This is a genomic window from Labrys monachus (assembly GCF_030814655.1).
In the GTDB taxonomy this organism is placed as follows: Bacteria; Pseudomonadota; Alphaproteobacteria; order Rhizobiales; family Labraceae; genus Labrys; species Labrys monacha.
This window is the reverse complement of the sequence record NZ_JAUSVK010000001.1, coordinates 739,097-969,782: the sequence shown is the minus strand read 5'-3', so window position 1 is coordinate 969,782 and position 230,686 is coordinate 739,097. Positions and strand designations below refer to the sequence as shown.

The window sequence follows — 230,686 nt, the reverse complement described above, 5'->3', positions numbered from 1 at the left end:
GATCCCGATCGCCGTGGCGAAGAACAGGTAGATCACCACGCCAGACAGAAAGAGCGGGACGGACCCGGCGATGGGCACGTGGAGAAGCTGGCGTACGACGATGAACAGCGACAGCCCGGCCGCCACCGTGATCACCAGGCTGTTGGCCCAGATCTTCGAGATGGCGATTTCGAACGGCGTCACCGGCAGCACGAGCAGGTGGTCCATGGTGCCGTGCTCGCGCTCGCGGATGATCGCCGCGCCTGCGAGGATGATGGCCAGCATGGTCACGCTGTTGATGATGCCCATAAGGCTGGTGAACCAGGCGGTCTCGACCGTGGGATTGAAGGCGATGCGGACGGCGAGCGTCACCGGCGACGTTTGGACGCCTTGCGAGCGGGACAGAAAGCTCCCCTCGTCGCGGGACACGAAATTGGCGATTTCCGTGGAGAGGATCTGCTGGATGTAGCCCGAGCCGAGGCCGGCCTGCACCATCGCGGTAGCGTCGACGTTCACCTGGACGGAGGGGCTGCGCCCCGCCTCGACGTCGCGCTGGAATCCCGGCGGGACGACCATGATGAAGGTATAGGCCGCGGTGTCCATGAGACGATCGACATCGCTCTCCCTCACCGCCTGAGGCGGCTTGAAGTAGGGGGGAAGGAACGCACCGGACATCTGGCGGGACAGGGGCGAGCGGTCCTCGTCGACGATGCCGATCGAGGCGTTGTGCAGTTCCTGCGAATTGCTCTGCGCCTGCGTGTAGACGGCGAAGGAGAAGGACCAGACCACCAGCCCGAGAAGGACGAAATCACGCGAGAAGCTGCGCAGTTCCTTGATGCCGAGCCACAGGATGTTGCTGAGACTTGCCATTTCAAGCCTCCTGCTTGCGCAGGAACAGGAGGCTGAGGCCGAGCAGGACGGGCACGAACACGCACAGGGCCAGCAGGCTCGCCGCGAGATCCTGCAGGCCCAGCGCCTTGGTGAAGGTGCCGACGCTGATCGTGAGGAAATAGGTCATCGGAAACAGCTTGCCCATCACGGCGGGTGCCCCCGTCAGCGACGAGACCGGCGTGAGCATGCCGCTGAACTGCGTTGCCGGCAGGATGGTCAGGATCGCCGTCCCGAACAGGGCGGCGATCTGCGTGCTGCAGAAGGAGGAGATCAGCATGCCCATGCCGGTGGTCGTCGTCACATAGACCAGGGCGCCGAGAAGGAGCGTCAGGAAGCTCCCCTTGAGGGGAACCCCGAACACAAGGACCGCCATCAGGCACAACAGCCCGAAATTGATCATGCCGATCACGATATAGGGCAATTGCTTGCCCAGCAGGAACTCGATGCGGGTGACCGGCGTGACGTAGAGATTGGTGATCGAGCCGAGTTCCTTCTCGCGAACGATCGACAGCGCCATCAGGATGGCGGGAATTTCGACCAGGAGCAGCGCCATGGTGCTCGGCACCATCGCGTAGATGCTGTCGAAGTGCTGGTTGTAGCGAAAGCGCGTCTCGATGATGGCGCTGCCGGCCGATGCGTTGCCGCGATCGCCGGACGCGGCGGGCTCCCCGCTGCGCAGGGCGTTGAACTTCTCGTCGTTCGTCGCTTCCGCGCTCTGCCCGCTCTTCACAGCGACGTCGGACAGGAACTGCTGATGCGCGCCCTGCAGATATTGGCGGATCGTCTCGGCGCGGAACGGCATCGCCCCGTCGATCCAGGCGGCGATGGAGGTGGCGACGCCCTTGCGCAGGTCGCGGCCGAAATCGGGGGGAATCTCGAGGCCCGCCCTGATGTCTCCGGATTGGAGCCGGGTTTCGAGCCCGGCCTGGTCGGCGATCGGAGGCTTCTCGACGAAATAGGGAGAGCCGCGCAGTTCCTCGACATAGGCGCGGCTTTCCGGTGTGTTGTCGCGGTCCAGCACGGCGAAGGACAGATTGTTGACGTCGGTGGTGATGCCCGCCCCGAAGATCAGCATCAGGAACGCCGTGCCGAGCAGCGCGAATCCCATGCGGATGGGGTCGCGCAGCAATTCGAGGCCCTCGCGCACGGCATAGGCGAACAGCCGCTGCGGGCTGAACCCCGTCGGCCGGCCGGGCGGCGTCCGCCCCTTCGAAGCGACAGTCCGGGTGTCGGAGACGGCGCTGCCCGTCGGCGCCTCGACGCCGGCCGCTTCCTCCAGATAGTCGACGAAGGCATCCTCGAGGTTGTCGCGATGCCGCGCCTCGGCGAGCGAGGCCGGCGTGCCGGTCGCCAGGACCCTTCCCGCATCCATCAGCGCGATGCGGTCGCAGCGCGCCGCTTCGTTCATGAAGTGGGTCGAGACGAAGATGGTGACGCCGTCCTGGCGCGAGAGATCGGCCAGCAGGGCCCAGAACTGGTCGCGTGCGAGGGGATCGACCCCCGATGTCGGCTCGTCGAGGATGAGGATTTCGGGCTTCTGGATGATGGCGACCGCCAGCGAGAGGCGCTGCCTGATGCCGAGCGGCAGGTCCGCAGCCCGCCGGTCGAGATAGTCGGCCAGCCCGAAGCGGGCGACGAGCTCCTTCGTCCGCGCCTCGGCCACGCCGCGATCGAGACGGAACAAACGGGCATGCAGATCGAGATTCTGGCGGACGGTGAGCTCGGTGTAGAGCGAGAAGGACTGCGACATGTAGCCGACGCGGAACCGTGCCCCGAGATCGGCGGCGTTGACCGGCTTTCCGAACAGATAGGCCTCGCCGGCGCTGGCCTGCAGCAGGCCGGTGAGCATCTTCATGGTCGTGGTCTTGCCGCAGCCGTTCGAACCGAGGAAGCCGAAGATCTCGCCGCGCTCGATGGAGAAATTCACCCGGTCGACCGCCGTGAAGTCGCCGAAGCGGCGGGACAGGTTGCGGGCGACGATGACCGCCTCGCCATCGGCGGAGACGCGGGGCGGGATGACGAAGCGGGCGTGCCCGCGGGTCGCGGCCTCCGGCAGGAGCGCGATGAAGCTTTCCTCCAGCGTGGCGCATCCCGTCCGCGCCTTGAGGTCGGCCGGGGAACCGGTCGCCAGAACCCGGCCCTCGTTCATGGCGGCGAGCCAGTCGAACTGGTCCGCCTCCTCCATATAGGCCGTGGCGACGACGACCGTCATGCCGGGCCGCGCAGCGCGCATGCCGGCGATGAGGCGCCAGAATTGCCGGCGCGAGAGCGGATCGACGCCGGTGGTGGGCTCGTCGAGGATGAGCAGGTCGGGATCGTGGATGAGGGCGCAGCACAGTCCCAGCTTCTGGCGCATGCCGCCGGACAATTTGCCCGCCGGACGATCGGAAAACGGCGAGAGGCCGGTTGCACGCAGGAGTTCGCCGATGCGCTCCCGGCGCTCGTCCGCGGACTGCCCGAACAGGCGGGCGAAGAAGGTCAGGTTCTCCGCGACGCTGAGGTCGGGATAGAGGTTCTTGCCGAGTCCCTGCGGCATATAGGCGATGCGCGGGCATGCTTCGGCGCGGTGGCGCGCGTCGCGCAGATCCCGCCCGAGAACCTCGACCTCGCCCGTCTGGATGCGGCGGGCGCCGGCAAGGAGTGCCAGCAGGGACGACTTGCCGACCCCGTCCGGCCCGATCACGCCCATGATCCCGCCGGCGGGAACGGAGAGGGTGACATCGTCGAGCGCGAGCCTCGCCCCGTAGCGCAGGCTCACGTCGCGAAGGCTGCAGGCGGCCTCGGTTGAGGGCGTCATGGCGCGGCGGGGCCCTGCAGGGACGCCGGCCAGGGCGTGCCTGCGTCCACCTTCACATAGGCGACGCCCGGCAGGCCGGTGCGGACCTCGCCGGCATGCGCTTTCAGGAAGCTCGAATCGACCCGCACCTTGACGCGGAACATCAGCTTGTCGCGCTCGCTCTTGGTCTCCACCGCCTTGGGCGTGAACTGCGCCTGGGTGGCGATGAAGGAGACATGGGCGGGAACGGCGAAACTCGGATAGGCGTCGAGCACGATACGGGCGTCGGAGCCGACGCGGGCCTTGCCGGCGTCCGCCGTCGGCAGATAGACGTCCATGTAGACATCGGACGTATCGAGCAAAGTGAACACCTTGCCGCCGACGCCCAGGACCTCGCCGACATTGGAGATACGGTACTGGATGCGGCCATCCCGCGGCGAGACCAGCGTGTTGTCGGCGATATTGATCCCGTAGAGGCTGACGTCGTGGCTGGCGGCGGCGAGCGATTGATCCGCCGCGCCGGCGCGGGCATTGGCGGCCGTCAGGCCGGCGGCGGCCGCCGCGAGGGCCTGGCGGCGCTGGTCCAGCGTTTCATGGGTCGCGTAGCCGCGCCCGACCAGCGTGTTCGTGCGGTCGAACTCCTGCTGTGCGAGGGTGACCTGCGTCTGCTGCTGCACGACATCGGCATGCGCCTCGTCGAGGCTGTGCCGGGCCTGATGCATGGTTGCCTTCGCCTTGTCGAGGGAAGCCTGCAGGTCGCGCGTGTCCATGCGGGCGAGGACCTGCCCGGCCGCAACGGTGTCGCCCTCGTCGACGAGGGTCTCGGCGACCCTGCCGGCGAATTTCGTTTCGATATCGATCTCCTCCGCCTCGACCCGCCCGTTCGAGGTCACGATGCCCGCCGGCAGGACGTTCTGGCGGGCATGCCACCAATACAACCCGCCGCCGGCGACGGCGATCACGACCAGCCCGGCGAGGCTCCAGAACCGCCAGTTGAGCCAGCGGCGTAGAGGCGGCGTCTCCTCCCGCACGACCGGCACGGGCACGGAAGCAGGAACCGGCGCGGTGCCCCCGGCAGGTGTCTGCAGCCCGGCCGCATCCGGCGATGTCGGCGTGATCGGACTCGAGGTAGCGTCGTTGCTCACGATTGAACATCCCTTGTCAATGGCGTCGGCTCGGCCCTTTTGTTGTTCCGCGGCGGGCGTCGCTCCTGTCTAGGATGCCTTGCGCACGGCGCCGTTGATTTCGATCAATCGCCCGCGAGGCCATGGCCGGCGCGCATCGTCGCGACTTGATCGGCATCAAGGCCCCTCGCCTCGCGCCGTCTCATCGTGACACTTCGGCGCGGCAATCGGTGCGGGCCGTCGGAACACGGAGGCGGCCATGACGGGTCTGCAGGGAATGATGAGCGATGTCGTTCGCGGCATGAACACCCTCCATTTTCTCGCGCTCCTCGTCGCCGTGCTGGCGGCGATCGCCTTCTTCCGGCTGATACGAGGGTAAACACGCCCCTCGCGCCGTCCTCGACCGGCCAGCTCGGGCTTGCGGCGGATCAAGGCAGGCCCCCCGCGCATGTCGCATGCTCCTTCTTCCAAGAGGCGGGACGGAGAATGACATGATCGGGAACGTGAAGAACGTGTTCGTCGCAGTGACGAAGCAGTTCGGGCCGGCGGAAACATCCTTCGCGCTGCCTTACGGGCTTTCGCTCGCCCACCGGGCAGACGCCCACACAACGGTGCAGGCTTCGTCCGTCAGGCTGAAATTGCCTTTCAACTGGGCCAACGGGCTGGTCTGGGACCTTGTGCAGGCCGAGAACAGGCGATTGGAGGCGCTCGTCGAAACCGTCGCCCAGACCGCGCGGGCGGACGCGGCGGCAGCCGGAATCATCTGTTCCACCGAGACGCCGCAATTGTCCTATCCCGATCTGCTGGCCTCGTTCACGGCGCAGGCCCGCGTGCACGATCTCGCGGTTCTCGACGCCGAACCGGAGTCCATCGCTCTCGATCGGGCGGTGGTGGAGACATTGCTTCTGGACAGCGGCCGTCCTCTGATCATCGTCCCCGCCGGACACGACGTGTGCCGAAGCAGGCGGGTGATCGTCGCCTGGGACGGCAGCGCCAAGGCCGCGCGGGCGACGGGCGATGCCCTGCCATTCCTGAAGGACGCCGAGGCGGTGGAGATCGTCTCGGTAACCGGCGAGAAGGACCTGCCGGACGCCCTGATGGGAGCGGACCTCGCGCCCTGCCTGGCACGGCACGGCATTCGCGTGTCCGTGAACAGCCTGGACGCCGCCGACGGCGACGTTGCGGCGACGCTGCGCAGCCACGCCGTGGGATTCGGGGCGGATCTGCTGGTGATGGGCGGATTTGTCCATTCGCGGCTGCACGAGACCGTTTTCGGCGGCGTGACCCGGTCCCTCCTCGACCATTGCCCGGTGCCGCTGTTCATGTCGCATTGAGGTCGGGCTGACGCAGCGTACGGCCCGAAGGAACTGAGCCATCCAGATGAACGACGGCGCAGCGCCTCCAGCCGCCGCGGCTGGCCGCCTCGAAGGACTGTCGGAACAGGAAGCGGCCCGGCGCCTGGCGCGTCATGGCCCGAACACGCTCGAAAAGCCGCGTTCGCGGAACGTGGCCGACATCATGCGGGACATCCTGCGCGAGCCGATGTTCCTGCTCCTCCTCGCCGCCGCGGTTCTCTATCTGACGGTGGGCGATTGGGGGGAAGGCATCTTCGTCCTCTGCGGTGCTGCCGTCACCATCGGCCTCGTGGTCTTCCAGGAAGCGCGAACCGAACGTGTGGTCTCGGCGTTGCGCCAACTGGCGGAGCCTTTCGCCAGGGTGATCCGCGAAGGCCGGGAGCGGCGCATCCCGGCGCACGAGCTCGTGCCGGGCGACCTGATGCTGGCGGGGGAAGGCGAGCGCCTGCCGGCCGACGGCGTCCTGGTCGCCGGCGACGCCCTGACGGTCGATGAATCCGTTCTCACCGGGGAGAGCGTCCCCGTCAGCAAGCGACCGGCGGGCGACGGGGGACCGGCAGAGCATGCGGAGGCACAGCCGGGCGGCGAGGCAACGTCCTTCGTCTATGCGGGTACGATGAATGTCCGCGGGCAGGGCGTGGTCGAGGTGACGCGCACCGGCGTTTCCACCAATCTCGGACGCATCGGTCTGTCCCTGGCCTCGATCGAAGACGAGCCGACGCTCCTCCAGAAGAGCATGCAGCCGCTCGTCGCCAGGCTCGGCGCTACCGCCCTCGCTTTTTGCGGCATCGTCGCCCTGACCTACGGGGTGCTGAGGGGCGATTGGATCGAGGGCGGGCTCGCCGGCATCACGCTCGCCATCGCGCTGCTGCCCGAGGAATTCCCGATGGTGCTGGCCATCTTCCTCGCGCTCGGCTCCTTCCGCCTCGCCCGGCAAAAGGTGCTGGTCCGCCGCTCCGCCGCCATCGAGACGCTGGGCGCGGTGACGATGCTGTGCGTCGACAAGACCGGCACGCTCACCGAGAACCGCATGCGTGTCGCCGCGACATGGCGGACCGGCATCCTCTACGATCCCTCAGCCGCCGGCGCCCTCGATGTGCTCGTGCCGGCGGCGCTGGCCTCGGCACCTCGCCCGGTCGATCCGATGGACAAAGCGGTGCGCGAGGCGGTCGGCTCGTCGCCCCTCCCGGTATCCGCAACCCAGCCTCTGCGGTCCTACCCCTTGCGGCCGGACCGCCTCGCCTTCATCCAGGCCTGGGCCATGCCGGACGGCGAGGTCCTCCATGCGGCAAAGGGCGCTCCCGAAGCGATCTTCGACCTGTGCGGGATGCCGGCCGGCGAACGGGCGCCGGCGGAAGGTGCCGTCGCCGAACTCGCCGAGCGCGGGCTGCGCGTGCTGGGCGTCGCGAGCAGCCGCCGGGCCGGAGTCGGCGCGGACGGGCGCCTCCCGCTCTTCGGGTTCGACGGCCTCGTCGCGTTCGAGGATCCTGTCCGGAGCGATGCCGCCGCCGCGTTGTCGCAGGCGCGGCATGCCGGCATCGACGTCGCCATGATCACCGGCGACTACCCTGCCACGGCGGTCGAGATCGCCCGCCAGGCGGGCATCGACACCGGCGCGGGTGCCATGACAGGCGCCGAGATCGCACGGCTTGCACCCGGTGCGCTCGAACAGCGCGTGCGGCGGACCCGGGTCTTCGCCCGCGTGGCCCCGGAACAGAAACTCGCTCTCGTCGAAGCCTTCAAGGCCAATGGCGAGGTGGTCGCCATGACCGGAGACGGCATCAACGACGCCCCCGCGCTGGAAGCGGCCCATATCGGCATCGCCATGGGCCGGCGCGGCACGGACGTCGCGCGCGAGGCGGCGGACATCGTGCTTCTCGATGACCGGCTCGCCTCGATCATCGGCGGCATAAGGCTGGGCCGGCGCATCTTCGCCAATCTGCGCAAGGCGCTCGTCTACGTCACCGCGATCCACATCCCGGTTGCCGGCCTGGCGCTGCTCCCTGTCGTGACGGGCCTGCCTCCCGTCCTGTTTCCGCTCCATGTCGTCCTCCTCGAACTCATCATCGATCCCGTCTGCTCCCTCGTCTTCGAAGGAGAGCCCGGCGAGCGGCACGCCATGGACAAGCCGCCGCGGCGGTCGGGCGAGGCGTTGTTCGGCATGCGCCACATGGCGTTCGGCGTCCTTCAGGGTCTGGTCGTCCTCGCCTGCGTGTTCGGCGCCTATCTGTGGGCCTGGGCGCAGGGCCTGCCGGAAGACAGCGCCCGTGCGCTCGCCTTCGTCATGCTGATCGCCGGGAACCTGTCGCTCGCCTTCGCCGAGGCGGCCGAGGTGGGAACGCCGTTCCTCGATCGCCGCCACTGGGTCTTCTTCGCCATCGCAACGCTCTCGTTCCTGGTGATGGCGGCGATCTTCGGCATCCCCGCCCTCGCCTCCGTCTTCCGCGTCTCCCTGCCTCCATGGCCCGTCCTGGCCGCGGGCCTGCTGCTCAGCGCCGCTGCCGGCGGATGGGTCGGCTTCGCGCGCTGGCTGGGTGAAGCCGCAGCGGCGCGGCGGGCCAGGCAGGCCTGATCGGCCGGCTCGATTCCCGCCCCCTTCTCCGGCGCCCGGCCGCCGTTCGCCCGGCCGCTTGTCATGGATCAAGGCGCGGGAGACCTCCCTCTGTAAGGTGGCGCCGCGTGGCCGCTCCGGGAGTCCGGCGTGGCGCTGGTAGAGGGCCAGGGATGGAACAGCATGCGGTATCGATCGCGCCGAAGACGGCCTCGGAAGAGGCTGCCGCTCCCCTCCTGCGCACGGCGGCCCTGACCAAGTCCTACGACGGACACGTCGTCGTCGACGGCGTCGATCTCGCCATCGCGCGCGGCGAGATCTTCGGCCTCATCGGACCCAACGGCGCCGGCAAATCGACGCTCATCAAGATGCTGACGACGCTCCTTCCCGCGACCGGCGGCAATGCCTGGATAGCCGGGCGGGACCTTTCGCGATCCTCGAAGGAGGTGCGGGCGCTGATCGGCTACGTGCCGCAATTGCTGTCCGCAGACGGCGCCCTCACCGGCCGCGAGAATCTGCTCCTCTCGGCGCGGCTCTATCTCATTCCGCCTCGGGAGCGCGCATCGAGGATCGCCGAAGCGCTCGCGATGACCGGTCTGGCCGGCGTCGCCGACCGGCCGGCGCAACACTATTCCGGCGGCATGCTGCGCCGCCTCGAGATCGCCCAGAGCACGCTCCACCGTCCCGTGCTCCTCATCATGGACGAGCCGACGGTCGGTCTCGACCCGGTGGCGAGAACCGCGATCTGGGACCACGTCCGCGATCTTCGCACCCGCTACGGCACTGCGATCCTCATCACCACCCACGTCATGGAAGAAGCGGAGACGCTCTGCGACCGCATCGGCATCCTCCACCGCGGCCGCCTCGAAAGGGTGGGTTCGCCGGCGGCCTTGAAGGCGCAGCTGGGGCCGGATGCGACGCTCGACGACGTCTTCGCGCAGGTGGCCGGCAGCGATATCGACCAGGGAGGAGACTATGGCAACGTCCGCCAGGCCCGTTTCAATGCCAGCGCCCATGGATAGGGGGCTCGTTCGGCCCGTCGGCGACTACGCCACCCAGGTCTATGCGGTGGCCGCTGCCGAGCTCAGCAAGCTGCGCCGCGACCCGAGCGAGTTGCTCACCCGCGCGATCCAGCCGGCGCTCTGGCTGGTGCTGTTCGGCGAGGTCATGGCCCAGGTTCGCGGTCTGGCGTCCGAGAACGGCCGCTACCTCGACTTTCTCGCGCCCGGCATCCTGGCGCAAAGCGTCCTGTTCGCCGCGATCTTCTACGGCATCGCCGCCATCTGGGAGCGCGACCTCGGCATCCTGCATCGCTACATGGTGAGCCCCGCCCCGCGCAGCGCCCTGGTCATCGGCAAGGCCGTCTCCGCCGGCGCCAGGGGCCTGTCGCAGGCCGTCGTGGTCTATCTCCTCGCTTATGCGCTCGGCATCGCCGTCGACGTTCATCCGGCAAACCTCGCCGCCGTTGCCGGCGTGATCATGCTCGGCTCGGCGCTGTTCTCCACCTTCTCCCTGATCATGGCCTGCATCGTCAGGACCAGGGACCGCTTCATGGGCATCGGCCAGGTGCTCACCATGCCGATCTTCTTCGCCAGCAACGCCATCTATCCGATCGAACTCATGCCGGCATGGCTGAAGGCCATCTCCCTCGCCAATCCCCTGACCTATGAGGTGGACGCCCTGCGCACGCTCATGCTGACCGGGGGGACGAGCCGCTTCGGGCTTTCCGTGGACTGCACGGTGCTGCTGGTCACCACCGCGGTGCTCATCGCGATCGCCGCCCGCCTCTACCCGCGCCTGACGGCCTGATCGAAGGAGGCGACCATGCCCTATGCCGCCATCGAGGATATCCCCGAAAGCGTCCGGGCGCATCTGCCGCTTCATGCGCAGGAAATCTACCGCGCCGCCTTCAACAGCGCCTGGACCGGCTATGCACGCTATGGGACCGCCGCTCGGGAGGAGATCGCCCATCGCGTGGCCTGGGCCGCGGTGAAGCGCAAATACCGCAAGGACGACGGCACATGGGTGGAACGATGACGGAAAGCACGATCCTGCCGGGCGCTCCGAAGGCGGCCGGCCCCGCCCCGCTTCCCGGCACGGGCAGCCGCCTTTCGTCGGATGCCGGAGACGCGTTCTGGACGGTGTCCAACGAGGAAGCGCTGCGGGCGACGTCGAGCAGGCCCTCCGGCCTCACGGCCGCTGAAAGCGCCGAGCGCCTCGCGCGGTACGGCCCCAACCTCGCTGTGGTGAAGAACCGGCGCGGCCTCCTCGCCAAGCTCGGCAAACGCCTCGCCGAGCCGCTGATCGCCATCCTCCTCATCGCCGCCGTCCTGTCCGGCGCCACCGGCGACTGGCAGAGCTTCATCCTGATCGTCGTGATCGTATTGTTCTCGATCCTTCTCGACATCGTGCAGGAGCAGAAGGCGGAATCGGCCGTCGACGCGCTCCGGCATTCGGTGGCGGTGACGGCCTCGGTGCGACGGGATGGAAAGGCGGTGGAACTGCCCGTGCGCGATATCGTGCCGGGCGACGTGGTGGAGCTGCGCAGCGGCAACCTCGTTCCGGCCGATGGCGTCCTCTTGTCGGGCCGCGGCGCCCTGGTGAACGAGGCGATGCTGACGGGCGAGCCCTATTCGGTCGAGAAGCGCACGGGCCCCGCCGCCGGCCTTGCGCCCAACGATGCCTTCAACGCGCTGTTCAGCGGCACGAGCATCGTCGGCGGCGAGGCCGTCATGCTCGTGATCGCCACGGGCGGAAAGACGCGATTCGGTGCCATTGCGGCCTCCCTCCAGGCCCGGCAGCCGCCGACGGCGCTGGAGCGCGGGGTCCACGGCCTCGGCATGCTCATCCTGCGCCTCACCGGCTTCCTCGTCCTGTTCGTGCTCCTCACGCAGGTCGTGCATCACGGCCTCTCGCTCGAGAGTTTCATGTTCGCCGTGGCCCTCGCCGTCGGGCTGACCCCGGAACTGCTGCCGATGGTCATGACGGTGACGCTGGCGCGCGGAGCCGTCAGGATGGCCGAACGCAAGGTGGTGGTGAAGCGCCTCTCCGCCATCCACGATCTCGGCGCCATGGACGTCCTGTGTACCGACAAGACGGGAACGCTGACCGAAGCGCGCATCACCCATGTCGGCAGCGTCGGCCCCGACGGCCTCGAAAATACGCGGGTCGCCGAACTGGTCCGGCTGAACAGCCACTTCGTCAGCGGCATGCAGAGCAATCTCGACGATGCGATCAACGCCGGCCCGATGCCCGCCGGCGACTGGCGATGCCTGGACGACCTGCCGTTCGACTTCGAGCGAAGGCGGTGCTCCGTCCTGGTCTCCAGCGGTTCCGCGCCGGAATTGATCACCAAGGGGGCGCCCGAGGCGATCCTGGCGATCTGCAGCGACGTCGAGGCGCCGGACGGCACCCCCATCCCCCTCGACGAGGCGATGCGGGCGAAGCTGGTTGCCCTTTTCGAGGAGAAGGGACGCCAGGGCCTGCGCCTGCTCGCCGTCGCCCGCCGCGCCATGCCGCCCGATTGCAGCAAGGTCGAGGTCGATGCGGAAGCCGGCCTCGTCTTCGTCGGCTGCGCCATCTTCGTCGATCCGCCGAAGGCCAGCGCGACCGAGGCCGTCGCCCGCCTGATGGAGGCGGGGGTAGCGGTGAAGATCATCTCGGGCGATGCCGCCGCCGTGGTGCTGCATCTCGTCGAAACCCTGCACCTTCCGGCGCAGGGCATCCTGTCGGGTGACGAAATCGCCTCGCTCAGCGAGGCGGCCCTCATCGACCGCGTCGGCAGGACGAACCTCTTCGTCCGCATATCGCCCGACCAGAAGAGCCGCATCGTGCGGGCGCTGCGCCGGGCGGGGCACACCGTCGGCTTCATCGGCGACGGCATCAACGACGCCCCCGCCATCCACGCCGCCGACGTCGGGCTTTCGGTGGAGGGCGGCACGGACGTCGCGCGCGAAGCGGCCGATATCATCCTGCTCGCCCCCGACCTCGGGGTTCTCGGCGACGGCATCGTCGAGGGCCGGCGCACCTATGCCAACATCATGAAATATATCCGCATGGGAACGAGCTCGAATTTCGGCAACATGCTCTCGATGGCGCTGGCCTCGCTGATCCTGCCGTTCCTCCCGCTGGCCCCCCTGCAGATCCTGCTCAACAATCTGATCTACGACGTCTCCGAGATCGGCATCCCCTTCGACGTCACCGACCGGGAAATGCTCGCCGCGCCGCAGGCCTGGGACATGAAGGCGGTCCTCCGCTTCACGCTGATCATGGGGCCCCTGTCGTCGCTGTTCGACATCGCCACCTTCATCCTCCTCCATTGGGGCTTTGCGTCCGACGTCGCGGTGTTCCGGACGGCCTGGTTCGTCGAATCGATCTCGACCCAGATCCTGGTCATCTTCGTGATCCGCACGGCAAGGCCGCTTTGGGCGAGCAGGCCCCACCCCGTCCTGGTGGCGACCTCGCTCGGCGCGCTGGCGGCGGCGCTGTTCCTGGCGCTGTCCCCGCTCGGCGCTTTCGTCGGATTCGTCCCGCTTCCCGCGCCGACTCTGCTGGCCGTCATCGGCATCAGCGCGGCCTATCTCGCCTCGGCGGCGATCCTGAAAAGGATCGCCATGCCTTCCTTAGCTGGCAAATAGAAGCATTTTCTGCCGCGCCGTTCAGGGCACCAGCACCGCTGCGCCCTGGAACCGACCAGCCCTCAGATCGGCGAGCGCGTCGTTGGCGCGTTCGAGCGGGTAGACCGTCGTGGTCGTCCGGATGCCGGCCTGCGGCGCGAGGGCGAGAAATTCGACGGCGTCGTGACGCGTCAGGTTGGCCACGGAGACGAGCTGGCGCTCCTCCCACAGGATGGCATAGGGGAACTGCGGTATGTCGCTCATATGGATGCCGCCGCAGACCACGCGCCCGCCTTTCCGGACGGCCCGCAGCGCGCTCGGCACCAGGGCTCCGACGGGGGCGAAGATGATAGCGGCGTCGAGCGGCTCCGGCGGCGTCTCGTCGGAACTGCCGGCCCAGCAGGCGCCGAGCGAACGGGCCATCGCCTGGGCGGCATCGTCGCCGGCGCGCGTGAAGGCGTAGACCTCGCGTCCCTGCCAGCGGCAGACCTGGGCGAGGATATGGGCCGCGGCGCCGAATCCGTAGAGCCCGATCCTGCGGCTCTCCCCCGCCATGGTGAGCGAGCGCCAGCCGATCAGGCCGGCGCACATCAGAGGGGCCGTATGGACGGGGTCCTCGCAGTGCGGCAGGGGAAAGGCGAAGGCGGCGTCCGCCACGACATGGGTCGCAAAGCCGCCGTCGCGGGTATAGCCGGTGAAGGCCGGCTCGTCGCAGAGATTCTCGTGGCCGGAAGCGCAATAGGGGCAATGGCCGCATGTATGCCCGAGCCAGGGAATGCCGACACGCGTGCCCGGCACGGGAGCCGACACGCCCGCGCCGAGCGTCTCGACGATGCCGACGATCTCGTGCCCCGGGACGATGGGCACCTTGGGGTTGGCCAGTTCGCCGTCGACGACGTGAAGGTCGGTCCGGCACACCGCGCAGGCCTCGACCCGTACCCGGATCTCGCCGGGCCCCGGCTGGGGGTCCGGCCTGTCTTCGAGCTGCAGCGGCGTGCCGATCGCACGCAGGACCATGGCTTTCATGTCTGTCTCCTCGGAGAGCGTTTCGAGAGGCGGTCGGCGACAGGCCGATCACCTGGACGCCGCGGCACTCAGCCCGCCCCCTGCCGCCGCGGATCTGCGGCCAGCGCGATCAGCGCGATGCCGCCGAACACCATGTCGATGCCGACCAGAAGGCCGAGTGCCCAGAGGGGGGATCCGGGCAGGCCCGCCAGCACGATTCCGGCGAAGATCAGGTCGGCGACCCCGTTCATCGTCATCCATTCCCACCGGCCCGGCAGGTCGCGGCGGCAGACGGCCGCCAGCCCGATCAGCAGGATGGCATCGACGACGAAGAAGGCCGCGAGCAGGATGGTGAGCGACACCGTCCCCTGGAACGGGTCCACCAGCAGGGCAAGCCCCACGAGCAGCGCGAGGGCCGCCGACGTCAGCGACCATGCCAGCTTGATCGCCCCCCGCGCCGGGAAGGCGGCGATGCCGCCGGCGATTCCGGCGATCAGGAAGAGCCATCCGAGAAAAGCGACGGTCACCAGGCCGCCGAGCATCGGGGCGAGAACGGCGGCGCAGCCCAGCACGACCAGCACGACGCCTTCGGCAAGAAAGACCGATCTGAGATCGGCGGCCGATCGCTGCTCCCCGCTGGAGCGGCGGTCACCGGCCGCAGGCTGGGACGCCATGGTGGCTCTCCTCTTCCCGTCCGGCAGCCGATCGGCCGCCGCTACATCAAAGGCCGTGCCCGGAAGGCGGCGGCCTCGAGGCAGGCGCGGCCGCACCCCCAGGCGGCCGGCCCCGCATGGGCCTCCCGCTTCAGCGCCAGGATCGACAGCGCCTCGTCGACGACCGCCGCCGGCGTGAAGGTGCTGTCGAGACGGTGCCACGAGATCAGGCCGAGGTCGTGGCTGACCTGCGCCCGCACGACGGCCGGGTCGGCGTCGGACGCGTCGTTCGAACGTTCGGTCACGCGCTGGATCATCACGGGAACCGGCGCATCCAGCCAGAATCCGGTGAAGGGAACGCCTGCATGGCTGGCGATCCCCTCGACGACGTTGCGTTCCGGAAACTGGCCGTGGACGGCATCGAGGATGACGCTGTATCCCGCCTCGATGACGAGATGGGCCTTGCGGTTCAGCGTCTCGTAGACCACCGCGCTCGCGGCCGGGGTATAGGCGGCGGCCGGAAGGCGCTCCTTCTCCGGCACGCCGGCCAGGCGCTTGCGCTCGATGTCGCTGCGCAGGATCACCGCACCGGGTGCCGTGCCGATGAAGGGGGCGAGCGCCGCCGCCAGCGTGCTTTTGCCCGTGCCCGACAGGCCGCCGATCGCGACCAGCCGAGGAGGCGCACCGACGAGGAATCCCATCGCCAGCTTGAAGTAATGCCGCGCCTCGTCCTCCATGGCGCCGGCCCTGTCCCGGGGCTGCAGCGGGGCCGCCGCGGCGGCGATCTTCGCGCGAAGCGAGGCGCGGATGCCGAGGAAGAGCGGCAGCGCCTTGAGGCCCGCCAGATGCGCCTCCTCGCCCGCCGCCCACAGATAGCGGTTCATGACGAAATTGGCGGCCTGGTGCAGGCCGCGGCTCCACAGGTCCATGAGCAGGAAGGCGAGATCGTACAGCACGTCGCAGGTGGCGATCGCGTCGTCGAACTCGATCGCATCGAACAGCACCGGCTTTCCCGAGATCAGGGCGATGTTGCGCAGATGCAGGTCGCCGTGGCAGCGCCGCACCAGGCCGGCCTCGCCGCGTTCGATCAGCAGCGGCCGGCAGGCATTGAACGCTTCCTTCGCCGCCTGCGTGAGACGGTCGACCTCGTCGGCGCCGAAGAGCGCCGGGCTTTCCCGCAGTGCCTCGTCGTTCTGCGCGATATAGCGCTCCAGGCTGGCGGCCGCGGCGCGGCCGTCCCGCAGCGGCGCCCGCCGATGCGACTGGAATATCACCTGCGCGACCGCGGCGAGCAGCGGCGGCTCGAGCGGAGCCACGTCGGCCACGCGATCCAGCGTCTGGCTCTCGTCGAACCGGCGCATCCGCACCACCCAATCGACCGCTTCGCCGTCGCCGTCCAGCTGCAGCCGGCCGTTCCGGCGCGTTATCGGCACGGCATCGAGATAGATGCCCGGCGCGTTCGGCCGGTTGATCTCGATTTCCTTCTCGCAGGCGTCCCGGCGCCTGGCGATCGTCGAGAAATCCATGAAGGGAAAGAGCACGGCGCGCTTCAGCTTATAGGCATGCTCGCCGGCGAGGAAGACCACCGCCCCATGGGTATCGATGCGCTTGACCGGACCGGCCACGCCATAGGTATCGGGAGCGCACAGGAACTCGATGACCTCGCTTTGGTCGGCAACCACATGCGACGGATTCGCCGCTGGATGCGTCGCTTCTGCATTTGTTTCGGGCATCGATCTCCTCCGTTCAGCGAAAGCGCCTGCGCGCGCCGCCCCAGAAAACAGGGGGATCGCGGGCGGCGTATTGATCCATCTCAACCGAAGGCCGCGGCACGGTCCCGCAACCGCCGAAAACCGCCAAAAACGGTACGGATTTGACCAAGATCAACGCGCTCGCAGCCGCCGGATGGTCTTCGTGGACCGTTCCCAATGTCGGAAACGGCAGAACATGGAGGCAGAAATGAGTCTGAAACCCTTAGCTCCCCTCAACCGCACGGGGTCCGAGCTGTCGCAGGCGAATATCTTCCGGTCCCTGCAGCAGGAAATCGACAGGATTTTCGATGATTTCGGCCGGGGATTTCCCGCGCTGAGTTCCCTCGGCTGGACCGGGTCCTCCGCCACATCGGATCTCGTCCCGCGCATGGACGTCTCGGAAACCGATCAGGCCATCGAAGTCACCGCCGAACTGCCGGGACTCCAGGAAAAGGACGTCGAAGTCACGCTGACCGACAACATCCTGACCATCCGCGGCGAGAAGAAGGCCGAGAAGGACGAGACGAAGAAGGACTACCGGCTGATCGAGCGGCGACACGGCTCGTTCTCACGCCGGATGGAACTGCCGGCCGGCGTCGATTCCTCGCGCATCGACGCACGCGTCTCGAACGGCGTGCTGACGGTGACCGTCCCCAAGACCGCGCCGAGCGTCGCCAAGAAGATCGAAGTCAAGGCCGCCGCGTGACCAGGGAGGCGTCGCCGCCGCCCGCGCAAGAGGCTCATACAGGAAAGGACATCACCATGGATGACAAGCTCCTCCGTCAGTCGATCATCGATGCGCTCGACTTCGACCCCCGCCTCGACGCCGCCAATATCGGCGTCGGCGTCGAGAATGGCATCGCGACGCTCACCGGCCATGTCGGAAGCTATGCGGAGAAGATCGCCGCCGAAACCGTCGTCCGCCGCATCAAGGGCGTGCGCGCCATCGCGGTCGAGATCGAGGTGCGCTATCCGAGCGACCGCAAGACCGCCGACGACCAGATCGCCCAGCGCGCCGTCGCGGTGATCGCCTGGGACGCGATGGTTCCGGAAGGGGTCGTCGAGGTGAAGGTGGAGAAAGGCTGGGTCACCCTCACCGGCTCGGTCACCTGGCAGTTCCAGCGCGAGGCGGCCGAAACGGCCGTGCGTAAGCTCAGTGGCGTCATCGGTGTCATCAACCACGTCATGGTCAAGCCGCATGTGCAGGCCACCGATGTGAAGTCGAAGATCATGGCTGCGCTCAAGCGTGACGCCGAGTTCGAGGCCGATGCCATCCGCGTCAATGTGGACGGCGGCAAGGTCGTGCTCGAAGGAAAGATCAAGGCCTGGCACGAACGCTCGGTCGCCGAGCGCGCGGCGTGGTCGGCCCCCGGCGTGTCCAGCGTCGAGGACAATCTGCATGTCGCATGATGGCGACCGTCGGGGCACATCTGCTGTCGCTCCGCGTTCCCAGACGTCTGCGACGAACGCCTCCGCGGAGGATAATCAGATGCGGCCGGCCCCGTTCGGCCGCATCGACCCGAACGAGCCGGACAGCGAAGGCTTCGGGCCGCATTCGGCGCGCATCGTCGACGACAATGCGGTCCTGATCGGCCTCGAAAGCGCGGGGATCGGCTCCTGGGACCTCGATCTGGCAACCCGAAAGCTGGTGCTGTCCCCGGCCGCGCGGGCCCTGGTGGGGGTCCCTGCCGGACGGCCCGCCGACGATTTCGACGACTTCCTGTCCCTGCTGGATCCTGAGGATGCCGCCGCAGCCGGCGAGGCTGCGGCAAGCGCGTCGCGGATCGGAACACCCTTGGATGTCCGCTGCCGATTGGCCGGCGGCGGCGGCCGTTGGCTGCGCCTGCGCGGCGCGCCATCGCAAGGGCTTGCCGATGGAAACGCGCGCCTCGCCGGCATCCTGCTCGACATCGACGAAGAGAAGCGCCTCGAACGGACCCTTCTCATCCGCGAGGAGCATCTGCGATCGATCCTGGACACCATCCCGGACGGGATGATCGTCATCGACGACGAAGGGACGATCCAGCTTTTCAGCCGCGCCGCCGAGCACCTGTTCGGCCATGACGAGACGGCGGCCATCGGGCGCAACGTCAGCATGGTGATACCGCTGCCCGACCGCAGCCGCCACGATAGCTACATGGCCCGCTACCGGGAGACCGGCGAGCGCCACATCGTCGGCATCGGCCGCATCGTCATGGGAGAGCGCAAGGACGGCTCGACCTTTCCGATGTACCTGTCGGTAGGCGAAATGCAGTCGGGCGGCCGGCGCTACTTCACCGGCTTCGTGCACGATCTCACCGAGCAGCGGCAGACCGAGGCACGGCTGGCGGATCTGCAGGCCGAACTCATTCATGTGTCCCGCCTGAGCGCCATGGGCGATATGGCATCCGCCCTCGCCCATGAACTCAACCAGCCGCTCGCCGCGATCAGCAACTACATCACCGGATCGCGGCGCCTGCTGGAACCGCACGAGCTCGCCCACGCCGTCAAGATCGAGGTTGCGCTCGACAAGGCGGCCGAGCAGGCCATCCGCGCCGGGCGGATCATCCGCCACCTGCGCGGCTTCGTCGCGCGAGGCGAGACGAAAAAGCGGACCGAGAGCTTGTCGAGGCTGGTGGAGGATGCGAGGGCGCTCGGCCTCATCGGTGCGCGCGAGCAGGGGGTCACCCTGCGTATCGATCTGCCGGCAGAGTGCGACCTCGTGGTCGTCGACCGCCTCCAGATCCAGCAGGTGCTCGTCATCCTCTTTCGGAACGCCCTCGAGGCGATGCAGGACTGCAGCCGCCGGGAGCTGACCGTTTCGAGCGCCCCGGGTGACGAGGGCATGACGCTCCTGTCGGTTGCCGACACCGGCCGCGGCTTCAGCGAGGAGACGAGGTCGCGCCTGTTCCAACCCTTCTTCACGACCAAGGGCACCGGCATCGGTGTCGACCTGTCCGTCAGCCGCACCATCGTCGAGGCGCATGGCGGAAGGATGTGGGCCGAGACGAACGATCTGGGCGGCGCCACCTTCCTGTTTTCGCTGCCCTCCGCCGCCGGCCGCAAATCTTCGGGAGACCGTTTCGATGCCGTCTGACGCCCAGGTCTTCATCATCGACGATGATGCGGCGATGCGGGATTCCCTCGAATTCCTGCTCGGCATCAGCGGTTTCGCCGTGCGCTCGTTCGAAGCGGCGGCACAATTCCTGTCGGCCGCTCCGCATCTCGGCTTCGGCTGCCTGGTCACCGACATCCGCATGCCGCAAATCGACGGCATCGAGCTTCTCAAGCGCCTGAACGCCGCCGGCGTGAAGCTGCCGGCAATCGTCATGACCGGCCATGGCGACGTGCCGCTCGCGGTCGAAGCCATGAAGCTCGGCGCCATCGACGTCCTCGAAAAACCATTCGAGGACGAGAGGCTGCTCAGGGCGCTCAGGACGGCGCTCGACCGGGGCGCGGATGCGCGGGATCTCCCCTCCGCCGCCGAAGGTCTCGATGCGCGCCTCGCCTCGCTCAGCCCGCGGGAACGGCAGGTGATGCAGGCTCTGGTCTCCGGGCGAGCCAACACGGCGATCGCGAGGGAGTGCGACATCAGCCCGCGCGCCGTGGAGGTCTATCGCGCCAGTGTGATGGCCAAGATGCAGGCTGCCGACCTGTCCGATCTCGCCAGGCTCGCCATGCGCAGCGGCGCCTTGGGCGGTTGAGCTTGGGCGGTTGAGCTTGGGCGGCCGAGCGCGGAAGCGCGGACGGGCGTGCGCCCCGCCGGCCTCCGGGAAATCCCTTAGGGGGGAGCCCTTAAGGCATCGACCGAAATTTCGCGGCGGGGCGATCGCCTCTACCACTTGGCCATCCGCACCGCCAAGGAGATGGCTCCGATGCTTTCCCGCACCATGATCGCTCCCGCCCCCGACATGCGCACCGGCCTCCTGCCGGCCCTGCCTCCCAAAGCCGACAGCCGCTTCTTCTCCACCGCCCATCCCGGCCTGCTCGGCACCCTCGCCTCCTACGGCAAGGACGAGGAGATCTATGGTGACGACGAGCCCGCCGACTATGTCTACGAAGTGGTGAGCGGCGCCGTCCGCACCTGCAAGCTCCTCGACGACGGCCGCCGCCAGATCGGCGCCTTCCATCTGCCCGGCGATGTCTTCGGCCTCGAATCCGGCCCCGCCCACCGCCTCACCGCCGACGCCATCGTCGACACCACCGTCCGCCTCGTCCGCCGCAGGAGCCTCGAGGCCGCCGCCCAGGGCGATGTGCGCATCGCCAATGCCCTCTGGGCCACCACCGCCCGCGACCTGCGCCACGCCGAGGACCACATGCTCCTCCTCGGCCGCAAGACCGCCAAGGAACGCGTCGCCGCCTTCCTCCTCGAAATGGACCGCCGCCTCACCGTCGCCGGCATGCTCGACCTGCCCATGTGCCGCCGAGACATCGGCGATTATCTCGGCCTCACCCTCGAGACCGTCTCACGCGTCCTCTCCCAGCTCCAGCAGGAAGGCGTCCTCGGCCTCTCCGGCGCTCGCCACATCGTCCTGCGCAACCGCCAGCGCCTCCACGGCATGAATATCTGAACGGCTACCGGAGAAGAGATCATGACCAACGATCCGACGCAGGGCCCGCCGACGCTGGGCCAGGACGAACTCGCCCAGATCGACCGCTACTGGCGGGCCGCCAACTACCTTTCCGTCGGCCAGATCTACCTCCTGGACAACCCGCTCCTGCGGGAATCCCTGAAAGTCAGCGACGTCAAGCCGCGCCTCCTCGGCCACTGGGGCACCACCCCCGGCCTCAATTTCCTCTACGCGCATCTCAACCGCATCATCCGCCGGGACGATCTCAACATCATCTTCGTCTGCGGTCCCGGACATGGCGGCCCCGCCGTGGTCGCCAACACCTATCTGGAAGGCAGCTACAGCGAGTTCTATCCGGAGATCACCCAGGACGAAGACGGCCTGCGCCGCCTGTTCCGGCAGTTCTCCTTCCCCGGCGGCATTCCGAGCCATGCCTCTCCCGACACGCCCGGCTCGATCCATGAGGGCGGCGAACTCGGCTACGCCCTCGTCCATGCCTATGGCGCCGCCTTCGACAATCCGGACCTCATCGTCGCCTGCGTCGTCGGCGACGGCGAAGCCGAGACCGGTCCTCTCGCCGCCTCCTGGCACTCGAACAAATTCCTCAATCCCGTCCATGACGGGGCCGTGCTGCCCATCCTCCATCTCAACGGCTACAAGATCGCCGGGCCGACGATCCTCGGTCGTCTCGGCGACGAGGAAATCCGCAAGCTGTTCGAAGGCTATGGCCACGAGGTCTTCTTCGTGGAGGGCGACCAGCCCGGCCCGATGCACGAGGCCATGGCCCGGACCTTCGACGAGACCTTCGCCCGCATCCGCGCCATCCAGGACAGGGCGCGTTCCGGCGCCGGCGCCGAGCGCCCGCTCTGGCCGATGATCATCCTGCGCAGTCCCAAGGGCTGGACCGGGCCCAAGGAGGTCGACGGCCTCAAGACCGAGGGCTTCTGGCGGTCCCACCAGGTGCCGCTCAGCGGCATCGCCACCAATCCCGCCCATCTGGCGCAGCTGGAAGCGTGGATGAAGGGCTATCGCGCGGAAGACCTGTTCGACGACAAGGGCCGGCTCGTGCCCGACCTGCAGGCGCTCGCGCCGCAGGGCCCGCGCCGCATGGGGGCCAATCCCAACGCCAATGGCGGCAGCGTGCGGCGCTATCTGCACTGTCCGGATTTCCGCGACTTCGCGGTGGCGGTGACATCCCCCGGCGCCCATGAGGGCGAAGCCACCCGCGTGCTCGGCACTTATCTGCGCGACGTCATGCGGCTCAACGCCGAAGCCCGCAATTTCCGCATCATGGGGCCGGACGAGACCGCCTCGAACCGCCTCGACGCCGTCTTCGAGGTCACCGACCGCGTCTGGATGGAACCGACCATCCCCGAGGACGTGCACCTCTCGCCCGACGGGCGCGTCATGGAGGTGCTGAGCGAGCATCTGTGCCAGGGCTGGCTCGAGGGCTATCTGCTGACCGGCCGGCACGGCTTCTTCTCCTGCTACGAGGCCTTCATCCACATCGTCGATTCGATGTTCAACCAGCACGCCAAATGGTTGAAGGTCTCGCGCAAGATCGGCTGGCGCCAGCCGATCGCCTCCCTCAACTACCTGCTGACCTCCCATGTCTGGCGGCAGGACCACAACGGCTTCAGCCATCAGGATCCGGGCTTCATCGACGTCGTCGCCAACAAGAAGGCCGACATCGTCCGCATCTACCTGCCGCCCGACGCCAATACGCTTCTATGGGTCGCCGACCACTGCCTGCGCACCTATGACCGCATCAACGTCATCGTGGCGGGCAAGCAGCCCTCGCCGCAATGGCTGGACATGGACAGCGCGATCAAGCATTGCCGGGCCGGGATCGGCCTGTGGGACTTCGCCTCGAACGACGAGGGCAGCGAGCCCGACCTCGTCATGGCCTGCGCCGGCGACGTCCCGACGCTCGAGACGCTGGCGGCCGTCGACCTGCTTCGCACCCATTGCCCGGCGCTGAAGATCCGCGTCATCAACGTCGTCGACCTCATGGCGCTGCAGGATCCCCGCCAACACCCGCACGGCCTCGACGCCCGCGAGTTCGACGGGCTCTTCACCACCGACAAGCCGGTGATCTTCGCCTATCACGGCTATCCGCATCTCATCCACCGCCTGACCTACCGGCGCGCCAACCACGACAATTTCCACGTCCACGGCTTCATGGAGGAAGGCACGACGACCACGCCCTTCGACATGGCCGTGATCAACGGCCTCGACCGGTTCCACCTCGCTATCGCCGCGATCGACCGAGTGCCCGGCCTCCTGCCGGCCGCAGCCCATGTCAAGCAGGCGTTCCAGCACAAGCTGATCGAGCATGAGGACTATGTCCGCCGCTACGGCGACGACATGCCGGAGATCAAGAACTGGGTCTGGCCGTCGAGGACCCCGGGCACCGCCTGAAGCCTGCGGTCGATCAATTCCAGCGAACGATCAAGGCCCGGCAGCGACGCTGCCGGGCCTTTCATGCGTTGAGGCCCGGGAATGGCCCGGTGTCGCCGGCAGCCTGCCAGGAGGGAGGCACGCCCAGGGCCGTCGGCCGGCCCCGAGCGTGCGGCGCGGCCTCAATGGGCCATGAGAAGCGGCAGGTCGCTGGTGCGGATGAGATCCTGCGTCGCGCCGCCGAGGATCCATTCCCGGAAGCGCGAATGGCCGTAGGCGCCGGCCACGATCAGGTCCGCCGAGATATGATGCGCCCGGTCGAGCAGCGCCGCGGCGACGTTCTCGCCGGGCGGCACCACGGTGACCGTGGTCTCGATGCCGTGCCGCGCCAGATGGGTGGCGATGTCCGCCATCGCTTCCCCGCCGCCAAGCCGTCCCTTGGCCGGCTCCTGCACGCCGACGAGCTCGGTCTTCGTCGCCAGCCTGAGCAGCGGCAGCGCCTCGGCGACGGCGCGGGCCGCCTCGCGCGTATCGACCCAGCCGATCATCGCCGTCTCGATGCGCGCTCGCGGCTTCACCCCGCGCGGCACGAGGTAGAGGCCGTGCCCGCCCTCGAACATCACCGCTTCGATCATCCTGTCCCAGTCGTCGTGGCCGTCGGCCCGGTAGGGGCATGACGCGACGAAGAGATCGGCCCAGCGCGCCTCGGTGCCGACCAGGCGCGGCAGCACGCCGGATACCTCCTCGACCTTGCGGACCTCGTTCGAAACCCCGAGACGCTGGAAGCGGGTTTCGAGCCTGTGCTGCACGGCGCGTCCCTCCTCCAGCAAAGTCTCGGTATATGCCGTGATCGCCGCCGCACCGGCCTCTTCGGCATAGAGGGTGATGTCGGAAAGCATGTTGGTGTAGAGGCCGGTGAGATGACCGCCCGAAAGGCCGGCGATCGCCTCGGCATGGGCGATACGGTTTTCATCCTCCTCGCCGCCGTCCAGATGCACCATCACGTCCTGGTAGCGGGTGGGGTAGCGCAGGGTGTCGCCGGGCTGGGACTGGGCGGAAGCGGGGGCCTCGGTCATGACGGTCTCCATGAGATATGCCGGAATCCATCGCCGGCCATCTCTCATTTTCCGCCGGACGACGGGTCGGCGCCTTGATCTACCTCAGAAGAGGCCGGCTGACAGCCATCCGTCGACGGGCGCGCTCCGCCTCGCGCCCGGCAGCGTCGCGTCGACCCGGCGGGATCCGTCAACCCGCCTGACGAACCGACAGGGAACTTCGCCTGTCCGGCCGGTCATCGGCCGCCCAGGCGTCGAGGACCTTGTCGAGCGTCAGCGGATAGTCGCGAATGCGGATGCCGGTGGCATTGTAGACCGCGTTCGCCACCGCTGCGCCGGCACCGCAGATGCCGAGTTCGCCGACGCCCTTGCTCTTCATCGGGCTCGATCGGGCGTCGAGTTCCGGCAGGAAGACGGCGTCGATGGCCGGAATATCGGCATGGACCGCCACGTGATATTCGGCGAGGTCGTGGTTGACGAAATGGCCATGGCGCTTGTCGATGACGGCGTCTTCCATCAGTGCGGCTCCGACGCCGAACGTCATGCCGCCGATGGCCTGCGAGCGTGCCGTCTTGGCATTGAGGACCCGGCCGATGGCAAAGACGCCGAGCATCCGGCGCAGCCGGATCTCGCCCGTCACGCTGTCGACGCCGACTTCGGCGAAATGCGCACCGTAGGAATGCTGGCTGTATTCCCTACGCGATTTGCCCGGGTCGGCCGCGCCGTCGGCCTGGATTCCGGCCGGCCGCGCGAGATCGGCCAGGCGCAGGGACCGGCCGCCGGCCCTGACGAAGCCGTCCTTGAACTCGGCGCCCTCCACCGGCAGCCCTGACCGGCGCAGGATGGCGTCACGCAAGGTGGAGCAGGCGTCGAACACGGCGGAACCGGCCGAATTGGCGCCGAAGGAGCCGCCCGAGCCCGGCGCTTCCGGCAAGGCGCTGTCGCCCAGTTCGACCTTCACCCCGTCGATCGGGAGGCCGAGCATGTCGGCGGCGATCTGGCCGAGGATCGTGTAGGAGCCCGTGCCGATATCGGTCATCGAGGTCTTCACCGTCGCGACGCCGCCGGCGTCCAGCGAGACGCTCGCCTTCGCCGCCAGCATGGGATTGCCGCGGATCGCAGCGGACATGCCCATGCCGACGAGCCATTCACCATCGCGAACCCGGCCGGGCTCCGGATGGCGCTTGTCCCAGCCGAACAATTCGGCGCCCTTCCTCATGCAGGGCACCAGCGCTCGGGACGAGAAGGGGATCTTCAGTTCCGGATCCTCGGCCGGTTCGTTGCGGATGCGCAATTCGATCGGGTCGATGGTCAGGGCGACCGCCAGTTCGTCCATGGCGCATTCCAGCGCCAGCAGGCCGACCGCTTCGCCCGGCGCCCGCATGGAAGCGGAGATCGGCAGGTCGAGCGTCGCGAGGCGGTGCTCCGTCAGCCGGTTCGGCGCTGCGTAGATGCTGCGCGTCGCATTGGCGGCCGTCTCGTAGAAGCTCTGCCCCGGCGTGTTGTTCGACCAGGAGAGATGTTCGATGGCAGTCAGCCGGCCGTCGCGTTCCGCCGCGAGCCGCAGGCGCTGGATGGTGTCGGTGCGGTGCGTGGTGACGTGGAACACCTGCTGGCGCGTCAGTGCCAGTTTCACCGGCCGCCTCACCATCCTGGCCGCGAGCGCCGCCAGGATCGCATCGGGCTGCACCTGGAGCTTGGAACCGAATCCGCCGCCCACGTAACGGCTGATCAGCCGGACCTTCTCCTTCGGGATCTGCAGGGTGGCGGCGACGGTGGCGATCCCCCGCGGCAGCATCTGGTTGGCAGTGTAGAGGGTGAGCCCGCCGCCGTCCCAGACCGCCAGGGTCGCGTGCGGCTCCATCATGGCGTGGCTCTGGGGCGGGGTCCGATAGGTGACGTCGATCTTCACGGGGGCCGCCGCGAAAGCCTCGTCCGTATCGCCGATGCGGCTGTCGGGCTGATTGCCGTTGCTGGCCTTCGGCACGACGGCCTTGGGCATCGCCGAGGCCAGGTCATAGCTGCCTTGTTCGGCCTCATAGGTCGGCTTGACCAGTTGTGCCGCCGCCCGGGCCTGCTCGAAGGTCTCGGCCACCACCAGGGCAATGGGTTGGCCGTGGTGGAGGATCGTCTCGCCGACCAGTTGCGGAATGGCGCCGTCGGCCTTTCCGCCCTGCTTCGGCGCGTTCCGGCGGGTGAGCACGAGCAGCACCCCGGATGCCCTTTCGGCTGCGGCGGTATCGAGCGCCGCGAGGCGGCCCTTGGCGATACCCGCCTCGACCAGGAAGGCATAGGCGGGAGCGCCGCCCTCCCGGTATTCATAGGCGTAGGGCGCGCGGCCGGTGACTTTCACCGGGCCGTCCGTGCGGTCGAGGGGGCGCCCGAGCAGTCCGCCCGCTTCGTCGAGCGGGGTCCGGCCCACCGGCTGGTTCATGTCGATCATGGGCGCACCTTCACGCGGTATGGGTGGCGGTGGAGAGCACTGCGCCCAGCGTCCGCCGGGCCAGCGGGATCTTGAAGTCGTTGTCGCCATGGCCGCGGGCACCGGAGAGGACCTCTTCGCCGGCCTCGGCGAAAGCCGCCTTGCCGGGCGCGGCGCCGATCAGGACTTCCTCGGCCGCGGCAACGCGCCAGGGTTTCGGAGCCAGCCCGCCGAACGCCATGCGGGCGGAGCGGATCCTGCCGCCTTCGACGTCGACGACGGCCGCGACGGAGACGAGCGCGAAGGCATAGGAGGCGCGGTCGCGCACCTTGCGGTAGATCTGCACGCCTTTGGGCGGCGGCGGCAGGGTGACGGCCGTGATCATCTGCCCGGGCTTGAGCACAGTCTCGACCTGCGGCGTCGTCCCGGGCAGGCGATGCAGGTCCGCGAGCGGAATCGTCTCGGCCCTGCCGTCCGGCAACATTGTCTCGACCCTGGCGTCGAGCGCCCGCATGGCGACCGCCATGTCGGAGGGGTGGGTGGCGATGCAGGCCTGGCTGCCGCCGACGATCGCATGGATGCGGTTGAAGCCTCCCAGGGCCGAACAGCCCGAGCCGGGATCGCGCTTGTTGCAGGGTTTGGTGGTGTCATAGAAATAATAGCATCGCGTGCGCTGCAGCAGGTTGCCCGCGGTGGTGGCCTTGTTGCGCAACTGGCCCGACGCGCCGGCGAGCAGCGCCCGGCTGAGGACGCCATAGCCCTTTCTGACCCGCGGATCGGCCGCCAGATCGCTGTTGCGGACGAGCGCGCCGATCCGCAGGCCGCCGTCGCCGGTTTCCTCCACGGCGGCGAACGGCAGGCGGTTGACGTCGACCAGATGCATCGGCTGCTCGACTTCGAGCTTCATGAGGTCGAGAAGGTTGGTGCCGCCGGCGATGAATTTGGCACCGGGCGTGCCGGCCACCGCCTTGGCCGCCGCCGCGGCGCTTTCGGGTCTCTCGAAGGTGAAGGTCTTCATAGCGGCTCTCCCGCGGCGTCCTTGATGGCGGCGACGATGTTGGGATAGGCGGAACAGCGGCAGATGTTGCCGCTCATCCGCTCGCGGATTTCGGTGTCGGTCAGCTCGGGACGGCTTTCGAGATCTTCCGTCACCAGGCTCGGCATGCCGGCTTGGTGCTCGCCCAGCATGCCCACCGCCGAGCAGATCTGGCCGGGCGTGCAATAGCCGCATTGGAAACCGTCGTGATGCACGAAGGCGGACTGCAGGGGATGCAGTTGATCGCCATGGGCGAGGCCCTCGATCGTGGTGACCGCGTCGCCCTCGTGCAGCACGGCCAGCGTCAGGCACGCGTTGATCCGGCGCCCGTTCACCAGCACCGTGCAGGCGCCGCACTGGCCATGGTCGCAGCCTTTCTTGGTGCCCGTGAAGCCGAGATGCTCGCGCAGCGTGTCGAGCAGCGTGGTGCGCGTGTCCAGGGCGAGGCTCCGCCCGACGCCGTTGATCGTCATCCGGACCGACAGGGTCGAGACGCCCGGATCGCTCGGAAGCACGGGCGGTGCGGCCGGAGCCGCCTCGGCGGCGAAGCCGGGCTGCACATATCCGAGGACCGCGAGAGCGGCCCCGCCTTCGAGGACCTGACGCCGTGTCAGACGCAAAGGCCTGCTGTCGTCTGCGCTCATTCCATCTGTCCCGTCTGTATGGTTTCAGCTTCCATCAGCCCGGCGCCCGTGGGCGATACTCGTTCGCCACGGCGGCGAAAGGGCGGCGGATCCGCTCGCGCGGCCATGACGGAATCTCAACAAGCCGTGAGCCCGGCCGAGCGCGGCAGCCGCTATGCGTGCCGCCGCCGGAAAGCCTCGGGAATGGCCCGCGGAACAGCCGCCGCCAGCCGCGCGGCGGGAAGCGGCCCCTGTTCAGCCATGACGGCGCGGCCGTTCCGGGCTCGCGGGCGTCCTGCCGCCCAGGGTGGCGCCGACCTCAGCCCAGCCCTTCCGTGATCTCGGCACGGGCCTCGTCCTGGTTGAAGTAGCGGGCGGTGATGTCAGTGGACAGCGCCAGGAGCCGGTTTTCGAGGGACAGGATCATGCGGTCGTCGATGTCGGCCGCAGCCGTCGTCTCGATCTCGGCCCTGAGGAGGCGCGAGGTGCGTGTCAGCGGGTCGACCTCGCCTTCGCCCACCACCCGCGGCAACTCGTTCTGGTGCTCGGCCAGCCGGGTGATCTGGAAGGCGGAGGAACGCGGATTGCCGTCGTCGAGCAGCACGAGGTCGAGCACCGGCAGGCGCAGCGTGCCCATGAGATAGCGGGCGCGATAGGTGATGCGGCTGTCGGTGACGCGCAACAGCGCGTCGAGCATGTCCGCCGACGCGTCGGCGGCGGCCAGGCGGCGAGCGAGACGGCAGGTCAGCACCGCCCGTTCCAGATGCTGGCCGATCCGCATGAAGCGCCATCCCGCCATGCGGTTCATGTTCTCGTGGGACAGGCCGGACAGGGCGGCGAGGACACGCAGATAGCGATCCGTGCGATCGGCGGCCGGCAGGTCGCGGTCGCTCTCGACCATGGCGCCGAGATCGGCGATCGCCTGCGTGGCGTCGCGCGACAGGCGTTCGCGGATCGAGGATGCCGTACGCCGGGCCGCACCAATCAGGGCCGGAATGCCGCCATCCTCGCGCCCGTCCAGCACGTCGCGCAGGATGGCTTCCGTCGCCTCGGCGGCATGGACCGGCTTCGCCTTCGCCGGCGGCGGCGCTCCCGCGGCGCCCCACGCGACGAGGAGATCTGTGAGGCGGTCGGTCGCCTGTGCGACGTCCTCATCCGCCTCGGCCGCCATCTCGCTGACGGCCCGCACCACGCGCAGCGTCGCCTCGGCCCGTTCCAAATAGCGCCCGAACCAGAAGAGATTGTCGGCGGCGCGGCTCGGCAGGTGGCCGAGACGTCGGCGGATCGCCACCTTGCCGGGCAGCGGCAGCAGCGAAACGTGATCGACCGGTCCCTCCGAGGTCACCCACACATCGGCCGACCGGCCGCCACGCTGCATCGAGAAGGCGCGCGGGTCGGCGCTTTCCGCCACGCGGCAGAATCCGCCGCGCATCACTTCCCAACCCTGCGGCGTCGACACGGCATAGACGCGCAGCGTGAAGGGGCGCGGCTCCAGCTTCTCGCCGGTCCACACCGGCATGGTCGAAAGCCTGACCATTTCCTGGGCGGCGACTTCCAGCGGATCGTTCCGGACGATCTCCCGCAGCCGCGCCAGGCCGTCCTCGTCCAGATCGGCGACCGCGTTCGCCCCTTCCCGGGGCAGGCCGGCGATGCGGCGCCCGAAGGCCGGGACGATGGCGAGCCGCCCGAGATCGCGCTCGATGTCGGCAAGCACCCCTTCTTCGCCGCACCACCAGGTGGCGATGTTGGGGAGCGCGAGCTCCGTGCCGAGGAAACGGCGCGCGAGCGCCGGCATGAAGGCCAGCATCGCCGGCGCCTCGACGAGGCCGGCGCCGAGGCTGTTGGCGACGGCGATCGTGCGCCGGCGCAGCGCCTGCACCAGCCCCGCCACGCCGATGCGGGAGGACGGGTTGAGCTCGAGCGGATCGGCGAAATCGGCATCCAGCCGCCGCACGATGGCGTCGATCCGCTTCAGCCCCTCGATCGTGCGGACATAGACGATGCCGTCCTGCACGGTGAGGTCGGCGCCCTCGACCAGGAGCAGGCCGAGATAGCGGGCGAGATAGGCGTGCTCGAAATAGGTTTCGTTGGCCGGGCCGGGCGTGAGCAGGCCGATGCGCGAGCCGTCGCGCCCCGCCTTGGCGGCAAGGGTGGAGCGCATGGCCTGGAAGAAGCCCGCCAGGCGCTCGACATGCATGTCGCGATAGAGGGAAGGCAGGGCCGCCGAAATGGCGAGGCGGTTCTCCAGCGCATAGCCCATGCCGGAGGGGGCCTGGGCACGGTCGCCGAGCACCCGCCAGCGTCCGTCCGGGCCGCGGCCGAGGTCGGCGGCGTAGACGACGAGATGCTCCGCGCCCAGCGGCACGGATCCCACCAGCGGGCGCAGGAAGTCGGGATTGCCGGCGACCACCGCCGCCGGCAGCGCGCCCTCCCGCACCAGCGTCGCCGGTCCGTACAGGTCGGCGAGGACATGTTCCAGCAATTGCGCGCGCTGGATGATGCCGGCCTCGATCGAGCGCCATTCGGCCCCCGGGATCACCAGCGGCACATGCGACAGCGGCCACGGCCTGTCCCGGCCGTCGGGCGTGTCGTAGACGCGGTAATAGACCCCGGAATTCTTGATCTGCCGGTCCGCGACCGCGAAACGCTGCGAGACGTCCTCCGGCTTGGCGCCCGCGATCTCCGCGAGGACGGGATGCCAGTGCGGGCGGATCTCGCCGGCTGCCGTCATCAATTCGTCGGCCGAGCCCGGCAGGGGCCGATAGCCGGCGAGCAGGGACCCCAGATCCGGCTTGCGCGACGGTGCGAGCATCAGGCGGTTCCCGAGCGCGGCCATCCCGTCCACCCGGCGAAGCGCGGGGGTGGCGGCATGTCGGCAGCGGACGCCATGTCCGCGCCTCGGGGGCAAGCCCGCCTCATCGCGCCGTCCTGCGCAGGTCGAGGGTGAGCGGGAACTCCGTCGTGCCTTCCGCCGGCGGCACCGGAGGCCAGCCCGGCGTATGGCCCATAGGCTGGAAGCGGGCGAGACGGCGCGCTTCCGCCTCATAGGCGTTGACGGGGAACGTGTCGTAACTGCGCCCGCCCGGATGGGCGACATGATAGACGCAGCCGCCCAGCGAACGGTTCGACCAGCTGTCGATGACGTCGAAGGTCAGGGGCGCGTGCACCGGGATGGTCGGGTGCAGGCCGGAAGCCGGCTGCCAGGCCTTGAAGCGCACGCCGGCGACCGCCTCGCCGCTCCTGCCGGTAGCTGTCATCGGCATGCGCCGGCCATTGCATGCGATGACGTGCCGGCCGGGCGTGAAGCCGTCGACCTTGACCTGCAGCTTCTCCACGGAACTGTCGACATAGCGCACCGTGCCCCCCGCGGCACCCTCCTCACCCAGGACATGCCAGGGCTCGAGCGCCTGGCGCAGTTCGAGCTCGACGCCCTCATAGCGAACCTTGCCGTAGAACGGGAAGCGAAACTCGCGCTGGGCCTCGTACCAGACGGGATCGAAGACATAGCCGGCGCGGCCGAGATCGTCGAGCACGTCGAGGAAATCGGCCCAGACGAAATGCGGCAGCATGAACCGGTCGTGCAGCGCGGTGCCCCAGCGGGCGAATTCCCCGACCTGGGGTTCGCGCCAGAACCAGGCGACGAGCGCACGCAGCAGCAATTGCTGCGCCAGGCTCATGCGATAGTCGGGCGGCATTTCGAAAGAGCGGAATTCGATGAGGCCGAGCCGCCCCGTCGCGCTGTCGGGCGAATAGAGCTTGTCGATGCAGATCTCCGCCCGGTGGGTATTGCCGGAGACGTCGACGAGGAGGTTGCGGAACAGGCGGTCGACCAGCCAGGGCGGCGGATTGCCGCCCTGCGGGCCGCGGACCATCTCCATGGCGATTTCGAGTTCGTAGAGGCTGTCGTGCCGTGCCTCGTCGATGCGCGGCGCCTGGCTGGTCGGCCCGATGAACAGGCCGGAGAACAGATAGGACAGCGAGGGATGCCGCTGCCAGTAGAGCACGATGCTCTTGAGCAGGTCCGGACGGCGCAGGAACGGGCTGTCGGCCGGCGTGACGCCGCCGAGCACGACGTGGTTGCCGCCGCCGGTGCCGACATGGCGCCCGTCGATCATGAACTTGTCGGCGCCGAGCCGGCTGAGCCGCGCCTGCTCATAGACGATCGAGGTGATGGCGACGGTCTCCTGCCACGAGGCGCCGGGCTGGACGTTGACCTCGATGACGCCCGGATCCGGCGTGACCTTGATCACCTGGATGCGCGGATCGAACGGCGGCGGATAGCCTTCGACATGCACGGCGAGCTTGTTGGCGACCGCGGTCTCCTCCACTGCCATGAGGAGGTCGAGATAATCCTCGATGGCGCTGACGGGCGGCATGAAGACGCACAGGATGCCGTCCCGTATCTCGAAGGTCATCGCGGTGCGCACCACCCCGGTGCCGAGTTCCTGTTCCGGCCGGACCGGCTGGGCCTGGTTCTCGGTGGTGCCCTCGACGCGGCGGAAGAGCTGCGCGGACTCGCCCGGGCCCGGCAGGTCGCCGCGCGGCAGCATCGGGTCGACCTCGTGGATATGGGGATAGGCCGGCGGCGGCACGTAGGGAAGCGCCGCCAGCGGCAGCCTGAGACCGGCGGGCGAATCGCCCGGCACCAGATAGAGCCGGCCCCGGCGCAGGCGCCAGCGCTCGCTGACCCAGCCGCCGCGGCTCTCCGCGTTCCAGCGCTGCACCGGCAGGACATAGCTCGCCGGCTGGTCCAGCCCGCGGTCGAACACGCGGGCGATGCGGGCGCGGTCCTCCGGATCGCGCAATTTCGAATCCATGGGATCGACATTGTCGGGGAGCTGGGCTTCCTGGAGGATCCAGTGCGCCGCATCCTCATAGGCGGGCACGGCATAGTCCGGCTCGATGCCGAGCCGCTCCGCCACGCCTTCCGCCAGGATCGCCATCGGCTTGGGATCGAAGGACCGCCGGCCGTTCTTCTTGATCGGCCGCGGCTCCCGGGCGATCGTGTCGGCATTGCGCCAGATCGGCTTGCCGTCCTTGCGCCAATAGAGGGCGAACGCCCAGCGCGGCAGCGACTCGCCCGGATACCACTTGCCCTGGCCGTAATGCAGGAAGCCGCCCGGCGCGAAGGAATTGCGCAGGCGGCGGATCAGCTCGTCGGCCCGGCCGCGCTTGGTGGGGCCGACCGCGCCGATGTTCCATTCCTCGCTCTGGTAGTCGTCGATCGACACGAAGGTCGGCTCGCCGCCGAGCGTGAGCCGCACGTCCTGCCGAGCGAGGTCCTCGTCGACCCGGGCGCCGAGAGCATCGAGATCCCGCCAGGATTCGTCCGAGAAGGGCAGCGTCACCCGCGGCGATTCGGCGATGCGCCGGATCTTCATGTCGAAGGAGAACGTCGATTCCACGGTGCCGACGGCACTCACCGCGCCGGTGATGGGCGCCGCCGACGCGTAATGCGGCGTCGCCGCGAGCGGCAGATGGCCCTCGCCCGTCATCAGGCCCGAGGTCGGATCGAAGCCGACCCAGCCTGCCCCCGGCAGGTAGACCTCGGCCCAGGCGTGGAGGTCGGTGAAGTCGTGCTCGGTGCCGCGCGGCCCGTCGAGCGCCTTGAGATCGTGGGTGAGCTGGATCAGGTAGCCCGAGACGAAGCGGGCCGCGAGGCCGAGCCGGCGCAGGATCTGCACCAGCAGCCAGGATGAATCGCGGCAGGAGCCGGAGCGAAGCGTCAGCGTCTCATCCGGCGTGTACACGCCCGGCTCCAGGCGCACGGTATAGCCGACCTCCTGCTGCACGCGCTGGTTCAGGCCGACAAGGAAATCGACGGTCGGCTGGCCGTCGATTTCGATCGAGGCCATGAAGGCGGAGAGCTTCTCGCCGGCCGGCTCGACCTCGAGATAGGGTGCCAGCTCGTGCTCGAGCGAGGCCGGATAGGCGAAGGGCAGCGTGTTGGCGTAGTCCTCGACGAAGAAATCGAAGGGGTTGATCACGGCGAGATCGGCAACGAGATCGACCTCGACCTGGAATCGGGTGGCGGGCTCGGGAAACACCAGCCGCGCCAGCCAGTTGCCGTGCGGATCCTGCTGCCAGTTGAGGAAATGGTTGGCCGGCTCGACCTTCAGCGCATAGCTGACGATGCCGGTGCGGGCGTGCGGCGCCGGGCGAAGCCTGACGACCTGCGGGCTCAGCGTGACCGGCCGGTCATAATCATAGGTCGTGCGATGATAGAGAGCGGCGACAATCGACAAGGCGGTATCCCGGCAAACGAGGTGGTACAGCGTATCGGTTTGCCTAGCTGCGAGGCAAGCCTATTGCGCAGGCATCGCCGAGGGACGGCGAAGCGCGAGTGCCGCGGTCACAAGCTCCATCCACCCTCCGGCGACGGTTTCTTAACCGGAGGCGGGCTATCGCGCTACTGTCACAGGAGGATCCGTCCATGAAATGCGCGGCCCATGGTCTCGCCGTTATGCTGGTCGCAGCCGCGGCCTGTGGTGTCACCGAGATGAAGGCGCATGCCGCGACGATCCCCGTCCTCGCCTATAAGCGCTTCTGCCGGGACCTGTCGCGCGGTCACCCGGTGATGGCGGCCAATTGCGAGGCGCAGGAAGTCCTCGCCTACCGCCAGTTGCACGCCATCTGGCAGTCGCCGCCCTCCGACCGCATCCAGGACAAATGCAGCACGGCCGGCGTCGTCAGCCGCACGACCGGCACCGGCTCCTATGTGAAATATCTCAACTGCATCATCACCTATATGGGCAATTGAGACGAAAAGGCGGCCGGCGCGCCGCCCGCCGAGGCGAGCAGCCTGCCGTCGCGGTCGAACACGGCGATATCCAGGGCGACGCCGCTGTCCCGCAGCACCGCGGCGGCCGTGTCATGGGCCCGGCGGGCGACGAGCTGCGGCAAGGCGAGGCCGGCACGCGCTGCGATCTCCAGCGCCTCGATGGCGGTATTGGCCTGCGAGACGGCATGGACCGTCCCGCCGTCGCCGCCGAGTTCGTGCACCCGCTCGGCCAGCCAGCGGAAATCCACCGCCCCGGCGCGCGAATGCAGGTCGAGCAGGCCCTGGGCAAGCTTGGTGATCTTGGCGAAGCCGCCGGCCACGGTGACCCGCGCCACGGGATGGACGCGGATATATTTGAGCATGCCGCCGACGAAATCGCCCATGTCGATCAGCGCCGCCTCCTCGAGCCCGAAGAGCCTGGCGACGGCCGCCTCCGAAGCCGCGCCGGTCGCGCCCGCGATGTGGTCGAGGCCGGCGGCCCGCGCGACGTCGATGCCGCGATGGATGGAGTGGATCCAGGCCGAGCAGGAGAAGGGCACGACGATGCCGGTGGTGCCGAGGATCGACAGGCCGCCGACGATGCCGAGCCGGCCGTTCAGGGTCTTGCGCGCGATCGCCTCGCCGTTCGGAATGGAGACGGTGACCTCGACGTCGCCGCCGGCGCCCGTCGCCTGCGCCACCTCGGCGAGGGCGGCCGCGATCATGCCGCGCGGCCCGGGATTGATGGCGGGTTCCCCCACGGGCAGCGGCAGGCCCGCCTTGGTCACGGTGCCGACGCCCTCGCCGGCCCGGAAGGTCACGCCCGAACCGGGCGCGCCCGGCCTGACGGTGGCGCGCACCAGCGCGCCATGGGTGACGTCCGGATCGTCGCCCGCATCCTTGACGATGGCGGCGCTCGCCTCGCCGGGACGCAGCTCATGCGCGGCGAGGGCGAAGGCCGGCATCTCGCCGCGCGGCAGGGTGATGCGGACGGGGTCGGGAAATTCGCCGGTCAGCAGCGCCGCATAGGCGGCCTTAGCCGCCGCGGCGGCACAGGCCCCGGTCGTCCAGCCATAGCGCAGCGGTCCGGCGGGCTTGCCGTCAGTCATGGCGGGGAGCGACGGGCGGCATTGAAGCGCCTCCCCCTGGGAACACGATGCCGTCCGGAAAGTCGTGCGGGCGGCGAGGACGAGCAGGCGTCTCGCCCATGCGCGCTAGTTCAGGGAATTGAAGCGCAACATGGCCGCATCCCTCCCCGTTGCGGGGAGGGAATAGAAGCGTGGGGGTCGAGACAGCAGGCCCGTGTCGAGCAAAGTGGGCCTGCCCCCAATCCCTTCTCTCGCCACGACTGTGGAAATCTCGCCGGTTCCCCGCAACCGCCCTCATCATCCCTCAGAAGTCCGGCAGCGGGATGAATTCGGGATCGCCCGGCACGGTCTCGAACCGGCCCGTCTTCCAGTCCGCCTTGGCCTGCTCGATGCGCTCCTTGGAGGAGGACACGAAATTCCACCAGATGTGGCGCGGTCCGTCCATGGTGGCGCCGCCGACCAGCACCAGGCGGGCGGCCGTCACCGCCGTGACCATCAGCGCGTCGCCGGGCCGCAGGACCAGCAGCGAGCCGACGCCGAAGCGGTCGCCGGCCAGGTCGATCTCGCCCGAAACGACATAGATGGCGCGCTCCTCCGTCTCGGCGTCGACCGGAAGCCTCGCGCCCGGCTCCAGCGCCACGTCGACATAGAGCGTGCTCCAGTCCTGCCGGACGGGCGAAACGAGGCCATAGGCCGAGCCCATGAGAACGCGCACGGTCTTGCCCTCGGCGCTGTGCTCGGGGATCTTCGTCTGTTCGTAATGCTCGAAGGAGGGCAGGCCCTCCTCATGGCTCTTCGGCAGCGCCACCCAGGCCTGCAGGCCGAGCATCGAAAAGCCGCGCTGGCGATCCTCCAGCCCCGTGCGCTCGGAATGCACGATGCCCTTGCCGGCCGTCATCAGGCTGATCTCGCCCGGCTTGGTCGTCTCGGCATAGCCGAGGCTGTCGCGGTGCACGATCGCGCCGTCGAACAGATAGCTCACCGTCGACAGGCCGATATGGGGATGGGGGCGGACGTCGAAGGCTTCGCCCGGGCGGAAGATGGACGGGCCGAAATGGTCCAGGAAGACGAAGGGGCCGACGAGCCGCCGGCGCGAGCTCGGCAAGGCGCGGCGCACGGAGAAACCGCCGAGGTCGCGCGACCGCGCCACGATCTGCATCTCGATGGCGTCGCAGGAATAGGCGTCTCCCGGCACGGGATCGTCGGTTTCGAGAACGGTCATCGCCTGCCTCGGTTTCAATCATGCAATGGGGCGCAACCATAATACGGCCTGCGACCGATCGCACGGGCTGTTTTGCAAACGGCAAGTGCATTTGCCGGAGAACGCGGCTAGAACCGCAGCATCGGATCTGCAACGGGATTGCCTCGATGACTGCCACGCTCGTTCTCTGCCGCCACGGCCAAAGCGACTGGAACCTGAAGAACCTCTTCACCGGCTGGCGGGACCCAGGCCTCACGGAGAAGGGCATCGCCGAAGCCCACGAGGCCGCCCGCCGGCTCAAGGCTCTCGGCATCACCTTCGACATCGCCTTCACCTCGGCCCTGTCGCGCGCCCAGCACACGACAGCGATCATCCTGGAGGATCTCGGCCAGAGCGGGCTTGAGACCATCCGCGACCAGGCGCTGAACGAACGCGACTATGGCGACCTGTCGGGGCTCAACAAGGACGAGGCGCGCGCCAAATTCGGCGAGGAGCAGGTCCATATCTGGCGCCGCTCCTACGACGTGCCGCCGCCCGGCGGCGAGAGCCTCAAGGATACCGCCGCGCGGGTGCTGCCCTATTACATCCATCGCATCCAGCCCCAGGTGATGGCGGGCAAGGCCGTGCTGGTCGCCGCGCACGGCAATTCGCTCCGGGCGCTCATCATGGCGCTGGAAGGCCTCAGCGGCGCGGAGATCGTCAAGCGCGAACTCGATACCGGCGTGCCGATCGTCTACACGCTGAACCCCGACACGACGATCGCGAGTGTGAAGGAACTGAAGGGCTGAACCGGACCGCCCTCCCCGGGAGCGCGGACATCCTGTCCGCCCTTCCCCTCGCCGGGACGTGACCACTCCGGAAGCCGGCGAGGGTGGAAAAGTGCCGGTCGGGAGACCGGCACACCGCGGAGTAGGTTCCCGGCTGGCGCCTCACGGGCGCCGCCCGCCCTTACCCCCGGCGCACGATCGACAGCGCCTGCGTGAAGGCCCTGGCGAATTCGCCCTTTTCGCGGGGGCCGAGGAAGCGGGCGACCTCGACCTCGCGGCCGCGCTGCACCAAAGCGAGGCGCATCACGCCGAACTCCTCGTGCTCGTCCCGCTGAAGGCGGACCCAGCGCGGATTGAAGCTCCATTCGCGCGTCCGCCCCTCGCGGTCCATGCGGGAGAGCCGCAGCAGCGCATGGGTCATCAGCACATGCTCGCGCAGCCTGGCGCCGCGGTAGTTGATCTTGAACATGACATAGAGCAGGCCGACATCGACGCCGAAGAAGCCGATCACCGGCCAGGCGCCCATGATGTAGAAGGGGATGCTCAGAAGCGTCGAGGCGGTGCCGACGGCGATGAGGAGATTGCGGAAGCCGAGCGGCCCGAGAGAGCGATGCGGCGAGAGGATCGCATCGAAGACGGGCTCGTCCATCGGAGCTTTCGGGTTGCCGCTGGTCATGGTCCCTCACTATAACCGTTTCATGCCCAGCCGCCAGACTCCAAAACCCGCCGTTCCCGCCCCTGCCGGAGCGACAAAGCCGCGCGGCAAGGCCAAGGCCAACGCCGCCGCGGCGTCCGCCGGCGCCCTGCGCCCCGCCCTTCCCCCCGCCTCGATCGAGGAGATGTTCAGGCGGTTTGCCGAAGCCCTGCCCGAGCCGAAGGGGGAACTCGACTACGTCAACGTCTATACGCTGCTGGTCGCCGTCGTCCTCTCGGCGCAGGCCACCGATTCGGGGGTCAACAAGGCGACGCGCCCCTTGTTCCGGGTCGCCGACACGCCCGCCGCGATGGTCGCCCTCGGCGAGGAGCGCCTGCGCGACTTCATCAAGACGATCGGGCTCTACCGCGCCAAGGCGAAGAACGTCATCGCTTTGTCGCAGGACCTGATCGACCATCATGGCGGCGAGGTGCCGCAGACGCGCGAAGAACTCGAAGCCCTGCCCGGCGTCGGCCGCAAGACGGCCAATGTCGTGCTCAACATCGCCTTCGGCCTGCCGACGATCGCCGTCGACACCCATCTCTTCCGCGTCGCCAACCGGACGGGGCTCGCGCCGGGCAAGAACCCGCTCCAGGTGGAGCTCGCGCTGGAGAAGGCGGTGCCGGCCGCCTATGCCCGCCACGCCCATCATTGGCTGATCCTGCACGGACGCTATGTCTGCAAGGCGCTGAGGCCGGCCTGCCCCACCTGCCTCATCCGCGACATCTGCCTGTTCGAGCACAAGACCGGAGAGGTCTGAGGTCTTCGATCGGGGTGCCGGACGCCGTTCCGGCCCTGCCGCGGGCGCGCATTATTTGCTGGCGCTTCAAGCCTTTCGGATATTTGATGGCGGGGCCGGTTCGCCCGACTCGCCTCGTCGCGACGAGCTCGTTTCGGAGCCGGCCCACAGGCATGCGCCGCCATCGCCAAGGGATCGCGGACCGGGGGAGAAACGCCGTTGAATTTGACCACGGAACAGAAGAAGACCGTCATCGCCGCCTTTCTCGGCTGGACCCTGGATGCCTTCGATTTCTTCCTGCTGACATTTCTCCTCATCGACATCGCCAAGGAATTCCAGGTCGGGGTGCCCGACGTCGCCTACGCCCTGTTCCTCACGCTGGCGATGCGCTGGGTGGGAGCCTTCTTCTTCGGGCGCCTCGCCGACCATTTCGGCCGCAAGCCGATCCTGATGCTGAACATCGTCAGCTATTCGGTGATCGGCGCGCTCGCCGCCTTCTCGCCCAACCTCACGACCTTCCTCATCCTGCGCGCCGTGTTCGGCATCGCCATGGGCGGCGAATGGGGCCTCGGCAGCGCCCTGGCCATGGAGTCGATCCCCCCGCGCGCCCGCGGCGTCGTCTCCGGCATCCTGCAATGCGGCTATCCCGCCGGCTATCTCCTGGCCGCGGTCGTCTATGGGCTGATCTACGGCAAGCAGATCGCCGGCTACACGGTCGACTGGCGCTTCATGTTCCTGCTCAGCATCATTCCCGCCCTCATGGTGCTGTTCATCCGCTCGCATGTACCGGAATCGCCCGCCTTCACCGAAGGCCGCAAGCATCCCAAGCCGGGCATCGTGAAGACGATCGGCGCCAATTGGGGCATCACCCTCTATGCCGTGGTGCTGATGATGCTGTTCAACCTGTTCAGCCACGGCAGCCAGGACCTCTATCCGACCTTCCTGCAGAAGCAGCACGGCTTCGATCACGCCACGGTAAGCTGGATCAGCATCGTCGCCAATATCGGCGCCATCGTCGGGGGCCTGTTCTTCGGCTTCCTCTCCGAACGCATCGGCCGGGTCAACGCCATCACCATCGCCTCGCTCATCGCGCTGCCGGCCATTCCCCTGTGGTCCTTCGGCTCGACGCCGGTGATGCTGGCGATCGGCGCCTTCGTCATGCAGATCAGCGTACAGGGCGCCTGGGGCGTGGTGCCGGCGCATCTCAACGAATTGGTGCCGGGGGCGGTTCGGGCGACGCTGCCGGGCTTCGTCTACCAGGCCGGCAACTTCCTGGCCTCCTATAACGGCCGCTTCCAGTCCTGGCTGGCCGAGCAGCCGGGCTATAATTACGGCTACGTCCAGGCCGTGGTGATCGGCATCGTGGCGGTGGCGCTCATCGCGGTCATCCGCTTCAGCCCGGAGCGGCGCGGGCAGGTGATGACGGTGACGGATTGAGAAAGGGAGCGCGACCCCTCCTGTCCGCTCTTCGTCATGAAGCCCTGCAGAGGAGGCAAGCGGTGAATCGGCGATGGAATCCGGTCCGCGAGGCCCGGTTCTGCAGCCTTGTCCTTCGAGAGCGGGCAGGATGTCCGCTCTCCCGCCCGCTTTCGCATTGACGCCCCGCCCGCCTCACCCTATCTGCCTGACATGGCCATCAAACCGATCATCTTTATTCCCGATCCCAAGCTGCGTCTCGTCTCCGATCCGGTGGAGCGCGTCGACGCGGAATTGCTTTCGCTCGCCGACGACATGCTGGAAACGATGTACGACGCGCCGGGCATCGGCCTCGCCGCCATCCAGGTCGCAGTGCCGCGCCGCCTCCTCGTCATCGACCTCGCCAAGGAGGACGAGGCACGCGCCCCGCAGATCTTCATCAATCCGCAGGTGCTGTGGTCCTCCGACGAGCGCAACGTCTACGAGGAAGGCTGCCTGTCGATCCCCGATTATTACGCCGAGGTCGAGCGCCCGGCCCAGGTCCGCGTCGCCTATGTCGGCCGCGACGGCAAGGAGCACGAGATCAAGGCCGAGGGGCTGCTGGCGACCTGCCTCCAGCATGAGATCGACCATCTCAACGGCGTGCTCTTCCTCGACCACATTTCCAAGCTCAAGCGCGACATGGTGATCCGCAAGTTCACCAAGGCCGCCAAGCAGGGCACGACGCCGGATTTCCCCAAGCGCGAGAAGCGCGAGCGGCAGGCGCCGCACCCGGCAGCGGACTGAGCTTCATGCGCATCGTCTTCATGGGCACGCCCGACTTCGCCCGGCCCGTGCTGACCGAGATCATCAACCAGGGCCACGACGTGGTCGCCGCCTATACGAGGGCGCCGGCCACCGCCGGCCGCGGCATGGCCCTGATGCCCTCCCCCGTGCACAGGCTCGCCGAGGGGTTCGGCATCCCGGTGTTCACGCCGCGGACGTTTCGGGACGAAGAGACGCTCTCGACCTTCCGCGGCCTCGCCGCCGATGTCGCGGTCGTCGTCGCCTACGGCCTGATCCTGCCGAAGGCGGCGCTCGACGCGCCGGCGGAGGGGTGCCTCAACCTCCATGCCTCGCTGCTGCCGCGCTGGCGCGGTGCCGCCCCGATCCAGCGCGCCGTCATGGCCGGCGACAGCCGGACCGGCGTGATGGTGATGCGCATGGAAGAGGGGCTGGACACCGGCCCGGTGGCGCTCGCCGACGCCGTGCCGATCGAGCCCGACATGACGGCGGGCGAGTTGCACGACCGCCTGTCGATCCTGGGGGCCGACCTGATGGCCCGGGCGCTCGGGGCGCTGTCGCGTGGCACCCTCACCTTCACGCCCCAGTCCGAGGAAGGCGTGACCTACGCCAGGAAGATCGAGAAATCCGAGGCCCGCATCGACTGGACGCGTCCGGCCGACGTGGTGCATCGGCAGATCTGCGGCCTGTCGCCCTTCCCCGGCGCCTGGTTCGAGGCCGACTGGGGCCAGGGCCCGCAGCGCGTGAAGGTGCTGCGCTCGCATCGGGCGCAGGGGCATGGCCCAGCCGGCACCGTGCTCGACGACGCCCTGACGATCGCCTGCGGCGACGGCGCCGTCCAGCTGCTGCAGCTCCAGCGTGCCGGCAGGACGCCGATGAACGCCGCCGATTTTCTGAAAGGCGCCGCGCTGGCCAAGGGCGCGGTCCTCGACGGGCCGGTTCCCTGACCGGCCGGCGCTCCGCCACCGCGCCGGTACGAGGATCGCACAGCCGGCGCCCCGCGTGACTCTCGCCCCTTCTTGGCGTAGAGGGCACCACCCCACGCAGCCAAGTTCGCCGCATGCCGCGCTACAAGCTCCTGATCGAATATGACGGCACGCCCTATGTCGGCTGGCAGGCCCAGGCCAATGGCCGTTCCGTGCAGCAGGCGATCGAGGAAGCGATCCTGGCCTTTTCCGGCGAGACCCTGCGCATCCAGGGCGCCGGGCGGACCGATGCCGGCGTGCACGCCACCGGACAGGTCGCGTCCGTCATGCTGCGCAAGGACTGGACCGGCGACCGGGTCCGCGACGCGCTCAACGCCCATCTCACCTTGTCGGACGATTATGTCACCATCCTCGCAGCCGAGAAGATGCCGGACGATTTCGACGCCCGCTTCTCCGCCAGGGGGCGGCGCTATCTCTACCGCGTGATCGACCGCCGCCCGCCTTTGGCGCTGGAGCGCCGCCGTGCCTGGCATATCCGCAGGCGGCTCGACGCCGAGGCGATGCACGAGGCGGCCCAGGGCCTGCTCGGCCATCATGATTTCACCACCTTCCGTTCGGCCGACTGCCAGGCCCGGAGCGCCATGAAGACACTCGACCGGCTCGACGTGATGCGGGTCGGCGAGGAGATCCACGTCGTCGCCGCCGCCCGTTCCTTCCTGCACAACCAGGTGCGCTCGATGGTCGGCTCGCTCCGGCGGGTCGGCGCGGGCGACTGGAGCAGGGCCGATCTCGTCGCCGTGCTCGAGGCGCGCGACCGCACGCGCTGCGCCGCCCTCGCCCCGCCGCACGGGCTCTATCTGACCGGGGTGGATTATTGAGGCGAGATTGGGATGCGACCTTGCACTCCGCAACCCAAACAAGCATCTTATGCGGCATGAAGAGAACATCTCGCCAAACGAGCGCTGATCATATGCCTGAATTTGGAACGCCGGCCTATGTCGAGCGTTTTCGACTCATGGCGAAGGAATTTACTGCCAAGTACTCGACAAAAGAGGCTGCCCTCGAATTGATGCAGCGCGAAGGTATCCTTGATGCCAAGGGCAAACTGAGCAAGAATTATTCTGCTGAATAGCCTGGAATGCATCGCCTCTCAACGAGTTTTATTCTCGGCTATCATGGGTGCGATAAAGCCGTTGCCGAAGACCTTCTGGCCGGAAAGCCTTTTCGACCCAGTAACAACGACTATGATTGGTTAGGGCCCGGCATCTATTTCTGGGAGGCCAATCCGCAGCGCGGTCTCGATTTTGCAATCGAACTGTCGAAACGCAAACGGTCGTCCGTGAAGATCCCCACAGTCATAGGCGCCATCCTCGACTTGGGACTATGCCTTGATATGACGACCCTCGGCGCCATCCAAATGGTCCGGGATGCCCATACCACCCTGGTCGACATATCGCGAATGACCGGCACGGCGCTTCCGCGGAACAGCACCGATCTGATGCGCCGTTCCCTGGACTGCGCCGTCATTCGGCGGGTCCATTCCCTGCTGAACGAAAACAGCCTTCCTGCCGTAGACAGCGTAAGAGGCATTTTTATCGAAGGTGAGCAGCTCTACGCATCATCGGGCTTTTACGAAAAGACCCATGTGCAGATCGCCGTCGTCAATTCTCAATGCATCAAGGGCGTGTTTCGCGTTCCCGACGAGCAGTTGAAGCGCTGGACCGCTTGATCATTGGAATCGCGTATCATCGCGGCGGCGGCTTTTCCGAAGCCAATGCCTGCCGTCCGAACCGGCGATCGATCCCGCCGAACACGAGACAGGCTGCGAGATAGGCCGCAAGCCCGCCGCCGCACAGGACCGCGAGCCCGGCGATGCGCCGGAGCACGGGAAGGCCGGCATCCGTCCACGCCTGCGCGAAAGGCATGAGCAGCCACAGGGTGATCGCCATGATCCCTGCGGCGAGGAGGAGCCGCGGCAGGCGGCGGCGCGCCATCACGTCGAGCCGCAGCAATCCTTCCCACCGGGCGGCGACGGCGAGGAGAACGAGGTTGATCCAGCCGGACGCCGCCGCGGCGAGGGCGATTCCCGTCTGGTGCCAGACGGGAAACAGGGCGACGGACAGGACGACGTCGGTCACCACGCCGGCCACGCCGATGAGGAAGGGCACGCGCATCCGCGTGCGCGCGAAGAACAGGGGCTGCAGCACCTTGGCGCCGACGAAGGCCGGCAGGCCGGCGGCGAAACCGGCAAGGGCGAGGGCCGTCGCGGCGGCATCGGCGGCCTGGAAGGCGCCGCGCTCGAACAGCACCGAGACGATCGGCCGGGCCAGCACGATCAGCGCCAGGGCCGCCGGCAGGCTCAGGAACAGGGCGAATTCGGCCGCCCGGCTGAGCAGGCCGCATTCGGCCTCCTCGTCGCCCATGGCGCTGGCATGGGCGAGTTCGGGCAGGAGCGCGCTGCCGAGGGCGACGGCGACGATGCCGAGCGGCAATTGATAGACGCGGTCGGCATAATAGAGCCAGGTCACCGCGCCGGGCTCGGGCGAGGCGACCACCAGCCCGACGAAGGCATTGACCTGCGTCACCCCGCCGGCGGCGACGCCCGGCAAGGCGAGGAGGAAGAAGCGCCGCACGGGCGGCGTCCATCGGGGCCTCACGAATCGCAGCCCGAGGCCGGCCCGTCGCAGGGCGGCGAACACCAGCGCGCCCTGGGCGATTCCGCCTGCGAACAGGCTCCAGGCGAGCAGGCGGGCGAGCGCTTCCTCGCGCCAGCCCTGCCATGATGCGGCCAGCAAAGCGAGGATGGTGACGACGTTGAGGAGCGAGGGCGCATAGGCCGAGGCGGTGAACCGGCCATGCACGTTGAGGACGGCGGAGGCGACGACCGTCAGCGCCGTGGCGAGGCAATAAGCGAAGGTGATGCGCGACAGCACCACCGCGAGAGCGACCCGCCCGCCGCTTTCGGCAAAGCCCGGCGCGATCGCGCGGATGAGGAGCGGCATCGCCGGCAGGGCCAGCGCCGTGACGACGAGGAAGAGCAGGCCGACCTGGGTGAAGACGGCGTCGGAGAAGGCCTGGCCCTCCCGCGCCTGCTCGGCCTCGCCGTAAAGGGGGACGAAGGCGGTGTTCACCGCGCCTTCCGCCAGCAGCCGCCGCATCAGGCTCGGAAGGCGGAAGGCGACCACGAAGGCGTCGGCCACCGGCCCGGCACCGAGCGCCGCCGCCACCATGGTGTCCCGGACGAAGCCCAATATCCGCGAGAACAGGGTGGCGAAGCCGACCGAGGCGGCATTGCGCAGAAATCTCATCGGATCTTCGCACCTTTCTTTTGCAGGCCTTCCTTGCCGCCATCGTTTTGGCCGCTATAGTCCGCGCGCGCTGGAGGGTTAGCCGATCCGCCCTGTTTTGGAAAACGCCTCCATGTCCTGTTTGACGCATTTTCTTCGTGCGGGCCGGTCAGGCCCGATACGGGAAATGCTCTGATTTCGAGAGCTGCATGTCCCGCACCCGTTTCGACGTCCTCACCATCGGCAACGCGATCGTCGACGTGTTCGCCCATACCGAGGATGATTTCCTCGTCCGCGAAGGCCTCGCCAAAGGCGCCATGATCCTGACCAGCGAGGAGCGCGCCCAGCATCTCTATGCCGCGATGGGGCAGAGCATCGAGATTTCCGGCGGCTCGGCCGCCAACACGGCAGTGGGCATCGCCTCCTTCGGCGGCAAGGCCGCCTATTTCGGCAAGGTGAAGGACGACGAGGGCGGCCACGTGTTCACCCGCGACCTGCGCGCCCAGGGCACGCATTTCGAAACCGTGCCGCTGGCGGACGGCCCCTCGACGGCGAGGAGCTTCATCTTCGTCACGCCCGACGGCGAGCGCACGATGAACACCTATCTCGGCGCCACCCATCTTCTCGGCCCCGACGACATGGCCGAGGACGTCGTCGCCGATGCGGCGATCACCTATATGGAAGGCTATCTGTGGGACCCGCAGGGCGCCAAGGACGCCTTCCTCAAGGCGGCGTCGATCGCGCGCAAGGCCGGCCGGCGCGTGGCGATCACCCTGTCGGATTCCTTCTGCGTCGACCGTTTCCGCGGCGAATTCCTCAGCCTGATGCGGACCGGCGTCGTCGACATCGTCTTCGCCAACACCCACGAGCTCAAATCGCTCTACCAGACCTCGGATTTCGACACGGCCCTGGGCCTGGTCGCCAAGGACGTGCGCCTTGCCGTGGTCACTCGCTCGGAGGAAGGCGCGCTGGCGATCGAAGGCGGCATGCGCGTGCTGGTGCCCGCTTTCCCCATCGACAAGCTCGTGGATACCACCGGCGCGGGCGATCTCTTCGCCTCCGGCTTCCTGTTCGGCCTCGCCCGCGGCATGCCGCATCTGGCCTCGCTCAAGCTCGGGGCGATGGCCGCGGCCGAGGTGATCCAGCACGTGGGCGCCCGGCCGCAGACCAGCCTGAAGGTCCTGGCGCAGAGCAACGGCCTGCTCTGACCCGTTGCGGCATCAGGCGGCCGCGATCTTCGCCGCCATGTCGCAGGCCAGCAGCGAATCCAGGCCGGTCTTGATCGACGGGCGGCGGGCCTGCAGCGCCGCCAGCGCCGCGGCCGGCCAGGCGACATAGAGCGCGCCGGCTTCGACCGTGACGGTCGCCGTGGCGGGAACCCGGCGCAGGAAGCCGATCTCGCCGACGAAGGAGGGCGAAGGCAGCGCCAGGCTGCGGCCGCCCTTGAGCACGAGCGCCTCGCCCCCGAGGATATAATAGACGTGGTCGACCGGCGCGCCCTCCCGGACCAGCGTCTCGGCGGCCTGCGGGCGGTGCCAGACGGCGATCTTCATCAGCGCCCGGAACTCGCCGGGAGAGACCGCACCGAAGGCGGCATGGAGCCGGCGCTCGTCGTCCGACAGGCGGAACGGCGTCCGCGCGAGCACGAGCTGCGCCATCATGAACAGGTTCACGCCGAGATTGACCACCGTCCAGAACACCGCATCCCACAGCAGCACGGCGGGCACGACGAAATAATAGAGGATGTAGAGCAGCGTCGAGGCGACCAGCAGGGCGCGAAGCACGATCTGGTCCCGGCAGGTGAGCGCGGCGACGGAGATGAGGGCGGCGACATGGATGAGGCCGAGCCGACTTATTTCGAGGATCATTGCAACACCGGGAAAGCAGGAAAGCCGGCTTTGGCAGCCGGATCTGTCGGCGTTGAAATCGTTCGTTTACGAACGGAATTCCGTGCTCGTCCGCACGCGGCATGCGGGATCCCGTGTCAGCCGGCATTCCCGACGGCGGCGATGTTCTTGCGGTGGACGTCCTCGTAAGGCTCGAAATAGAGAACGGCGCCGGAGGCGATGTCGCCGGCGATGAAATCCCTCAGGGCGGGCGCCTCCCCGGGCGGGCGGGCGCTTTCCGCCCGCAGGCGCTCCAGATAGGTCCGGTTGGCGTCGATGAGGCTCGCCTCGTAGCCGCCGCTGGCGATGCGGCCGGGATCGCCGTGATTGGGAAGGATGCGCGCGATCGGCCAGCCGCGCAGGCGGCCGAGCTCGCGGATATGCGCGTCGATATGCTCGGGCTCCGAGACATAGGTGATCGTGTCCTCCAGCGTGTCGCCGGCGAGCAGCACGCCGCTCTCCGGCAGCCAGAGCACATTGCCGTCGGCGCTGTGGATGTCGAAGGGCCGCAGTTCCACCCGCGTCCGCCCGACCGCGAGGTCGAGCCCGCCTTCGAAGAGCCGGTTCGGCATCACCAGCGGCGCGATCGGCGGATCGGCCTTCTCGAGTTCGTCCCGATGCGCCGACAACGCCTCGGCGGTGCGCTTCAGCGCGATGATCTCGCAATCGGCGAACACCGCATTGCCGGCGACATGGTCGTCGTGCCAATGGCTGAGCACGACGCGCAGGCTGGCGACGCCGAGGCCTTCGAGATGGGCGCGGATCGCCCGGGCATGGTCGAGCGAGACATGGGTGTCGTAGACCAGCGCCTCGTCGCCGTCGACGACCGCATAGGAGGCGATGCCCAGCGCATAGGCGCCGTCGTCGAGCCAGTTCGGTCCGGGCGAATGGAGGCGCCTCCCCGCGATCCGCCCGTCATAATAGGCGAACAGGCCGGGATGGGGCTGGAGGATCCTCAGGGTTTCGGTGATGCCTGCCATTGTTCCGCTTCGCAAAGCCGTCCGGACGGGTTCAGATCATGCTGGGCAGCACGCGGTCCGGCGGGCTGTGATTGTCCATGAAGGCGCGGATGTTGACGATGACCTTCTCGCCCATGTCCGTGCGCCCCTCGATCGTCGCCGATCCCATATGCGGCAGGAGGACGACGCGGCCGCTGCGGGCGAGCTTGACCAGGCGCGGGTTGACCGCGGGCTCGTGCTCGAACACGTCGAGGCCGGCGCCGGCGATCTCGCCGGCATCGAGCATCTTGGCGAGCGTCGTTTCGTCGATCACCTCGCCGCGGGCGGTGTTGACGATCACCGCCTCGCGCTTGAGGAGCTTCAGCCGCCTGGCGGAGAGGAGATGGTAGGTCGCCGGCGTGTGCGGGCAGTTGACCGAGATGATGTCCATGCGCGCCAGCATCTGGTCGAGCGAATCCCAATAGGTCGCCTCGAGCTCGGCCTCGATGGCGGCATCGAGGTGATGGCGGTTGTGGTAATGCACCTGCAGGCCGAACGCCTTGGCGCGGCGCGCCACGGCCTGGCCGATTCGGCCCATGCCGATGATGCCCAGGCGCTTGCCCCAGATGCGGCGGCCGAGCATCCAGGTCGGCGACCAGCCCGGCCAGGCATTATTGCCTTCCGGGATGACCTGCGCGCCCTCGACGAGCCGTCGTGCCACCGCCAGGATGAGGCCCATCGTCATGTCGGCCGTGTCCTCGGTGAGGACCCGCGGCGTGTTGGTGACGGTGATCCGGCGCGCCGTGGCGGCCTCGACGTCGATATTGTCGACGCCATTGCCGAAATTGGCGATCAGCTTGAAATTCTCGCCTGCCGCAGCGATCACCTCGGCGTCGATGCGGTCGTTGATGGTCGGCACCAGCACATCGGCGGTCCGCACCGCCTCGATCAGCGCCTCCTGCGACATCTTCTCGTCGGTGAGGTTGAGGCGGGCGTCGAACAATTCGCGCATACGCGTCTCGACGCTGTCCGGCAGTCGGCGCGTCACGACCACCAGCGGTTTTTTCCTCCAGGACATGCCGACTCTCCGCCACTTTAAGACCACGTTCACCGCGCTCGGCCAAACTGTCCGAACAAGCTTGCAACCTGCCGCCGGTGACCTGTTTAACAGATCTAACAGAGCACGGTGTGGAGCGACAGACGGGAGCGTCGAACGAGGCTCCCGGATGCAGGCGAAGAGTGTGCGTTGAGGTCTGGAATGTCTTACTACGAAGAAGAAAGCCCGCGGCTCAGTCCGATTGCCAGGATCGGCTTTGCCGGGGCCTTCTGCGCCTTCGCCCTCGCCGCCGGCGTCTATTATCTCCATCGCCAGCACCAGCAGGCGGAGATGTCGGCCGCCAGCCAGGTCGATCCCGCCATCCTCGCGGACCCGACGGTGGCCCAGTTCATCGCCGGCAGCGACAAGGGGCCGGGCAATGACGTGACAGGTTCCCTTCCCACTGCCGCCTCGACGTCCTCCGAGCAGCTCGGCCCGGTTTCCGGCCTGCCGATGCCGCGCTTCGTCAGCCTCAAGCCCGACAAGGTGAACGTCCGCCAGGGGCCGTCGCGCGACCAGGCCGTCGCCTTCATCTACCAGAAGGCCAACTTGCCGGTGGAGGTGATCGCCGAATTCGAGAACTGGCGGCGCATCCGCGATTCGGAAGGCGCCGAGGGCTGGGTGCTGCAGAGCCTGCTGTCCGGCAAGCGCACCGCCCTGATCGCCCCGTGGTCCAAGGAGACGACGCTGATGCTCCATAGCCGCGCCGACCTCAAGGCCTCCCCCACCGCCATGCTGCAGCCGGGCGTGCTCGCCACTATCCGAAGCTGCAACGTCAATTGGTGCCGTATCAACGGCGACGGTTTCGACGGCTGGATCCAGGAGAGCAATCTGTGGGGCGCCTATCCCGGTGAAACCATCGAGTGAGCTTCGGACGATGCCGCGCCTGCGCCTCAAGATCTGCGGCATCGCCACCATCGGGGAAGCGAGAGCGGCGGTCTCGGCCGGCGCCGATGCCATCGGCCTCGATCCCGCAGCCTTCCCCGCCGGCGGCCCCCTCGCCGGCGGTTTTGCCGACGATGCCGCGCTGTCGGCGATTTCACTCGCCCTTCCGCCGACGGTCACGCCCGTCCTCGTGACCGCGGCCCTCACCGCCGGCGCGATCGCCCAGCAGGTCGATGCCGTCGCGGCGATGGCGGTGCAGATCGCCAGGCCGCTGCCGGCGAGCGAATATCCGGGCCTGCGGCGGATCATTCGCGGACGTAGGATCATCCAGTCGATACCGATCGCCGAGGCAGGCGCTGGGGAGGCCGCCAAGGCCTGCGCCGGCTTCGCCGACGCCCTGCATTTCGCACCCGCTACCGCCGACGAGGCACGCCTCTGCCGGCGGATCGCCGACGACGCCGGCCTGCCGGTCTTCCTGCGGCCGGCGCAGCCCGCCTCTCTCGCCGCGATGATCGTCGCCGTTCGCCCGTTCGCACTCGACGCGAGCCTGCCGCGCCGGGACGGCCGGCTCGACGAGGAAGCCCTGCGGGACCTCGCCGCCCTGGCCGGCGCCTGATGTCGGTTTGATCGCGATACCGCCCCGAGACAGGGGCGCCTTGAGCAGGCATCGCCAAGCCGGCCTCAGGCGCCGGGTCGGGCCGCGGCTCCGGAAGAGCAGACATGGCCGAGGGCGGCGAGGTCCGGCTCGTGGGCGTGCCCGCCGAGGCAGCACCAATGCGAGCCGAGCAGCAGCATCAGGGACACGGCCCCCGCGGTGCCGGCGAGACGGCTGAGCCAGCCGGCCTTCTGCGGAACCGGCGCGGCTTCGCCGCCCGCCGATGCGCCGAGCGCCCGGCCGAAGGAGGAAAAGAACTCGGCTGCCAGCTTCTTCGCCGTAGCATCGATCAGCCGCCCGCCGAGCTGCGCCAGCTTGCCGCCGATCTCGGCATCCACCGTATAGGTCAGGACGGTGACGTCGGGCGATTCGGCCTCAAGCCGCACCGTGGCGCCGCCCTTGGCGAAGCCCGCCACGCCGCCCGATCCCTCGCCGCTGATGCGGTAGCCGTTGGGCGGATCGAGGTCCGACAGCGTCACCTTGCCGCCGAAGCTCGCCTTCACCGGGCCGATCTTGATCACCACGGTCGCCACCATCTCGGTCGGCGAGGTCATCTCCAGGCTCTGGCAGCCGGGAATGCAGTCCTTGAGGACCTTCGGGTCGTTCAGCGCCGCCCAGACCTCGTCCCGGGACGCCGGAATGCGCTGGCTGTCGCTCATCTGCATGGTTTGCTCCTCAATGGCTGGCGGCTTCGGACGGGGTCCGGTGATCGCGGCGGCGGACCGCCAGGATTTCGGCGAGGATCGATAGGGCGATCTCGTCGGGGGTGACGGCGCCGATGTCGAGGCCGGCCGGCGCCTTGAGGCGGTCGAAGCATTCGGGAGCCACGCCGCCCTCGATCAGATGCGCCCGCAGGGACGCGACCTTGCGCCGGCTGCCGACGAAGGCGACGTGGTCGGCCCGGACCGAGAGAGCGGCCCTGAGCGCGGCCTCGTCGCCGCGCCCCTGCGTCGAGACCACCACGAAGCGCTGCCCTTCGCTTTCGACGTCGAGGGCATAGCCTTCGATGCGCTGGGCGGCCTCGGCGAACACCCCCTGGTCCTCGGCCGGCGCGCAGACGGTGACGCGCAGGCCGAAGCGCGGTGCCAGCTCGGCCAGCGCCACCGCGACGGGGCTCGCCCCGAACACGGCCAGCGCCGGGCTCGGCAGCATCGGCTCGACGAAGACATCCATGGTGCCGCGGCTGGGGCACATGTTCCGCGCGAAGCGCACGCCCTCCCGAACCTCGCCGGGCTTGAGCCCCTGTTCGTCGAGCAGGTCCTTGGGCTGGATGGAAATCAGCCTCGGCTCGCCGTCTGCGATCGCCTCCCGGGCCGCCTTCAGCACCGCGGCGCGCGCACAGCCGCCGCCGATCCAGCCTTCGGTGATGGTGCCGTCCGAGCGGATCACCGCCTTGGCGCCCGCCTTCGCCGCCGTGACCGAGACGGTGCGCACCACGGTCGCCAGCACGAAGGGTTCGTTGCGTGCCTTGAGGTCGGCGATGAGGTCGAGGGTGTCGGAGCGGGGTCGCATGGCCATCTCCTCAGATGCGGGCGAGATAGGGTTCGAGCTCGGCGAGGCTTTCGAGCGTGTGCGCCGGAGCGAACAGGTCGATATGGGGGAGCGCCGCCGCCATGCCGCGCGCCGAGGGTTCGTAGCCCTCCCAGCCGATCATCGGATTGAGCCAGACGATGCGCCTGCAGCGCCGGCGCAGGGCGGCCATCTCCGCGCCGAGGCGCTCGGGCGGGCCGGTGTCGTAGCCGTCGGAGAGGATCATGACGCAGGTGCGCGAATGGATGACGCGCGCCGCGTGCCAGCGGTTGAAGGTCGCCAGACTCTCGCCGATCCTCGTGCCGCCGCCGACGCCTTCCGCCATCAGGCCCAGCCGGTCGAGCGCCCGGCCGGCATCCTTCTCGCGCAGGGCCTCCGAGACGTGGACCAGGCGGGTGTGGAACAGGAAGGCCTCGGCCTCCAGGAAATTGTCGAGGATGCCGTGGACGAAGCGGACGAAGGTGGCCGTGTAGAGGTTCATCGACCCCGAGGCGTCGAGCAGAACCACGAGGCGCAGCGGCGTGTAGCGGCGGCGCGCCCTGACGAGATCGAAGGGCATGCCGCCCGTCGGCAGGCTCGCCCGGAGGGTGCGGCGAAGATCGATGGCGCGTCCCCGCCGCGCCGCCCTGTCGCGGCGGGTGAGCCGCGCGCGCATGGCGCGGGCCAGCCTCCCGGCGATCGCGTGGGCCTCGGCCTGCGCCTGCGGATCGGCGATCTTGCGGAAATCCGTGCTGGCGAGGCGTTCATGGCGGCTGGCGCCCTCGCTCTGCCCGGCCGCTCCGCCCTCCTCCGCCGGGCTCCCGCCGTCGCGCCCGGCCTGCAGGGCGAGGCCGGCGAGCGGGCCCGCCGACCCGCCGCCCATCGGCCCCGCCGCTCCCGCCTGCGACGCCGCCGGCCGGGAGCGCTGCCTCACGCCGCGGCCGAGCCAATAGGCGTCGAACAGCTGGTCGAACCGTTCCCAGTCGGTCCGCCGGCCGCACAGCAGCGCCCTGAGCGCCCCCCTCGCCATGCCGGCACGGCCGAGGCCCTCGCCGGCCAGGATCGCCAGCGCATCCCGGCTCTCGGCGACCCCCAGCCTGAAGCCGTTGTCGCGCAGGACGACGAGGAAGCCCGCCAGGCGGCGGCGGATGGCGACGCCGATATCGAGGACGATCCTTTCGGCCGGCATCCTCATCTCAGGCCACCCTGCCGATCAGCCGGTCGCTGACCTCCCGCGTGATGCGGGCCCGGTCTTCCCGGGTCTTGAGCACGCAGGACAGCGTGTCGAACACCGCCTCCCGGTCCGCGTCGAGCCGCGACACGCCGAGGCCGACCAGGGCGGCAGCCCAGTCGAGCGTCTCGGCAATGCCGGGGACCTTCGACAGGTCCTCCTTGCGGATCCGCTCGACCAGTCGCGCGACCTGCAGGGCCAGCGCCGCGTCGATGCCGGGGATGCGCGCGAGCAGGATGCGCGCCTCGCGGTCGACGTCGGGATAGTCGATGGCATGATAGAGGCAGCGGCGGCGCAGGGCGTCGGAAAGCTCGCGCGTGCCGTTCGAGGTCAGCACCACGCGGGGAATGCTGACGGCGCGGACGGTTCCGAGCTCCGGAATGGAGACCTGGAAATCGGAAAGGATTTCGAGCAGGAACGCCTCGAATTCCTGGTCCGCCCGGTCGATCTCGTCGATCAGCAGCACCGGCGGCGTCGGCCGGCGGATCGCGGCCAGCAGCGGGCGCTCCAGCAGATAGCGCTCGGAGAAGACATGCTCCTCGATCTGCCGGGCATCGCCACCCTCGCGGATCTTGATGGCCAGGAGCTGGCCCTGGTAATTCCACTCATACAGGGCCTCGTTGCGGTCGAGACCCTCATAGCATTGCAGCCGGATCAGCTCCGTCCGGTGCACGGCGGCCAGCGCCTTGGCCACCTCCGTCTTGCCGACGCCGGCCTCCCCCTCCAGCAGCAGCGGACGCTTCAGCATGTCCATCAGCGCGAGCGCCGTCGCCAGGCCGGGATCGGCGACATAGCCGACGGCGGCGAGGCGGTCCGCGATCTCGGTGCGGGGGAAGGCGGCGGTCATTTGCAGCGCCCTCCCGTCGGCGATGTCGCAATCATCGGATTCGCCCTTCCCGGTCGGCGCATCGGCCCGATCTAGACGCCCAGCTGCCGCGCGGTCTGCCACAGCCGCCAGGGGTAATGCGGCATCGGCAGATGGGTGGCGCCGAGAAAGCCGAAGGCGTCGTTCACCGCATTGGAGAAGGCGGGCACGCCCCCGACATTCGGGCTCTCGCCGACGCCCTTGGCGCCGATCGGGTGATGCGGGCTGGGGGTGACGGTGAAGTCGGTCTCCCATTTCGGGGTCTCCACCGCCGTCGGCAGGAAGAAGTCCATGAAGGAGGCGCCCATCACATTACCCGTCGCGTCATAGGTGATCTCCTGCCCCATCGCGATGGCGAAGGCCTCGGTGAGGCCGCCATGGACCTGGCCCTCGATGATCATCGGATTGATGCGCGTGCCGCAGTCGTCGAGGGCGTAGAAGCGCCGGGTCGAGGCCACGCCGGTGTCGACATCGATGTCCATGACGCAGAAATAGGCGCCGAACGGAAAGGTCATGTTGGGCGGATCGTAATAATTGACCGCCTCCAGCCCCGGCTCCAGCCCGGAGGGCGGGGCGTGATAGGCGGCCCAGGCGATCTCCTTCATCGTCGTCGACCGCTCGGGATTGCCCTTCACCCGGAAGCCGTCGATATCCCATTCCAGATCGTATTCCGACACTTCGAGCAGATGCGCGGCGATCATCTGCGCCTTGTTCCTGATCTTGCGCGCCGCCATGGCGATCGCGGCGCCGGCCACCGGGGTCGAGCGTGACCCGTAAGTGCCGAGGCCATAGGGGGCGGTGTCGGTATTGCCCTCCTCGATGGTGATGTCGTCGGCGGGAATCCCCAGTTCCGTCGCGATGATCTGGGCCCAGGTGGTCTCGTGGCCCTGCCCCTGGCTCTTGGTGCCCATGCGGGCGATGATCGAGCCGGTCGGATGGATGCGGATCTCGGCGCTGTCGAACATGGCGACGCCGAGGATGTCGCAGTTCTTGGACGGCCCGGCCCCGACGATCTCGGTGAAGAAGCTGATGCCGACGCCCATGATGCTGCGCGTCTCGCCGCGCCGGAACGCCTCCTGCCGCGCCTTCTGCTCGGCCCGCAGGGCCGGATAGTCGATCGCGTCCATCGCCTTGTGCATGGCGAGGTGATAGTCGCCCGAATCATATTCCCAGCCCAGCGCCGACTGGTAGGGAAACTGCTCGCGGCGGATGAAGTTCTTCATCCGCAGCTCGGCGGGATCCATGCCGAGCTTCCCGGCGAGGATATCCATGGCCCGCTCGATGCAATAGGCCGCCTCGGTGACCCGGAACGAGCAGCGATAGGCGACGCCCCCCGACGCCTTGTTGGTATAGACGCCGTCCACCGCCAGATGCGCGGCGGGAAAATCGTAGGATCCGGTGACGATGTTGAAGAAGCCGGCCGGCCATTTCGACGGATCGGCGCAGGCGTCGAACGCGCCGTGATCGGCGAGCACGTGGACCCTGAGGCCGGTGACCCGTCCGGCCTTGGTCGCGGCGATCTCCGTCGTCATGTGGTAGTCGCGCGCAAAGGAGGTCGTCGACAGGTTCTCCATGCGGTCCTCGACCCATTTCACCGGGATGCCGGTGACGATGGAGGCGACGATCGAGCAGATATAGCCGGCATAGGCCCCGACCTTGTTGCCGAAACCGCCGCCGATGTCCGGGGCGATCACGTGGATCTTGTGCTCGGGGATCTTGGACAGGAGCGACGCCACGGTGCGGATGACGTGCGGCGCCTGGAAGGTGCCGTAGAGGGTCAGTTCGCCCTTGATCTTGTCGAAGGAGGCGAGGCACTGGCAGGTCTCGAGCGGCGAGGGATGCGTGCGGTGATAGGAGATCAGCTCCTTGACCGTCACTTCGGCCTTGGCGAAGGCCTCGTCCGTCGCCGCCCCGTCGCCCACGGTCCACTCGAAGATGTGGTTGGGATGCTTGCGCGGACCATGCGCGCCGGTCTTCTTGTCGGCGATGTCCTCGCGCAGGATCGGCGCATCCGCGTCCATGGCGTGGAAGGGATCGATCAGCACCGGCAGCGCCTCGTATTCCACCTCGACCAATTGCAGCGCGTCGTCGGCGATGTAGCGGTTCTCGGCCACGACGAACGCCACTTCCTGGTTCTGGAAATGCACCTTGCCGTCGGCGAGCACGGCCTGCACGTCGCCGGCCAGAGTCGGCATCCAATGCAGGCCGAGGGGCTTGAGGTCTTCGGCGGTCAGCACCGCCAGCACGCCCGGAAGGGCCTTGGCCTTCGAGGTGTCGATGCGCTTGATGCGGGCATGGGCATAGGGAGAGCGCACAAAATCGCCGTGCACCATGCCGGGGAGCTTGATGTCGTCGACGTAATTGCCTTTGCCCTGGGTGAAGCGGATGTCCTCGACGCGCTTGCGCCTGCAGCCCATGCCTTCGAGGCGGGCCTCGCGCGCTTCCCGGGTGATGATCATCTCGTTCATTCCGCAGCCTCCTGGAATGTGCGGCCATTGAGCGTGGCGGCGGCGTGTTGGATGGCCTTGACGATGTTCTGGTAGCCGGTGCAGCGGCACAGATTGCCGGCGATGCCGAAGCGGATCTCCTCCTCGCTCGGATCGGGGTTCTCCTTCAGCAGGACACTGGCGCGCATGATCATGCCGGGCGTGCAGAACCCGCATTGCAGGCCGTGCATCTGCCGGAAGCCTTCCTGGAGGGCCGACAGCGTCCCGTCGGCATTGGCCATGCCCTCGATGGTCCGCAGCTGCGCGCCGTTGGCCTGAACCGCGAAGATCGTACAGGATTTCACCGAGCGGCCGTCCAATTCCACCGTGCAGGCGCCGCAATGGCTGGTGTCGCAGCCGATATGGGTGCCGGTCAGGGACAGCTCCTCGCGGATAAAATGCACGAGCAGCGTACGGGGATCGACGAGGCGCTGGGCCCGCTTGCCGTTGATGGTGACGGAGACGGCGACCGACTCGGCCGCCTGGTGTGTATCGGCCATGCTCAGGCTCCTCTGGCAGTGCGGGAATAGGCCTTGGCGAGGGCGCGCGAGACCATGACGCCGGCCATCTCGCGCCGGTATTCGGCCGGGCCGCGCCCGTCGGCGGCAGGATCGGTGACGGCCTTGGCCGCCTCAGCGGCCCCCACCACCATCGCGGCGTCGCAGGCCGAGCCGACCACCAGCGCCGCGGCCTGCGTCGCCAGAAGCGGCGTGGAGGCGAGATTGGTCAAAGCGATGGCGCAGTGGGAGACGACGCCGTCCTTCGCGGTGAGGATCACCGCCGCGGCGGCGGTCGCATAGTCGCCGATCTTCCGCTTGAGCTTCTCATAGGCGTAGCCATGGCCCGGCGGCGGCACGGGGATGCGGATGGCGGCGAGGATTTCGCCCGGCTCCAGCGCGACGTCATAGGCGCCGTGGTAGAAGTCGGCCGCCGGGACGCGGCGCTCGCCACCGGGCCCGTAGAGGACATAGCTCGCGCCGAGCGCCTGCATCAGGGCCGGCATGTCGTTACCGGGATCGCCATTGGCGACATTGCCGCCGAGCGTGCCGACCGAGCGGATCTGCGGATCGGCGATCTGCAGCGCGGCCTCCCGGATGATCGGGATGTCCCGCGCCAGGAGGGAAGAGGCGATCAGCTCGGCCTGGGTGACGGTGGCGCCCACGACGATCTCGCCGCCCTCGGCATCGATGCCCCTCAGGCTCGCCACGCCGGCGAGGTCGACCAGATGATCGGGCGCGGCCATGCGCAGCTTCATCATGGGGATCAGGCTGTGCCCGCCCGCCAGGGGACGAGCCTCGTCGCCATGGGCCGCGAGGATGGCCACGGCCTCGTCCAGGCTGGACGGGCGGTGATAGGTGAACGGGCCTGGAATCACATGCAGCCTCCCCGATGGTCCGCCTTGAGGCGGTGTTGCTTGCCGGCGAGCGTGGGGAGGGTGCGCGGCACCGGCAATGCCGGATGCACGGAGAGGCGGCGGCGCCGCACGAAATGCGGGCCGCCTGCATGAACGGCAGGGCCCTATCCCGCCATGTCCATGCGGCGGTCGAGCTGCAGCCGCAGGGAGGCGCGGCGGGCGCGGCTCACCGGTACCTTGTAGGGCGTCTCCGACAGGGTCTCGAACAGGCCGGTCTTGTGGCTGAAGACGAGGCGGTCGAGATTGACGATATGGCTGCGATGGACGCGCAGGAAGATCGCCGGATCCAGCTTCGCTTCGACGTCGGAGATCGAAAGCGGGCAGAACCACGTCGCCGTTCCGTCGAAGAGCAGCGTGTAATGGGCCTGGGCCTGCACGGCGACGAGCTGGGCCACGGCGAGATGGCTCCGCCTGCCTGCCTTCTCGACCGGCAAGGCCCGCATGCGCGCCGGAGCGGTCTCGTGCCCCGCTTCCTGCCGCTCCTGTTCGCCCGGCCGGTCCGCCGGCGCGGATGCCGGCGCGGCTTCAGGCAGGGGAGCCGGCGCGGGTGCGGGTTCGGCCGCACGGCCGCCGGGGATGAGGGTCAGCAGGAAGAGCCCGGACACCACGAAGGCCACCACCGAGACGATGATAGCGAGCAGCCCCTGCGACAGCTTGGGCGCATCGGTCTGCACGGTCTCGTGCGGCATCAGCGTCAGCCCCGCCATCGCCGTATAGTGCATGGCCGAGATCGCCAGCGCCATGAGGGTGGCGGAGGCGATGGTGGAGCGCCAGGTCCCCTGCACGAATCCGAGCCACAGCGACAGCCCCGAGGCCGCGACGCCGATGACGATGCTCGCCGCCACGAACAGCGGATCATGCATCATATGGACGCTCGAATGCAGCGCGTACATGCCGAGATAATGCATGGTGACGATGCCGCCCCCCATGAAGATCGCGGCGAACGCGATCCGCTGCGGGCTCGGCGTGCCCGTCCCGACCGCGAAGACCGCGAATCCCACCACCAGCACGCAGATCAGGAAGGAAAGCAGGGTCGGCAGCACCAGGAAGTCGATCGCCATGGGCAGGCGCACCGCCAGCATGCCGACGAAATGCATCGTCCAGATCGCGGACGCCATCGACAGCGCCGACATCGTGATGAAGGCGCGGCGCTGCAATCCCTGCGCCAGGCCGATCTGCCGGGCCAGATGCAGCCCCACATAGCTGCCCTGAAAAGCCATCAGCAATGACAGCATGACGAGCCACGGCTCGTGCGTCGGTCTCATTCTACTCGTTTCCCTCTCCAGGGCGACGCCTGCCTTGGCCTCATCAGGGTCGGGCGGGCTGGCCGTTTCGGCCTGTCTTGAGCGTTTCCAACCTGAGCTTATGCCGGGGCGGGCGCCTTTTCCACCGCGAAGGAGACAGAACTCGATTTCGCGTCGGCGCCTGTTGGTGCAGACGGGCTTCTGTTCGTGCAAAAGCGCTTGCGAGGGGCAGGAGTGCGCCGAAGCTCTCTCGCACCGGCCCGGCAAGGTTCGGCCGGTGGAGCCGAGGATGCAGCACGACCTTCGATCGGACGGGGACGGCCCGGTTCCGGGATCGCCCGCCGTCGCCATCGTCCTGCTGGCGGCGGGGTTGTCGGCCCGCATGGGCGGGCCTTCGAAGCTGCTGCTCGATGTCGGCGGCGAACCGATGATCCGCCGGACGGCGCGCAACGCCCTCGCCATGCGCCCCGCCGAGATGGTGGTCGTGACCGGACATCGGGCCGACGAGGTCGCGGCGGCGCTTGCCGGCCTGCCGGTGCGCCTGGTCTTCAATCCGGACTATGCGGAGGGGCAGCAGGGCTCGGTCGTCGCCGGGCTGCGCGCCCTTCGCTCGACCTGCGATGCCGTCATGGTCATGCTGGGCGACCAGCCCCTGGTCACGCCGTCCCACCTCGCGTCCCTCATCGCCCACTACCGGACGCTCGCCAACGGAGCGATCCTCATTCCCTGCCATCGCGGCCGAAGGGGCAATCCCGTCCTGTTCGCGGCCGGCCATATCGCCGCCGTCGCCGGCCGCGCGGTCGATATCGGCTGCCGCAAGCTCATCGAACGCCATCCCGAAGCGGTGGTGCGCCTCGAATGCGAGGATCCCGTCTTCACGCAGGACTGCGACACGCAGGAGGATTACGGGCGGTTGCTCCGCGCCGTCCGCACCTCCGACGAGGCATCGCGGCCGGGCGGCCAGCCGTCCCCGGAGCAAGGAATTGTGGAAGAGCAGGCATCCATTTTTGCCGGATCTCAGCCAACATAGGCCCGCAGCCGATCGGCGGACCTGCCGTTCCGCGCATGACGGGCGGTGCGCGGCGGCCATACAGCGGGGGAAACGGCATGGGCGACATCACGGACGATCTGGTCAAGGTCTATGCCGACAGCGACGCCCTCGCGCAGGCCGATCTCGTCCGCCGCGGCGAGGTATCCGCGCTCGAACTGGTCGAGACCGCGATCCACCTGGTCGAGCAGATCGATCCCAAGCTGAATGCCGTGGTCCTGCGCACCTTCGATCTCGCCCGCGCCACGGCGGCCGAGCCGGGCGAGGGCCCCTTCGCCGGCGTGCCGTTCCTGCTCAAGAATCTCGGCTCGATGTGGAAGGGCACGCCGCTCACCTTCGGCCTCGCCTACACCAAGGATTTCGTCTGCGACACGGATTCGGAGATGTCGCGCCGCATGCGCGCCGCCGGCCTCGCGGTGATCGGGCGCAGCAACACGCCGGAATATGGCTGGTCGATCACCACCGAGCCCCGTCTCTACGGACCGACGATCAATCCCTGGAACCCGTCCGTCACGGCAGGCGGTTCGAGCGGCGGGGCGGCGGCGGCGGTGGCGGCGCGCATCGTGCCGATCGCCGAGGCCTCGGACGGCGGCGGGTCGATCCGCGTGCCGGCTTCGTGCTGCGGCGTGGTCGGGTTGAAGCCTTCGCGCGGGCGGGTGACCTACGGCCCCGACGATGCCGATATCTGGTTCGGCAGCATCTATGCGCTCTGCAACGCCCGCACGGTGCGCGACACCGCGGCCTTTCTCGACGCGGTTGCCGGCACCGTGCCCGGCGATCCCTACAACCCACCGCGCCCCGAGCGCAGCTGGTCCGCCCTGCTCGCCGACCGGCCGCGGAAACTGCGCATCGGCTTCACGCTGACCGCGCCGTGGGGCGAGCCTTTCGCGCCGGACGTGAAGGCGGCCGTGCTCGATGCGGCGAGGCTCTTCGAAAGTCTCGGTCACGACGTCGAGGAATACGCCTTCAAGCTCGATCTCGAAGCGGCCTGGTGGCGCTACAACGACATCATCGCCGTCGAGACGGCCGGGGAATTCGACCGTCTCGCCGAGGCGGTCGGCCGCCCTGTCGGGGAAGCCGATCTGGCGCCGTTCAACTGGTCGATGCTCCGGCACGCCGCGACGCTGTCGGCGACCCACTATTCGGCGAGCATCGCCGCCATCCGTAAGGCCGGCCAGCAGATCGCCCTCGAGCTCGCGCCCTTCGACGTCTTCGTCACGCCCACTTTGACCCAGACGCCCCGTCCGCCGGGCTATTGGTCGATGGAGGACGGCGACCGCGAGCGCTATCTCGCCCGCTGGTCCGATGCCGCCTTCATGTTCACCTTCAACATTTCCGGCTGCCCGCCATGTCGGTGCCGATGGCGATGAGCAGCGGCAACGTGCCGATCGGCATCCAGTTCGTCGGGCGCTACGGCGACGAGGCGGCCATCCTCGGGCTGGCGAAGCAGGTCGAGGAGGCCGAGCCCTGGATCGGCCGGCGGCCGGCCGTCTGCGCGGGCTGAGGCGTCGCGCCGACAGGCGAGGCGAAAATGCTCTACCCGGCGGCGACCTCGGTCAGCACGTCGTCGCACAGCTCCACGACCCTGTCGGCGTCCTGCCGGGTGAAGCAGAGCGGCGGACGGATCTTGAGCGTGTTGCCATAGGCGCCGGCCGCGCCGATGAGGACGCCGCGCTCGCGCAGGCCGTTGATCACCGCGCTCGCCACCTCGGGCGCAGGCGCCTTGCCTTCGCGGTCGGCGACGAATTCGAGGCCGATGAACAGGCCCGCGCCGCGCACGTCGCCGATGACGACATGCCGGTTGGCGATCTCGCGCAGGCCGTCGCGGAAATGCTCGCCGACGATGCGGGCATTCTCCACCAGCCCCTCGTCGCGGATGACGTCCAGCACCGCCAGCCCAGCGGCGGCGGCGACCGGATTGCCGCCGAAGGTGTTGAAATAGCGGTCGCCGGCATTGAAGGCGGCGAGCAAATCGGGCCGCAGGGCCATGCCGCCCATCGGAAAGCCGTTGCCCATCGGCTTGCCCAGGGTGACGATGTCCGGCACGATGCCATGGCGCTCGAAGCCCCACAGCGCCGCGCCGGTGCGCCCGAAGCCGGGCTGGACCTCGTCGGCGATGAAGAGGCCGCCATGGGCGTGCACGGTGGCGAGCACCGGCGCCAGGAGCCCTTCCGGATCGGTATGGACGCCGTCGCTGGAGAAGACGGTGTCGACCATGATGCCGGCGAAGCGCACGCCGTGCCGCTCCATGTCGGCGATCGCCTGCGCCACCGCGGCGGCCATGCCTTCGCCCGGATCCGCCCCGGCGCCGCGGTAGAGGTCGGGCGCCGGCACCGTGCGGACATGGGGGGCCAGCGGCCGGCCCGGGCGCGAGGAGGGAGAAACGTCGGTCACCGCCGCCGTATTGCCGTGATAGGCGGTCTCGGTGACGATGAAGCCGGTGCCGCCGGTCGCGGCCTGCGCCACCCGCAGCGCGATGTCGTTCGCCTCGCTGCCCGTGCAGGTGAGCACGAGGTTGCCGATCGGGTCGGGAAAGGTCGCCAGCAGCCGTTCGGCATAGGTGTCGACGACATCGTTGAGGTAGCGGGTGTGGACGTTCAGCGTGCCGACCTGGCGCCGGATGGCCTCCACCACGCGCGGATGGCAATGACCGACCGAGGGCACGTTGTTGTAGACGTCGAGATAGCGCCGCCCGTCGGCAGCCTCCATCCACACGCCTTCGGCCCGCACCATCTCGATCGGCTCGCGGTAGAACAGGACGGCGCCGGTGCCGAAGGAGCGCAGCCGCCGCTCCACGGCGCGCCGCGTCGGCGCGGCCATGCTGCCGGCCGCCCCCGGATCGAACGCGTTCAACGCGAGGATTTCCTTTTCGTCGGGCATCGCAGCATTTCCCTGCACGGGCCGGCTCGGTCGTCCGGCATCCCGCGCGAAGCTGCGCGACCGTCGGCGCGAATTTCGAGCATTGTGCGAATTCCCACAATGGACCCGCAAGGACAGCACAGAATTTGCGGAATGCCAGCATCGCGCCGCCTGGCTGGCTTGGCGCCCGGGTATCGTATTTCGCATTCAGGACACTAAATTGTCCGATCGATCAAAAAATCGTCGGCGGCGGTTGGAAATGCCTTGTCGGGATTGTGAGGATGTTTCCACATTTTATGTGGACATCCCACAGCCGACAGTACAAATTCGGGGTGCACGGAATAGCGGCAGGCCTGATTTACAGGCACCTGCGCCGGCTGGCGTGCGAGAGGGGGTGCTCGATGGACAGCGAAGAGCCGTCTGCCGCCAAGGACAATCGCCTTCCGCGCGCCGCCCAGCAGGGCCAGGAGCGCGATCGCCTGTCCAAGGTGGTGCGCCATCAGCGCATCCTCGCCCAGCTCGCCGCCGCGCCGACGCTGCGGGCTTCCGAACTCGCGGTGGCGCTGAGCGTCTCGGGCGAGACCATCCGCCGCGACCTGCTCGAGCTGCACGAACTCGGCCTGATCAACCGCACCTATGGCGGCGCCTCGCGGCCCTTCGCGCTGGAAGCCGCGCGCAGCGACCGCCGGCAGGTGATGGTGGCCGAGCGCGAGGCGATCGCCTCCGCCGTGTCGGCGATGATCCTGCCCAAGGAGGTGCTGATGCTGGGCGGCGGCTCCACCACCTATCACGTCGCCCGCCTGCTGGCGGCGCGCAACCGCGACATCACCGTCATCACCCATGATTTTGCCAGCGCCACGGCGCTCGGCACCAATCCGACCATCCGCGTGCTGTTCTGCGCCGGGCGCCTGCATCCGGGCGAAGGCTATCTTCTCGGCGCGCAGACCCTCGCCAGCATCAACGGCTATGAGGCGAACCGCGCCATCGTCGGCGCCACCGGCGTCGGCGCGCGCGGCATCTACGACGTCGATGAAGAGGCGGGCGCCGTCTATGCCGCGATGATCCAGCGCGCGGCCGAGGCGATCGTGGTGGCAGACCACAGCAAGTTCGACCAGCTCGCCGTGGCGATGTGCTCGCGGTGGGATGCCATCGACCGCCTGGTCACCGACCGGCAGCCGCAAGGAGCCCTGGCCGGGGCCCTGCGGGAGGCCGGGACGGAAGTCGTCGTCGCCGACGCCTAGGCCGGCATCGGACCGAAGGCAGCCGCCGGCTGTCGGCGAGAGCCGGGGACGACGAGGAACGACAGCCGGCCGCAGCAGGGAATTTCCTCATCATCAACCGAGACGGGACTGGACCGACCCCATGCAGAATCCTGGTATCCACACCAGACTTGCCACGCATCGGCAGATCCATATCGGCCGGCTGGTCCTGGATGTCGCGCTGGCCGACCCGCTCTTTCCCTGCGGCCGCGATCGGGTGAAGAATGTCGGCGACGCCGCCTACATCCTCCTCATCCCGCTCAGCGAAAAGCTGAACTACGCCCAGGGCGGGCGCGCCGGCACGATCAAGGCCGGCGAGTATGTGCTGCTCAGCCAGATGGAGTTCTATGAATTCTCCTCGCAGCCCGGCGCGCTCCTGCTGATGCTGCGCATTCCTGCAGTCGAGCTGCGCGGACGGCTGACGTCGGTGGACGACCATATCGGCCGCCGCTTCGGTGCCAACGAGCAGATGACCCGCCTGCTGGTCGACCTGCTGCGCAACGTCGCCGAGGTGTTCGCCGAGAGCCCTCCGCCCAACCCCGAGGCGCTGGCCACCGAGATCTTCAGCTTCATCGCCCTCGCCATCGGTTCGGAGGACCGCGGGTCGACGGTCGACGTCCGCAATGCCCGCTACCACCTGCGCCGCCGCATCTTCGACTTCATCGAGAAGAATCTCGGCGACCAGGATCTCACCCCGCGCAGGATCGCCGCCAGCAGCCGCATCTCGCTGAGCTATCTCTATAGCCTGTTCAACGACGACAACACCACGGTCAGCCAGTTCATGCAGGTCAAGCGCCTGCAGCGGGCCTATGAACTGCTGGTCGCCGATCCCAAGGGACGCCTCACCATCGCCGAGATCGCCTATCAGGTCGGCTTCAAGAACGTCTCGCATTTCTCGCGCAGCTTCAGCCGGCATTTCGGCACGGCGCCGCGCGACGCCCGCAGGATCGCGGCGACGCCGGCCGATATCCGGCCGGCGGGAGGCGGCGCCCTGCCGGAGAGGACGGGCGGCCATCGCTTCGAGGCGGGCACGCTGGAAGCGGTGCGCTGACGCTTTTCGCGGCCGGCGACAGCGCCTCGAACGGAGAACTGGCTCAGATCGCCCTGAGCCAGCTTTCCCAGCGCGGGTCGTACATCATCTGCCGGGCGCGCATATATTTCCACACGCCGTATTTCTGGTAGTCGAAGTCCCAGCTGCTGAGCTTGCGGTTGACGATCGCCCATGTCGCCCATTTGACGTCGGCGAGCGCGCGGCTGAGCATGACCCGGGCGACCATGTCGGGCCTCACCGTGCCGGCATATTGCTCGATCAGCCCCAGCGTGACCTGCTCGTCATAGAACATTTCGGCGAACAGCACGCCGAGCTCGTAAGCGCGCTCGTTGTTGGAGGCGAATTCATAGTCGATCAGCTTCATCGGCAGGGGCGCGGCCGGGTCCTCGCCGATCAGGAAATTGCCGGGCATCGGATCGTTGAAACAGGGCACCAGGTCGAGCCCGGAGGCGAGGAAGGCGGCCTTGGCCTGCCGGTAGCGATGCTCGATCCACGGCATGGCCGGCGGGAAATGGGCGCCGAGTTCGCGTCCCTGCTCGATATGTTCCTCGATCATGTCGAAGATGGTCTTGGTCAGGCACAGGGAACTGCTCGCATGCAGGCGGCGATAGATGCCGAGGACGTCGGCCTGGATCGCCGGCGCGGAGAAATCCGCATTGGTGCAGGCCCGGTATCCCTCCAGGAATTCGCTGATCTCCAGCCCGTCGGCGGGATCGAAGAACACCACTTCCGGAGCGACGCCGATGGCATGGGCGTTGCGCGCCGCTTCGTTGGCGGCGACGCGGTCGATGAACATCTCCGAGCCGGCGCCCGGCACCTTGACGAAATATTTGCGGCTGTCCCCCGCGACGGCCACCACCCAGTTCTGGTTCATCAGCCCGCCGACCAGGGGCGTGTAGTCGATCTCGCGCCCCCGCCACGCCGCGACACGGCCGACGGCCTCCTCCAGCCTGCGTTCGGGCTCGCTCGCGGCCCCGCCGAGACGCTTCTTCATCGACATCAGATCCTCCGCAGCGCTTGGCCGAAACGCGGCGCCTGCACGGCCATGCGGCAGCGCACGAAGCGCCAGCTGGCGAATTTATGGAACTCGAAGGTCTTGCGCGGCGACTTGGCCGCGACCAGCGTGCCGATCAGGCCCCAGCGCAGATCGTCCGCCACGCCATAGATCCAGGCCCGGTTGAAGGCCTTCTCGTCGAAGCCGCCCATCATCCGGGCGAAGGCGTCGCGCGCCTCGGGCTCCTCGTCGAAAGCCTCGACCAGGAAGCTGCCGAGATCCTCCAGCGGATCGGCATTGGTGGCGCGGTCCCAGTCGACCAGCCGGATCTCGCCGGCCTCGCCGATCAGGATGTTGGAGACGTTGCCGTCGCCATGCACCGGCACGGCGCGCTCCGCCGCCGGCCGTACCGCCTCGGCCGCCAGGCGCAGCTCCTCCACCAGCCAGCCGGCATCGGCCGGCAGCTGCGCCCCGGCCGCCTCGGCATCGGCATGGAAGCGTGCGATCTCCTCGAACACGCCGGCCGAACGCGGCAGAGGCGGCCCTTCCTGGAATCGCCTGCGGGCGGCGACCACGCCGTCGACGATGCCGGGATCGAGCAGGCGGTCGAGGGTGCCGGTGGTCCACCCGAGGTCGAGATCCTCCATCACCAGCAGGCCGGCCTCGGCGTCGGCCAGGAACACGGTCGGGCCGATGCCGAGCGCCGAGGCGCGCCGAGCTGCCTCGAAGGCGCAGGGAACGTCGATGTAGAAGGCGGCGTCGGCATCCATCAGCTTGACGAACAGGCTCTCGCCGCCCGCCGCATCGCGCACGCGCCAGGGCGAACCGTCGACGCCGCGCCAGCTCGGGGAAGCGAGAACGGGGATGGCCGGCTCGGCCAGGACGCGCCTCTCTTCCCACCCCGGCACGCGGCGAACGCCCGCTTCGACCAGCCGCCGCTGCTCCTCGAACATGCTCATTCCCGTCGTGTTCCCGTCTCGATGACAGCCGCGGGGACGTGGCGCAGCCGGTTGTCCGCCCGATTTTATCCTGGCCGGGAATGCCGGCGCTGGGGATGCCTGATGCTCCATCATTTCTTGCCCGGCAGACTATGCCCCTACCGAAGCCGCTCCGAAATCCGCTACGTCGACAGGCATGGCCGGCGTCCGTTCATCCTGCCGGAATCCCCTGGAGCGCCTAATGTCCATCGCAAGCCTCGTTGCCATGAGCGTCGGTGAGATCGTCGATGCCTATGCAGCGGGCAATCTCTCGCCGGTGGAGGTCACGCAGACCGTAATCGCGCATTCCGAGGCGACCAACGGCGCCGTCAACGCGCTGTTCAGCTTCCACCCGGACGAAGCTCTCGCCACGGCCAGGGCCTCCGAGGCGCGCTACCGGGCCGGGGCGCCGGCGGGCCTGCTCGACGGCATCCCCGTCACCGTCAAGGACAGCATCGCCATCGTCGGCTGGCCTCACACCCACGGCATCGCCGCCAACCGCGACCAGCCGCCTTCCACCTACAATGCGCCGCCGGCGCTGGCGCTGATGGAGTCCGGCGCACCGATCTTCGCCAAGACGACGATGCCCGATTGCGGGCTGCTGGCGTCCGGCATCAGTTCGCTGCACGGCATCACCCGCAACCCGTGGGGCCTGTCGTGGAACACCGGCGGCTCCTCCTCCGGCGCGGGCGCCTCGGTCGCCGCCGGCATGGGCTTCCTCTCGGTCGGCACGGATATCGCCGGTTCGGTGCGGCTGCCCTCGTCCCATTGCGGCCTGGCGTCCCTGAAGCCGACCCATGGCCGGATCCCCCATCTGCCGCCCGATACCATGCGCATGGCCGGGCCGATGGGCCGGCGCGTCGACGACATCGCCCGCATGCTGACGGTGCTGGCCCGCCCCGACGAACGCGACACCTGGAGCTTTCCCGCCGACGGGGTGCGCTATCACGAGCACCTCGCCCGGGATCTCAGGAACGTCAGGATCGGCATCCTCACCGACATGGGCTTCGGCCCCCGGCCCGAGCCGGCGGTGCGCGAGGCCGTCGAGGCGGCGGGCCGCCTTCTGGAAGGAGCCGGCGCCGTCGTCGAGCCTTTCGTCTCCCCGCTCGATCAGGATGCCTATGCCCCGATCGACCTCTATCTGCAGGTGCGCGGCTTCGTCGAGTACAGCGACCTCCCTCCGCATGGCGGCAACGGCATCAATGCCTATGTCCGCGACTGGGCGATGCAGGGCGCCGAGCATTCGGGCGTCGACCTCTATCGCACCCTCGCCGAGATCGCCCGGATGAAGGCGACGCTGCTGGCCGCCTTCGAGGGCTGGGACTACGTCATCGCGCCGACGCTGCCGGTGGTGAATTTCCCGGCCGAGGAGCCGGGCGTCTCGCGGGAAGTCCCCCTGGCGCATACCACTTTCACCGCCCTGTTCAACCAGACCGGGCAGCCGGCCGCCACCGTCTGCACCGCCTTCGACGATCGGCATCTGCCGATCGGCATCCAGGTCGTCGGCCATCGCTGCGACGACCTCGGCGTGCTGCAGGTCGCCAAGGCGCTGGAGGACCTGCGGGACGTCGCCATGGACTGGCCGCTGTCGCCGCGCGCCTGAGGCCGATCATGGCCCGGACGCTTCACGATCTCCTCGCGGCCTTCGCCCGCCATGGCGGCACGCCGGACGGCGGCGTGCGGCGGCTGGCGGCTTCGGCCGAGGACGGCGCTGCGCGCGACCTGCTGGCAGCCGAAATCCGCCGCAGGGGACTGGGCCTCGCCGTCGATCCGATCGGCAACATGTTCGCCATGGCCGGGCTGGTCCCCTCCGTGCGCGAGGCGGTGATCGTCGGCTCGCATCTCGACAGCCAGCCGACCGGCGGGCGCTATGACGGCACCTACGGCGTGCTGGCGGGGCTGCTCGCGGTGGAGGCCGTCGCGGCCCGGGCCGCCGCCGCGCCCCATGCGGCCAGGCGCAACCTGGTGCTCGCCAACTGGACCAACGAGGAAGGCGCGCGCTTCCAGCCGAGCCTCACCGGCAGTTCGGTCTATGCCGGCACGCTGCCCGGCCCGGCGGCCGGCGACCTCGTCGACGGCGAGGGTGTCCGGCTCGCGGCGGCGCTCGACGCCATCGGCTATCGCGGCGAGGCCCCGCCCTCCTTCGAACCGGCGCGCTATGTGGAACTGCATGTCGAGCAGGGCAGCCGGCTGGAGGCCGGCGGCATCGATATCGGCGTGGTGACCGGTGCCTGGGCGGCGCGCAAGACGTCGCTGGTGTTCCATGGCGAGCCTTCCCATACCGGCCCGATGCCGATGGAGCGCCGGCGGGACGCCCTGCGGGCGGCCGCCCGGGCCATCGATCTGCATTATCGGGAGATCGAGACGAGCGGCACCGGCGCCCATGCCTCGGCGGCCCGCATCACGGTGTTTCCCAATTCGCCCAATGTCACGCCCAGCCGCGTTCAGGTCTGGTTCGAGTTCCGCCACGAGGACGAGGCGATCGCCTGCACCCTCGGCGACCGCTTCCTGGCCGGGGCGAAATCGGCCGTCGAGCCCCTCGGCGTCGGCATCGAGATCGCCGCCGACGAACGGCGCGGCGCGGCGGCGCTCGACCCGCACGGCGCGGCGCTGGCGCTCGCCACCGCCCGGGACCTCGGCTTCTCCGCCGTCTCGATGAAGACCGTGGCCGGCCATGACGCGCTCGCCCTGCAAAGACGCGTGCCGTCCTCGCTGATGTTCGTGCCGAGCCGTGGCGGCCTCAGCCACAACGCCGCCGAGTTCACCGACGAGGCCGCCCTCGACAAGGGCCTGGCGGTGCTCGTCGAGCTGCTGTGGCGGATGGTGACCGAGGCCCGATAGCGGGGCTCGCGGTCAGGCCGCCGCGGAGGCGCCGTTCGCCGGCGCATCGAGCAGATGGCAGGCGGCGAGACTGCCCGGCCGGTGCTCGCGCAACCGCGGCGTCTCCATGCGGCAGCGGCCGAAGGCGCTCGGGCAGCGCGAGGCGAAGCTGCAGCCGGGCGGAATGTCGATCGGGCTCGGCGGCTCGCCCTCCAGCAGGTAATCGGCCGGCTTGAAAGGCTTGTCCTCCAGCGTCGGCGCGGCCGACAGCAGGGCCTTGGTGTAGGGATGCTGCGGCTTGAAGAAGAGATCGTGGTTGTCGGCGATCTCCACCATCTCGCCCAGATACATCACCGCGATGCGCGTGCAGACTTTCCGCACCATGGCGAGGTCGTGCGAGATGAAGACATAGGTGAGATCGTTCTTCTCCTGCAGCACCGAGAACAGCTCGATCAGCTTGGCCTGCTCGCGCTGGTCGAGGGCCGACAGCGTCTCGTCGAGGATGAGCAGCCGGGGCGAGAGGATGAGCGCGCGGGCGATCGAGATGCGCTGGCGCTCGCCGGTGGACAGGGCGTTCGGCAATTCGTCGTAGAGCCGGGCCGGCAGGCCGACCTCCCGCATGGCGGCGGTGACGCGCTCGCGCAGGATCCTGGCCGGAACGCGGCCGCGGATGAGCAGGCTTTCCTCGATCATGCGGCCGACGGTGGTGCGGGGCGGCAGGGCGTTGTAGGGGTCCTGCAGGAGGAGCTGGAACTCGCCGCGCTTGTCGATCAGCTGCTGGGCGGAGAGCGTGCGCAGCGACACGCCGCCGAGCACGATGTCGCCCTTGTCCGGGGCCTCCAGCCAGGCGAGCAGACGGGTCAGGGTCGATTTTCCGCAGCCTGATTCGCCGACGATGCCGAAATTCTCGCGCGGCAGGATGTCGAAGCTGACCCCGCGCACCGCCTGGATGTTGCGATAGGTGTTGAAGGTGCCGCGCTTGCGGGCGAGATAGGTCCGGTGCGCATCCTGGATGCGCATCAGCGGCTCGTCGGCGGCATTGCGCCGGGACAGCGGCCGTTCCTGCGTCGACCAGATGCGGGGCACGCTCTCGATGGCGCGGCTGGTATAGTCGCTCCGCGGCGCGCGCATCAGGTCGGCGAAAGGCTGCTCCTCCACCAGACGGCCCTCGTGGAGCACGGCGGTGCGGCCGCCGAACTGGCCGAGCGTCGCGAGCGAGGCGGAAAGATAGATCGTCGCCATCTTGTGGCGCAGGCACAGATCGTGCAGCAGCGCCACGATCTGGGCGGCGATGGTGACGTCCAGCGGCTGGGTGATGTTGTCGGCGATCAGCACGGCGGGCTCGGCGCAGATCGCGTCGACGATCATGGCGCGCTGCATCATGCCGCCGGAGAATTTCGAAGGATATTCCCAGTAGCGCTCCCTCGGCGAGGGGATGCGAACCTCGCCCAGCAGCTGGACGACGCGCTCGAAGCACTCCTTCCGGTTCCATTCGGTGCGCACGCTGCGCAGCTTTTCCGAGATCTGCACGCCGACCGGCTGGGTCGGATCGAGCGAGCTCTGCGGCTTGGAGCCGATATAGGCGATGTCGCGCCCGATGCGGAAGCTGCTGTCGGCGCCGCGGGCGACGATGTCCTTGCCGGCGAACAGGACCGAACCCTGGCGGTAGGTGAGGCTTTCCGGCAGCCAGTCCGCCAAGGCGCGGCTCAGCACCGTCTTGCCCGCCCCGCTCTCGCCGTAGATGCCGAGGATCTCGGAGGAATGCAGGCGGATGTCGATGTCCTGCAGCACCGGCATGTCGCCGCTTCGGGTGCTGACCGTGAGGCCGCGCGTCTCCAGGATCAGGGAACTGTCCGCGGTGGGGGACGTGTCCATGTCAGCCGCCTCCGTAGATCTTGTTGCGTGCCTTTTCGAGCGCCGACCCCATGAGGTTGATCGAGGTCAGCGCCACCGCCAGGAACACGCCCGGGCTGGTGGCGATCCACCAGGCGTTGATGAGATATTTGCGGCTGTCGGAGATGATGCTGCCGAAGCTCGGCGTCGGCGGCTGGATGCCGAGGCCGAGGAAGCCGAGGATCGCTTCGAAGATCATCATGCGGGCCACGTCGAGAACCGCGACGAAGGCGATCGGCGGCAGGATGTTCGGGGCGGCGTAGAGCAGGAGGATGCGCCAGTCGCCCGCGCCGAGCACGCGCAGCCCGCGCACATATTCCTTGCCGCGTTCGGTGACGGCGGCGCTGCGGGCGACGCGCGCATAGAGCGGCCAGCCCGACAGCGCGAGCACGATGATGATGGTGACGACCTCCGGCTTCGTCACGCCGAGGATGGTGATGGCCAGGATGATCATCGGCACCGAAAGCTGGGCATCGGTGATGCGCATGATGATGGTGTCCCACCAGCCACCCCGGAAGCCGGCAAGGAGGCCGAGGCCGCAGCCGATCAGGAAGACGAGCACGACGGTGACGACGCCGATCAGCAGCGAGAAGCGCAGGCCGATCAGGCACCGCATCAGCATGTCGCGGCCGAGCTGGTCGGTGCCGAGCGGGTGGATCGCCGTCCATTTCTCGCCGAGGAACAAAGGCGGGATGAACTTGTCCCGCACCACCATCTTGGTCGCGGTGATCGAGGAGAGCTCGGGATAGATCGCGGAGAACAGCAGCAGCGCCGCGAAGACGAAGAGGCCGATGCGAAAGCTGCGCATGCCCCAGGCAGCGGCGAGGATGCGGCGGTTGATCGACAGGGCCCTGGCCGCTTCGGCAGGGGCGGCGTCGGTGGTGATCGTGCTCATGCTCAGATCTCCACGCGGGGGTCGACGAGGTAGGCGACGAGGTCGACGAGAATGTTGATGAAGACGAAGACCGCGCTGGTGGTGATGGCGATGCCCTGGATCACCGGGAAATCGCGGCCGAGCACCGAGACCACGGTGAGGTTGCCGAGGCCGGGATAGTCGAAGATGTATTCGATCACGAGCACGCCGCCGATCAGGGTGGAAAGCTGGATGCCGAGCAGGTTGATCAGGGGGACCGAGGCGTTGCGCAGGGCGTGGGAATAGACGATGCGCCGCCGCGACAGGCCGCGCACGCGCCCCTCGTCGATGAAGGGGGCCTGCATCACCTCGCCGAGCGCCGTCGTCAGCGTGCGGATGATGAAGGGCGAGATCTCGACCGCCAGCACGAAGGCGGGCAGCAGCACGTAGCTGAACCCCTGATAGCCCAAGGCCGGCAGCCAATCGAGCTTGACCGACAGGAACAGGATCAGCACGATCGCCAGCCAGAAATTCGGGATCGAGACGAACAGCGACTGCACGCCGAAGGCCAGCGAGTTCTGCCAGCCGTTCTGGTGGAGGCCGCCCGCTATGCCGATGGGGAACGACATCAGCAGCGCGAAGACGAGCGCCACGCCGCCGAGCTGCAGGGTGAGCGGCAGCCGCTCCAGGATGAGGCTGGTCACCGGCGCCATTTCCGCCTTGGTCGGGTCGACATATTGCCCGCCGGCCGAAACCCCGCCGCTGCGGGGCCGGATATAGGACTGGCCGAGATCGCCGCGCGCCAGGCCGGCCATGTAGCGCGCATATTGCACGACGATCGGATCGCGAAGGCCCATCTTGGTGGCGACTTCCTCCACGACATTGTCGGGCGCCATGCCCCCGACGATGAGGCGGACCGGATCGCCGGGGACCACCCGCAGCAGGGTGAAGATGATCAGCGAGGTCAGGACGACGATGAGGACGCCCTGGGCGATCCGCTTCACCAGGAATTCGAGGATCAACATCGGCACCTGTCCCGTGCGCTCTCGGAAGGAAGGAGCCGGCCGGCGGCCGGCTCCTCAAGCGTCGCAGATCAGGCGAGCGTCGCCTTGCTCATGTCCTGCATGCCGTTGGGGTAGATGTAGAGGCCGTCGAGCTTCTTGGTGTAGGCGTGGATGAACACCGAGGTGAACAGCGCCAGGGCCGGCGCCTTGCGGGCGATGGTCGGCAGGGTTTCCTCCTGCAGGATCTTCTTGCGCTCGTCGATCGAGGCGGCATTGCGCTCCTTGTCCAGCACGGCGTCGATCTCGGGATCGACGATGCCGGTGATGCGCTTGGACGAGGAATGGAAATGCGTGCGGATGACGAGGTCGGGCTCCGGCGAGCCGGTGCACCAACCGCAATCGATCATGTTGCCCTCGCCGCCGCCGGGCTTGTCATAGAGCAGATTGCCCCAGGCCGCGACTTCGAGGGTCTGCAGATTCACCTTGAAGCCCTGCTCCTGCAGCATGCCCGTGATCAGCTCGGCATATTCCTTGGTCTTGGGATAGAAGCCGACCGAGCTGTAATAGGTCAGCTCCGGCAGCCCCTCGCCCTTGGGAAAGCCGGCCTCGGCGAGGAGCGCCTGGGCCTTGTCGGGATCGAACTCGGGATAGTCGGCCACCTCCGTATAGCCGAACTTCACCGGCGAGATATGCGCCTTGGAAAAGGTGCCGGAGACGCCGAGGATTTCGAGCACCTGCTGGCGGTCGATGGAATGGCAGGCGGCGAGGCGGATGCGCGGATCGTCGAAGGGCTTCTTGGAGCAGCGGAAGAACAGGTATTTGTTCTCGACCGAGACCGCCTTGTGGATGGCGAAGCGATCGTCCTTGGCGATGGTGTCGACCTGCTCCTGCTCCAGGCGCTCGATGATGTCGGCCTCGCCGTTGAGCAGCGAGAGCGTGCGCGTCGTGGTGTCGCCGACGAAATGATATTCGACGCCGGGGATCTTGGGTGCGCCGAGGAAGAAATCGGCATTCGCGGCGAGGATGGTGGTATCGCCCTTCTGGTCGACATATTTGAACGGGCCGGTGCCGTTCATGCGCGCCGAGAGCTGGGCCTTGTTGGCGACGTCCTTGGCGGCCATGATCGGCAGGAACGACGACAGATAGTAATAGAGGCTGGCCGGATAGCCGAATTCCTTGGTGTTGATATGGCAGGTATGGTCGTCGATGACGTCGACGGTAACCCTGCCCGGATACCATTGCGCCGGCCGGTCGGGCAGCGAGCCATATTCATAGGTCGCCTTGACGTCGGCGGCGGTGAAGGGGGTGCCGTCGTGGAACTTGATGCCCTGCCGCAGCTTGACCTCGAGCGTATAGGTGTCGAGGGGCTTGAGGGATTCGGCGAGCTCGAACACCAGCTCGCCCGGATTTTCCGGCTTCATCGGCGCGCGGGTCAGATAGCCGAACACGAAACCCTCGACGATGAGCTGGCCGAGATTGGTATGGGTGGTCGGGTCCCAGTTGCCGGTCAAGGCCTCGGCGCCGAGGAAGCGCAGCGCCTTGCCTTCGGCGGCGAAGGCGGAGCTCATCAGGAAATCGGGATTGACTCGGCCGAAGCCGAAGGCGCCGGCTCCGGCCAACGCCCCCAGCATGAGATCTCTGCGGTTGATCATTGTCGTTCCTTTGAATGGGTGCGCGGAAGATTGTTTGGGCTCGCCATTCCGGTCCAAGCGCAGCTTGCCGAGCCATCCCACCTGTCTCGATGGATGGCAAAACTCTAGACCAGATGCGGCCGGCGCCTGATGCCTGCCGCTCCACGATTCCATTGCTGACACTTCTCGCGCCATGCCCGCCGTTTGGGCACGAAAGCACGGGTGTTCTTCCGCGGGCACGCCACGAGGGAACGCGCTCCCGCCGCTGCGGGCATGACGGTGAGGCCGGCTGCGGCGCCGACGCTCTACCGGCCGCCGAAATGCGGCTGTCGCTTTTCGCGGAACGCCGCGACACCTTCCTTCAGGTCCTCCGTCGACATCGCCACCGTGCCCGCGAGCGCCTCCAGCACGCGTTCTTGCTCCTCGCCCTCGGCGGCGTTGATCAGCATCTTGGCGAGTTCGGTCGCCACCGGCGCGCGCCGGCACACCCGCGCCGCGGCGAGGCGCGCGTGTTCGAGGCCCGCATGGCGGGGCACCACGAGGTCGACGAGCCCCTCCCGGCGGGCCTCGTCCGCCTCGAGCACTTCGCCGAAGAGGGCCATGCGGCGGATGAGCGGCGCCCCCACGCGGCGGACGGCGCGCTGGGTTCCCGACCAGCCGGGGATGATGCCGAGACCCGCCTCCGGCAGGCCGAACTTCACATGCTCCTCGGCGATGCGCAGATCGGCGACCATCGCCAGTTCCAGCCCGCCGCCGAAGGCGTGGCCGTTGAGCACCGCGATCAGCGGCTGGCGCAGTCGCGCCAGGGCGTCGAAGACCTCATGGCCCTCCCGCACCCAGAACGCGCCGAAATCGAGCGGCGTCGACCGGCTCCAGGCCTCGATGTCGCCACCGGCCGAGAAAGCCTTGTCGGCGCTTCCGGTCAGGATCACCACCCTGACCCCGCGGTCGCGATCGAGCAGCCTGCAGGCGTCCCGCAATGCCTCGACGGCTTCAGCATCGAGCGCATTGTGCTTGGCGGGGCGGTCGAGGGTGAGGGTCGCGACCTCCCCTTCGAAGACGAGCCTCACCGCTCCGGGCGAGGGCGCGCTCATGCGGCGGCCCTGCCGGCGTCGAGCGGGACCTTCCCCGGCCAGAACAGCGCCTCGTCCATCGGGCGCAGGTCGGGCGATATCCGCAGCGGCGTCTCCGCCCGGTCGAGCACGTCCTTCTGCAGGTCGACGCCCGGCGCGATCTCGGTGACGACGAGCCCCTCGGGCGTGAGCTTGAGCACGCAGCGCTCGGTGACATAGGTCACGTCCTGGCCCTGCATGACGCCCCGCCTGCCCGAGAAGGAGACGTGCTCCACCTCGTCGACGATCTTGGCGACCCGGCCCTCCTTCTCGATCACCAGGCGGCCGTCGGCGATGCGCAGCTTCGCCCCGGCGTTGAAATAGCCGGAGAAGACGATCTTGCGGGCCCGCGCGGTGATGTCGACGAAGCCGCCCGCGCCGGCGGTGACGTGCGGGCGCGCCGAGAGCTTGGACACGTTGACGGAGCCGTGGCGGTCGATCTGCAGGAAGGACAGCAGAGAAGCGTCGAAGCCGCCGGCCTGGAAATAGGCGAACTGATGCGGCGAGGCGACGAACGCCTCGGCATTGGCCGAACATCCGAACTTGAAGTCCAGCAGCGGGATGCCGCCCACCGCACCCTGCTCGATCACCCAGGTGACCTCGCCGTGCCGGCCCTCCTCGATGAAGATGCGCGGCACGTTGGCGGAGATGCCGAAGCCGATATTCACCGCCCAGCCGGCCTCGAGTTCCGCGGCGACGCGGCGCGCGATGACCTTGGCGACGTCGAAGGCGGGCAACCCGAAACTGTCGAGCGGACGGAACAGCTCGCCCGAGATCGCGGGATCGTAGGACGTCGCCGTGGTCTGCAACTGGTCCGGGGCCTCGACGATGTAGTCGACGAGGATGCCCGGCACGCGCACGTCGTGCGGCCGCAAGGTACCGGCCTGCGCCACCTGCTTGACCTGCGCGATGACGATGCCGCCGGCGTTGCGGCCGGCCAGGGCCAGTTCCATCGCGCCGAGATAAGCGCCTTCATGCTCGAAGGTGAGATTGCCCCGCTCGTCGGCGGTACTCGCCCGGATGATGGCGACGTCGGGTTGGATCGCCGGAAAGAACAGCCATTCCTCCCCCGCGAACTCGATCTTCTTCACGATCGGCTTGCGGCGGGCGGCCTCGTTCATGGCGCAGCCCTCCCGGTCGGGATCGACGAACGTGTCGAGCCCGACCTTCGTCAGCACGCCCGGCCGCTTGGCGGCGCCCTCCCTGAGGACGTCGAAGACGATGCCGCTCGGCACGTTGTAGGCGGCGATCTCGTTGCGGCCCAGCATCTGCCAGATCGCGGGCGGCTCGGCCGACGAGGGGCCGGACGGGTAGGACCCGCCGATGATGGTGGTGATCAGGCCCGGCTGGGCGAGATGGTCGACGCCCTTGGTGCCGAACATGTCGCCGGCCGCGATGGGATGGATCGTCGTCAGCCCGTGCGGCGCCCCCTCCGCGCGGTAGCGCGCCCCGATGGCCTCCAGCACCGCGTCCGGACAGCACAGGCCGCTCGACGCATTGACGGCCACGATTGCTTCGCTGCGCACAAGCGCCGCCGCTTCCGCCGCGCTCCTGATCTTCGACATGATCGCCTCTTCTCAGCCCGAAAGAACTTTATTAAGTAACTGGATGGTTATATCATAGGAAATGTATGGCGGGATCACAAGGGGCAATCGCCGCGCTCGACCCGAACGGGCGATGCTCGGGATTCATGCAGTTCCGCCAGCATGATAGGGATCGCCTCCCCGAGCACGATGGGAAGCATCTTGAAAAAATTATAAGTAACTAGATAGTTAAATAAGACACGACGATTCGGGAGGAGACGGCAATGAGCCTGTATTTCGAGAGGTCCTATCAGCGTGCCTTCGGCACGTTCCCGCTGCGCGGGGAAGAACTGCGGACGGCTGTCCGCGACGCGATCGCCACCGGCTATCGCGCCTTCGACACGGCGCAGATGTACGGCAACGAGGCGGAGCTCGGCGAGGCCCTCGCCGACAGCGGCGTCGGGCGGGACGAACTGTGCATCACCACCAAGGTGCATCCCGACAATTTCGGCGAGGACCGGTTCATGCGCTCGGTCGAGGCGAGTCTGGACGCTCTCCGGGTCGACCGTGTCGACGCCCTGCTGCTGCACTGGCCGATGCCCGGGGGCGACAATCGCGGCCCCCTCGAGCTCCTGCAGCAGGCGAGGCGCCGGGGCCTCGCGGCCCATATCGGCGTGTCCAACTTCACGGCCGGCATGATGCGCGAGGCCGTGGCGCGCCTCGACGAGCCGCTGGTCGCCAACCAGGTGGAGTTCCACCCCCTGCTCGACCAGTCCGTGCTGCTGCGGGCGGCGGCCGAGACCGGCGTGCCCCTGTCGTCCTTCTGCTCGGTCGCCCGCGGCGAGGTGTTCCGCTATCCCGTCTTCGGCGAGATCGCCGCCGAATACGGCCGGACGCCGGCCCAGATCGTCCTGCGATGGATCCTGCAGAAGGGCGTGCCGATCACCACGATGTCGACCAAGCCGCAGAACATCCGCGCCAATTTCGAGGTGATGGACTTCGTGCTCTCCAGCATCGACATGGCCCGGATCGACGCCCTCGCGGCGACCAATCACCGCTGCGTCGACAGCAGCAAGGTTCCCTGGGCGCCGGACTGGGACTGACGCAGGCGCAAGGAGGCGGCCCGCTGAGGGCCGCCGCCGATCCGAAATGAGGAAGCGAGACAGGCCCCCGGCGGCTCACCTGTTTCCGCGGATCAGGTCGCTCGCCTTCTCGCCGATCATGATCGTTGGCGCGTTGGTGTTGGAGCCGATCAGGCTCGGCATCACCGAGGAATCGCAGATGCGCAGCCCCTCGAGCCCGCGCACCCGCAAATGGGGGTCGACCACGGCCATGGCGTCGACCCCCATCTTGCAGGTGCCGGTCGGATGATAGGAGGTCCTGCCATATTGCCGCGCATAGGCCTCGAAATCGGCCTGCGTGCGCACCTGCGCGCCGGGGAAATGCTCCCGGCGGATATATTTGGCCAAAGCGGGCTGGTTCATGATCTCGCGGCTGATCCGGATGCCCTCGGCGGAGATCCTGAGATCCTCGGGCTCGGCGATGAAATTGGGGTCGACCACCGGCCTGTCCGCGGGATCGGCGCTGCGCAGCGTCACCGATCCGCGGCTCCTGGGCCTGAGCGTGTAGGAGTTCAGGGTACAGCCCGACCCCGACGGGATGGCCGGCACCCCCGCCTCCACCCCGGCGCCGGCGAGGAAGTGGAACTGCAGGTCGGGCACCGGCTTGGCGCGGTCGGCGTACCAGAAGGCACCTGCCTCGACCACGTTGGAGGTGACCGGCCCGGAGCCGAACAGCAGATATTGCAGCCCCGCCCACGCCATCCAGTGCGGCTTGTTGTATTTGTCGAGGCTGGAAGCGCCCTTCAGCTCATAGACGATATCGATGCCGAAATGGTCGTTCAGGTTCTGGCCGACGCCGGGCAGGTCATGCACCACCTCGATGCCGTGCCGGCGCAGATGGTCCGCCGGCCCGATGCCGGACAGCATCATGGTCTTGGGCGATCCGATCGCCCCCGCCGTCACCACCACCTCGCGATCGGCCATCGCCCGCTTCAGGGCGCCGTCCTGGCGATATTCGACACCCCTGGCCCGGCTTCCCGACAGGAGGATGCGGCTGGTCAGGCAGCCCGTCTGCACGACGAGGTTCGGCCGCCCCGCGGCCGGCCGCAGATAGGCGACGGCGGCCGAACAGCGCCGCGCATTGCGGATCGTCGTCTGGTAGATGCCCGCCCCTTCCTGGACGGCGCCGTTGAAGTCCGGATTGTAGGGAATGCCCATCTGCTGGCACGACTGCACGAAGGCCCGCGAGACCGGCTGCGGGTCCCTTATGCCGGAAACGCCGAGCGGCCCGTCCGTGCCGTGATAGGCGGAGGCCAGCAATTCATTGCCCTCCGAACGCAGGAAATAGGGTTGCACCTCCTTGAACGACCAGCCGGTGCAGCCCTCCTCAAGGGCCCAGCGGTCATAATCCGCCGGGACGCCGCGCGTGAACACCTCGGCATTGATCGAACTGCCGCCGCCGAGCACCCGCGCCTGGGCGTAGGGGATCTCCCGGCCGTTGGCATGCTTCTGCGGCGCGGTGACCAGCCCCCATGTCAGGGGGCCGGCCGTCATCTTGGCGAAGCCGACGGGCATGTGGATATAGGGATTGCGATCCCTGCCGCCCGCCTCCAGCAGCAGGACCCGGACATCGGGATCCTCGCTCAGGCGGCTCGCCAGGACGCAGCCGGCCGAGCCGCCGCCGATGATGATGTAGTCGAAGCCTTGCTCGGCCATCACGCCACCCATGGTTCCCGGCGGCCGAGCGCGATGTGGACGGTCTTGACCTGGGTATATTCCTCGACGCCGTAAATGCCGGTCTCCCGGCCGGTGCCGGATTGCTTGAACCCGCCGATCGGCAGTTCCGGGCCGCCGGCGATGGTGGTGTTGACCCAGACGCGGCCGGCCCTGACGCGGCGGAACGCCTGCGTCGATGTCTCCAGATTCGTCGTCCAGATGCTGGCGGCGAGACCGTAGACGGTGTCGTTGGCGATCTCGATCGCCTCGTCGAGCGTTTCGAAGGTCGAGATGGTCAGGACCGGGCCGAAGATCTCCTCACGGAAGATCGTCATGTCACGCGTGACGTCGCCGAAGACGGTGGGCCTGATATAGCGGCCGGTCTCGCTCGCCAGCGCGCCGCCGCCGCAGACGAGCCGGGCCCCTTCCCTGCCGCCCGCCTCGATATAGCCGAGGATCGTCCGGTTCTGCGCTTCCGTCACGATGGCGCCCATCTGGGTGCGCGGATCGAGGGGGTCGCCGATCCGCAGGCGCGCGATCCTGTCCGCGACCAGGGCCTCGAATTGCGCCGCCACCGACTTCTCGACCACGAGCCGGCTGCCGCTGACGCAGCACTGCCCGGCATTGAAGCACAGGCCGAACACCACGCCGTCGGCAGCGTCCTCCAGATTGGCGTCGGCGAAGACGATCTGCGGATTCTTGCCGCCGAGCTCCAGCCCCAGCTTCTTGAAATTGCCGGCCGAAGCCAGCAGGGCCTTGCGCCCGACCGCGGTCGAGCCGGTGAAGGACACCATGTCGATGTCGGGATGCTCGGTGAGGGCCTGGCCGATCTCGGCGCCGCTTCCGGTCACGACGTTGAAGACGCCGTCGGGCAGGCCGGCCTCCGCGAGGATCTCCGCCATCAGCAGCGTGGTCGCCGAGGTCACCTCGCTCGGCTTGGCGACGATGGTGCAGCCCGCCGCGAGGATGAAGGGAACCCTCTCCGACAGGATGAAGAACGGGAAGTTCCACGGCGTGATCAGCCCGACGACGCCGATGGGCTCGCGCGTCACCAGGCCGAACATCCTGTCGCCGAGATTGTTGAAGGCGTCGCCATGCAGCGCCCGGGCCGCGCCGGCCGCATATTCGTAGATGCCCGCGCCGCCCTCGACCTCGCCGAGCGACTGGCCGATCGGCTTGCCCGTCTCCAGCGTCTCGAGCAGGGCCAATTCGTGCAGCCTCCCGCGGATGCCGGCCGCCGCCCGGAGCAGCACGGCCGCCCGTTCCGCGCCGGAAAGGCGAGACCAGCGGCCATCCTCGAAGGCGGCGCGCGCCACGCCGACGGCCCGGTCGACATCCTCGCGGGTGCAGCGGGTGATGCGGGTGACGACGCGGTCATGCGCCGGGCTCGTGCGCTCGAAGATCGCCCGCGGGCCCGCTTCCTCCCATCGCCCGTCGATGAAGAAGCCGAAGTCGCGCGGCTGCGCGGGCAGGGTGTGGAGCGCGTTGCTCTGGTCCATGTCTTTCTCCTCCCCGGCGAGGCGTCGGCCGGCTCTGCTTTGCATAAATAACTGTTTAGTTCCACATCATCCGGGGGGACCCATCGCGATCTGGACCTTGAGGGCGCCGGGATGGCGCGGAAGATCGCCGAAGGCTTGGCCGATGCGCGCGAGCGGGTATACCCTCGCGCGGAACGCCTCGGTCCTGAACCGCCCGTGCACGAGCAGGGCCAGCGCGTCGTGCATGTCCTGGCCCATGCCGGCGACGGAGCCCTTGACGGAATTCTCCCTGAGCACGGTGTCGAGGAGAGGCAGCGGCACGCTCTCCCCGGCGCCGGCGATGCCGAAGGCGGCGACATGGCCGCCCGGACGGATGAGGTCGAAGGCGAGCCGGTAGGAAGACGCCAGCCCCACGCTTTCGATCACGACGTCGGCGCCCCGGCCCCCGGTATGCCGGTGCACGATCGCACGGGCCTCGGAAATGTCGGTGACGGCGACGTCGGCGCCCGCCTCCAGCGCCAGAGCGGCCCGCTCCGCCGAAGGTTCGACGACCATGATCGGGACGGCGCCGACGAGGCGCATCATCTGGACGTGGAGATTGCCGATCGGCCCGGCGCCGAGAATGGCGACCGACTGCCCGAACCGCGTGCCGGCCTTGGCCGCGGCCCGCACGACGCAGGCGACGGGCTCGACCAGAGCGAGGAGATCGAAGCCGGCATCGTCGGGCGCGGGAATGACCAGCCTGGCGGGAACCGCGACATAGTCGGCGAAGGCGCCGTCGCGCCCGATGCCGATCTGCTCCATCTGCGGGCAGTTGAGGACCTCGTTGCGCCGGCAATAATAGCAGCTGCCGCAGCCCACATTGATGTCGCAGACGACGCGCTGGCCTTCCCTGAGATGCCGCACGCCGGCGCCGAGCCGCGCCAGCGTTCCCGAAAATTCGTGGCCGGGAATGATCGGCAGCCTGTCGGCCGCATAATGGCCCCGGAACATGTGGATGTCGGTGCCGCAGATGCCGCAGCGCTCGACCCTGACGAGGACGTCGTCCGGCCCGAGAGCGGGAACGGCAACGTCGCGGACTTCGAATCGGCCGGGCTCCACCAGGAGCGCCGCCTGCATCATGGCGTTCATTGTCGCGTCCTTACTTGACGACCCGGACCTTGCTTCGGTCGATGGTGAGCGCGATCGCGACGATCAGCACGAGGCCGAACACGATCTGCTGCGACGTCGCGGGTATGTTGAGGTAGAGCATGCTCGCCCGCACCACGGCGACGATCAGCGTGCCGATGAAAGTGTTGAGCACGCCGCCGACCCCGCCCGTCAGCGGCGTTCCGCCCACCAGAACGGCGACCACCGCCGGCAGCAGGAAGCCGTTGGCAATGACGGGAGACCCGCCCGACAGTTTGACGGCGAACATCAGGCCGGCGACGGCGGCCAGCCCGCCCGAGATCGCGAAGGCGATCTTCTTGTAGCGGTCGACGCGCAGGCCGGAGGCGATCGCCGCCGGCTCGCCCGCCCCAATCGCCTTGAGAGCCCGGCCGAGCACGGTCCGCCTTTCGACGACGAGGGCGGCGATCAGCAGGACGGCGGCGATGATCATCTCGCGCGGCACGCCGCCCAGCGTCCCCGTCATCCATCCAAAGGCCTGCTCGCGCAGCGCCGCGTCCATATAGAGCGCCCGCTGCCCCGAGACATACTGGCCGACCGACAGCGCCACGCCGCCGACGGCGAGGGTGGCGATGAAGGAGGGTACCTTGAGGCTGGTGGAGACATAGCCCGACACGACGCCGAAGAGAGCGCCGACCGCGATGCAGATCACGGCGGCGAAGACGCCGAAACGCGCCAGCAGCAGGGTGGCCAGCACCGTCGTCATGTTGGCGATCGACTGCGCCGACAGGTCGATGCTGCCGATATAGATGACGAAGGTGATGCCGAGCGCCATGATGAACAGGGTGGAGACGTCGCCGGCGATCTCGACGAGGTTCTCCGGCCTGAGGAAGTTCGGCGCGGCGAGGCCGACCAGCACGACCAGCGCCAGGAGCGTGATCCAGGGATAATGCCGCCTGAATTTGTGGGTGTTCATGGGACCGGCCTTCAGATCATGTGGTGAACAAGATCGAAAAGCGTCGGCTTTTCGCCCGAACTGCAGTCGAAGCGCTTCTGGATCGCGCCATCCTTGATGACGAGGATGGTATGGGACAGCCCGATCGCCTCCTCGAGCGTATCGGCGATCAGGATGATGCCGACGCCGTCCTCGTTCATCGCCCTCACCATCTCGTAGACGTCCTCCTTGGCGCCGATGTCGAGGCCGCGGGTCGGATGGTCGAGCAGGATGATGTCCGAGCCGGCGCTGCGCCATTTGGCGAGCACCACCTTCTGCTGGTTGCCGCCCGACAGGTTGCCGCAATCGGCGAGTTCCGAGGAGGCCTTGATCGACAGGCGCCGGATCCAGTCGCGCGCCGTCGCCCGTTCCCTGGCGACCTTCAGAAAGCCGGACCGGCTGTATCCCTGCAATTGGGGGAGCGTGATGTTTTCGTAGACGTTCATGCCGGCGACGATGCCCTCGATCTTCCTTTCGCGGGGGATGTAGCCGACGCCGCTGGCGACCGACCGGCGCGGATTGGAGGCCGCCATCCGCTTCTGCTTGAGCACGAGCGAGCCTTCCCGCGGCCTCTGCAGGCCGAAGAGGGTGCGCAGGATGGCCTCCCGCCCCGAGCCTTCGGTACCGACCAGCGCCAGCACCTCGCCGGCATGGAGCTCGAAGGAGATGTCGGAATATTCGCCCGGCAGGGATGCCCGTTCGAGCCCGGCCAGAACCCTTGCCTGGTAGGGCTTCTGCTTCTCCTCGCGGTAATACTGCTTGTTGATGTCGCGCCCGACCATCTTGCGCTGGATGCTCTCGGCGCTCGCCTGCGCCGAGAGCACGTGATCGACGACCTCTCCGTCCTTCATCACATAGATGCGGTCGGTCAGCTCGAGGATCTCGTCCAGCCGGTGGGAGACGAAGATGAAGGCGGCGCGGCTGCGCAGTTCCCGCACCAGGCCGAACAGCAGTTGCACCTCCTCCTTGGCGAGCACCGAGGTCGGCTCGTCGAGCAGGATGACGAGATCGCCCTTCACCCTCTCCTCCAAGGTGAGGACCTTGGCGAGTTCGACCAGCTGGCGCTGCGAGAAGGAGAGCCGGGCGGTGACCGTCCGCGGGTCGATGTCGAGCTTGACCTTGGCAAGCTGGAAGCGGGCCGCGGCGGCCATCCTCCTCCAGTTCATCACCCCGAACCGGACGAACTGCCGCTCGAAGCCGAGGAAGATGTTCTCCATCACGGTCAGGTTGCCGATGAGCGACTGCTCCTGGAACACCATGCCGATGCCCATGTCCATCGCCTGCCGCGGATTGTCGAAGCGCACCGGCTTGCCGTCGATGAGGACGTCGCCGCCATTGTGCTGGTAGGCGCCGTAGATCACCTTCATCAGGGTGGATTTGCCGGCGCCGTTCTCGCCGACCAGGCCGACGATCTCGCCGCGCTCGATGCGGAAGTCGATGCCCTTGAGGGCCCGCACGTTCGGGAAGGTCTTGTCAACGTTTCTCAGTTCGAACATGGCCGGATCACTTCACCAGGCTCAGGGACCGGCGATCGGTCGACAGCACCACGGCGATGATGACCAGCAGCCCCAGCACCCCGTCCTGGATGTAGCGGGGCAGGCCCATGACCACCATGCCGTTGTTGATGACGTTGACGATCAGCACGCCGATCAGCGTGTTCCAGACGCCGCCGCTGCCGCCCCACAGCGCCGTTCCGCCGACGACGACCGAGGTGATCGAGGCGAACATGAAATTGTTGCCGGTCGCCGTCTCGGCGATGCCGATCTGGGCCACGGCGAACAGCGCGCCGAAGGCGTAGAACACCCCGGCGATGGTGAAGCCGGCGATGCGGACGCGGCGCACATCGAGGCCGGAGGCGTGCGCGAGCTCCTCCCCGCCGCCGACGGCGTAGAAATTGCGTCCGATCGCGGTCTGGCTCTGGATGAACCAGGCGACGAGCAGGACGAGAAGGGCAACGTGGACCATGAGCGGAAAGCCGAAATAGCGCTCCGTCAGCAAGGCGCGGAAGGTCGGATCCTCGACCCGGATGCGGTCACCGCCCGTCATCAGCAGCGACAGGCCGATGCCGACGAATCCCATGCTCAGGCTCGCCATGAAGGAGGGGATGCGCAGACCCACATGCACCGCGCCGTTCACCGCGCCGTAGACGGCGCCGACCAGGAGGCAGAGCGGCACGGCGAGCCAGCCGGGACCGGCGAGCGAGCCGCCCAGCGCCAGGAACACCCAGGCGAAGACCACGGCGCAGACCGCCACCGCCCCTTCCATCGACAGGTCGATCGATCCCATGATGATCACGAACGTCACGCCGAGCGCCACCATCAGCGGCGCCGTGGCGGAGATCGAGATGCGGGCGAAGTTCCGCACCGACAGGAAGTTCGGATTGAGGACCGCAAAGAACACCACCAGCGCCACCAAGACCAGAAGTGGCGCCCATTTCTGCAGATCCGCGCGGCCCGACAATTTCGACACGCCATCCTCCATCGAAGAAGCCCGGCCCGGCGGCCGGAGAAGAGCCGCGGCGCCGGGTTCACAAGGCCCCGCTTGCTCGGTCAAATGCTGCGACGGCCCGGCGAGGGCGGCCTGAGGCAGCGTTCGGAAGCCGTTTGAAAGCCGTCCCGTCAGCCCCGGCGAGCGGGGCCGATCCATGTTGCAAGGATCCATGCCGCAGGACGGAGTCCTGGCCCATGGATCCCTCCCCTCGCCGCTGCACGGCAAGCCGGGGATGACGGAGGTCCGGACGGCTGTCGTCTTCAAACGGGCCGTCAGTACATGATCTGGCCCTTGGACGGCCCCCAGAAGTCCTTCCAATTGTAGGAAGGCGTCGACTGGATGTACTTCTTCTTGAAATCCTCGGCCTCGGCTTTGGTGATCAGGATGGTCGGGCCGTAGAATTCGCGATGCTCGCGGGGCTCCTGGGAGGGCTTGAACGCGCCGATCGCCGCATAATAGGCGAGCGCCGCGGTCACGCCGCCGCCCCAATAGGGATTGGTGGAGACCGTCGCGAGCAGGTCTCCGGCCAGGACGAGGTCCACCGCCTGGGCGTTGCCGTCATAGGCGACGATCGGGATCTGGCCGGCGAGGCCTTCGGCGCGAAGGGCCTCGATCACGCCATAGGCCATGGTGTCGTTGGCGCAGAACACGCCGGTGATCTGGTCGCCGAAGCGGGTGAGATAGCTCGCCATGATGGCGTTGGCCTTCTGGGTATCCCAGTCGGCGGCCTGGTAGTCGAGCAGCTTGATGTCCGGATAGTTCTTGAGGGCATTGTCCAGGCCGTGGCGGCGTTCGATGGCCGGATTGTTGGAGGCGATGCCGCCGAGGCCGACGATGGCGCCCTTGCCGCCCATGGCCTTGAACAGGATGGTCGCGGTCTGCTCGGACGGGCCGACATCCGACCACGTCATGTGCGAGACGTAGTTGTCGCCGAAATCCCAGGGGTGGAGGTCGTCGGTCTTGTTCCAGATGGTGGAGACATAGGCGCCCTTGGCCGCCACCGCCTCGACGACCGGACGGCCGTTGGGGGAATCGTTGGCATCGATCGCCAGGGCCAGCCTGCCGTCCGTCTTGCCGAGGAGAGCCTTCACGTCGGACAGCGATTTCTCGCTGCTGCCCTCGTTGATGAGCTGCACCAGCGCGCTCTTGGGCTTGCCCAGGCTTTCCACGAACGCCTCGCCACCGGAGGCGATGGCGTTCCAATAGGGATTGGTGCGGTCGCGATAGCTCCAGGCGATCGTCGGATCGGCGATGGACGCCCGCGCGATCGAGGGCCGCGCCAGGGATGCGGCGGCGGCGCCGCCGAGGCCGAGCGCCGATGCGAGCAGGAAATTCCTGCGGTTGAGCGTTTCCTGCTCGATGAAATTCTTGATGAACGACATTCGATCCTCCCGTTCCGACACGCAGCGGATGCAGGCACCGCCCCGCGGGCGATGCGCGGCGTCCGCATCCTTCATGCACACATCGCCTTCAGCGATCTTATTGCACTAACTAGTTACTGCATTAAAATCGGGCTGTCAATTCACCGGCCGCCGGCTCCCGCCCGGATAGATCACGATTCTCCGCGCCGTGAGGCCAGACAAGTATCGGTAGGTAAGTATCTTGTTAGTTTCACCCGTGAAGGCTACACCGGTTGTCATATGACATGGCATATTGCAGCCGATCGGATCGAACGCGGAGCGGATTGCCGACGACCGGGCGGCACCGGCAGATCAGGAGCTTGGAAGAGAATGGCAGTCATCCGCAAGGCGACGCCCGTCCGCATCAGGGACGCCGAGGCCACGCAGAAGCGCATCCTGGCCGCGGCCAAGAAGGAATTCGCCAAGAACGGATTGGGCGGCGCCCGCGTCGACATCATCGCCGAGCAGGCCAAGTCCAACAAGCGGATGATCTATCATTACTTCGAGAGCAAGGAGGCGCTGTTCCAGCGCGTGCTGGAAGACGCCTATGTCGACATCCGCACGGCGGAGACCAAGCTCGAGCTCGACCATCTCGATCCGAAGACGGCGCTCGAGACGCTGGTGCGCTTCACCTGGAACTACTACCTCGCCCATCCGGAGTTCCTCACCCTCGTCAACAGCGAGAACCTCCACAAAGCCAAGCACCTGAAGAAATCGCAGGTCATCCAGGCCGTCAGCCGGCCCTTCGTCAACATGGCCGAGAAGCTCCTGGCCCGGGGCGTGGCCGACCGCATCTTCCGGGAGGGCATCGACGCGACCCAGCTCAACATTACCATCGCGGCGATCGGATATTACTACCTCACCAACCGCTTCACCGGCTCGATCATCTTCGAGCGCGACCTCATGGCCCCCGACGCGCTGCAGCAGCGGCTCGACTTCAACATCGAGACCGTCACGCGGCTGGTCTGCATCCAGAACGACGGCCGGGACTGACGGCGCTTCAGCCCGGCTCGGACGTCCTGCCGAAGCGTTGCCCGAGGAAGAGGCCGATGAGTTCCACCACCAGTTCGTGATCGGCCTGCTGGGGCAGGCCGGACACCGTCATCGTGCCCACCGGTCCCGTGCCGTCGACGACGATCGGGAAGCTGCCGCCATAGGCGGCATATTCCTTGGGATCGAGCATGTAACGCTCGTGGAAGGCCGGCCCGCCCTCGGGGGTGGACACGCCCATGTAGAAGGACGAATGCCCGAAACGGTAGACGACGGCGGTCTTGCGCGCGACCCACTGGTCGTTGTCCGGCGAGGTGCCGGGCAAGGCGGCGTGAAAGAGCTGCTGCCGGTTGCGCGTGATGTCGAGGACGATCGGCAGGGCGCGTTCGCGGGCGATGGCGAGGCCGAACAGGCCGAGATCGACGGCCGTGCCGTTGTCGAAGACGGGAAAGACCAGCCTTCGTTCCTGGTCGAGAAGCCCGTCGAGGGAGATCGTGTCGGACATCGTGCCACCTGCGGTCCTGTTTCGGGATGCCCGCTTTGGCGGGCCGTTCGCCTCAGAGCGCCTCGTCCAGCGCCGGCAGGACCTCGAAGAGATCGGCGACCAGGCCGTAATCGGCGACCTGGAAGATCGGCGCCTCCGCATCCTTGTTGATGGCGACGATGATCTTCGAATCCTTCATGCCGGCCAGATGCTGGATGGCACCCGAAATTCCGCAGGCGATGTAGAGCTGAGGCGCGACGACCTTGCCGGTCTGCCCCACCTGCCAGTCATTGGGCGCATAGCCCGCATCGACGGCGGCGCGCGAGGCGCCGACGGCGGCCCCGAGCTTGTCCGCCACCGGCAGGATGACCGACCGGAAGCTCTCGGCCGATCCGAGCGCCCGGCCGCCGGCGATGACGATGCGGGCGGAGGTCAGCTCCGGGCGATCGGAAGCGGCGACCGCCTGCGCGACGAAGGTGGAGGGGCCGGGAGCGACGGCGGCCGGCACGGCCTCGATCGGCGCCGGGCCGCCCGCCGGCGCGGGGGCGAAGGCGGCGGTGCGCACGGTGACGATCTTCACGTCGTCGGCGGACTGCACCGTCTGGACGGCGCTGCCCGCATAGATCGGCCGCTTGAACGTGTCTGGCGACACGACTTCGACGATTTCGGAAATCTGGGCGACGTCGAGCAGCGCTGCGATCCGGGGCATCACGCTCTTGCCGGCCGACGTCGCGGCCGCGACCAGGGTGTCGTAGGGCGCGCACAGGGAGAGGACCAGTTCCGCCAGCGGTTCGGCCAGGCCGTGCGCCAGGGTATCGCCGTCGGCGGCGAGCACCTTCGCGACACCGGCGAGCCGGGCGGCAGCGGCGGCGACCGCGCCGACATCCCTGCCGGCGACGAGCACATGCACCTCGCCGCCGATCTGCAGGGCGGCCGTCAGCGCCTTGGCCGTGTGATCCGACAGGCTCCCGTCGTCATGGTCGGCGAGAAGAAGAATGGTCACGGTCCTGTCCCTCCTGTTGCGTTCAAAGCACGCCGGCTTCGGTCCGGAGCCTGTCGACGAGTTCGGCGGCCGAGTTCACCGTCACGCCGGCCTTGCGGCCCTTCGGCTCCTCCGTCCTCAGCACCTTCAGGCGCGGCGAGAGCGAAACCCCGAAATCGGCGGCGGCCCTTCGTTCCAGCGGCTTCTTCCGAGCCTTCATGATCTGTGGAAGCGAGGCGTAGCGCGGTTCGTTGAGACGCAGGTCGCAGGTCACCACTGCCGGCAGGGCGATGTCGAGGGTCTGCAGGCCGCCGTCGACTTCGCGGATGATCCTGGCCTTCCCGTCGAGAAGCTCGATGCGGGAGGCGAAGGTCGCCTGCGCCCAGCCGAGCAGCGCGGCCAGCATCTGTCCGGTCTGGTTGCAGTCGTCGTCGATCGCCTGCTTGCCGACGAGGACGAGGCCAGGCCCCTCGGCATCGGCCACCCCCTTGAGGATCTTGGCCACGGCGAGCGGCTCGACGGCATCGTCGGCCTCCACCAGAATGGCCCGGTCGGCGTCCATGGCGAGGGCCGCGCGCAGGACATCCTCGGCCTTCGCCGGGCCGATCGAGACCACGACCACTTCCCCCGCCTTGCCGGCCTCCTTCAGGCGCACCGCCTCCTCCACGGAGATCTCGTCGAAGGGGTTCATCGACATCTTGACGTTGGCGAGGTCGACGCCCGAACCGTCCGGCTTCACGCGGATCTTGGCGTTGTGGTCGGCCACCCGCTTCACGGGTACCAGAATTTTCATCGCAGAACCTTTCATGGGGATGGGCCGGCGGACCCCGTCAGCAATGCGTCCGGAACCGCTCGACGCAGATGTCGAGCACGTCGGCCGGATCGCGCTTCCACCAGTTCGCCGCGGAGAAGATCTCCACCTCGCAATAGCCGGCATAGCCGGCATCCTCGACCGCCCGGCGGATGGCTCTGAGATCGGCGACGCCGTCTCCCATCATGCCGCGGTCGAGCAGCACGTCGCGGGTGTCGGCCAGCCAGTCGCACAGGTGATAGCCCGCGATGCCGCTCCCGCCGAGGCGGCGCAATTGCTCCGGCAGGGAGAGATCCCACCAGACGTGGTAGACGTCGACCGCCACCTTCAGCACGGGATCGGCGATCGCCTCGCACATATCGACGGCGTCGCGCACCGTGACCAGGCAGGAGCGATTGCCGCCATAGACCGGATGCAGCGGCTCCAGCGCGAGGCTCACGCCGGCCTGCGCGGCATGGGGAACCGCCTCGGCGACGAGGTCCGCCACCCTCCGCAGGCTCTCCCGCATGCTGTGCGATCCTTCGATGACGCCGCCGACGCAGATCGTCAGGCAGGACGCCCCGAGCGCCGCGGCCATGTCGATCGAGGCACGGAAATCATCCATCACCGCCTGCCGCGAGGGCAGTGCCAGCGGCCCCACCAGGAAGGGGGAGCGGCAGAGACCGCAGACCTCCAGCCCCGCGGCCCGCGCGCGTTCGCCGATCTCGACCGCCCTGCCGCCGATCTCGCGCCGCCAGAACACAATCCCGCCGAAGCCGCGCTCGGCACAGGCATCGATGATCCGCTCGGGCGCCCAGCCCGCGCCATGCCCGTCGACATTGTGCCCGAGCGTGGCCGTGTTCAGGGCAAGCGCGGAATGATCATGCGAAAAGTCCCGCACCGCCCTGCCTCAAACGCCGTAGAGGGCGAGCAGCGCCCGCATCCGGACGACCGCCAGGTCGGGGTCGCGTAGCAGGCCGCAGCGGTCCGCATGCTTGAAGACCTCGACGAAATAGGGCAGCGGCCGCATCGCCTGGTGCCCGTTCAGCATGATGAAATGCCTCTGGAAGCCGTTGAGCCAGGCGAGGAACACCACGCCGGTCTTGTAATAATGCGTCGGCGCCCGGAAGATCAGCCGCGCCAGCGGCACCGTGGGGTCGAGCACGGCGCGGAAGCCCGCTTTGTCGCCGGCGGCGAGGCGGGACATGGCGAGGGCGGCGGCCGGCGCCAGCGGGTCGAAGATGCCGAGCAGGGCGTGGGAGTATCCCTCCCCATCGCCTTCGATCAGTTCGGGATAGTTGAAGTCGTCACCGGTATACATCTTCACGCCCGCCGGCAGGCGGCGGCGCATGACGATCTCCTTGTCCTTGTCGAGCAGCGAGACCTTGATGCCGTCGACCTTGGCGGCATTCTCGCCGATGATCGCGACGACGGCCTCCATAGCCTCCGCGAAGGTCTCGCAGCCCCAATAGCCCGCCAGGGCCGGATCGAACATCTCGCCCAGCCAGTGCAGGATGACGGGCTGGTCGCAGCGCACCAGCACGTCGCGATAGACGGCGGCATAGTCGGCGGGCTTCGCCGCCAGGCGGGCGAGAGCCCGGCTCGCCATCAGGATGATGCGGCCTCCCGTCCTCTGGATCGCCTCGATCTGCTCGAAATAGGCCCGGCGCACATCGTCGAGCGAGCGCGCCGCCTCGGGCGCCAGCTGGTCCGTGCCGGCGCCGTTGAAGACGAGGGCGTCGGGCAATTCGGCTCGGGTGCGGCGGATGAGTTCGAGGGCGCCCTGCCAGTCCAGCCCCATGCCGCGCTGCGCCGTATCCATCGCCTCGGCGATGCCGAGGCCGAGGCCGGCGAGATGGCGGCGGAACGCCATCGTCGCCTCCCAGTCGACCGCTGCCGGGCCGGAGGGATCGCCCGCCGTCAGCGCGTCCGCCACGACATGGGCAGCGGAGAAGACGACGCGGTTGAAGGCGGCCGGAGCCTTCGGCGCCTCCAACGGCGTGCCGGCGAGGCTGTAGCCCGACAGGCGCCCATCCGGGTCCGGAAGCTGAATTTGCATGACGATACCTCAGTAGCGGGAGACGAGCATGCCGGCGTCGGCCGAGATCACATGGCCCGTGGTGTAGGGGAGCGCGCCGCTGGCGAGCGCGGCGACGATGCGCCCGACATCGTCCGGCTGCCCCATGCGCGGCAGGAGCGTCAGCCCATCCTCGTCGATGCGGCGCTGGTAGACGTCCTTCACCACGCGGGTCATGTCCGTCTCGATCAGGCCCGGCTGGACGTCGTAGACGGCGACGTTCTCGCGGCCGAGGCGGACGGCGAACGCCTTGGCGATCATCGCCGCGGCCGCCTTGGACGCGCAATATTCGCTGCGCTGGACCGCGACTGCGACGGCGTTCGACGAGGTGACCCCGATCAGGCTGTAGAAGCGGCCATCCCCGCGGTCCCGTTTCACGATGCGGCGGGCGAAGGCCTGCGACAGGAAGAAATGCGCCTTGGCGTTGACGGCCATGCAGCGGTCGTAGCTCTCCTCGGTGACATCGAGCAGGTCGCCGCGCGACAGGACGGAGACGCCGGCATTGTTGACGAGGGTCGACAGCGGACCGATGGCCGCCTCGGCCTCGTCCAGCATCGCCGCGTGGGCGGCGAGGCTGCCGACGTCGCCGGGAACCTTGGCCACCCTCCCGCCGGCCGCCGCCACCCGCTCCGCCGCCAGATCGAGCCTCTCGCCGTCGGCGAGGTCGTTCAGCGCGACGTCGAAGCCGGCCGATGCGAGCCGGATCGCGATGGAAAGGCCGATGCCGCCGGCCGCGCCGGTGACGAGGGCGGCCTGCCGTCCCGTCGTCATCCGCGCGCTCCGTGCTTGAGGAGTTCGCGCGCGATGATCATGCGCTGGATCTGGTTGGTGCCCTCATAGATCTGCGTGATCTTGGCATCGCGGTAGAGCCGCTCCACCTCGAAGCCGCGGATATAGCCGCTGCCGCCGAAGACCTGGACGGCGTCGGCCGTGCGGGCGACCGCCATGTCGCCGGCGAAGCATTTGGCGATCGAGCACGCCTTGGTGGCGTTGGCGTTGCTGTCGATCTTGAAGGCGGCGCTGTGGACGAGAAGGCGGGCGGCCTCGATGTCCTTCGCCATGTCGGCGAGCAGCCACTGCACGCCCTGGAACTCTGCGATCTTCGAGCCGAACTGCTTGCGCTGCTGGGCATAGTCGAGCGCAGCCTCGAGCCCGGCCTGCGCGATGCCGACCGCGAGCGAGGCGATGCCCACCCGCCCCTTGTCGAGCACGCTCATCATCATGTGGAATCCGCGCCCTTCCTCGCCGAGGAGCGCTTCGGGCGGCAGCACGACGTCGGCGAAGTTGAGGGCGCCGACCTGGCTCGCCCGCTGCCCCATCTTGTGCTCCTTGGGGCCGCGCTCGACGCCGGCGGCGTTGAGGTCGACGATGAAGATGCTCATCCCCCGATGGCCGCTGTCCTTGTCGGTTCGCGCCAGCACGAAGCCGACATCGGCGACGGGGGCGTTGTGGATCCAGATCTTGCCGCCGTTGAGCGTCCAGCCGGCACCGTTGCGCTCGGCGGTGGTGCGGATGCCCGAGACGTCCGTGCCCGCCTCGGGCTCGGTGATGCAATAGGCGACCTTCGTGCGGCCCGACATCGCGGGGCCGAGCCATTGCCCGCGCTGGTCATCCGTGCCGTGGCGCACCAGCAGCGTCGAGATCAGCTCGACGAGCCCGCACTGGTCGGCGACCGAGGCATAGCCGCGCGACAATTCCTCCATCACGAGGGCATAGGCGAGCGTGTCCAGGCCCGGGCCGCCCATCGCCTCGGGCACGGCGATGCCGAAGAGGCCGAGATCGCCCATCTGCTCATAGATCTCGGCGGGGAAGCGCTCGTCCCGGTCGAGGTCGCCGGCCACCGGGCGGATGACATCCTCGGCGAACTGGCGCGCCGCGTCCCGGACCTGCTCGTGTATCGGGGTCACATACATCGGTCTCAATCTTCTATATAACTATATAGTTATTTACTAACATCGACGGCGATCCCGGTCAAGCGCCGGCCCGGCCGTCGCGCGAATGCGCCTGCCTAGAGTTCGCGCCAGTCCAGGACCACGAAGGGCTCCTCGATCGCGCGGGCCTGCAGCATGCCGTAGAGCGCCTGGGGATCGCCGGGAGACAGGGTGCGCACCAGCCCGTCGAGCGGGATGCGGCCTTCGGCCAGCCATTTCAGGGCCCTGCGGAAACCCGAGAAGATGCTCTGGGCGCTGTTGTTGTATCCCTCCAGCAGTTCCTCCCATTTGAAACCGCGGGACAGCAGCGGCAGTTCCCATTCCCAGCCGCTGCGCAGCACCACGAAATTGGTGAAGACGGCCTGCAGGATCTCATGCGCGTGGATCTCGGTGCGCCGGTGCCAGGGAACGCCGATCATCACCACCTCGCCGTGCTGACGCACGATGCGGCAGCCGTCGAGGACCGCCTGCTCGTGACCGGAACAATCGGCGACGAGCGCGACCCGGCCGGCCAGCAGGGGATCGTCGAGCGGCATGGCGGCGTGGGTGGCAAGACCGGATGCCTCGGCCTGCCGGCGCCGGGTGGCGTCAGGCTCGACGACATGCACGTCATATCCGGCATGCCCGAAGATATGGGCGGCGAGATAGCCGACGGGGCCGGCGCCGCAGATGACCACGCCGTCCCCCGGCCTCGCCCTCGTCGTCATCAGCGTCGTCATCGAAACCCCGACCAGGCGGGCGATCGCCGCGGTCTGCGCGGTCATGCCGTCCGGCACCGGCAGGGTGTAGCGGACATCCACCTGCTGGAAGCTCCGATGCGGCCCCATGCAGAACAGGCGCGTGCCCGCCGCAACGTCGCGCACATCCGCGCCGCATTCCTCCGCCTCGAACACGGCGGCGTAGCCGGGGCGGATCGGAAAATTCTCGCCCATGGCCCAGGCGAGTTCCGTGCCAGGGCTGACGAGCGTCGCCAGCGTCCTGCCCCGCACCTCGTTGCGGCCGAGCGGTCCGCTGTCGCCGCTCGCCGCCAGCGCAAACACGCCCTTGCCCGGAAAGATGATTTCCCTGCCGATCATGTCGTCCCCCCCTGCCGCCCGTCAGAGCGCCCGGCCGCTCTGCGAATTGAAAAGATGCAGCCCGGCCGGATCGAAGGCGATCCTGACCGTCTGATCGGGATGCGGCCGCACGCCGGCCGGCATCTGCGCGATGAACTCCTGTGCGCCCACGCGCAGGTCGACCAGGGCCTCGACGCCGAGATATTCGACCACCTCCACCCGTGCATCGATCGCGCCGGCCTCGTCCGGGCGGGCAAGCCGGATGTCGCTCGGCCTGATGCCGAGCGTGACGCCCTCCCCCGGCCGGAGCTTCGCCGCCCATTCGGCGGGGACCGCAAAGCGCAGCGAGGGCGAGACCAGGACCGGGCCGGCGTCCGTACCCTCCACCTTGGTGTGGAAGAGGTTCATGGCGGGACTGCCGATGAAGGTGGCGACGAAGACGTTCTTCGGATGGGCGAAGACCTCCTCGGGCGAGCCGACCTGCTCGATATGGCCGTCCTTCATGATCACGATCTTGTCGGCGAGCGTCATCGCCTCGACCTGGTCGTGCGTCACATAGATCACCGTCGTGCCGAGCTGCTTGTGCAGCTTGGCGATCTCCATGCGAACCTGGGTGCGCAGCTTGGCGTCGAGGTTCGACAGCGGTTCGTCGAACAGGAAGACCTCGGGCGTACGCACCATCGCGCGGCCCATGGCGACGCGCTGGCGCTGCCCGCCGGAGAGCTGGGCGGGCCTGCGCTGCAGCAGCGCCTCGAGACCGAGCATGGCGGCGACGTCGGCGATCTTGCCGTCCACCGCCTGCCGGGACAGCTTCTGCGGCTTGAGCGCGAATTCCATGTTCTGGCGCACGGTCATGTGCGGGTAGAGCGCGTAGTTCTGGAAGACCATGGCGATCTTCCTGTCCTTCGGCGCCTTGTCGTTGATCACCTCGCCGCCGATGCGGATCTCGCCGCCGCTGACGTCCTCCAGGCCGGCGACCATGCGCAGCGTCGTGGTCTTGCCGCAGCCGGACGGCCCGAGCAGGACGACGAATTCGCCGTCCTGGATGTCGAGATCCACGCCGTGCACCACCTTGATGGCCCCGAACGATTTGACGACCTTCGAAAGAGAGACGGATGCCAAGGTATTTCTCCGTAACAGGGGGGATCGAGGCTGGGGCGCCTACTTGACCGAGCCGAGCGTCAGTCCCTTGACGAGCCATTTCTGGCAGGTCAGCACGAAGATCACGCCGGGGATGAGGATGATGAAGGAGCCGGCCATGATCTGGCCCCACTGCACCGCGTCGCTGCTCCAGAACGACATCACGGCGACCGTGACCGTCTGCGCGCTCGAGCCGGTGAGCATCAGGGCGAAGAGGAACTCGTTCCAGGAAAAGATGAAGCAGAAGACGGCGCAGACCGCGAGGCCGGGGGCTGCGAGGGGCAGCGAGATGCGCCAGAAGATCTCGACGATGCCGTAGCCGTCCACCTGGGCCGCTTCCTCCAGCGCCTCGGGCACCTCGTCGAAGAAGCCCTTCATCAGCCAGACGGTGAGCGGAATATTCGCCGTCGAATAGACGATGATCAGCGCCAGCGGCGTGTCGAGCAGGCCGATCGCCTTGAAGATGATGTAATAGGGCACCACCACCGCGATCGGCGGGAACATCCGCATCGACAGGATCCAGAACGCGGCATCGTCGATGCGCCGGTGCCGGATGCGCGACAGGGCGAAGGCGCCGAGCGAGCCCACGGATACGCTGAACGCCGTCGAGCCGAGGGTGACGATCAGGCTGTTGGCGATGTTGGAGACGAACGGCCGCAGTGTGAACAGGTCGATATAGTGCTGCAGCGTCGGCTTGAAGAACAGGCTCGGCGGCCGCGAGAACATGTCCACCGACGGCTTCAGCGAGGAAGCCAGGATCAGGTAGATGGGGACCATGAAGACGATCAGGATCGCCCCGATCAGGATATAGGTCAGGACCGCCTGGCGGGCACCGGGTTTATGCATGGGTTGGATCCCTTCCAGGCCCCTAGCGGGCAGCCGCGCTTTTCTGCATCGACTTGAAGAACAGGGTGATCAGCACGGAGATGACGATCAGCGAGACGAAGGAGGCGGCGGCGCCGACGCCCATGCGCCAGAAGGTGAAGCTCTGGCGGTAGATGTAGAGTGCGATCGTCTCCGTCGCGTCGCCCGGCCCGCCCTTGGTCAGCACATAGATGATGTCGTAGATCTTGAAGGCGTCGATGGCGCGCAGGAAGAGAAGGCTGATCAGCACCGGCCTGAGCTGCGGCAGCGTCACGTACAGGAAGACATCGACGCTGGAATTGCCGTCGATCCGCGCCGCTTCGTAAGGCTCCGGCGACAGGCTCTGCAGCGCGGCCGCCGTTCCCATCATCACGAAGGGCGTCCACTGCCAGATATCGGCGATGGCGATGGCCGTGAGGGACCATTGCGTGCTGGTGATCCAGGGGATCGGATCGATGCCGACCATGCCGAGGAAATAATTGAGGTAGCCCAGTTCGGGAAAATAGAGGAACAGCCAGACCAGCCCGACGATCACCGGCGAGATCATCATCGGGATCAGCAGCAGCGTGCGGATGACCGCCATGCCGGGCAGGCGCTGCGTCACGAGCAGGGCCATCGCCACGCCGAGGACGAACTGGACCACCAGCGTCATCGCCATCAGCTTGAAGGTGATCAGCAGGCTGTGCAGGAAGGTGTCGGAGGTCAGCACCTCGCTGTAATTGGCCAGGCCCACGAAGATGCGGGGAATGAAGGGCTTGGCCAGGTCGTAGTTCCGGAAGCTCAGATAGAGCGCATAGAGCATCGGATAGATGGTGGTGAGGAACAGCACCGCGACGGTCGGCAGCAGGAATGCCGTCGCGATCGTCCTGTTGCGCCTGGTGACGTAGCCCATCTGGACGCTCCCCTTGCTTGTCTTCGATGCTCCGGCGCCGGAGGCGCCGGAGCGACGGGTCCCGCGCTATTGCTTGAGGACGGCGACCGGCACGTCGTCGATCCAGCGCAGGCGCGTTTCGACCGGGAACATCGACAGGCGGGCGTTGACCGCGTCGCAGGCCTTGGTCAGCGCTTCGAGCGCCGTCGGCGTCTCGCCCGCCATGTACTTGCTCAGCTCGACGCCGAAATTCTCTTCGACGTCGGCGTAGAAGGGATGGAAGATGCGGCGGCGGGCATTGGCCTGGCTGTCGAGCAGCACCTTGTAATAGGGATACCGGGCCTGCAGGGCGGGATCGGAGAGCAGCGACTTGCGGAACTGGCTGATGCCCCAGCCCTCTTCGGCGAGGCGGCGCATGATCTTCTCGCTGGTGCCCCATTTGATGAAGGCCCAGGCGGCCTCCTTGTCGCGCTCGGACGCCTTGGCGTTGATCCCGAACGACAGCGAGCCGGTATAGGTGGGCTGCGGCTTGCCGTCGACCGTCGGGCTGGCGGAGAATCCCGCCTTGCCCAGCGTCGGCAGCTTGGCCTCGGCCGGATTGGTGAGGCGGACCGTGCGCACGCTCCAATAGCCGGCGATCGCCGTCTCGCCGCGTTCCATGTAGCCGGACTGGATGTCCCACATCAGGCCGAGATAATCGGGCGGGTTGAAGGGCACCAGCGACTTCATGAATTCGGCGGCCTTGACCTGCGGCTCGCCGGTCATCCCGCACAGCCCGGTCTTCGGATCCCAGTAATCGCCGCCGAAGGCGCGCATGATCGGGAAGAAATCATGGGTGATCGCACCCTGCACGCGGCTATAGGACTGGGCGTTGCCGTAGAAATCGTGGTCGAGCACCTTGCCCGCCAGCATCTCGCCCTTCTTGCGGGTGAAGAACTGGGCGATGTCGTAGAACTGCTTGAAGGTGGTCGGAGCGGCCAGGTCATAGCCATATTTCGCCTTGAACGCGGCCTTCTCGTCGGCATTGTCGAAGAGGTCCTGGCGGTAGTTCACGTGCCAGATCATGCCGGAAGCCGGAAAGGCGAGCAGGCGGCCCTGCCAGCTGTTTTCCTGAAGCTGCACCGGCACGATATCGTCGAGGCCGATCTCGGCGGCGTCACGCTTGGCGTAGTCGGTCAGGTCCTGCAGCGCGCCCGCCTCGCCGAGCATGCCGATCCAGGGGCTGTCGACCCAGAGCAGCTGATAGGTCGGCTTGTCGGAGGAGGCCTCGATGATGATCTTGTCGATCAGGCCCGGATAGGGCAGCTGGTCGATCTGCACCTTCGCGCCGGTCAGGTCCTCGAATTCCTTCGTGATCTTCGCCAGCCGGGTGACCGACGTATCGCCGATGCCCAGCATCTTGAGCTGCACGCCCTCGAACGGCTTCTGCTGCGCCAGCGCGGTGCTGCCCATCACGGCCAGAAGCCCGCCCGCCGCAGCCAGTTTTCGCCACAACCCCATCGAAATGCCTCCTCCACTTTTGTTTGACAAGATCCGCCCGCTCCCGGTCTGCGCCGGATGAGAGGCGTTCGCCGGCCGCCGGGACGGCATGCCGGCCTGCGCCGCCGTCTGGCCCTAGGCCACCGGCGACCAGAGCTTCGGCCCGCCGGCGGCCTCGTAGCCGAGCGACCCCTGGCGGCTGACGATCTCCAGGAACTGGCCCCAGGGCGTGCGCAGATAGAGCCAGGTCAGGCCTTCCATCGGACCGGATTCGATCAGCGTCGGGCCGTCGAGGACGTCGACGCCGCGCTCGCGCAGGCGCTCGGCCGCGGCAAAGGCATCGTCGACCTGGAAGGCGAGATGGAAGCCGCCGACCTCGCTGTTGCGCTTGAGCGCCGCGGCCTGCGTCTCGCCCGAATATTGGAAGATCTCGAGATTGCTGCCGTTGCCGCAGCGCAGCACCTTGATGTTCTCGATCCGGCAATGCTCGGGCACGCCGAGGCGCCGCCGCATGAATTCGCCGTCGGCCTCGACCCGCCCCGTGGTCATCACGGTCACCGCGCCGAACACCGCTTCGAAGAAGCCGACGGCCTCTTCGAGGTCCGGTACGGTGAAGCCGATATGTTCCATGCCGAAGATCTTCAATCGCCCCTCCCCGCCACGCCCGAAGCCGCCCGACGAAGGACGGCACGGCCGCGCATGGCACTTATTATGTATCTAGTTAGTTATTTACGCACTATCCGGATGGTGTGTCAACCGCTGTCGGCGAGCCTCGCCGGCGGTTCTGCCCTCAGCGGCGGCCGAGGAGCGCGGCCCCTCGATACGGGCGCATCTTCCCGGCCCCCGCGCCGTCAGGCATCGGCGTAGCGTCCGCTGATGCGGCGTGCGGAGTCGAGCGTCGCGGACGGGAGCGGCGGCCTCTCCAGGATCATGTCCGCGGCCTTCTCGCCGATCATGATCGTCGGCGCATTGGTGTTGGAGGAATTGATCAGCGGCATGACGGAGGAATCGCACACGCGCAGCCCGTCCAGCCCATGCACGCGCAGGTCGGGGGCGACCACCGCCATGGCGTCCCGTCCCATCCGGCAGGCGCCGACGGGATGGTGATCCGTCTTGGCCATCCGGCAGGCGAAATCGAACAGCTCGGACGGGCTGCGGACCTCCGGTCCCGGCAGGCTTTCCCGCCGGAGGAACGGCTTCAGGGCCGGCTGCCGCATGATCTCGCGCGCCATCTCCAGGCCGCGCAGCGACATCTCCCGGTCGTAGGGGTCGGCCCAGTAGTTCGGGTCGATCAGGGGAGCGGCGCGGCTGTCCGCGCTGGCCAGGCGCACCGTGCCGCGGGAGCGCGGACGCATGAAGGCCGAGTTCAGCGTCACGCCCGGATTGTCCAGCTTGACGATGCCCTTCTCGATGCCCGATCCCTGGCCGAGATGGAACTGGATGTCCGGCGAGCGCGCCTGCGGGTCCGCATACCAGAACCCGCCGGTCTCGAAGAGGGAGGACGCGACCGGCCCGGTCCTGAACATCAGATATTGCAGGCCGGCGACCAGCGTACGGTCGAGGCGCTGGACGGAATCATAGCTGTGGTCGCCGCTGCATTCGCAGATGACCCCGAGGTCGAGGTGGTCCTGGAGATTGCTTCCGACGCCGGGCAGGTCGTGCCGGACGGCGACACCGACCGATTCGAGGTGGTCTGCGGGCCCGATGCCGGAGAGCATCAGGAGGCGGGGCGAGCCGATGCCGCCGCAGGTGACGAGCACCTCGCGCTCGGCACGGATGATCCCGGCCCCGCCGGCGCCGGCGACTTCGATCCCGGTTGCACGCCCACCCTCCACCACGATCCTGCGGATCTCCGCGGAGGCGAGCACGGTGAGGTTCGGCCGGGTCATCGCCGGCCGGAGATAGGCGCTCGCCGCCGAGGCGCGCCTCGCCGCCCGCTGCGTCAGCTGGTAATAGCCGACACCGGCCTGCCGGCGGCCGTTGAAGTCGAAATTATAGGGCATGCCATATTCCTGCGCCGCGCGAATGAAGGCGTCGCAGATCGGCAGCGTGGCCCGGGGCATGGAAACGCCGAGCGGGCCTTCATGGCCGTGATAGTCGTCGGCGAAGCGCTCATTGCCCTCGGCGCGCTTGAAATAGGGAAGGACGTCGCGATAGCTCCAGCCCTCGCAGCCCGCCTCGCCGGCCCAGGCATCGTAGTCGAGGGCGTTGCCGCGGGTGTAGATCTGGGCGTTGATCGTCGATCCGCCGCCAATGACCTTGCCCTGCGTATACCAGAGCACGCGTCCGGCGAGATGGCGCTGCGGCACGGTGGACCAGCCCCAGCTGCCGATACCCTTGGTCATCTTGGCGAAGCCCGCCGGCATGTGGAACAGAGGGTGCCGGTCCCAGGCGCCCGCCTCGACGAGAAGGACACGCAGCCCCGCATCCTCGGACAGCCGGCTGGCGAGCACGCAACCGGCGGGCCCGGCACCGGCGATCACATAGTCGTAGATTTCCATGACGTTCCCCCTCCTCCCGCTTGCCATTCCGTGCCGGATAGGCCATGTAAATAACTATATGGTTACTTTACAAGGGAGAAAACGGTGAGGCCCTCGGACAAGGTAGGATTCGGCCGCGTGAAGCTCGAGGTCACGCCCTTCGCCTTCGGCGCGGCGCCCATCGGCAATTTCTCGCGCCCCATCGACGAGGCCACCTCGGACGCCATGGTCCAGCATGCCTGGGACGCGGGGGTTCGCTATTACGACACCGCGCCGATGTACGGTCACGGATTGTCGGAACTGCGCTGCGGCCATTCGCTGCGCTGGAAGGAGCGCGACGACTTCGTGCTGTCCTCCAAGGTGGGACGCCTTCTCAAGCCGAAGAAGCGCTCGCAGATCGAGTTCTCGCCATGGAACAACGCCGCCGCCAACGAGATGGTGTTCGACTATTCCTACGACGCCACCATGCGTTCCTTCGAGGACTCGCTGCAGCGGCTGGCGCTCGAGCGCATCGACATCTGCTTCATCCACGACATCGACGTGTTCACCCGCGGGGCCGAACAGCCCGAGGTCTTCAGGCAGGCAATGGACGGGGCCTGGCGCGCTCTCGCGAAGCTGCGCGAGGAAGGGGTCGTCAAGGCGATCGGCGTCGGCGTCAACGAATGGCAGGTGTGTCTGGAGGCGCTTCGGCAGCGTGATTTCGACTGCTTCCTCCTTGCCGGCCGCTACACGCTGCTGGAACAGGAATCGCTCGATTCCTTCCTGCCGCTCTGCGTCGAGAGAAACGCCGCCGTCGTCATCGGCGGCGGCTTCAACTCGGGCATTCTCGCCACCGGCGCCGTGGACGGCGCCAAGTACAATTATGTTCCCGCTCCCGCCGACATCCTGGAGCGCGTCCGCAGGATCGAGAAGGTCTGCCGGGACCATGACGTTCCCCTGCCGGCCGCGGCCATGCAGTTCGTCGTCGCCCATCCGGCCATCCCCTCCTTCATCGCCGGCACCCGAACCGTGGACCAGCTCGAAAAGAACCTCGAATGGTTCAGCCATCCCATTCCCGCGGATTTCTGGCGCACGCTGAAAAAGCAGGGATTGCTGCGGGAGGATGCGCCGACGCCCGACGAGAGCCGATAGGCAAGGTCATGCCCGCCATGGTGCCGGCGCGCGCGGAACGATCCGGAAGAATGTCATGAGCAGTTCGCCCGCAACCTTCCCGCCGGGCCGGCAGCTCGCCGGCGGCCGCTATCATTACGAGGACATCGAGGTCGGCGACTGGTACGCCACGCCGCCGGCCACCATCACCGAGAGCCACATCGATCGGTTCGCGGCGCTGTCGGGCGACTTTTTCGCAGTTCACATGGACGAGGCGGCGGCGCGGGACCTCGGTTTTCCCGGACGCATCGCCCATGGCCTCCTGGTGCTCGCCATCGTCGACGGGCTGAAGAACCAGTCGGAGGCCCTGTTCCATGCGGTGGCATCGCTCGGCTGGCGATGGTCGTTCGACGCCCCCGTCTTCATCGCCGACCGGCTCTTCGCCAGGATCAGCGTCCTGGGCAAGCGGGAAACGCGCCATCCCGGCCGCGCCATCGTCGAACTGGGATTCCACGTGGTGAACCAGCACGGGCGGGTCGTCCAGAGCGGCACGAACACGCTGATGATCCTGCGGGACCGGCGCGAAAGCGCCGACCCCACGGATGGCGGTGCGGGCGATGGCAGTGACGCAGGACTGCCCAATAGCTAGGCTTGCCCATCCTTTAGACATTCATTAAATGGCAATTCCACAATGCCGTATCGGGAAAACAGATACGGCCCGGGAGTTGCCGGCTCGTCATGGACTTCAATTTCAAGCATGCGCGCTATTTCGTGGCCGCCGCCCGTCTGGGCCAGGTGAGCCGGGCCGCGGTCGAGCTCAACGTCTCCCAATCCGCCGTGACGGCCGCCATCCAGCAATTGGAGGCCCTGCTCGGCGCGCCCCTTCTGGAAAGGCGGCCGACCGGTGTCGCGCTGACGCCGGCCGGCTCCCATTTCCTGCGCCACGCCGAACAGATCATCGCCGCCGTGAACGAGGCGACCCGGATAGCCGTCGACACGCCCGCCGGCATCGTCGGGGCGGTGCGCATCGGCGTGACCTACACGGTGGCTGGCTATTTCGTCATGCCGCTGATCCACCGCGTCCAACGCCTCTTTCCCGGCATCGACATCATCCTGAGCGAAGCCGAACGCCCGGAAATCGAGGCCGCTCTGGTGGCCGAAACCATCGATCTGGCTGTCATGCTCACCTCCAATCTCGGCAATCAGGACGAGATCGGCCACGAAACCCTGGTGCGCTCGCAGCGGCGCCTGTGGCTTCCGGCCGAGCACGCATTGTCGCGCAAGGGGCAGGTCTCGCTCGCCGACGTGGTCAATCATCCCTATATCGCGCTGACCGTGGACGAGGCGATGAAGACGCAGGCAGGCTATTGGACGAAGGCCGGCGTGCATCCGAACGTGGTCTTCCAGACGAGTTCCGTCGAGGCGGTGCGCACCATGGTCGCCGCCGGCATGGGCATCACCGTCCTGTCCGACATGGTCTACCGTCCGTGGTCGCTGGAGGGCCAGAGGATCGAGACCTGCGACCTCAGCGACGAAATCCCCACCATGGATGTCGGGGTGGCCTGGAAGGCCAGCCGCGCGCGCTCGCAGACGCTGCTCTCGCTGATCGACTTCCTCAAGCGCAACGCCGACTACGAGATCAGGCGCGCCAGGAACAGGGAGGATCGCCGGTAGCCGCGCGGCGCTCCCGCGGCATCAGACGGAGCGACCGAACAGACCGAGGGGTGCCCGCGGAAAGCTCTTGGCCGCGCCCGGCTGCGGACGCCGCACGAACCAGCTCGAAACATCCCTGGCGATCGCCGCCGGCATCGAGCGCGGCTCCAGGCGCAGGCGATCCTCGGGCGCGCAGGCGATGATGGCGTTGCGCTCCGATTCGTTCGCCTCCTCGATGATCCAGGCATTCAGGTCAGGGCCTGCGAGGCTGCAGGCCAGCCCGGCCGTGAACGGATCCATGCCGTCCTCCACCAGGATGTTCATCGCCATACGGCCGTTCCGGGCCAGGACGCGGCGCAGGGCGAGCAGGGCCGGACCATCGAAGACCGCCTCGGGCGAAAAGCCGGGCCCGCCCACGTCGATGCCGATGCCGTCGAAGCGGTCCGGCGTCTGCGCGACGAAGTCGCGGAAGTCGGCGGTCTGGCAGCGGATCTCCTTCGGCATCCAGAAATAGTCCCGCGCCAGGGCGAAGCTTTGCGGGTTGCGGTCGACGACCGTCACCGTCTTGCCCTGCCGATGCAGCATCGTGGCGAGCGTGCCGCCGGCGCAGCCGAGCAGGAGGATATTGGAGGCCTCGCGCAGCAGGCCGTCCATCAGGTGGACATAGGTGAAGCAGCTCGTGCCGGTCGGCAGAGCGTGGCTCTGGAACGCATTGCCTTCGTAATAGCGCCGGGCGCCGGTCGCCTTGTCCTCGATGATGGAGATCGTGCCGTTTACACCGTCGAAGACTCCCAGCGTCCGCATTCTCGAATTCCGCCCCCAAACGCCCCGCCACCGGCAGCCGCGCAATATGCCCAATTCACTCAATCGCAAATTGAGCCTCCGACGCCATGAAAATCAATGTCTGGCGATAAAACAAGGGCACGCGCAACACCGGCTGGTCGTTGCGGTAGCTTTGAATCGGTGGCCCGAGCACCAGCCGATGCCCTTTCAGATAGGAATTCCAGATCATCGGAAAATCCATTCCTTCACCGATCAGCCGATTGCACCGATCGATCAGGTCGTCCGCTTTCTCCATGCCTGGCATTCCGTCTGGTTCGAGGTCATCGTGCCATTAGAATGTTCCCCCGGACCGCCGGAATTGATCTGGATCAAAGCGGAGCCGCATATCCACCGGCCGCGGGTTGTCCGTGCCGCTCCGGCTCTCCGTTTCGACCGGCCAGCGCGATCCTCGCCGCCTCCCTCGGCCGGCAAGACTCATCGGCCGAGCAGGTTTCGCTGGACGGTGAGCAGATGCGCATGCATCGCCTCGCGGGCGGCATCCGGGTCGCGGCGAAAGAGAGCCTCGACGACGGCCTTGTGCTCGTCGCAATAGAGCTGCCGCCGCTCCTCGGAAAACGAGCGCTTCTTCATCTCGAACCATGGCGACTGGTTGCGCAGGATGCGCATGACATTGTGGATTTCCTTCAGGAAATCATTGCGCGAGCAGGCGAAGATGCGGCTGTGGAATTCCGCGTCCCAATGCTCGAAGACCGGCATGTCGGTCGATTCCGACGCGCTCGCATGCGCCTCCCTTACGCCGTTGAGATCGCCCGTGCTGGCGTTCGTCGCCGCGAAGGAGGCCGCCGCGGGCTCGAGCAGCAGCCGGATCTCCATCATGTCCGCCGGGCTCGTGCCTTCCATCCGGGCGACGGCGCCCGCCAGCGAATGGGGGTTGGCCGTCACCAGGAAGGTGCCGCGGCCGACATGGCGGACCAGCGCTCCCTCCTCCTCGAGGAGGCCGACGGCACGGCGCATCGTGTTGCGGGCCACGCCATATTCGTCGGCGAGGTCCCGCTCGGCCGGCATCCTGCCGCTCTCGCTCCATTCGCCCGCCGATATGCGCTTCCTGAGCGTGGCGGCGATATCGCCCGCGACGAGCCTCGGCATCCGATTCAATCCCGAACTGATCCAATACTGGACCATTGATAGCAACATCTTCAGGATGCGTCCACCGCCTGCCCGACCGGGCTTCGCCGTGCCCTCGTCGCCCGTCCGAGGCGATCGGCACGGCAATCCCTCTCGGAATACGCTTGCATGACGAGTCGATCGAAGCTAGCCTGCTTCTCAAAGGACTACAAAATGGTCCAAAAAAGGATCAGGGAGAGATACCGTGAGGGTTGCGACCTTTTCGATCGCCGGCGAGCGCCGTGTCGGCCTTGTCGACCTCGACCGCCAGACGGTGGCGCCGTTCGATTTCACCGTCGAGGCGGCGAGATCCGGCATCTTGGCGGTCATCGACCGCGGCGCCGCCCCCCTGCCGCGGACCCTCTCGCCCCTTCCCCTGAGCGCGGTCGAGATCGAGGCGCCGATTCCCCGCCCCCGCCGCAACATCTTCTGCGTCGGCAAGAACTACCACGAGCACGCGCATGAATTCGCCAGGAGCGGCTTCGATTCGAGTGCCGCCGCGGGCGCGGTGCCGAAGAATCCGATCATCTTCTCCAAGCTGCCGGACTCGGTAGTCCCGAACCATGCGAAGGTCCTGATCGATGCGAAAGTGTCGTCGTCGATCGACTACGAAGCCGAACTCGCCGTCATCATCGGCCGGGAGGGCCGCGGCATCTCGAAGGAGAACGCCCTCGACCACGTCTGGGGCTACACCATCGTCAACGACGTGACGGCCCGCGACCTGCAGGGCAAATACAGCCAGTGGCTGATCGGCAAATCGCAGGACACGTTCTGCCCGATGGGTCCCTGGGCCGTCTCCAAGGACGAATTCGACCTGGCGAACGCCGGCATCCGCTGCTTCGTCAATGGCGATCTGCGCCAGAATTCCAAGGTCTCGCTGCTGATCTTCGACATCCCCACCATCATCGCCACGCTGTCGGAAGGCATCACCCTGCGCCCCGGCGACATCATCGCGACCGGGACGCCCTCCGGCGTCGGCATCGGCTTCGACCCGCCGAAATATCTCAAATCCGGTGACGTCGTGCGCGTCGAGATCGACGGCATCGGCACGCTGGAAAACCGGTTCGCGGAGTTTGCCTGATGGCTTCGATCGCCGGCGGCGCCATTGTCGCGGACGTCAGGGGCGACGGCTTTCCCGTGGTGATGGTCCACGGCCTCGGCGGCACGTCCAACACCTACCAGCCGCAGATGGCGGTTCTCGCCAACTACCGCGTCGTTCGCCCGGACCTGCCGGGCTCCGGCCGCTCGCCGGTGCCGTTCGAGAGATTGTCCATCGAGTGGCTGGCCGAAGCGGTCATCTCGGGGCTGGACTCGCTCGGCATCCGCAGGGCGCATGTCGTCGGCCACTCGCTCGGCACGCTGGTCTGCCAGCGCATCGCCGCCGAGACCCCCGACAGGGTGGCCTCGCTGACGCTGTTCGGCGCCCTGACCGCTCCGCCGGATGCGGCGAGGAACGGCTTGATCGAACGGGCGAAGAAGGCCCGGTCGGAGGGAATGGAGGCCATCGCCGACCAGATCATCGCCAACACCCTGTCGCCGTCCACGCATGCGGAAAAGCCCGAGGCGGTCGCCTTCGTGCGGGAATCGGTGATGCGGCAGCCGGCCGAGGGCTATGCGAAGACCTGCGAGGCGCTGTCGGCGGCGCAGCCCGCCGAGTGGTCCCGGATCAAGGCGCCGACGCTGCTGGTGACGGGCGACGCCGATCCCGTCGCCCCCGTCAGCATGGCTCAGATCCTGTCGGAGAGGATCGCCGGCGCGCGCCTGTGCGTGGTCGAGCGCTGCGGGCATTGGGTGACGATCGAGCGGGCGCAGGAAAGCAACCGCAGACTGGCGGCGTTTCTCCAGCAACACGGGAGCTGAACTCAAAAAAAGGGGTCGCGAGGGACATGGTCCCGCGTGAACCTCCGGGAGGAGACCATGGCGGAAGACAGTTACGGCTGGACCGGCAACGGCAGCAACGGCACGCTTTTGACGAATGTGCGCATTCTCGATGCGACCGGCGAATATCCCTATACCGGCGAAGTGCTGATCCAGGGCAACCGGATCAAGCAGGTCACGCGGGGCACCTCCCGCTTTGGGTCGTCTCCGGCATCCTATGGCGGCGCCACCGTGATCGACGGCATGGGCTCGACGCTGATGCCGGGCATGATCGACGCGCATCTGCATCTGTCCTGGAACAACGCCCCGGGCATCGACCCCATCCAGATGATGGAGCTCGAGGAGCACATGCTCGTCACCATGGAGATGGCGAAGCTGGTGATCGATGCCGGCTTCACCGGCGGGCGCGGCGCGGCCGCCGCCAAGCCGCGGCTCGACGTCGTCGCCAAGCGCTTCATCAACGAAGGCCGGTTTCCCGGCCCCCGCTATCTCGCCGCCGGCCCCGAAATCACCACGGTCGGCGGCCTCGGCGATGCCGCGCCCTCGCATATCCCCCATGAAGGCCTCAATCTCGGCCTTGTCGTCTCCGGGCCGGAAGAGGTCCGCCGCACGGTGCGCCAGCTGATCAAATACGGCGTCGATTCCATCAAGCTCAACCTCTCCGGCGAATCCATCACCGGCATGGGCGCGGAGGAAACGCCGATGTCGGAGGAGGAGGTCGCGATGGCGGCCTCGGAGGCGCGCTGCCGCAACAAGGTGCTGTCCGCCCATGCCCGCTCCTCCGGCTCGGTCAAGCAATGCATCCGCCACGGCATCACCAACATCTATCACGCCTCCTTCGCCGACGAGGAAGCGCTGGACATGCTGGAAGCCGCCAAGGACAGGCATTTCGTGGCGCCCGGCATCGCCTGGCTGATCAACACCGCCCGCCATGCCGAGCAGTGGGGCATCAAGCCGGGCTCGCGGCTGTCGATGGAATATGAGCGCGAGCTCGCGATGTGCGTGGAGACGATGAAGAAGATGCATCGCCGCGGCATCCGCATCTGCATCGGCGGCGATTACGGCTTCGCCTGGACGCCGCAGGGCACCAACGCCAAGGATATCCAGACCTTCGTCGAGATGCTCGGCTTCTCGCCGATGGAGGCGATCCAGGCGGCGACCAAATATGGCGGCCAGATCATGGGCATGGGCGACGAGCTCGGCCTGATCAAGGAGGGCTATCTCGCCGACCTGCTGCTGGTCGACGGCGACCCGATCGCCGATGTGCGCATCCTGCAGGACAAGAACCGCATCCAGGCCATCATGAAGGACGGCAAGTTCCACAAGGCGCCGCGGCTCACCGAGCAGCGCCGGCGGCTGACGGCATGACCATGCCGCAGAGGACATCGGCGCAACCGGGCCTGCCGGCCGGCGGCGGCCTCAGCCGGGCGCAGGCCTGGGGGCTGGCGGGCCTGCTCGCCGGCGCGCTCCTGCTCTGGCTGATGCTGGGCATCTGGCCGGCCTGGCTGAACGCCGTCCTCATCTCGAAGAAGGCCTTCGCCAGCGCCATCCTCAACGGGCTGACGCTCGCCGGCCTGTATTTCCTGGTGGCGAGCGGCTTCACGCTCGTCTTCGGGCTGATGCGCAACGTCAACCTCGCGCATGGATCGCTCTATCTGCTCGGCGCCTATGTCGGCTATGAGGTGACCACCCGCACCGGCTACTGGCTGCTCGGCGTCGCCGCCGGCTTCCTGGTGCTCGCCGCCCTCGGCGTCGTCATGCAGGTGCTGGTCTTCCGCCGGCTCGCGGGCGACGACCTGCGCCAGACGCTGGTCACCATCGGCATTTCCATCGTCGCCGCCGACCTCATGCTCGCTGCCTGGGGCGGCTCGACCTACCAGATCGCCACGCCCGCATGGCTGGACGGCGCGGTGACGCTGCCGGTGATCACCGCCGTGAAGTCGAACGGCGCCGCGGTCTTCCTCAATTACCCCTTCTACCGCCTCGTCGTGCTCCTCACCGCCATCGCCATCGGCGTCGGGCTGTGGCTGATGCTCAACCGGACGCGGGTGGGGATGATGATCCGCGCCGGCGTGGACGACCGCGCCATGCTGTCGGCCTCCGGCGTCAACGTGCATGCCGTGTTCGCCGTCGTCTTCGCCGTCGGCGCCGGGCTGGCGGGCTTTGCCGGCGTCGTCGGCGGCTCCGCCCTGTCGGTGGCGCCCGGCGAGGATGTGCGCTACCTGCTCGCCTCGCTGGTCGTCGTCATCGTCGGCGGCATGGGCTCGATCACCGGCGCCGCCATCGGAGCGCTGCTGATCGGGCTCGCCGAGCAGATCGGCCTCGTCTACTTCCCCACCTATGGCGTGGTGGTGACCTTCCTCATCATGGTCGTGACGCTCGCCATCCGCCCCCAGGGCATCATGGGGAGGGCGCGATGACCCTGCTCTCGACGCCGGCGGACCGATCCGCCTCGGGCAGCCGGCTCGAACGGCTCGGCGCGGCGCATGTCGCCCTGGCGGTCGCCCTCGTCATCTTTCCCGCCATCGGATCCGATTTCTTCCTGACCCAGATCGGCGGCTATTCGCTCATCTTCGGCATGCTGGCTTTGTCGCTGATGATGCTCGCCGGCTATGGCGGCATGGTCAGCCTCGCGCAGATGACGGTGGCGGGCATCGCCGGCTACATGGTGGCGATCTTCGGGCAGAACAGCTCGGGCGTGCTCGGCTTCGGCTGGCCGTGGTGGATCGCCGTTCCCTTCGCGGTGCTGGTCGCCGCCCTCGCCTCGGCGCTGATCGGCGCGATCTCGGTGCGCACCGAGGGCATCTACACCATCATGATCACGCTGGCGATCGCCACCGCCACCTTCTACTTCACCCAGCAGAACTACACGATTTTCAACGGCTTCCCGGGCTTTGCCGGCTTGAAGGCGCCGGTCTTCTGGTCGGTCGACTGGCGCAGCCCCGTCGCCTTCTATTATCTGTGCCTGGGCATGGCGGCCCTCGTTTATGCGGCGGTGCTCTACGGCTCCCGCTCCACCTTCGGGCTGACGCTGCAGGCGATCCGCGACAATCCGCGCCGCATGCGGGCGATCGGCTTCGACGTGACGGCGCACAAGATCTTCGCCTGGTTCCTGGCCGGCGTCATCGCCGGCCTGGCGGGCGTGCTGCTCGTCTGGTTCAACGGCCGCATCTCGCCCGGGACGATCGGCGTATCGGCCGCCATCAATGTGCTGATCATCGCCGTCATCGGCGGCATCCGGCATCCGATCGGGCCGTTCCTCGGCGCCGTGGTCGTGGTGATGATGCAGACCTTCGCCATCGACATCGTCGGCGCCGAGCGCTTCAACACGCTGATCGGGCTAGTCTTCCTGGTGATCGTCTTCGTCTCGCCGGACGGCCTGCTCGGCCTGTGGGGAAAGATCAAGCCGCATATCGCACAGGAGTCCCTGCGGTCCGGCCCCTGAGAACCGGACACCCGGAAACGACCCAATCAAAAACAAGGGAGGAACCAATGAACATCCATAAACGCACGCTGCTCCTGCTCGCCATGGCGACCGCGCTGTCGTCGCCGCATTTGGCGCTGGCGGACGACGCCTCGATCAAGATCGGCGTCCTCGCCACCTTCGAAGGCCCGTTCACCGTGCTCGGCGAGGACGGCATGCGCGGCGCGATGACGGCGGTCGACGAGGTCGGCGGCATGGTCGGCGGCAAGAAGATCGAGATCGTCAAGGGCTCGTCCGACGCCTCGCCGGACAGCGCCGTGCGCGCCGCCCGCAAGCTCGTCGAGCAGGACGGCGTCAAGGTGCTCGTCGGCCCGCTGTCCGGCGACGAAGGCGTCGCGGTCAAGGACTACGCCAAGACCCAGCCCAACGTCACCTTCATCAACGGCACCTCGGCCGCCCAGGACACCACGCTGCGCAATCCCGCGCCGAACTTCTTCCGCTTCTCCACCGACGGCGCGCAATGGATGGCCGGCCTCGGCACCTATGCCTACCAGGTGAAGGGCTACAAGAGGGTCGCCGTCGTCGCCGAGGACTATTCGTTCCCCTATACCCAGGTCTTCGGCTTCATGGCCGAGTTCTGCAAGGCGGGCGGCAAGGTCCCCTCCAAATCCTGGGTGCCGATCGGCAACAAGGATTTCTCCTCGGTGATCGCCGCCATCCCGGATGACGTCGACGCGATCTATGTGGCGCTGGGCGGCGCCGATGCGGTCAACTTCCTGACGCAGTTCCAGCAGGCGGGCGGCTCGGCGCCGCTGATCGGCGGCTCGATCACCGTCGACCAGACGGTGCTGACCTCCAAGGGCAAGACCCGCGACGTGCTGATCGGCACGCCCTCCGCCGGCCCGGTCGCCGACACCAACGACACGCCGGCCTGGAAGGCCTTCGTCGCGGCCTACAAGAAGCAGCCGGACGCCTTCCCCTCGCCCTCCTTGTTCGCGCATGGCTATTACGTGGACATGAAGGCGACGCTGCTCGCCCTCGGCGAGGTCAAGGACGATGTGTCCGACGGCGGGGTCAAGCTGCGCGACGCGCTCTCCAAGCTCTCCTTCGACACGCCGACCGGCAAGGTCTCGCTCGACAAGAACCGCAACGCCATCGCCGACATCTACCTGACGGAAGTGACGGCCGGCAGCGACGGCAACCTCTACAACAAGCTCGTGAAGGTCATCCCGCAGGTCAACCAGACGCTCGGCATCCCCGAAAAGGACTTCCTGGCGCTCGGGGCCGTCGGCCGCGACAATCCGAGCTGCCCGTGAGCCCTGCCATGACCGGGACCGCCGCCGTCACCGAAAGCCGCGTCGCATCGCGCCTGCAGGGCAGCGGCGCGCATGCGCTAGAGCTCGACGGCGTCACGCGCCTTTTCGGGGCGCTGGCGGCGGTCTCGGGCGTGAGCATGCGGATCGCGGCCGGCGAACGGCGCGCGGTCCTCGGCTCCAACGGGGCGGGCAAGACCACGCTGTTCAACACCATCAGCGGCGACTTCCTGCCGAGCGCCGGCACCATCCGCTTCTTCGGCGAGGACATCACCGACCTGCCGGCGCATGAGCGCATCCGGCGGGGGCTGCGGCGCACCTACCAGATCTCGCAATTGTTCCGGGGCCTGAGCGTCCTCGACAGCGTCTTCCTCGCCTGCCGCGGCGTGTCGCGGCGGCGCTTCTCGCTCCTTCGCCCCAAGGCCGCCGACGTCAACAGGGTGCAGGCGGAGTCCATCCTCAACGCCGTCCATATGGAGGCGGATCGCGACACGCTGGTGGCGACGCTCAGCCACGGCCAGCAGCGCCAGCTCGAAATCGCGCTGGCGCTGGCCGGCGCGCCGCGCTTCATCCTGTTCGACGAGCCGGCGGCGGGCCTGTCGCCGACCGAGCGGCGCGACCTCGTCGCCATCCTCAACGCGCTGCCGCGCCATGTCGGCTACATCATCATCGAACACGACCTCGACGTGGCCCTGAGGGTCTCCGACTACGTCTCGATGATGCACAACGGCCGGCTCTTCAAGGAAGGCACGCCGCAGGAGATCGAGAACGATCCCGAAGTGCAGGAAATCTATCTGGGAGGCGGGCATGGCTGAGCGGAGCGCGAAAGCCGCCCTGAGGATCGACGACCTGCAGGTCTATTACGGCGAAAGCCACGCGCTGCAGGGCGTATCGCTGACGCTGGAGAGCGGCGTGCTCTCCGTCGTCGGCCGCAACGGCATGGGAAAGACCACGCTGTGCAACACGATCACCGGCCTGAAGCGCAGCCGCGGCGGCAGCATCCGCGTCGCGGGCCGCGAGATCACGTCGCTGGAGCCGCACGAGATCCATCGCCTCGGCGTCGGCTATGTGCCGCAGGGGCGGCGCTGCTGGCCGAGCCTGACCGTCGACGAGCATCTGCGGCTCGCCGCCGGCAGCCGGCGGGACGCGAACTGGACCATCGAACGCATCTACCAGACCTTCCCGCGGCTGGCGGAGCGCCGCGGCAATGGCGGCTCGCAGCTGTCCGGCGGCGAGCAGCAGATGCTCGCCATCTCGCGCGCCCTGCTCGGCGATCCCAGGCTGCTGGTGATGGACGAGCCGACGGAGGGGCTCGCCCCCGTCATCGTCGACCAGGTCGAGAAGATGCTGATCGACCTCGCCGCGGAAGGCGAGATGAGCATCCTCGTCATCGAGCAGAACATCGGCGTGGCGACGGCGGTCTCCGACCGCGTCGCCATCATGGTCAACGGCCGCATCAACCGCATCATGGAGGCGCGCGCGCTGGCGGCTGACCGCGAGCTCCAGCAGCGCCTGCTCGGCGTCGGCCGGCATTCGGAGGACAGCGCCGCGACGCCCGCCGCGATGGCGCAGGCCGAGGCGGATATCGGCGAGGTCTATCGCGTCGTCCGCGATCCGGCGGCGGCGCTCCCGTCCGGCGGCAGCCAGGTCTACCGGCCGGTGACGAGCCTGCCGAACCGCTGGGACATCCCGGTCTCGGCGATACGCCGGACTTCGGACGAGGCATCGCCGCAGCCGGGGACATCGGCGTCCTCCTCGGAGACTCGGGCGGTGTTCGCCATGCCCTTTTCCGAGCGGATCGGCCGCACCGTGCTCCTCGCCGGGACGTTCGACACCAAGGGCAAGGAACTGCTCTTCATGGCCGAGAAGCTCGCCCGTCTCGGCATCCCCGTGCGCACGGTCGACCTGTCGACCTCGGGCAAGCCCTCGGTGGCGCAGGTGAGCGCCCTCCAGGTGGCGAGCATGCATCCGGCCGGCACCGCGCAGGTGATGTCCGGCGACCGCGGTTCGTCCGTCACCGCCATGGCCCAGGCGTTCGCGCGCTGGGTCGAGAGGGAGCCCGGCATCGGCGGCATCCTCTCGGCCGGCGGGTCCGGCGGCACCACCCTGGCGACGGCCGGCATGCGGTCCCTGCCGATCGGCCTGCCCAAGATCATGGTCTCGACCGTCGCCGCCGGCGATGTCGGCCAATATGTCGGCGGGTCCGACATCATGATGTTCCATTCGGTGACCGACGTGCAGGGGCTGAACTCGATCAGCGAGCAGATCCTCGGCAATGCCGCGCATGCGATGGCCGGCATGGTGGCGCAGCTGCCGAGCGGGGAAGCCTGGGAAGCGCGGCGCCGGCAGGCGCGCCCCGCCGTCGGCATCACCATGTTCGGGGTGACCACGCCCTGCGTCCAGGCGGTGACGCGGCATCTGGAGGCCGATTACGAATGCCTCGTCTTCCATGCGACGGGCATCGGCGGCCGCGCCATGGAGAGCCTCGGCGATTCGCGCCTGCTCTCCGCCTTCCTCGATCTCACCACGACGGAGGTCGCCGACATGATCGTCGGCGGCGTCTTCGCGGCGGGGCGCGACCGGCTGGGCGCGGCGATCCGCACCGGGCTTCCCTATATCGGCTCCGTCGGCGCGCTGGACATGGTGAATTTCGGGCCGCGCGACACCGTCCCCGAGAAGTTCCGCAGCCGCAAATTCGTCATCCACAACCCGAACGTCACGCTGATGCGCACCACGCGCGACGAGAACCGCGCCTTCGGGGAATGGATCGGCGGCCGCCTCAACGAGATGAACGGGCCCGTCCGCTTCCTGCTGCCGCAGGGCGGCGTCTCCCTGCTCGACGCGCCCGGCCAGCCCTTCCACGATCCCGACGCCGACGAGGCCCTGTTCGAGGCGATCGAAAGGACCGTGCGGCCGACGGCCCAGCGCCGCATCCAGCGCGTGCCCGGCAACATCAACGATGCCGGCTTCGCCAAGGCGGCGGTCGACATGTTCCGCGCCATCGCATCCCCGCCGCAAAGGAGAGCCTGAATGGCCCGCTTCGAACGAAAAGACCTGCTCGACAAGTTCCAGGACATGAAACGGCGCCGCATTCCGATCGTCGGCGGCGGAGCGGGCACCGGCCTGTCGGCCAAATGCGAGGAGAACGGCGGCATCGACCTGATCGTCATCTACAATTCGGGGCGCTACCGCATGGCGGGCCGCGGCTCGCTGTCCGGCCTGCTCGCCTATGGCAATGCCAACGACATCGTCATGGAGATGGCGCGGGAAATCCTGCCGGTCGTCAGGCGGACGCCGGTTCTGGCCGGCGTCAACGGCACCGATCCCTTCTGCCTGTTCGATCCGTTCCTCGACCAGCTGAAGGCCCTCGGCTTTGCCGGCGTCCAGAACTTCCCCACCGTCGGGCTGATCGACGGCACCTTCCGCGCCAATCTGGAGGAGACCGGCATGTCCTACGGGCTGGAGATCGACATGATCCGCCTCGCCCATGCCAAGGACATGCTGACGACGCCCTATGTCTTCAACGCCGGCGAAGCCAAGGCGATGGCCGAGGCCGGCGCCGACATCATCGTCTGCCATCTCGGCCTGACGACCGGCGGCTCGATCGGCGCGGAGACGGCGCTGAAGCTCGAACAGGGCCCGGCGCTCGTCGAGGCATGGGCGGAGGCGGCGCTCGCCGTCAACAAGGACGCCATCATCCTCGTGCATGGTGGGCCGGTGTCCGAGCCCGAGGACGCGGCGTTCATGCTGAAGAACACGCGCAACTGCCACGGCTTCTACGGCGCCTCCTCCATGGAGCGCCTGCCCACGGAGCGGGCGCTGACGGAACAGACCAGGAAATTCAAGTCGGTCGCCTTCGGCTGATCGCGTCACTTTCGGGAGGATCGTGCGATGGCTGCGCAAGTAGTCGGCAATTTCATACTCTGGCTCATCATCCTCGCGATCCTCGTCGTGGTCGCGGTCTATGTGCTGCGATGGCTCTACCGGCGGTCGACCAAGGAAACCGCCTTCGTGCGCACCGGTTTCATGGGAGAGAAGGTGGTGGTGAACGGCGGCGCCTTCGTCATTCCCGTCCTCCACGAGATCACCGCCGTCAACATGAACGTGCTGCGCATCGAGGTGCGGCGCGAGAACCAGATGGCGGTGATCACCAAGAACCGGATGCGCGTCGACATCATCGCCGAATTCTTCGTCCGCGTCGGCGCCAGCCGCGAACTGGTCGCCGCCGCCGCCCAGACGCTCGGCCGGCGCACCCTGCAGCCCGACGGCCTGCGCGAATTGCTGGAAGGCAAGTTCGCCGGCTCCCTGCGCACCGTCGCCGCGCAGATGACGCTGGAGGAGATGCATGAGCGGCGCAACGACTTCGCCTCCCAGGTGCGTCAGCTCGCATCCGAATCCCTCGCGTCCAACGGGCTCGAACTGGAGAGCGTCGCCCTGGTCGACCTCGACCAGACGAGCCTCGAATTCTTCGATCCGTCCAACGCCTTCGACGCCGAGGGCCTGACGCAGCTCACCGAATCCATCGAGACGCGCCGCCGGATGCGCAACGAGATCGAGCAGCGCACGCTCGTCGACATCCGCAACCAGAACCTCGACACCCAGCGCCGCGTGCTCGAAATCGACAGGGAGAGCGAATATGCGCGCCTTGAGCAGGAGCGCGAGGTCGAGATCCGCCGCGCCACCCAGCGTTCGGAGCTCGTCCGCGAGCGCGCCGTCCGCGACCAGGAGGCCGAACAGGCGCAGCTGATCTCCCGCGAGGTGGTCGAAAAAGCGCGGCTGGCGCAGGAGCGCAGCATCACCGAGGAACGCATCCGGACCGAGGAAGACGCCCAGCAGCGCGAGATCGCCCGCCGCCGCAGCCTGGACGAGGCGGAGCTGAAGACCCGCGAACTGACGGCGCGCGAGCAGATCGCCCTCGAAGCCGAGCTCGACAGGGCCCGCATCGGCCGTGAGCAGGGCCAGAGCGAGCTCGAGATCCAGCGCAGGAAGGCCCTGGAGCTCTCCGAACTCGACCGGCAGATCGCCCTCGCCGCCAGGGCGCTCGACCTGACGCGGGCCGAGACGGAAAAGCGCCGCGGCGAGATCGTCTCGGCCCAGGAGACCGAGGCCGAGCGCATCGCGCAGGAGCGCATCCTCGACGAGATGCGGCTGGCGCGGGAACGCGAGCTCGAAGCCTTGCAGATCGCCAAGCGGCAGGCTTTCGAGCAGGCCGAGATCGCCTCCGCCCAGGAAATCGAGCAGGCCCGCATCGCCACCGAACGCGGCGTGGCCGAGGCCCGGCTGGTCAAGGACCGCGAATTGCGCCAGCTGGCCGTCGAATATGACTTCAAGGTCGAAGCCGCCGAGATCCAGAAGGCGATCGACCTCGCCCGGAAGTCGCAGGAACGCTCCTCGGCGATCGCCGCGTCGGAGGCGGTCCGCGCCAAGGCCATCGAGGCCGAGGAACAGGCCTTCACCGCGCGGGAAAGGGAAATCGCCGAGCGCCGCAAGCTCACCGATCTCATCGGGGCGCAGCGCGAGGCCGAGCGCGACGCCCTGCGTGTCGTGTCGGCCGCCGACGCCGAGATGAAGGCGGCGCGCAGCCGCGCCGAAGCGCAGAAGATCCAGGCGACGGCGCTGGCCGAATCCGAGAAGATCCAGGCCCTGGCGGCGGCCGCGCGCTACGAGGTCGATGCCGCCGGGCACCGCCAGCTCAACGAGGCCGAGAACCTGCTGTCCCAGGATGCGCGTTCGGGCCGCCTGCGCCTGAAGCTGCTCGACCGCATCGAGGGCATCGTGCGCGAGAGCGTGCGGCCGATGGAGAAGATCGACGGCATCAAGATCCTGCATGTCGACGGCATGAACGGCAATGGCCCGGGCTCCAGGCGCAACGTCACCGACGAGGTGATCGATTCGGCGCTGCGCTATCGCGTCCAGGCGCCGATGATCGACAACCTCATGAAGGAGATCGGCATCGAGGGCGGGTCGCTCGGCAAGATGACCGACGTGCTGCGTGACGCCAAGGACATCGCCAACCTCACGCGCGAGGGCAAGGGCGGCGCGGACAAGGGCGGCCAGCCGGCCGGCGCGAGGAACGACGACGACCGCGACGACGACAACGATCACTGAGACACGGCGAGGACGAGATGCCCAAGGTCTATATATCCTCGGTGATCGACGCGCCGGCGGCCGAGGTCTGGAAAGTGGTCAGGGATTTCAACGGCCTGCCGGGCTGGACGCCCTTCGTCGCCGAAAGCCGCATCGAGCAGAATGCGTCCTCGAGCCAGGTCGGCTGCATCCGCAACTTCGTCCTCAAGGATGGCGGCCGCATCCGGGAGAGGCTGCTGGCGCTGTCCGACTACGACCTCTCCTGCACCTACGCCATCCTGGAAAGCCCGATGGGCGTCGAGGACTATGTCGCCAGCCTGTCGCTGACGCCGGTCACCGACGGCAACCGCACCTTCGCCGAATGGAAGGCCGAGTTCGAATGCCCGCCCGAGCGTGAGCCCGCGCTGATCCGCCAGATCGGGACCGGCGTGTTCCAGGCGGCCTTCGACGCCCTGAAACAGCGCTTCAGGCGATAGGCGGCATGGTGCAGGTCCGTCAGAGCACGATCATCGATGCGCCGGTCGACGAGGTCTGGCGCATCCTCCGCGACTTCAACGGCCATGACCGCTGGCACCCGGCGGTGGGGCGCAGCGAGATCGACCACGGCGACCCCGTGGATGCGATCGGTGCGATCAGGCATTTCTGGCTGGCGGACGGCAGCGAGCTTCGCGAGCAATTGCTGTCCCTGTCCGACGCCGACCGCAGCTTCACCTACTGCCTTCTCGAGGCACCGATTCCGCTGATGGACTATGTCGCGACGGTGCGCCTGCGACCGGTGACGGATGGCAGCCGCACGTTCTGGGAATGGTCCTCACGCTTCAATCCGCCGGCTTCCCGGCGCGAGGAACTCGTCGGCCTGGTGACGCGCGACATCTACCAGGCGGGCTTTGTCGCGATAAAGCGTCGGTTCGGCCGGACGGCGCCCGCTCCACGCGCCCCGGCGCTTCCGGCCGGCCGGCCGCAGCGCTTCGATCCGGAGCCCGCCATCGCCCGCCCCGTCCCGGCGCAGACAGGCTCCGTCCCGACACGCGCCATCGTCGTCGAGCGTTATGGCGGCCCGGAGGTACTGCGGCTGCAGGCCATCGACCTGCCGCCGCCGGCGCCTGGTGAGGTCCGGCTGCGCCACACCGTCATCGGCGTGAACTTCATCGATATCTATTGCCGCACCGGCTATTTCGACCTCCTGAAGCCGCCGGGCATTCCAGGAATGGAGGCCGCCGGCCTCATCGAGGCGGTCGGCCCGGGGGTCGAGGGCTTTGCCGTGGGCGACCGCGTCGCCTATGCCTGTCCGCCGGTCGGCGCCTATTGCGAGCGGCGCAACATGGCACCCGACCTCCTGGTCCACCTGTCGGACGACATCCCCGACGAGATCGCCGCCGCCGGGCTCCTGAAGGGCGTGACCGCGAGCCTGCTCCTGCACGACGTGCATCGCCTCGTCCCCGGCAGCGTGGTCCTCATCCATGCCGCGGCCGGCGGCGTGGGTCAGCTGCTGGTGCAATGGGCCCGGCATCTGGGCGCGACGGTGATCGCGACCGTCTCCACCGCCGACAAGGCCCGGATCGCCGAGCGGCACGGCGCCCACCACGTCATCCTCTATTCGCAGGAGGACTTCGCCGCCGCCGTGATGCGGATCACCGAGGGGCGCGGCGCCGACGTCGTCTTCGATGCCGTCGGCAACGACACCTTCGGCGCCTCCCTGGCGGCGCTCGCCATCCGCGGTCATCTCGTCAGCTTCGGCCAGGCATCGGGGCCCGTCGGCGACTGGGACATCGGGCGCTTCGCCTCGAAATCGCTCACCGTCTCGCGCCCGAATTACGGCCATTACACCGATACGCCGGAAAGGCTGCGCCCGCATGTCGAGCGCTTTTTCCGTGCCCTGCGCGAGGGTATCGTCCGGGTCGACGCCCCCACCCGCTTCAGCCTGTCGGAGGCTGCCGAGGCCCATCGCCTCCTGGAAACGCGGCAGACCACGGGATCGCTGGTCCTGGTGGTGTAGAAGGCGGCGGCTTCCATCGATGCCGGACGCCGCCCCTTCGGGCTGAGGCCGCCGCCTCCCTCAGCCGTCCCGATCCGGCTTGCGCGCGGTTGCAACGATGCCGGATATGCCGAACATCAGCTCGACCCTTCGCATCCGGATATGGCTGGCGTCGAATCCCGCCGCCTGGAGCAGCCGGCACAGATCCTCTTCCTCGTAGAGCGTGTGGGTATCCGCACCGGAGAACGGCCAGTTTTCCATCGTCCGCCTCCGGGTGACGTAGATGGCCGCCACGCCGCCGGGCCGCAGGACGCGGCAGGTTTCCGCCATGTCGCGGCCCTCGCCGTCGAAGAAATAGAGCACGTTGACGAGAAGCGCCTTGTCGAAGGTGCTCTCCGGCCAGGGCAGCGCGGCGAAGGGCGCCCGGACCAGCTCCAATCTGCGGGCGGCGATCGCCGCCCGGTTCCGATGCTCCGCCTGGGCGAGCATGACGGCGGAATGATCGACCCCCGCCACCCATCCACCCTGGGCCTTGGCGAGAAGCGCCTCCAGGCTCGCGCCCGATCCGAAGCCGAGTTCGAGCACCTTCTCTCCGGGTTCGATCGCCAGGGCTTCGACGGCCAGCCTGGCCGGCTCCCGGTTCACCACGGCCATGAGCCGGCCGACCAGCGCGCCGGCCAGGCCCGTCGGCCGCTGCAGCTGGCGGCCCAACCCTCCCCACAGGCGGGAACGCGGGCCGTCTGCGCCCGCGGCGCCAGGGCCGCCCGCGGAGGATCGCGGCCGCCGGTTCATGTCCGTTCCTGGATCTTGGCGAGAAGTTCCTGGATCACGAGGCGGCGATTCTTGTCCCATAGCGGGCGGTCGGGATGGGGCGGCAGCGCCAAAGCGTGGTGCAGCGCCGTCGCGGCCTGGACGTATTCTCCCTGGCTGTAGAGGAAATCGCCGTAGAAATACCAGGCATCCAGCCCGTTCGGCGCGGTCCGGACCGCCTGCTCGAGCAGGCGCTGCGCCTTCCCCTTGTCGCCGAAGGCGATGGGAAAGCCCGGCACCCGGTAATAGAGGACGCCGAGGCTCGTCGGGGCGCCCGCATCGAGCGCCACCGGGTCGAGCCTGTCGGCCTTCTCGAGGATCTCGCGGGCGCGTTTGGCCAGGCCCAGCGCCGAGAAGGGGCCGGCCATCGAGGCCCGCTCGCTCGTCAGGATGCCGTCCCAGATCAGCGCCTCCGGTCTGTCCGGATATTGCGCGGCGACCGCATCGGCCTCCTCGCCGAGGGCATCCATGAGTTCGGTCTGCTTGTCGCCCTCCGGCACGCCGAACTTGATCTCCTCCCACCGCGCCTGCAGGTGATGGACCGCGGCGTCGAGGGCGCGATCGTCGGATGCCCGCGCATCGAGGGCGAACAGGCTGGATGAGAGGAGGAAGACGGCGGCGGCCAGATTCCTGCGGTACTTCTTGGACATGAGGGTGCTCCCTGAGAGGTCTTGCGATCCGGCGGAATCGCCCGGAATCGCAAAGACGCGTCGAAACGAAGAGTGGGCGTTGAAGAGCGCTTGCGCGGTGATGCGTGCGGCTCCGATGCAGGGCGGGAATGGGAGGGGGATCAGCCGGCGACCGGCTTCGCGGGCCGCGCGAGAGCCCGGTCGAGCAGGCCCGGAAAGATCCTCTGGAGGAGGACGAACAATCTTTCCGGCCCCGGCGCGTAGACCGCGTCGGCCCCTCTTTCGATCGAGTCCCAGACGTAGCGGGCAACCCGTTCCGGCGTATCGACGCGCATGCCGGCGGTGGCCATGAAGCCGCCGAGCGACGTCAGCGCCGCGGTCCTGGTCGCCCGAGGCGCGACATAGGTCACCCCGATCCCCTTGGGCTTCCATTCCCGGCGGATCGCGCCGGAAAAGCCCCGCAGCGCGAATTTCGAGGCGGAATAGGCGGCCAGCAAGGGATAGGGGATATCGCCGAAGATCGAGCCGATATTGACGATGCGCGCGGCCCGCCCCGCCTGGAGCAGCGCAAGCATCTCCCGGGCGAGGGCGATCGGGGCAATCGCGTTCGTCTCGAAGATGCGGGCCAGCGCCTCGTCGTCCATCCGCTCCAGCGCGCCTCCTTCGAGAACCCCCGCATTGTTCACGAGAATGTCGAGTGCACCCCATTCCTCCATGAGGTCGTCGAGGATGCGCCGGCGGTCGGCCCCGGCGGTGACGTCCGCTGCAATGGCGATATGCCCCGGCGCGGGGACGAGGAGGCCGAGCGTCTCTTCCAGGGCCTCGGCCCGCCGCCCGCACAGGGCGACCGACATGCCGCGCCGGGATGCCTCGATCGCCAGCGCGCGCCCGATGCCCGAGCCGGCGCCTGTGATCAGGACACGCCTGTGATCACGCGGCATGCCGGAACTCCGCATTCCCTTCCAGGCCCCGGAAGATATCGCCGTACAGGCGGTAGAAGATCTTCGAGTTCTCGATGATGATCCGCTGGGTTTGCGCCTCCTCGAAGCCGTCGACCAGCTTGCGGAAGAAGGCGACATGCTCCATGTCGAGCGAGCCGTGGGAGCGCAGATAGGAGAACCCCGCCTCCTTGTCGACGCGCAGCGACGCCTTCATGGCGTCGGCGAGGCGGTCCGCGAGCAGGACCGACATGCCTTCGAGCACATGCACGCTGCCGAGCATCGCATAGGGGCTGACATGCTCGATGGCGTAATAGGCATAGCCGACCATGATCCGGCACGCCATGCCGGGGCCGCGCCTCACCACCGCATCCGCATCCCCGCCCAGGTCGCGGATGTCGTTGAGGATCCATTTCTCGTGCCCGCGCTCCTCCTCCATATATTCGACGAGAGCGTCCTGGTAGCGCTCGTCGCGGGTTCTGGAAGCGGCCAGCGCCAGCAGCGGGAAGGTATGCCTGACGTGATGATAGGCCTCGGCGAGGAACGCCAGGTAGAGGTCGAGCGTCGCCCCCTTTTCGATGGCGCTCCTGACGAGCGGAATATTCAGGAATGTTTCCCGATCCCCGGACGTTTCGGCGGACAACAGGTCATGGAAAGGCATTTGTCGGTCTTCCTTCTTCAATTTTGATCGTGCGGCCGACGTCAGCCGACTTCGGCTTCGGCGAGGGCGTAGGCCGCCGCCTGCTTGCGTCGAATCCGTCCGTTGTCGGAAAGGAGGTTCGCGGCGAGGCCCTGCTCGAATGAAACGAGCCGGTAGTCGTCGGGGATCGCGTATCCCGGCGCGCTGCGGCAGCATCGCCGGATGAGGTCGAGGACATCCTCCCGGCCGGCCGCCGCGAACCAGGGGCCGCCCTTCCGGGACGGAATGATCAGGGCGGTCAGGCCTGAGCGTGCATGGCCGAGGATCGCGCAGAGCGCGATGCGGTCATCCCCCAGCAGCATCGTCTCGATCCATTCCGGACTGATGTTGCGGCCGAAGCTGGTGACGATGAGATTGTCGCGGCGGCCGTGGACCGTGAGGAAGCCTTCGTCGTCGATCGATCCGAGATCGCCGGTGCGCCAGGGACCCAGCCGCGCCTCGCCGCCGAGATAGCCGTCCGTGACCGAGGGGCCGTCGACGATGATTTCTCCCTCCCCGCTGACGGAAACCCGCAGCCCCTCCAGGGGCCTGCCGACGGTGCCGGCCCTGCGCATCCCCGGCCTGTTGACCGAGACGACGGAGCAGCATTCGGAAAGGCCATAGCCCTCGTGCACGGGGATGCCGAGCGTCCAGGCCGTCTCCGCGACCGACGCCGGGACGGGCGCGCCGCCGACCGCGACATAGCGCAGCGATGCCGGCGGACGTTCGCCGGAAGACAGCATGTCCGCCGTCCAGGCCTTCAGCAGTTGCGGGACGAGGACGCACATCGTCGGCTGATGGACGGCGACGGCGCGCGTCAGCCCGGCGGCGCTGCCGAGACCGACGGCCTCGGCCAGTTCCGTCTCGAAATGCACGCGAGCCCCCAGCAGGACCGGCACGAAGACGGCGCAGATCGTCTCCAGAAGCAGCGGCAGCGGCAGGACCGACAGGTATGAGTCACGCGCCGTCGCGCCCGTCGCCGTCGCCAGGGCGGCCGTCGACCATGCGATCTGCCCGCTGAAATGGCGCACGCCCTTGGGCTGGCCGGTGCTGCCGGAGGTGTAGATGACCTGGCCGAATCCATCCCTGATGTCGGGCAGGCGCCGGTGCGGCTCGTAGCTGCCGATCAGGCGGGTGGCAACGCCCGCCGACTGGGCACGCGGAAGGGTCGCCCCGGATGCCAGGATCAGGTCGACCGAGGCGTCGCGCACGATGTGTCCGAGCTGCGCGGCGCTGAAGAAGGTCGGCAGCGGAACGACGATCTTGCCGGCGAGGGCACAGCCAAGCTGGGCAACCGCCCAATCGATGCCGTTCTGGGCGAAAATCCCGACGACCCGCGCCTTCGGGTCGATATGCCTGGCCAGTCCGGCGAGGCGCGCGAGGAGTTCTTCCCGCGAAACCTGTCCCTGTGAATCGCTCATGGCGACGGCCCCGCCATCCTCGAAAGCGTCGAGGTTCAGCGCATCAAACAGCTGCATGGCGGATCGCTCCCGGACGCCCCGGCATGCGGACCGGGCCGGCAACCGCATAGATCATCGGCTTGAAATCGTAATAGCTTCCCCATCTCTCGAAATTCGAGACCCTGCTCTTGTCCGCATCGGCCAGATAGACGGGCGCGATGCCTATCCTCATGAGAAGGTTATGAAGGCGCGCGGTCAACGTGAAGAACGACCATTGAAATCGCTGATCTTCCCCAAACGAAATGATGACCTTTATGAAATCCAGTATATTTTTCGGCGAGCGGCTTGCGAGCGTGGATACTTCAAACACTTCGCTTCGCGCGATCGGCGCGCCCGACATGGCGCTCAGCGCCGTATCGATCGGCATGTCGAGATATTTCTCGGAAAAAAAGCCGTCGTCCGCCGTCCTTATGCCGGCAGCGCAGATGACGTTGTCCTGGCCATCGACGAGGGATATCAGCCTCGAAGGAAATTCGTCGATATGAGCACCATATCTCAGTGAATATACGTTTTTTATAAATAACTCAACGTTACTTCTTCGAACATCTTGGGCGTCAACAATATATATTCGCTTCATTTCATGCTCTCTTGCCTTCAGATGACAAAGAGATGCACGGCCGCCGATGGCGAAATGTTGGCGCTCTTGTGCAACCGCGCCATAGTTCGAGTTTTGATTTCGTCTTCGACAGTAACCTGACAGGCTTTGGACGACTCGGCCCGGCCAGCCATCCGGCGACCGCCTCGCGGCGAGGCAGGCCGAAGGTCCGAGGCGGTGCTGCCGCTCAGATGACCGTGCCGAATATCTTTCCTATCCCGGCCGTCACAGCCAGGGCCAGGGCGCCCCAGAAGGCCACCCGCACCATGGCGCGGAGGATGTTCGCGCCGCCCGCCCACGCACCCACGGCCCCCAGCAGCGCGAGAAAGGCCAGCGACGCACCGGACACGACGGGAACCAGCGCGCCTGCCGGCGATACGACGACCATGAGCAGCGGCATGGCCGCGCCGACAGAGAACATCACGGCCGACGTCAGCGCCGCCTGGACCGGGCGGGCAGTGGTCATTTCGGAGATGCCCAATTCGTCGCGGGCATGGGCCTCCAGCGCATCCTTCGCCATGAGCTGCGTCGCCACTTGCCCGGCGAGCGCCGGATCGAGGCCGCGTTTGACATAGATGTCGGCGAGTTCATCGCGTTCGAACGCGGGATTGTCGCTGAGTTCCTTGCGTTCGCGCGCGAGGTCGGCCCGTTCCGTATCGGATTGCGAGCTGACCGACACATATTCGCCGGCGGCCATCGACATGGCGCCGGCCACCAGCCCGGCCACCCCGGCGATCAGCACCTCGTGCCGCGCCGTGGCCGCCGCCGCCACACCCACGATCAGGCTCGCAGTCGAGATGATGCCGTCATTGGCCCCCAGCACGGCCGCCCTCAGCCACCCGATGCGGCCGACGAGATGGTTCTCCTTGTGAAGGCGCATGGGGCTCATCCGGCATCGCACCCGTGGTCAAATACGCCCGAGCAGCATCAGAATGAGGACGATGATCAGGATGGTGCCGATCACCCCGACGCCGCCATTGCCGAAACCATAGCCGTAGCCGCCGAAACGGCCGCTGAAGCCGCCCAGCAGGAAGATGACGAGGAGGATGACGAGGATGAGGCCGACCGACATGACTGATCTCCCTGTGCAGCCCTCGACCCATTGCCGAGGCTGTCCGATGTGCGTTGCTGAATTCCCGAACTACTTCGTCTCGATCGATATTCCGTCTTTGCCGACACTGATTTCGACGCCGTTCGCCGCCTGGCGCTCCCGGTAGAGCTGATAGCCCAGCACCGCGCCGACGACGACGAGCGCGGCGATCGCCATGTAGAGAACGTTGCGGTTCATGATTGGACGTCTTCCGGCTGGAACAGCACGGTAAGGCGTGCCCCCCGGTCGCGATCTCCCCTGCCGAACTGGAGTTCGCCGCCGAGCTGTCTGGTGAACGCGGAAATCAGCTTCATCCCGAGCCCCCTTGCGGTGGCGGGATCGAAGCCCGGGGGCAGGCCCGGACCGTCATCGGAAACGCAGAGCGCACACCCCTTGCCCGCACTGGCCTGCAGGCTGACCGCGATCCTGCCCTTCGCATGCTTGATCGAATTGGTGATCAATTCGCTGGCGACGAAGGCGAGCGGGATGGCCTTGGCAGTCGGAATTCTCAGTTCTGCCGCATCGAGCGCGAGTGACCGCTCCGGAAACTGAGCAGACACCAAGCCGAACAGATCCTGGCAGAGCTTTTCGAGGAATGGCTTGAACTCGACAGTTTCGGTATGATCCAGCGTGTGAAGATGCCGATGGATGCGAACCAGGGTGTTGACGCGGTTGGCGGCGATGACCAGTTCGCTCGCCGCTTCGGCGCTTTCGGTCGTGCGGCTCTGCATCGAAAGCAGGCTGGTCATCAGTTGCAGCCCGTTCAGCAGGCGATGCTCGGCTTCTCTCGCCAGGATGTCGTTCCGCTCGGCCGGGTCCGTCTTCTGAAGCAACACGGCGCTGTCACGGCCGATGGATGCTTCGAGCCTGTCGCCCGTCACCCCGCGCATGGCTGGTTCGTGTTCGCAGAGCGCAATCGCGGGACGTATCGGGCCGGCGCCCTTGTCCGTCCGGTGAAACGGCGTATCGGCTGTCGCGATTACGGCGTATGCGAGATTGGAAACAACCATCACAAGCCCTCCTCGGGCATAATGAGATGCGGATCAAACCACGAAGGGGAGTCGCACGCCCGAGAGGAAAAGCTGCTGCCCGCACAGTAGCAGTAAAAGTCCGTATCGGCAGGATTGGTTGGTCACAGGAGCGAACAATTGCATCCGCAGCGGCTTGCCTTCACGCCGTGACCGTCGCGGCCCCTCCAGCACGCTGGAGAGGCCTCGCCATTTGCATCACGGCGGCTGAGAATTATTGAAAGTTTTCCCGGCGGCGTTGATCTCGATCAACCTTGCTCCGGACGGGCCGTCACGCGTCCGGCGCCCGCCTCATCGGCACGCCTCGTTGCCCCCAGGGCCGGCCGCATCGCTGTCGACGGCGCAGGACGCCGGCACTGCGGGGACGGACAATCTCGGCGGTGCCTAGCGGGCTCAGTTCTCTATGGCGGCTTGGGTGGAGGAAGCAATGGAAGGCGCCTGATGCGGGCCCGTATTGACGTCGATGACTTCCGGCTTCGAGGCGTCGATAGCGCCGCTCCATCCCCCGCCCAGCGCCTTGTTGAGCGCGATATAGTCGGTGGCGATGGCAACCTGGCTCTGGATCAGGGAGTCCTCGGCCGAATAGAGGGAGCGCTCCGCCTCCAGCAGATCCAGAAAACTCTGCGAGCCGGATTGATAGAGCGACCGGCCGAGCGAGGCGGCCTTGCGATAGTTCTGTGCCGACACATCCAGCTTGCCGACCCTGATGCGCTCCTGCGCGAGCGCGACGATGGCGTTCTCGACATCTTCGAGCGCACTCAGCACGGCGGAGCGATAGGCGATAAAATACTGGTCCCGCTGGGCGCGTGCCACGTCGACGGCAGCCTGGAGCTGGCCGCCGTTGAAGATGGGAACCGTGAGCGTCGGCCCGAACGACCAGCTGATCGACGAGCTCTTGCCGACATCGCCGAGCTTCAGGCCCGTCGTGGCGATGCTGCCTGTGAGGCTGACGCTGGGATAGCGCGCCGCCTCCGCTTCGCCGATCTTGGCGGTGTACTGCGCATATTGGCGCTCGGCGAGCCGCACATCGGGGCGGGAGAGTAGAATGTCGGCGGGAACGCCGACCGGCATCGGCCATTTCGGCCGTGGAATGGGAACGGACTTGCGCAGCCGCTCGGCCAGCGCCGCCGGGGGCCGGCCGGTCAGCACCGACAGCCGGTGCACCGCCTCGGCAAAGGAGGTCTCCAGCGTGGGGATGTCGGCTTCCGTGCTCGCCGCCTGGCCGGCCGCGTTGGCGGCGTCGACGGCCGAGGACGCCCCGATCTCGAACTTGGTGCGGGTGAGCGCCTCTGTCTCGCGTTGCGACGCGGCGGTGCGGCGGGCGAGCGCGATGCGGGCCTGATAGCCACGCGCCTGGACATAATTGGAGGCGACGTCGCCGATCGCCGTGAGCAGCGTGGAGCGCAGATCTTGCTCTGCCGCATCCACGCCGTAACGGGCCGCCTCGGCGGCACGGTGGTTGGCGCCGAACAGGTCGAGTTCCCAGCTGGCATCGAAGCCCGCCTGGAACTGATTATAGGTGCTTCCCACACCCGTCTGCGAAGCAGCCGTCTTGTTGCGCGTCGCGGAGCCCGAGCCGTCGAGCGACGGCTGCAGCGCGCCGACGGCCTCCCGGTAGCTCGCGCGGGCCTCGCGGATCTTGGCCTTTGTCGTGGCGACATCCAGATTGCCCGCCACGGCGTCGCGGATCAGCGCATTCAGAAGCGGATCGTTCAGCCGCCGCCACCATTCGGCGAGTTCGGGCGGCCGGGACGGCTTGGCCTGCTTCGCATTCCCCCATGTGGCGGGGACAGCCAGCGAAGGCTGCCGATAATCGGGCCCGACGGCACAGCCGGCGAGAGCTGTGCTCATGATGAGAATGCCGATCCCTGCCAGGCGGCGGCACGGCCGCGGGCGCCATGCCGGGGCACCGCTCGGCTCTGTCGTCACGATCGCGGCGGCTTCGAAGCGCCCGAGGATGTTTGGGGGATCGCGGCGGGATGGCATTCCGGCTATGAGGAGGGTGGCGGCGGACCAGCCGCCGGTCCCCGTCCGATAAGGAGAACCCGGGGATTGCCTGCGACGGAGGCGTCTGCCGGAGGTGTACGCAACTGACAGGATCACCTCGGCCTCCGACTTATAGTACGGTGCCGTACCAATATATGGGGAGGCATGCTGGTGTCAATCGCAGGGGATCGTGACGAGCCCGCCGCCGAGCACCTGGAGAAGCAGGAAGAGCAGGCCTTTTCCGCATCCGCCCGAGCGGGCGCGCGACGCGGCCGGCCCAAGCGGATGTCCGACGCGGAGCGGGCGGTGGCCATCGCACGCCGGGCGCGCGAATTGTTCCTCGAGAAGGGCTACGCCCGCACGACGATGGAGGACATCGTCGCCCGTTGCCGCATCTCGAAGGCCACCCTCTACCGTCTCTTCCCCGGCAAGACCGAGGTCTTCGGCGCAGTCATAGAAGATCATCGCCATGACATGCTGGCCCTGCCGGGGGACTATGACGACCTCCCGGTCGACGAGGCGCTCGCCCGCATATTCCGCATCGACATCGAGGCCGAAGCCGATCGCGAGCGCATGGCGCTGATCCGCTTCGTGGTCGTCGAGGGGCGAGAGTTTCCCGAGTTGGGCGCTCTCCTGCGCGAGCGGGGAGCGGACCGGTCGCGCCAGGAACTGGCCGGGTGGCTGGAACGGCAGAAGGCCAGGGGCCGCATCGACCTGCCCGATGCCCATGATGCGGCCAAGGCTTTGATGGACCTGGTGTTCGGTGCGCTCGTCCTGAAACCCCAGGCCGACTTCGGCTGGCCCGAGCGTCAGGAACGCATCCGCTACCTGCGCAACTGCCTGGGCATGTTCACCCGGGGAATTCTTCCGCGCTGAGAGCGGACGCCGCCCTCACACCACGCCGGACCATGTGTCGCGCCGCCAGTCCGAGCAGCAGAAGGGCCGCCCGCCCTCGATGCCGGCGCAGACGATCGCACCGAAGCGCAGGTCGCCGTCGTCGATCGGCACGACATCGTGGCCGAACGCCTCCAGGCCGGCGAGATGGGGGTGGGACCTCTCGACCAGCAACCGCGAATTCTCGCTGCGCCAGCGCGGCCTGGCGATCGCCGCCGCAATGTCCACGCCCTCGACGAAGATCGCGGACAGGACCTGCAACAAGGTCTGGACCTGCCCGTCGGCTCCCGGCGTCGCCATCGCCACGCAGGCGTCCGCGCTTTCGATCAGCATGGGCGCCAGCGTGTGGATCGGCCGTTTGCCGCCAGCGCCGTCATTGGGAGCCGCGGTGAAGCCCGCGGCCCGGTTGTTGAGGGTGAAGCCGCCTTCGGGGACGAACACCGCCGAGCCGAAACTGTCGAAGACGCTGACCAGCGAGGAGACGGTCATGCCCGCGGCATCGGACACGGCGACACCCGCGGTATGGAGATAGGCACGCGGCCCGCCCTTGCGGCTCGCCTTGTCGACATCGACCGGGAGCGGCATGTCGAGCAGGGCGCGGCCCTCGCCCGCCCGGTCGCGATAGGCGAAGCTGCTCTCCGTGAGTTCGACGCCGATATGGTCCCGTTGGGCAGCCGGGTCCTGCCGCCCGGTGCCGAGCGTGCCGAGCCGCTCCTCGCCGGCCAGCGCCATCGACAGCAGCACCCCCTGCGACACCGGCGGCTGGACATGCAGGGTGCGCCCGCGCCACAGCGTCGTCAGCGGCGGGAGGACCATCGTGTGGTGGCGCCGCAGGTCGTCGCCGTGCAGCGTTCCGCCGGTCCGCGCCGCGGCGGCGGCGATATGGTCGGCCATGGCGCCGTCATAGAAGGCGGCGCGGCCCGAGGCCCCGATCGCCTCGAGCAGGCCGGCCAGCGCCTCCTGCTTCACCCGCGTGCCCGCGGCGGCCTTGGCCATCGGCCAGGCTTCGGCCCCGCCTTTCGCCAGCCGCGCCGCATGATCGGCAAACACCGCCGTCAGGCCGGCGCCGATGACGATGCCCTCGCGCGCAAGCCGGACGGCGGGCCGAAGCAGGCGCTCCAGCGGAAGCTTGCCCCAGCGGCCGTTCATCGTGACCCAGGCATCGACGATGCCGGGCACGGTCACGCTGTTGCCGCCGTCATTGTCCGCCTGCGTCATCGCCAGCGGCGCGGCGCCGGTGCCGTTGACGGCCGTCACGACGCCGTCGGCCGACCGCACGAGGCAGAGCGCATCGCCGCCGAGGCCGCAGGCATCGGGAGCCAGCACGCAGAGCACCGCCTGTGCCGCGACGAGGGCGTCGACGGCGGAGCCGCCGTCCGTCAGCATCTCCTGTCCCGCCGCCACGGCGAGGGGATGGGCGGCGGACACCGCACCGCCCTGGCCGGACAGGACGGGCCGGTGCATGGAAGCGAAGGGATCGGCGATCAGCATGGTGTCCTTCCGGAGCGTTGATGGCATCAGATAGCGCAGTAGCCGCCGTCGACCACCAGCGTCGTACCGGTGATGTAGGCCGCGGCCTTCGAGGCGAGGAACAGGACCGTGGCGGCCACCTCCTCGGGCGTGCCCTGCCGCCGCATCGGGATCCGTCCGACGACATCGCGCTCGGCCTGGGCGCGGTCGGCCTGAAACGACCAGAACGGCGCGTTGAACGGCGTGTCGACCCAGCCCGGCAGCAGGCAGTTCACGCGGACGCCGTCGGGCGCGAGTTCGTCGGCGAGGCTGCGGCAAAGCCCGACGAGGCCGGTCTTGGTGGCATGATAGGCGGGCATGCCGGCATGCCCGCGCAGGGCGCCGGTCGACGCCGTGAAGATGACGCTGGCGCCGGCGGAGCGCCTGAGATGCGGCGCCGCCGCCTGCGCGAGGAGGAAAGGCGCCGTCAGGTTGACGGCGAGCGATCGCTGCCAGTCCGCAACGGTCCATTCGCCCAGCGGCCGCGACACCAGGATCCCGGCATTGGCGAAGACCGTGTCGATGCCTCCGAACCGGGCCGCCGCCGCCTCCACGGCACGGGCCGGGGCGTCCGGGTCGGCGAGGTCGCAGGCGAAGGCCTGCGCCGCTCCCCGTCCCGGCTCCGCGCAGGCCGCGTCCGCCGCCGCCGCGTCGATATCGGCCAGCAGGACGTCGTCGCCCTGGGCGCGGAAAAGGCGCATCGCCGCCAGCCCGATGCCGGTGGCCCCGCCCGCGATCAGGACCGTGCCGATGGCCGTCCCTCCCCGCTCGAGACACGCGCACGGCGCAGGCTCTCGGTCGAGGCCCGGTCGACGCTGCCCGCATCGGCGCTCACAACGACACCGTAATCGGCCCTGGCCGCCGCGACGGAGACGCGCCCGTCGAGCACGTCCTCCAGCACCTCGGCGGGATCGCGCTCGAAGGGGTCGCCATATCCGCCGCCGCCCGCCATCACATGGCGGAAAAGCGCGCCCCTGCCGAGGCGAATCGGCTTGGTCGGCAGTGTCGGCACCGTCGTCGCCACGCCGGCCTCCTCGATCACATTGGTGGAGGGTGCGCCCTCCCCGCCGCCGAACAGCCCGTGCGGCCGATAGCGGCGCTTGTCGGAGCGCACGCCGAGGAAGCAGTCGTCGGTGAGGATGCGGTATTCGCGCCGCAGCGCCAATCCCCCGCGCTTGCGGCCGACCCCGCCGGAATCGATGACCAGGCCGTAGTTCTCGATGAGCAGCGGGTAGTCCACCTCGATCATCTCGATCGGCACGTTCGACTGGTTCGACGCCATGTGCGGCACGCCGTCCTGGCCATCGGCCTCGAGGCTCGCCCCCCAGGTTCCCATGATGCATTCGGAAAACACGAAGGGGCTCCCCTCATGCCGGCCGGCGAAGGTCGGCAGCGTCGAGCCTCCCGCGCCGTCGGCCGTCAGCCTGTCGGGCAGGGCCGGCGCCAGCGCGCCGAACATGCAGTCGACGATGCGATAGCCCGTGATGCCGCGCGCGCCGCACGGCGCCGGAGAGGTGCAGTTGACCAGCGTGCCCTCCGGCGCCCGCACCGTGATCGGACGCGTATAGCCGTGGCAGTTCGGCATGCCAGCCGGCATGATCGAGCGCAGCGCGGCATAGACGTTGGATTTGGTGAAGGAGAGCGGCGCGTTGATGCCGCCGCGCACCTGTGCCGCCGTGCCCGCCCAGTCGGCGGTGATCTCGTCGCCGGCAACGGTCAGGGCGACGTGCAGGACGATCGGTTCGGGATCCTCGCCGAGGCCGTCTATATGGTCGGTGAAGCTGTAGACCCCATCGGGGATCGCGGCGATGTGGAAGCGGGCGATACGTTCCGCGAGGTCGTGCAGATCGTCCAGCGCCCGGCGCATGCGGGCCGCGCCATAGCGGCCGAAGAGCTCGGCCCAGCCGCGCAGCCCGGCTTCCGTCGCCGAGACCTGGGCCCGGATGTCGCCCAGCACGAGGTGGGGCACGCGCACATTCGCCTCGACGATGCGCCAGATCGCCTCGTTGTCGATGCCGCGCTCGGCCAGCTTGAGGAAGGGCAGCCGCAGCCCCTCCTGGAAGATCTCGGTGGCGCCGATCGAGTTCGAGCCCGGCACCAGGCCGCCGACGTCGACGTGATGGGCGATGGTCGTGGCCCAGCCCTCCAGCACGCCGTCATGGAAGAAGGGGCGGATGATATAGATGTCCGGCAGATGCTGGCCGCTGGCGAGATAGGGATCGTTGCCGATGAACAGATCGCCCTCGTGGATGTCGTCGCCATATTGGGTGATGAGGTGGCGCATCGCATCGTAGAAGCTGCCCAGATGCATGGGCGTGGTGAGGCCCTGCCCGACGATCTGGCCCTGCGCGTCGCACACCGCGGTCGAATAATCCATCGAATCGCGGATGATCGCCGAATAGGCGGTCCGCATCAGGATCAGCGCCATGTCGTCGGCGACGGTGTCGAGGCCGTTGCGGATGATCTCCAGCAGCAGCGGGTCGGTGGCGGCCGCGTCGTCCGTCATGGCTGTTGCTCCCTCTGGCGGTCGATGACGATATTGTGCTGCGCATCCAGCGTCGCTCTCCAGCCGGGAGGCACGACGGTGGTGGCGTCGGCCTCCTCGACGACGAGCGGGCCGGCCTCCCCGTCCGCGAGGGCGGCGCGGTTCACGATCCTCGTCTCCAGCCAGCCATGATCGCCGAAATAGGCTTGCCGGGACGGCATGGACAGGGTCTTCGCCGCATCGGCCATCCTGGCCTCCGGCCGCTCCACCTGAACCGTGCCGACCACCCTCAGCGCGACGATCTCGCGCCTGTGGGTCCTGGGCAGGCTGTGGCCGTAGGTGCGGGCATGGGCAGCGTCGAAAAGATCGGAAAGGCGGTCCAGCAGAGCGGCGTCGATCGCCCCGTCCGGCAGGTCGATCGTCAGCTCGAAGGCCTGCCCGGCATAGCGCATGTCGGCGCGGCGCTGCAGGCGGACGACCTCGGCCGCCCGTCCGAGACGCCGGACGACCTCGTTCTCGATCGTCTCGAACGCGGCCGTCAGGCGCGAAGGCTCCGCGGCGTCGAGCGGGACCAGCATGCCCTGCGACTGCGCGAACTCGATATCGGAGAACAGCAGGCCGAAGGCGCTGAACACGCCGGCCGCCGGCGGGATCACCACGCGCGTGATGCCGAGCGATTCGGCCAGCGCGACCGCATGGAGCCCGCCGCCGCCGCCGAAGCCGAGAAGGACGAACTCGCGCGGGTCCCGCCCCCGCGACGTGGTGACGGAGCGTACCGCCCGCGCCATGCGGGCATTGGCGATGGCGACGACGCCATGGGCGACCTCCTCCACCTTGCGGCCGAGGGGCTCGGCCAGTTGCCGGCGCACGGCGTCATGCGCCGCATCGGCGTGGATGGGCACCGTGCCGTCGGCGATCGCATGCGGATTGAGATAACCGAGCACGACATTGGCATCCGTCACCGTCGTCCGGTCGCCGCCGCGCCCATAGCTCACGGGCCCCGGCAGGGCGCCGGCGCTGTGGGGCCCGACGGAGATCTGGCCTGCCGGGTCGAGGCTGACGATGCTGCCGCCGCCTGTGCCGACCTCGCACACGTCGATGACGGGCAGGCGCAGCGCGTAGCCGCCGCCCTTGACCAGCCGGCTGCTGAGCGAGATGCCGCCGCCCACCTCATATTCGTCGGTCGTCAGATGCCGGCCGTTCTCGATCACCGACGCCTTGGCCGTGGTGCCGCCCACGTCGAGCGAGATGATGTTGTGGTAGCCGGCCCGCCGGCCGACCAGCCCCGCGCCGACCACGCCTGCCGCCGGACCGCTCTCGACCACCTGGGCCGGCCGCTCCAGCACCGATTCGAGATCGAGGATGCCGCCGCTGGACTGCATCATGAACAGCGGCGCCGTCATGCCGCCATCGTCGAGCCGCTTGCGCAGCGAGCGCAGATAGGAGCCGACGGGCGGCGCCACATAGGCGTTGATGACCGTGGTGCTGGTGCGCTCATACTCCCGGATCTCGGGCAGGACGTCGACCGAGAGGGTGATGAAGCAATCGGGCAGCCTCCGGCGCAGGATGTCGCCGGCCAGGCGCTCATGCGCGGGATTGGCATAGGAGTGCAGGAAGCACACCGCGACCGCCTCGATCCCGGCCGCCGCGATGGCATCGGCGATGGCCTCGATGCCGGCGGCGTCGAGCGGGGTCAGGATGTCCCCGCGCGGGCCGGTCCTCTCCCGCACCTCGTAGCGGAACCGCCGCGGCACCAGCGGGGCGGGTTTGCGGTAGAGCGGTTCGTAGAGACGCGGCACGCGGATGCGCCGCAGTTCCAGCACGTCGCGAAACCCCTCGGTCGTCACCAGGGCGGTACGTGCGCCCTTGCCCTCCAGGATGGCATTCGTCGCCACCGTGGAGGCGTGCATCACCTCCGCGACCTCGGCGGGCGAGGCCCCCCAGCGGGCGAGGATGCCGAGGCAGCCCTCGATCACGCCCTGCGCATAGTCGTGCGGGGTCGAGGGAACCTTGGCGGTGGACAGCGTCCCATCGGGCGCAAGCAGCGCCACGTCGGTAAAGGTGCCGCCGATATCGGCGGCGATGCGAAAAGCGGACATTCCGATCTCCCCGGCGACCCCGATCAAAGTGCGTATTTCCGCACCTTGCCCTCGTCGACCTCGATGCCCAAGCCGGGCTTCTCCAGGGGAAGAAGCGCCCCCTCGGCATAACCGAAAGGCTCGGTGGCGATATCGTCCTCGAAATAGTGGCCGCCGATCCTGCAGGGATGGCGCCCCGCCGGGGCCGATATGGGGATGACCGCCGGCAGCGACACCGCCCGCGTCGCCAGGGCGAAGGCCAGGTTGGCGGCATTGCCGACAGCCGATTCGATCGATCCGTTCACGTCGCATGGCAACCCGGCGGCCTCCGCAATGGCGGCCACCTCCCGCGCCCTCTGGATACCGCCGGCCTTGGCCAGATAGACCGACACCGCATCGGCGCCCCGCGCCTCCACGAGGTCGAGCGCATCGCGCGGCGACCAGCAGCTTTCGTCGGCGATGATCCTGGCCTTGGTGGCGGCGGTCACGCGCATCAGGTCCCGCAGGCCGGCGACCGGCTGCTCGATATAGTCGATGCCCGACGCCTCCAGTTCCTCGGCCACGCGAAACGCGGTCTTGACCTGCTTGTATCCCTGGTTGACGTCGAGACGCAGACGCATCTCCGCCGGCAGGCGGCGGCGCAGCTCGCGCACGAGCGCGACATCGCGCTCCGGATCCTGTCCGCCTTTGATCTGCAAGGCGCGGATGCCGTCGGCCGCGGCCATCTCGGCCTCCTCGACCGCCTCGGCCATGCCCATCAGGCCGACCATGTGCGCGACGACGACGCCGGGCCGCGTCGCGCCGCCCAGGAGGCGATAGACCGGCACCCCGAGCGATTTGCCCCACAGGTCGTGCAGCGCCATCTCGATGGCGGCCTTGGCATAGGTGTGGCCGACGACCAGCCCGTCCATCGCCTCGACGATGGCGGAAACGGCCGTCGGGTCCCGCCCCCGGAGATAGGCGCCGAGCACCCGGTCGACCATGGAGACGACGGTGTCGAGCGTCTCGCCGCCGTGGCGGCCATGCTCGCCGCCCCAGGTCGCCAGCGGCGTCGCCTCGCCATAGCCGACGAGGCCCGCATCCGTGTTGAGGCGGATCAGCACGAATTCCCCGAGCTCCTGGTCGAGGCCGTTCCAACTGAAGCTGCGCCTGAGCGGCAAGGCGAAAGGCACCGCATCCACACTGGTAATCTTCACCCGATTCTCCCTGCCGTCCGTCGGCGATGTCCGTCATTTCTCACAAATGAGAAATCTTTCTCTCGTGAGAATCAAGTTGATTTTTTATCGAAAGTGAAATTATCTTCGTTGCAGCGCGAGACGATCCGCCACGCAGAAGGGGCGCGGGGAGCCGAAGACGATCCATCGGTCCGCATTGTCCCGACATTCTTCGTTGCGGAAGAGTCTTCAGTGGGAATTGGATCAAGAACATCCAGCGGGAACGGGACTGAACCATGCGTATGCCTCTCGCCGCCGTTGCCTTCATGTCGTCGAGCCTCTGCCTGACGGCATCCGCCCTCGCCGGGACGCCGGGCTGCGAACCCGGCAAGCTCGCCGAGAAATATCCGGCACTGGCCGGCAAGGTGCTGATCATGGGCGCCGACGGGCAGACGCCGCCCTATGCGAGCCTCGATCCGAACACCGAGACGCTGGTGGGCTCGGACATCGATCTCGCCAAGGCCGTCTTCGACTGCATCGGCGCGAAATACGAGATCAAGCCGGCGGCATGGTCTGGCCTTTTCCCCGCGGTGGTCTCGGGGCAGATCGACCTGATGTTCTATCTCTACTACAACAAGACACGGGTGCAGCAGGGCGACTTCATCGTCTACATGAAGGCCGGCACGGGCGCGATCACCCAGAAGGGCAATCCGAAGGCCGTCAAGTCCGGCGACGATCTCTGCGGCAAGACGGTCGCCACCGGCCTCGGCACCGTCGAGGAAGCCCAGATGAGGAAACTGGGAGAGGCCTGCGTCGCCGGCGGCAAGCCGGCCGTCGAGGTCATGACCTATCCGGATCACGCATCCGGCTTTCGTCTCGTCGCCAGCAGGCGGGCCGACGTCATGCTGACCGACCTTGCGCTGGTCGACCGCACGGTCGCCGACAATCCAAGCCTGTATGAGCGGGCCTATGGCGTGATCGGCAGCTTCCAGATCGGCATCGCCGTGAAGAAGGGCAATGCGGCGCTGTCCTCGGCCCTTCTGGACGGGTTGAAGGCCGTGCAGGCCGCCGGTGTCCAGAACGCCATCTTCGCCCGGTACGGCGTCGATCCGGCGCTTGCCCTGCCCGCCGAACTGAAGACGAATTGACCGGCCTCCCCCGGCTGCCCGCCTCTTCCGGCGGCCGCATGGGCCACAGACAAAGAGCGGCCCCCTCCTATCCGCCGTTCCGATTTCCAGCCGGAGTGCCCTGGTGACCTCACTAGCCGAAGCCTTGAGCTATTTCACCTCCACCTATCTGTGGACCGGTGCCTGGCTCGCGATCCAAATCAGCGCGCTCGCCCTCGTGATCGGCCTGGCGATGGGGCTCGGCCTGGCGCTGATGCGCATGTCCGCGCTGCGGCCCGTGCGGATGCTCGCCTGGTTCTACATCTGGTTCATGCGCGGCACGCCGCTGCTGCTGCAGCTCGTCTTCATCTTCGACGCGCTGCCGCTCATCGGCCTGACATTCGACAGCTTCACCACCGCGGTCATCGGCTTTTCGATGAATCAGGCAGCGTTCGCAGCCGAGATCATCCGCGGCGGCATCCTCTCGGTCAATCCGCAGCAGGCGGTCGCGGCCTCGTCGCTCGGCATGGGGCCGGTGCTCACCCTGCGCCGCATCGTCCTGCCCCAAGCCATGCGCGCCATCCTGCCCTCGCTCGCCAACGAGACGATCAGCATGCTCAAGATGACGTCGGTCGCCTCGGTGATCTTCGTCAACGAGCTGACCTTCCGGGCCCAGCAGATCGTCGGCCAGAACTTCAAGTTCTTCACCGTGTTCGCCGGCGCGGCCTTGATCTACCTCCTGCTGACCAGCGTGATCTCGGGCGTCCAGACCGTGCTGGAGCGGGGCATGGATCCCGACCTGCGCGCCCGCGCCGGCGGACGGCCCATGATCTTTCGCTGGCGCAAGCCGCAAGCCGGCGCGCCCGGTCCCGGCGTCGCCGTCTCCCTGCCGGCCTCGCGCGTCGAGGCCGTGCGCTCGCTCATCCCGGCGGCCCGCGAGGTGAGCGTCTCGCCCGCCGGCGATTTCCTGTCATGCCTCAATGTCTGGAAGAGCTACGGCAATCGGGACGTGCTGCAGGGCGTGAGCTTTTCGGTCAAGCCGGGCGAGGTGGTGGCGGTGATCGGACCCAGCGGTTCGGGCAAAAGCACGCTGCTGCGCCTGATCAACCATCTGGAATCGGTGGATCGGGGGGAGATCACCGTCGGCGGCCGCTATGTCGGCTACACCAAGGTCAACGGCCTGATGAAGCCGACCTCCGGACGCGCCAAGGCCCGCGCCGAAGTGGGCGTCAGCATGGTGTTCCAGAACTTCAACCTCTTCAGCAATCTCACTGCGCTCGAAAACATCACCGAGGCGCCGATGCGGGTCCATGGCGTGCCGCGCGAGGAGGCCGAAGCGCTGGCGCGGCGGCTGCTCGCCATCGTCGGCCTGTCCGGCCATGCCGACCATCTGCCCCAGCATCTGTCCGGCGGCCAGCAGCAGCGCGTCGCCATCGCCCGGGCCCTGGCCGTCAAGCCCCGCCTGATGCTGTTCGACGAACCGACCTCGGCGCTCGATCCCGAACTCGTCGGCGAGGTCCTGAGCGTCATGCGCAGTCTCGCCGAGGCCGGCATGACCATGATCATCGTCACGCACGAGATCCGCTTCGCCGGCGAAGTGGCGGACCGCATCGTCTTCTTCGACGAAGGCGTCGTCGTCGAGGAAGGCCCGCCCGCGCAGGTGCTGGACAATCCGCGCAAGGAGCGCACGCGGCGTTTCCTCAGCCGCATCGCCCAGAACGAGGACGTCCCGGCCGAGCCGGTCTGAGCCCAGCAGGAGAACGACCTTGCCCCCGGAATCGCATGCGGACCTGACGGCGGAAGTCCTGATCATCGGAGCCGGCCTGTCCGGGGGCGTCGCCGCGCGACGCCTCGCCGAGGCCGGCGTCGACGTGCTGTGCCTGGAGCAGGGCGATCGTGCCGACCGCACCGCCTATCGCGGCGAGCATCCCGACTGGGAGCTCACCGCCCTCGGCCCGTGGCATCCCAATCCGAACATCCGCAAGGGGCGCGCCGACTATCCGATCGACGACAGCCGGTCCGACATGAAGCCGATGATGTTCAACGGCGTCGGCGGCAGCACCATCCTCTACGGCGCGCAATGGATGCGGTTCATGCCGTCGGATTTCCGCACCCGCTCGATCGACGGCGTCGGCGACGACTGGCCGATCGACTATGACGAGCTTGCCCCCTATTACGACCGGATCGACCGCGATTTCGGCGTATCCGGCGTCAATGGCGACCCGGCCATGCCGCCGCAGCCGGATTATCCCCTCCCCGCTTTGCCGATGTCCGAAGCGGGCCGGCGGATAAGCGAGGCCCATGCCCGGCTCGGCTGGCATGCCTGGCCCGGTTCGAACGCCATCGCCAGCGAGCCCTATGCCGGCCTGCGCCCCTGCATCCAGCTCGGCGTCTGCGGCAATGGCTGCCCGGTCGGCGCCAAGGCGAGCACCGACATCACTCATTGGCCGATCGCCGAGTCGAAAGGTGCGCGCCTCGTCACCGGCGCCCGCGTCAGCCGCATCACCCATGACGCCCAGGGCCGGGCGGACGGGGCGATCTTCCGGGATCGGGACGGCGTGGAGCGCCGCGTGCGCGCCGAGGTGACCCTCCTCGCCGCCAATGCGGTGGGGACGCCGCGCATCCTGTTGTCGTCGACCTCCAGCCGGTTTCCCGACGGGCTGGCGAACGGATCGGGCCTGGTCGGCAAGCGGCTGATGATGCATCCGTTCAGCCGCGCCGTCGGCTTCTTCGACGACCCCCTGGAGACATGGCGGGGCCATTGGGGCCAGGCGCTCTATTCGCTCGAATTCGCCGGCACCCGGCCCGGCACCGGCTTCGTGCGGGGCGCCAAGTGGAATCTCGGCCCCTCCGGCGGCCCGCTCGGCGCCGCTCTTTTCCCCTGGCCCGGCGAGCCGCTATGGGGCGTCGCCATGCATGAGCATGTCGAGACATGGCTGGGGCGGGCCGCCGTCTGGGGCATCATCTGCGAGGATCTGCCCGAGGAGGTCAACCGCGTCGAGCTGCATCCCGATGCGCTCGACGGCGACGGCAATCCGGTGCCGCGCCTCACCTATCGCCTCTCCGACAATTCGAAGGCGATGATGGCGTTCAACCTGGCACGCGCCAGGGAATCGCTCGAGGCGGCCGGCGCCGCCCGCAGCCTGACGGTCGACCTGCTGCCGGACTTCGGCTGGCACCCGCTGGGGACCTGCCGGATGGGCGGCGATCCGGCTTCGTCGGTGACCGACCCGTTCGGGCAGGCCCATGACGTCCCCAACCTCTACATCATCGACGGCAGCGTGCTGGTGACCGGGTCCTGCGCCAATCCTGCCGCCACCATCGCCGCGCTGGCGCTGCGCACCGCAGACCACCTCGTGGCCGCCCGAGGACGCGCCAGCCGATGACCCAGCCGACGACTGACGACACCCCTCCCCTCCTGACCGAGCCGCAGCGCGCGGCGCTGCGCGCTTTCGCCGACGTGATCGCCCCGGGAACGGCGCGCCAGCCATCGGCCGCCGACATCGACCTCGCCGGCGCGCCGGTCGATCTCGCCTTGGCGGCGAGGCCCGATCTGCAGCCGCCGCTGGCGGCCCTCCTGGACCGCCTCGATACCGCCGATCCGTCCGAAGAGATCAGGCGCCTCGAGGCGGATGACAGGCCCGCCTTCGGCATCCTGATGCTGGTGGTGGCGGGCGCCTATTACATGGATCCGCGTGTCCGCGCAGCCCTCGGCTATGCCGGGCAGACCCCGCCGCCACCGACCGCCTCCGGCGACTGAGGGCCGCGGGGCCGGCCGAGCGGCCGTCCCCGCGCGCCTGGCCTATTCCGTCAGGGCCTTGGCCGGAATGATCAGGTCCGTCGCCACGCCGAGCTTCTTGAAGATCGCTTCCTGCCCGCCCGACGCCTGCACGTCCTTCAGGCCCTCCAGCAGGGCATTTCTCAACTCGTCATTGCCCTTCTTCAGGGCGATGCCGATCTTGGTGTCCGCGATGACGCTATAGGCCCGATAGAGCACCTTGGGCTGCTGCGCGACGAGCGTATCCACCAGCACGAGATCGTCGAGATCGACATCCGCCCGCCCGGTCGAGACGAGGCGCATGCCGGCAGCGCTGTCGCTGGCCGTCATGATCTCCACCGCGCCCTTGCCTTCGGCCTCGCAGGTCTTGGTCAGGGCACGCATCTGCGCCTCCTCCACCGTGCCGAGGCCCACGGCGACGCGCTTGCCGCACAGATCGCCTTCCGCATGGATGTTCTTGGGATTGCCGGCCTGGGTCAGCGCGCCGTCGCCGGCCTTCATGTAGACGATGAAGTCGACCTGCTTGGCACGTTCGGGATTGTAGTAGAGATAATACATGAGGTCGATCTGGCCGGCGTTCACGGCCGGTAGGAGGCCCGCCCAGGCGCCGGGCATGTACTCATATTTGATGCCCATGCATTCGAAGACGGCCTTCGACAATTCGACATCGGAGCCGGCGAATTTCTCGAAATCGGCGGCGTCGCGGACCGCATAGGGCGGCGTTTCCGGATCGAGGCCCATCTTGATGGTCCGTCCGGCGAGCCCCGGATATTTCGTGGCGAGCTTGTCGGGCTCGCACGCCCTGCCCTCGCAGGACATCAGCGCCATGGCCGAGAATGCGAGGGCCGCGACAACCCAATTCTTCATATGCGTCACGATCGGTTTCCCTTCGTCTGGTGATGGTTGAGGTGACTGTCCGGTTCCATCGATGGAACTTCTGTTTTGCTGAGACGCGGTGATTTCCGGCTCCGGCACCGGGGCATTTTCCAGAAATTACCGAAATTGTCTCATAAGAGATAATTATTAAATCAGAGAATTACGGGTTATGAAAGGCATTTTTCTGACGGGCGCTGGTGGCAGATTTCGCTGGGATTTCCGGCTCCGTAGTGGCGGAACGGCGCTTCCCGCCGCAAGCCGGCGTCACGGAACGCGCCGAACCGTCGCAATTGACCGCGGCCGCTGTTTTCGTTTAGGAGAATGATATCGTATGGGACAATAACATCACGAGAACGCCGGCGCACGAATGCCGGACGCACAGATGATCGCGTTAGGTGGATACGCGCAACGACAGGGTCGACGATGATCAAGCCTCAAACCTATGCGCTCCCCGACCAGATGGCCGCCCCCGTGGGAGAACGTCTCAAGGCAATCCGGCTGGAAAAGAGCCTCACGCTGACGGAAGTCGCAGAGCTGACGTCGGTCTCGACGTCCAACCTCTCGAAGATCGAGCGCGGAGACGTGTCGCCGTCCTTCGACGTCGTGATGAAGATCTGCCACGGCCTCGGCGTCGCCATCGAGCAGTTCGTCAAGCCGGGCCCGAAGGCGAGCGTCAGCGGCCGCAAGACGGTGACCTTGAGCGGCATGGGAGTCACCTTCTCCAGCCCGCAATATCTCTACGAAGCCCATTCCATCGAGATCTATCACAAGAACATGATCCCCCTGGAAATGTGGATCAAGGCCCGTTCTCCCGACGATTTCGAAAAGTGGAGCCAGCACGACGGCGAGGAATTCGTTTACGTGATCGAGGGCTCGATCGACGTCTACACCGACCAATACGCCCCCTTTTCGTTGAAGGAGGGCGAAAGCACCTATTTCGACAGTGGAATGAAGCATATTTACGTCTCGACCAGCCCCGGAGACGCCCATATCCTGTCGATTTCCTACCGGGCGCACGCCTCCGACAATGCGTCGATCGAGAGCTTGCTCAACGCGAGCGGCACCGTCAGACCGCAGGCCTGACCTGAAGGCCCGAGCAGCACCGCGCCCCGGCTTTCTCCTGTCCATGCCGGTATGGCTCTCTGCGGCAGCGCTTCGCAGCCGGCTTCGGAGCTTTGCCTGAAGCCGGCCCGACGCGATTCGACTTTCGATCGCCCCCCCCCGCTGCGGCCGCCGGATGCGACCTGGCGCGCCGAAAAGGCTTCGAAAACCGGTTGCATCATCGGCTTATTGGAATATGGTCTGAACCATAGACCAAAAAAGGCTGATCATGCAGAGCGAGCTGGACCGCGCGATCGATGCGCATGCCGAGAAGGCGTTTGCCTTTCTGGAAGCGCTTGTGCGTGCCCCCAGCACCGTCGGCTCCGAACAGGCCGCTCTGGACGTCTTCGCCCGCGAAGCGCAGGCTTTGGGATTCGCCGTCGAACGCCTGCCGTTTTCGAACGAGCGCATGACGGACGAGCGCGCCGGCATCACGCCGCCCGCCGCGCTGCTCAGCGCCGGCCGATACCAGCTGCTCGCGACCACGCCCGGCGACGGAGAGCTGCTCGTCCTGCTGAACGGTCACATGGATGTCGTCCCCGCCGACTCGCCGGCGCTCTGGACAACCCCGCCCTTCCAGCCTGACCGGCGCGACGGGCGGCTCTATGGCCGCGGCGCGGCCGACATGAAGAGCGGCTTCGCCATCGGCATGCTCGCCCTCCGGGCGCTCGGCGACGTGGCGCCCGATCTGTTCGCGGCGCGGCGCCTCGGATTCCTCGCCGTCGTCGAAGAGGAGTGCACCGGCAACGGCACGCTGCGCTCGCTCGCCGATGAGGGCGTGGTCGCCTCCGAAGTGGTGCTGCTCGAGCCGACCGATCTCGGCCTCCTGGTCGGCGGCGTCGGCGTGCTCTGGATCGACATCGATGTCGTCACTTCGTCGGGACATGCCCTGGCAGCCGACACCAGCGCCAACGCCATCGACCTCGGCATGAAACTGGTCGCGGAACTCAGGCGGTGGTCGGCGACGCTCCAGCGTTCCGAGCCGGAGCCGAGCATGGCGGCCCATCGGAGCCCGTACGCCATCAACCTCGGCAAGGTGCATTCGGGCGACTGGACCTCCACCGTGCCCACCAGCGCCACCTTCAGCGTCCGAGTCGGGTTTCCGCGAGCATGGACCCCGGCCCTCGCCGAGGAGAAGGTGCGCGAGACGATCGCGGCCTTCGCGGCCGCCGATCGCGACTTCCCGATCCAGCCTGCCGTGACCCTCACCGGGCTTCGCGCCCAAGGCTATCTGCTCGATGCGCATTCCCCTCTCGTTCGCGACCTGGGCGCCGCGCATGCCGACGCGCATGGCGCCGCCCCGGCCATCTTCACGCTCGGCAGTACCACGGATGCCCGCCTTTACCTGAACGACTTCGCCATTCCCGCGATCTGCTTCGGAGCGGTCGGCCACAACCTGCACGGCATCGACGAGTCCGTCGAGCTCCGGAGCATCGTCGACGCCGCCCGCACGCTGGCTCGCTTCCTGCTGATGCGTTTCACCACCGGCGAGGTATCGCCATGACGGCGGTCGACAAGCCGGCGGGCGGTGCGGCGGCAGCGTCCGATCCCGGCTCCTCGCGTGTCGCGACCGCACAGAGCTGGGCCGCCCCGATCGTGAGCCGCCATGTCGCCGATGACGTCGTCGACCGCCTCGTCACCGCCGTCGCCCTGGGGCTCTACGTGCCCTCGCAGCAGCTTCCCACCGAGCGCGAGCTTGCCGCGATGCTCGGCGTCTCCCGCACATCGGTACGCGAGGCGCTCAAGCAGCTCACCGATACCGGCTATCTGGAGGTCCGCCGCGGACGCAAGGGGGGCTATTTCGTCCTCGCGGATTGGGGCCCGACCTCCGCCGAGCATGTGCGCCGCCATCTCGTGGCCCACTGGTCCGAGTTCGAGCAGATCTTCGATGCGCGGACCTTGATCGAGCCGCTGATCGCCCGCACAGCCGCGGCTCGCCGCACGGCCGGCGACATGCAGGCGATACGGGCGGCGCTGCAGGCCTATCTCGACGCCCCGGACCACGATGCCTCGCGAAGGGCCGATGCGAGCCTGCATCTGGCGATCGCCGAGGCGACGCACAATCCGATCCTGGTGACGATGTCGGTCGACCTGCGCACCAGGATCAGCCTGAATCTCGGCGCCGAGCCCTATACCGACGAGGCGCGGCGCATCGCCATCCGGCAACACCAGCAGCTTGTCGCGGCGGTGGCGGAGGGCCGCGCCGACGATGCGGCCGATATCGCCGCCCGGCATTTCACCCTGTCGGAAAACCTCATGCGCGACCTGGTGGAACGGGCCGCGCACGAAGACCAGCAAGCCGGAGGGCCGCGATGAGCCGGCAGCTGATGTTCGTCCTGCGCCGCGTGCTCCTCACCATCCCCATGCTGTTCGTGATGAGCATCGTCGTCTTCCTGATCATCCGGCTGGTGCCCGGCGATCCCGTGCGCACGATGCTCGGCTTCCGCGCCACCGACGCGAATGTGGCCGAGCTGCGCCACCAGCTCGGCCTCGACCAGAGCCTGTTCAGCCAGTATGCGCGCTGGCTCGGCGACCTCCTGCACGGCAATCTCGGCACCGATATCGTCAGCCACGCCTCCCTGGCCGACCTTCTGATGCAGCGCCTGCCGGTCACCTTCGAGCTCACCGGCCTGTCGATGCTTCTCGCGGTGCTCATCGGCGTGCCGCTGGGCGTGTGGGCGGCAACCGGCGGGCGCTGGATCAAGCGCCTGACCGAGGGCTTCGTGGTGTTCGGCATCAGCATCCCCGATTTCTGGCTCGGGATCATGCTGGTGCTGGTCTTCGCGGGCACGCTCATGATCCTGCCGCCGTCCGGCTACGTGCCGTTCGCCAGGGATCCGCTGGCGAACCTGCGCTATATGAGCCTGCCGGTGCTCACTCTGGCGATCGGCGAGGCGGCCTATATTCTTCGCACGACCCGAAGCGCGGTCACCTCGGTCATGGGCCGGCCCTTCGTGACCTTCCTGCGCGCCAAGGGCATCAGCCCGCGCCGCATCGTGTTCGGCCATGTGCTGCGCAATGCGGGACCGCCGATCGTCACCGTGATCGGCATCCAGGTCGGCGTGCTGCTCGGCGGCGCGATCATCGTCGAAACCTTGTTCGCCCTGCCCGGCGTCGGGCGCCTGGTGGTGACGGGGGTCAACCAGCGCAACTATCCCACCGTGCAGGTGGGGGTGCTCGCCATCGCCACCATCTTCATCATCGTCTCGCTGGTGACCGATCTCATCGTCGGGTGGCTCGATCCCCGCGTCGCGGATGGGGCGGGGACATGAGCGCGCCAGGGGCCGTATTCGCCGCGAAGAAAGGTACGAGCGCCCCGCGCCGGCGAACGGCGCGGTTGACGATCGCGGGCGGGCTGATCCTGGCGGCGCTCGCCATCATCGCGATCGCGGCGCCGCTCGTCGCGCCGCACGACCCTGAAGCCGTTGAAGTGCACCGGGTGCTCGGCGCCCCGAATTTCCAGCATCCCTTCGGATCCGACGTGCTCGGCCGCGACGTGCTCAGCCGGGTGCTCTACGGGCTGCGGGTGAGCCTGCTCGTGTCGCTGTCGGCCGTCGCCGCCTCCATGGTGCTTGCCGTGCCGCTGGGACTGCTTGCCGGCTATTTCGGGCGCTGGGTCGACACGTCGATCTCCCGCACGCTCGACATGATCCTCGTGCTGCCGGCGATGCTGCTGGCTGTGACGTTCATCGCCATCCTCGGCCCGGGCAGCGTCATCGCGGCGATCGCCATCGCGGTGATCTACCTGCCCATCCTGGCCAGGGTGATGCGCACCAGCACGCTCGTCGTCACCCGCAACGACTATGTCGCGGGAGCCCGGGCACGGGGTGCGAGCCATCTGCGCGTGCTGGTGAGCCATGTCGGCCCCAACGCGCTCGGGCCGGTCATCGTGCAGGCCTCGGTGCTGAGCGCCTTCGCCCTGCAGCTCGAGGCGGGCCTCAGCTTCCTCGGCCTCGGCACGCAGCCGCCGACGCCGTCGCTCGGCGGCATGCTCGCCGACGGCCGCGAGGTGCTGATCCAGGCCCCCTGGGTGGAGATCTTTCCCGGCCTGGCGATCGTCATCGCCGTGCTGGCCTTCACGCTTCTCGGCGAGGGACTTCGCCGGGCCTTCGATCCGCGGGGAGTCGCCGAATGAGCGCGGTGCTGTCCTTCGGCGGTGTCGGCGTGCGGTTCGCCACGGACGACGCCGTGCCGCCGGCCCCGGCGGTCGACGGGGTGTCGATGGAGGTCAGCCGCGGCGAGATCTTCGGCATCGTCGGGGAGAGCGGCAGCGGCAAGAGCACGCTGGCGAACGCCATCATGGGCCTGCTGCCCCCCACCGCCTCCGTCACCGGCAGCATCCGCGTCAACGGCCGCGAGGTCGTCGGCCTGAGCGAGGACGCCTTTCGCCGGATTCGCGGCGACGAGGTGTCGATGATCTTCCAGGACGCGTCGGCGAGCCTCGATCCCACCTGGTCCGTCGGCGACCAGATCGCGGAGACCCTGCGTGCCCACCGCCCGATCGGCCGGCGCGCGGCCAAGGCGCGCGCCATCGGCCTGATGGGAGAGGTCGGCATCCCCGACGCGGCCTCGCGCTACGGCGATGTCCCGCATCGCTTTTCCGGCGGCATGCGCCAGCGCATCGTCATCGCGGCCGCTCTCGCCAACAACCCGCAGCTCCTCATCGCCGACGAGCCGACCACGGCCCTGGACGTCACCATCCAGGCCCAGGTGCTGCAGCTGATCGACACCCTGCGGCGCGATCACGGCACGACGGTGCTGCTCATCACCCATGATCTCGGCGTGGTCGGGCAGGTCTGCGACCGGGTGGGCGTGATGTATGGCGGCAAGCTGCTCGAAGTGGCGGCCACCCGCGACCTGTTCGCCCGGCCCTCCCATCCCTATACGCGCGCTTTGCTCGCCGCCAATCCGGCCGGCGCCCGGCGGGGCACGCGCCTGCCGGTCATCCCGCCGGAGTGGAGCGTCGAGAGCCTGCGGGAAGCCGAACGGATGCGCGCCGGCCTGTCCGCCGCGGAGACGCGCCATGGGTGACCTGCTGCGCGTCGAGCATCTCCGCAAGAGCTTCCCGGCGGGTGGGCCGCCCTGGAATCGCCGCCGGATCCCGGCTCTCGACGATGTCTCTCTCAGCGTTCAGCGCGGCCGCACCCTCGGGCTCGTCGGCGAATCGGGCAGCGGCAAGAGCACGCTCGGGCGCTGCATCCTCGGACTGGCAAAGCCGGAAAGCGGCCACGTCGTCTTCGACGGCGCCGAGGTGCAGGCACTGTCGGGCAAGGCCTTGTCGGCCTTTCGCCGCCGCGTGCAGCCGGTGTTCCAGGATCCCTATGGCAGCCTGGATCCGCGCTGGCCCGTCGGCCGCAGCGTGCGCGAATCCCTCGATTGCTACCGTATCGGCACGCCGGCCGACCGCGACCGGCGCGTGTTGGACCTCTTCGACCGCGTCGGCCTCAACCCCGCGCTGGCCGGCCGGCTGCCGACCCATCTGTCCGGCGGGCAGCGCCAGCGCGTCGGCATCGCGGCGGCTCTCGCCAGCGAGCCCGAGCTCATCATCGCCGACGAGCCGGTCAGCGCCCTCGACATGAGCGTGCAGGCGCAGATCCTGAACCTTTTCCTCGACCTGCAGCAGGATCTCGGCGTCGCCTGCATCTTCATCACCCATGATCTCGGGGTGGTGGAGCATGTCAGCCACGACGTCGCGGTGATGTTCCGCGGCTCGATGGTCGAGATCGGCGACACCGACCAGGTCATGAACCGGCCCCGGCACGACTACACCCGCAGTCTTCTCGCCGCCATTCCCCGCCCTCGCTAAGCGCCAAGGAGAGTCTCTTGCCATACGCACATGTCAACGGAATCGACGTCAACTACCTGCTCGACGGCGAGGACACCGGCAAGGGCACCATCGTGCTCGTCAACGGCCTCGCCGACGATCTGCTCTCCTGGGGCTTCCAGGTACCGGCGCTGGTGGAAGCCGGCTACCGCGTGCTGCGCTTCGACAATCGCGGCATCGGCCTCAGCGACAAGCCGGCGGGGCCCTACACGTCGAAGCTCCTCGCCGACGACGCGAAGGCGCTGGTCGATTCCCTCGGCATCAGCGGCTTTCACCTCATGGGGGTCTCCATGGGCGGCATGATCGCGCAGGAATACGCGATCGCCTATGGCGACGACCTGAAATCGCTGACGCTCGCCTGCACCTATGGCAAGGCCGATGCCTTCTGCCAGCAGATGTTCGCCATGTGGGCCGATCTCGCCAGGGGGCTCGGCGTGCCCTTCGTCATGCGGGATGTCGCGCTGTGGGCGTTCACCGGCCCCTTCTTCAACGAGCGCCCGCAGGAGGCGGCCGAGTTCAACCAGGCGATGGCGGCTCTCGACATGTCGCTCGAGGCCTATCTCGCGCAGCTCGCCGTCATCCAGGACCACGACACGTTCGGCCGGCTCGCGCAGGTCTCCGTCCCGACGCTGGTGCTCGCGGGCGAGGAGGACATCCTCATTCCCGTGCGGCTGTCGCGCGACCTGCATGCCGCGATTCCCGGCTCGCGCTGGGCCACCGTCGCCGGCGGGCACGCCTGCCTGTGGGAAAGCCCCGAGCCCTTCAACGCCGCCTTCCTCGATTTTGTCCGCACCGCCTCCCGCTAGATCCACCTTGTCCAAGGAAAAGAGTTCTATGCATCCCATCCAGCCCAGCCCCCAGCGCCGTTCCGCCGCCAGGCGGATCACCCTTGCCGCCGCGATGTCGATCGGCCTGCTCCTTGCCGCCGCCGGCACCGCCGCCATGGCCGCCAGCATCAAGGAGGGCGGCGACCTGCGCGCCGCCCTCACCGGCGAGCCGGACGTCCTCGATCCCGCGACCTCGTCCATCTACACCGGCGCGCAGGTGTATGAAGGCATCTTCAGCAAGCTGATCGACATGGACGCGTCCGGCAAGTTCGTCCCCGACCTCGCCACCAAATGGACCCAGACCGACGCCACGACCTGGACGTTCAACCTGGTGACCAACGCCACCTTCCACAATGGCGAGAAGTTCACCTCCGCCGACGTGAAATACACCTTCGAGCGCATCCTCAACCCCAAGACCGCCAGCGCCTATGCCGGGCTCTACGCGCAGATCGATTCGGTCGACGCCACCGATCCGGCCGTCGCCGTCTTCCACCTGAAATCCCCCTTCGGCCCCTTCCTCACCAACCTCGCCACCAATGGCGAGATCGTGAACAAGAAGGCGATCGAGAGCGGCGACCCCGCGCGCAACCCCGTCGGCACCGGCCCCTTCCAATTCGTGGAATGGGTGCAGGGCGACCATATCAAGGTCAAGAAGAACCCGACCTACTTCAAGGCGGGCCTGCCGCATCTGGACTCCGTCACCTTCCGCTTCCTCCCCGTCGACCAGAGCCGCATCGATGCCCTGTCCGCCGGTGAGATCGACTGGGCGGATGCCGTCCCGCTGCAGCAGGTTCCGACGCTGAAGACCGATCCCCGCTTCACCTATGTCACCAGTGCGGTGGCCGGCATTCCCGACTATCTGGCGCTGAACACCAGGAAGCCGCCCTTCGACAATCCGAAGGTGCGCCAGGCGATCGCGCTGACGATCAACCGGTCCGACATCCGCGACGTCGCCTATCTCGGCACCGGCGAACCCGGCCTGGAGGAAGTGCCGACCGGCTCGGGCTGGTACGATCCGTCCGGCATCTTCGGTGCCACGCCCGACATCGCCAAGGCCAAGCAGCTGCTGGCCGAGGCCGGCTTCCCCAACGGGCTGAGCTTCGAATATCTCGGCCTGCCCCAATATCCCGAACTGCTGAAGACCGGACAGGTCATCCGCGACGAGCTCAAGCAGATCGGCGTCGACATGACGATCAAATCGGTCGACGTGTCGGTCTGGTACGACGCCTTCGTGGCGGGCAACTACCAGGTTACGAGCGCCTATCAGGAGCGCACCATCGACCCCGACAATTTCTATTCGCTGGTGCTCAAATCCGGGGCCCCGATCAACACGACCGGCTATTCGGTGCCCGCCGTGGACGCCTTGATCGTCAAGGCAGCCGCGAGCGCGGACGAAGCCGGGCGCAAGGACCTCTACAAGCAGATCCGCACCATCGCCAGCAGCGACGCCCCGCTGGTCTTCACCCATTACGAGACGCTGAACTATCTGATGAACAAGAACGTCACCGGCTCGATCATCACGCCGACCCTCAGCCTCCACATGGAGAATTTCGGCTTCACCGAATAGCCGAGGTCGTCGCACGGCCGCCGGGACGAGACGCGGCCCTTCGCGTCTCCCGGGTGCGCGGACGTCCCCTCCGCCCTGGAAACGCCGCGCCCGCAGGTTGAGACGCGGCCCTTGGGGGTTGGCGTCTCTCCTGGGACCGCGGGCGTCTCGCCCATATGCGCTAACATAACAGAAATACCCGCCTTCTCCCGGTTCGGGACACCGCATTTCCTTTGGAAATGCTTGGGGTCCCGGCAGGGGGATGAGGGTCTAAACGTCAACGCAGATAGCTCAATAGTCGCGCTGGAATTGCACAAGTCCAGACCCTCATCCGGCGCTTCGCGCCACCCCCAGCATTTCCGCAGGAAATGCGAAGTCCCGCATGGGAGAAGGAAAATCGCGCTATTGTCGGCAAAGTTAGCGCATATGGGCGAGACGCCCGCGGTCCCGGGGAAGAACATCGGACCGGCTCGGGCATGCGTCTTCGTCGCCGCGCCCTGATCGGGCCGGATTGTGCAAGGGAAGATCGGGGCGGCGACGGCTGGTCTGGTGTCAGCCGTGGTGCAGTGTATCGGTGGTCGTGAGGAATCGTGGCCTGGCATGTTGTGCAAGGCCGCCGTCGCCCCTTTCCCGCCGGGCCGGGCGCGCCAACAGGCAACGCGCCGAGGCTCGGCTGTTTCCCATCGATCCGGATCAAGCCTTCGGCCTGGACCGGATTGCCGGACGGGAGGCATCGCCGGCTCCGGAGGGCACGGTTCCCTCCATCACCAGCCACGCCGGACAGGCCACGCGCCCTTCACCGCTTCCGCGCCAGGGAAGCCGATCAGGACGCGCCAAGCCTCACCCACGGAACGGCGGGACAGGGGCCTTGGCGGACGGCTTATATCTTCGCCGCACCCCGCCGGCCGGGCAGCCGGGTCCCCGTACTGCTGCGGCCGCGGACGCTGCGGGCCGGGTTTGCCGGCCGCCGGCGTCCGACAAGGCGATCCGGCCTGGAAGGCCCGCTATTCATCCTTTCGGACGATTTGCGAGCGGCCGGCGCCTCTCCTGTCTCGCGCGGGATCGAGGGCAGGCCCGAAGGCGGCCCGATCCCGGCACGTTCCTCATCAAGCCCCGTGTGCAGACCTGACGGCCGGGTGATCGCACACCCGGCGCTACCGGATGTCGGCGGTCCCGGCATTGCCCGTGAGAGCAATGGGGCGGTCTGCAGCGATCCCTCTCGGCGCCGGCCCCGTCCTGGTTTCCAAGCCAGGACGAAACGGACAAGCGCCTCGATGCGGCTGGCGCGCCGCAGGCGAACCGGGATCGGCCGGAGTGGGTGGAAGGGACGGGACGGTATCGCGAACCTTGGCCCCGCCGCGCTTCGTTCCGGAACAAAGTAGGCCATGGCAAAGGGCGGATGTCAAGATATGTACTTGTTTTGTTCACGTCGGTCGAGTGATTTGCTTGATGGCAAAGCTCGACAACCTCTACGAGGCCGAGGGGATCGATCGCCTGGAACCGCGAATCCACGCCCATATGCGCTAACTTTGCCGACAATAGCGCGATTTTCCTTCTCCCATGCGGGACTTCGCATTTCCTGCGGAAATGCTGGGGGTGGCGCGAAGCGCCGGATGAGGGTCTGGACTTGTGCAATTCCAGCGCGACTATTGAGCTATCTGCGTTGACGTTTAGACCCTCATCCCCCTGCCGGGACCCCAAGCATTTCCAAAGGAAATGCGGTGTCCCGAACCGGGAGAAGGCGGGTATTTCTGTTATGTTAGCGCATATGGAATCCACGCCCGCCGTCGGGCGCGCCACTCTCCGATGGGGCGATTGGTTCACAATCGCCGCCTCGAGCCGACCGGCCATATTGCCCCGGCCGAAGCCGAGGCAGCATTTCTGGCTGCCGCGGAACGATGCCGATAGCTGCGTCATTCGAGCAAATCGGCTTCCGGCAAACCCGGGACGGTTCAGGACGCATCCCTCACGCGACTTTGAAGATACGAAATCCCTCTATTTCGTCGACCTGCTGGTAGCGGGTCCAGCGGTCGAAATCGTGCAGGATGACCAACCGGTTGAGATCTCCGCCGATCTCCTTGTTGATGCGGTCGAGGGATTTCAACTGATCCCAGGCACTCCCGATGCCCGAGCCGAGCGGGATGTAGACCCCATCGTGATTATGCCCGGTCAGATTCTGCGCTCCGTAGACGCAATCGCCCGCCACGACGATCCGGCCTCGCGCGGTCTCCAGGATCACGAATTGCTGGCCGAACGTGTGCCCCTCTCCGGAGCGGACGTGAACGCCGGGCACGACATCGTCCGCGTCACCCTCGATCAACGACAGCCGGTGTTCCCTGGCAGCATCGAGCGCGCTGTAGATGTCATCGGGATCGAGGACGAGCGTGAGGAAGCCGAAGCGGGGAGGCAGCGCCATCAGTTCCACCCAGCTCAGCAACTCCCGCTTCTGGAGATGCAGCATCGCGTTGGGAAATTTCTCGATCGACCCCATATGGTCGAAATGCGCGTGGGACAGCACGACATCGGTGATGTCTTCAGCCTTCACGCCCATCGCCTCGACCATGCGGACCGGCGAGATCCAATCCGGGATCCCGAATTTCTCCGCGACCTCGACGCCGTGGCCCTCCTTCATGAACCCGCAATCGACCAGGATATTGCGGCTGCCGCTGCGCGCCAGGACGAAGGCGAAGGGAAGGTCGATGGCGCCCGCATCATAGGCGCCCTGAATCAGGGTCGCGACCGGCTGGTCCTTGCTGCGGGCATATTCGAGCACGAAGATTTCCCATGTCCTGCCGTCCATCGTCGCCGTCTGCATCATGATTTCCTCCACTGCCTATTTGGTGCGGCTCGACTCGGCCCGCGCACAGATGACCGCCACCACGAGGACGGTTCCGTTGAAGATGGGTTGTACCCAGAACGGCGCTCCAAGCAAATTGAGGCCATTGAAACCGACGGCCATCAGCAGGATCGCAATCAGGGTACCGGGAATGTTGTAATAGCCGGGCCGGTAGGTGGTCACGCCCAAAAATACGGCCGCATAGGCGGGCAGCAGGAGCTCCGGGCCGAAGCCCGCATTCGCCGCGCCGTTCTGCCCGAGGGCGAAGATGGCCCCGACGCCCGTCAGCAGGCCGGCTATCGCGAAAGCAGCGATCTTCAGCAGCCCGGTGCGGATGCCGGCCAGGAAGGCGACGCGCTCCGAGCCCCCCACGGCATAGAGCTTGCGCCCGAAGGGGGTCTGCTCCAGCATGTAGAGCAGGAGGGCGGCAATGATGCCCGTCAGCCACACGGTGATGCCCAGCCCCAGCACATGCTCCTGGCCGACCGACAGGATCACCTGCGGGATCCCGTCGAACAGAACCTGGCCGCCGCTCAACCCCATGGTGAAGCCGCTGAGCACGATGCCGACGCCGAGCGTCACGATGAAGGAGCTGATCTGGAAATAGACCGTGAGAAAGCCGTTCAGCAGGCCCACCAGGACACCGCCCAGCAGCATCACGGGGATGACGACGGGGGCCTCATAGCCCTGCCCGCTCAAGAAGGCGCCGAGCATCGTGAGGAAGCCGATCATGTTGCCGAGCGAGAGGTCGAACTCGCCGACGACCAGCGGCAGGATGGCGGCAAAGGCCGTGCAGCTGACCACCGCCTGGACGACGAGCAGATTCTGCCAGTTGGCCGTGGTCAGGAACTGAGGGCTGGTCGCCGCGAATACGACGACGAACACCACCAGAAGGAGCACGGTCGCATAGCGCTTGAAGACGATCGTCGCGGCCTTGCGCGTCACCGACGACGGACCGGCGGCGGCGGCGGATTTGCGGTCGGACGCGATGCCGTCGCGCGCGGATTCCCTGGCGTTCATGAATAGGACCACTGGCTGATGATTGCTTGGTCAAGATCGTCGCCCGTCAGTTCCCTCGCCACGACGCCGTCGCGCAGCACGAGGACGCGGGTGCACATGGCGGCGAGCTGTTCGGGCTCGGTCGAGAAGAACAGGATCGAGACGCCTTGGCGCGCGGCGTCGGCGATCGCCTCGAACATCTTCGACCGGGCGTTCGGATCCACGCCGGAAGTCGGGTCCTCGAGAATCAGCACGGAGGGGCGCATCAGCAGCCATTTTCCGAGCAGGATCTTCTGCTGGTTGCCCCCACTGAGCCGGCCGAACAGCGCCCGGGGATCCGGCGGCCTCACGTCGAAGCAGGCAATGATCTCTTCCATCACCCGCCGCTCCCGGGACCGGGCATGCCAGAAGCTGCCGAGCTCGGGAAGAAGCACGTTCTCCGTCAGGTCCAGCGTGCCGATGCCGCCGGAGCGAAGCCGATCCACGGGCAACAAGGCGAGGCCGGCTCGAAGTGCCGCGCGGGGCGTCATCCGACGCGGCAATTCACGCTCGCCCACCCTGAGCGTGCCGCCCCTTCGCGGGACGGTACCGCCGAGCACCTGCGGCAGTTCGTTGATCCCGCCCTCGATCAACCCCGCGACGCCGACGATCTCGCCGCGGCGAATATCGAAGGAGACGTCCCGCATGAAGCGCCCGGCGAGGTTCCGCGCCTGGAGCACGGGAGCCTGCCCCTCGCTGCGGGGCCCCGACCGCGACACCGTCGCCCAGAGCCGCGAGACGATATCGCGCCGCGGAGCCTCCTCGGTCGGGACCGGCCCCTGGTGCGCGCCGACCATCGTGGCAACGAGCGTCTTGTGATCGACGGCATCGGCGGGGGCGCTGTGCACCACCTTGCCGTTGCGCAACACCGTCACCGTGTCGGCACGCCCTTGCAGCTCCGCCAGGCGGTGGGTCACCATCAGCACGGCCGTGCCGGCCCGTGCGACCGCCGCCACCCGATCGAGAAAAGTCGCGGCCTGCCTTTCGGGCAGCGAGGCGGTCACCTCGTCGAGGATCAGCAGTTGGAGACCGGACTTCACCTGGTCGAGCGCGATGACCATGGCGACGAGCGCGCGTTCGGCCGGACTCAGCGTCCCGGCGAGCCGATCGGGATCGACGTCGACGTCGAAAGCCCGGAGCATTGCGCTCGTTTCCTCCCGCAGCCGGTTCCACTGCACCCGTCCGCCCGCTGTGGGATAGCCCCGGAAGAGCGCCATGCCTTCCGAGACCGTCATGCTGTCGATGAGAGGCGCCTCCTGATGCACCACCGCTATTCCAAGTTCATTCGCATGGCTTGGCGAGGTGATGCGGCCAACGCGGGCGGCTCCCACGACGATCTCGCCCTGCTCGGGCTGATAGACGCCGGTCAGCACCTTCGCCAGGGTCGACTTTCCGCTGCCATTCGCCCCCAGCAACGCATGAATCTCACCGTTGCGGAGGTCGATGGCAACATCGTCGAGAGCTTTGAAGCCCGCGAAAACCTTTCGGACGCCTATCGCAGTCACGGCCATGGCAGGCTACTTCCAGAGTGCGAGAAACTTCTCTTGGTAACCCGTCTTGGCCTGCCAGTCTGCACCCGCCGGCGGAAGGTTCGTCTTGTCGAGAATGACGAAGGGCAGGTTCTCGCCATGCGGCTCGATCAGGGGCTGCTTGTTCAACAGCCGGATGGTCTGGTCCACCATCGCCCATCCCATATATTCGTTGTCATAGGCCATGTCGGCGACCTGCAGGCGGCCGGCCCGGATGAAGTTCAGATTCTGCTGATTGCCGAGCGCACCGACGATCTTCACCTTGTTGGTCATGCCGGCCTGCATCAAGGCGGCAACCTGCGCGGCGACCGGCGGATCGAAAGCGCCATAGATGTAATCGACATCCGGGTGGCTTCGCACATAGTCCACGGTCATCTGGCCGAGCTGGCTCGCAATCTGCGTGGCGGTGAAGTAGATCGGCTTGGAGACCGTGCAGGTCTTGCAATCGGCGAGGCCCTGGAGGATGCCCACCTCCTGCGCCATGATCGAGGGGAATTCCTTGTCGGAGAACAGGGCGATGTTCGCCTTGTCGTTCGAGTCCGCGATCATCCATTGGGCAGCGTGGACACCGAGGGTGCCGTAGTCCGGCGACACGTCGAAGGCGAAACCCAGGCCGCCATTCGCCGGTGATTTGACCGGGTTGGGGGTGTCGATGCCGTTCGAGCCGGCGATCACGGGAATGCCGGCCTTCTTGGCTTCGCTCAGCGCCAATTGGATCAGATTGGGGTCGATGGCGATGGTCGCGATCACGTTGGCGCCGGACGAGATCGCATCCAGGATCGCGGCGTTCTGCTTGTTGGGCGTTCCACCGCCGTCATAGACCTTGACCGTCCAGCCGAGCTTCTCGCCGGCGTGCTGAATGCCGTCGGCCGGGGACACGCAGCCGTGGAGCACGGACAGGCAGGTCACAACGGCGATCTTGATATCCTTGGGCGCCTTGGCGGGAGTCGTCGGACCGGCATAGTCGGGCGGCGTCATGCTGCGTGCCGCCTGGAGAACGGCGTCGTCCGCCGCCGCCGCTGTCGAGACGTCGGCGAACTGCGCCGTGCAGAGCGCGCCCGTGACGATCGCCGCGCCGGCGATCGCCTTCAGACATGTTGATGATTTCAAGAGAAATTCTCTCACCTTGGCTCTCCCTGATCGATTGCTTGTTGTGGATATTACCATCGTTCATTGACGTATGGACGCGACTTACGAGAGAGAACCTCCCGAGGTCTCGGACCCGAACGCTGCTTGATCGTCCGCTTGCGATCTGACGGCGTCGGATCGCGAGATGGCAAAGTCGCGCATGGTCTGGATCATCAGGACACCGACGGTGGCGCCCGCGTCCTGGTGTCCGACGGACTTCTCCTGAAAGGCGGCGGCCTTGCCGTGCTGTGCAAGCATGGATTTGGTGCTCTCGAGCGCCTCCTCCGCCGCGACCGCGGCGGCCGCGAGCGCGTTTGCCAGCCTGCCGCCGGCCTCGGCCGTGCCTTCGAGCGTCCTGGCAATGGGGTCGATTACATCCAGGATGGTCTTGTCTCCCACCTTCGCCTTGCCCCGTTCCGCGATCCCGTTGCCATAGGCCCGCCAGAACAGGGCCGCCTCCCTCACACCCAGGGCGCCGGCACCCTCCAGCGCCTTGCCGCCCCGCATGAAGCCGGTCGCCGTAAGCGTGCCCATCGTGGAAGGCGCCGCCTTGGCCATGGCGGCCCCGGCCGTGATGAGAATCTTGCTGATCGGCGCGATCGCCGTCACCGCGGCGACAGCGTCGGCAGCGGCGGCGAACGCCTTCGCCATGGTGATGCCGAGGTCGCTGTCGCCGACCTTGCCGTCGAGCGAGATCAAGTAATCCCGCTGCTCGGCGAATGTCGTGCGCCACGCTCCGAACAGCGCGCCGAGATCGGATGACGACATCGCGTCCATGCTGCTATGCTCAAGCATTGCGGTGGCTGAAGAAGGGCGTGTCGGCCGGGGCCCCGATCAGGCGGTCGAGTTCCTCATCGAGATGCAGGATCGAGATGGACGCCCCTGCCATCTCCATGGATGTTGCGTATTCGCCGATCCAGACATGCTTGACCCTGGCGCCGCGCTCCGTCAGCAACTGCGACACGCGCCGGAACAGGATGTAGAGCTCCTCCTTGGCGGTCCCGCCGAGACCGTTGACCAGCACGGCGACCTCGTCGCCCTGACCGAGCGGCTGCTCGGCGAAAATGCGGCCCATCATCTCGTCGACGACCTTGTCGGCCTTTGCCAGAGGCTGACGGCTGATGCCGGGTTCGCCATGAATGCCCATGCCGATTTCCATCTCGTCCTCGCCGATGCTGAAGGTGGCGTGGCCGATCTCGGGAACGACGCAGGAGCTGAGTGCCACGCCCATGGTTCTGGTCCTGGCCCGCGCCTTGTCGGCAATGCGGGTCACCTCGTCGAGCGGCAGCCCCTCCGCCGCCGCGGCGCCCGCGGCCTTGAAGACAAAGACGATGCCGGCCACGCCGCGCCGCTTGTGCTCTTCGCCGACCACCGAGGAGGCGACGTCGTCATTGCCGACAACCTGCCTGACGGCGATGCCGTCCAGATCGGACAATTCGGCCGCCATGTCGAAGTTGATGAGATCGCCGCTGTAATTGCCGTAGACGTAGAGGACGCCCGCCCCCTGGTCGATCGCCTTGGTGACCTCGTTCATCTGCTCGGCGCTGGGCGACTGGAACACGCCTCCCACCGCTGCGCCATCGAGCATTCCCTCACCCACATAGCCGAGGAACAAAGGAAGATGGCCGGAACCGCCGCCCGTCGCGATGCCCACCTTGCCGCTCCTGCGGCGGGCGACCACCATGCAGCGTTTGTCGTCGTTCACGAAGGTCAGTTGCGGATGCGCGAGATAGATGCCGTCCAGCATCTCATCAACAAAGTCGACCGCTTCGTTCAAGAACTTCTTCATCGGCGCTTCCCAACGTTTCCTCTGCGCGTGGAGCCCGGCATGACGGACAAGAAGCCGTCCTGTCGATCTGCCCAGGCCTTCACTCGCTGTTTTTTATTTTTAGTAAAACTCGTGTTTCTTTAGTAAATCCATTAACACGCTCCCACGCCTTGCGCAAGCGGGGAGAACGCGGTTGCGTTTCACCCGCAAAACGTTCTGTATCGGGCGACGCAGCTGAACTGCCCGACACCGCCATGCGAAGCCAACTCCCTGATGACAGATAGAAAAAAGCCGACCCTGCGCGACATCGCCGACGCTGCCGGCGTGTCCCCCGCCACCGTATCCCTCGTGCTGAACGGCAAGGGCGAAATTTCCGGCACGACGCGTGCCCGCGTTCTGGAGACGATGGGCCGCCTCAAATACCGCCCGCGGACCCGGAAGGATAGGCCCGAGTCGAGCGCCTCCCTCCGTTTCCTGAAGATCTCGAAGCATGGCCGTACGGTCAATCGCGACCATAGCCATTTCATCTCGGACTATATCGACGGCATGTCGGTCGAGGCGGGACGACGCGGCTATGCATTGGAGGTGGTGAGCCACGAGGAGCAATCGATCGACGCCATCGTCGCTTCGTTGGCGGGAACGTCCGCACGGGGCCTCATCGCGCTTGGAACGGAGCTCTCGGAGGCGGATGTCGGAACCCTTCAAGGCGCCGGGATACCGGCCGTGTTCATCGACACCTTCTACGACGTGGTCGACGCGACCTTCGTCAACATGAACAACGAGGATGCGGTATTCCAGGTCCTGTCCCACTTCAAGAGTCGGAAATTTCGCCGCATCGGCTTCGTCGCCAGCCATGTCGACACCACCAATTTCCGCCTGCGCCGGGAGGCTTTCTTCAAGAACATGGATCGCCTCCATCTGGCCGTGCGGGACGCCGACGTCGTCTCGGTCGAGTCGACCCTGGAAGGGGCCTACGCCGATGCGATGACATGGCTTCAAGGCCAGCCCGATCTCGCCGAGTGCTATTTCTGCACGAATGATATCATGGCCTATGGATTCATTAAGGCGCTGCGGGAACACGCCGTCCGCATCCCCGAGGACGTCGCGATCATCGGCTTCGACAACCTGCCGATGAGTGCGACGCTCGATCCTCCCCTGACGACGATCGACGTGTCGAAGCGGATGATCGGCTATCTGGCCGTGGCGATGCTGGACGACATCATCAATGCCTCCGAAGCCCAGCCCGCCGTCAAGATTCTGGTCGGAGCCCGCCTCATCGTGAGAGCGAGCGACCGCGCCAGGACGCCGCCCAAGCCCGTCAAGTCGCGGGGTGCCATCCGCAAGGCCCCGAGCCGTTCCACCGCGCCATAGATCGGTTCCGGCGGCATGGATGGCGTATCGATCCCCCCCCGCCGGATCGACCGGACGCCCTTGCGGGGCTCGTCGCCAGCCTGAAGGAGCGCGCCTCCGCGAGGCCGATCGTCCTCTTCATCGACGATTATCACCTGGCCGAAGGCGGTGACGGCGGCGAGACCATCAATCGCCATCCTTTCAGAGCGCATCCCCCAGCTGACGATCGTCTTGGCCAGCCGTGTCCGGCCCTCCCTTCATACCGGCAGGCTGCGCGTCAGCGGCGAGATGATCGAAGTTCGCGTCGAGGAAAAGCTCAAAATCGATCTGAATACCGTGAAAACCCGCTCGAAGAGCATTTTCTCCAAGCTGGGCGTCAGGAGCCGAACACAAGCGGCCATCAAGTCCCTGGATGACGACAGGCAGATGAACTGAAGGAACACGCGGAACGGACCATTGGCGCGCGGCAGCTCCGCCTTGAAGGTAGCCGTCCTTCGCCTGCGGCCGTCGGGCCTCAAAGACCGATGAGACCGCGCGGATTGTGGGCGGTGGTCATCGGCTTCGCCGCCGCCGCCCGGCCGCTCATCCAGGGTGGATAGATGAAACGCTCGGTATTGTAGGGCTCCGGTGCGATCATGGAGAGCGACTTACGGAAATCCTGGATCTGGTAGAAGATGTGCGGCATCCCGAGCGAAGGATCATGCGTCACCACAGGATAGGGAACGACGGCCTGCCAGTCGGGATGGTAGCGAATGGTGCCGTGCACGCTGCGGTAGATCATGCCCTTCAGGGCGAAGGCGACCTTGCGGTTCTGCTCGAAATCGCCCGGCGGGCCCGAGCCCCCCGCCATCGCCGCCGCCACGGCGTAATGATGCATGTTGCTGTAGGACTGGCAGCCGATCGTCGCGGTCGACCCCTCGCCGAAGCGGGCGTTGTAGCGCGCCTCGAAGCGCTTGCCCATCTCGTCGCGCAGAAGACCGATGACCGAGGAGACGATGACGCCGACGCTCGCCTCCTGGGCGATATCGTTGAAGGTGCGGTGCATCGCGCCATATTGCAGGTAGACGATGCAATCCATGGGGTTCGCCATGAATTGCCGCTGGAAATGCGCGAGGTCGACCGCGTAGAAATGCGTGTTGGCGAGCACCGCGGGATTGGTGGAGCGGACTTCATCGAGCACTTCGCGCCAGTGATGTGTCGGCGTCTGCACGATCTTCGGCCCGAAGGCCACCTGCCAGCCGAAATCGGCCGCCGCATTCGCCATCGCGTTGGCGATGACGATACTATAGGGCTTCGAGCCGGAGATGATGGCGATCCGGTTGGACTGCGGCGTCCACTGGCCGGAGTCGCGCAGCCACGAGATGAACTTTATGAAGCCGGGCCCGTACCAGTAATCGGCCGGATCCGCCATGAAGCAGCCGAAGTAGCGATCGGGATCGCTCATGACCGTATCATGGTGCTGAAGCAGGGTATTGGCGTGGACATAGATGATCCCGGCATCGGCAATCGGTTCATACTCGGAGTTCTGAGGACCGATATTGTAACCGTTGACAATCGCATGGACCTTGTGCTTCTCGATCAGCCATCGTGCGGCGCCGACGACCTCTTCCGCCGTCTGGCGACAGGTATCGACGAAAATCGGCTGAACCGGCCGGCCGAGCAGGCCTCCGCGGGCGTTGAGTTCCTCGGCGGCGAGGATCATGCCCTTGCGGAACTCCGCGCCATCCGCGGCTGAAGGCCCGGTGAGCGGCACCATGCTGCCGATGGGCACGGGTTCGCTACTCTTGGTCACGGAACGCTCTCCTGTTCTCGGCGGCTGTTGGTCCGGCGACATTCACGAGGGAAGGCTCGAACAGCAAATTGTGCATCAGCACACGCAATCGCGGCGGGCTGACCGGCTTGACCAGGACGGGCAAGCCGGCGTTGCGAATGCTTTCGATGACGCGGGGCTCGGCGTCGGCGGTGACGATCATCGCGGGGATCTCGGCACCGATCGCCTTCCTCAACCGATCGACCACGTCGATGCCCATACGGGTCTTGAGATTGTAGTCGGCCACGATCAGACGCGGCGAGACACCGCTCTCGATCAGCCGCATCGCCTCGGCCTCGTCTGCCGCCGCATGCACGTCGATGCCCCAGCGCTGCAGCAACTGCGTCATGGTCTGCCGCAGAATATCGTCGTCCTCGACCAGAATGACCGGCGTGCCGACGAACTCGCCCGCGACGGTCTCGCTGATCTCCACTTCGTTCGCTTCGCTGTGCCAGATGTTTCCCAGAGGCACCGTGACGGAGAAGATCGACCCCCGTCCAACTTCCGAGCGCAGGCGGACCGGCAATTCGAGGAGGTCGGCCAGGCGCTTGACGATGTTGAGACCGAGGCCCAGGCCGCTTTTCTGCGCGCGCTGCTCCTCGGCTCGGAAGAACTCGTCGAATACGCGCTCGCGATCTTCCGGGCGGATGCCGCGTCCCGTATCCGCCACCTCGATCCGCAGGCCGTTCGCTTCGCGCCGGCAGCCCACGACGATACCGCCGATGCCGGTAAAGCGGACGGCATTGGCGACGAAATTGCTCAGGATACGTTCGAGGAGGGCACGGTCGGTCGAGATCGTGGCGCGGGGCGGGACGAAAACGAGGCGAAGCCCCTTCTCTCTTGCCTGATGACGAAACTGGACATCGAGCCGCTCGAACAATTGCGACAATTGGAACGAGGTTATCCGAGGCTGAACGCGCCCGGCATCGAGCTGCCCGATCTGGAGAAGCGCACCGAGCAGGTCCTCCATGATGGATGTGGCAATCCCCATGGCATGCAGCATATCGGAGCGATGCTCGGGATCCTCCTCGCGAATGCAATTGTAGATGAGGATCTTCAAAGACGCGAGCGGCTGGCGCAGATCGTGGTTTGCCGCCCGAAGGAACCGCGATTTGGCTTCGTCCGTCGCCTCCGCGGTCTCCTTGGCGAATTGCAGCGCCCGCTCGTTGCTCTTGACGGCGGTGACGTCCGCAAAGGACATCGTCATGCCGCCGGAGGCCGTCGGCGCCTGGGTGACGTTCAGCACGACGCCCGTGGCGAAAAGATAGTCCTCGCTGCTTTCCGAACCGAATGCCGCGCTCTGCCCGCGCTCCCACATATCCGCCTCGGTTGGCAGGACGCATTCGCCCGAATGCGCCATCGTGGCGATGAACGCCTCGAAGCGCATGCCGATCTCGACCGGAAGATCGCAGCTACGCCGGAAGCGGTCATTTGCATAGAGCAACCGCCGATCCGAGGACCAGATCAGGATGCCGAGCGGGGCAACGTCCAGTCCGGCAAAAATCTCGTCGAGGCGCTCCCCCTTGGCGGAGCCGGGCACATCCGTCACCTCAGGCGGACTCCCCCGCGCTGAAACGGCCGATGGCATAATGCATCGCGGCGGCCCGGTCCCGGATGTTGAGCTTGCGCATGGCATTGCCCAGATGCACGCGCACCGTCTGGCTGCTGAGCTCGAACTCCTCCGCGATACGCTTGACGGAGTAACCGCGGCCAAGCAGGCTGAGCACGTCGCGCTCGCGAGGCGTCAACAGGTCGAGTTCGTCGCGGAGTTCATCAGCCGCGGCGCTCTTTGCCGCCGCTGCAGCAGGCGTGCTCGTGCTCGCGGCGGGAACAGGCTCGGGAGCCGCCTTCGGAGTGCTGGCTCCCGCCGACCGTTCGATGATCCGCCGCGGGAAGCTCACTTCACCGGCGAGCACCCGTTCCAGCGCGCGTTCGATCTCGGGCCCTCCCGCCGACTTCGGCACATAGCCGATCACGCCCTGCTCCACGGAGCGCAGCACGTGGTCGACATCCTCATGAACCGAGACCACCACGACCGGCACTTCCGGAAACTTGGTTCGAAGCTTGTGCAGACCGTCGAAGGCGTCGAAACCGGGCATGACCAGATCGATGAGCATCAGATCGATATCCGGATGCTCGACGAGCAGCGCCGCCGCCTCGTCGAAGGTTGCCGCTTCATAGGTCTCGAGCTTCTGACGCAGGCGCCGCATGACCTGCTTCAGCGATTGACGGACCACCCAATGGTCATCGGCGATGAGGATTTTCATATGGTCACACGATCGCTGCTTCTGATGGTGATCGACGCGCCTGACGCGAATCCAGCGTCAGCCGAGCCAGCGCACCTACATTCATAGATATGTACCTTCTGTCACGATTACGACCCTATTTAAAGGGGCCCGATGAAATTGCGCTAGCGAAGACCACCGAGTGCCCCCGCCGATTCGGCGCGATCTCCATAAACGTCTAGTCTTTAATCTCATTCGGCAAGGACGCCTCTCGGCCTCCCCACAGCCCTGGGACGCGGACATTCCCTCGCGAAAGGCGCCGGGAGGCCGGTCGGCCAATGGCGGCCGGAGCTGCTTGCGCACGGCAAAAATCGATTATTATCAAGGCATTTGCTCAGCTTTGGAGCGCGGTTATGACGCGAATGCAGGCAAATTCTCGTTCACCGCAAGAAATTTTGATAACTCCGATGAAAAGCGTTGACGCCCTCTCAGATCCAGCCATATCATCTAGACGATAAGGCTAGTTCAAGACAAAACGTCCAGACGAGTAGATGACACACCCATTCAACACGTGATGTCCGAGGGGTCGCAGAAATGAAGATCACACGCCGTAATATTCTGAAGACGACAGTCGCCGCTTCCGTCACGCTTGCTATGCCTCATCTTTGGCTGCCCAAGTCCGGTGAGGCCTGGGGGGCGACCCTGAAAAAGGGCGAGCCGATCAAAGTCGGCCTTCTGTTCTCGCTGACCGGCTCGCTCGCCGTTCCCGAGGAGGACTCCACGCTCGTCATGCAATACGCCATCGACGAGATCAACAAGGCGGGCGGCGTGGCAGGCGTACCGATCGAGCCTGTGATCGTCGACGCCAAGTCCGACTTCTCCGTCTATTCGGAAAAGGCCAAGGAACTCATCCTGCGCGACAAGGTCATCGCGATCTTCGGCTGCTACACCTCGGCCAGCCGCAAGGCGATCCTGCCGACGGTGATGCAGCGCGACCATCTGCTTTACTATCCGACCTGCTATGAGGGCGCGGAATGCACGCAGAACACGATTTGTACCGGGCCGCTCGCGAACCAGCATTCGCAGGACCTCATCCCCTTCATGGTGCAGCAGTTCGGCAAGCGCGTATTCTTCGTCGGCTCGAACTACGTCTGGCCGAAGGAATCGAACAAGAATGCCAAGGTATGGCTGGAGAAGGCCGGCGGCGAGCTGCTCGGCGAGGAGTATATTCCGCTCGGCAGTTCGGAATTCGGGCCTGTCCTGAACAAGATCCGCGACGCGAATCCTGACTTCATCTTCTCGACGGTCGTCGGCGCGTCCGACATCGCCTTCCACAAGCAGTTCAAGCAGGAAGGCTTCAAGGTCGACAAGATGCCGATCGCCTCGCTGACGACAGGCGAGATCGAGACACGGGCCATGGGCGCGGAATTCGGCGCCGGCCACTTCCTGTCCGCGCCGTATTTCCAGTCGCTCGACACCCCGACCAACCACAAATTCGTCGAAAGCTTCCTGAAGAGCAAATACGGCAAGAACGGCACGACCCACTACAATATGGAGGAGACCTACACCTCCGCCTATGTGTTCAAGGCCGGCTTCGAGAAGGCCGCCGCCGCGGTGGGCTTCGAGAACGTCACCCCCCGCATCATCCGCGACCATTCGGGCGGCGTGCGTGTCGAGGACGACATCTCGCCGGAAGGGCTGGTCTGGATCGACGAAGACAACTTCAACACCTGGCTGAAGCCGAAGATCGGCCAGTGCCAGGCCGACGGCACCTTCAAGATCGTCAAGGCAGCCGAAAAGCACGTCGCCCCCAATCCCTATTCCATCTATCCGGACGCGGGCGTCTGCACCAAGGACGGCCTGAAGGCGCCCGACGGCAAGATTCGCAAGAACGTCATCTGACATGAACGGGGTCTTGCGGCGTCACGCACCGCGGGACCCCTTTCGCATTCCGTGCATGGATGCGCGCCCCTGTCGCACGGATGGCTCTCAACGGCTCGACGGATACGATCAATGGATCTGGGTTCGCTTCTGAATGCGCTCATCCTCGGGGTGAGCATCGCCAGCATCTGGTTGATCGCCGCGCTTGGCTTGACGATCATCTACGGCACGGCCGGCGTCATCAACATGGCGCATGGCGAGCTGATCATGCTCGGCGCCTACAGCTCCTACATGCTGCAGTTCTACCTCGGATTGCCGTATCTGCTGTGCCTGCCGGCCTCCTTCGTCATCGTCGGACTGGTGCTGGAGCGCTGCCTGATCCGCTATCTCTACAATCGCCCGCTCGACACGCTGCTGGCGACCTACGGCGTCTCGCTGGTGCTGATGCAGGGTGTTCGCCTGCTCTTCGGCAGCGATCCGAAATATCTGGCCGTGCCGGAAATCTTCCAGAGCAACGTGATGCTGGGCTCCGTCTCCATTTCGGTATTCCGCGTCGTCGTCCTGCTGGTGACGACGCTGCTCGTACTGGCCCTCTGGCTCCTGTTCTACAAGACGCGATTTGGCGTGCAGGTGCGCGCCGTGATGCAGAACAAGGAGATGGCGGCGTCCTTCGGCATCAATTCCGGCCGCATCTATATGATGACCTTCGCGCTCGGCGCAGGACTGGCCGGTGTCGCCGGCGCGCTCTTCGGCGTCCTGGCGATCGTCTTGCCCACGATGGGGGCGAGCTATGTCGTGCAGGCGTTCCTCATGGTGGTCGTCGGCGGCGGCTCGCTGGCGGGAAGCGTGGTGGCGAGCGGTGCGACCGGCGAACTCCAGTCGGTGTTCGCCTTCTTCACCAACGACACCTTGGCCCGCTTCATCATCTTCGTGCTGATCGTGGTCTTCCTGCGGTTCCGTCCGCAAGGCCTGTTCGCACAGGCAGGAGCCCGGCGATGACCGCCGCCGCCGTCAGCAACGCCGTGTCAGGACAGGTCTGAAACCATGCGCAACCTCTACCACAACAAGATCGCGCAATGGGTCGTGTATGTCGCCTTCTTCGCGGCGCTGGCGATCATCCCGGTGACGGTGAGCGACAGCTTCCTGCTGAACCAGCTCTCGACCTATGGCGTCTACGGCATGCTGGCGCTCTCGATCAGCCTGTGCTGGGGCTTCGGAGGCATCCTGAATCTCGGCCAGGGCATCGCCTTCGGTCTCGGTGCCTATGGCATGGCGATGACCATGCAGATGCAGAGCCAGACGGAATCCAATCCGATTCCGCCCTTCATGCTGAACAACAGCCTCGATCACCTGCCCATGCTGTGGCAACCATTCCAGAGCACGGCGTTCGGGCTCATCCTCGCGGTCGCCGTGCCGACCCTGTTCTGCGCCGTGTTCGGCGGCATCATGTTCCGCGCTCGCGTGTCCGGGCCGTTCTTCGCCATCATGACGCTCGCCATGCTGTCGGCCTTCTACACCATCATCCTCGACCGGCAGGCCTATACCGGCGGCGTCAACGGCCTGACGCCGCCCTCCGCCTTCCAGTTCGCGGGCGTGGAGATCGATCCCTACAGCCCCACCGCCTACTGGGTCGTGTTCGGCTTTCTGATGGGCGCCACTTTGGTGGCAAAGCTCATCACCCAGAGCTCCTTCGGCCTCGTCGCGCAGGCGATCCGCGAGGACAGCGAGCGCGTGCGCTTCCTCGGCTACAGCGTCGCCGGCTACGAGACGGTGATCTACACCATCTCCGGCCTGATCGCGGCGATCGCGGGCTGCTGCTGGGTCATGCTCGTGCAATATGTCTCGCCCGCCCAGCTGGACGTCGGCTTCAGCCTTTCGATGGTGATCTGGGCGGCGATCGGCGGGCGCCACTCGCTCCTCGGCTCGATCCTCGGCGCCTTCATCATTCAAGGCGCGCAGAGCTATCTCGGGGACACCTTCCTCGCGACCTGGCTGTTGATCCTGGGCGGCTTCTTCATCGTCGTGGTGCGATTCCTGCCGAACGGCCTCGCCAGCCTCGTCGAGACGGGGCTCGGCCTTTTCGAGCGGCGAAACCCGACCTCCTCGCCTGCGCCCGACGGCGGCAGGCATATGCCAGCCGAGTGAGCGCCCCATGCCCGGTCTTCTCGAAATCAGCAATCTGTCGAAGAGCTTCGACGCCACCAAGGTCATCAGCGACTTCAGCATGGAAGTCGTCGAGGGCACCGTGTGCTGCCTGGTCGGCCCGAACGGCGCCGGCAAGACCACGACGATGGATCTCATCACGGGACGCATCAAGCCGACATCCGGCAGGATCACATTCGCCAATGACGACATCACCGCCAAGCCCGAGCATCTGATCGCCCGGGCCGGCATAGGCCGCAAGTTTCAGGTCCCGGCCGTGCTGCGCGCCATGACGGTGAAACAGAACCTCGAGGTCGCCTACAGCCGTCAGACCAATCCGTTCCTCAACCTGTTCAAGTTCCGCAAGGCCGGACTTCAGGCCAAGCTCGATGAAGTCGCCACCCTCGCCGGCCTGACAGGCCGGCTGAAGGACCGCGCCGGCATTCTCTCCCACGGTGAGACGCAATGGCTGGAGATCGGCATGGTTCTCATGCAGGAGCCTCGGCTGCTGCTGATGGACGAGCCGATCGCCGGCATGACCGAAAGCGAGATCGAGAAGACCGCCCGGATCTTCAAGGATCTGCGCAAATCCGCCACGCTGCTGGTGGTCGAGCACGATATGGGCTTCGTCCGCGAGATCGCGGACGTCGTGGTGGTGATGCATATGGGGTCGCTGCTCGCCCAGGGTTCGATCCAGCAGATCGAAGCCGACCGGCGCGTGCGGGACGTGTATCTCGGCGAGCAGGAGGCGGCATGAACCCGTTGCTGAGTTTCGACAACGTCACTTCCTATTATGGCGCGACCCGCATCCTGAAAGACTTCTCCTTCGAGATGGAGAAGGGCCAGTGCCTGTGCGTGCTCGGCCGCAACGGGGTGGGCAAGACGACCTTGATGCGCACCATCATGGGGCTGACCGACCGCTCGACCGGCGCCATCCGCATCAACGACGTCGAGATCAGCGGGCAACCGACGCATGTGCGCGCCCATCACGGACTCGGCTATGTGCCGCAGGGCCGGGGCATCCTGTCCAACTTCACCGTCCGCGAGAATATTCTCCTCGGGACCTTCGCCCGCGCCGACAAGTCCGGCGAGATCCCGGAGATCTGCCTGCGCATCTTTCCCTATCTGAAGGAGAACCTCGATCGCCGCGCCGGACTTCTGTCCGGCGGGCAGAAGCAGCAGCTCGCCATTGCCCGTGCGCTCGCCGTCGATCCGCAGATCCTGCTGCTCGACGAGCCGACCGAAGGCATCCAGCCGAACATCGTCCATGAGATCGGCGAGATCCTGAAAATGCTCAACCGCGAGCTGGGCATCAGCATGGTCGTGACCGAACAGCACATCAAGGTGGCGCGCAAGCTCGGCGATGCCTTCCTCATGGTCGACAATGGCCGTGTCGTCGCCCGAGGCGGCATGGCCGAGATGACGGACGAATTGGTCGAGCGTCATATGACCATCTAGACAAAGAGAATATAGTCTAGATCGAACGACTAATTTAATTGACAAACCGTCTAGTATCGATCAAGTTCTACACTGAGGCCCCGGGCAGCTTGCCTGGCTGAATTCAGGACACGGCGCCGATCATCGTGACGACGCGTGGCGACAATTCTTCGATCACACCAGAGGAAGTTGGGATGATACCGATTCCGAAGAAAGGCACACCCGAGCGGGAGGCCATGATCAGGGAGCACCGGGAATGCGTCGACTCCATGAAGGGCGTCGCCGGCTTCTCCGTGCTCAAATGCCAGGACGCCGGCGACACCACGGTCGTCACCGGCGGCGTTCACGAGAATCCGGACCTGCGGCGCGTGCTGCTCCGCATGCGGGGGGAATCACCCAAGGGCAAGCTCGTCGTCATCTGCACCAAGGTCGATGCCGAATGGCGCATCGGGCGCCTGTCGGGCATTCGCGGCGTGCCGCCGGAATTCGTCGACGACAAGGTCTATACCTGCGAGCAGGAAATCCAGCACGCCATCTTCCTGAGGCGCCTCGACGAACTGCCCGAGACCGCGGGCATGCCCGAGCACTTCCAGGAAGGCTGGAAGCACCGGGACGACAACTGGCCCGTCACCTGACCTGATCGTCCGGCGCTCTGCGCCGGCGCATCTCGAACATCCTCGCTTCGCATCAGCATGGGTTCTCCGCCGCGGCCCGATCGGGCCGCGAACGGGAGCGGCTTGTCTGACGTCACCTTCCCTACCGGAGAATCGACACATGTGCGCCATGCGGCTGACCGGGTACGCTGACAAGTTTGGCGTCCATCCGGGCGAAAAGATCAAGTTTTATGTCAATTGCGACGGCCCGGCCCAATTCAAGGCCGAAGTCGTTCATATGATCCACGGCGACACCAATCCCCGCGGACCAGGCTTCATCGAAAAGCCGGTCGCGGCGGACGCCAACGGAACCTACCAGGGACGGAAGCAGATCATCCACGGCGGATCCTACGGATATGTCGAGGACAGGCCGCAATTCCACGTCGAGAGCTTCACGCTCCAATGCCATATCTGGCCGACCACGCCGAAGACCCATCCGCGTTACTGGAAGCACGGCGCCCAGGGCCTCCTGACCAAATGGATGGACGGAAAGGGCTACGGCCTCTTCATCAACGAGGAAGGCTTCGTCGAGCTTCGCATCAACGAGCACAGGATCACGACCGGCGTGCCGATCCGCGATCATGCCTGGCATTTCGTCGCGGCCAGCTTCGATGCGCAAACCGGCGAGGTCGTGCTCTATCACGAGCCGCAGATCGTCTATGCCCTCGATCCGGTGATCGAGCCGGTCAGGACCACGATCAAGACGCAGATCGTGCACACCGAAGCGCCGGTCGCGCTTGCGGCCTATGTCGAGACGATCGGCGAGGATCCGCTCGGCAAGTCCTCGCTTCCTGCCGGCGTGTGGTTTACCGGCAAGTATAACGGCAAGATCGACAGCCCGCGTATCGTCAAGAAGGCGCTGAGCCGCTTCGAGATCGAACAGATGAAGGGCGGTGCGCAGCCCGGCCTCACCGAACGCCGCAATTCGGGCCCGACGGGTGAATTGTCCGCGCTCATCGTCGCCGCCTGGGACTTCTGGGACGGCATCAGCACCATCGTCGCCAAGGACAACGGCCCGTACCGCCTCGATGCGACGCTGGTAAACTGTCCGACGCGCGCCCTCACCGGCTACAACTGGGCGGGCGAGAACTTCGACTGGAAATACGCCAAGAAAGAATATGGCGCGATCCATTTCCATGATGACGACGTCGACGACGCCCGCTGGGAGGCGGACGTCGAATGGATGGTGCCGGAGCAGATCAAGAGCCGCTCCTATGCGCTGAAGCTGACGACCGCGGACGGCGACGAGGATTACATCCCCTTCTGGATCGTGCCGAAGATCGGCAAGGAACAGTCCAAGATCGCCGTCATGATCCCGACGATCAGCTACATGGCCTATGCCAACGAGCATGTGGCGTGCAATGCCGGCGGCGCCGAACTGTTCGTCTACCGCGTGCCGATCATGCAGCACCAGAACATGTTCCTGGCCGAGCACCGCGAATATGGCGGCTCGATCTACGATACCCACACCGATGGCTCGGGCATCTGCCTGTCGTCGCGCCTGCGTCCGATCCTGTCGATCCGGCCGAAATACGACCACTTCCTCGCCCAGGCACCGTGGCAATACCCCGCCGATCTCCATCTCATCTACTGGCTGGAGACGATGGGCTACGAATATGACGTGATCACCGACGAAGACGTCACCTATGACGGCCTCGCCCGGCTCGAAAACTACAACGTCATCATCACCGGCTCACATCCCGAGCACAATTCGGGCGCCCAGCTCGATGCGCTGCACAATTACACGCAACGCGGCGGACGCCTGATGTATATGGGCGCCGACGCTTGGTACTGGGTGCACTCCTATCATCCGGCCTACGACACTGTCGGCCGGGGCGTGGTCACCGAGATGCGGCGCTGCGAATCCGGCATCCGTACCTGGCGAGCCGAGCCTGGCGAGTATTACCACCAGGGCACCGGAGAGCTCGGCGGCATGTGGCGGTTCCGCGGCCGCTCGCTCTACTCGGTCGCCGGTGTCGGCATGACCAATGAAGGCTTCGATATCTCGACCTATTACAGCCGGACGCCGGACAGTCTCGATCCGCGCGTGTCCTGGGCCTTCGAGGGCATCTCCTACGAAGAGCCGATCGGCAATTTCGGCCTCGTCGGCGGCGGCTGCGCCGGCCTTGAGCTCGACATCGTCGACGTCACGCTCGGCTCTCCGCCCCACACGCTCGCGGTTGCGACCTCGGCGGGCCGGCACACCGAAGCCTATCTCCTCGTCATGGAGGATTTCGGCTTCAACCAGCAGGGCCTCGACGGAACGGTCCACCCGCGCGTGCGCGGCGACGTCGCCTTCCACGAGACGCCGAACGGCGGTGGATGCTTCGCTTTCTCCTCGATCGCCTTCTGCGGCTCCCTGCCGTGGAACGAGGGCCGCAACAACGTCTCCACCCTGGTGAAGAACGTGCTCGACCGCTTCTCGGCGGATGGTCCGCTGCCGCCGGCACCGGCGGAGGCGATCAAGCATCGAGGCCGCGCCGACTACGAGTCGCCGGCGCTTGCCGCGACCGCCTGAGCCCCTCGAATGGACTTGCGGCACCCGCGCGGCTTTGCGCGCGTGCCGGCCCTTCTCGCAGGACGCCGGACATGACCTATAGACGCGATCTCGGTTACTGGGACGAGGGCCGCGACCTCGTGGATGCCGCCTTCTATGCAGACGCATTGGGCCGGCACCCGCGGGTGCTGCCGGCCGCCGCTTTCCGCTCGCTGCGGTTCAGCCAGCTCGAGGATGAGGCTGTCTGGACGCGCGACTGGATCTGCGTCGGCGCCCACGAGGCCATTCCGGCCGACGGCGACCTCCTTCCCTTCACGGTCGGCACCCATGGCGTGCATGTGCAGCGCATGGCCGGGGGGATCGTGGCGCGATTCAACAAGGCGCAGCATGGCGGCTGCCGCACGGTCCCGCTGCAATGCCAGACCGGAACGAAGACCAAGTGCTCCTTCACCTCTTGCGGCTTCAGCCGCGACCGGGGTGCCATTCCGGCCAGCGACCTCGGCGACGGCACCCCCGAGATGCACCAATATCTGGGCCTGCGCCCCGAACGGCTGCTGACCGCGCATGTGCGGAGCTGGGGGCCGCTGATCTTCGTCAATCTCGACGTCGCTCCCGCATGGCCGGAGGCCGAGTTGACGACGCTCGGCGGCCTTGGCGGGTTTTTCGGCAATCACAAATCGCGCCGCTCGGACGACGTCTGGCTCGAACATGGCGCAAACTGGAAGCTCATGGGGCAGGCCCTGGTCGCCGGCGAAGCGACGATCGCCGGAAACCCTGTGTGGATGTTCGCCGCCGCCACCCTGTCCGACGGCACGCCGGCGCGCGCGGCCTGGCTGTTTCCCAATCTGGTCCTGATCGCGACGGACGACAGCACCGCCGTCATGACGCTGCAACCCACGGGGCTGGGGCAGACGCTGTGCCGGCTGTCGACCTTCGGCGCCGATCCGCGAGCCGACCGCCTCTTCTGGCGCGACGAGATCCGGGTTCGCGCCGAGCGCGCCGAGGCGGAGCACGACGATCTGGCCCGCTGGGGAACCCCGTATCGCCCGCAGACGGTCGGGGCCGCGCTCCCCTTTCAGAGCGAGGCGGCGGGCGCATGGATGCAGAGGACCATCGCGGCGCGGATCGCTCGCATGCCGCGCGAAGATTTTCCGCAACCGCTCTACCAGAACCCGAGAGGCTGACCCATGCTGTCGCTGGACATCCCGGCCGAGGAGGCGACGGCGCTCGGCGCTGCCATATCTGCTTACGGACGAGGGGACTATGACCACGCCTTCGCCCGTTTCTCGTCGCTGGCCGATGAGGGCAACGCGGATGCGAAGACGTGGCTGGCCGCGATGTACGCCAATGGCGAAGGCGTGGAATCCTCGCTTGCCCGGGCCTTCGCGCTCTATCTCGACAGCGCGGAGGCCGGCATCACGCTCGCGCAGACCAATGCGGGCGCCATGCTCGCAATGGGGCACGGCACGCTCCGCGACATTCCCGCCGGCATAAGCTGGCTCCAGAAGGCGGCGGAGCAGGGCGACGTTTTCGCCCAATACAATCTGGCCACCCTTCTCTCGAAGGGCGAGGGCATGCCGCCGGACCACGCCGCGGCAGCGCGCTGGTACCGCTCGGCCGCCGAAACCGGACATTATCCTTCCCAAGCCCGCCTTGGCTTCATGTACGCGAACGGTCTGGGTGTCGATAAGGACCGCGTGGAAGCGTTCACCTGGTTTTCCCTGGCCGCCCAGCACGGGGTGGGAACCGCGCTGACGGCGCTCGAAGCGCTCGTGGCGCAGATGTCGGCGGATGAGAAGCGGGCCGGGAGCGCCGCGGTGGGGCGCTGGCGCAACCGAACCGCGGAAACCTCCCGCCACGCCCGTCTCAACCCCCTTCCAAGGTAAGGCCGATGGTGTTCAGCCCGCAGCAGGTGAAATTTGAATTCCTGAGTTATATCAAGGAATTCGGAGGCAGGCCCGCCGAATGGTGCGTGGGATGCGCCGAGGACCCGGCGCAGGCCTTGTTCGCGCGTCATGCGGTCGATGCCGACACCGACATCTGGCTGTGGAAGCCCACCCTGTCGGCGGCGGCCGCGCGCATCGTGTTCCGCTACCTGACGGAACAGCTCCATGTCCCCGCCGCCGACGATGACGGAACCGGGCGCTGCATTTTCCTCTTCAAACGCAGCTCAGCGCAGGAGACCGCGCCTCGGCTTCCCAATCCGCGGGCGGCCTAGATCGCCCGGGATTGCGATCGCATCCTTCGCGCTTCCGGCCGCCTCGACGATCGGGTCGTCCCGGGGCGCTACCTGACAGACCAACCTTCGTTCGTGGGAACCTCCTCATGTTGCTCGTCAATCGCGTGCTTGGACATCGACTGGATGACGGCTTCGCCGAACGGCTGCACCACATGGAACATCATGGCCGGGTCGAGTGGCTCCTGCTGCCGGCGGCCGAACTGGCGCGGCGGCGGTTTCGGGCGGTAACGAGCGCCGGTTCAGACCTGGCGATAGCGCTGCCGCGGGACGAGCCGCTGGCGGATGGCGCCGTCCTGCTGTTCGAAGAGCAGCGGGCGATCGTGGTGAAGGTCGACGCCGAGCGCTGGCTCCGGCTCAAACCGCGCGATGTCGCCTCGGCGCTCGAACTTGGCTATCACGTCGGCAACCTGCATTGGCGCGTGCGGTTCGAGGCCGAGGCCATTGCCGTCGCGCTCGAAGGTCCGGAGGAGGCCTATCTCGCCCGGCTTGCGTCCCTGGGCCTCGATACCCGTGTCGAGGCAAGCCCGCCCAAGGCCGGCGAGGCGCCATGTTGAACCTCGTCACAACGATCTGGCAGGCGGATACGGCTTTCCCCAACGGTGGATTTGCCTTCTCCAACGGGATCGAAGGACTGGCCGAGCTCGGCCAGCGCCTGGATGGCGAGGGGCTGATCGACGTCCTGGCGATGACGCTCACGCATCGCTGGAGGGGCATGGATCGCATCGCCGTATCGCTGGCTTTCGCCGCAGGCGACGACATGACCCGCCTCGCGGAAATCGATCATCGCTTTGACGCTGCGACGATTTCCGCCCTGCAGCGATCGGGATCGCGCCGCAACGGGCTGGCGTTCCTGACGGCCCATGCACGGATCGGCACCAAGACCGCCCCGGAGCTGAAAAGGCTGATCGAGCAGCGGCACACGCCCGGCCATCTTCCGATCGTCCAGGGTGCCATATGGCGGGCCTGCGGCATCGATGAGCGATCCGCCCTCGCCGCCTCGGCCTATGGCGTGGTCGCCGGCATGACCAGCGCTGCGGTCCGCCTCAGCCTCGTCGGCGCGGTGGAGGCCCAGCGCTGCCTTGGCGAGACGCTCCCGCTCATCGCAGGTCTGATCGAGGGCGCCGGTCCGGCCGGTTCGCTCTCATGCGACGATTTCGAGGGCCTCACACCGATGCTCGACATCGCCACCATGCGGCATGCGACGTCGGAGATCCGGCTGTTCTCGAACTGACCAGGCTCCATCCTCAGGTAGAAACACATGCTCTTGACCCCGACGGAACTCGAACGTCTGACGATCTTCACGGCGGCGGAGCTGGCGCGCAAACGCTGGGCTCGGGGGCTGAAGCTCAACCATCCGGAGGCCGTCGCCCTGATCACCGATGAAATACTCGAGGGCGCGCGGGATGGCCGCAGCGTGTCGGACATGATGGGCTTCGGTTCGACCATCCTGAGCACCGACGACGTCATGGCCGGGGTCGCCTCGCTGATCCCGATCCTGCAGGTGGAATGCGTGTTCCGCGACGGCACGAAGCTGGTCACCATTCACGAACCGATCCGCCCGCGCGAGGGGGCCGCCGAAGACGGGCTCGAGCCGGGCGCGCTGCTGCCGCTCGAAGGCGACATCGAACTCAACGCCGGGCGTGACCGCATCGAGGTCACGGCGGTCAATACCGGCGATCGGGCGATACAGATCGGCTCGCACTTCCACTTCTTCGAAGTGAACAGGGCGCTCGAATTCGACCGCTCGAAAGCCTTTGGCAGACGCCTCGATATCCCCGCCGGCACGGCGGTGCGTTTCGAGCCCGGGCAGAGCAAGAAGCTGGTGCTGGTCGCCTTCGGCGGCGAGCGCAGGATCAGCGGTTTCAACAATCTCTGCGATGACGCCGCCGATGCAGGCGAGGCGTTGCGCCGGGCCCGCGAGGGCGGATTCAAGGGAGCCTGACCATGGTCACGATGCGACGCAGGGACTATGCCCACATGTATGGGCCGACGGTCGGCGACGGAATTCGGCTGGCGGACACCTCGCTGGTCGCCGTGGTCGAGAAGGACCACACGGTCTATGGCGACGAATGCCTTCACGGCGGCGGCAAGACGCTGCGCGACGGCGCCGGCATGGCCGCCGGCGTTACCGCCGCCGAGGGCGCGCTGGACATGCTGCTCTGCAATGTCGTGGTGATCGACGCGATGCTCGGTATCGTGAAGGGCGATCTCGGCATCAAGGACGGCAGGATCGTCGGCCTGGGAAAGGCCGGCAATCCGGCGATCATGGACGGCGTCGATCCACGCCTCATCGTCTCCCAGGCGACCACGGTGCGCGATTGCGAGGGACTGATCGCCACCGCCGGCGCCATCGACGTGCATGTGCATTTCGATAGCGCCGGCCTGTGCGAGCACGCCATCGCCAGCGGCATCACCACGATGATCGGCGGCTCGCTCGGCCCGATCACCGTCGGCATCGATTCCGGCGGGCCGTTCAACACCGGCAAGATGCTGCAGGCGGCCGAGCACTGGCCGATCAATTTCGGCTTCCTCGGCCGGGGCAACAGCCACAAGCCGGCTTCGCTCGTCGAGCAGATGCGGACGGGCTGCCTGGGGCTGAAGCTGCACGAGGACTGGGGCTCCATGCCGGCGCCGATCGACATGTGCCTGCGCGTCGCCGACGAACTCGACTTCCAGGTGCAGATCCACACCGACACGCTGAACGAAAGCGGGTTTCTGGAAGACACGCTGGCGGCCATCGGCGGGCGCACCATTCACATGTACCACACCGAGGGCGCCGGCGGAGGGCACGCGCCGGACATCATCCGCGTGGCCGGCATCGGCAACTGCCTGCCGTCGTCGACCAATCCGACGAACCCCTACACGGTCAACACCTTCGACGAACATCTCGACATGACGATGGTGTGCCACCACCTCAACCCGGCGATCCCCGAGGACGTCGCCTTCGCCGAGAGCCGGATCCGTCCGCAGACGATCGCGGCCGAGGACGTGCTGCACGATCTGGGCGCCATTTCGATGCTCGGCTCCGACAGCCAGGGCATGGGGCGGATCCACGAGGTGATCTGCCGGACCTGGCAACTCGCCTCGAAGATGAAGGACCAGCGCGGTGCCCTGCCGGAGGACGTGCCGGGCATGGGCGACAACGCCCGCATCAAGCGCTATATCGCCAAATACACCATCAACGCCGCGCGCACCTTCGGCATATCAGGGCATATCGGCTCGCTCGAGGACGGCAAGATGGCGGATATCGTCGTCTGGCGCCCCGGCTTCTTCGGCATCAAGCCGGAACTGGTCGTCAAGGGCGGTTTCATCGCCTGGGGCGCCATGGGCGATTCCGCCGCCTCGCTCATGACCTGCGAGCCCGTGCTGCTGCGCCCGCAATGGGGCGCCTTCGGGCGCGCCGCGCCGGCCCTGTCGGCGTGCTTCGTCCATCCCCTGGCGATCGAGGAGGGGCTTGGGCGGGCATTGGGCCTTTCCAAGGCGTTGCTGCCGGCCAGCGGCACGCGCTCGCTGACCAAGCGGGACATGGTGCTGAACGCGGCCTGCCCCGATATCCGCGTCGATCCGCAGACCTTCGAGGTGTTCGTCGATGGAACCCTGGCCACCTGCGAGCCCTATGACACGCTTCCCCTCGCGCAGCGGTACATGTTGCGATGAACAGGCTCGAACATGATCTCGCCGGCGAGGGGCCCGGCCGTTCGGCGGCCGCGCGCGTGGGCATCGGCGGACCGGTCGGCTCCGGCAAGACGGCGCTGATCGAGGCCCTCATTCCCGTCCTTCACGCACGCGGGGTCGACCTCGCCGTGGTGACCAACGATCTCGTCACCAAGGAGGACGCCGAACGTCTCAGGCGTTCCGGGCTCATCGATCCGCAGCGTGTGTCGGCCGTCGAGGCCGGCGCGTGCCCGCACACCGTCATCCGCGAAGATCCCACGCTGAACATCGCGGCAGGAGACGAACTGGAGGCCCGCTTTCCCGGCGTGGAGCTGATCCTGTTCGAGTCCGGCGGGGACAATCTTGCCTCCACCTTCTCTCTCGACCTGGTGGATTGGTGGATCTTCGTCATCGACGTGGCCGGCGGCGACGACATTCCTCGTAAGAAGGGACCGGGAACGCTGCGCTGCGACCTCCTGGTGATCAACAAGCAGGATCTCGCGCCCCATGTCGGTGTCGACCTGCCGCGGATGCTGGAGGAGGCCCGGACGGTCCGCGCGCAACGCTCCGTCATCCTGACCGACGCGCGCCGGGGCGCCGGCGTGACCGACGTCGCCGATCAGATCATGAAGGCGGTGCTGTTCCGATGAACGCCCCGCCCCAGAGGGCCGATCTGCGGCATGCCGAGCCGGTCGCTCAGGGCATGCCGGGCGCCCGCGATGCGACGGCCCGTCTCAGCTTCGTCCGCGGCGGTGGACGCACCGTGCTGGCGCGCCAGCATGTTCCCTATCCCTTTCACATCACCCGGCCTTTCTCGCTCGACCGCAATCTGCCGGACCTCGCCACGCTCTACCTGCAATCGAGCTCGGGCGGGCTGTACAGGGGCGACAGGCTGGGGCTCGACATCGAGGTCGGCAGCGGTGCACAGGCCCATGTCACCAGCCAGGCCGCGACCGTCGTCCATGCCACGACGGGCGACGAAGCGCGCCTTTCGACGGCGGTGAGACTCCACGCCGATGCCCTGCTCGCCCTCACCAACGACCCCTTCATTCTCTTTCCCGATGCCCATCTTCGTGCCGAGACGGCGGTGACGCTGTCCCCCGGGGCGCGCGCCATCCTGGCCGACGGCTTCGCCACGCACGCCCCCGGCGGAGGCGGCCGCCCCTTCGGCAAATTGCGCACCGAACTCTGCATTCGCGACGAAAGCGGGCGCATTCTGGTGTGGGATCGGGGTGCCGTGAGCGGCATTCAATTCGCCGGCCCCTCTTCGCCGCTCGGCCCCTATCGGGCGATGGGCAATCTGGTGGCGCTCGGCCCCCGGCGATCCGACATCGATACCGCCGCCTTGACGAAGCAGCTCGACGCCCTGGAGTGCCGTATCGGCATGAGCGAACTTCCCAATGGCTGCGGGATCGCCGTGCGATGCATCGCGCCGACCGGAGGCCATCTTTCACGCGGCATGGCGCATGTCTTCACGGCGCTGTTCGAGGCATGGACAGGCCACGTCCCGCTTCCGCTCCGGAAATGACCCCGGCCGGGAGGCCTCCATAGCCATATGGAACTTCGGCTGGCCCTCTCGGTCGGTTATGCCGCTCAGGCGCCTTCGCCAATTTCCAGGTCGACCGCGCTGCGATCGGACACGCTTTCAGCGGGCGACGTCATACGGCTGCTGCAGCCCGGTCCGACATTTCGCGCAATGCCAGATGGATCTGCGCGACGACGGCCGCTCCTTCGCCCACCGCCGCTGCGACGCGCTTGGTTGAGCCGGAGCGGACATCGCCGATCGCAAAGACATTGGGAACGCTGGTCTCGAGCGGCAATGCCGGCCGTCCGGCGGCGATATCGCCCCCTTGAAATGGCCCGCCAGTGACGATGAACCCCTTGTCGTCGGTGGTCACGTATGGCCGGATCCAATCCGTATTGGGATCTGCGCCGATGAAGAGGAACACGTGGCGAAGCGCCTTTGTCGTTTCCAGGCCGGTGGACCGATTCCGAATGATGGTGGATGACAGTCCGCCCTGCGCGTCACCCTCCAGCGATATGATCTCGCTGCCGACATGCAGCTCGACATTCGGAAGCGCCGCGATCCGCTCGATGAGATATTGCGACATCGTCTCTTCCAGTCGGCGCCGCACGATCAGATGCAGGCGCCGGACATGCGGTGCAAGAAATGCCACAGCCTGTCCGGCGGAGTTGCCGCCGCCGACAAGTGCGATCTCTTCGCCCGCGCAGAGCTTTGCCTCGATCGGCGAAGCCCAGTAGGAAACGCCGGCGCCCTCGAACGCCGCAATGCCGGGGATATCCGGTCGACGATACCGGGCACCGGAAGCGACGACGACCGTACGCGCCTTGATACGCTCTCCGCCCGATAGCGTAAGGGTCGGCGTGCCGGATTCCAACGGCGCGAGACTGGATACTTCGAGCGGCAATGCGATCTCCGCGCCAAACTTCAGGGCCTGATTGAAGGCGCGGCTCGCCAACGCCTGTCCGGAAATCCCTGTCGGAAACCCCAGATAGTTTTCAATCCGCATCGATGCGCCGGCCTGCCCGCCGACGGAGCGCTCATCCAGCACGATGACACGCAGCCCTTCGGATGCGGCATAGACGGCAGCGGCCAGCCCGGCCGGACCGGCGCCAATGATGGCGGCATCGTAGATCTCGTTCGGGTCCAGTTTCGGCGTCATGCCGAGGCAGCACGCCGCCTCGCGGTCTGTGGGATGTTTCAGTACGGTTCCCGCCGGACAGACCATCAGCGGCAGGTCCGAGGGCAGGATACCCAGGCGCTCGATCAGGGCGCGCCCTTCGGCATCCGACGTCGCATCGAGAAATATGTGCGGATAGCCGCTGCGGGTCAGGAAGCCCTGCAAGCGATTGAGGGGCGGGGTGCCCGGGATGCCGATGAGCACGGAGCCCGCGCCCCCTTCGCTGATCAGGTTGACCCGGCGCAGGATGAAGGCCCGCATGATGATCTCGCCGACGTCGGCCGATCCGACGATGAGGGCGCGAAGGTGGGCACTATCAAATGCGAAGGCTGTGCAGCCGTCTGCCCCGGCGCGGGCGCCGGCCAGAGAAGGGCGGCCGGACAATTGGCTGACTTCGCCGGATAATTGCCCGACATGATGCGTGGTCACGGCAACCTCGCCCGCCAGCCCGTTGTGGCGGAAGACGTCGAGCGAGCCCTCGAGGACGAGCCAGGCGGGTGCTGTCCGGTCGCCGATGGCGAAGACGACCTCCCCGGCCTCGAAACGACGCGGCGGATTGCTGGCGAAGCGCCTGGCCGTCTCGATCTGATGGGGATCAAGGGTCGGAAACATCTGGTCGTCGCGCGCACCCGGAATTGCCATGGCCTGGATCCCTCTTCAGAAAAACCGCGGGATGGGGCCGCGCTGCGGCGTCTGGTCCGGCAGATCGACGAAGATCTCGTCGACGTAGCACCATCCCCATCCCTCCGGCGGGTCATACCCTTCGATGATCGGGTGGCGCGTCTTGTGGAAATGCGCCGTCGCGTGTTTGCCGATCGATTGATCGCAACAGCCGACATGTCCGCAGGTGCGACACAGACGCAGATGGACCCATTCCTGCCCGATCGCGAGACATTCCTCACAGCCCAAAGTGCCGGGCGTCACGGTCCTGATCGTCACTTCGTGGCGGCATTCTGTCATTGTCGCTCTCCATTTGGCCATGAGATTGTCGATGGGGGGATTTCAGAGATCAAGCGATTGATCAGACCTCAAATCCGCAGAGACGAATTGTCGGGATGCAATGCCCTTTCGAGCAAAGCCATCAGGCTCTCGAATTCAACGGGCTTTCCGAGGAATGCCAGCGCTCCTCCGTCCATCGCAGCGGATCGGGTGCGCTCATCACGATGCGACGTTATGAAGATGATCGGCGGTCTGAAGGGCTCGGTGTTCAGGACCGCCTGAAGCTCTATCCCCGTCATGCCCGGCATCTTGACATCGACGAGCATGCAATCGGTCGTCTGGCGCATGCCATCGGACAGGAATTCCTCTGCCGTCGCGAACAGCCTGCTCGTGTAACCGCATGATTTGATCATGTCGTCGAGCGCCTCGCGCATGGCCTGATCATCGTCGACAATTGCGATAGTCGGTATCGGTGACACGCGTATAGCCCTCCCCTGTTCCGGGAACTCATCGCCCTCTTATGCGCCTCCGAGGTCGGCTGAGATACCATACGAGAGTCTAGGTCGGGCCAGGGCGCTCCACCTGCGGATCGAACCGCCAAGAAACGAAAAATTGTTTTTATATCAACATGTTAAGTCGATAATCCGCCCCTGCTTGAACGCATTCTGCCCTAGGATTTACGGTGCGGCTTCGCCGCTTCGACCAATTCGGCCTTGCGGACGAGATCGGCCACGGACCGCACCTCCATCTTGCGCATGACGTTGCCGCGATGAAGTTTGACCGTGATCTCGCTGATGCCGAGATCAAAGGCGATCTGCTTGTTCATCAGTCCCTTGACGACCGCCGCCATGACCTCGCGTTCACGCGGGGTCAAGGTTTCGACGAGGGCGGCGACGGTATTCCATGCTGCGCTTTCCTCACGTCGGCGCGAGTCCTTGTCGAGTGCGGCCGTGACGGCGTCCAGGACGTCCTGATCCCGTACAGGCTTGGTGAGGAAGTCGACCGCACCGGCCTTCATGGCGCGAACCGACATCGGGATATCCCCAAAGCCGGTCATGAAGATGATCGGCAAAGTGCTGCCGAGCCGCTCAAGCTGGCCCTGAAAATCCAGGCCGCTGAGCCCTGGCAAGCGGATGTCGAGCAGGATACAGCCTGCGCGCTTGAGATCCGCGCCCGCCACAAAGGCCTGCGCGGAACCAAAGGAAATTGCCTCGATCCCGACGGACCGGAACAGATCCACCAGTGCCTCGCGCATGGAGGCGTCATCGTCGACGACGTAGACAGTCGGCCCTTCCCGTGCAACCGTGGCTTGCCGCGTCGATTTCCCGTCAGACATTGGTGCATTCGCCTATTGGCATGATCATTTCGAAGATTGCGCCGCCGTCCTGGTGATTTCGGGCGACGAGATCGCCGCCGCGCAGTTCCAATATGCTGCGACAGATCGAAAGGCCCATGCCCAGGCCCTTCGACTTGGTGGTGAAGAACGGCGCAAACAGCCGAGCCATCACTTCGTCCTGGATGCCGGGACCGAAGTCCCGAACGGACAAGCGCACGAAGCCATCGTCGTCTTCGCGGGCTGAGATCAGCAGCTTGCGCTGCGGATCTTCGCTCGTGCTCATGGCCTGAATCGCGTTTGTGATCAGATTGATGAGAACCTGCTGCAACTCGATCCGAACGGCCTGTATTTCTTTTGTCGCAGTCACATAGGCGAATTCCACCTGGACTGCCTCTTTCGCCAGGTCATGTTCCATCAACGCGAGCGTCTCCTGGATCAACTGCGGTAGGTCGACCGTGTCGGGCAGGCGGAGCCCTTGTGACAACATGGTGCGCGTATTGTGGATGATATCGCTTGCCCGCTGGCTGTCGCGGATCATCCGGTCGGCGGAACGCTTGATCGCTTCAAGGTCCGGCGGCTCGCGATTGATCCAGCGCAGCATGGTCTGCGCATTCACGACCAGCGCTCCCAACGGCTGGTTCAGTTCATGCGCCAGCGAAGCGGAGAGGGCCCCGACCGTCGCCGCGCGCGACGCTCGCGTAAGCTCCGCCTGCGCCTCGAGCAATGCTTTCTGCGTCAGCTCGCGCTCGGTAATATCGACCATGCCGACGATCACCCTGTCGAACTTCGCGGGATCATCCGGCAGACGCATGCTCACCAGCACAAGCCGGGTCTGGCCGTCGGTGGCGATCAGATTGCCCTTGCCTTCGAAATGCTGCCTCTCGTCGAAGATCGCCTCGATCAGATCCAGAAAGGCGGCATCATTCGGCAGGATATGAAACCGCCTGGCGCGGGCCTTCCCTCCGGTCCCGACGTCGCCGAGAAGCTCCCGCGCCGCATCGTTCGCGGCAACGGTGCGGATGAGGGCGAGGCAAGCTGAGATCACATCGGGATGCGCTTTGACGTGGTCCCGGATGCTTGTCACGCCCTGTGCTTTCAGGGCCATCAGGAATGCCCGGACAGCCGAGTAATCGCGCTCCCACAGCGCGACACGGCTCTGCTCGAAGATCCAGCGGAACCGGCTCTCGCTATCCTTGATCTGCTCATTCGACGCAATCAGCTTGCCGCGCGACGCCTCGTTGCGCAGGAGAAGCGCCGACGTGATGACGATCGCCGCCAGCGAAACGATCAGACGCAGGAGAACGCCGAGGTCGACGGCCAAGCCGTGCGCGATCATGAATGAGACGATCGCCAGCGCTGCGCACCCGGTCGTCGCGATCAAGATGCCCTTCCGCGTCAGTATTTCCGACGCAAGCAAGAGTGCGATCACATAGAGCACCGCTATGGCGCTCGTGAGCGCCGTAAAGGCGTCGATGTAGAAAATCGCGAGCGTCAGCAGGATGGCGGCGATTCCGACTGCAACGTCGTACCTCGATGGCAGAGGAGCGTCCGCTGCATTGCTAAACCGAAACATCCTTGTCCCCACATCCCCAGGCAAACGCCGAGCGTATATCTTGCTGCCGTACAGGCCAAAGCCGCTCCCCCGGCGCGGCTTGTCCGGGATAGGCCCGGGCGCCTATGCACAGGCTCGGACCTTGACCGGGACGCCCTTATAGGCCGGCGTGCCTGACCGGCGATCGTAATCGGTGAGGGCGATCACCTTGTTCATCTCCGGATAGTACCCGGCGATCGAGCCGGCCGGAATGTCATAGGCGACGGCCGTGAAGCCGCTCACCGCCTTGTCGGACGCGTCCCCAATGCCGACGATATCGATCCGGTCGCCGTCGACGAGACCGCGCGCCGCGAGATCGCGCATGTTCATGAAGATCACGTCGCGGCGGCCGAATACACCGCGGTAGCGATCGTCGAGGCTGTAGATCGTCGTGTTGTATTGGTCGTGGCTCCTGAGCGTGGTCAGAACCAAGGCATCGGCATCGCGAAGACGCGGATCTTCATCCAGGCCGGGCGCGACAAGGAACTGCGCTTTACCCGAATCCGTCGCCCACCGACGGTCGGATGCCGGGACAGTGAGGCGAAAGCCGCCGGGTTTGCGGATGCGCAGGTTGAAGTCATGGAAATCGGGAAAGACGATCTCGATCTTGTCGCGGATGCGGCTGTAGTCATCGACCATCCCGTCCCAATCGATGCCGTATTTTGAGCCAAGCGTCGCCTTGGCCATTCCGGCGATGATCGCCGGCTCGGATTTCAGTTGATCGCCCGGTGGCTTCAGGAACCCCTTGGACGCGTGGACCATCGACATGGAATCCTCGACGGTGACCGATTGCACGCCCGCCGCCTGAAGGTCTCGATCGGTGCGGCCGAGCACGGGCAGGAGGAGCGAGGTCCTGGCGATCAGGAGGTGCGAGCGGTTGAGCTTCGTTGCCATATGGACGGCCAGATCAAGCTTCCGCATGCCTTCGAAGGTGGTTTCCGGATCGGACATGGCGACCGCCAGGTTGCCGCCGAGGCAAATGAGCGCGTTCGACCGGCCTTCGACGATCGCTTCGATCGCCTCGACGGCGTTATGGCCCTTGTCGGCCGGCGGACGGAATCCGAATGCCTTCTCCATCCCGTCGAGCAGCGCCTTGCCGGGGATCTCGGTGATGCCGACCGTGCGGTCGCCCTGGACATTCGAATGGCCGCGAAGCGGGCAGATGCCTGCGCCCGGCCGCCCGATATTGCCGCGCAACATCAGGAAGTTGGCGAGCTGCTGGACGTTGGCGGTGCCGTTTGCATGCTGCGTCAGCCCCATGCCGTAGCAGAGGATCACGCTCCCAGCGTTCAGATAGACCTCCGCCGCGCTGTCGATCGCCTCATATGACAGGCCCGACTTGGCCAGAATCCCGTCCCAGGCGGTTTGATCGATATCGGCCTTCACCTGCTCCAGTCCGATGGTGTGCTCGGCAATGAAGGCGCGGTCGAGGACGCCGGGGCCGCCCCCGGTGATATCGGCGGCGTCCCGCTCGAAAATACGCTTCATCAAGCCTTTCAGCGCGGCGAGATCGCCGCCTGAGCGCACCTGATGGTAGGCCGATGCGATCCGCGTCGATGACAGGGTCGCCATTTCCACCGGGTTCTGCGGCGCCGCGAATGTCTCCAGCGCGCGTTCCTTCAACGGGTTGAAGACGATGATCGGCACGCCGCGCCGCGCGGCGTCGTGCAGCGTCGTCATCATGCGCGGATGGTTCGTGCCGGGATTATGGCCGAAGCTGAAAATCGCATCGGCGTGATCGAAGTCCTCCAGCGTGACCGTGCCCTTGCCGACGCCGATCGAAAGAGGCAGCCCGACGCTGGTCGCCTCGTGGCACATGTTGGAACAATCGGGAAAGTTGTTGGTCCCATAGGCGCGGACAAAGGTCTGGAACAGGAAGGCCGCCTCGTTGGAGGCGCGGCCCGAGGTATAGAACTCGGCTCTATCGGGATCGGGCAAGGCGCGCAGAGCCGCGCCGATCATCGCGAATGCCTCGTCCCAGCCGATCGGGAGATAGCGGTCACTGTCGCAGTCGTAGAGCATCGGATGCGTCAGGCGGCCCTGGTCTTCCAGCTTGTGATCCGACCAGTCCCATAGCTCGGAGACGGTATAGGCGGCGAAAAAATCCGGGGCGGCACGCTTTGCCGTCGATTCCCAGGTGATCGCCTTGGCGCCGTTCTCGCAGAACTCGAAGGAACTCGTGTGTTTCGGATCAGGCCATGCACAGCCGGGGCAGTCGAAGCCTTCCGGCTGATTTGCCTTCAGCAGCGTCGCCGTGCCCTGCGCGATGACCTGCTGGCGCGCCAAGGTCTCCGCCACCGCCTTCAACGCCCCCCAGCCGCCCGCCGGTGCCGTATAGCGCTCGATGCCGTCGGGCCGCTTCTGCGTCATCATCCGCTCCAATTCGACTTGAACACGACGCTGCCCGGCAGCGGGATACAGGCTAAACAGTCGCAGAGTTGCGGCCTGCTGTCTTTGATTAAACGCCGCTTTCTTCCGCGCCGCACCTGTACCGAAGTATAGGTCCGGCTAGACCAGCATAGAATTTTCCGCCCTGCGCCGTCGTCCTAAGGTCCTGACACCGCAACAGACGACCGAGGACAGGCGAAACGACGAACCTGCCGACAACGCCCCGCCGCAGCTGAATCCTGCGTGTCCCAACGAGGGGCAGGCGCACCGGCACGGTCGATACGGCCCCTTTCCGGGTGGATCGTTCTCCGCTGCGGCAATTCCACCAGAATGCATCAAAATCGACCAAACACCTTCTCACACAAGGAAATCCGTCATGGACCGCAGGAATATCGAAGATCGCCGCAAGTCTCCCCTGGCGACACCGACCGGACTCAAGCCTGAAGCCACCGCAGATATTTCAGGCGCCCTCGCCGCGTTGCTGGCCGATACGTTCGCGCTTTATCTGAAGACGAAGAACTTTCACTGGCACATGAGCGGCCCGCACTTTCGCGACTACCATCTGATGCTGGATGAGCAAGGCGATCAGATCTTCGCGGCGACCGACGCCATCGCCGAACGGGCCCGCAAGATCGGCGGCACGACAATCCGCTCGATCGGGCATATCAGCCGGCTGCAACGCCTCCTCGACAACGACGCCGGTTTTGTGACGCCGCGCGACATGCTTGCCGAACTGCGGGACGACAACCTTCGGCTCGTGTCCTTCCTGCGGCAGACACACGAACTCTGCGCGGCGGAAAATGACGTCGCGACGACAAGCCTGCTGGAAGTCTGGATCGACGACGCCGAACGCCGCGCGTGGTTCCTGTTCGAGTCCGCCCAGTCCGCCGACTGAACCGCCACGACAGCGTGAAAGGCACGACCATGTCGATTGTTGAAACCCGGACACCAGACAAGCCCACGGAACTCGGGACCCCGGCTCTTCTGGCAATGTCTGTCGCCGGCGGCATTGCGGTCGCCAATATCTACTATAACCAGCCGATGCTCGGCATCATCGAAGCCGAGTTCCCCCAGCAGTCGGTGACCGCCCTGATCCCGACCGCGACACAGCTCGGCTATGCGCTCGGCCTGTTCCTCCTGTTGCCGCTCGGCGATCTGGTGCACCGCCGACGGCTGATCGTCGGCCAGTTCATCGTGCTTGCCGGAGCCTTGGCTCTGGCGGCGATGGCCCCGACCGCCGCTCTTCTGGTGGGCGCCAGTCTGGTCGTCGGTGCCGCCTCGACCGTTGCCCAGCAGATCGTGCCGTTCGCGGCGGCGCTGGCGCGGCCGGAGCAACGCGGAGCGACGATCGGCACGGTCATGGCGGGCGTTCTGTCAGGCATCCTGTTCAGTCGAACCCTGGCGGGATTTGTCGGCGAGAGCGCCGGCTGGCGGGCGATGTTCTGGATCGGCGTGCCGCTTGCACTGGCAGGAGCGGCGCTGATGTCTGCAGCCTTGCCGCATCATCGTCCGACATCGCGCATGCGATACCACGCCGCGATCGCTTCGCTCGCCCATCTTTGGCTCAACCATCCGGCCCTGCGCACGGCGACCCTCGTTCAGTCCGCGCTCTTCGCGTCCTTCACCAGCTTCTGGACGATCCTTGCGCTCTACCTGAACGGACCGCAGTTCCACCTGGGCGCCGAAATCGCAGGCCTTTTCGGTATTGTCGGAGCGGTCGGCATTTTCGCAGCTCCATTGGCCGGCAGGATCGCGGATCACCGCGGACCGCATTTCGTCATCCTGCTCGGAATCGCATTGACCATCATTGCCTGGGCGGTTTTTCTCGCGAGCCCCTCGATCATGGCCCTGGTGCTCGGTGTGATCGTGCTCGATTTCGGCATCCAGAGCGCCCTGGTATCCAACCAGCACATCATCTATGCCCTCGATCCTGATGCTCGGAGCCGGCTGAATACGATCTTCATGACCGGCATGTTTCTCGGCGGCGCTGCCGGGTCGGCCGTGGCGACAACGGCATGGGACCTCGGCGCCTGGCCGGCCGTCTGCGGCGTCGGCATCGTGCTGGCGTTGGTCGCTCTCGCCGTCAAGGGGCTCGGACGCAGGTCCTGCAGGAGCCAGGCAGGGGCAGCGGGGGGTGCCAAATCATGAAACCGCTCAGGATCCGAATCGTCGGTGGGTCCGTCGGTGGACTGTTCGCGGGCGTCCTGTTGCAACGCGATGGTCATGACGTGAGAATCTACGAGCGTTCTGCCGGCGGCCTCTCTGGCCGTGGGGCCGGCCTGGTCGGCCAACCCGATCTATTTCGCCTGCTTCGGCGGATTGGCGCCGACCATGTCGCCCGCGTCGGCGTCGTTGCGCATGAGCGCATCTTCCTCGACCCGACGGGAGCCATAGAGAGTCGCATACAGTCACCGCAGTCACAAATCTCGTGGGACTATCTCTACGACACCGTGGCTGCCAAATTTGATCCGGCAAACTACGTCCTTGGCCGGCCGGTGATCGATGTCGTCGATGGTGCACACGGGGCGCAGATTTCGTTCGGAGACGGCTCGACGGAGACTGTGGATCTCGTTGTCGCAGCGGACGGAATTGGATCGGTGGTCCGCAAGGCACTCGATCCGGAAGACCATGACAATCGGTTCGCAGGCTATGTCGCCTGGCGTGGGCTGATCGCGGAGACCTCGATCCCCGCCGAGGCATCGATCCTTCTCAATCGGTTTGCTTTCTTCACGTCCTACGGCTCGCAGGCGTTGGGCTATCTGGTGCCAGGCGCAGGCGGCGAAGCCGACATCGGCTCGCGCCGCTACAATTGGGTTTGGTATCGGCAGGCGCACGCTGGAGAGTTGCCGCGCCTCTTCACGGACAGAGACGGAGCGGTCCATCGCTTCTCGCTGCCGCGCGGCGGTCTTTCGACGGATCGGCGTGACGCGTTCCGGGCGGAGGCGGCGACCGCATTGCCGCCGCAGTTTCTGGCCGTTGTCGAAGCGGAGGCGGAACCCTCGATCCAGGGAATCTTCGACTATGAGTCCGCCACCATGGTTGGGCAGTCGGTCGCCCTGCTTGGCGATGCAGCCTTCGTCGTCCGACCTCACACCGCGATGGGTGTTTCGAAAGCCGCCGGCGACGCCATGGCATTACGGGATAGTCTGGCAACCGCGTCGAGGATATCCGACGCGCTCGGACAATTCGAACGGCAACGCCTGCCCGTCGGCCTCGCGATCGCCGAATATGGACGACGCCTGGGAGATGACCTGAGACCCTGAACTTCCTCCAGATCGGGTAGAGTCCGTCGATCAGATCGCGGCATGCTGTTCCCCGGCGGTCATGGCTGAGGTCTCAACAGGATGCAGAAGCCCTCCCAGTGCTGCTTCGGCGCGGCCTGGCTGTCGACGCTCACCTCGATGCGCCGCTTTTTCGTCGATTGTGCGAAGCTGAAGACATAATCGTCCGTGCTCCAGCCCTCCGAACCGATGGAGACCTTGGAGGTCTCCTCGCCCATCAGCAGCTGCGTGCCGTCCTCCGCCGGGCTCCAGTTGGTCTTGGTGGCGAAGAGGATCTCCTCGAGGCCCTCCACCCTGCATAAAGTCCAGTCGACGCGACGGCTTTTCCTTGGGGTTGGCGCAGGCGCATCGGCGTCCTGCTTGCCCAGCTTCTCCAAGGTATCGAGTTGCTGCCTGAGACACACGGATTGCATCTCATAATCGTCGGGCCAACGCGAGGAACACATCTGGGCCAACTGCGGCCGGGCCTGCGCCATCGCCGGCAAGGTGGCGCTGACCAAGGCAACCACGATCAGGCATTTCCTCACTTGTATTCCTCCCGCAAAGCGCGCGTGCCTTTCCCAGTCGCTCGCCATGATCGAACCGTAGGGATTGATGTCGTCGGGGACGTTATCCATCCATGTGAAAATTCATTGAGGCGCTTGTCTATCGGGGCGATCAGCACGGAGTTTTCTTGAAGGATAATGAAACAGAATACTTTGTAGATGTGCCGGAAACATCGTGGGCACCGACTCAATTGCATTTCCCGCAGACTGGCTTTCAAATCATCAAGCGACAAGGGACGTTATCGTAAAGTTGCATACCGGTCATCTGCTTCTGCTGTTCGGCGATCATCGCCAGGATTGCGAAGCAGACCACCACACAGTCGACGCCGGTTTCGCGCCAAGTAGAAGGTCTGTCGCATTATTACCGCAATGTGTCGCATGCGATCGTTTCCGGCCGACGCAAAACCGTCTTCACTCACCGGGTTGACCAGTTTCCCGGTCCGGGCGCGTGACCGGCGAAATCCCAATCAGACGACCTGAAAATAGCAGGCATTCACCATCCATCAAGCCATCCATTTCCTGGACGGGGAGCGAAGCCTTGGCTGCGCTCTTTGGGCAGGCCTGATTTGAAGAGGGACTTTCATGAAGTCAGTCATTCTTGCGTATGCCCTGGCGGCGGCATTGACCGCGCCGGCTTTCGCCGCCGACGTCAAGGTGGTCAATCCCGACGCCTACTTTCCCGAAGGACCGATCTGGCACGACGGCAAGCTCTTCTATGTCGAGTATGGCCGAAATACCGTCATGACCTGGGACGGCAACAAAAACGAGGTGTTCTGGCGCCAGGATGGCTGTGGCCCTTCGGCGGTGGTGCCGACCGCGTCTGGCGAGTTCCTGGTGACATGCTATGATTCCAACACGATCGGTCACATCTCGGCCGACGGCAAGACGCTGCCGCCCTACGACAAGGACAGCGACGGCAACCCCTTCATCGGGCCGAATGATTTCGCGCCCGACAGGAAAGGCGGCATCTATTTCACCGGCTCCGGCCATGAAGGACCGGCGATCGATGCTTCGGCCTATTATCTCACCAAGGATGGCAAGGTAATCAAGGTCGCGGCCAATTTGCACAACGCCAACGGACTTGCCGTGTCCAACGACGGCAAGCTGCTCTACCTGATCGAGACGGAGGACAACCGCCTGATCGAGTTCGATATCAAGCCGGACGGTACCCTGTCGAACCGCCGTGTTTTCCTGCGCCTCGACGACCTCTTCCCGAATGCGCCGCATATCTGGCCCGACGGCGTGAAGATCGATGCGAAGGGTGAGCTCTATATCGGCCAGAGCCCGCGCTCGCTCGATGCGCCCGGCAAGATCATCGTGGTGGACGGGGACGCCAAGCTGTTGCGCACGATAGCAGTGCCCTCGGTCTCGATGCCAAATCTTGCCTTCGGGCCGGAGGAGAAGGTGATTTACGTCATGGCGCTCGACCAAATCGACAAAGCGCCATGGCATGGGAAAGTCTACGAGGTCCCCAACCCGTAGACATGCGATGACCCAACCGAGCCGACTTGAAACTTGAGGCTTGGGGGCAGCAGCGTTCGCAGCCCAGAAAGGGAGATCTTACCTCTCAGCCGGCCGCCGTTCACCCCCGTGCGGTCGGCGACCTGTCACCGATTTTCTTCCAGCGGCGATTGGAGCCTCCAGCACGAAAGCACCGTCACAACCTGACCGAGCGCCTTCCCGGTGCGCTCGGCCGCCTCGATCGTGCGCGCCGTCGTCTGGCCATTCTCGAACAACAGGGTGGCCAATTGCCGACTTCCCTGCCCCACACCGTCAAGCAGCGTAGGCGGGATGATAGACCCGGGAGGCGATCAGCTTGGCAATGTCGGCAGGGCGCTCGACACGCGCGAGCTTCTTTTCGAAGACATATTCCGCCACGCGTACAGCAACATGGAGGGAGGCTTCGAAGATCTGGCTCTGTGGCGGATAGATCAGGCCTGTGGCGAGGCTCTTGTCGGTGACCTGCTCGGCTACGGCCTTGGCCGCCACGATGAACATCTCCTCCGTCACGCGGGTCGCCTCGGTGGCGAAGACCGCCATGCCCATGGCCGGGAAGATATAGACATTGTTGCCCTGGCCGGGGACGAAGGTCTGGCCGGCGATCTCCACCGGGCCGAAAGGGCTGCCGCTGGCGAAGATCGCCCGCCCCTGCGACCAGCGATAGGCCTCTTCCGCCGTGCATTCCGAGCGCGATGTCGGATTGGAATAGGGAAAGATGATCGGCCGCTCGTTGATCTCGGCCATGGCCTCGATCACTTGCTGGTTGAACAGCTTCGGCACGGTGCTGACGCCGATAATGCCGGTCGGGCGCAAGGCGCGGACGGCTTCGACGAAGGTCGAGATCGGCGCGTGATTCACCGCGAAGGGCTTCTGGAAGCCGGCAAGATCGGTCCTCGATTTGACCATCAGGCCGTTGACGTCGAACAGCGCGTTGCGCGCCCGTGCCGCGGCAATGTCGAGCCCCTCCAGGGCCATGGCCTGGCTGATCAGCTCGGCGATGCCGGTGGCCGCCGAGCCGCCGCCGAGGAAGAGGAAGCGCTGGTCGGTGAGCTTCTGGCCGGAGATGCGCAGGGCGCCATACATGCCGGCGAGCGCCACCGCCGCCGTGCCCTGGATGTCGTCATTATAGGTGCAGACCTGGTCGCGATAGGTTTCGAGGATCGGCACGGCGCTGATATTGGCGAAGTCCTCCCACTGGATGCAGCATTTGGGATAGAGGACCTGGGCGGCCTGGACGAACTCGTCGATGAAGGCCATGTAGTCGGCCCCGCGCACCCGGTTCTGGCGCAGGCCGAGATAGAGCGGATCCTCCAGCAGGCTCTCATTGTTGGTACCGACATCCAGCGTCACCGGCAGGCAATATTCCGGCGGTACGCCGGCGCAAGCGGTGTAGAGCGAGAGCTTGCCGATCGGGATGCCCATGCCGCCGACGCCGAGATCGCCCAGGCCGAGGATGCGCTCTCCATCGGTAACCACGATGAAGCGGATATCCTTCATCGGCCAGTTGCCGAGCAGTCCCTTCAGCCGGCCGCGCGCGGTGATCGGCAGATAGATGCCGCGGGCCGCCCGGAAGATGTGGTCGAACTTCTGGCAGGCCTCGCCCACCGTGGGCGTATAGACGAGTGGCATGAAGGTCGCCGGATCCGACATCAGCACCGCGTAGAACAGGGTCTCGTTGCGGGCCTGCAGGTCGGAGAGCAGCAGATATTTCTGCAGGTCGCTGTCGAGATTGCCGAGTTCGGCATGGATGCGGGCGACCTGCAGCGAAAGCGTGGTCGGCACCGGGGGCAACAGACCCTCCAGGCCATAGGTGCGACGCTCCTCCTCGCTGAAGGCACTGCCCTTGTTGAGGCGGGGATTGCGCAGGAGGGCATAGCCTGAAGTCGAGCTCTGGTCGGACATCGGATGGGCTCCATATGATCAACGAAATCGCTTGAAAGATCGGGGCGGCACTCAGCCGGCCGTGGCCACATAGGGCTTCACCATCTTGGCGGGATCGACGACCCGGTCGAACTCCTCCTCGCTGACGAAGCCAAGTTCGAGGGCCGCGGCCTTGAGGGTGAGATCGTGGTCCATGGCGTGGTGGGCAATCTTCGAGGCCCTGTCATAGCCGATCACCGGCGCCAGCGCCGTGACAAGCATGAGGGAGCGCTCGACATATTCGGCGATCTTCTTGCGGTTCGGCTCCGTGCCCTCCACCAGGAACTTGCGGAAATTCGTGCAGCCATCGCTGAGCAGCGTGATGGACTGGGCGATGTTGGCGATGATCAGGGGCTTGTAGACATTCATCTCCAGATAGCCGCCAGCGCCGCCGAAGCCGACGGCGACATCGTTCGCCATCACCTGCACGGCGAGCATGGTGAGGGCCTCGGCCTGGGTGGGATTGACCTTGCCGGGCATGATCGAGGAGCCCGGCTCGTTCTCGGGGATGATCAGTTCGGCAAAGCCGGCGCGCGGGCCGCAGAACAGCAGGCGAATGTCGTTGCCGATCTTGTAGAGCGAGGTCGCCAGCGTGCGCAGGGTGCCCGAGAGCTGCACCAGCGCATCATGCGAGCCCTGCACGGTGAATTTGTTGGGCGCGGTGACGAACGGCAGGCCGGTATTGCCTGCGATCTCGGCCGCAACCGCCTCGGCAAAGCCCGGTGCGGCATTGATGCCTGTGCCGACAGCCGTACCGCCCAGCGCCAGGCGATAGACGCCCTTCAGCGCATCGGTCATGCGTTCGAGATCATCCGTCAGCATGCCGGCATAGCCCGACCACTCCTGGCCCAGGGTCAGGGGCGTTGCATCCTGCATATGGGTGCGGCCGATCTTGACGATACCGTCCCACGCGCTCGCCTTGGCCGCGATGGCGTCGCGCAAGGCCGTGACAGCGGGGACAAGACGGGAGGTCACGCCGATGGCGGCCGCGATATGCATCGCCGCCGGGAAGCTGTCGTTCGAGGACTGCGACATGTTCACGTGGTCATTGGGATGAACCGGCGTCTTGCTGCCGAGCGCCGTGCCCGCGAGCTGACAGCAGCGGTTCGAGACCATCTCGTTGACGTTCATGTTGAACTGGGTGCCGCTGCCCGTCATCCAGACATGCAAGGGGAACATCTCCTGGTGCCGGCCGGCCAGAAGTTCATCGCAGACCTGGAGGATGAGATCATGCCGCTCCTTGTCGAGCCGCCCGCCCAAGAAATTCGCCTGGGCGGCCGAGCGCTTGAGCGCGGCATAGGCGGTGATCATCTCGCGCGGCATGAGGTCCTTGCCGATGCTGAAATGCTCCAGGGAACGCTGCGTCTGGGCGCCCCATAATTTGTCGGCCGGGACTTCGACCGTGCCGAGACTGTCGGATTCGATGCGGATGTCGGACATTGCCGTCTCCTCTGTCCACGGATGTGCAGCACTGGGCACGGCCACCGGCTGGGGCGCGGCCCGGAACATCAGAGGATCAGAGCCTGTCGGTGGCGATGTAACCGCTGACGGCGAAGAGGGGGGAAACAGGAAGTCCCGACCGTTCTGCCTCAATCGGCATTTCTATCTCTGAAGCCAGGGGAAGCTCGTAACGTTCGGCGTCGAAAGGTTTTGGGCCGAGATCCCCTCAGTCCCACACCAAGCGAGAAATTGGCGGTCGGTCCAAGATAGGAGGTGCACCGAAGGTGCTGGTCATCGATGTACCTCAGATCCGACACCCAGCCCTGCGTTGGTGGAAAAAAGGTTCACTGATCGAGTGAACAACAGCTTTCGTTCGAAACCAAGCACGGTTCCTGCATCCGGGCTCCTCTCCTTCAGGGGATATTGTCAATAATCATTTCCCAGACGTCATGACCCTTTCCATGCAGCATCGCTTTCGCACTGTAGACGGCCATACCCACCACGGCCTCAGGTGCAACGAGAGGCGAGGGCGGCATCACCAGCTGCATCGGCTTAACCTTGACGTGCAACAAGGCAGGCCCGGGCTCCGCAAGCCAAGCCCTCACGGCGCCTTGGAGATCATCCGCTTGGTGGACGCTGCGTCCCCAAATCCCGATCGCCTTGGCAACTTCACTGAAGTCCGGATTCTTTAGATCCGTATATACGGGGACCAGGCCGGCAGCCTTTTGTTCGATGTCGACAAATCCAAGCTTCCCATTGTCGTAGACGACAATTTTGATCGGCAGGTTTTCCTGAACCGTAGTCAGAAGTTCACCCATCAGCATGGCAAACCCACCATCGCCTGCCAGGCAAACCACCTGTCGGTCGGGCTGGCATTTCTGCAGGCCGAGGGCCGTAGGCATTCCGCCCGCCATCGTGCCGTGGAGCAGGCTGGCGAATGTTCGACGTTTGCCTCGAGTGTCGACATGGCGAAGCATCCAGACCGTCGGCGTTCCATCGTCCGCAGTGAACAATGCATCCTCGGCCGCGTGCTCATTGATGACCTTGGTCAGCAAGGTTCCGGAAATAGCCGAGCCCGGACTGGAAGCGGTCTCGGCCTTTGCGGATGCGACGATCTTCTCGAATCGGGCGACGTAGGTGCTCAGGAAGCTATCATCTGCGTGTTCTGCAAGCCGCGGCAGCAAGGCCGCCAGCGTCGGTTTGATATCCCCAACGACTCCAATCTCGACCGGGTGGCGCCGTCCAAGGTGTGCCGGGTCGACGTCGATCTGGATGATCCTGGCCTTGTCGGGATAAAATTGACTCCATGCGAAATCAGCGCCGAGAAGAAGCAGGACGTCACAGTCGAGAATGGCGTGATAGCCGGCCGGACTGCCCAGAATTCCTGTCATGCCGACGTTAAAAGGATTGTCGTATTCGAGGAAGTCTTTGCCGCGAGAGGTGTGCGCGACCGGCGCCTTCAGCCGAGCCGCCGTGGCGACTACCTCGTCATGCGCGTCAATGCAGCCGGCGCCTCCGTAGATCGTAATTGACTTGGCCTCGTTCAGGATGGCCGCAATCTCGTCCAAATCTTCGTCGCTCGGTCGAATGACGGGGCGGCGTGCATGGATTGAATACGGCGCTTCATCGTGGGCAGGGGAGTTGGCGACGTCCACCGGAACGACGAGCACGGCGACCCCGCGCTTCGTCAACGCGGCTTGACAGGCCGCGACCGTCTTTCGACGTGCCTGTTCCGGTGTCAGGATCATCTCGCAAAAGACGCTGCATCCCTTGAAGACGTCGTTGTAGTCGACCTCCTGGATCGAGTCGAACCCGAGATCCTGCCTGACGATCTGCGTCGCAATGAGGACGACCGGTGCACGATTGCGGTTTGCGTCGTACAGTCCATTGATGAAATGAAGACTGCCTGGCCCGCAACTGCCGGCACACGCGGTAAGTCGACCGGTGAGCAGCGCTTCGGCCCCCGCCGCGAACCCCCCGGCCTCCTCATGCCGCATATGAACCCAATCGATCTGGCTGGTATCGATGGCTTGAGCTATGCGGTTCATCGTGTCACCGACGATCCCGTAGCATGTCCTCACTCCCGCCGTCTCCAGCGTTTCAACGATCAGATCAGCCACTCGCTTGCTCATAGGGCAGCTCCACAATTGCTGCGCAGTCTGTGAGCCGTCGAACCGCTATTGCGGCACCCGGAACCCAAACCGTCAGATTTTTCCCTGGAAACGGAACCTTCAAAGGGCCACGAAACCGTGCCGCAAACTTGGAGGGAATCTGTCAGCAGACATATCCCCCCAACGGGGGGTGCCGAGCGTTCAGTTGGGGGGCTGACGAGCGCATTCCAGGCCGCCTGCACTGAAGCAGCCGGCTCCGCCTCGCCAGGGCCCCTGGCGCTGGACCGGGCTTCGCCAGCGGCAGCCACCTCGTCCCGGCATCGCGATTGCCGCGGACACCGGGCGGGGGCCTATAGTTTATGACCGTCCGCGACTGTTTTCTTCCTGTCGATCCATACGGTCATTCCCGCTTCCACCGTGGGGGTCCCCCTCGTCGGATCCGCTCGCACCAAAAAGCTATTGACGTCGTGGTCGCCGACGGCACGCGCCGCGCGCCACACGGCGAACTCTCCGAGAGGGCGCAATTCCGTAACGCGCGTTTGAAGCGTCTCTCCGCGTGCCGTCAGCAATTCAAGAGGAGTTCCGATTGTGATGCCAGCGAGCCTGTCCTCCCTGATCGTGAAGGTGAACCAGCGCTCATGCCCGATCTCGAGCGTCATCACCGGCTGTCCGGGCGAGATTACTTCACCCGGCTCGGCAATCAGTATCCCGGCAACGCCGTCGGCGGGTGCGACGAGCGTCGTCTTGGCAAGCTTGGCCTCGAGATCAGCGATTGCCGTATCGGCGAGCGCGACCTTGGCTTGAGCTATGGTACGCTCTTCGCGGGTAGGCCCCGCCTTGCTCTGTGCATATACCGCTTGAACCAGGGAGAGATTGGCCTCGGCCTTGGCGAGGGACGCGTTGCTGTCGTCCAGTTGCTGCTCGCTCGCGAAATCTCTCGACGCCAGCGCCGATGCCCGCTTCTGCTGTTGCTGGGCAAGCGTCAGGTTGGACTCCGCGATGACGACGTTCTGCGCTCCGATATCGACCTCTTCCTTGCGATCTCCCGCGTCGACATTGGCTCGGTCGGCTCTCGCCGAAGCCGCGGCCGCCTTGGCCTCTTGAAGGGCCGCCTCGAGTTCCGGATTGCTCAGCACAGCCAGGACATCTCCCTTATGCACCTCTTGTCCTGCGGTCACGTTGAAGGACACGAGGCGCGCGCTCGTCTCGGACGACACACGAATTTCGGTTTGATGCGCAACCCCCAGGATCGGTGGTGACGATTTGGGCTCCGCCTGAAATCGATACACCACGATCGCCGCCGCTCCGACAAGGACCAGGAGGGACAGCACCTTCAGGCGTCGGCCTGCCGGATTAGCGTTCATTGCCAGTGATCCCTCGACTGAGCATGCGGGCTGCCGCCACCGCCAGGAGACAATAGACCGCGCTTAGGATCCACAGGGCGGCCCAATCGCGCGAGACGTCTCGCAGGGTGGCGCCCATCTGATTGATGCGGACCAGCCCGTCGATTGCCGATGTGCTTGGAAAGATACGGCTGGCCGCACGAAGGGCCGCGGGAATAGCCTCCACCGGCCATGAAACGCCCACCATGAAGAACAAAGGCAGGCTGACGGCGATGAACAGGAGCACGGCGGTCTCGCGCCGCCGAAACCATAGGCTGACGAACTGAGCCAAAAAGCTCACGGAGAGCACAAAGGGCACGGCCATCAAGACGAGGTCGACAAGCCCTCCCAACGTCGAAAACCCGTAGAAGCGCGGCAGAATGATCAGATACAATGCGAAGCCCGGCACAGCCAGGCAAAGGTGCGCAAGCGCCTGACCGATAATGGCGCGGGCATTCGCGCGTCGGCGCCAGCCTTCGGTTCCACCTTGCTCGAATGCCACGCCGCCCATCGTGGCTCCTCCCAAGAGCAATGTCTGCTGCAGGATCAGCAGGAAAGCGGCAGGGACGACATAGCTCGCATAGCCACCCGTGGGATTGAACAATGGTTGAGACAACAATTCGACCGGGGAGCTTCTGATCAAGGCCGCATGTGCAAGGCTGCCATCGGAACGCGCCCCGTGGGCGGCGACGGCCGCCGTCACCGTGCCGCTCGCTTCAACTATGCCCTGCAACGTGCGATCGTAGAGCAGGAAATAGGCGGAATCCACATAGGCCGCCAGTCTGGCCTTGTTGCCCTTCAGGATCTCCCGCTCGGTGCCTTCCGGTATCGCCAGGATGGCAAAGACCTGACGTCGATCAAGTGCCGCCTGCGCCTCCGCTAAAGTGTTGGCCCGCGCTGCGACCGCGACGGCTTCGTCGGCGTTCAACGCTTCGACGAGATCGCGGCTCAATTCCGTGTGGTCCTGATCGACCACCACGATCGGTATGCTGCGCAGCACCTGCGCGAGATAGGGCTGCGGATAGAGAACACCGTAGATGACAGGCGCCAAAACGATGAGGCCGAAGACGCCGCGATCGTTGAGGATGCGCTGCAGTTCGGCAACCATTGCGGCTCCCATGCCGCGTCCCTGAACAGAGGGCCCGATCCGGGGGCGCGTTGCGGCATGGGGTGCCGCCGTCCGGGCAAGAATGCGCAGACGCCACCAGGCAAGTCCGAACAAGCCGACGGCAAGCCCTCCAAGAGCCAGGAAGGGTTGTGCCGAAACCGATGTCGGCAGGCCGCGGACTGCCTGATCAAAGAGAATTTGAATATACCAGCGCAAGGGCAGCAATGTTCCCCAAAATCGCGCGAAGCCGCCCATCGCCAACACGGGAAAACCGACCCCGGCGAAGCCGAAGGCGGGATTGCAGAAAATGGCGGTGACGCTCATGCCGAGTGCGAGATTGCGGGTCAGAAGCTGCAGGAGACTGCCGAGCGAGAGATAGGCGATGACCAGAAGGCACGCCGCAGCCCCCATCAGAAGGGAGTCTCCCCTGAAGGGCGCTCCATAGAAGCCGTGGATGATACCAGCCTCAACCACCGTCATGATCACGAAGATGGCAAAGAGCGGAGCCAGCTTGCCGACGAGCGCCGTCAGCGGACTTCCACCAGCGACCCTGAGCCATGCTCGCCGGCTACGCCTCGAGAACTCCGAGCCCACCGCATAGCCGGCGGCAATTGCGACGATCACGTGCAATACGGTCGGCAGAATGGACCGAAGCAAAAACTGACCATAGTTCAACGCTGGATTGGTCAGCACATATTCTTCCACCACCAGCGAGCCCGGCGCATAGGACCGGTCCGCTACCGTCAGCGTGGCCGTGGCCGCCGTGAGAGCGTTGGAAATTGCAGTCGCGGCATTGCTGCCCGGCGTGAAATATTGCTGGTTGTAGAGCACGACGATCTGGGGGCGTTTACGTGCGACCAGGTCGCGCTCAAAATTCGGAGGAATGTAGACGGCGGCGATCGCATCGCCTGACCGTATGGCATGCATGGCGCTCGTCATGTCGCCGGAGCGCTCGGCGACGGTGACGCTCGGCGCCGACGCGACTGCCTGCACATAGATGAGCGATGTGGGGGAATGATCACTGTCGACAACGGTGACACGAAGATCGCGGATAACGGCGTTGCTGAAGATTGCGGCCAGAATTGCAAAGGCGACGACAGGAATGCCGATCGCCAGGACGAGCGCGAGGCGATCGCGCCTCATCCAGCGCAGTTCCCGAAGGATGACGAGGAGCATGCCAGGCTGCGCGGGCCTCTTCATCGCGGGTCACCCGGCCATTCGGCATAGATGCTCATTCCCGGCCGGAGGTCGGGCTCCGGCTCGACGGGATACGCACGGATTTCGAATGTGCGCAGGTCAAAATCACCGGTCGCGCGCGTAGCACGCCATCCCGCATATTCGCCTCTCGTGGCGATCACCCTGATCGCCGCCGTAATCACGCGGTCACCGAGCGCCGGGACATGCATTTGAAAACGATCCCCGACTTTCAATCCCTTCGCAAGATCTTCTCGAAGGTCGAAGCGCAGCCAGACATCCTTGAGATCGACGAGGGAAAGAAGGGGAACGCCGGGCGAGACATATTCGCCGAGCTCGGATCCGATCTGGTAGACCTGCGCATCCACCGGCGCTCAGAGCTGGCTCGGGAAAAACGGACAGGACCGATAAGTGGAATTTGGCCCTGAACCTGGCATAGGATGCCAAGAACAGGAGCGACGATGACGAGACGAGCACGCCGGAACCATGGCCCGGCTTTCAAGGCGAAAGTAGCCTTGGCGGCGATCAAGGGCGAGAAGACGCTGAATGAGTTAGCTCAGCAGTTTGATGTCCACACCAACCAGATCAGTCAGTGGAAGACACAGCTTCTTGAAGGGGCAACCGGGGTATTCGGTGCGGGTGGCACGGCCGTGCCAGCTTCGTCCGGGGTTGATGTCAAAACCCTCCATGCCAAGATCGGGGAGTTGACGCTTGAGAATGATTTTTTAGAAGGAGCGCTCACCAAGGCCGGCCTTCTGAGCGCAAGAAAATGATCGACCGCACGCACGAACTTCCGATCACTCGCCAAGCCAAGGCTTTGGGACTGGCGCGAAGCAGCGTCTACTATCTGCCCCGTCCTGTGCCGCCCGCCGACCTTACCCTGATGCGGCAGATCGACGAGCTGCACCTTGAGCATCCCTTCGCCGGTTCTCGCATGCTGCAAGGTCTTTTGGCTGCCGATGGGCACCAAGCCGGACGGTTGCACGTCGCCACGCTGATGAAGCGCATGGGGATAGAGGCAATCTACCGGCGACCGAACACCTCGAAACCAGCGCCGGGACACAAGATCTATCCCTATCTCCTGCGCGAACTGCCGGTGACCAAGCCCAATCAGGTCTGGGCGATGGACATCACCTACATCCCGATGCGGCGTGGCTTTGTCTATCTGGCAGCCGTGGTGGATTGGTTCAGCCGCCGCGTGCTGTCCTGGCGGCTCTCGATCAGCATGGAGGCGGACTTCTGTATCGAGGCGGTCGAGGAGGCTCTGGTGCGTTATGGCAAGCCGGAAATCTTCAATACCGATCAAGGCAGCCAGTTCACCAGCGAGGCCTTCACCGGCTTGCTGATCAAGAACGACATCAAGATCAGCATGGATGGCAGGGGCGCCTGGCGCGACAATGTCTTCGTCGAGAGAATTTGGAGGTCGGTGAAATACGAGGAAGTCTATCTCCACGCCTACGACACGGTGTCCCAGGCCCGCGCCTCGATCGGCCGATATTTGATTTTCTACAATACCCGCAGACCCCATTCGAGCCTTGACCGGAAGACACCCGATCAGGCCTACTTCAGCCAGCCAACCCCAATCCCGGCCGCGGCATAATACGGGCTGAAATCCACTTATCCGGCAGGGCTAAGCTGTCCAAACAAACCGAGCCAACTCTCTCTGACGGTCAACTCGTCGACTTCCGCCTTGATCGTATCGATCGACGCCTGCGCTTTGGCGACTGCGGCACGTGCGATCCCGTGCTCCTGCGGCGTGTAGCCGTTGACCGCTTCCTGGTCGGCGAACTTCGCCTGCTCCATGCTATGCCGAGCGACCTCCAGCGAATTCGTCACCTCGTCCAGGCGTTGGATCGAGGCATTTCCGCTTCCCGTCAGTTCCTTGGTACGGTCGTAGGTTTGCTGCGCAAGCGTCAGATTGGCGACAGCGCTCTGCAAGGCGGCCTTGCGTTGCGCAAGGACCTCTTGGCGTGTGCCCGCCTCGATATTTGCAAGCTGGGCAGACGCCACGGCGAGCCCCGCCTCTGCCTCGCGAAGCTGCGTAAAGAGTTCTGGATTGTCGATCTGGAACAGCAATTGGCCGGCAGAGACGTTTTCGCCGCGCTCAACCGGACGCCTGCCAACCTTGCCATCCACGCGGGCCGCGATGTCGATCCGCGTGGCATCGGCTTCCCCCTGGATGATAAGCGGCTGCGGCTGCACCAAATACCACATAGACAGCCCGGCGATCGCACTCACGACGATCGTCACGATAAGGGCAGGCCCGCGCGCCGCCTTTGGCGAGGTCTGCGCCGCGGGTGGTCCATCATGCGTGATGGAACCAACAATCTCGCCGGAAGCGACCGCAGGATCGCGGGTGGCCTGCCTCGTATTGGCCGGTTCTTCGTCAGCATCCATGAATTCAAACCCATTGCCGGCGGAGTGTCTGGGATCGGACCGCGCCAAAAGATCACGCCTCCCCGATCCGTATGCGGCGAACCGGCGTGGCATCGGCACCACTGTGCGACGGCGGCACCGGTTCCCCAAATCCCCTCGAAGGGGGAGGAGCGGCGGAATTACGGGGGATGCCGCGATCGAAGTGCGCGGTGTCCGGAGCGGCCTTGGCGGCCGGGTCGCCGAAGCAGGTGACCGTTCAGGCCCCCGTCAAAAGAAGGTAAGCCCCCGCAGCTCGTCGCGGGCGGCTTCGCCGAACTCTCTCATGGGATCGATGCCGGTTCCGCTTTTCATGACTTCGCTCAGTTCCTTGATTGTCTTGTTCGGAGCGAAATAGGTGTCGATCGTGATGAGCATGATCTTGTCGGCACATGCCACCGTCCGGGGCGACGACAGCACACGCATACGACTGATCATGGCGTAGAGGCTGACGAGATCCTGAAGTTGCGGGTCGTTGCTCACCAGGGCATCGCCATATGACTTCGATGCGGCGACTATGAAATCCTTGTAGAGGTCTTCGCGCCGCGACATTTCGCGGGCGCTCTGTCCCGCCTTTGCTTGGGCACGCTGGTTGAGCCACGTTGTGATCCCCGCCGTCAGCCCTCCGATCACAGATCCGGCAAGCGCCGACAATGCCGAGACATACGCGACATCCATCGCATGAATTCCGTATTACCTCAGACGGCCGGCAAAGGCAGATGGCCGCCGGGTCGCGCCAACCGACGAAGCTGTCGGCCTCTGCAGTTCGGGGCTCCAGGCGGGATCTGGCTGGCTGCTGCAAGAAAAGCGGCTTGCCGTTCTGCTGCGGATTGTTGTTTTGACCCATTTTCTTGATCGAAGAGCCGATCGACCTGTCTGGAAAATGCTCTATGCGTCGGCTCGCCGTGACATCCTCGAGGCGGGACGCACTTTGATGCTGCGCAGCTCTTCCGGCTCAGGGCCGCCGGTCGCCCAATCGAGCAACTCGACGGTATGGACGAACGGAATGCCGATCGAACTTGCGAGTTGCGTCATGCAGGCGACGTTACCGCTCGCCGCCACGTCCGCACCAACGGAACGAATATTCGCCACCTTGCGCGCCTTCAACTCGCCGGAGATCGCCGGCTGCAGCAAATTGTAGTCGCCCGCCGAGCCGCAGCACATGAAACCGTCGGGGACATCGAGCACCTCGAAGCCAGCCGCGCGCAGCAGATCGAGCGGCTGATGCACGATCCGTTGTCCGTGCTGCATCGAGCAGGCGGAGTGATAGACGACCCGCAGATTGCGATGGTTCTCCGGCTTGCGCAGACCCAATCCGGCCATGAATTCGGTGATATCTTTTGCCAATGCGCTGACACGCGCCGCTTTGTCCTTCCATTCGGCATCGAGCCGAAGCGCGTGACCATAGGCCTTGAGGGATGTGCCGCAGCCGGAGGTGTTGACGATGATGGCGTCCAAGCCGCCGGGAGCGTCGGCCTCGCTCAGCCACGCATCGATATTGGCCTTCGCGAATGGCAAGGCATGCTGCGTCAGGCCCTTGTGTTCTGCAGGCGCCCCACAGCATCCCGCTCCCTTGGCGACGACCACTTCCACACCGTGCCGCTGAAGCAGGCGGATCGTCGCCTCATTGATCTTGGGGTCCAGCACGGTCTGCACGCAGCCCGTCAGGATGCTGACGCGGGCGCGACGCATTCCCTGCGCAGGAAAGACCTGCGGGCGATCCACCGGGCTGCTGCGCGGCAACCGTCCCTTGGGCGTCATGTCGAGCATGGCGCGCAAGGTACCCCGGAACAGCCACTTGAACGGCTGGGCCAGCTTCCCCGCCAGCAAGCCCAAGCGGAATAGCTCGGGGTGTGGAATGAGGATCGTCAGCGCGCGCCGTGTCAGCCTCTGCAGGACAGGTCGACGGTACGTCGCCTCGACGTGTTCTCGACCGTGAGCAATGAGCTTGGAATATTCCACCCCTGACGGGCAGATCGCCTCGCAAGCCAGGCATGTCAGGCATCGATCCAAATGCTCGACGGTCCTGGCGTCCGGTGCACCTTCGTGCTCGTACATATTCCGCATCAGCATGATGCGGCCGCGTGGGCTGTCGTTCTCGTCGTGCCGCACCTGATAGGTGGGGCAATGCGACAGGCAGATGCCGCAATGCACGCAGTCCCTGATGATATCGTTGGAGAGCGCAATATCGGGGTTTGCCAGCGCCGCCTCGGAAATAAGCGTCTTCATGTCATAGCGCTCCGTTGCTGGCCACGCCCAGCTTGCCTGGATTGAGTATGCCTTTCGGGTCGAACATCCGCCGGATGCGCATGCCGAGATCGTGGAGGGCCTCCGGCTTCGGCTGGAATGCGCTCACACGCTTGCGCACCTCCGGCGACGCCCGGAACAGACAGGCATTTCCGCCGGCTTCGTCCGCCATGGCCCGGAGCATGCGCGCCTGCGCTTCGATCTTGTCGACGGCGGTTCGGATAAAGACCTCCGCACCACCCCAGTCGTAGATGGCTTCCCCGCCGACGGCATGGGCCACGCGCGCCGCCTGGGTCGCGGGCAACATCACCCGCCAGACGCACGTGCCCGGGTCCGGGGCAAAGGCCGAGAGGTCACGCAAGGAGCGCCAGAAGGTGCGGCTTTCTTCATCCGCGATCGCACGGACGTCCGACACCCGGTGAATCAGGCTCTCGAGCTCGGCCCTGCGGGCGGCCACATCGCCCTGAAAGCCCTCGAGCCGCAGGGCCGTCAATGACGGGCCGGCCCGGACCCCTCCCTGATGGGCCGCCGCCGCGACATCGAACGGCATGCCCAGCACCTGGGTGAGCAGATCGATCGCCTTGCCGTCAGCAAGTCCGCTCGCCAGCAGGGTGATTTCCTGCGGCTGGATTGGAAGCACCTTGAGCGTGACGGATGTGAGGACGGCCAGAATGCCGAAGGACCCGGTCAACAATTTGGGCATATCATAGCCGGTGACGTTCTTGACGGTTCGTCCTCCCCCCTTGAAGAACTCGCCTCTCCCGTTCACCGCCTCGACACCAAGTACGGCGTCCCGCGGGGCTCCCGCCTGGATACGGCGCGGCCCGGCGAGATTGCAGGCAACAATGCCTCCAATCGTATCGATGGCATGGGGATTCCCAAAGAAGGCTGCATAATCGGGGGGTTCGAAGGCCAAATGTTGCTTCTTTTCAGCCAAGGCCTGGCGGATTTCAGCGATGGGCGTCCCTGCCCGCACCTTGATGACGAGTTCCTCCGGCTCGTAGAAATCGATGCCCGCTACGCCCGACATGTCGAGCAGCGCATCCGCCGTGACGGGGTCCCCCAAAGAGCGCTTGGTTCCTCCCCCGACGATCTCCAGCTTGCGGCCGGCCGCGTGAGCCTCCGCGATGGCCTGCGTCACGTCCTCGACACCCTGCGGGCAGAAGCGCTGCAATGTTCGAGGGTTGTCTGCAATAGTGGTCATCAGCCCAATCCTAGAACCGTGGAACATCGGGAAAGCGCAGCTTGCCGTTGTGGACATGCATGCGACCGAATTCCGCGCAGCGGCACGGGGTGGGGAAAACCTTGCCGGGATTCAGCAATTCATCGGGATCGAACGCGCATTTGAAGCGCTGCTGTTGAGCCAGGTCGATGTTCGAGAACTGGTATCCCATAAGATCCCGCTTCTCGACGCCGACGCCGTGTTCGCCGCTCAACACCCCGCCGAGGTCGACACAGGCCTTCAGGATGTCTTCCCCGAATGCCTCGGCTCGCTCCAGATCGCCGGGTTTGGCTGCGTCGAACATGATGATCGGATGAAGGTTTCCATCTCCCGCGTGAAAGCAATTGGCGTAATCAAGGCCGTGCTTCTTCGATAGACCTTCCATCCGCTTCAGGATTTCCGGCAGCTTTCCCCGTGGGATGGTCCCGTCCGTGCAATAGTAATCCTTTGAAATTTTCCCTATGGCACCGAAGGCAGATTTGCGGCCGAGCCAGATCTGGGCCCTCTCCTCTTCGGTCTTGCTGATACGCAGTTCTGCGACGCCGATTTCCCTGGCAATCGCCTCAACCTCCTCCACCAGCTTGTCGACTTCCGTTCTTGTGCCGTCGAGTTCGCAGAGCAGAAGGGCTTCGACCTCGGGGGAATGCTTCTCGCCCAGCATGGAAGAGACTGCATCGACGATCCTGCGGTCCATGAATTCCAGGCCCGCCGGGATGACGCCATGCGCGATGATGGCGCCCACGCACAGGCTCGCGTCCTCCACGCTGCGAAAGCCGAGCGACAGCACGCGCGCGGTGGCCGGCTGCGGCACCAGCCGCACGGTTACCTCGGTGATGATCGCCAGCAACCCCTCCGAGCCGATGACGGCTCCCGTCAGGTCGAACTCCCGATCAGCGCCTCCCAGGAAGTCGCCGCCCAGATGGATGATGTCGCCATTCAGCAGCACCGCTTCCATGCCGGTGATGTGGTTCGACGTCACCCCGTATTTCAGGCAATGAACACCGCCGGAATTTTCCGACACATTGCCGCCAATGGTGGCAATCGCCTGGCTGGAGGGGTCCGGCATGTAGCAGAGCCCGAGGTGCTTCACGGCCTCCGTTACCCGGACGTTTTGCACGCCCGGCTGAACCCGGGCGGTTCGATTGCGTGCATCGACATGCAGAATGCGATTCATCCGCGCGGTGCCGAGCACGATCCCGTCTTCCAGCGGCAGGGCGCCGCCCGACAAGGACGTACCGGAACCGCGCGGTACGATCTTGATGCCTTCCCGCTGGCAGAATTGCAGAACAAGGCTCACCTCCTGCGTTGTTTCCGGCAAGACGACCAGGAGAGGCAAGGCATTGTACGCGGTGAGACCGTCGCATTCGTAAGGGCGGAGTTCTGCCTCCTTGTCGAGCACCCATTCTCGCCCGACGATGTCCCGAAACCCCGCCGCGAGCGCATCGCGACGTCCTATGATTGCCTGATCGCCGGCAGCCATCTTCATGGTCGTCTTGCTCCGTTCAGTGGAATGCCATGCACGGCACCGTGCAGGCGCGCCTGATCCAATCAGGCGAGATGAGCGTCAAATGCATTGGTCAGTGGTATTCGGCGTCCGGATCGACTTTCCCCTTGAAGACGAAATAGACGACGAGCGTGTAGATCAGCGTCAGGGGGAGGACGAACAGTCCGGCTCCCCAGAACATGAATGACAAGCTCGCGGGCGGCGACGCGGCGTCAGCAACGGTGATCGAAAAAGGGACCATGTAGGGGTAAAACGACACGGCAAGAGTGGCAAAGGCGGCGGCGAAGATCGCCACTCCGCAGAAAAATGGCACCAACTCCTGGCGCCTGCGGACTGCCGTGAAGAGGACGACGCATGCGGCCAGGCCAATAAGTGGAAACACCGTCAGCAGGGGCGCTTCCAGCCAGCGGTGCATCACACGCAAGTCGAGCCCCAGCGCAGCGACGAAAGCCACGACAAGGAAGGCCAGAACGGCCAGCAGCAAGCGGGGCAGCAGACGAAATGCGAGTTCCTGGCTGTCCCTGGCCGTTCGATAGGTCAGCCAGCCGGCACCCAGCAGGCAGTAGCCAAGACACAGGCCCACACCGCATAGAAGCGCGAACGGCGACAGCCATCCGAATGGTCCGCCGATATATTTGCCATCTTGGATCGCCAAGCCCTCGACGAGCGCACCAACAGCGCAACCCTGGATAAAGCCGGCAACGAGCGAGCCGCCGGCAAACCCAACATCCCAGAGAGGGCGCAGGCCGCGGCTCTTGTAACGGAATTCGAAGGCGACGCCCCGAAAGATCAGGGCGGCCAGCATGATCATCAACGGCAGATAGAGGGCTGACAGCAGCGTGGCATAGACCAGCGGGAATGCACCGAACAGGATTGAGGCGGCGAAGATGAGCCAGGTCTCGTTGCCATCCCAAACCGGCGAGATCGCAGCCAGCATATGGCGCCGCGCCGTCTCATCCGGTGCGAAGGCGAACAGCATGCCGACGCCGAGATCGAAGCCGTCGAGGATCACATAAAGCAGAATGGCGAGGCCGAGCACGACGGTCCAGAAGGTGATCATTCGCTGATCTCCGAAGCCGGAGTCGGTGCGGGCACACCGGGGCTGCCGCCCGACATTGAAAGCGGTCGTTTGGGATTGGTCGCCGCGCTTTCGAAGGCCGGCAGAACGACCGGCCCGCGCCGCAGCAGCTGATAGATGTAGATCGCGCCAAACAGAAAAATCAGCGCGTAGACAGCGGCGAAAATCACAAGGCTTGTCGCCACTTGCGGCGAGGTCAGGAACGGCGTTGCCGCATCGGCTGTGCGAAGCTGCCCATAGACGGTCCAGGGCTGGCGCCCGACCTCCGCCGTAAACCAACCGGTCAAGGTGGCGATGAAGCCCAGAGGGAACGAGCAGAAGGTCGCCCACAGGAACCAGCGCATGCGCTCGAGGCGGCCGGTCACGACAAGATAGGTGCCGAACCATGCCAAAGCGAGCATGAGGAGGCCGCAGCCGACCATGATGCGAAAGGCAAAGAACGGGATCAGCACCGGTGGCCGGTCGGAAGGAGGAAAGGTCGCCAGTCCCACCTCCTTGCTATCGAAGCGCATGGAAGCGATGAGGCTGCCCAGATAGGGAATGCTGATCTCATAGAGATTGCGTTCATGCCCCGGATCGGGCCAGGCCATCAGCACTTCGGACGCCGGCTGCTCGTCATGCCAACGGGCCTCGATGGCGGCAAACTTTGCCGGCTGCTTGTCGTGGGTGTAATCGCCGACCAGATGCCCAAAGAGCAGCTGAAGCGGAATCAGCACAGCGGCAAGTCCCAGGCCCATATGGAGCATCGTTCGAGCATCAGACTTGAAGCTGTCACGCAACAGATGCCATGCCCCTGTCGCCGCCACGCAGAAGGCCGTGGTGACATAGGCCGCCAGGAACATATGCGGGAAGCGCACCCAGACGACCGGATCGAAGATGATGGCGAACCAATCCGTCGGTACGAAAACGCCGTCCTGCCTTAGCGTGAAGCCGACGGGCCACTGCATCCAGCTGTTGTTGACCATGATCCAGAAGGCCGACAGGCTCGTCCCGGCGGCGACCAGGATGCAGGCCACCAGATAGAACCATCGGGGCACCCGCTTTCGGCCGAAGATCAGGACGCCGAAGAAGGCTGCCTCCAAGGCGAACGCCGTGAAGGTTTCATAGCCGAGCAAGGGCCCCTGGATCGGACCGGTGCGACGCGCCAGTTCGCTCCAGTTCGTACCGAACTCGAAGCTCATGACAATGCCCGAGACGACACCCAGGCCAAAGGCGACGCCGAAGATGCCGAGCCAGAAATCGAAAAGCCGCCGATACACCGGCCGGCCGGTCGCAAGGGATAGAGCCTCCAGGAACGCAAGCCATGCGGCCAGACCGACAGTGAAGGCCGGGAAAATAATGTGGAATGAGACGGTAAATGCAAACTGGATACGCGAGAGCAACAGCGCGGGCATGTCCATGACCTGGCTCCGAGCAGATGACGCCAAAATTCGGAATGATGGACGAGTGGCGCTGACTTCGGCGCCCGCTCAAATCCGCCCGGCGGCTCAGCGCAGAAGATTGGTCCGCGCGAGATCGAGCAACTCGTCGCCCCGCCCGTTGATAACGGCCCTGAGCGCCCATAGGCCGAAGCCTTTCACCTGCTCCAGGTCGATGCTCGGAGGCATGGCAAGCTCTTGCGCATTGGTGACGACATCGAGGAGAGCCGGCCCGTCATGCGCCAGCACGTCTCGAATGGCAGCGTCCAACTCCGCAGGATCCTCGACCCGAATGGCGTGAATGCCGACAGCCCGCGCCATTGCGGCAAAATCCGGATTGGTCAGCGAGGTTCCGGTCTCGAGGAAGCCGGTGGCCTTCATTTCCAATGCCACGAACCCGAGCGTGGAATTGTTGAAGACCACGACCTTGATCGGCAGCTTCTGCTGCACGAGCGTCAAGAAATCCCCCATTAACATCGCGAAGCCGCCGTCGCCCGACAGGCTGACGACCTGGCGGCCCGGATAGGCGGCTTGGGCGCCAATGGCCTGCGGCATGGCATTGGCCATCGAGCCGTGTGTCAACGACCCGATGAGCCGGCGGCGACCATTCATCTTCAGATAGCGCGCCGCCCAGATCGAGGGCGTGCCGACATCGAACGTGAACACGGCGTCGTCACTGGCCTGTTCACTGAGCAATCTGGCCAGATATTGCGGATGAATGGGCTTTCGTCCCGGCTTTCCCGTCGCGAGTTCGTCCAATCCGGCACGCGCCTTGCGATAATTGGCAAGGCTATCATCCAGATGGGATCGATCCTGCTTGACTTCCAACTTCGGCAGCAGGGCGGAGATGGTGGCGCCGACATCGCCGACCAGCCCAAGATCAAGATGTGTCCGTCGGCCAAGGTTTTCAGGGCGCAGGTCGATCTGCACGATCTTGGCGTCGGTTGGATAGAATTGCCGATACGGAAAATCCGTCCCGAGCATCAGGAGAAGGTCACAATCCAGCATGGCGTGATAGCCGGAACTGAACCCGATCAACCCGGTCATGCCCACATCGAAGGGATTGTCATATTCGACATGCTCCTTGCCACCGAATGCGTGGACGATGGGAGATTTGAGCCTGTCCGCCAGCGCCAGCAACGCATCATGGGCCCCGGCACAGCCGCGCCCGCACAGAAGCGTCGTCCGTTTGCTGCGGTTCAAGCGCACCGCCAGATCTTCGAGATCGGTGTCGTCGGGTGTCACGACGGGCTGGGAGAGTGCAATTGCCGCCGCCGACGAGATCGGCGCCGAAACCTCCTTCAGGGCGATGTCCCCGGGGATGACCACGACGGCAACACCGCGCTGTCCGAGAGCTGCGCGGATGGCGCTCTCCAGGACGCCGGGAAGCTGCGCCGGGTTTGAGACAAGCTCGCAATAATGGCTGCACTCGCGAAACAACGTCTCCGGGTGGGTTTCCTGAAAAAAACCGCGCCCGATCTCGGCACTGGGAATATGAGCGGCGATCGCGAGGACCGGCACTCGCGAGCGATGCGCATCGAAGAGCCCATTTATGAGATGCAGGTTTCCTGGTCCGCAGCTGCCGGCACAAACGGCCAGATTGCCGGTCAAATGGGCTTCAGCCCCGGCGGCGAAGGCGGCCGTCTCTTCATGACGGGTGTGAATCCAGTCGATGTCGCCGCGCCTTCGAAGGGAGTCGGTAATCCCGTTCAGGCTGTCGCCGACAATACCGTATATGCGGCGGACGCCGACCGAGTACAGAATTTCAGTGACAAGATCGGCAACTTTTGAGTTCCTCACAGCTCTGATCTCCTCGGAAACGGCCTACGAACGCGGCCGGACATCGCAGACGACGTCTCGACCGCCCAAGCCACCGAAGTGTTAAGGAACGGATCTGGGGCGCGGCATCCCCTGAAGTGGGGATCGGACACCCTAAATCGGGGGACGCCCGCCTCGCTGCCCCCGTCCAAATACCTCCGCGGCGGCCAGCAGGCGAAGCATGGCGGCCGCGTTGTGGAGGGGCATCTCCACGACGCCGCAAGAACGACGAGAGCAGCGTGGATGATGACTATTTGCTGGCACAGCCGCTCGAGCATGGCAACTTCGAGAGCTTGAACCCTTTGCTCCCCGCGTTCCATCCAGGCTTGCGGGAAAGCAGGACACTCCCTGAGGACAATCGGCATCGTCTGGTGAACCGTGGCATCCGACATCGACCGGAGCGCATCAGGAATCCACGCCTCGAGACCTCCCAACCAGGAAATGTCCCGCCGCGCGTCGAACTGTCCGGACGATAGCCATAGTACGGTGATCGTCCCCGTCGGTCTCCGCACGCTCGTGACGACCGTCATCGCAGCTTCGAGAGTTTCGGAAGCGCCCCGGTCCTTCGAAGGCTCCGCACCGCAAGACGTACGGAACCTTACTTCAAAAGCCCCAACTCGACGCCGCGTCTGACCGCGTGATTGCGGCGGCCGACACCAAGCTTCACAAAGATATTCTTGATATGCGACTTAACGGTCTCGGCCGCAATTCCCAATTCTCTGGCAATTTCCTTGTTGGATTGACCGTGACTGACGCGCTGCAGGATGCCATGCTCCCGCGGGCTGAGCATGTTCGGAACACCGTCGGTGATAGCGGCGCCGCTCCGCAGTCGAAGCTGCTCCCCAAAATCGATCGTCCTCTCGCAAAAACGAATAAACTGCTCGTTTTCGGCGGCGATATTTGACTGATCAAGCTTTATGCTTCGTATCAATATTTCGCCTATGGGGCCTTGGTCCAATACAATCTGGGTAAATCCCGCTCCGGCTGCCTTCCTGAGCGCGACGTTAAAAACATGCTCCGCCTCCTCTCTTCTCCCGGCCAGATACATCGCGCTCGAAAGCTGAAACTCCAGCCACATACGCAAGTATTTATTATGATAAGTTGCCAAATCCTCGGCGGCCCGGCCGAAAATATCGACTGCCTGCAAAAAATGGCCGGCGCCGAGTTCCACCGAGGCCCGCGCCACCTTGGCGTAGACAGGTATCAGGAGATCGGCTTTGCGGGGCGCCGCGGAAAATGCAGCCGCCATTTGGTCAAGGCGCACGAGAGTCGCATCCGCCTCGAGCTTGCGGCCCTCCAGCAAGTAGAGGCGTAATCGCTCCAAAACAACGGCCGCGATCATTCGCCGCCATTCCCGGCCGTGCGCCAGGTGCTCTGCGGATTCCAAAAATTGGTGCGCACTCGCGAAGTCCTGGCGCAAAATGGAGATTCTTGTCAGAGTTAAATAGGCGTTCAGTGCGTACTCACTGGTGGCCGTGGCATTTATCAGCGTCAAATGGCGAAGCAGCAATTGCTCAGCCTCGTCGACGCGACTTTGTTCGTAATGGATGCGAGCAAGCAGAGCCGCGGCCAGAGCGGCAGGCATCGAATTGATTCCGGCACTTTTTCTCGCCTTGGCATACGCGTCTTCGCTGTACCGCCTCGAGAGGCCGGCGTGAAGCTGTTCAAATTCGACGCCGGCCTGAAGACAGAGTTTGAACACCGCCGTCCAAATATAGCGCGGCTCCTCCTCGATCGAGAGAGGCATCCATGGAGTCGCGTAGAAGGCAGCAAGATCGCCGTTTCTCCAATGGCAAAGCCGAAGCATGTTTGACGCTGTGTTGAAGGTCCATGGCTCCGTTGCCGTGGATACGGTGTGCTCGGCCGTCACCTTGGCCGTTTCGATGTCGAATCTGAATGTGAGCACCACGGCCCGGATGGCCTCACATTCCGTCAAGAACGCTTCGGCGCCATCAACACAGTCGCGTCTTATTTCCTGCTCGGTTTCTTCGACCAAATCGAGCGCCTCGTCATAGCGTATGGCAATCGCCAATCCCCAAGCGATCGACAGCTTCGCACGCGTGTGCGCCCGCATGAGGGCTCGGGGAAAGAGCCTCTGCCAACTGAGAAGTGTGATCAGGTCACCCGATTTGATCAGCGACATGACGCAGCCGGCGATCCATTCGGCTGCCCGGTTCATATCGCCGGCTGCAATCGCGTGATGGATTGCCTCGGTCCAAAGCTCGTTCCTGGCGAGCCAGTCCGCAGCACGCCGATGCAGCTCCGGGATTGCACCGGCGCTCCGGGCCTGCAACTCCCGCGAGAGATGCTCCGCCAGCAGGGGATGGAATCTGTACCACGTCCCCTCCTGATCCAGGGGTATCAGCAGGACATGCCGTGTTGCCAGCGAGGCCAGATGCCGGATGCTGGCGACATCGTTCGTGACCGACGCGCAGAGGGCTTCGCTGAACCGTCGAAGCACCGAAATGCGCATCATGAACTCGAGGAGCGCAGGCGCCAGTCCGTCGAGAAGATCCGCGAAGAACTCGGTTACCGGCTTCAGGTCCCCGGTCAGCCGCTCAATGTAGCTCGAGAACGTCTCGCCGGACTGCGACGAGGTCACAGACAAGATCCGAAGAAGGGCCGGCCATCCTTCCGTGCGGCGATGGAGGAGGCTGAGGGCCGAAACACTCAGATCGCCAAGCTGCTCCTGCTTCAGGAAGGCACCGATCTCGTTCAAATCGAACGCAAGGGACGACGCATCGATCTCGACCAGCCGATTCTGTGACCGAAGGCGCGCAAGTGGAAGGCCGGGATCAAGCCGCGTAGTCAGTATCACATGAAAATTGCGCGGGGCGTATTTCAACAATAGGTCGATACCGTCCAATATTTCCGCATCGAGAATACAATGGAAGTCATCGATAAACGCGTAAATTTCTTTCCTGAATCCCCTTATGTCGTCGATCAGCGCCGAGACAGCGGATGTAACCGCCACGAGGGGCTTATGGTCAAACAAGCTCACTGATGCCGCGGTGATCGTGCTGTCACATTCCTTGAGGGCGTGCGCCAGATAAAAAAAGAACGCCGTCGGCTCGTCGTCCTCTCGATCCAGGGAAATCCAAGCGACGGCGTTGCCGTCCAGCCGCAATTGCGACGCCCATGCGCTGGCCAGGGAAGTCTTGCCGAAGCCAGCGCCCGCCTTGAGGACCGTGACCTGGGAGCGCCTCACGACGGGGAGCTTTTCCATCAGGCGGGGGCGCTTGATTTCCCATGCTGCCGGCGTCGGGAGCAGTATCTTGGACGATAGCAATTCGGGTTTGGCGTATTCCATCGATCCATGCTCGAACCTTTGTCGTCGATCGCATTCGAGCCTCCGAACAAAACAGAAATGCCGATCGAGTCGACGTGCGCCCCCTTCGCGCCTCAACCAACTATAAATGGTAAGACTGACTGGAGCCCACGACAATTAACGATCACGAGAGGCGTTCGTGATTGCTAAACTATCGACAAGACCGCTCGGACGACCACAAACCCCGTCGTCAGCCGGCGCCCCTTCCCCCCTCCCCCTCTGAATGATGCGACCGGCAGCCTTGCGAAGCCGGCGCCGCTGGAGACGCTGTTGCAATAGCGCTCCACCGCTTGTCGATCGCCTGCGCCCATTGCTCGCGATTTTTCAGGACGAAACGGTATTCCCACCGGTTCGCCAAAAGACCGACAATAAATTCGGATATAGTGGGAGGATGCCGAGCAGTCTGGACGTTCTGATCAGGTTATCGAACATACACACTCCGCAATCGGCTAACTTTTCCGAACACCTGCTGTGACGGGCAGCCTCTTGCTTAGGCGCTCGACGATGAATTGCCCTTCGGCCTCATCCAACCCTGCCGCCAAATAGATGGTTTGCGCTCCATAGATGAATTTGACGCTGCCGGTCTTGTTGCCGCCGAAAAAGGGGAGCGACATCTGGCCGTAGCGGCCATTGCGGGTGAACACTGGTGCTACACCGGCCGAAAGGTCGCTGATTGCCGTGCCGCGATAGAGCTTGCTCCGGGTGAAACCTAGCATGCGGTAGCTGACCTCCAGATCGGAGCCGGCCAAGCGTAGAATTTCCGCGCCTGTTGACATCCAGCCCAGGCTGGCGAGGGCAAACCCTTCGCCAGCCAGCCAGGCGCAGAGCCAGATAGCCAGGAAAGGTTGGAATGGACGAGACAAGAGATTGTACATCGCCATGACACCACCAAGTGTCCAGCCACAAAGCCAGACCAGCAAGAACAACATGATGAAGGCGTTGCGCTGAGGCGGTACTATGATCTAGTCGTAACCGTCGACGGTCACGGCTCGGAAACGTGGTCCTTTGATCTCTTCATATTGTAAAGACATGGCTGGCCCGGGCCGAGCGGAAACAGGCACCGGAGTAGCGCCCTATCTTGAATATCCGCTGAAGAAATTTAGCGTGGATCATGTGATTCGTCGGGCGATGCCGTCCTGCTACGCTACTTCCTGGGACACGATCTTGCGAGGAGGTGAAGGCCGCCGCCATCCGATAATTTCTGAAGCTTGGCGCTGGATTTGATTAGAGCGGAATTTGTCTGAGTGGAATCGGAAGGGATTCCACTGGATGGCTTAGTGTGATTCATAGGTTTCCGGGCTATTCCGGAGATGAAGCATGACGAAGCGTGGTGAAGCCTATTCGCAGGATTTGCGAGATCGTGTGCTTGGGGCGCTGGATAGCGGGATGTCGGCGAGCACAATCGCACCAATCTTCAGGGTGAGTGTGTCCTACATCTACAAGGCGGCCGCGCGGCGGCGCGCGACGGGGGAGGTCAGTGCCCGCCCCCAGCGCAATCATGTTCCGCTCAAGCTTGCCAAGCATGAAGAGGTTCTGCGGGCCAAGGTCGCGGCTGATCCGGATGCGCGTGTCGCGGATCTGCGGGCCTGGGCGGAGGAAGAATTGGGGGTCAGCATCAGCCATGCCCCGATGTGGCATATGCTCAAGCGGCTTGGGCTGACATATAAAAAAAGACGATCCACGCCAGCGAGCAAAAACGCCCCGATGTCGCGGCCGCTCGCCGCAAATGGCACAGCAACCAAATCTGGCTGAGGCCCTCGCGTCTGGTCTTCATTGACGAGACCTGGGCCTCGACCGCGATGGCGCGCCACTACGGCAGGTGCAAGCGCGGACAGCGCCTGATCGACTACGTGCCGCATGGCCATTGGAAAACCACGACCTTCATTGGCGCTCTGCGCAGCGGGGGATTGACAGCTCCCTGCGTGCTCGACGGCCCAGTCAACGGCGATTGCTTCAAGGCCTATGTCGCGCAGATCCTCGTTCCCACCCTCAATTACGGCGATATCGTCATCATGGACAATCTGAGCAGCCACAAAGTCCCGGGTGTGCGCCAAGCCATCGAGGCCGCAGGGGCGGAACTGCTTTACTTGCCCGCCTACTCCCCCGATCTCAATCCGATCGAGAACCTCTTCGCAAAGCTCAAAGCTCTCCTGCGCGCGGCTGCAACCCGATCCATCCACGATCTCTGGGACGAAATCGCCAAAACTCTCCCGCGCTTCTCCCCGTCCGAATGCAGAAATTACTTCTCTAATGCTGGATATTCTACAGTCTGAACAATTTCGCTCTAAGCGAATCGCAGTCTCAGACAGTGCCATGTGTTGGTATCAGCTCATGTTGGTATTGCCGAACACCAACAAACTACGCGACTTCAACCGAACTCAAACGCACTCGCGTGCGCCTATCCGAGCACAATTCCTACCCTAACCTATCGATTTTCAAACAATCCGATCGTTCGCGCATCATGGCGAACAAAGAAATGGTAGCGAGGAGTGGACTCGAACCACCGACACGCGGATTATGATTCCGCTGCTCTAACCAGCTGAGCTACCCCGCCAAGGGCCCGGGAAGACCGGAACGGCGCGGTTTATGGAGCGCCGCGCGCCGTCTGTCAAGCGTCGCGGCGTGAAATCTTGGGGGCCCTGCGGGCCGGGCGCGCCGCCTCGGGGCTCGCCGCCTCAGGCCTTGGCGAAGGCCGCCAGCAGGCTCTTGTGGATCGCCTCGTTGCCGGCGACGATGTCGCCCGTCTCCAGCATGGTTTCGCCGCCGCGGATGTCGCTGACGAAGCCGCCCGCCTCGCGCACCAGCACGATGCCGGCCGCCAGGTCCCAGGAGGACAGCCAGCGCGAGGCGAGACCGTCCAGCCGGCCCGAGGCGACATAAGCGAGCTCCATGGCGATGGAGCCGATATTGCGCACACCGGCGACCTGCCCCATCACCGCGCCGATGTCCGCGAGGTTGGCGGCATGCTGGCCGCGACCCAGATGCATCACGCCCATGCCGACGAGCGAATCCTCCATCAGCCGGCGCCCGGAGACGCGCATGCGCCGGTCATTGTGGAAGGCGCCCTTGCCGCGTTCGGCGACGAAGAGATCCTCGGTCGCCGGATTGTAGACCACCCCCGCCACCAGCACGCCTTCGCGCTCCAGGGCGACGGAGACGGCGAAGAAAGGCATGCCGTGCAGGAAATTGGTGGTGCCGTCGAGCGGATCGATATGCCAGCGATGGGTCCTGTCGGCGCCTTCGATGACGCCCGATTCCTCCATCACGAAGCCGTAGCCCGGACGGGCCCGCTCGAGTTCCTGCTGCAGCACCTTCTCCGATTTGCGGTCGGCGATGGAGACGAAGTCGCCCGGCCCCTTGGTGGAGACCTGCAGGTTTTCGAGCTCGCCGAAATCGCGCTTGAGGCCTTTGCCGGCCTTGAGCACGGCGGCAACCATTACATTCATCAGGGGAGAACGCAGCATCGAGGGCACTTTCGAACAACGGACGGCGCGGCCGGAGCCGGCGCGCGCGAGGGATCAGGGAATGCGCCTGTCTAGTGCAAATCCGCCGGGGATTGAACCGCAATCTGCGGAAGAGCGGAAGAATGAGCCGGGAGGTCGGGGCTACAGGCCGTGCACCCGCGCCCCGAGAATGGCGGCCTGCTGGACCTCGGGCGTCTGCCGGGCCATGAACTGGTCGAGCTGCCGGTCCTCCAGGCCGCCGGCCTTGGCCAGGATGTGCCACATGCAGGCGAGGATGGCATTGGGGGCGAGGCCCTGCCCGGCGGCATAGAGCCGTGCCAGGCGGTTGCGCGCGATCGGCGAGCCGCGCTCGGCGGCGCGCTCGAACCAGTCGGCCGCCAGTTCCTCATCCTGCTGCACGCCCTGCCCGTTGAACAGCGCGATGCCATATTCGACCATGGCGTCGAGATTGCCGGCATTGGCGGCCTGCAGGAAATAATCGGCCGCCTTGCGCGCATCGGCCGGCACACCCTTGCCTTCCTGGGTGAGGATGCCGAGGGAATAGAGCGCGTCGCCGCTGTTGGAAGCCGCCGCTTCGGTGAAGCGCTGGAAGGCGGTGGCGTAGTCCGGAGCGCCGTTGCTCGGGCGCAGGGCGATGATGCCGAGATTGTAGGAGGCCTGCGGCACCTTCAGCGCCGCCGCGCGGTTGAGCAGCAGCATGCCGCCGCTCTCGTCCTTCGGCACGCCGCGGCCGGTGAGCTTGGCCATGCCATAGGAGAAGATGGCGTTGCGGTCGCCGCGCCGGGCAGCCTCCGCATACCATTCCGCCGCCTTGATCTTGTCCTCCGGCACGCCCAGCCCATTGTCGTAGATCTGGGCGATCAGCGTCATCGCCACCGGATCCTTCTGCGCCTCCACCCGCTTGATCGCCCAGTTCATCGCAGTGAGGTAATAGCCGCGCTGGAAGGCGCCATAGGCGAGATCGGCCGGGGGACCACCCGGCGCCGGGGCCGATGCGGCGTCGGCCGCCGGCGCCGCCGGGGGCGGCTCGGCGGGCTTGACGACGTCGACGGGCGGGGCGAGGCCGGCCGGCCCGGAAAGGTCGACCGCAGGCGGCTCGGCGGGCTTGAAGGTCGCCGTAGGCTGCATGCCCGCCGCCGGTCCGGCGGGCGCCGGCGGCGTGTTCCCGGTCTGCGCCTCGGCCGCCTGCGCGGCGGGCAGCGATTGCAGCGAGAAGGCGAGCAGGCCGGCGGCGAGAAGGCGCTTCATCACACGCTCGCCCTCTGCTTCAGCAGACGGTCGACCAGCGCGATCGCCTCGGCCGGCCCCTTGTCATGCTCCCACACCGCATTGCCGAGGGCGACGAAGTCGGCACCGGCATCGGCCAGCAGCGGCACGGCCGCAAGGTCCGGCGCGAAGGCGACGCAGGGGATCTCGAACAGCTCGGCCCACCAGGCCGTGCGCTCGACGATGGCCTCCAGCGGCGGCAGGCGGCCGTCCTTCGCCGGCTCCCCGAACATCACATAGTCGACGCCGGCCTCGGCGGCCGTCATCGCCTCGTGGCGCGTCCGGATGCCGCCCACCCCCACGATGCGTTCGGGCTTGAAGCTTTCCAGGGCCTCCGCGACCCCCTTGCTGCCGTCGATCAGGTGCACCCCGTCGGCACCGGCGCGGGCGATAATGGCGTTCCAGCCGCTGACGACCAGCGCCGCCCCGCCCGCCTGCACGACCGGCGCGATCTCCTTGACCAGCTTCTTGGCGCTCTGGTCGTCGGACGCCGACGGCGTGAACAGGACGCAGGCGACCTCGCCCGCCCCCAGCGCCGCACGCAAGGGCGGCAGGAACGCAGCGGTGTCGGCGACGGCGGGCGTCACCAGATAGATCTGAACCGGAGGACGGTTCGCAGCCTCAGCCATGGATGGATCTCACTTCCCGGGAGCGCGGACTCCCGGTCCGCCCCTTCTCATCCCCCAAATGTGACGTTTCCAAGGTGCGGGCCGAAAGCTGCGCATGCCCGCAGCGGTCGGCCTCTCCCGAACCCGTCACGCGAATCGCGGCTCGAAGGCGCCGGCCTCATAGGCCTTCGCCATCTCGCCCATCGGCACCACCTTGATCCGCGACGCCCGGCCGGCGGCGCCGAACGCCTCGTAGCGATCGCGGCACAGCCTGGCCATCGCGGCCCTCGCGGGCCCGAGATACCGGCGCGGGTCCAGCTCCCCAGGGCTTTGCGCGAGGACGCGGCGGATCTCACCGGTCATCGCCATGCGGCAGTCGGTGTCGATATTCACCTTGCGCACACCATATCGGATGCCGAGCTGGATCTCCTCGACCGGCACGCCCCAGGTCTGCGGCATCTCGCCGCCATGCCTGTTGATGAGATCCTGCAGCTCCCGCGGCACCGATGAGGAGGCGTGCATCACCAGATGCATCGCCGGCATCCGCCGGTTGATTTCCTTGATCACCTGCATCGCCAGGATCGCGCCGTCCGGCTTGCGCGAGAACTTGTAGGCGCCATGCGAGGTCCCCACGGCGATGGCGAGCGCGTCGACCTTGGTCTCGCGCACGAAGCGCACCGCCTCGTCCGGATCGGTCAGCACCTGCTCGGGCGAAAGCGCGTCCTCGGCGCCGTGGCCGTCCTCGGCCTCGTTCTCCAGACCCTCCAGGCTGCCGACCAGCCCGAGTTCGCCCTCGACCGATGCACCGGCCCTGTGGGCGAGATCGACGACGCGGCGCGTGACGGCGACGTTGTAGGCATAGTCGGCCGGGGTCCGGCCGTCCTCCCGCAGGGAGCCGTCCATCATCACGGAGGTGAAGCCGGCCTGCAACGCGGAGGCGCACGTCTCCTCGTCATTGCCGTGGTCCTGGTGCACGCATAGCGGAATGTCCGGATAGGTCTCGACCGCCGCGTCGATCATCCGGGCCAGCATGATATCGCCGGCATAGCGGCGCGCGCGCCGCGAGGCCTGGACGATGGCCGGCGCATCGCAGGCCCGGGCGGCCTCCATCACGGCGATGACCTGCTCCATCGTGCTGACGTTGAAGGCGGGGATGCCGTAGCCGTGCTCGGCGGCGTCGTCGAGCAGCTGGCGAAGGGTGACGCGGGCCACGAGACCTCCCGGGACGACGGGCTTACTTCTTGCGCAGGATCTCGACCCCCGGCAGCGGCTTGCCTTCCAGCCATTCCAGGAACGCGCCGCCGGCCGTCGAGACATAGGAGAACCGCTCGGTGGCCTTGGCGTGGTTGAGCGCCGCGACGGTGTCGCCGCCGCCGGCGACCGACAGGAGCTTGCCGGCATGGGTGCGCGCCGCCACATGCTTGGCGGCGACCACGGTGCCGTGGTCGAAGGGCTCGAGCTCGAAGGCGCCCAGCGGCCCGTTCCACACCAGCGTCTCGGCCTCGTCGATGGCGCCCTTGATGCGCTCGATCGATTGCGGTCCGACATCGAGGATCATGCCGTCATGCGGGATCGATTCCAGGCCATAGGCATGGTTGGGCGCCTGGGCGGCGAAATGATAGGCGACGACGGCATCGACCGGCAGGATAATGGCGCAATTGGCCTTCTCCGCCTTCTGCAGGATGGCGAGGGCGGTCTCGGCGAGGTCGCGCTCGGCCAGCGACTTGCCGATGCCGACGCCCTGCGCATAGAGGAAGGTGTTCGCCATGCCGCCGCCGATGATGAGGGCGTCGACCTTGGTGACGAGATTGCCGAGCAGTTCGAGCTTGGTCGACACCTTCGCGCCGCCCACGATCGCCGCCACCGGA

At 66.4% G+C, this 230,686-nt stretch carries 201 protein-coding genes and 1 tRNA gene (2 of these 202 cut by a window edge); 86 read left to right on the top strand and 116 right to left on the bottom strand.

Annotated elements, in window-relative coordinates:
- The 3 genes in view from J3R73_RS04265 to J3R73_RS04255 are tightly spaced (at most 1 nt apart) and all read right to left on the bottom strand, a layout consistent with a single transcriptional unit that may run on beyond the window.
- Positions 1–849: the 5' portion of an ABC transporter permease gene (locus tag J3R73_RS04265; protein ID WP_307422813.1), read on the bottom strand. Its footprint begins 300 nt before the window's first position; only the first 849 of its 1,149 coding nucleotides appear in the window; its start codon is at positions 847–849; its stop codon lies beyond the left edge, outside the window.
- Between the two features lies 1 nt (position 850).
- Positions 851–3,667 (bottom strand): ribosome-associated ATPase/putative transporter RbbA, encoded by a 2,817-nt coding sequence (gene rbbA / locus J3R73_RS04260; protein WP_307422810.1) that lies wholly within the window; start codon positions 3,665–3,667, stop codon positions 851–853.
- Positions 3,664–4,791 carry an HlyD family secretion protein gene (locus J3R73_RS04255; protein WP_370879841.1) on the bottom strand — a complete coding sequence of 376 codons (1,128 nt, stop codon included), beginning with the start codon at positions 4,789–4,791 and terminating at the stop codon, positions 3,664–3,666. The genes rbbA and J3R73_RS04255 overlap by 4 nt, the downstream gene beginning before the upstream one ends.
- Before the next feature lie 470 nt (positions 4,792–5,261).
- Here J3R73_RS04255 and J3R73_RS04250 point away from each other — a divergent pair, with 470 nt between their 5' ends.
- The 6 genes from J3R73_RS04250 (at position 5,262) to mgtA (ending at position 13,313) form a co-directional block, all read left to right on the top strand.
- Positions 5,262–6,104: a universal stress protein gene (locus J3R73_RS04250; protein ID WP_307422807.1), complete on the top strand. Its 843-nt coding sequence runs from the start codon at positions 5,262–5,264 to the stop codon at positions 6,102–6,104.
- Positions 6,105–6,150: 46 nt separating this feature from the next.
- The gene (locus tag J3R73_RS04245; protein WP_307422805.1) at positions 6,151–8,697 is read left to right on the top strand and encodes a cation-translocating P-type ATPase; all 2,547 of its coding nucleotides are present in this window, start codon (positions 6,151–6,153) and stop codon (positions 8,695–8,697) included.
- Between the two features lie 152 nt (positions 8,698–8,849).
- On the top strand, positions 8,850–9,698 hold the full coding sequence (locus J3R73_RS04240; protein WP_307422802.1) for an ABC transporter ATP-binding protein: 849 nt from the start codon (positions 8,850–8,852) through the stop codon (positions 9,696–9,698).
- Complete coding sequence (locus tag J3R73_RS04235) at positions 9,691–10,485, top strand: ABC transporter permease (RefSeq protein WP_307422799.1); 795 nt, start codon at positions 9,691–9,693, stop codon at positions 10,483–10,485. Before J3R73_RS04240 ends, J3R73_RS04235 begins: the two co-directional genes overlap by 8 nt.
- A 15-nt stretch (positions 10,486–10,500) precedes the next feature.
- Complete coding sequence (locus tag J3R73_RS04230) at positions 10,501–10,713, top strand: ChaB family protein (RefSeq protein ID WP_307422794.1); 213 nt, start codon at positions 10,501–10,503, stop codon at positions 10,711–10,713.
- On the top strand, positions 10,710–13,313 hold the full coding sequence (mgtA, locus tag J3R73_RS04225) for a magnesium-translocating P-type ATPase (protein WP_307422791.1): 2,604 nt from the start codon (positions 10,710–10,712) through the stop codon (positions 13,311–13,313). Before J3R73_RS04230 ends, mgtA begins: the two co-directional genes overlap by 4 nt.
- A gap of 21 nt (positions 13,314–13,334) precedes the next feature.
- Here the strand turns inward: mgtA and J3R73_RS04220 are convergent, their stop codons facing one another.
- The 3 genes from J3R73_RS04220 to J3R73_RS04210 all read right to left on the bottom strand — a co-directional run bounded on the left by J3R73_RS04220 (position 13,335) and on the right by J3R73_RS04210 (position 16,632).
- On the bottom strand, positions 13,335–14,318 hold the full coding sequence (locus J3R73_RS04220; protein ID WP_307422788.1) for a zinc-dependent alcohol dehydrogenase family protein: 984 nt from the start codon (positions 14,316–14,318) through the stop codon (positions 13,335–13,337).
- A gap of 68 nt (positions 14,319–14,386) precedes the next feature.
- Positions 14,387–14,971 carry an HdeD family acid-resistance protein gene (locus tag J3R73_RS04215; protein ID WP_307422785.1) on the bottom strand — a complete coding sequence of 195 codons (585 nt, stop codon included), beginning with the start codon at positions 14,969–14,971 and terminating at the stop codon, positions 14,387–14,389.
- Positions 14,972–15,012: 41 nt separating this feature from the next.
- Positions 15,013–16,632 carry a bifunctional aminoglycoside phosphotransferase/ATP-binding protein gene (locus J3R73_RS04210; protein WP_307422783.1) on the bottom strand — a complete coding sequence of 540 codons (1,620 nt, stop codon included), beginning with the start codon at positions 16,630–16,632 and terminating at the stop codon, positions 15,013–15,015.
- Between J3R73_RS04210 and J3R73_RS04205 the strand changes: the two genes are divergently transcribed.
- The 6 genes from J3R73_RS04205 to J3R73_RS04180 all read left to right on the top strand — a co-directional run bounded on the left by J3R73_RS04205 (position 16,607) and on the right by J3R73_RS04180 (position 23,672).
- On the top strand, positions 16,607–17,407 hold the full coding sequence (locus J3R73_RS04205; protein ID WP_307422780.1) for an Hsp20/alpha crystallin family protein: 801 nt from the start codon (positions 16,607–16,609) through the stop codon (positions 17,405–17,407). The two genes, J3R73_RS04210 and J3R73_RS04205, sit on opposite strands and share 26 nt — an antisense overlap.
- Before the next feature lie 56 nt (positions 17,408–17,463).
- Positions 17,464–18,111: a BON domain-containing protein gene (locus J3R73_RS04200; protein ID WP_307422777.1), complete on the top strand. Its 648-nt coding sequence runs from the start codon at positions 17,464–17,466 to the stop codon at positions 18,109–18,111.
- Positions 18,112–18,190: 79 nt separating this feature from the next.
- Positions 18,191–19,777 (top strand): sensor histidine kinase, encoded by a 1,587-nt coding sequence (locus J3R73_RS04195; RefSeq protein ID WP_307422774.1) that lies wholly within the window; start codon positions 18,191–18,193, stop codon positions 19,775–19,777.
- Positions 19,767–20,384 (top strand): response regulator FixJ, encoded by a 618-nt coding sequence (fixJ, locus tag J3R73_RS04190; RefSeq protein ID WP_307422772.1) that lies wholly within the window; start codon positions 19,767–19,769, stop codon positions 20,382–20,384. Before J3R73_RS04195 ends, fixJ begins: the two co-directional genes overlap by 11 nt.
- Before the next feature lie 207 nt (positions 20,385–20,591).
- Positions 20,592–21,251, top strand: coding sequence for a helix-turn-helix domain-containing protein (locus tag J3R73_RS04185; RefSeq protein WP_307437080.1), 660 nt, complete (start codon positions 20,592–20,594; stop codon positions 21,249–21,251).
- A gap of 21 nt (positions 21,252–21,272) precedes the next feature.
- On the top strand, positions 21,273–23,672 hold the full coding sequence (locus tag J3R73_RS04180; RefSeq protein WP_307422770.1) for a phosphoketolase family protein: 2,400 nt from the start codon (positions 21,273–21,275) through the stop codon (positions 23,670–23,672).
- A 161-nt stretch (positions 23,673–23,833) separates the two neighbouring features.
- Here J3R73_RS04180 and J3R73_RS04175 read toward each other — a convergent pair whose 3' ends face one another.
- From J3R73_RS04175 to J3R73_RS04150, 6 genes are all read right to left on the bottom strand, one after another.
- Positions 23,834–24,727 carry a universal stress protein gene (locus tag J3R73_RS04175; protein ID WP_307422766.1) on the bottom strand — a complete coding sequence of 298 codons (894 nt, stop codon included), beginning with the start codon at positions 24,725–24,727 and terminating at the stop codon, positions 23,834–23,836.
- Positions 24,728–24,896: 169 nt separating this feature from the next.
- The gene (locus J3R73_RS04170) at positions 24,897–27,146 is read right to left on the bottom strand and encodes a xanthine dehydrogenase family protein molybdopterin-binding subunit (RefSeq protein WP_307437077.1); all 2,250 of its coding nucleotides are present in this window, start codon (positions 27,144–27,146) and stop codon (positions 24,897–24,899) included.
- A gap of 13 nt (positions 27,147–27,159) precedes the next feature.
- Complete coding sequence (locus J3R73_RS04165) at positions 27,160–28,146, bottom strand: FAD binding domain-containing protein (protein ID WP_307422763.1); 987 nt, start codon at positions 28,144–28,146, stop codon at positions 27,160–27,162.
- Positions 28,143–28,808 (bottom strand): aldehyde dehydrogenase iron-sulfur subunit PaoA, encoded by a 666-nt coding sequence (gene paoA / locus J3R73_RS04160; protein WP_307422760.1) that lies wholly within the window; start codon positions 28,806–28,808, stop codon positions 28,143–28,145. Before paoA ends, J3R73_RS04165 begins: the two co-directional genes overlap by 4 nt.
- A 298-nt stretch (positions 28,809–29,106) precedes the next feature.
- Positions 29,107–31,599 (bottom strand): circularly permuted type 2 ATP-grasp protein, encoded by a 2,493-nt coding sequence (locus tag J3R73_RS04155; protein ID WP_307422757.1) that lies wholly within the window; start codon positions 31,597–31,599, stop codon positions 29,107–29,109.
- A gap of 103 nt (positions 31,600–31,702) precedes the next feature.
- Positions 31,703–35,032 (bottom strand): transglutaminase family protein, encoded by a 3,330-nt coding sequence (locus J3R73_RS04150; protein ID WP_307422754.1) that lies wholly within the window; start codon positions 35,030–35,032, stop codon positions 31,703–31,705.
- A 188-nt stretch (positions 35,033–35,220) separates the two neighbouring features.
- Between J3R73_RS04150 and J3R73_RS04145 the strand changes: the two genes are divergently transcribed.
- A complete protein-coding gene (locus tag J3R73_RS04145; protein ID WP_307422751.1) occupies positions 35,221–35,547 on the top strand; it encodes a hypothetical protein in 327 nt (108 codons plus the stop codon).
- On the opposite strand, the gene J3R73_RS04140 is transcribed toward J3R73_RS04145, so the two are convergent.
- On the bottom strand, positions 35,532–36,656 hold the full coding sequence (locus J3R73_RS04140; RefSeq protein ID WP_307422748.1) for a cobalt-precorrin-5B (C(1))-methyltransferase: 1,125 nt from the start codon (positions 36,654–36,656) through the stop codon (positions 35,532–35,534). The two genes, J3R73_RS04145 and J3R73_RS04140, sit on opposite strands and share 16 nt — an antisense overlap.
- A 283-nt stretch (positions 36,657–36,939) precedes the next feature.
- Positions 36,940–37,857 carry a pirin family protein gene (locus J3R73_RS04135; RefSeq protein ID WP_307422745.1) on the bottom strand — a complete coding sequence of 306 codons (918 nt, stop codon included), beginning with the start codon at positions 37,855–37,857 and terminating at the stop codon, positions 36,940–36,942.
- Between the two features lie 146 nt (positions 37,858–38,003).
- Here J3R73_RS04135 and J3R73_RS04130 point away from each other — a divergent pair, with 146 nt between their 5' ends.
- Positions 38,004–38,624 carry a 2,3-bisphosphoglycerate-dependent phosphoglycerate mutase gene (locus J3R73_RS04130; RefSeq protein WP_307422742.1) on the top strand — a complete coding sequence of 207 codons (621 nt, stop codon included), beginning with the start codon at positions 38,004–38,006 and terminating at the stop codon, positions 38,622–38,624.
- Between the two features lie 160 nt (positions 38,625–38,784).
- Here J3R73_RS04130 and J3R73_RS04125 read toward each other — a convergent pair whose 3' ends face one another.
- Positions 38,785–39,279, bottom strand: coding sequence for a DUF2244 domain-containing protein (locus J3R73_RS04125; protein WP_307422740.1), 495 nt, complete (start codon positions 39,277–39,279; stop codon positions 38,785–38,787).
- Between the two features lie 22 nt (positions 39,280–39,301).
- Between J3R73_RS04125 and nth the strand changes: the two genes are divergently transcribed.
- The 7 genes from nth to J3R73_RS04090 all read left to right on the top strand — a co-directional run bounded on the left by nth (position 39,302) and on the right by J3R73_RS04090 (position 44,890).
- Positions 39,302–40,057: an endonuclease III gene (gene nth / locus J3R73_RS04120; protein ID WP_307422738.1), complete on the top strand. Its 756-nt coding sequence runs from the start codon at positions 39,302–39,304 to the stop codon at positions 40,055–40,057.
- A gap of 198 nt (positions 40,058–40,255) precedes the next feature.
- Positions 40,256–41,473, top strand: a complete 1,218-nt coding sequence (locus J3R73_RS04115; protein ID WP_307422734.1) for an MFS transporter — start codon at positions 40,256–40,258, stop codon at positions 41,471–41,473.
- 192 nt (positions 41,474–41,665) lie between these two features.
- The gene (gene def, locus J3R73_RS04110; protein WP_307422732.1) at positions 41,666–42,238 is read left to right on the top strand and encodes a peptide deformylase; all 573 of its coding nucleotides are present in this window, start codon (positions 41,666–41,668) and stop codon (positions 42,236–42,238) included.
- Between the two features lie 5 nt (positions 42,239–42,243).
- Positions 42,244–43,182 (top strand): methionyl-tRNA formyltransferase, encoded by a 939-nt coding sequence (fmt, locus tag J3R73_RS04105; protein WP_307422730.1) that lies wholly within the window; start codon positions 42,244–42,246, stop codon positions 43,180–43,182.
- Positions 43,183–43,295: 113 nt separating this feature from the next.
- A complete protein-coding gene (gene truA / locus J3R73_RS04100; RefSeq protein WP_307422728.1) occupies positions 43,296–44,039 on the top strand; it encodes a tRNA pseudouridine(38-40) synthase TruA in 744 nt (247 codons plus the stop codon).
- 92 nt (positions 44,040–44,131) lie between these two features.
- Positions 44,132–44,293 (top strand): hypothetical protein, encoded by a 162-nt coding sequence (locus tag J3R73_RS04095; RefSeq protein ID WP_307422726.1) that lies wholly within the window; start codon positions 44,132–44,134, stop codon positions 44,291–44,293.
- A gap of 6 nt (positions 44,294–44,299) precedes the next feature.
- Positions 44,300–44,890: a hypothetical protein gene (locus tag J3R73_RS04090; protein WP_307422725.1), complete on the top strand. Its 591-nt coding sequence runs from the start codon at positions 44,300–44,302 to the stop codon at positions 44,888–44,890.
- 16 nt (positions 44,891–44,906) lie between these two features.
- On the opposite strand, the gene murJ is transcribed toward J3R73_RS04090, so the two are convergent.
- A complete protein-coding gene (gene murJ, locus J3R73_RS04085) occupies positions 44,907–46,469 on the bottom strand; it encodes a murein biosynthesis integral membrane protein MurJ (RefSeq protein WP_307422723.1) in 1,563 nt (520 codons plus the stop codon).
- Positions 46,470–46,657: 188 nt separating this feature from the next.
- On the opposite strand from murJ, the gene J3R73_RS04080 reads away from it, so the two are divergent.
- Positions 46,658–47,656, top strand: a complete 999-nt coding sequence (locus J3R73_RS04080) for an adenosine kinase (protein WP_307422721.1) — start codon at positions 46,658–46,660, stop codon at positions 47,654–47,656.
- Between the two features lie 12 nt (positions 47,657–47,668).
- On the opposite strand, the gene J3R73_RS04075 is transcribed toward J3R73_RS04080, so the two are convergent.
- From J3R73_RS04075 to J3R73_RS04065, 3 genes are all read right to left on the bottom strand, one after another.
- Positions 47,669–48,316, bottom strand: coding sequence for a cyclic nucleotide-binding domain-containing protein (locus J3R73_RS04075; protein WP_307422719.1), 648 nt, complete (start codon positions 48,314–48,316; stop codon positions 47,669–47,671).
- Between the two features lie 116 nt (positions 48,317–48,432).
- Positions 48,433–49,314, bottom strand: a complete 882-nt coding sequence (locus J3R73_RS04070) for an MBL fold metallo-hydrolase (protein ID WP_307422717.1) — start codon at positions 49,312–49,314, stop codon at positions 48,433–48,435.
- A gap of 31 nt (positions 49,315–49,345) precedes the next feature.
- Positions 49,346–50,350 carry a 2-hydroxyacid dehydrogenase gene (locus J3R73_RS04065; RefSeq protein WP_307422713.1) on the bottom strand — a complete coding sequence of 335 codons (1,005 nt, stop codon included), beginning with the start codon at positions 50,348–50,350 and terminating at the stop codon, positions 49,346–49,348.
- Between the two features lie 180 nt (positions 50,351–50,530).
- Here J3R73_RS04065 and J3R73_RS04060 point away from each other — a divergent pair, with 180 nt between their 5' ends.
- Positions 50,531–51,235: an SH3 domain-containing protein gene (locus J3R73_RS04060; protein WP_307422711.1), complete on the top strand. Its 705-nt coding sequence runs from the start codon at positions 50,531–50,533 to the stop codon at positions 51,233–51,235.
- Positions 51,236–51,245: 10 nt separating this feature from the next.
- Complete coding sequence (locus tag J3R73_RS04055; protein ID WP_307422709.1) at positions 51,246–51,869, top strand: beta/alpha barrel domain-containing protein; 624 nt, start codon at positions 51,246–51,248, stop codon at positions 51,867–51,869.
- Between the two features lie 65 nt (positions 51,870–51,934).
- Here the strand turns inward: J3R73_RS04055 and J3R73_RS04050 are convergent, their stop codons facing one another.
- The 8 genes from J3R73_RS04050 to J3R73_RS04015 all read right to left on the bottom strand — a co-directional run bounded on the left by J3R73_RS04050 (position 51,935) and on the right by J3R73_RS04015 (position 60,678).
- Positions 51,935–52,573, bottom strand: coding sequence for an SRPBCC family protein (locus J3R73_RS04050; protein WP_307422706.1), 639 nt, complete (start codon positions 52,571–52,573; stop codon positions 51,935–51,937).
- 10 nt (positions 52,574–52,583) lie between these two features.
- Positions 52,584–53,420, bottom strand: a complete 837-nt coding sequence (locus tag J3R73_RS04045; protein ID WP_307422704.1) for an XdhC family protein — start codon at positions 53,418–53,420, stop codon at positions 52,584–52,586.
- Between the two features lie 10 nt (positions 53,421–53,430).
- Positions 53,431–54,606, bottom strand: coding sequence for a vWA domain-containing protein (locus J3R73_RS04040; RefSeq protein ID WP_307422701.1), 1,176 nt, complete (start codon positions 54,604–54,606; stop codon positions 53,431–53,433).
- Between the two features lie 7 nt (positions 54,607–54,613).
- Positions 54,614–55,495 carry an AAA family ATPase gene (locus tag J3R73_RS04035; protein WP_307422699.1) on the bottom strand — a complete coding sequence of 294 codons (882 nt, stop codon included), beginning with the start codon at positions 55,493–55,495 and terminating at the stop codon, positions 54,614–54,616.
- 71 nt (positions 55,496–55,566) lie between these two features.
- Positions 55,567–57,981, bottom strand: a complete 2,415-nt coding sequence (locus J3R73_RS04030) for an aerobic carbon-monoxide dehydrogenase large subunit (RefSeq protein WP_307422698.1) — start codon at positions 57,979–57,981, stop codon at positions 55,567–55,569.
- Complete coding sequence (locus J3R73_RS04025) at positions 57,978–58,499, bottom strand: (2Fe-2S)-binding protein (protein ID WP_307422696.1); 522 nt, start codon at positions 58,497–58,499, stop codon at positions 57,978–57,980. Before J3R73_RS04025 ends, J3R73_RS04030 begins: the two co-directional genes overlap by 4 nt.
- 2 nt (positions 58,500–58,501) lie before the next feature.
- On the bottom strand, positions 58,502–59,374 hold the full coding sequence (locus tag J3R73_RS04020) for an FAD binding domain-containing protein (RefSeq protein ID WP_307422694.1): 873 nt from the start codon (positions 59,372–59,374) through the stop codon (positions 58,502–58,504).
- Between the two features lie 143 nt (positions 59,375–59,517).
- Positions 59,518–60,678: an MHYT domain-containing protein gene (locus J3R73_RS04015; protein WP_307422692.1), complete on the bottom strand. Its 1,161-nt coding sequence runs from the start codon at positions 60,676–60,678 to the stop codon at positions 59,518–59,520.
- Positions 60,679–60,946: 268 nt separating this feature from the next.
- On the opposite strand from J3R73_RS04015, the gene J3R73_RS04010 reads away from it, so the two are divergent.
- The 3 genes from J3R73_RS04010 (at position 60,947) to J3R73_RS04000 (ending at position 63,209) form a co-directional block, all read left to right on the top strand.
- Positions 60,947–61,687 (top strand): nucleotidyltransferase family protein, encoded by a 741-nt coding sequence (locus tag J3R73_RS04010; protein ID WP_307422689.1) that lies wholly within the window; start codon positions 60,947–60,949, stop codon positions 61,685–61,687.
- 77 nt (positions 61,688–61,764) lie between these two features.
- A complete protein-coding gene (locus tag J3R73_RS04005) occupies positions 61,765–63,075 on the top strand; it encodes an amidase (protein WP_307422686.1) in 1,311 nt (436 codons plus the stop codon).
- Positions 63,054–63,209 (top strand): hypothetical protein, encoded by a 156-nt coding sequence (locus tag J3R73_RS04000; RefSeq protein WP_307422684.1) that lies wholly within the window; start codon positions 63,054–63,056, stop codon positions 63,207–63,209. Before J3R73_RS04005 ends, J3R73_RS04000 begins: the two co-directional genes overlap by 22 nt.
- 32 nt (positions 63,210–63,241) lie before the next feature.
- On the opposite strand, the gene J3R73_RS03995 is transcribed toward J3R73_RS04000, so the two are convergent.
- Entirely contained in the window at positions 63,242–64,585 is a 1,344-nt protein-coding gene (locus tag J3R73_RS03995) for an aspartate aminotransferase family protein (RefSeq protein ID WP_307422683.1), read from the bottom strand.
- Positions 64,586–64,965: 380 nt separating this feature from the next.
- On the opposite strand from J3R73_RS03995, the gene J3R73_RS03990 reads away from it, so the two are divergent.
- Together J3R73_RS03990 and J3R73_RS03985 are read left to right on the top strand one after the other, a co-directional pair.
- Positions 64,966–65,805 (top strand): DeoR/GlpR family DNA-binding transcription regulator, encoded by an 840-nt coding sequence (locus J3R73_RS03990; RefSeq protein ID WP_307422680.1) that lies wholly within the window; start codon positions 64,966–64,968, stop codon positions 65,803–65,805.
- Between the two features lie 121 nt (positions 65,806–65,926).
- Positions 65,927–66,874, top strand: coding sequence for a helix-turn-helix domain-containing protein (locus J3R73_RS03985; protein WP_307422677.1), 948 nt, complete (start codon positions 65,927–65,929; stop codon positions 66,872–66,874).
- Positions 66,875–66,917: 43 nt separating this feature from the next.
- Here J3R73_RS03985 and J3R73_RS03980 read toward each other — a convergent pair whose 3' ends face one another.
- Both J3R73_RS03980 and J3R73_RS03975 read right to left on the bottom strand, forming a co-directional pair.
- Positions 66,918–67,874, bottom strand: a complete 957-nt coding sequence (locus J3R73_RS03980) for a choline/ethanolamine kinase family protein (RefSeq protein ID WP_307422676.1) — start codon at positions 67,872–67,874, stop codon at positions 66,918–66,920.
- Positions 67,874–68,827, bottom strand: coding sequence for a phosphotransferase (locus J3R73_RS03975; protein ID WP_307422673.1), 954 nt, complete (start codon positions 68,825–68,827; stop codon positions 67,874–67,876). Before J3R73_RS03975 ends, J3R73_RS03980 begins: the two co-directional genes overlap by 1 nt.
- A gap of 220 nt (positions 68,828–69,047) precedes the next feature.
- On the opposite strand from J3R73_RS03975, the gene J3R73_RS03970 reads away from it, so the two are divergent.
- Both J3R73_RS03970 and J3R73_RS03965 read left to right on the top strand, forming a co-directional pair.
- Entirely contained in the window at positions 69,048–70,448 is a 1,401-nt protein-coding gene (locus J3R73_RS03970; protein WP_307422671.1) for an amidase, read from the top strand.
- An 8-nt stretch (positions 70,449–70,456) separates the two neighbouring features.
- Positions 70,457–71,686, top strand: a complete 1,230-nt coding sequence (locus J3R73_RS03965) for an allantoate amidohydrolase (RefSeq protein ID WP_307422670.1) — start codon at positions 70,457–70,459, stop codon at positions 71,684–71,686.
- A 12-nt stretch (positions 71,687–71,698) separates the two neighbouring features.
- Here J3R73_RS03965 and J3R73_RS03960 read toward each other — a convergent pair whose 3' ends face one another.
- From J3R73_RS03960 to J3R73_RS03935, 6 genes are all read right to left on the bottom strand, one after another.
- The gene (locus J3R73_RS03960; RefSeq protein ID WP_307422668.1) at positions 71,699–73,540 is read right to left on the bottom strand and encodes an ABC transporter ATP-binding protein; all 1,842 of its coding nucleotides are present in this window, start codon (positions 73,538–73,540) and stop codon (positions 71,699–71,701) included.
- Between the two features lies 1 nt (position 73,541).
- Positions 73,542–74,453 carry an ABC transporter permease gene (locus J3R73_RS03955; RefSeq protein ID WP_307422665.1) on the bottom strand — a complete coding sequence of 304 codons (912 nt, stop codon included), beginning with the start codon at positions 74,451–74,453 and terminating at the stop codon, positions 73,542–73,544.
- A 2-nt stretch (positions 74,454–74,455) separates the two neighbouring features.
- The gene (locus J3R73_RS03950; RefSeq protein ID WP_307422660.1) at positions 74,456–75,436 is read right to left on the bottom strand and encodes an ABC transporter permease; all 981 of its coding nucleotides are present in this window, start codon (positions 75,434–75,436) and stop codon (positions 74,456–74,458) included.
- Between the two features lie 68 nt (positions 75,437–75,504).
- Positions 75,505–77,067 carry an ABC transporter substrate-binding protein gene (locus J3R73_RS03945; RefSeq protein WP_307422656.1) on the bottom strand — a complete coding sequence of 521 codons (1,563 nt, stop codon included), beginning with the start codon at positions 77,065–77,067 and terminating at the stop codon, positions 75,505–75,507.
- A 284-nt stretch (positions 77,068–77,351) separates the two neighbouring features.
- The gene (locus J3R73_RS03940; RefSeq protein ID WP_307422652.1) at positions 77,352–78,140 is read right to left on the bottom strand and encodes an enoyl-CoA hydratase/isomerase family protein; all 789 of its coding nucleotides are present in this window, start codon (positions 78,138–78,140) and stop codon (positions 77,352–77,354) included.
- Complete coding sequence (locus tag J3R73_RS03935) at positions 78,137–79,723, bottom strand: acyl CoA:acetate/3-ketoacid CoA transferase (RefSeq protein ID WP_307422649.1); 1,587 nt, start codon at positions 79,721–79,723, stop codon at positions 78,137–78,139. Before J3R73_RS03935 ends, J3R73_RS03940 begins: the two co-directional genes overlap by 4 nt.
- A 242-nt stretch (positions 79,724–79,965) precedes the next feature.
- Between J3R73_RS03935 and J3R73_RS03930 the strand changes: the two genes are divergently transcribed.
- Entirely contained in the window at positions 79,966–80,784 is an 819-nt protein-coding gene (locus J3R73_RS03930) for an aldo/keto reductase (protein WP_307422647.1), read from the top strand.
- A 75-nt stretch (positions 80,785–80,859) separates the two neighbouring features.
- On the opposite strand, the gene J3R73_RS03925 is transcribed toward J3R73_RS03930, so the two are convergent.
- The 7 genes from J3R73_RS03925 to J3R73_RS03895 form a co-directional block, all read right to left on the bottom strand.
- Positions 80,860–82,458, bottom strand: coding sequence for a GMC family oxidoreductase (locus J3R73_RS03925; protein WP_370879840.1), 1,599 nt, complete (start codon positions 82,456–82,458; stop codon positions 80,860–80,862).
- Positions 82,458–83,957 carry an aldehyde dehydrogenase family protein gene (locus J3R73_RS03920; RefSeq protein WP_307422643.1) on the bottom strand — a complete coding sequence of 500 codons (1,500 nt, stop codon included), beginning with the start codon at positions 83,955–83,957 and terminating at the stop codon, positions 82,458–82,460. The genes J3R73_RS03925 and J3R73_RS03920 overlap by 1 nt, the downstream gene beginning before the upstream one ends.
- 66 nt (positions 83,958–84,023) lie before the next feature.
- A complete protein-coding gene (locus tag J3R73_RS03915; protein ID WP_307422641.1) occupies positions 84,024–85,067 on the bottom strand; it encodes a zinc-dependent alcohol dehydrogenase in 1,044 nt (347 codons plus the stop codon).
- Between the two features lie 10 nt (positions 85,068–85,077).
- A complete protein-coding gene (locus J3R73_RS03910) occupies positions 85,078–86,019 on the bottom strand; it encodes an ABC transporter permease (RefSeq protein WP_307422639.1) in 942 nt (313 codons plus the stop codon).
- Positions 86,020–86,030: 11 nt separating this feature from the next.
- Positions 86,031–87,533, bottom strand: coding sequence for a sugar ABC transporter ATP-binding protein (locus J3R73_RS03905; protein ID WP_307422636.1), 1,503 nt, complete (start codon positions 87,531–87,533; stop codon positions 86,031–86,033).
- A 7-nt stretch (positions 87,534–87,540) separates the two neighbouring features.
- A complete protein-coding gene (locus J3R73_RS03900; RefSeq protein ID WP_307422634.1) occupies positions 87,541–88,506 on the bottom strand; it encodes an ABC transporter permease in 966 nt (321 codons plus the stop codon).
- A 293-nt stretch (positions 88,507–88,799) separates the two neighbouring features.
- The gene (locus J3R73_RS03895) at positions 88,800–89,909 is read right to left on the bottom strand and encodes a sugar ABC transporter substrate-binding protein (protein ID WP_307422632.1); all 1,110 of its coding nucleotides are present in this window, start codon (positions 89,907–89,909) and stop codon (positions 88,800–88,802) included.
- A gap of 348 nt (positions 89,910–90,257) precedes the next feature.
- Here J3R73_RS03895 and J3R73_RS03890 point away from each other — a divergent pair, with 348 nt between their 5' ends.
- Positions 90,258–90,920 (top strand): TetR/AcrR family transcriptional regulator, encoded by a 663-nt coding sequence (locus J3R73_RS03890; protein WP_307422630.1) that lies wholly within the window; start codon positions 90,258–90,260, stop codon positions 90,918–90,920.
- 7 nt (positions 90,921–90,927) lie between these two features.
- Here the strand turns inward: J3R73_RS03890 and J3R73_RS03885 are convergent, their stop codons facing one another.
- The 14 genes from J3R73_RS03885 to J3R73_RS03820 form a co-directional block, all read right to left on the bottom strand.
- A complete protein-coding gene (locus J3R73_RS03885) occupies positions 90,928–91,422 on the bottom strand; it encodes a heme-degrading domain-containing protein (protein ID WP_307422628.1) in 495 nt (164 codons plus the stop codon).
- A gap of 52 nt (positions 91,423–91,474) precedes the next feature.
- A complete protein-coding gene (locus J3R73_RS03880; protein ID WP_307422625.1) occupies positions 91,475–92,404 on the bottom strand; it encodes an electron transfer flavoprotein subunit alpha/FixB family protein in 930 nt (309 codons plus the stop codon).
- Between the two features lie 22 nt (positions 92,405–92,426).
- Positions 92,427–93,176 carry an electron transfer flavoprotein subunit beta/FixA family protein gene (locus J3R73_RS03875; protein WP_307422622.1) on the bottom strand — a complete coding sequence of 250 codons (750 nt, stop codon included), beginning with the start codon at positions 93,174–93,176 and terminating at the stop codon, positions 92,427–92,429.
- Between the two features lie 37 nt (positions 93,177–93,213).
- A complete protein-coding gene (locus J3R73_RS03870; protein WP_307422619.1) occupies positions 93,214–94,074 on the bottom strand; it encodes a sugar phosphate isomerase/epimerase family protein in 861 nt (286 codons plus the stop codon).
- 9 nt (positions 94,075–94,083) lie between these two features.
- Positions 94,084–95,232 carry a dihydrodipicolinate synthase family protein gene (locus J3R73_RS03865; RefSeq protein ID WP_307422616.1) on the bottom strand — a complete coding sequence of 383 codons (1,149 nt, stop codon included), beginning with the start codon at positions 95,230–95,232 and terminating at the stop codon, positions 94,084–94,086.
- A gap of 9 nt (positions 95,233–95,241) precedes the next feature.
- A complete protein-coding gene (locus tag J3R73_RS03860) occupies positions 95,242–96,021 on the bottom strand; it encodes a 3-ketoacyl-ACP reductase (protein ID WP_307422613.1) in 780 nt (259 codons plus the stop codon).
- Positions 96,018–97,163, bottom strand: coding sequence for an acyl-CoA dehydrogenase family protein (locus tag J3R73_RS03855; protein ID WP_307422610.1), 1,146 nt, complete (start codon positions 97,161–97,163; stop codon positions 96,018–96,020). The genes J3R73_RS03860 and J3R73_RS03855 overlap by 4 nt, the downstream gene beginning before the upstream one ends.
- Positions 97,164–97,258: 95 nt before the next feature.
- Entirely contained in the window at positions 97,259–98,257 is a 999-nt protein-coding gene (locus tag J3R73_RS03850; protein WP_307422608.1) for a zinc-binding dehydrogenase, read from the bottom strand.
- 21 nt (positions 98,258–98,278) lie between these two features.
- Complete coding sequence (locus J3R73_RS03845) at positions 98,279–99,358, bottom strand: ABC transporter ATP-binding protein (RefSeq protein WP_307422605.1); 1,080 nt, start codon at positions 99,356–99,358, stop codon at positions 98,279–98,281.
- Positions 99,359–99,397: 39 nt separating this feature from the next.
- Complete coding sequence (locus tag J3R73_RS03840) at positions 99,398–100,222, bottom strand: carbohydrate ABC transporter permease (protein WP_307422602.1); 825 nt, start codon at positions 100,220–100,222, stop codon at positions 99,398–99,400.
- Between the two features lie 22 nt (positions 100,223–100,244).
- Positions 100,245–101,132 (bottom strand): carbohydrate ABC transporter permease, encoded by an 888-nt coding sequence (locus J3R73_RS03835; RefSeq protein ID WP_307422599.1) that lies wholly within the window; start codon positions 101,130–101,132, stop codon positions 100,245–100,247.
- Positions 101,133–101,198: 66 nt separating this feature from the next.
- Positions 101,199–102,611 carry an ABC transporter substrate-binding protein gene (locus tag J3R73_RS03830; RefSeq protein ID WP_307422596.1) on the bottom strand — a complete coding sequence of 471 codons (1,413 nt, stop codon included), beginning with the start codon at positions 102,609–102,611 and terminating at the stop codon, positions 101,199–101,201.
- 114 nt (positions 102,612–102,725) lie between these two features.
- Positions 102,726–103,235, bottom strand: a complete 510-nt coding sequence (locus tag J3R73_RS03825) for a VOC family protein (RefSeq protein WP_307422593.1) — start codon at positions 103,233–103,235, stop codon at positions 102,726–102,728.
- A gap of 206 nt (positions 103,236–103,441) precedes the next feature.
- Positions 103,442–105,091 (bottom strand): GMC family oxidoreductase, encoded by a 1,650-nt coding sequence (locus tag J3R73_RS03820; protein WP_307422591.1) that lies wholly within the window; start codon positions 105,089–105,091, stop codon positions 103,442–103,444.
- An 84-nt stretch (positions 105,092–105,175) separates the two neighbouring features.
- Between J3R73_RS03820 and J3R73_RS03815 the strand changes: the two genes are divergently transcribed.
- The 3 genes from J3R73_RS03815 to J3R73_RS03805 all read left to right on the top strand — a co-directional run bounded on the left by J3R73_RS03815 (position 105,176) and on the right by J3R73_RS03805 (position 107,833).
- Complete coding sequence (locus J3R73_RS03815) at positions 105,176–106,201, top strand: aldo/keto reductase (protein ID WP_307422588.1); 1,026 nt, start codon at positions 105,176–105,178, stop codon at positions 106,199–106,201.
- 55 nt (positions 106,202–106,256) lie between these two features.
- A complete protein-coding gene (locus J3R73_RS03810) occupies positions 106,257–106,808 on the top strand; it encodes a MaoC family dehydratase (protein WP_307422585.1) in 552 nt (183 codons plus the stop codon).
- An 89-nt stretch (positions 106,809–106,897) separates the two neighbouring features.
- Complete coding sequence (locus J3R73_RS03805; protein WP_307422582.1) at positions 106,898–107,833, top strand: LysR family transcriptional regulator; 936 nt, start codon at positions 106,898–106,900, stop codon at positions 107,831–107,833.
- A gap of 21 nt (positions 107,834–107,854) precedes the next feature.
- On the opposite strand, the gene J3R73_RS03800 is transcribed toward J3R73_RS03805, so the two are convergent.
- The 3 genes from J3R73_RS03800 to J3R73_RS03790 form a co-directional block, all read right to left on the bottom strand.
- A complete protein-coding gene (locus J3R73_RS03800; protein WP_307422579.1) occupies positions 107,855–108,616 on the bottom strand; it encodes a spermidine synthase in 762 nt (253 codons plus the stop codon).
- A gap of 55 nt (positions 108,617–108,671) precedes the next feature.
- Positions 108,672–108,890: a hypothetical protein gene (locus J3R73_RS03795; RefSeq protein WP_307422575.1), complete on the bottom strand. Its 219-nt coding sequence runs from the start codon at positions 108,888–108,890 to the stop codon at positions 108,672–108,674.
- A 179-nt stretch (positions 108,891–109,069) separates the two neighbouring features.
- Positions 109,070–109,741, bottom strand: coding sequence for a FadR/GntR family transcriptional regulator (locus J3R73_RS03790; RefSeq protein WP_307422573.1), 672 nt, complete (start codon positions 109,739–109,741; stop codon positions 109,070–109,072).
- A gap of 223 nt (positions 109,742–109,964) precedes the next feature.
- Between J3R73_RS03790 and J3R73_RS03785 the strand changes: the two genes are divergently transcribed.
- Genes J3R73_RS03785 through J3R73_RS03730 form a run of 12 tightly spaced genes read left to right on the top strand, consistent with a single transcriptional unit; the run spans position 109,965 to position 124,457 of the window.
- A complete protein-coding gene (locus J3R73_RS03785) occupies positions 109,965–110,840 on the top strand; it encodes a fumarylacetoacetate hydrolase family protein (protein WP_307422571.1) in 876 nt (291 codons plus the stop codon).
- The gene (locus J3R73_RS03780; RefSeq protein WP_307422569.1) at positions 110,840–111,619 is read left to right on the top strand and encodes an alpha/beta fold hydrolase; all 780 of its coding nucleotides are present in this window, start codon (positions 110,840–110,842) and stop codon (positions 111,617–111,619) included. The genes J3R73_RS03785 and J3R73_RS03780 overlap by 1 nt, the downstream gene beginning before the upstream one ends.
- A gap of 57 nt (positions 111,620–111,676) precedes the next feature.
- On the top strand, positions 111,677–113,005 hold the full coding sequence (locus J3R73_RS03775; RefSeq protein ID WP_307422567.1) for a metal-dependent hydrolase family protein: 1,329 nt from the start codon (positions 111,677–111,679) through the stop codon (positions 113,003–113,005).
- Positions 113,002–114,057, top strand: a complete 1,056-nt coding sequence (locus tag J3R73_RS03770) for a branched-chain amino acid ABC transporter permease (protein WP_307422564.1) — start codon at positions 113,002–113,004, stop codon at positions 114,055–114,057. The genes J3R73_RS03775 and J3R73_RS03770 overlap by 4 nt, the downstream gene beginning before the upstream one ends.
- Positions 114,054–115,082 (top strand): branched-chain amino acid ABC transporter permease, encoded by a 1,029-nt coding sequence (locus tag J3R73_RS03765; protein ID WP_307422561.1) that lies wholly within the window; start codon positions 114,054–114,056, stop codon positions 115,080–115,082. Before J3R73_RS03770 ends, J3R73_RS03765 begins: the two co-directional genes overlap by 4 nt.
- Before the next feature lie 47 nt (positions 115,083–115,129).
- A complete protein-coding gene (locus J3R73_RS03760; RefSeq protein WP_307422556.1) occupies positions 115,130–116,377 on the top strand; it encodes an ABC transporter substrate-binding protein in 1,248 nt (415 codons plus the stop codon).
- 8 nt (positions 116,378–116,385) lie between these two features.
- Positions 116,386–117,189, top strand: coding sequence for an ABC transporter ATP-binding protein (locus J3R73_RS03755; protein WP_307422554.1), 804 nt, complete (start codon positions 116,386–116,388; stop codon positions 117,187–117,189).
- Positions 117,182–119,404 (top strand): ABC transporter permease, encoded by a 2,223-nt coding sequence (locus tag J3R73_RS03750; RefSeq protein ID WP_307422551.1) that lies wholly within the window; start codon positions 117,182–117,184, stop codon positions 119,402–119,404. The genes J3R73_RS03755 and J3R73_RS03750 overlap by 8 nt, the downstream gene beginning before the upstream one ends.
- Positions 119,405–120,238, top strand: a complete 834-nt coding sequence (locus J3R73_RS03745) for a phosphoenolpyruvate hydrolase family protein (RefSeq protein WP_307422547.1) — start codon at positions 119,405–119,407, stop codon at positions 120,236–120,238.
- Positions 120,239–120,265: 27 nt separating this feature from the next.
- Positions 120,266–122,482 (top strand): flotillin family protein, encoded by a 2,217-nt coding sequence (locus J3R73_RS03740; protein WP_307422543.1) that lies wholly within the window; start codon positions 120,266–120,268, stop codon positions 122,480–122,482.
- Between the two features lie 17 nt (positions 122,483–122,499).
- Positions 122,500–122,937, top strand: coding sequence for an SRPBCC family protein (locus J3R73_RS03735; protein WP_307422540.1), 438 nt, complete (start codon positions 122,500–122,502; stop codon positions 122,935–122,937).
- A 5-nt stretch (positions 122,938–122,942) separates the two neighbouring features.
- On the top strand, positions 122,943–124,457 hold the full coding sequence (locus J3R73_RS03730) for a zinc-binding dehydrogenase (RefSeq protein WP_307422537.1): 1,515 nt from the start codon (positions 122,943–122,945) through the stop codon (positions 124,455–124,457).
- Positions 124,458–124,517: 60 nt separating this feature from the next.
- Here the strand turns inward: J3R73_RS03730 and J3R73_RS03725 are convergent, their stop codons facing one another.
- The 11 genes from J3R73_RS03725 to J3R73_RS03675 form a co-directional block, all read right to left on the bottom strand.
- Positions 124,518–125,228 (bottom strand): class I SAM-dependent methyltransferase, encoded by a 711-nt coding sequence (locus tag J3R73_RS03725; RefSeq protein ID WP_307422533.1) that lies wholly within the window; start codon positions 125,226–125,228, stop codon positions 124,518–124,520.
- Positions 125,225–125,896 (bottom strand): tetratricopeptide repeat protein, encoded by a 672-nt coding sequence (locus tag J3R73_RS03720; RefSeq protein WP_307422530.1) that lies wholly within the window; start codon positions 125,894–125,896, stop codon positions 125,225–125,227. Before J3R73_RS03720 ends, J3R73_RS03725 begins: the two co-directional genes overlap by 4 nt.
- Positions 125,897–126,036: 140 nt before the next feature.
- A complete protein-coding gene (locus tag J3R73_RS03715; RefSeq protein WP_307422527.1) occupies positions 126,037–126,816 on the bottom strand; it encodes an SDR family NAD(P)-dependent oxidoreductase in 780 nt (259 codons plus the stop codon).
- Positions 126,806–127,474, bottom strand: a complete 669-nt coding sequence (locus tag J3R73_RS03710) for an iron-containing redox enzyme family protein (protein ID WP_307422524.1) — start codon at positions 127,472–127,474, stop codon at positions 126,806–126,808. Before J3R73_RS03710 ends, J3R73_RS03715 begins: the two co-directional genes overlap by 11 nt.
- Positions 127,475–127,515: 41 nt before the next feature.
- Entirely contained in the window at positions 127,516–128,970 is a 1,455-nt protein-coding gene (locus J3R73_RS03705) for an AMP-binding protein (protein WP_307422521.1), read from the bottom strand.
- A complete protein-coding gene (locus tag J3R73_RS03700; RefSeq protein ID WP_307422519.1) occupies positions 128,957–129,529 on the bottom strand; it encodes a thermostable hemolysin in 573 nt (190 codons plus the stop codon). Before J3R73_RS03700 ends, J3R73_RS03705 begins: the two co-directional genes overlap by 14 nt.
- A 205-nt stretch (positions 129,530–129,734) precedes the next feature.
- Positions 129,735–130,436, bottom strand: coding sequence for a VIT1/CCC1 transporter family protein (locus J3R73_RS03695; RefSeq protein WP_307422517.1), 702 nt, complete (start codon positions 130,434–130,436; stop codon positions 129,735–129,737).
- Between the two features lie 18 nt (positions 130,437–130,454).
- The gene (locus tag J3R73_RS03690; protein WP_307422515.1) at positions 130,455–130,619 is read right to left on the bottom strand and encodes a DUF3309 family protein; all 165 of its coding nucleotides are present in this window, start codon (positions 130,617–130,619) and stop codon (positions 130,455–130,457) included.
- A 69-nt stretch (positions 130,620–130,688) separates the two neighbouring features.
- Positions 130,689–130,835 (bottom strand): hypothetical protein, encoded by a 147-nt coding sequence (locus J3R73_RS03685; RefSeq protein WP_307422512.1) that lies wholly within the window; start codon positions 130,833–130,835, stop codon positions 130,689–130,691.
- Positions 130,832–131,647 carry a sensor histidine kinase gene (locus tag J3R73_RS03680; RefSeq protein ID WP_307422509.1) on the bottom strand — a complete coding sequence of 272 codons (816 nt, stop codon included), beginning with the start codon at positions 131,645–131,647 and terminating at the stop codon, positions 130,832–130,834. The genes J3R73_RS03685 and J3R73_RS03680 overlap by 4 nt, the downstream gene beginning before the upstream one ends.
- Positions 131,648–132,058: 411 nt before the next feature.
- A complete protein-coding gene (locus J3R73_RS03675) occupies positions 132,059–133,516 on the bottom strand; it encodes an efflux transporter outer membrane subunit (RefSeq protein ID WP_307422507.1) in 1,458 nt (485 codons plus the stop codon).
- 300 nt (positions 133,517–133,816) lie between these two features.
- On the opposite strand from J3R73_RS03675, the gene J3R73_RS03670 reads away from it, so the two are divergent.
- Positions 133,817–134,527, top strand: coding sequence for a TetR/AcrR family transcriptional regulator (locus J3R73_RS03670; RefSeq protein WP_307422506.1), 711 nt, complete (start codon positions 133,817–133,819; stop codon positions 134,525–134,527).
- Between the two features lie 15 nt (positions 134,528–134,542).
- Here the strand turns inward: J3R73_RS03670 and J3R73_RS03665 are convergent, their stop codons facing one another.
- From J3R73_RS03665 to J3R73_RS03645, 5 genes are read right to left on the bottom strand one after another with little or no spacing between them, the layout of a single operon-like run.
- On the bottom strand, positions 134,543–136,036 hold the full coding sequence (locus J3R73_RS03665) for a gamma-glutamyltransferase (RefSeq protein WP_307422503.1): 1,494 nt from the start codon (positions 136,034–136,036) through the stop codon (positions 134,543–134,545).
- 26 nt (positions 136,037–136,062) lie between these two features.
- Complete coding sequence (locus tag J3R73_RS03660; RefSeq protein WP_370880067.1) at positions 136,063–136,770, bottom strand: SDR family NAD(P)-dependent oxidoreductase; 708 nt, start codon at positions 136,768–136,770, stop codon at positions 136,063–136,065.
- A 20-nt stretch (positions 136,771–136,790) separates the two neighbouring features.
- On the bottom strand, positions 136,791–138,560 hold the full coding sequence (locus tag J3R73_RS03655; RefSeq protein ID WP_307422499.1) for a hydantoinase B/oxoprolinase family protein: 1,770 nt from the start codon (positions 138,558–138,560) through the stop codon (positions 136,791–136,793).
- Positions 138,557–140,638, bottom strand: a complete 2,082-nt coding sequence (locus J3R73_RS03650) for a hydantoinase/oxoprolinase family protein (protein WP_307422495.1) — start codon at positions 140,636–140,638, stop codon at positions 138,557–138,559. Before J3R73_RS03650 ends, J3R73_RS03655 begins: the two co-directional genes overlap by 4 nt.
- 23 nt (positions 140,639–140,661) lie before the next feature.
- The gene (locus tag J3R73_RS03645; protein ID WP_307422492.1) at positions 140,662–141,813 is read right to left on the bottom strand and encodes a mandelate racemase/muconate lactonizing enzyme family protein; all 1,152 of its coding nucleotides are present in this window, start codon (positions 141,811–141,813) and stop codon (positions 140,662–140,664) included.
- 254 nt (positions 141,814–142,067) lie between these two features.
- Between J3R73_RS03645 and J3R73_RS03640 the strand changes: the two genes are divergently transcribed.
- The 4 genes from J3R73_RS03640 to J3R73_RS03625 all read left to right on the top strand — a co-directional run bounded on the left by J3R73_RS03640 (position 142,068) and on the right by J3R73_RS03625 (position 146,637).
- On the top strand, positions 142,068–142,919 hold the full coding sequence (locus tag J3R73_RS03640; RefSeq protein WP_307422490.1) for an ABC transporter substrate-binding protein: 852 nt from the start codon (positions 142,068–142,070) through the stop codon (positions 142,917–142,919).
- 103 nt (positions 142,920–143,022) lie between these two features.
- Positions 143,023–144,624 (top strand): amino acid ABC transporter permease/ATP-binding protein, encoded by a 1,602-nt coding sequence (locus J3R73_RS03635; RefSeq protein WP_307422487.1) that lies wholly within the window; start codon positions 143,023–143,025, stop codon positions 144,622–144,624.
- A 19-nt stretch (positions 144,625–144,643) separates the two neighbouring features.
- On the top strand, positions 144,644–146,263 hold the full coding sequence (locus J3R73_RS03630; RefSeq protein WP_307422484.1) for a GMC family oxidoreductase: 1,620 nt from the start codon (positions 144,644–144,646) through the stop codon (positions 146,261–146,263).
- Positions 146,260–146,637, top strand: a complete 378-nt coding sequence (locus J3R73_RS03625) for a hypothetical protein (protein WP_307422481.1) — start codon at positions 146,260–146,262, stop codon at positions 146,635–146,637. The genes J3R73_RS03630 and J3R73_RS03625 overlap by 4 nt, the downstream gene beginning before the upstream one ends.
- A gap of 42 nt (positions 146,638–146,679) precedes the next feature.
- Here the strand turns inward: J3R73_RS03625 and J3R73_RS03620 are convergent, their stop codons facing one another.
- Positions 146,680–147,522: an ABC transporter substrate-binding protein gene (locus tag J3R73_RS03620; RefSeq protein ID WP_307437072.1), complete on the bottom strand. Its 843-nt coding sequence runs from the start codon at positions 147,520–147,522 to the stop codon at positions 146,680–146,682.
- Between the two features lie 432 nt (positions 147,523–147,954).
- On the opposite strand from J3R73_RS03620, the gene J3R73_RS03615 reads away from it, so the two are divergent.
- The 9 genes from J3R73_RS03615 to J3R73_RS03575 all read left to right on the top strand — a co-directional run bounded on the left by J3R73_RS03615 (position 147,955) and on the right by J3R73_RS03575 (position 156,850).
- Positions 147,955–148,614, top strand: coding sequence for a helix-turn-helix domain-containing protein (locus J3R73_RS03615; RefSeq protein WP_307422478.1), 660 nt, complete (start codon positions 147,955–147,957; stop codon positions 148,612–148,614).
- Between the two features lie 247 nt (positions 148,615–148,861).
- A complete protein-coding gene (locus J3R73_RS03610; RefSeq protein ID WP_307422474.1) occupies positions 148,862–150,136 on the top strand; it encodes a M20/M25/M40 family metallo-hydrolase in 1,275 nt (424 codons plus the stop codon).
- The gene (locus tag J3R73_RS03605) at positions 150,133–150,948 is read left to right on the top strand and encodes a FadR/GntR family transcriptional regulator (protein ID WP_307422471.1); all 816 of its coding nucleotides are present in this window, start codon (positions 150,133–150,135) and stop codon (positions 150,946–150,948) included. Before J3R73_RS03610 ends, J3R73_RS03605 begins: the two co-directional genes overlap by 4 nt.
- On the top strand, positions 150,945–151,904 hold the full coding sequence (locus J3R73_RS03600; protein WP_307422467.1) for an ABC transporter permease: 960 nt from the start codon (positions 150,945–150,947) through the stop codon (positions 151,902–151,904). The genes J3R73_RS03605 and J3R73_RS03600 overlap by 4 nt, the downstream gene beginning before the upstream one ends.
- Entirely contained in the window at positions 151,901–152,767 is an 867-nt protein-coding gene (locus tag J3R73_RS03595) for an ABC transporter permease (RefSeq protein WP_307422463.1), read from the top strand. Before J3R73_RS03600 ends, J3R73_RS03595 begins: the two co-directional genes overlap by 4 nt.
- Positions 152,764–153,663: an ABC transporter ATP-binding protein gene (locus J3R73_RS03590; RefSeq protein ID WP_307422460.1), complete on the top strand. Its 900-nt coding sequence runs from the start codon at positions 152,764–152,766 to the stop codon at positions 153,661–153,663. The genes J3R73_RS03595 and J3R73_RS03590 overlap by 4 nt, the downstream gene beginning before the upstream one ends.
- The gene (locus J3R73_RS03585; protein WP_307422457.1) at positions 153,656–154,438 is read left to right on the top strand and encodes an ATP-binding cassette domain-containing protein; all 783 of its coding nucleotides are present in this window, start codon (positions 153,656–153,658) and stop codon (positions 154,436–154,438) included. Before J3R73_RS03590 ends, J3R73_RS03585 begins: the two co-directional genes overlap by 8 nt.
- Positions 154,439–154,455: 17 nt before the next feature.
- On the top strand, positions 154,456–155,262 hold the full coding sequence (locus J3R73_RS03580; protein WP_307422455.1) for an alpha/beta fold hydrolase: 807 nt from the start codon (positions 154,456–154,458) through the stop codon (positions 155,260–155,262).
- A gap of 28 nt (positions 155,263–155,290) precedes the next feature.
- The gene (locus J3R73_RS03575) at positions 155,291–156,850 is read left to right on the top strand and encodes an ABC transporter substrate-binding protein (protein WP_307422453.1); all 1,560 of its coding nucleotides are present in this window, start codon (positions 155,291–155,293) and stop codon (positions 156,848–156,850) included.
- 1,945 nt (positions 156,851–158,795) lie between these two features.
- On the opposite strand, the gene J3R73_RS03570 is transcribed toward J3R73_RS03575, so the two are convergent.
- From J3R73_RS03570 to J3R73_RS03545, 6 genes are all read right to left on the bottom strand, one after another.
- Positions 158,796–159,647: an N-acyl homoserine lactonase family protein gene (locus J3R73_RS03570; RefSeq protein WP_307422450.1), complete on the bottom strand. Its 852-nt coding sequence runs from the start codon at positions 159,645–159,647 to the stop codon at positions 158,796–158,798.
- Positions 159,648–159,662: 15 nt separating this feature from the next.
- Positions 159,663–160,685 (bottom strand): ABC transporter permease, encoded by a 1,023-nt coding sequence (locus J3R73_RS03565; protein WP_307422446.1) that lies wholly within the window; start codon positions 160,683–160,685, stop codon positions 159,663–159,665.
- Positions 160,682–162,214, bottom strand: a complete 1,533-nt coding sequence (locus J3R73_RS03560; RefSeq protein ID WP_307422443.1) for a sugar ABC transporter ATP-binding protein — start codon at positions 162,212–162,214, stop codon at positions 160,682–160,684. The genes J3R73_RS03565 and J3R73_RS03560 overlap by 4 nt, the downstream gene beginning before the upstream one ends.
- A gap of 6 nt (positions 162,215–162,220) precedes the next feature.
- The gene (locus tag J3R73_RS03555; protein WP_307422440.1) at positions 162,221–163,342 is read right to left on the bottom strand and encodes a sugar ABC transporter substrate-binding protein; all 1,122 of its coding nucleotides are present in this window, start codon (positions 163,340–163,342) and stop codon (positions 162,221–162,223) included.
- An 81-nt stretch (positions 163,343–163,423) separates the two neighbouring features.
- Positions 163,424–164,137 (bottom strand): dihydroxyacetone kinase family protein, encoded by a 714-nt coding sequence (locus J3R73_RS03550; RefSeq protein WP_307422437.1) that lies wholly within the window; start codon positions 164,135–164,137, stop codon positions 163,424–163,426.
- Between the two features lie 10 nt (positions 164,138–164,147).
- Positions 164,148–165,149 carry a dihydroxyacetone kinase subunit DhaK gene (locus tag J3R73_RS03545; protein ID WP_307422435.1) on the bottom strand — a complete coding sequence of 334 codons (1,002 nt, stop codon included), beginning with the start codon at positions 165,147–165,149 and terminating at the stop codon, positions 164,148–164,150.
- Between the two features lie 252 nt (positions 165,150–165,401).
- Here J3R73_RS03545 and J3R73_RS03540 point away from each other — a divergent pair, with 252 nt between their 5' ends.
- Positions 165,402–166,499, top strand: a complete 1,098-nt coding sequence (locus J3R73_RS03540) for a LacI family DNA-binding transcriptional regulator (protein ID WP_307422432.1) — start codon at positions 165,402–165,404, stop codon at positions 166,497–166,499.
- A gap of 147 nt (positions 166,500–166,646) precedes the next feature.
- Positions 166,647–166,913: a LuxR C-terminal-related transcriptional regulator gene (locus J3R73_RS03535; protein WP_307422429.1), complete on the top strand. Its 267-nt coding sequence runs from the start codon at positions 166,647–166,649 to the stop codon at positions 166,911–166,913.
- A gap of 79 nt (positions 166,914–166,992) precedes the next feature.
- On the opposite strand, the gene J3R73_RS03530 is transcribed toward J3R73_RS03535, so the two are convergent.
- The 3 genes from J3R73_RS03530 to J3R73_RS03520 are packed head-to-tail and all read right to left on the bottom strand — an operon-like array spanning position 166,993 to position 170,555.
- Entirely contained in the window at positions 166,993–168,270 is a 1,278-nt protein-coding gene (locus J3R73_RS03530) for an ABC transporter substrate-binding protein (RefSeq protein ID WP_307422426.1), read from the bottom strand.
- Positions 168,257–169,876 carry an ATP-binding protein gene (locus J3R73_RS03525; RefSeq protein WP_307437068.1) on the bottom strand — a complete coding sequence of 540 codons (1,620 nt, stop codon included), beginning with the start codon at positions 169,874–169,876 and terminating at the stop codon, positions 168,257–168,259. Before J3R73_RS03525 ends, J3R73_RS03530 begins: the two co-directional genes overlap by 14 nt.
- Entirely contained in the window at positions 169,839–170,555 is a 717-nt protein-coding gene (locus tag J3R73_RS03520) for a response regulator (protein ID WP_307422423.1), read from the bottom strand. Before J3R73_RS03520 ends, J3R73_RS03525 begins: the two co-directional genes overlap by 38 nt.
- 552 nt (positions 170,556–171,107) lie before the next feature.
- Between J3R73_RS03520 and J3R73_RS03515 the strand changes: the two genes are divergently transcribed.
- The 16 genes from J3R73_RS03515 to J3R73_RS03440 all read left to right on the top strand — a co-directional run bounded on the left by J3R73_RS03515 (position 171,108) and on the right by J3R73_RS03440 (position 186,544).
- Positions 171,108–172,415, top strand: coding sequence for a transporter substrate-binding domain-containing protein (locus tag J3R73_RS03515; RefSeq protein WP_307422421.1), 1,308 nt, complete (start codon positions 171,108–171,110; stop codon positions 172,413–172,415).
- 111 nt (positions 172,416–172,526) lie between these two features.
- On the top strand, positions 172,527–173,393 hold the full coding sequence (gene urtB / locus J3R73_RS03510; RefSeq protein ID WP_307422419.1) for an urea ABC transporter permease subunit UrtB: 867 nt from the start codon (positions 172,527–172,529) through the stop codon (positions 173,391–173,393).
- Between the two features lie 45 nt (positions 173,394–173,438).
- Entirely contained in the window at positions 173,439–174,539 is a 1,101-nt protein-coding gene (urtC, locus tag J3R73_RS03505; RefSeq protein ID WP_307422417.1) for an urea ABC transporter permease subunit UrtC, read from the top strand.
- Between the two features lie 7 nt (positions 174,540–174,546).
- Entirely contained in the window at positions 174,547–175,293 is a 747-nt protein-coding gene (gene urtD, locus J3R73_RS03500) for an urea ABC transporter ATP-binding protein UrtD (RefSeq protein WP_307422414.1), read from the top strand.
- Complete coding sequence (gene urtE, locus J3R73_RS03495) at positions 175,290–175,994, top strand: urea ABC transporter ATP-binding subunit UrtE (RefSeq protein ID WP_307422411.1); 705 nt, start codon at positions 175,290–175,292, stop codon at positions 175,992–175,994. The genes urtD and urtE overlap by 4 nt, the downstream gene beginning before the upstream one ends.
- A gap of 173 nt (positions 175,995–176,167) precedes the next feature.
- Positions 176,168–176,608 carry a N,N-dimethylformamidase alpha subunit family protein gene (locus J3R73_RS03490; RefSeq protein WP_307422409.1) on the top strand — a complete coding sequence of 147 codons (441 nt, stop codon included), beginning with the start codon at positions 176,168–176,170 and terminating at the stop codon, positions 176,606–176,608.
- 256 nt (positions 176,609–176,864) lie between these two features.
- Positions 176,865–179,144 (top strand): N,N-dimethylformamidase beta subunit family domain-containing protein, encoded by a 2,280-nt coding sequence (locus tag J3R73_RS03485; protein ID WP_370879839.1) that lies wholly within the window; start codon positions 176,865–176,867, stop codon positions 179,142–179,144.
- A gap of 71 nt (positions 179,145–179,215) precedes the next feature.
- Complete coding sequence (locus J3R73_RS03480) at positions 179,216–180,307, top strand: aromatic ring-hydroxylating oxygenase subunit alpha (RefSeq protein ID WP_307422403.1); 1,092 nt, start codon at positions 179,216–179,218, stop codon at positions 180,305–180,307.
- Between the two features lie 3 nt (positions 180,308–180,310).
- Positions 180,311–181,009 carry a tetratricopeptide repeat protein gene (locus tag J3R73_RS03475; protein ID WP_307422400.1) on the top strand — a complete coding sequence of 233 codons (699 nt, stop codon included), beginning with the start codon at positions 180,311–180,313 and terminating at the stop codon, positions 181,007–181,009.
- A gap of 5 nt (positions 181,010–181,014) precedes the next feature.
- Positions 181,015–181,341, top strand: a complete 327-nt coding sequence (locus J3R73_RS03470) for a hypothetical protein (protein ID WP_307422398.1) — start codon at positions 181,015–181,017, stop codon at positions 181,339–181,341.
- Between the two features lie 107 nt (positions 181,342–181,448).
- Positions 181,449–181,916, top strand: a complete 468-nt coding sequence (gene ureE, locus J3R73_RS03465) for an urease accessory protein UreE (RefSeq protein ID WP_307422397.1) — start codon at positions 181,449–181,451, stop codon at positions 181,914–181,916.
- The gene (locus J3R73_RS03460) at positions 181,910–182,593 is read left to right on the top strand and encodes an urease accessory protein UreF (protein WP_307422395.1); all 684 of its coding nucleotides are present in this window, start codon (positions 181,910–181,912) and stop codon (positions 182,591–182,593) included. The genes ureE and J3R73_RS03460 overlap by 7 nt, the downstream gene beginning before the upstream one ends.
- A gap of 27 nt (positions 182,594–182,620) precedes the next feature.
- The gene (locus J3R73_RS03455) at positions 182,621–183,304 is read left to right on the top strand and encodes an urease subunit gamma (RefSeq protein WP_307422394.1); all 684 of its coding nucleotides are present in this window, start codon (positions 182,621–182,623) and stop codon (positions 183,302–183,304) included.
- 2 nt (positions 183,305–183,306) lie between these two features.
- Positions 183,307–185,019 (top strand): urease subunit alpha, encoded by a 1,713-nt coding sequence (gene ureC, locus J3R73_RS03450; RefSeq protein WP_307422393.1) that lies wholly within the window; start codon positions 183,307–183,309, stop codon positions 185,017–185,019.
- Entirely contained in the window at positions 185,016–185,666 is a 651-nt protein-coding gene (gene ureG, locus J3R73_RS03445) for an urease accessory protein UreG (protein WP_307422391.1), read from the top strand. Before ureC ends, ureG begins: the two co-directional genes overlap by 4 nt.
- Positions 185,663–186,544, top strand: coding sequence for an urease accessory protein UreD (locus J3R73_RS03440; RefSeq protein WP_307422389.1), 882 nt, complete (start codon positions 185,663–185,665; stop codon positions 186,542–186,544). Before ureG ends, J3R73_RS03440 begins: the two co-directional genes overlap by 4 nt.
- Before the next feature lie 130 nt (positions 186,545–186,674).
- On the opposite strand, the gene J3R73_RS03435 is transcribed toward J3R73_RS03440, so the two are convergent.
- The 6 genes from J3R73_RS03435 to J3R73_RS03410 form a co-directional block, all read right to left on the bottom strand.
- The gene (locus J3R73_RS03435) at positions 186,675–188,360 is read right to left on the bottom strand and encodes an FAD-dependent oxidoreductase (protein WP_307422388.1); all 1,686 of its coding nucleotides are present in this window, start codon (positions 188,358–188,360) and stop codon (positions 186,675–186,677) included.
- A 15-nt stretch (positions 188,361–188,375) separates the two neighbouring features.
- Positions 188,376–188,678 (bottom strand): UBP-type zinc finger domain-containing protein, encoded by a 303-nt coding sequence (locus tag J3R73_RS03430; RefSeq protein WP_307437065.1) that lies wholly within the window; start codon positions 188,676–188,678, stop codon positions 188,376–188,378.
- 68 nt (positions 188,679–188,746) lie between these two features.
- On the bottom strand, positions 188,747–189,136 hold the full coding sequence (locus J3R73_RS03425; RefSeq protein ID WP_307422386.1) for a response regulator transcription factor: 390 nt from the start codon (positions 189,134–189,136) through the stop codon (positions 188,747–188,749).
- 191 nt (positions 189,137–189,327) lie between these two features.
- Positions 189,328–189,993 carry a response regulator transcription factor gene (locus J3R73_RS03420; protein WP_307422385.1) on the bottom strand — a complete coding sequence of 222 codons (666 nt, stop codon included), beginning with the start codon at positions 189,991–189,993 and terminating at the stop codon, positions 189,328–189,330.
- Positions 189,986–191,566, bottom strand: a complete 1,581-nt coding sequence (locus tag J3R73_RS03415) for a sensor histidine kinase (RefSeq protein ID WP_307422383.1) — start codon at positions 191,564–191,566, stop codon at positions 189,986–189,988. The genes J3R73_RS03420 and J3R73_RS03415 overlap by 8 nt, the downstream gene beginning before the upstream one ends.
- Positions 191,567–191,668: 102 nt before the next feature.
- Positions 191,669–193,954, bottom strand: coding sequence for an FdhF/YdeP family oxidoreductase (locus tag J3R73_RS03410; RefSeq protein WP_307422382.1), 2,286 nt, complete (start codon positions 193,952–193,954; stop codon positions 191,669–191,671).
- Between the two features lie 394 nt (positions 193,955–194,348).
- Here J3R73_RS03410 and J3R73_RS03405 point away from each other — a divergent pair, with 394 nt between their 5' ends.
- Genes J3R73_RS03405 through J3R73_RS03395 form a run of 3 tightly spaced genes read left to right on the top strand, consistent with a single transcriptional unit; the run spans position 194,349 to position 197,235 of the window.
- The gene (locus J3R73_RS03405; RefSeq protein ID WP_307422381.1) at positions 194,349–194,867 is read left to right on the top strand and encodes a Dps family protein; all 519 of its coding nucleotides are present in this window, start codon (positions 194,349–194,351) and stop codon (positions 194,865–194,867) included.
- Positions 194,868–194,896: 29 nt separating this feature from the next.
- Positions 194,897–196,120, top strand: a complete 1,224-nt coding sequence (locus J3R73_RS03400) for an MFS transporter (RefSeq protein ID WP_307422379.1) — start codon at positions 194,897–194,899, stop codon at positions 196,118–196,120.
- On the top strand, positions 196,117–197,235 hold the full coding sequence (locus J3R73_RS03395; RefSeq protein WP_307422377.1) for an FAD binding domain-containing protein: 1,119 nt from the start codon (positions 196,117–196,119) through the stop codon (positions 197,233–197,235). The genes J3R73_RS03400 and J3R73_RS03395 overlap by 4 nt, the downstream gene beginning before the upstream one ends.
- A 59-nt stretch (positions 197,236–197,294) precedes the next feature.
- Here J3R73_RS03395 and J3R73_RS03390 read toward each other — a convergent pair whose 3' ends face one another.
- The gene (locus tag J3R73_RS03390; RefSeq protein ID WP_307422374.1) at positions 197,295–197,870 is read right to left on the bottom strand and encodes a hypothetical protein; all 576 of its coding nucleotides are present in this window, start codon (positions 197,868–197,870) and stop codon (positions 197,295–197,297) included.
- A 510-nt stretch (positions 197,871–198,380) separates the two neighbouring features.
- Between J3R73_RS03390 and J3R73_RS03385 the strand changes: the two genes are divergently transcribed.
- Positions 198,381–199,280 (top strand): SMP-30/gluconolactonase/LRE family protein, encoded by a 900-nt coding sequence (locus J3R73_RS03385; protein ID WP_307422372.1) that lies wholly within the window; start codon positions 198,381–198,383, stop codon positions 199,278–199,280.
- Positions 199,281–199,405: 125 nt separating this feature from the next.
- Here the strand turns inward: J3R73_RS03385 and J3R73_RS03380 are convergent, their stop codons facing one another.
- From J3R73_RS03380 to J3R73_RS03350, 7 genes are all read right to left on the bottom strand, one after another.
- Positions 199,406–199,546, bottom strand: a complete 141-nt coding sequence (locus J3R73_RS03380) for a hypothetical protein (RefSeq protein WP_307422370.1) — start codon at positions 199,544–199,546, stop codon at positions 199,406–199,408.
- 25 nt (positions 199,547–199,571) lie between these two features.
- Positions 199,572–201,200, bottom strand: coding sequence for an NAD-dependent malic enzyme (locus J3R73_RS03375; RefSeq protein ID WP_307422369.1), 1,629 nt, complete (start codon positions 201,198–201,200; stop codon positions 199,572–199,574).
- A 51-nt stretch (positions 201,201–201,251) separates the two neighbouring features.
- Positions 201,252–202,658 carry a class II fumarate hydratase gene (gene fumC, locus J3R73_RS03370; RefSeq protein WP_307422367.1) on the bottom strand — a complete coding sequence of 469 codons (1,407 nt, stop codon included), beginning with the start codon at positions 202,656–202,658 and terminating at the stop codon, positions 201,252–201,254.
- Between the two features lie 413 nt (positions 202,659–203,071).
- A complete protein-coding gene (locus tag J3R73_RS03365; protein WP_307422366.1) occupies positions 203,072–204,790 on the bottom strand; it encodes a thiamine pyrophosphate-dependent enzyme in 1,719 nt (572 codons plus the stop codon).
- Between the two features lie 329 nt (positions 204,791–205,119).
- Positions 205,120–206,133: an HlyD family secretion protein gene (locus tag J3R73_RS03360; RefSeq protein WP_307422363.1), complete on the bottom strand. Its 1,014-nt coding sequence runs from the start codon at positions 206,131–206,133 to the stop codon at positions 205,120–205,122.
- A complete protein-coding gene (locus tag J3R73_RS03355) occupies positions 206,123–208,435 on the bottom strand; it encodes an ABC transporter permease (RefSeq protein ID WP_307422362.1) in 2,313 nt (770 codons plus the stop codon). Before J3R73_RS03355 ends, J3R73_RS03360 begins: the two co-directional genes overlap by 11 nt.
- 20 nt (positions 208,436–208,455) lie before the next feature.
- A complete protein-coding gene (locus J3R73_RS03350; protein ID WP_307422360.1) occupies positions 208,456–208,821 on the bottom strand; it encodes an HlyD family secretion protein in 366 nt (121 codons plus the stop codon).
- 93 nt (positions 208,822–208,914) lie between these two features.
- Between J3R73_RS03350 and J3R73_RS03345 the strand changes: the two genes are divergently transcribed.
- A protein-coding gene (locus J3R73_RS03345; RefSeq protein WP_307421818.1) for an IS3 family transposase occupies positions 208,915–210,053 on the top strand; the annotation gives its coding sequence in 2 pieces (ribosomal slippage) (positions 208,915–209,182 and positions 209,182–210,053; 1,140 coding nt in all).
- 17 nt (positions 210,054–210,070) lie between these two features.
- Here J3R73_RS03345 and J3R73_RS03340 read toward each other — a convergent pair.
- From J3R73_RS03340 to J3R73_RS03295, 10 genes are all read right to left on the bottom strand, one after another.
- Positions 210,071–210,850 carry an HlyD family secretion protein gene (locus tag J3R73_RS03340; RefSeq protein ID WP_307422359.1) on the bottom strand — a complete coding sequence of 260 codons (780 nt, stop codon included), beginning with the start codon at positions 210,848–210,850 and terminating at the stop codon, positions 210,071–210,073.
- A 246-nt stretch (positions 210,851–211,096) separates the two neighbouring features.
- Positions 211,097–211,543 (bottom strand): hypothetical protein, encoded by a 447-nt coding sequence (locus J3R73_RS03335; RefSeq protein ID WP_307422357.1) that lies wholly within the window; start codon positions 211,541–211,543, stop codon positions 211,097–211,099.
- A gap of 210 nt (positions 211,544–211,753) precedes the next feature.
- Complete coding sequence (gene glcF, locus J3R73_RS03330) at positions 211,754–213,094, bottom strand: glycolate oxidase subunit GlcF (protein WP_307422356.1); 1,341 nt, start codon at positions 213,092–213,094, stop codon at positions 211,754–211,756.
- Between the two features lies 1 nt (position 213,095).
- Positions 213,096–214,316 (bottom strand): glycolate oxidase subunit GlcE, encoded by a 1,221-nt coding sequence (glcE, locus tag J3R73_RS03325; RefSeq protein WP_307422354.1) that lies wholly within the window; start codon positions 214,314–214,316, stop codon positions 213,096–213,098.
- Between the two features lie 10 nt (positions 214,317–214,326).
- Complete coding sequence (locus tag J3R73_RS03320; protein ID WP_307422352.1) at positions 214,327–215,820, bottom strand: FAD-linked oxidase C-terminal domain-containing protein; 1,494 nt, start codon at positions 215,818–215,820, stop codon at positions 214,327–214,329.
- 91 nt (positions 215,821–215,911) lie between these two features.
- Entirely contained in the window at positions 215,912–216,898 is a 987-nt protein-coding gene (gene cydB, locus J3R73_RS03315; RefSeq protein ID WP_307422349.1) for a cytochrome d ubiquinol oxidase subunit II, read from the bottom strand.
- Positions 216,895–218,316, bottom strand: coding sequence for a cytochrome ubiquinol oxidase subunit I (locus J3R73_RS03310; protein WP_307422347.1), 1,422 nt, complete (start codon positions 218,314–218,316; stop codon positions 216,895–216,897). The genes cydB and J3R73_RS03310 overlap by 4 nt, the downstream gene beginning before the upstream one ends.
- Before the next feature lie 87 nt (positions 218,317–218,403).
- The gene (poxB, locus tag J3R73_RS03305) at positions 218,404–220,134 is read right to left on the bottom strand and encodes a ubiquinone-dependent pyruvate dehydrogenase (RefSeq protein WP_307422345.1); all 1,731 of its coding nucleotides are present in this window, start codon (positions 220,132–220,134) and stop codon (positions 218,404–218,406) included.
- Between the two features lie 616 nt (positions 220,135–220,750).
- Positions 220,751–223,462, bottom strand: a complete 2,712-nt coding sequence (locus J3R73_RS03300) for a winged helix-turn-helix domain-containing protein (protein WP_307422344.1) — start codon at positions 223,460–223,462, stop codon at positions 220,751–220,753.
- A gap of 467 nt (positions 223,463–223,929) precedes the next feature.
- Positions 223,930–224,409, bottom strand: a complete 480-nt coding sequence (locus J3R73_RS03295; RefSeq protein WP_307422343.1) for a hypothetical protein — start codon at positions 224,407–224,409, stop codon at positions 223,930–223,932.
- 388 nt (positions 224,410–224,797) lie between these two features.
- On the opposite strand from J3R73_RS03295, the gene J3R73_RS03290 reads away from it, so the two are divergent.
- A protein-coding gene (locus J3R73_RS03290) for an IS630 family transposase (RefSeq protein WP_370879838.1) occupies positions 224,798–225,753 on the top strand; the annotation gives its coding sequence in 2 pieces (ribosomal slippage) (positions 224,798–225,146 and positions 225,146–225,753; 957 coding nt in all).
- Positions 225,754–225,957: 204 nt separating this feature from the next.
- Here the strand turns inward: J3R73_RS03290 and J3R73_RS03285 are convergent.
- The 6 genes from J3R73_RS03285 to J3R73_RS03260 all read right to left on the bottom strand — a co-directional run.
- Positions 225,958–226,034 (bottom strand) — tRNA-Met (locus tag J3R73_RS03285).
- 121 nt (positions 226,035–226,155) lie between these two features.
- Positions 226,156–226,944, bottom strand: a complete 789-nt coding sequence (locus J3R73_RS03280; protein ID WP_307422340.1) for an inositol monophosphatase family protein — start codon at positions 226,942–226,944, stop codon at positions 226,156–226,158.
- Between the two features lie 141 nt (positions 226,945–227,085).
- A complete protein-coding gene (locus J3R73_RS03275) occupies positions 227,086–228,192 on the bottom strand; it encodes a tetratricopeptide repeat protein (protein WP_307422339.1) in 1,107 nt (368 codons plus the stop codon).
- Entirely contained in the window at positions 228,192–228,839 is a 648-nt protein-coding gene (locus tag J3R73_RS03270) for a thiamine phosphate synthase (protein WP_307422338.1), read from the bottom strand. The genes J3R73_RS03275 and J3R73_RS03270 overlap by 1 nt, the downstream gene beginning before the upstream one ends.
- 126 nt (positions 228,840–228,965) lie before the next feature.
- Complete coding sequence (gene fba, locus J3R73_RS03265) at positions 228,966–230,030, bottom strand: class II fructose-bisphosphate aldolase (protein WP_307422337.1); 1,065 nt, start codon at positions 230,028–230,030, stop codon at positions 228,966–228,968.
- 22 nt (positions 230,031–230,052) lie between these two features.
- Positions 230,053–230,686: the 3' portion of a phosphoglycerate kinase gene (locus J3R73_RS03260; protein WP_307422336.1), read on the bottom strand. The gene runs 560 nt beyond the window's last position; the window shows 634 of its 1,194 coding nt (coding positions 561–1,194); its start codon lies beyond the right edge, outside the window; the stop codon is at positions 230,053–230,055.

What these genes read in the sequence shown, in the direction of transcription:
- J3R73_RS03600 (WP_307422467.1), top strand. Translation starts at nt 150,945, where the DNA reads ATGAGCCGGCAGCTGATGTTCGTCCTGCGCCGCGTGCTCCTCACCATC.
- J3R73_RS03690 (WP_307422515.1), bottom strand. Translation starts at nt 130,619, where the DNA reads ATGTCGGTCGGCCTCATCCTCGTCATCCTCCTCGTCATCTTCCTGCTG.
- J3R73_RS04140 (WP_307422748.1), bottom strand. Translation starts at nt 36,656, where the DNA reads ATGACTGACGGCAAGCCCGCCGGACCGCTGCGCTATGGCTGGACGACC.
- J3R73_RS04155 (WP_307422757.1), bottom strand. Translation starts at nt 31,599, where the DNA reads ATGCTCGCACCGTCGCGCAAGCCGGATCTGGGGTCCCTGCTCGCCGGC.
- J3R73_RS03980 (WP_307422676.1), bottom strand. Translation starts at nt 67,874, where the DNA reads ATGTCGATGAAGAAGCGTCTCGGCGGGGCCGCGAGCGAGCCCGAACGC.
- J3R73_RS04130 (WP_307422742.1), top strand. Translation starts at nt 38,004, where the DNA reads ATGACTGCCACGCTCGTTCTCTGCCGCCACGGCCAAAGCGACTGGAAC.
- J3R73_RS04220 (WP_307422788.1), bottom strand. Translation starts at nt 14,318, where the DNA reads ATGAAAGCCATGGTCCTGCGTGCGATCGGCACGCCGCTGCAGCTCGAA.
- J3R73_RS03945 (WP_307422656.1), bottom strand. Translation starts at nt 77,067, where the DNA reads ATGATCAACCGCAGAGATCTCATGCTGGGGGCGTTGGCCGGAGCCGGC.
- J3R73_RS03655 (WP_307422499.1), bottom strand. Translation starts at nt 138,560, where the DNA reads ATGACGGACGACGCGGCCGCCACCGACCCGCTGCTGCTGGAGATCATC.
- J3R73_RS03890 (WP_307422630.1), top strand. Translation starts at nt 90,258, where the DNA reads ATGGCAGTCATCCGCAAGGCGACGCCCGTCCGCATCAGGGACGCCGAG.
- J3R73_RS03585 (WP_307422457.1), top strand. Translation starts at nt 153,656, where the DNA reads ATGGGTGACCTGCTGCGCGTCGAGCATCTCCGCAAGAGCTTCCCGGCG.
- J3R73_RS03965 (WP_307422670.1), top strand. Translation starts at nt 70,457, where the DNA reads ATGGCCCGGACGCTTCACGATCTCCTCGCGGCCTTCGCCCGCCATGGC.
- J3R73_RS03915 (WP_307422641.1), bottom strand. Translation starts at nt 85,067, where the DNA reads ATGAACGCCATGATGCAGGCGGCGCTCCTGGTGGAGCCCGGCCGATTC.
- J3R73_RS03460 (WP_307422395.1), top strand. Translation starts at nt 181,910, where the DNA reads ATGTTGAACCTCGTCACAACGATCTGGCAGGCGGATACGGCTTTCCCC.
- J3R73_RS03365 (WP_307422366.1), bottom strand. Translation starts at nt 204,790, where the DNA reads ATGAGCAAGCGAGTGGCTGATCTGATCGTTGAAACGCTGGAGACGGCG.
- J3R73_RS03625 (WP_307422481.1), top strand. Translation starts at nt 146,260, where the DNA reads ATGACCCAGCCGACGACTGACGACACCCCTCCCCTCCTGACCGAGCCG.
- J3R73_RS04000 (WP_307422684.1), top strand. Translation starts at nt 63,054, where the DNA reads ATGTCGGTGCCGATGGCGATGAGCAGCGGCAACGTGCCGATCGGCATC.
- J3R73_RS03590 (WP_307422460.1), top strand. Translation starts at nt 152,764, where the DNA reads ATGAGCGCGGTGCTGTCCTTCGGCGGTGTCGGCGTGCGGTTCGCCACG.
- J3R73_RS03375 (WP_307422369.1), bottom strand. Translation starts at nt 201,200, where the DNA reads ATGTCCGACCAGAGCTCGACTTCAGGCTATGCCCTCCTGCGCAATCCC.
- J3R73_RS04095 (WP_307422726.1), top strand. Translation starts at nt 44,132, where the DNA reads ATGCCTGAATTTGGAACGCCGGCCTATGTCGAGCGTTTTCGACTCATG.
- J3R73_RS03670 (WP_307422506.1), top strand. Translation starts at nt 133,817, where the DNA reads ATGCTGGTGTCAATCGCAGGGGATCGTGACGAGCCCGCCGCCGAGCAC.
- mgtA (WP_307422791.1), top strand. Translation starts at nt 10,710, where the DNA reads ATGACGGAAAGCACGATCCTGCCGGGCGCTCCGAAGGCGGCCGGCCCC.
- J3R73_RS04080 (WP_307422721.1), top strand. Translation starts at nt 46,658, where the DNA reads ATGTCCCGCACCCGTTTCGACGTCCTCACCATCGGCAACGCGATCGTC.
- J3R73_RS04065 (WP_307422713.1), bottom strand. Translation starts at nt 50,350, where the DNA reads ATGTCCTGGAGGAAAAAACCGCTGGTGGTCGTGACGCGCCGACTGCCG.
- J3R73_RS03620 (WP_307437072.1), bottom strand. Translation starts at nt 147,522, where the DNA reads ATGAAGAATTGGGTTGTCGCGGCCCTCGCATTCTCGGCCATGGCGCTG.
- J3R73_RS04245 (WP_307422805.1), top strand. Translation starts at nt 6,151, where the DNA reads ATGAACGACGGCGCAGCGCCTCCAGCCGCCGCGGCTGGCCGCCTCGAA.
- urtC (WP_307422417.1), top strand. Translation starts at nt 173,439, where the DNA reads ATGCGCAACCTCTACCACAACAAGATCGCGCAATGGGTCGTGTATGTC.
- J3R73_RS04025 (WP_307422696.1), bottom strand. Translation starts at nt 58,499, where the DNA reads ATGGCCGATACACACCAGGCGGCCGAGTCGGTCGCCGTCTCCGTCACC.
- J3R73_RS03665 (WP_307422503.1), bottom strand. Translation starts at nt 136,036, where the DNA reads ATGCTGATCGCCGATCCCTTCGCTTCCATGCACCGGCCCGTCCTGTCC.
- J3R73_RS04145 (WP_307422751.1), top strand. Translation starts at nt 35,221, where the DNA reads ATGAAATGCGCGGCCCATGGTCTCGCCGTTATGCTGGTCGCAGCCGCG.
- fmt (WP_307422730.1), top strand. Translation starts at nt 42,244, where the DNA reads ATGCGCATCGTCTTCATGGGCACGCCCGACTTCGCCCGGCCCGTGCTG.
- J3R73_RS04055 (WP_307422709.1), top strand. Translation starts at nt 51,246, where the DNA reads ATGCCGCGCCTGCGCCTCAAGATCTGCGGCATCGCCACCATCGGGGAA.
- J3R73_RS03435 (WP_307422388.1), bottom strand. Translation starts at nt 188,360, where the DNA reads ATGGCAATTCCGGGTGCGCGCGACGACCAGATGTTTCCGACCCTTGAT.
- J3R73_RS03905 (WP_307422636.1), bottom strand. Translation starts at nt 87,533, where the DNA reads ATGTTCGAACTGAGAAACGTTGACAAGACCTTCCCGAACGTGCGGGCC.
- J3R73_RS03795 (WP_307422575.1), bottom strand. Translation starts at nt 108,890, where the DNA reads ATGGAGAAAGCGGACGACCTGATCGATCGGTGCAATCGGCTGATCGGT.
- J3R73_RS03515 (WP_307422421.1), top strand. Translation starts at nt 171,108, where the DNA reads ATGAAGATCACACGCCGTAATATTCTGAAGACGACAGTCGCCGCTTCC.
- J3R73_RS03570 (WP_307422450.1), bottom strand. Translation starts at nt 159,647, where the DNA reads ATGATGCAGACGGCGACGATGGACGGCAGGACATGGGAAATCTTCGTG.
- J3R73_RS03335 (WP_307422357.1), bottom strand. Translation starts at nt 211,543, where the DNA reads ATGGATGTCGCGTATGTCTCGGCATTGTCGGCGCTTGCCGGATCTGTG.
- J3R73_RS03770 (WP_307422564.1), top strand. Translation starts at nt 113,002, where the DNA reads ATGACCATGCCGCAGAGGACATCGGCGCAACCGGGCCTGCCGGCCGGC.
- J3R73_RS03895 (WP_307422632.1), bottom strand. Translation starts at nt 89,909, where the DNA reads ATGTCGTTCATCAAGAATTTCATCGAGCAGGAAACGCTCAACCGCAGG.
- J3R73_RS03910 (WP_307422639.1), bottom strand. Translation starts at nt 86,019, where the DNA reads ATGAACACCCACAAATTCAGGCGGCATTATCCCTGGATCACGCTCCTG.
- J3R73_RS03990 (WP_307422680.1), top strand. Translation starts at nt 64,966, where the DNA reads ATGGACAGCGAAGAGCCGTCTGCCGCCAAGGACAATCGCCTTCCGCGC.
- J3R73_RS04230 (WP_307422794.1), top strand. Translation starts at nt 10,501, where the DNA reads ATGCCCTATGCCGCCATCGAGGATATCCCCGAAAGCGTCCGGGCGCAT.
- J3R73_RS04040 (WP_307422701.1), bottom strand. Translation starts at nt 54,606, where the DNA reads ATGCCGGCCGAAAGGATCGTCCTCGATATCGGCGTCGCCATCCGCCGC.
- urtD (WP_307422414.1), top strand. Translation starts at nt 174,547, where the DNA reads ATGCCCGGTCTTCTCGAAATCAGCAATCTGTCGAAGAGCTTCGACGCC.
- J3R73_RS03930 (WP_307422647.1), top strand. Translation starts at nt 79,966, where the DNA reads ATGAGCCTGTATTTCGAGAGGTCCTATCAGCGTGCCTTCGGCACGTTC.
- J3R73_RS03565 (WP_307422446.1), bottom strand. Translation starts at nt 160,685, where the DNA reads ATGAACGCCAGGGAATCCGCGCGCGACGGCATCGCGTCCGACCGCAAA.
- J3R73_RS03395 (WP_307422377.1), top strand. Translation starts at nt 196,117, where the DNA reads ATGAAACCGCTCAGGATCCGAATCGTCGGTGGGTCCGTCGGTGGACTG.
- J3R73_RS03695 (WP_307422517.1), bottom strand. Translation starts at nt 130,436, where the DNA reads ATGAGCCCCATGCGCCTTCACAAGGAGAACCATCTCGTCGGCCGCATC.
- J3R73_RS04195 (WP_307422774.1), top strand. Translation starts at nt 18,191, where the DNA reads ATGCGGCCGGCCCCGTTCGGCCGCATCGACCCGAACGAGCCGGACAGC.
- J3R73_RS03295 (WP_307422343.1), bottom strand. Translation starts at nt 224,409, where the DNA reads ATGTTGTTCTTGCTGGTCTGGCTTTGTGGCTGGACACTTGGTGGTGTC.
- J3R73_RS03855 (WP_307422610.1), bottom strand. Translation starts at nt 97,163, where the DNA reads ATGTATGTGACCCCGATACACGAGCAGGTCCGGGACGCGGCGCGCCAG.
- J3R73_RS04090 (WP_307422725.1), top strand. Translation starts at nt 44,300, where the DNA reads ATGCATCGCCTCTCAACGAGTTTTATTCTCGGCTATCATGGGTGCGAT.
- J3R73_RS03865 (WP_307422616.1), bottom strand. Translation starts at nt 95,232, where the DNA reads ATGCAAATTCAGCTTCCGGACCCGGATGGGCGCCTGTCGGGCTACAGC.
- J3R73_RS03650 (WP_307422495.1), bottom strand. Translation starts at nt 140,638, where the DNA reads ATGTCCGCTTTTCGCATCGCCGCCGATATCGGCGGCACCTTTACCGAC.
- J3R73_RS03525 (WP_307437068.1), bottom strand. Translation starts at nt 169,876, where the DNA reads ATGCCATCGGCCGTTTCAGCGCGGGGGAGTCCGCCTGAGGTGACGGAT.
- J3R73_RS03540 (WP_307422432.1), top strand. Translation starts at nt 165,402, where the DNA reads ATGACAGATAGAAAAAAGCCGACCCTGCGCGACATCGCCGACGCTGCC.
- truA (WP_307422728.1), top strand. Translation starts at nt 43,296, where the DNA reads ATGCCGCGCTACAAGCTCCTGATCGAATATGACGGCACGCCCTATGTC.
- J3R73_RS03920 (WP_307422643.1), bottom strand. Translation starts at nt 83,957, where the DNA reads ATGGACCAGAGCAACGCGCTCCACACCCTGCCCGCGCAGCCGCGCGAC.
- J3R73_RS03680 (WP_307422509.1), bottom strand. Translation starts at nt 131,647, where the DNA reads ATGGTTGTTTCCAATCTCGCATACGCCGTAATCGCGACAGCCGATACG.
- J3R73_RS03310 (WP_307422347.1), bottom strand. Translation starts at nt 218,316, where the DNA reads ATGGACATGCCCGCGCTGTTGCTCTCGCGTATCCAGTTTGCATTTACC.
- ureC (WP_307422393.1), top strand. Translation starts at nt 183,307, where the DNA reads ATGGTCACGATGCGACGCAGGGACTATGCCCACATGTATGGGCCGACG.
- J3R73_RS04050 (WP_307422706.1), bottom strand. Translation starts at nt 52,573, where the DNA reads ATGCAGATGAGCGACAGCCAGCGCATTCCGGCGTCCCGGGACGAGGTC.
- J3R73_RS03720 (WP_307422530.1), bottom strand. Translation starts at nt 125,896, where the DNA reads ATGTCCAAGAAGTACCGCAGGAATCTGGCCGCCGCCGTCTTCCTCCTC.
- J3R73_RS03970 (WP_307422671.1), top strand. Translation starts at nt 69,048, where the DNA reads ATGTCCATCGCAAGCCTCGTTGCCATGAGCGTCGGTGAGATCGTCGAT.
- J3R73_RS03715 (WP_307422527.1), bottom strand. Translation starts at nt 126,816, where the DNA reads ATGCCGCGTGATCACAGGCGTGTCCTGATCACAGGCGCCGGCTCGGGC.
- J3R73_RS03925 (WP_370879840.1), bottom strand. Translation starts at nt 82,458, where the DNA reads ATGGCCGAGCAAGGCTTCGACTACATCATCATCGGCGGCGGCTCGGCC.
- J3R73_RS03550 (WP_307422437.1), bottom strand. Translation starts at nt 164,137, where the DNA reads ATGGACGCGATGTCGTCATCCGATCTCGGCGCGCTGTTCGGAGCGTGG.
- J3R73_RS03340 (WP_307422359.1), bottom strand. Translation starts at nt 210,850, where the DNA reads ATGGATGCTGACGAAGAACCGGCCAATACGAGGCAGGCCACCCGCGAT.
- J3R73_RS03360 (WP_307422363.1), bottom strand. Translation starts at nt 206,133, where the DNA reads ATGAACGCTAATCCGGCAGGCCGACGCCTGAAGGTGCTGTCCCTCCTG.
- glcF (WP_307422356.1), bottom strand. Translation starts at nt 213,094, where the DNA reads ATGAAGACGCTTATTTCCGAGGCGGCGCTGGCAAACCCCGATATTGCG.
- J3R73_RS04070 (WP_307422717.1), bottom strand. Translation starts at nt 49,314, where the DNA reads ATGGCAGGCATCACCGAAACCCTGAGGATCCTCCAGCCCCATCCCGGC.
- J3R73_RS03995 (WP_307422683.1), bottom strand. Translation starts at nt 64,585, where the DNA reads ATGCCCGACGAAAAGGAAATCCTCGCGTTGAACGCGTTCGATCCGGGG.
- J3R73_RS03730 (WP_307422537.1), top strand. Translation starts at nt 122,943, where the DNA reads ATGGTGCAGGTCCGTCAGAGCACGATCATCGATGCGCCGGTCGACGAG.
- J3R73_RS03410 (WP_307422382.1), bottom strand. Translation starts at nt 193,954, where the DNA reads ATGACGCAGAAGCGGCCCGACGGCATCGAGCGCTATACGGCACCGGCG.
- ureG (WP_307422391.1), top strand. Translation starts at nt 185,016, where the DNA reads ATGAACAGGCTCGAACATGATCTCGCCGGCGAGGGGCCCGGCCGTTCG.
- J3R73_RS03790 (WP_307422573.1), bottom strand. Translation starts at nt 109,741, where the DNA reads ATGCCGAGGCTCGTCGCGGGCGATATCGCCGCCACGCTCAGGAAGCGC.
- J3R73_RS03765 (WP_307422561.1), top strand. Translation starts at nt 114,054, where the DNA reads ATGACCCTGCTCTCGACGCCGGCGGACCGATCCGCCTCGGGCAGCCGG.
- J3R73_RS04075 (WP_307422719.1), bottom strand. Translation starts at nt 48,316, where the DNA reads ATGATCCTCGAAATAAGTCGGCTCGGCCTCATCCATGTCGCCGCCCTC.
- J3R73_RS03485 (WP_370879839.1), top strand. Translation starts at nt 176,865, where the DNA reads ATGATCCACGGCGACACCAATCCCCGCGGACCAGGCTTCATCGAAAAG.
- J3R73_RS03950 (WP_307422660.1), bottom strand. Translation starts at nt 75,436, where the DNA reads ATGTTGATCCTCGAATTCCTGGTGAAGCGGATCGCCCAGGGCGTCCTC.
- J3R73_RS04035 (WP_307422699.1), bottom strand. Translation starts at nt 55,495, where the DNA reads ATGACCGCCGCCTTCCCCCGCACCGAGATCGCGGACCGCCTCGCCGCC.
- ureE (WP_307422397.1), top strand. Translation starts at nt 181,449, where the DNA reads ATGTTGCTCGTCAATCGCGTGCTTGGACATCGACTGGATGACGGCTTC.
- J3R73_RS04180 (WP_307422770.1), top strand. Translation starts at nt 21,273, where the DNA reads ATGACCAACGATCCGACGCAGGGCCCGCCGACGCTGGGCCAGGACGAA.
- J3R73_RS03475 (WP_307422400.1), top strand. Translation starts at nt 180,311, where the DNA reads ATGCTGTCGCTGGACATCCCGGCCGAGGAGGCGACGGCGCTCGGCGCT.
- J3R73_RS03300 (WP_307422344.1), bottom strand. Translation starts at nt 223,462, where the DNA reads ATGGAATACGCCAAACCCGAATTGCTATCGTCCAAGATACTGCTCCCG.
- J3R73_RS03935 (WP_307422649.1), bottom strand. Translation starts at nt 79,723, where the DNA reads ATGTCGAAGATCAGGAGCGCGGCGGAAGCGGCGGCGCTTGTGCGCAGC.
- J3R73_RS03755 (WP_307422554.1), top strand. Translation starts at nt 116,386, where the DNA reads ATGACCGGGACCGCCGCCGTCACCGAAAGCCGCGTCGCATCGCGCCTG.
- J3R73_RS03775 (WP_307422567.1), top strand. Translation starts at nt 111,677, where the DNA reads ATGGCGGAAGACAGTTACGGCTGGACCGGCAACGGCAGCAACGGCACG.
- J3R73_RS03420 (WP_307422385.1), bottom strand. Translation starts at nt 189,993, where the DNA reads ATGTCTGACGGGAAATCGACGCGGCAAGCCACGGTTGCACGGGAAGGG.
- J3R73_RS03615 (WP_307422478.1), top strand. Translation starts at nt 147,955, where the DNA reads ATGATCAAGCCTCAAACCTATGCGCTCCCCGACCAGATGGCCGCCCCC.
- J3R73_RS03575 (WP_307422453.1), top strand. Translation starts at nt 155,291, where the DNA reads ATGCATCCCATCCAGCCCAGCCCCCAGCGCCGTTCCGCCGCCAGGCGG.
- J3R73_RS03390 (WP_307422374.1), bottom strand. Translation starts at nt 197,870, where the DNA reads ATGGATAACGTCCCCGACGACATCAATCCCTACGGTTCGATCATGGCG.
- J3R73_RS03780 (WP_307422569.1), top strand. Translation starts at nt 110,840, where the DNA reads ATGGCTTCGATCGCCGGCGGCGCCATTGTCGCGGACGTCAGGGGCGAC.
- J3R73_RS03710 (WP_307422524.1), bottom strand. Translation starts at nt 127,474, where the DNA reads ATGCCTTTCCATGACCTGTTGTCCGCCGAAACGTCCGGGGATCGGGAA.
- J3R73_RS03545 (WP_307422435.1), bottom strand. Translation starts at nt 165,149, where the DNA reads ATGAAGAAGTTCTTGAACGAAGCGGTCGACTTTGTTGATGAGATGCTG.
- J3R73_RS03960 (WP_307422668.1), bottom strand. Translation starts at nt 73,540, where the DNA reads ATGGACACGTCCCCCACCGCGGACAGTTCCCTGATCCTGGAGACGCGC.
- J3R73_RS03270 (WP_307422338.1), bottom strand. Translation starts at nt 228,839, where the DNA reads ATGGCTGAGGCTGCGAACCGTCCTCCGGTTCAGATCTATCTGGTGACG.
- J3R73_RS04125 (WP_307422740.1), bottom strand. Translation starts at nt 39,279, where the DNA reads ATGACCAGCGGCAACCCGAAAGCTCCGATGGACGAGCCCGTCTTCGAT.
- fumC (WP_307422367.1), bottom strand. Translation starts at nt 202,658, where the DNA reads ATGTCCGACATCCGCATCGAATCCGACAGTCTCGGCACGGTCGAAGTC.
- J3R73_RS03480 (WP_307422403.1), top strand. Translation starts at nt 179,216, where the DNA reads ATGACCTATAGACGCGATCTCGGTTACTGGGACGAGGGCCGCGACCTC.
- J3R73_RS03735 (WP_307422540.1), top strand. Translation starts at nt 122,500, where the DNA reads ATGCCCAAGGTCTATATATCCTCGGTGATCGACGCGCCGGCGGCCGAG.
- glcE (WP_307422354.1), bottom strand. Translation starts at nt 214,316, where the DNA reads ATGACCACTATTGCAGACAACCCTCGAACATTGCAGCGCTTCTGCCCG.
- J3R73_RS03640 (WP_307422490.1), top strand. Translation starts at nt 142,068, where the DNA reads ATGCGTATGCCTCTCGCCGCCGTTGCCTTCATGTCGTCGAGCCTCTGC.
- rbbA (WP_307422810.1), bottom strand. Translation starts at nt 3,667, where the DNA reads ATGACGCCCTCAACCGAGGCCGCCTGCAGCCTTCGCGACGTGAGCCTG.
- J3R73_RS03415 (WP_307422383.1), bottom strand. Translation starts at nt 191,566, where the DNA reads ATGTTTCGGTTTAGCAATGCAGCGGACGCTCCTCTGCCATCGAGGTAC.
- J3R73_RS04250 (WP_307422807.1), top strand. Translation starts at nt 5,262, where the DNA reads ATGATCGGGAACGTGAAGAACGTGTTCGTCGCAGTGACGAAGCAGTTC.
- J3R73_RS03875 (WP_307422622.1), bottom strand. Translation starts at nt 93,176, where the DNA reads ATGAAAATTCTGGTACCCGTGAAGCGGGTGGCCGACCACAACGCCAAG.
- J3R73_RS03685 (WP_307422512.1), bottom strand. Translation starts at nt 130,835, where the DNA reads ATGAACCGCAACGTTCTCTACATGGCGATCGCCGCGCTCGTCGTCGTC.
- J3R73_RS04135 (WP_307422745.1), bottom strand. Translation starts at nt 37,857, where the DNA reads ATGACCGTTCTCGAAACCGACGATCCCGTGCCGGGAGACGCCTATTCC.
- J3R73_RS04205 (WP_307422780.1), top strand. Translation starts at nt 16,607, where the DNA reads ATGACCTCGCTTTGGTCGGCAACCACATGCGACGGATTCGCCGCTGGA.
- J3R73_RS03275 (WP_307422339.1), bottom strand. Translation starts at nt 228,192, where the DNA reads ATGAAGCGCCTTCTCGCCGCCGGCCTGCTCGCCTTCTCGCTGCAATCG.
- J3R73_RS03830 (WP_307422596.1), bottom strand. Translation starts at nt 102,611, where the DNA reads ATGGGGTTGTGGCGAAAACTGGCTGCGGCGGGCGGGCTTCTGGCCGTG.
- J3R73_RS04165 (WP_307422763.1), bottom strand. Translation starts at nt 28,146, where the DNA reads ATGAAGACCTTCACCTTCGAGAGACCCGAAAGCGCCGCGGCGGCGGCC.
- J3R73_RS03835 (WP_307422599.1), bottom strand. Translation starts at nt 101,132, where the DNA reads ATGGGCTACGTCACCAGGCGCAACAGGACGATCGCGACGGCATTCCTG.
- J3R73_RS04010 (WP_307422689.1), top strand. Translation starts at nt 60,947, where the DNA reads ATGCAGCACGACCTTCGATCGGACGGGGACGGCCCGGTTCCGGGATCG.
- J3R73_RS03820 (WP_307422591.1), bottom strand. Translation starts at nt 105,091, where the DNA reads ATGGAAATCTACGACTATGTGATCGCCGGTGCCGGGCCCGCCGGTTGC.
- J3R73_RS03320 (WP_307422352.1), bottom strand. Translation starts at nt 215,820, where the DNA reads ATGAAGATGGCTGCCGGCGATCAGGCAATCATAGGACGTCGCGATGCG.
- J3R73_RS03860 (WP_307422613.1), bottom strand. Translation starts at nt 96,021, where the DNA reads ATGACGACGGGACGGCAGGCCGCCCTCGTCACCGGCGCGGCCGGCGGC.
- nth (WP_307422738.1), top strand. Translation starts at nt 39,302, where the DNA reads ATGCCCAGCCGCCAGACTCCAAAACCCGCCGTTCCCGCCCCTGCCGGA.
- J3R73_RS03705 (WP_307422521.1), bottom strand. Translation starts at nt 128,970, where the DNA reads ATGCAGCTGTTTGATGCGCTGAACCTCGACGCTTTCGAGGATGGCGGG.
- J3R73_RS03560 (WP_307422443.1), bottom strand. Translation starts at nt 162,214, where the DNA reads ATGGCCGTGACTGCGATAGGCGTCCGAAAGGTTTTCGCGGGCTTCAAA.
- J3R73_RS03355 (WP_307422362.1), bottom strand. Translation starts at nt 208,435, where the DNA reads ATGCTCCTCGTCATCCTTCGGGAACTGCGCTGGATGAGGCGCGATCGC.
- J3R73_RS03885 (WP_307422628.1), bottom strand. Translation starts at nt 91,422, where the DNA reads ATGTCCGACACGATCTCCCTCGACGGGCTTCTCGACCAGGAACGAAGG.
- paoA (WP_307422760.1), bottom strand. Translation starts at nt 28,808, where the DNA reads ATGAGCGCAGACGACAGCAGGCCTTTGCGTCTGACACGGCGTCAGGTC.
- J3R73_RS03760 (WP_307422556.1), top strand. Translation starts at nt 115,130, where the DNA reads ATGAACATCCATAAACGCACGCTGCTCCTGCTCGCCATGGCGACCGCG.
- J3R73_RS03470 (WP_307422398.1), top strand. Translation starts at nt 181,015, where the DNA reads ATGGTGTTCAGCCCGCAGCAGGTGAAATTTGAATTCCTGAGTTATATC.
- J3R73_RS03955 (WP_307422665.1), bottom strand. Translation starts at nt 74,453, where the DNA reads ATGAGCACGATCACCACCGACGCCGCCCCTGCCGAAGCGGCCAGGGCC.
- J3R73_RS03605 (WP_307422471.1), top strand. Translation starts at nt 150,133, where the DNA reads ATGACGGCGGTCGACAAGCCGGCGGGCGGTGCGGCGGCAGCGTCCGAT.
- J3R73_RS04240 (WP_307422802.1), top strand. Translation starts at nt 8,850, where the DNA reads ATGGAACAGCATGCGGTATCGATCGCGCCGAAGACGGCCTCGGAAGAG.
- urtB (WP_307422419.1), top strand. Translation starts at nt 172,527, where the DNA reads ATGGATCTGGGTTCGCTTCTGAATGCGCTCATCCTCGGGGTGAGCATC.
- urtE (WP_307422411.1), top strand. Translation starts at nt 175,290, where the DNA reads ATGAACCCGTTGCTGAGTTTCGACAACGTCACTTCCTATTATGGCGCG.
- def (WP_307422732.1), top strand. Translation starts at nt 41,666, where the DNA reads ATGGCCATCAAACCGATCATCTTTATTCCCGATCCCAAGCTGCGTCTC.
- J3R73_RS04175 (WP_307422766.1), bottom strand. Translation starts at nt 24,727, where the DNA reads ATGACCGAGGCCCCCGCTTCCGCCCAGTCCCAGCCCGGCGACACCCTG.
- J3R73_RS03455 (WP_307422394.1), top strand. Translation starts at nt 182,621, where the DNA reads ATGCTCTTGACCCCGACGGAACTCGAACGTCTGACGATCTTCACGGCG.
- cydB (WP_307422349.1), bottom strand. Translation starts at nt 216,898, where the DNA reads ATGATCACCTTCTGGACCGTCGTGCTCGGCCTCGCCATTCTGCTTTAT.
- J3R73_RS03280 (WP_307422340.1), bottom strand. Translation starts at nt 226,944, where the DNA reads ATGCTGCGTTCTCCCCTGATGAATGTAATGGTTGCCGCCGTGCTCAAG.
- J3R73_RS03940 (WP_307422652.1), bottom strand. Translation starts at nt 78,140, where the DNA reads ATGAGCGCGCCCTCGCCCGGAGCGGTGAGGCTCGTCTTCGAAGGGGAG.
- murJ (WP_307422723.1), bottom strand. Translation starts at nt 46,469, where the DNA reads ATGAGATTTCTGCGCAATGCCGCCTCGGTCGGCTTCGCCACCCTGTTC.
- J3R73_RS03810 (WP_307422585.1), top strand. Translation starts at nt 106,257, where the DNA reads ATGAGCAGTTCGCCCGCAACCTTCCCGCCGGGCCGGCAGCTCGCCGGC.
- J3R73_RS03985 (WP_307422677.1), top strand. Translation starts at nt 65,927, where the DNA reads ATGCAGAATCCTGGTATCCACACCAGACTTGCCACGCATCGGCAGATC.
- J3R73_RS03700 (WP_307422519.1), bottom strand. Translation starts at nt 129,529, where the DNA reads ATGAAGCGAATATATATTGTTGACGCCCAAGATGTTCGAAGAAGTAAC.
- J3R73_RS03740 (WP_307422543.1), top strand. Translation starts at nt 120,266, where the DNA reads ATGGCTGCGCAAGTAGTCGGCAATTTCATACTCTGGCTCATCATCCTC.
- J3R73_RS03745 (WP_307422547.1), top strand. Translation starts at nt 119,405, where the DNA reads ATGGCCCGCTTCGAACGAAAAGACCTGCTCGACAAGTTCCAGGACATG.
- J3R73_RS03385 (WP_307422372.1), top strand. Translation starts at nt 198,381, where the DNA reads ATGAAGTCAGTCATTCTTGCGTATGCCCTGGCGGCGGCATTGACCGCG.
- J3R73_RS04015 (WP_307422692.1), bottom strand. Translation starts at nt 60,678, where the DNA reads ATGAGACCGACGCACGAGCCGTGGCTCGTCATGCTGTCATTGCTGATG.
- J3R73_RS04030 (WP_307422698.1), bottom strand. Translation starts at nt 57,981, where the DNA reads ATGAACGAGATGATCATCACCCGGGAAGCGCGCGAGGCCCGCCTCGAA.
- J3R73_RS04045 (WP_307422704.1), bottom strand. Translation starts at nt 53,420, where the DNA reads ATGCGACCCCGCTCCGACACCCTCGACCTCATCGCCGACCTCAAGGCA.
- fixJ (WP_307422772.1), top strand. Translation starts at nt 19,767, where the DNA reads ATGCCGTCTGACGCCCAGGTCTTCATCATCGACGATGATGCGGCGATG.
- J3R73_RS03840 (WP_307422602.1), bottom strand. Translation starts at nt 100,222, where the DNA reads ATGCATAAACCCGGTGCCCGCCAGGCGGTCCTGACCTATATCCTGATC.
- J3R73_RS03610 (WP_307422474.1), top strand. Translation starts at nt 148,862, where the DNA reads ATGCAGAGCGAGCTGGACCGCGCGATCGATGCGCATGCCGAGAAGGCG.
- J3R73_RS03975 (WP_307422673.1), bottom strand. Translation starts at nt 68,827, where the DNA reads ATGAGCATGTTCGAGGAGCAGCGGCGGCTGGTCGAAGCGGGCGTTCGC.
- J3R73_RS03850 (WP_307422608.1), bottom strand. Translation starts at nt 98,257, where the DNA reads ATGATCGGCAGGGAAATCATCTTTCCGGGCAAGGGCGTGTTTGCGCTG.
- J3R73_RS03520 (WP_307422423.1), bottom strand. Translation starts at nt 170,555, where the DNA reads ATGAAAATCCTCATCGCCGATGACCATTGGGTGGTCCGTCAATCGCTG.
- J3R73_RS04215 (WP_307422785.1), bottom strand. Translation starts at nt 14,971, where the DNA reads ATGGCGTCCCAGCCTGCGGCCGGTGACCGCCGCTCCAGCGGGGAGCAG.
- J3R73_RS04060 (WP_307422711.1), top strand. Translation starts at nt 50,531, where the DNA reads ATGTCTTACTACGAAGAAGAAAGCCCGCGGCTCAGTCCGATTGCCAGG.
- J3R73_RS03805 (WP_307422582.1), top strand. Translation starts at nt 106,898, where the DNA reads ATGGACTTCAATTTCAAGCATGCGCGCTATTTCGTGGCCGCCGCCCGT.
- J3R73_RS03750 (WP_307422551.1), top strand. Translation starts at nt 117,182, where the DNA reads ATGGCTGAGCGGAGCGCGAAAGCCGCCCTGAGGATCGACGACCTGCAG.
- J3R73_RS04235 (WP_307422799.1), top strand. Translation starts at nt 9,691, where the DNA reads ATGGATAGGGGGCTCGTTCGGCCCGTCGGCGACTACGCCACCCAGGTC.
- J3R73_RS03595 (WP_307422463.1), top strand. Translation starts at nt 151,901, where the DNA reads ATGAGCGCGCCAGGGGCCGTATTCGCCGCGAAGAAAGGTACGAGCGCC.
- J3R73_RS04005 (WP_307422686.1), top strand. Translation starts at nt 61,765, where the DNA reads ATGGGCGACATCACGGACGATCTGGTCAAGGTCTATGCCGACAGCGAC.
- J3R73_RS03430 (WP_307437065.1), bottom strand. Translation starts at nt 188,678, where the DNA reads ATGACAGAATGCCGCCACGAAGTGACGATCAGGACCGTGACGCCCGGC.
- J3R73_RS03675 (WP_307422507.1), bottom strand. Translation starts at nt 133,516, where the DNA reads ATGAGCACAGCTCTCGCCGGCTGTGCCGTCGGGCCCGATTATCGGCAG.
- J3R73_RS03405 (WP_307422381.1), top strand. Translation starts at nt 194,349, where the DNA reads ATGGACCGCAGGAATATCGAAGATCGCCGCAAGTCTCCCCTGGCGACA.
- J3R73_RS03800 (WP_307422579.1), bottom strand. Translation starts at nt 108,616, where the DNA reads ATGCGGACGCTGGGAGTCTTCGACGGTGTAAACGGCACGATCTCCATC.
- J3R73_RS03400 (WP_307422379.1), top strand. Translation starts at nt 194,897, where the DNA reads ATGTCGATTGTTGAAACCCGGACACCAGACAAGCCCACGGAACTCGGG.
- J3R73_RS03725 (WP_307422533.1), bottom strand. Translation starts at nt 125,228, where the DNA reads ATGAACCGGCGGCCGCGATCCTCCGCGGGCGGCCCTGGCGCCGCGGGC.
- J3R73_RS04185 (WP_307437080.1), top strand. Translation starts at nt 20,592, where the DNA reads ATGCGCACCGGCCTCCTGCCGGCCCTGCCTCCCAAAGCCGACAGCCGC.
- J3R73_RS03440 (WP_307422389.1), top strand. Translation starts at nt 185,663, where the DNA reads ATGAACGCCCCGCCCCAGAGGGCCGATCTGCGGCATGCCGAGCCGGTC.
- J3R73_RS04200 (WP_307422777.1), top strand. Translation starts at nt 17,464, where the DNA reads ATGGATGACAAGCTCCTCCGTCAGTCGATCATCGATGCGCTCGACTTC.
- J3R73_RS03490 (WP_307422409.1), top strand. Translation starts at nt 176,168, where the DNA reads ATGATACCGATTCCGAAGAAAGGCACACCCGAGCGGGAGGCCATGATC.